The 220,402-nt window shown below is 64.6% G+C and carries 225 protein-coding genes, 2 tRNA genes and 1 pseudogene (2 of these 228 only partly in view); 116 read left to right on the top strand and 112 right to left on the bottom strand.

Annotation, left to right across the window (positions count from 1 at the left end; all coding sequences use genetic code 11):
* Positions 1-1,386, top strand: partial view of a YifB family Mg chelatase-like AAA ATPase gene (locus EOD29_RS18990; protein WP_127247451.1) — the 3' portion only. It extends 144 nt beyond the left edge of the window; the window shows 1,386 of its 1,530 coding nt (coding positions 145-1,530); its start codon lies off the left edge, out of view; it ends in the stop codon at positions 1,384-1,386.
* A gap of 24 nt (positions 1,387-1,410) precedes the next feature.
* On the opposite strand, the gene EOD29_RS18985 is transcribed toward EOD29_RS18990, so the two are convergent.
* From EOD29_RS18985 to EOD29_RS35970, 6 genes are all read right to left on the bottom strand, one after another.
* Positions 1,411-3,585, bottom strand: a complete 2,175-nt coding sequence (locus EOD29_RS18985; RefSeq protein ID WP_127247450.1) for a malate synthase G — start codon at positions 3,583-3,585, stop codon at positions 1,411-1,413.
* Between the two features lie 251 nt (positions 3,586-3,836).
* Positions 3,837-5,873, bottom strand: coding sequence for a hydantoinase/oxoprolinase family protein (locus EOD29_RS18980; RefSeq protein WP_127247449.1), 2,037 nt, complete (start codon positions 5,871-5,873; stop codon positions 3,837-3,839).
* 191 nt (positions 5,874-6,064) lie between these two features.
* Complete coding sequence (locus tag EOD29_RS18975; protein ID WP_127247448.1) at positions 6,065-6,436, bottom strand: DUF559 domain-containing protein; 372 nt, start codon at positions 6,434-6,436, stop codon at positions 6,065-6,067.
* 119 nt (positions 6,437-6,555) lie between these two features.
* Positions 6,556-6,903 (bottom strand): hypothetical protein, encoded by a 348-nt coding sequence (locus EOD29_RS18970; protein WP_127247447.1) that lies wholly within the window; start codon positions 6,901-6,903, stop codon positions 6,556-6,558.
* A 197-nt stretch (positions 6,904-7,100) separates the two neighbouring features.
* Entirely contained in the window at positions 7,101-7,610 is a 510-nt protein-coding gene (locus tag EOD29_RS18965) for a hypothetical protein (RefSeq protein ID WP_127247446.1), read from the bottom strand.
* Between the two features lie 11 nt (positions 7,611-7,621).
* A complete protein-coding gene (locus EOD29_RS35970; RefSeq protein WP_164763784.1) occupies positions 7,622-8,122 on the bottom strand; it encodes a hypothetical protein in 501 nt (166 codons plus the stop codon).
* Between the two features lie 207 nt (positions 8,123-8,329).
* On the opposite strand from EOD29_RS35970, the gene EOD29_RS18955 reads away from it, so the two are divergent.
* Both EOD29_RS18955 and EOD29_RS18950 read left to right on the top strand, forming a co-directional pair.
* A complete protein-coding gene (locus tag EOD29_RS18955; RefSeq protein ID WP_127247445.1) occupies positions 8,330-9,511 on the top strand; it encodes an ABC-three component system protein in 1,182 nt (393 codons plus the stop codon).
* 489 nt (positions 9,512-10,000) lie between these two features.
* Complete coding sequence (locus tag EOD29_RS18950) at positions 10,001-11,932, top strand: DUF3732 domain-containing protein (protein ID WP_127247444.1); 1,932 nt, start codon at positions 10,001-10,003, stop codon at positions 11,930-11,932.
* Positions 11,933-11,948: 16 nt separating this feature from the next.
* Here EOD29_RS18950 and lepA read toward each other — a convergent pair whose 3' ends face one another.
* Positions 11,949-13,754, bottom strand: a complete 1,806-nt coding sequence (lepA, locus tag EOD29_RS18945) for a translation elongation factor 4 (RefSeq protein WP_127213843.1) — start codon at positions 13,752-13,754, stop codon at positions 11,949-11,951.
* Positions 13,755-14,177: 423 nt separating this feature from the next.
* On the opposite strand from lepA, the gene EOD29_RS18940 reads away from it, so the two are divergent.
* The 4 genes from EOD29_RS18940 (at position 14,178) to msrA (ending at position 17,450) form a co-directional block, all read left to right on the top strand.
* Positions 14,178-15,242 (top strand): pilus assembly protein TadG-related protein, encoded by a 1,065-nt coding sequence (locus EOD29_RS18940; RefSeq protein ID WP_127247443.1) that lies wholly within the window; start codon positions 14,178-14,180, stop codon positions 15,240-15,242.
* Positions 15,243-15,528: 286 nt separating this feature from the next.
* Complete coding sequence (locus EOD29_RS18935) at positions 15,529-16,230, top strand: DUF1223 domain-containing protein (RefSeq protein WP_127247442.1); 702 nt, start codon at positions 15,529-15,531, stop codon at positions 16,228-16,230.
* Positions 16,231-16,313: 83 nt separating this feature from the next.
* Entirely contained in the window at positions 16,314-16,601 is a 288-nt protein-coding gene (locus tag EOD29_RS18930; RefSeq protein WP_127247441.1) for a hypothetical protein, read from the top strand.
* Between the two features lie 120 nt (positions 16,602-16,721).
* Positions 16,722-17,450, top strand: a complete 729-nt coding sequence (gene msrA, locus EOD29_RS18925) for a peptide-methionine (S)-S-oxide reductase MsrA (RefSeq protein ID WP_127247440.1) — start codon at positions 16,722-16,724, stop codon at positions 17,448-17,450.
* A 165-nt stretch (positions 17,451-17,615) separates the two neighbouring features.
* On the opposite strand, the gene EOD29_RS18920 is transcribed toward msrA, so the two are convergent.
* Positions 17,616-18,620 carry a cytochrome d ubiquinol oxidase subunit II gene (locus EOD29_RS18920; protein WP_067323390.1) on the bottom strand — a complete coding sequence of 335 codons (1,005 nt, stop codon included), beginning with the start codon at positions 18,618-18,620 and terminating at the stop codon, positions 17,616-17,618.
* A 145-nt stretch (positions 18,621-18,765) separates the two neighbouring features.
* A complete protein-coding gene (locus EOD29_RS18915; protein ID WP_127247439.1) occupies positions 18,766-20,127 on the bottom strand; it encodes a cytochrome ubiquinol oxidase subunit I in 1,362 nt (453 codons plus the stop codon).
* Positions 20,128-20,389: 262 nt separating this feature from the next.
* On the opposite strand from EOD29_RS18915, the gene EOD29_RS18910 reads away from it, so the two are divergent.
* Together EOD29_RS18910 and EOD29_RS18905 are read left to right on the top strand one after the other, a co-directional pair.
* Positions 20,390-21,316, top strand: coding sequence for an ABC transporter ATP-binding protein (locus EOD29_RS18910; RefSeq protein ID WP_095799510.1), 927 nt, complete (start codon positions 20,390-20,392; stop codon positions 21,314-21,316).
* Between the two features lie 14 nt (positions 21,317-21,330).
* Positions 21,331-22,092 carry an ABC transporter permease gene (locus EOD29_RS18905; RefSeq protein WP_067003307.1) on the top strand — a complete coding sequence of 254 codons (762 nt, stop codon included), beginning with the start codon at positions 21,331-21,333 and terminating at the stop codon, positions 22,090-22,092.
* A gap of 15 nt (positions 22,093-22,107) precedes the next feature.
* Here the strand turns inward: EOD29_RS18905 and EOD29_RS18900 are convergent, their stop codons facing one another.
* Positions 22,108-23,145 carry a phosphatidylglycerol lysyltransferase domain-containing protein gene (locus tag EOD29_RS18900; protein WP_127247438.1) on the bottom strand — a complete coding sequence of 346 codons (1,038 nt, stop codon included), beginning with the start codon at positions 23,143-23,145 and terminating at the stop codon, positions 22,108-22,110.
* Between the two features lie 235 nt (positions 23,146-23,380).
* On the opposite strand from EOD29_RS18900, the gene EOD29_RS18895 reads away from it, so the two are divergent.
* Both EOD29_RS18895 and EOD29_RS18890 read left to right on the top strand, forming a co-directional pair.
* Positions 23,381-23,887, top strand: a complete 507-nt coding sequence (locus tag EOD29_RS18895; protein ID WP_127247437.1) for a MarR family transcriptional regulator — start codon at positions 23,381-23,383, stop codon at positions 23,885-23,887.
* Entirely contained in the window at positions 23,884-24,564 is a 681-nt protein-coding gene (locus EOD29_RS18890) for a GNAT family N-acetyltransferase (protein ID WP_127247436.1), read from the top strand. Before EOD29_RS18895 ends, EOD29_RS18890 begins: the two co-directional genes overlap by 4 nt.
* Before the next feature lie 62 nt (positions 24,565-24,626).
* Here EOD29_RS18890 and EOD29_RS18885 read toward each other — a convergent pair whose 3' ends face one another.
* Positions 24,627-26,621: a PhoX family phosphatase gene (locus EOD29_RS18885; protein WP_127247435.1), complete on the bottom strand. Its 1,995-nt coding sequence runs from the start codon at positions 26,619-26,621 to the stop codon at positions 24,627-24,629.
* Between the two features lie 349 nt (positions 26,622-26,970).
* On the opposite strand from EOD29_RS18885, the gene EOD29_RS18880 reads away from it, so the two are divergent.
* From EOD29_RS18880 to EOD29_RS18865, 4 genes are all read left to right on the top strand, one after another.
* Complete coding sequence (locus tag EOD29_RS18880; RefSeq protein WP_067324604.1) at positions 26,971-27,309, top strand: hypothetical protein; 339 nt, start codon at positions 26,971-26,973, stop codon at positions 27,307-27,309.
* Between the two features lie 16 nt (positions 27,310-27,325).
* Positions 27,326-28,027: a phosphatase PAP2 family protein gene (locus tag EOD29_RS18875; RefSeq protein ID WP_067323413.1), complete on the top strand. Its 702-nt coding sequence runs from the start codon at positions 27,326-27,328 to the stop codon at positions 28,025-28,027.
* Between the two features lie 94 nt (positions 28,028-28,121).
* Positions 28,122-28,391: a helix-turn-helix transcriptional regulator gene (locus EOD29_RS18870; RefSeq protein ID WP_067323416.1), complete on the top strand. Its 270-nt coding sequence runs from the start codon at positions 28,122-28,124 to the stop codon at positions 28,389-28,391.
* 80 nt (positions 28,392-28,471) lie between these two features.
* On the top strand, positions 28,472-30,181 hold the full coding sequence (locus tag EOD29_RS18865; protein WP_127247434.1) for a SulP family inorganic anion transporter: 1,710 nt from the start codon (positions 28,472-28,474) through the stop codon (positions 30,179-30,181).
* A 14-nt stretch (positions 30,182-30,195) separates the two neighbouring features.
* Here EOD29_RS18865 and EOD29_RS18860 read toward each other — a convergent pair whose 3' ends face one another.
* Together EOD29_RS18860 and EOD29_RS18855 are read right to left on the bottom strand one after the other, a co-directional pair.
* The gene (locus EOD29_RS18860) at positions 30,196-31,125 is read right to left on the bottom strand and encodes a DMT family transporter (protein WP_127247433.1); all 930 of its coding nucleotides are present in this window, start codon (positions 31,123-31,125) and stop codon (positions 30,196-30,198) included.
* Between the two features lie 106 nt (positions 31,126-31,231).
* Complete coding sequence (locus EOD29_RS18855; protein ID WP_067323425.1) at positions 31,232-32,092, bottom strand: ATP/GTP-binding protein; 861 nt, start codon at positions 32,090-32,092, stop codon at positions 31,232-31,234.
* 112 nt (positions 32,093-32,204) lie between these two features.
* Here EOD29_RS18855 and EOD29_RS18850 point away from each other — a divergent pair, with 112 nt between their 5' ends.
* Positions 32,205-32,999 (top strand): helix-turn-helix transcriptional regulator, encoded by a 795-nt coding sequence (locus tag EOD29_RS18850; protein ID WP_127247432.1) that lies wholly within the window; start codon positions 32,205-32,207, stop codon positions 32,997-32,999.
* A gap of 3 nt (positions 33,000-33,002) precedes the next feature.
* On the opposite strand, the gene EOD29_RS18845 is transcribed toward EOD29_RS18850, so the two are convergent.
* Positions 33,003-33,941, bottom strand: a complete 939-nt coding sequence (locus EOD29_RS18845; RefSeq protein WP_127247431.1) for a CHAD domain-containing protein — start codon at positions 33,939-33,941, stop codon at positions 33,003-33,005.
* Positions 33,938-34,411, bottom strand: a complete 474-nt coding sequence (locus EOD29_RS18840; protein ID WP_067323434.1) for a CYTH domain-containing protein — start codon at positions 34,409-34,411, stop codon at positions 33,938-33,940. Before EOD29_RS18840 ends, EOD29_RS18845 begins: the two co-directional genes overlap by 4 nt.
* A 90-nt stretch (positions 34,412-34,501) precedes the next feature.
* On the opposite strand from EOD29_RS18840, the gene EOD29_RS18835 reads away from it, so the two are divergent.
* Genes EOD29_RS18835 through EOD29_RS18820 form a run of 4 tightly spaced genes read left to right on the top strand, consistent with a single transcriptional unit; the run spans position 34,502 to position 38,218 of the window.
* Positions 34,502-35,206, top strand: coding sequence for a DUF1956 domain-containing protein (locus EOD29_RS18835; protein WP_127247430.1), 705 nt, complete (start codon positions 34,502-34,504; stop codon positions 35,204-35,206).
* Positions 35,203-36,156: an HlyD family efflux transporter periplasmic adaptor subunit gene (locus tag EOD29_RS18830; protein ID WP_127247429.1), complete on the top strand. Its 954-nt coding sequence runs from the start codon at positions 35,203-35,205 to the stop codon at positions 36,154-36,156. Before EOD29_RS18835 ends, EOD29_RS18830 begins: the two co-directional genes overlap by 4 nt.
* The gene (locus tag EOD29_RS18825; protein ID WP_127247428.1) at positions 36,153-37,073 is read left to right on the top strand and encodes an ABC transporter ATP-binding protein; all 921 of its coding nucleotides are present in this window, start codon (positions 36,153-36,155) and stop codon (positions 37,071-37,073) included. The genes EOD29_RS18830 and EOD29_RS18825 overlap by 4 nt, the downstream gene beginning before the upstream one ends.
* 8 nt (positions 37,074-37,081) lie before the next feature.
* Complete coding sequence (locus EOD29_RS18820; protein WP_127247536.1) at positions 37,082-38,218, top strand: ABC transporter permease; 1,137 nt, start codon at positions 37,082-37,084, stop codon at positions 38,216-38,218.
* Positions 38,219-38,233: 15 nt separating this feature from the next.
* Here the strand turns inward: EOD29_RS18820 and EOD29_RS18815 are convergent, their stop codons facing one another.
* A complete protein-coding gene (locus tag EOD29_RS18815; RefSeq protein WP_127247427.1) occupies positions 38,234-39,211 on the bottom strand; it encodes a threonine/serine dehydratase in 978 nt (325 codons plus the stop codon).
* Between the two features lie 313 nt (positions 39,212-39,524).
* On the bottom strand, positions 39,525-39,848 hold the full coding sequence (locus EOD29_RS18810; protein ID WP_067003166.1) for a hypothetical protein: 324 nt from the start codon (positions 39,846-39,848) through the stop codon (positions 39,525-39,527).
* Positions 39,849-40,024: 176 nt separating this feature from the next.
* Here EOD29_RS18810 and mbfA point away from each other — a divergent pair, with 176 nt between their 5' ends.
* Positions 40,025-41,008 (top strand): iron exporter MbfA, encoded by a 984-nt coding sequence (mbfA, locus tag EOD29_RS18805; protein ID WP_067003167.1) that lies wholly within the window; start codon positions 40,025-40,027, stop codon positions 41,006-41,008.
* A gap of 167 nt (positions 41,009-41,175) precedes the next feature.
* Here mbfA and EOD29_RS18795 read toward each other — a convergent pair whose 3' ends face one another.
* Together EOD29_RS18795 and EOD29_RS18790 are read right to left on the bottom strand one after the other, a co-directional pair.
* Positions 41,176-41,520, bottom strand: coding sequence for an antibiotic biosynthesis monooxygenase (locus tag EOD29_RS18795; RefSeq protein ID WP_067003170.1), 345 nt, complete (start codon positions 41,518-41,520; stop codon positions 41,176-41,178).
* The gene (locus EOD29_RS18790; RefSeq protein WP_067003171.1) at positions 41,517-41,885 is read right to left on the bottom strand and encodes an NIPSNAP family protein; all 369 of its coding nucleotides are present in this window, start codon (positions 41,883-41,885) and stop codon (positions 41,517-41,519) included. Before EOD29_RS18790 ends, EOD29_RS18795 begins: the two co-directional genes overlap by 4 nt.
* Before the next feature lie 186 nt (positions 41,886-42,071).
* On the opposite strand from EOD29_RS18790, the gene EOD29_RS18785 reads away from it, so the two are divergent.
* Positions 42,072-42,746 (top strand): winged helix-turn-helix domain-containing protein, encoded by a 675-nt coding sequence (locus tag EOD29_RS18785; protein WP_127216014.1) that lies wholly within the window; start codon positions 42,072-42,074, stop codon positions 42,744-42,746.
* Positions 42,747-42,770: 24 nt separating this feature from the next.
* Here the strand turns inward: EOD29_RS18785 and ligD are convergent, their stop codons facing one another.
* Positions 42,771-45,284 carry a DNA ligase D gene (ligD, locus tag EOD29_RS18780; RefSeq protein WP_127247425.1) on the bottom strand — a complete coding sequence of 838 codons (2,514 nt, stop codon included), beginning with the start codon at positions 45,282-45,284 and terminating at the stop codon, positions 42,771-42,773.
* Positions 45,285-45,437: 153 nt separating this feature from the next.
* Entirely contained in the window at positions 45,438-45,944 is a 507-nt protein-coding gene (locus tag EOD29_RS18775) for a ferritin-like domain-containing protein (RefSeq protein WP_067003177.1), read from the bottom strand.
* Positions 45,945-46,341: 397 nt separating this feature from the next.
* On the opposite strand from EOD29_RS18775, the gene EOD29_RS18770 reads away from it, so the two are divergent.
* On the top strand, positions 46,342-46,488 hold the full coding sequence (locus EOD29_RS18770; RefSeq protein WP_082980733.1) for a hypothetical protein: 147 nt from the start codon (positions 46,342-46,344) through the stop codon (positions 46,486-46,488).
* A 195-nt stretch (positions 46,489-46,683) separates the two neighbouring features.
* Complete coding sequence (locus EOD29_RS18765; RefSeq protein WP_127247424.1) at positions 46,684-47,136, top strand: DCC1-like thiol-disulfide oxidoreductase family protein; 453 nt, start codon at positions 46,684-46,686, stop codon at positions 47,134-47,136.
* 191 nt (positions 47,137-47,327) lie between these two features.
* On the opposite strand, the gene EOD29_RS18760 is transcribed toward EOD29_RS18765, so the two are convergent.
* From EOD29_RS18760 to EOD29_RS18750, 3 genes are read right to left on the bottom strand one after another with little or no spacing between them, the layout of a single operon-like run.
* Complete coding sequence (locus tag EOD29_RS18760; RefSeq protein ID WP_127241936.1) at positions 47,328-47,705, bottom strand: DUF1850 domain-containing protein; 378 nt, start codon at positions 47,703-47,705, stop codon at positions 47,328-47,330.
* On the bottom strand, positions 47,702-49,828 hold the full coding sequence (locus tag EOD29_RS18755) for a TRAP transporter permease (protein WP_127247423.1): 2,127 nt from the start codon (positions 49,826-49,828) through the stop codon (positions 47,702-47,704). Before EOD29_RS18755 ends, EOD29_RS18760 begins: the two co-directional genes overlap by 4 nt.
* Positions 49,829-49,866: 38 nt before the next feature.
* Entirely contained in the window at positions 49,867-50,826 is a 960-nt protein-coding gene (locus EOD29_RS18750; RefSeq protein WP_067003186.1) for a TAXI family TRAP transporter solute-binding subunit, read from the bottom strand.
* Positions 50,827-51,078: 252 nt separating this feature from the next.
* Here EOD29_RS18750 and EOD29_RS18745 point away from each other — a divergent pair, with 252 nt between their 5' ends.
* Together EOD29_RS18745 and EOD29_RS18740 are read left to right on the top strand one after the other, a co-directional pair.
* Positions 51,079-51,441 carry a YciI family protein gene (locus tag EOD29_RS18745; RefSeq protein WP_095825200.1) on the top strand — a complete coding sequence of 121 codons (363 nt, stop codon included), beginning with the start codon at positions 51,079-51,081 and terminating at the stop codon, positions 51,439-51,441.
* A gap of 4 nt (positions 51,442-51,445) precedes the next feature.
* The gene (locus EOD29_RS18740; RefSeq protein ID WP_127247422.1) at positions 51,446-52,693 is read left to right on the top strand and encodes a DUF6596 domain-containing protein; all 1,248 of its coding nucleotides are present in this window, start codon (positions 51,446-51,448) and stop codon (positions 52,691-52,693) included.
* 22 nt (positions 52,694-52,715) lie between these two features.
* On the opposite strand, the gene EOD29_RS18735 is transcribed toward EOD29_RS18740, so the two are convergent.
* The 6 genes from EOD29_RS18735 to hrcA all read right to left on the bottom strand — a co-directional run bounded on the left by EOD29_RS18735 (position 52,716) and on the right by hrcA (position 58,380).
* On the bottom strand, positions 52,716-53,345 hold the full coding sequence (locus EOD29_RS18735; RefSeq protein ID WP_127247421.1) for a glutathione S-transferase family protein: 630 nt from the start codon (positions 53,343-53,345) through the stop codon (positions 52,716-52,718).
* Positions 53,346-53,709: 364 nt separating this feature from the next.
* Positions 53,710-54,690 (bottom strand): cysteine synthase A, encoded by a 981-nt coding sequence (cysK, locus tag EOD29_RS18730; protein WP_067003192.1) that lies wholly within the window; start codon positions 54,688-54,690, stop codon positions 53,710-53,712.
* Between the two features lie 188 nt (positions 54,691-54,878).
* Positions 54,879-55,496, bottom strand: a complete 618-nt coding sequence (locus EOD29_RS18725; protein ID WP_127247420.1) for a LysE family translocator — start codon at positions 55,494-55,496, stop codon at positions 54,879-54,881.
* A 112-nt stretch (positions 55,497-55,608) separates the two neighbouring features.
* The gene (locus tag EOD29_RS18720; protein WP_127247419.1) at positions 55,609-56,958 is read right to left on the bottom strand and encodes a sorbosone dehydrogenase family protein; all 1,350 of its coding nucleotides are present in this window, start codon (positions 56,956-56,958) and stop codon (positions 55,609-55,611) included.
* 110 nt (positions 56,959-57,068) lie between these two features.
* Positions 57,069-57,266 carry a hypothetical protein gene (locus EOD29_RS18715; protein WP_067003314.1) on the bottom strand — a complete coding sequence of 66 codons (198 nt, stop codon included), beginning with the start codon at positions 57,264-57,266 and terminating at the stop codon, positions 57,069-57,071.
* Positions 57,267-57,297: 31 nt separating this feature from the next.
* Positions 57,298-58,380 (bottom strand): heat-inducible transcriptional repressor HrcA, encoded by a 1,083-nt coding sequence (gene hrcA, locus EOD29_RS18710; protein WP_067003197.1) that lies wholly within the window; start codon positions 58,378-58,380, stop codon positions 57,298-57,300.
* A gap of 182 nt (positions 58,381-58,562) precedes the next feature.
* Here hrcA and rph point away from each other — a divergent pair, with 182 nt between their 5' ends.
* The 5 genes from rph to EOD29_RS18685 all read left to right on the top strand — a co-directional run bounded on the left by rph (position 58,563) and on the right by EOD29_RS18685 (position 61,933).
* The gene (gene rph / locus EOD29_RS18705; RefSeq protein WP_067003199.1) at positions 58,563-59,279 is read left to right on the top strand and encodes a ribonuclease PH; all 717 of its coding nucleotides are present in this window, start codon (positions 58,563-58,565) and stop codon (positions 59,277-59,279) included.
* Between the two features lie 82 nt (positions 59,280-59,361).
* Positions 59,362-59,772 (top strand): VOC family protein, encoded by a 411-nt coding sequence (locus tag EOD29_RS18700; RefSeq protein WP_127247418.1) that lies wholly within the window; start codon positions 59,362-59,364, stop codon positions 59,770-59,772.
* Entirely contained in the window at positions 59,773-60,450 is a 678-nt protein-coding gene (gene rdgB, locus EOD29_RS18695; RefSeq protein WP_067323458.1) for an RdgB/HAM1 family non-canonical purine NTP pyrophosphatase, read from the top strand.
* Entirely contained in the window at positions 60,447-61,625 is a 1,179-nt protein-coding gene (hemW, locus tag EOD29_RS18690; RefSeq protein ID WP_127247417.1) for a radical SAM family heme chaperone HemW, read from the top strand. The genes rdgB and hemW overlap by 4 nt, the downstream gene beginning before the upstream one ends.
* Positions 61,622-61,933, top strand: a complete 312-nt coding sequence (locus EOD29_RS18685; RefSeq protein WP_127247416.1) for a low molecular weight protein tyrosine phosphatase family protein — start codon at positions 61,622-61,624, stop codon at positions 61,931-61,933. The genes hemW and EOD29_RS18685 overlap by 4 nt, the downstream gene beginning before the upstream one ends.
* A gap of 95 nt (positions 61,934-62,028) precedes the next feature.
* On the opposite strand, the gene EOD29_RS18680 is transcribed toward EOD29_RS18685, so the two are convergent.
* On the bottom strand, positions 62,029-62,217 hold the full coding sequence (locus tag EOD29_RS18680; protein WP_067003209.1) for a hypothetical protein: 189 nt from the start codon (positions 62,215-62,217) through the stop codon (positions 62,029-62,031).
* Between the two features lie 7 nt (positions 62,218-62,224).
* Positions 62,225-62,422, bottom strand: coding sequence for a hypothetical protein (locus EOD29_RS18675; RefSeq protein ID WP_067003211.1), 198 nt, complete (start codon positions 62,420-62,422; stop codon positions 62,225-62,227).
* 153 nt (positions 62,423-62,575) lie between these two features.
* On the opposite strand from EOD29_RS18675, the gene rsmI reads away from it, so the two are divergent.
* Together rsmI and EOD29_RS18665 are read left to right on the top strand one after the other, a co-directional pair.
* Positions 62,576-63,472, top strand: coding sequence for a 16S rRNA (cytidine(1402)-2'-O)-methyltransferase (gene rsmI / locus EOD29_RS18670; RefSeq protein WP_127247415.1), 897 nt, complete (start codon positions 62,576-62,578; stop codon positions 63,470-63,472).
* A complete protein-coding gene (locus EOD29_RS18665) occupies positions 63,465-63,842 on the top strand; it encodes a YraN family protein (RefSeq protein WP_127241505.1) in 378 nt (125 codons plus the stop codon). The genes rsmI and EOD29_RS18665 overlap by 8 nt, the downstream gene beginning before the upstream one ends.
* A 34-nt stretch (positions 63,843-63,876) precedes the next feature.
* Here EOD29_RS18665 and EOD29_RS18660 read toward each other — a convergent pair whose 3' ends face one another.
* Positions 63,877-64,683 carry an undecaprenyl-diphosphate phosphatase gene (locus EOD29_RS18660; RefSeq protein ID WP_127247414.1) on the bottom strand — a complete coding sequence of 269 codons (807 nt, stop codon included), beginning with the start codon at positions 64,681-64,683 and terminating at the stop codon, positions 63,877-63,879.
* Between the two features lie 160 nt (positions 64,684-64,843).
* On the opposite strand from EOD29_RS18660, the gene EOD29_RS18655 reads away from it, so the two are divergent.
* The 12 genes from EOD29_RS18655 to EOD29_RS18595 all read left to right on the top strand — a co-directional run bounded on the left by EOD29_RS18655 (position 64,844) and on the right by EOD29_RS18595 (position 77,058).
* The gene (locus EOD29_RS18655) at positions 64,844-65,536 is read left to right on the top strand and encodes a glutathione S-transferase family protein (RefSeq protein ID WP_067003220.1); all 693 of its coding nucleotides are present in this window, start codon (positions 64,844-64,846) and stop codon (positions 65,534-65,536) included.
* Positions 65,517-66,674 (top strand): tRNA epoxyqueuosine(34) reductase QueG, encoded by a 1,158-nt coding sequence (gene queG / locus EOD29_RS18650; RefSeq protein ID WP_067003221.1) that lies wholly within the window; start codon positions 65,517-65,519, stop codon positions 66,672-66,674. The genes EOD29_RS18655 and queG overlap by 20 nt, the downstream gene beginning before the upstream one ends.
* Before the next feature lie 17 nt (positions 66,675-66,691).
* The gene (locus tag EOD29_RS18645) at positions 66,692-67,597 is read left to right on the top strand and encodes an SDR family oxidoreductase (RefSeq protein ID WP_127247413.1); all 906 of its coding nucleotides are present in this window, start codon (positions 66,692-66,694) and stop codon (positions 67,595-67,597) included.
* Between the two features lie 190 nt (positions 67,598-67,787).
* Positions 67,788-68,870 (top strand): penicillin-insensitive murein endopeptidase, encoded by a 1,083-nt coding sequence (gene mepA / locus EOD29_RS18640; RefSeq protein WP_164763783.1) that lies wholly within the window; start codon positions 67,788-67,790, stop codon positions 68,868-68,870.
* A gap of 240 nt (positions 68,871-69,110) precedes the next feature.
* Positions 69,111-70,130, top strand: a complete 1,020-nt coding sequence (locus EOD29_RS18635; protein ID WP_127247411.1) for a glucokinase — start codon at positions 69,111-69,113, stop codon at positions 70,128-70,130.
* 131 nt (positions 70,131-70,261) lie between these two features.
* The gene (locus EOD29_RS18630) at positions 70,262-72,121 is read left to right on the top strand and encodes an ABC transporter ATP-binding protein (protein ID WP_127247410.1); all 1,860 of its coding nucleotides are present in this window, start codon (positions 70,262-70,264) and stop codon (positions 72,119-72,121) included.
* The gene (gene dapB / locus EOD29_RS18625; protein WP_095799539.1) at positions 72,118-72,939 is read left to right on the top strand and encodes a 4-hydroxy-tetrahydrodipicolinate reductase; all 822 of its coding nucleotides are present in this window, start codon (positions 72,118-72,120) and stop codon (positions 72,937-72,939) included. The genes EOD29_RS18630 and dapB overlap by 4 nt, the downstream gene beginning before the upstream one ends.
* Positions 72,940-73,036: 97 nt before the next feature.
* A complete protein-coding gene (locus EOD29_RS18620; protein WP_127247409.1) occupies positions 73,037-73,657 on the top strand; it encodes a 2,3-bisphosphoglycerate-dependent phosphoglycerate mutase in 621 nt (206 codons plus the stop codon).
* A gap of 396 nt (positions 73,658-74,053) precedes the next feature.
* A tRNA-Leu gene (locus tag EOD29_RS18610) sits at positions 74,054-74,138 on the top strand.
* Between the two features lie 123 nt (positions 74,139-74,261).
* On the top strand, positions 74,262-74,981 hold the full coding sequence (locus tag EOD29_RS18605) for a hypothetical protein (RefSeq protein WP_095825095.1): 720 nt from the start codon (positions 74,262-74,264) through the stop codon (positions 74,979-74,981).
* Positions 74,982-75,067: 86 nt separating this feature from the next.
* Positions 75,068-76,753 carry a cyclic nucleotide-binding domain-containing thioredoxin-disulfide reductase gene (locus EOD29_RS18600; RefSeq protein ID WP_127247408.1) on the top strand — a complete coding sequence of 562 codons (1,686 nt, stop codon included), beginning with the start codon at positions 75,068-75,070 and terminating at the stop codon, positions 76,751-76,753.
* Positions 76,753-77,058 (top strand): UBP-type zinc finger domain-containing protein, encoded by a 306-nt coding sequence (locus EOD29_RS18595; protein WP_067003235.1) that lies wholly within the window; start codon positions 76,753-76,755, stop codon positions 77,056-77,058. Before EOD29_RS18600 ends, EOD29_RS18595 begins: the two co-directional genes overlap by 1 nt.
* A gap of 36 nt (positions 77,059-77,094) precedes the next feature.
* On the opposite strand, the gene EOD29_RS18590 is transcribed toward EOD29_RS18595, so the two are convergent.
* Entirely contained in the window at positions 77,095-77,277 is a 183-nt protein-coding gene (locus EOD29_RS18590; protein ID WP_164746949.1) for a hypothetical protein, read from the bottom strand.
* Positions 77,278-77,618: 341 nt separating this feature from the next.
* Between EOD29_RS18590 and EOD29_RS18585 the strand changes: the two genes are divergently transcribed.
* Entirely contained in the window at positions 77,619-78,434 is an 816-nt protein-coding gene (locus tag EOD29_RS18585) for a glycosyltransferase family 2 protein (RefSeq protein WP_067323482.1), read from the top strand.
* Between the two features lie 103 nt (positions 78,435-78,537).
* Here EOD29_RS18585 and EOD29_RS18580 read toward each other — a convergent pair whose 3' ends face one another.
* A complete protein-coding gene (locus tag EOD29_RS18580) occupies positions 78,538-79,320 on the bottom strand; it encodes a hypothetical protein (protein WP_164763782.1) in 783 nt (260 codons plus the stop codon).
* A gap of 99 nt (positions 79,321-79,419) precedes the next feature.
* Between EOD29_RS18580 and EOD29_RS18575 the strand changes: the two genes are divergently transcribed.
* Entirely contained in the window at positions 79,420-80,403 is a 984-nt protein-coding gene (locus EOD29_RS18575; protein WP_127247406.1) for a polysaccharide pyruvyl transferase family protein, read from the top strand.
* Positions 80,404-80,451: 48 nt separating this feature from the next.
* On the opposite strand, the gene EOD29_RS18570 is transcribed toward EOD29_RS18575, so the two are convergent.
* The 5 genes from EOD29_RS18570 to EOD29_RS18550 form a co-directional block, all read right to left on the bottom strand.
* Complete coding sequence (locus tag EOD29_RS18570) at positions 80,452-81,321, bottom strand: aspartate/glutamate racemase family protein (RefSeq protein ID WP_127247405.1); 870 nt, start codon at positions 81,319-81,321, stop codon at positions 80,452-80,454.
* Between the two features lie 39 nt (positions 81,322-81,360).
* The gene (locus EOD29_RS18565) at positions 81,361-82,602 is read right to left on the bottom strand and encodes a D-amino acid dehydrogenase (RefSeq protein ID WP_127247404.1); all 1,242 of its coding nucleotides are present in this window, start codon (positions 82,600-82,602) and stop codon (positions 81,361-81,363) included.
* A 278-nt stretch (positions 82,603-82,880) separates the two neighbouring features.
* Complete coding sequence (locus EOD29_RS18560) at positions 82,881-84,050, bottom strand: PLP-dependent aspartate aminotransferase family protein (protein WP_127247403.1); 1,170 nt, start codon at positions 84,048-84,050, stop codon at positions 82,881-82,883.
* Entirely contained in the window at positions 84,047-85,483 is a 1,437-nt protein-coding gene (locus EOD29_RS18555; RefSeq protein WP_127216580.1) for a pyridoxal-phosphate dependent enzyme, read from the bottom strand. The genes EOD29_RS18560 and EOD29_RS18555 overlap by 4 nt, the downstream gene beginning before the upstream one ends.
* A 274-nt stretch (positions 85,484-85,757) precedes the next feature.
* A complete protein-coding gene (locus tag EOD29_RS18550; protein WP_067323495.1) occupies positions 85,758-85,943 on the bottom strand; it encodes a hypothetical protein in 186 nt (61 codons plus the stop codon).
* A gap of 307 nt (positions 85,944-86,250) precedes the next feature.
* Between EOD29_RS18550 and EOD29_RS18545 the strand changes: the two genes are divergently transcribed.
* The 3 genes from EOD29_RS18545 (at position 86,251) to EOD29_RS18535 (ending at position 88,983) form a co-directional block, all read left to right on the top strand.
* Positions 86,251-86,613, top strand: a complete 363-nt coding sequence (locus EOD29_RS18545) for a septal ring lytic transglycosylase RlpA family protein (protein ID WP_066991454.1) — start codon at positions 86,251-86,253, stop codon at positions 86,611-86,613.
* 234 nt (positions 86,614-86,847) lie between these two features.
* A complete protein-coding gene (locus EOD29_RS18540) occupies positions 86,848-88,125 on the top strand; it encodes a polyhydroxyalkanoate depolymerase (protein ID WP_127247402.1) in 1,278 nt (425 codons plus the stop codon).
* 240 nt (positions 88,126-88,365) lie between these two features.
* Entirely contained in the window at positions 88,366-88,983 is a 618-nt protein-coding gene (locus tag EOD29_RS18535) for a transglutaminase-like cysteine peptidase (RefSeq protein WP_066991460.1), read from the top strand.
* A 10-nt stretch (positions 88,984-88,993) separates the two neighbouring features.
* On the opposite strand, the gene EOD29_RS18530 is transcribed toward EOD29_RS18535, so the two are convergent.
* The 4 genes from EOD29_RS18530 to EOD29_RS18515 all read right to left on the bottom strand — a co-directional run bounded on the left by EOD29_RS18530 (position 88,994) and on the right by EOD29_RS18515 (position 91,848).
* Complete coding sequence (locus EOD29_RS18530) at positions 88,994-89,356, bottom strand: helix-turn-helix transcriptional regulator (protein WP_066991880.1); 363 nt, start codon at positions 89,354-89,356, stop codon at positions 88,994-88,996.
* A gap of 25 nt (positions 89,357-89,381) precedes the next feature.
* Entirely contained in the window at positions 89,382-89,906 is a 525-nt protein-coding gene (locus EOD29_RS18525; protein WP_067323498.1) for a Smr/MutS family protein, read from the bottom strand.
* On the bottom strand, positions 89,903-91,009 hold the full coding sequence (locus EOD29_RS18520) for a murein transglycosylase A (protein ID WP_127247401.1): 1,107 nt from the start codon (positions 91,007-91,009) through the stop codon (positions 89,903-89,905). Before EOD29_RS18520 ends, EOD29_RS18525 begins: the two co-directional genes overlap by 4 nt.
* Before the next feature lie 131 nt (positions 91,010-91,140).
* Positions 91,141-91,848: a Tim44/TimA family putative adaptor protein gene (locus tag EOD29_RS18515; protein WP_066991466.1), complete on the bottom strand. Its 708-nt coding sequence runs from the start codon at positions 91,846-91,848 to the stop codon at positions 91,141-91,143.
* 201 nt (positions 91,849-92,049) lie between these two features.
* On the opposite strand from EOD29_RS18515, the gene EOD29_RS18510 reads away from it, so the two are divergent.
* Positions 92,050-92,547, top strand: a complete 498-nt coding sequence (locus EOD29_RS18510; protein WP_127247400.1) for an FxsA family protein — start codon at positions 92,050-92,052, stop codon at positions 92,545-92,547.
* 167 nt (positions 92,548-92,714) lie between these two features.
* Positions 92,715-93,215, top strand: coding sequence for a protein-export chaperone SecB (gene secB / locus EOD29_RS18505; RefSeq protein WP_067323500.1), 501 nt, complete (start codon positions 92,715-92,717; stop codon positions 93,213-93,215).
* 286 nt (positions 93,216-93,501) lie between these two features.
* Here the strand turns inward: secB and dnaQ are convergent, their stop codons facing one another.
* From dnaQ to EOD29_RS18480, 5 genes are all read right to left on the bottom strand, one after another.
* The gene (dnaQ, locus tag EOD29_RS18500; RefSeq protein WP_127247399.1) at positions 93,502-94,209 is read right to left on the bottom strand and encodes a DNA polymerase III subunit epsilon; all 708 of its coding nucleotides are present in this window, start codon (positions 94,207-94,209) and stop codon (positions 93,502-93,504) included.
* A 74-nt stretch (positions 94,210-94,283) separates the two neighbouring features.
* Positions 94,284-94,889, bottom strand: a complete 606-nt coding sequence (coaE, locus tag EOD29_RS18495; protein WP_127247398.1) for a dephospho-CoA kinase — start codon at positions 94,887-94,889, stop codon at positions 94,284-94,286.
* A gap of 1 nt (position 94,890) precedes the next feature.
* A complete protein-coding gene (locus EOD29_RS18490; protein ID WP_127247397.1) occupies positions 94,891-95,724 on the bottom strand; it encodes a shikimate dehydrogenase in 834 nt (277 codons plus the stop codon).
* On the bottom strand, positions 95,717-96,316 hold the full coding sequence (locus EOD29_RS18485; protein ID WP_067323506.1) for a Maf-like protein: 600 nt from the start codon (positions 96,314-96,316) through the stop codon (positions 95,717-95,719). The genes EOD29_RS18490 and EOD29_RS18485 overlap by 8 nt, the downstream gene beginning before the upstream one ends.
* A 106-nt stretch (positions 96,317-96,422) precedes the next feature.
* Positions 96,423-97,244, bottom strand: coding sequence for a pyruvate, water dikinase regulatory protein (locus EOD29_RS18480; protein WP_127247396.1), 822 nt, complete (start codon positions 97,242-97,244; stop codon positions 96,423-96,425).
* Positions 97,245-97,646: 402 nt separating this feature from the next.
* Here EOD29_RS18480 and hemE point away from each other — a divergent pair, with 402 nt between their 5' ends.
* The 3 genes from hemE to rho all read left to right on the top strand — a co-directional run bounded on the left by hemE (position 97,647) and on the right by rho (position 100,641).
* Positions 97,647-98,675, top strand: a complete 1,029-nt coding sequence (gene hemE / locus EOD29_RS18475; protein ID WP_127247395.1) for a uroporphyrinogen decarboxylase — start codon at positions 97,647-97,649, stop codon at positions 98,673-98,675.
* Positions 98,672-99,208 carry a protoporphyrinogen oxidase HemJ gene (hemJ, locus tag EOD29_RS18470; protein WP_095825109.1) on the top strand — a complete coding sequence of 179 codons (537 nt, stop codon included), beginning with the start codon at positions 98,672-98,674 and terminating at the stop codon, positions 99,206-99,208. Before hemE ends, hemJ begins: the two co-directional genes overlap by 4 nt.
* A 167-nt stretch (positions 99,209-99,375) precedes the next feature.
* Entirely contained in the window at positions 99,376-100,641 is a 1,266-nt protein-coding gene (gene rho / locus EOD29_RS18465; protein WP_082953824.1) for a transcription termination factor Rho, read from the top strand.
* Positions 100,642-100,829: 188 nt separating this feature from the next.
* Here rho and EOD29_RS18460 read toward each other — a convergent pair whose 3' ends face one another.
* On the bottom strand, positions 100,830-102,848 hold the full coding sequence (locus tag EOD29_RS18460) for a thioredoxin domain-containing protein (RefSeq protein WP_127247394.1): 2,019 nt from the start codon (positions 102,846-102,848) through the stop codon (positions 100,830-100,832).
* 110 nt (positions 102,849-102,958) lie between these two features.
* Between EOD29_RS18460 and mnmE the strand changes: the two genes are divergently transcribed.
* The 5 genes from mnmE to EOD29_RS18435 all read left to right on the top strand — a co-directional run bounded on the left by mnmE (position 102,959) and on the right by EOD29_RS18435 (position 108,939).
* Positions 102,959-104,272, top strand: coding sequence for a tRNA uridine-5-carboxymethylaminomethyl(34) synthesis GTPase MnmE (gene mnmE / locus EOD29_RS18455; RefSeq protein ID WP_127247393.1), 1,314 nt, complete (start codon positions 102,959-102,961; stop codon positions 104,270-104,272).
* Between the two features lie 392 nt (positions 104,273-104,664).
* Positions 104,665-106,539, top strand: coding sequence for a tRNA uridine-5-carboxymethylaminomethyl(34) synthesis enzyme MnmG (mnmG, locus tag EOD29_RS18450; RefSeq protein WP_095799556.1), 1,875 nt, complete (start codon positions 104,665-104,667; stop codon positions 106,537-106,539).
* Positions 106,536-107,177, top strand: a complete 642-nt coding sequence (rsmG, locus tag EOD29_RS18445; RefSeq protein ID WP_127247392.1) for a 16S rRNA (guanine(527)-N(7))-methyltransferase RsmG — start codon at positions 106,536-106,538, stop codon at positions 107,175-107,177. The genes mnmG and rsmG overlap by 4 nt, the downstream gene beginning before the upstream one ends.
* Positions 107,178-107,194: 17 nt before the next feature.
* On the top strand, positions 107,195-107,992 hold the full coding sequence (locus tag EOD29_RS18440; protein WP_127247391.1) for a ParA family protein: 798 nt from the start codon (positions 107,195-107,197) through the stop codon (positions 107,990-107,992).
* A gap of 56 nt (positions 107,993-108,048) precedes the next feature.
* Entirely contained in the window at positions 108,049-108,939 is an 891-nt protein-coding gene (locus EOD29_RS18435) for a ParB/RepB/Spo0J family partition protein (RefSeq protein ID WP_127215706.1), read from the top strand.
* A 184-nt stretch (positions 108,940-109,123) separates the two neighbouring features.
* Here EOD29_RS18435 and holA read toward each other — a convergent pair whose 3' ends face one another.
* A complete protein-coding gene (gene holA / locus EOD29_RS18430) occupies positions 109,124-110,167 on the bottom strand; it encodes a DNA polymerase III subunit delta (protein WP_127247390.1) in 1,044 nt (347 codons plus the stop codon).
* 528 nt (positions 110,168-110,695) lie between these two features.
* Here holA and EOD29_RS18425 point away from each other — a divergent pair.
* The 4 genes from EOD29_RS18425 (at position 110,696) to lpdA (EOD29_RS18410) (ending at position 115,946) form a co-directional block, all read left to right on the top strand.
* Entirely contained in the window at positions 110,696-111,928 is a 1,233-nt protein-coding gene (locus EOD29_RS18425; RefSeq protein WP_066991510.1) for a 3-methyl-2-oxobutanoate dehydrogenase (2-methylpropanoyl-transferring) subunit alpha, read from the top strand.
* Positions 111,929-111,931: 3 nt separating this feature from the next.
* Positions 111,932-112,945, top strand: coding sequence for an alpha-ketoacid dehydrogenase subunit beta (locus tag EOD29_RS18420; protein ID WP_127247389.1), 1,014 nt, complete (start codon positions 111,932-111,934; stop codon positions 112,943-112,945).
* Between the two features lie 13 nt (positions 112,946-112,958).
* The gene (locus tag EOD29_RS18415) at positions 112,959-114,272 is read left to right on the top strand and encodes a dihydrolipoamide acetyltransferase family protein (RefSeq protein ID WP_127247388.1); all 1,314 of its coding nucleotides are present in this window, start codon (positions 112,959-112,961) and stop codon (positions 114,270-114,272) included.
* 276 nt (positions 114,273-114,548) lie between these two features.
* Positions 114,549-115,946: a dihydrolipoyl dehydrogenase gene (gene lpdA, locus EOD29_RS18410; protein WP_127247387.1), complete on the top strand. Its 1,398-nt coding sequence runs from the start codon at positions 114,549-114,551 to the stop codon at positions 115,944-115,946.
* Positions 115,947-116,118: 172 nt separating this feature from the next.
* On the opposite strand, the gene EOD29_RS18405 is transcribed toward lpdA (EOD29_RS18410), so the two are convergent.
* On the bottom strand, positions 116,119-117,222 hold the full coding sequence (locus EOD29_RS18405; RefSeq protein ID WP_127247386.1) for a saccharopine dehydrogenase family protein: 1,104 nt from the start codon (positions 117,220-117,222) through the stop codon (positions 116,119-116,121).
* Positions 117,223-117,342: 120 nt separating this feature from the next.
* Here EOD29_RS18405 and EOD29_RS18400 point away from each other — a divergent pair, with 120 nt between their 5' ends.
* Positions 117,343-117,771 (top strand): Lrp/AsnC family transcriptional regulator, encoded by a 429-nt coding sequence (locus EOD29_RS18400; protein WP_127247385.1) that lies wholly within the window; start codon positions 117,343-117,345, stop codon positions 117,769-117,771.
* Between the two features lie 170 nt (positions 117,772-117,941).
* Here the strand turns inward: EOD29_RS18400 and EOD29_RS18395 are convergent, their stop codons facing one another.
* The 5 genes from EOD29_RS18395 to EOD29_RS18375 form a co-directional block, all read right to left on the bottom strand.
* Positions 117,942-119,969 (bottom strand): aldo/keto reductase, encoded by a 2,028-nt coding sequence (locus tag EOD29_RS18395; protein WP_127247384.1) that lies wholly within the window; start codon positions 119,967-119,969, stop codon positions 117,942-117,944.
* Positions 119,970-120,024: 55 nt separating this feature from the next.
* Positions 120,025-121,110 (bottom strand): sn-glycerol-3-phosphate ABC transporter ATP-binding protein UgpC, encoded by a 1,086-nt coding sequence (gene ugpC / locus EOD29_RS18390; RefSeq protein ID WP_127247383.1) that lies wholly within the window; start codon positions 121,108-121,110, stop codon positions 120,025-120,027.
* 12 nt (positions 121,111-121,122) lie between these two features.
* A complete protein-coding gene (locus EOD29_RS18385) occupies positions 121,123-121,959 on the bottom strand; it encodes a carbohydrate ABC transporter permease (protein ID WP_127247382.1) in 837 nt (278 codons plus the stop codon).
* The gene (locus EOD29_RS18380; RefSeq protein WP_127214479.1) at positions 121,956-122,816 is read right to left on the bottom strand and encodes a sugar ABC transporter permease; all 861 of its coding nucleotides are present in this window, start codon (positions 122,814-122,816) and stop codon (positions 121,956-121,958) included. Before EOD29_RS18380 ends, EOD29_RS18385 begins: the two co-directional genes overlap by 4 nt.
* Positions 122,817-123,083: 267 nt before the next feature.
* Positions 123,084-124,352, bottom strand: coding sequence for an ABC transporter substrate-binding protein (locus EOD29_RS18375; protein WP_095831740.1), 1,269 nt, complete (start codon positions 124,350-124,352; stop codon positions 123,084-123,086).
* A gap of 106 nt (positions 124,353-124,458) precedes the next feature.
* Between EOD29_RS18375 and EOD29_RS18370 the strand changes: the two genes are divergently transcribed.
* Positions 124,459-125,325: a helix-turn-helix domain-containing protein gene (locus EOD29_RS18370; protein WP_095799566.1), complete on the top strand. Its 867-nt coding sequence runs from the start codon at positions 124,459-124,461 to the stop codon at positions 125,323-125,325.
* A 9-nt stretch (positions 125,326-125,334) separates the two neighbouring features.
* On the opposite strand, the gene EOD29_RS18365 is transcribed toward EOD29_RS18370, so the two are convergent.
* The 3 genes from EOD29_RS18365 to EOD29_RS18355 are packed head-to-tail and all read right to left on the bottom strand — an operon-like array spanning position 125,335 to position 127,833.
* Entirely contained in the window at positions 125,335-126,714 is a 1,380-nt protein-coding gene (locus tag EOD29_RS18365) for a HAMP domain-containing sensor histidine kinase (protein WP_127247381.1), read from the bottom strand.
* A gap of 4 nt (positions 126,715-126,718) precedes the next feature.
* Positions 126,719-127,099, bottom strand: coding sequence for a YkvA family protein (locus EOD29_RS18360; RefSeq protein ID WP_067323554.1), 381 nt, complete (start codon positions 127,097-127,099; stop codon positions 126,719-126,721).
* 56 nt (positions 127,100-127,155) lie between these two features.
* Entirely contained in the window at positions 127,156-127,833 is a 678-nt protein-coding gene (locus EOD29_RS18355; RefSeq protein ID WP_066991553.1) for a winged helix-turn-helix domain-containing protein, read from the bottom strand.
* A gap of 196 nt (positions 127,834-128,029) precedes the next feature.
* Between EOD29_RS18355 and EOD29_RS18350 the strand changes: the two genes are divergently transcribed.
* Both EOD29_RS18350 and EOD29_RS18345 read left to right on the top strand, forming a co-directional pair.
* Complete coding sequence (locus EOD29_RS18350) at positions 128,030-128,662, top strand: isoprenylcysteine carboxylmethyltransferase family protein (protein WP_095825125.1); 633 nt, start codon at positions 128,030-128,032, stop codon at positions 128,660-128,662.
* 131 nt (positions 128,663-128,793) lie between these two features.
* Positions 128,794-128,979, top strand: coding sequence for a hypothetical protein (locus EOD29_RS18345; RefSeq protein WP_095799570.1), 186 nt, complete (start codon positions 128,794-128,796; stop codon positions 128,977-128,979).
* A gap of 43 nt (positions 128,980-129,022) precedes the next feature.
* Here EOD29_RS18345 and EOD29_RS18340 read toward each other — a convergent pair whose 3' ends face one another.
* Both EOD29_RS18340 and EOD29_RS18335 read right to left on the bottom strand, forming a co-directional pair.
* On the bottom strand, positions 129,023-129,241 hold the full coding sequence (locus EOD29_RS18340) for a hypothetical protein (RefSeq protein ID WP_066991559.1): 219 nt from the start codon (positions 129,239-129,241) through the stop codon (positions 129,023-129,025).
* Positions 129,242-129,331: 90 nt separating this feature from the next.
* Positions 129,332-130,093, bottom strand: coding sequence for a COG4280 domain-containing protein (locus tag EOD29_RS18335; RefSeq protein ID WP_127247380.1), 762 nt, complete (start codon positions 130,091-130,093; stop codon positions 129,332-129,334).
* Positions 130,094-130,297: 204 nt separating this feature from the next.
* On the opposite strand from EOD29_RS18335, the gene EOD29_RS18330 reads away from it, so the two are divergent.
* Positions 130,298-131,791 (top strand): aldehyde dehydrogenase family protein, encoded by a 1,494-nt coding sequence (locus EOD29_RS18330; RefSeq protein ID WP_127247379.1) that lies wholly within the window; start codon positions 130,298-130,300, stop codon positions 131,789-131,791.
* A gap of 168 nt (positions 131,792-131,959) precedes the next feature.
* The gene (locus EOD29_RS18325) at positions 131,960-132,979 is read left to right on the top strand and encodes an LLM class flavin-dependent oxidoreductase (RefSeq protein WP_127247378.1); all 1,020 of its coding nucleotides are present in this window, start codon (positions 131,960-131,962) and stop codon (positions 132,977-132,979) included.
* Positions 132,980-133,079: 100 nt separating this feature from the next.
* Here the strand turns inward: EOD29_RS18325 and EOD29_RS18320 are convergent, their stop codons facing one another.
* From EOD29_RS18320 to EOD29_RS18310, 3 genes are all read right to left on the bottom strand, one after another.
* The gene (locus EOD29_RS18320; RefSeq protein WP_127403647.1) at positions 133,080-133,313 is read right to left on the bottom strand and encodes a hypothetical protein; all 234 of its coding nucleotides are present in this window, start codon (positions 133,311-133,313) and stop codon (positions 133,080-133,082) included.
* 70 nt (positions 133,314-133,383) lie between these two features.
* Positions 133,384-133,827, bottom strand: a complete 444-nt coding sequence (locus tag EOD29_RS18315) for a carboxymuconolactone decarboxylase family protein (protein WP_127214463.1) — start codon at positions 133,825-133,827, stop codon at positions 133,384-133,386.
* Positions 133,828-133,939: 112 nt separating this feature from the next.
* The gene (locus EOD29_RS18310; protein WP_127214461.1) at positions 133,940-135,016 is read right to left on the bottom strand and encodes a class I SAM-dependent methyltransferase; all 1,077 of its coding nucleotides are present in this window, start codon (positions 135,014-135,016) and stop codon (positions 133,940-133,942) included.
* Between the two features lie 193 nt (positions 135,017-135,209).
* On the opposite strand from EOD29_RS18310, the gene EOD29_RS18305 reads away from it, so the two are divergent.
* From EOD29_RS18305 to EOD29_RS18285, 5 genes are all read left to right on the top strand, one after another.
* Positions 135,210-136,301, top strand: a complete 1,092-nt coding sequence (locus tag EOD29_RS18305; protein WP_066991583.1) for a helix-turn-helix domain-containing protein — start codon at positions 135,210-135,212, stop codon at positions 136,299-136,301.
* Positions 136,302-136,445: 144 nt separating this feature from the next.
* A complete protein-coding gene (locus tag EOD29_RS18300) occupies positions 136,446-137,417 on the top strand; it encodes a sugar ABC transporter substrate-binding protein (protein ID WP_095776731.1) in 972 nt (323 codons plus the stop codon).
* Between the two features lie 105 nt (positions 137,418-137,522).
* Positions 137,523-139,025 (top strand): sugar ABC transporter ATP-binding protein, encoded by a 1,503-nt coding sequence (locus tag EOD29_RS18295; protein ID WP_127247376.1) that lies wholly within the window; start codon positions 137,523-137,525, stop codon positions 139,023-139,025.
* Positions 139,022-140,038 carry an ABC transporter permease gene (locus EOD29_RS18290; RefSeq protein WP_127247375.1) on the top strand — a complete coding sequence of 339 codons (1,017 nt, stop codon included), beginning with the start codon at positions 139,022-139,024 and terminating at the stop codon, positions 140,036-140,038. The genes EOD29_RS18295 and EOD29_RS18290 overlap by 4 nt, the downstream gene beginning before the upstream one ends.
* Before the next feature lie 16 nt (positions 140,039-140,054).
* Complete coding sequence (locus EOD29_RS18285) at positions 140,055-141,056, top strand: substrate-binding domain-containing protein (protein WP_066991595.1); 1,002 nt, start codon at positions 140,055-140,057, stop codon at positions 141,054-141,056.
* A 180-nt stretch (positions 141,057-141,236) separates the two neighbouring features.
* Here EOD29_RS18285 and EOD29_RS18280 read toward each other — a convergent pair whose 3' ends face one another.
* Positions 141,237-142,295 (bottom strand): ornithine cyclodeaminase, encoded by a 1,059-nt coding sequence (locus tag EOD29_RS18280; protein WP_067323575.1) that lies wholly within the window; start codon positions 142,293-142,295, stop codon positions 141,237-141,239.
* A gap of 2 nt (positions 142,296-142,297) precedes the next feature.
* Positions 142,298-143,230 (bottom strand): arginase, encoded by a 933-nt coding sequence (gene rocF / locus EOD29_RS18275; RefSeq protein WP_095825136.1) that lies wholly within the window; start codon positions 143,228-143,230, stop codon positions 142,298-142,300.
* Positions 143,231-143,362: 132 nt separating this feature from the next.
* On the opposite strand from rocF, the gene EOD29_RS18270 reads away from it, so the two are divergent.
* Both EOD29_RS18270 and EOD29_RS18265 read left to right on the top strand, forming a co-directional pair.
* A complete protein-coding gene (locus EOD29_RS18270; protein ID WP_095799946.1) occupies positions 143,363-143,803 on the top strand; it encodes an Lrp/AsnC family transcriptional regulator in 441 nt (146 codons plus the stop codon).
* Positions 143,804-144,031: 228 nt separating this feature from the next.
* Positions 144,032-144,325 (top strand): hypothetical protein, encoded by a 294-nt coding sequence (locus EOD29_RS18265; protein ID WP_095799581.1) that lies wholly within the window; start codon positions 144,032-144,034, stop codon positions 144,323-144,325.
* Between the two features lie 67 nt (positions 144,326-144,392).
* On the opposite strand, the gene EOD29_RS18260 is transcribed toward EOD29_RS18265, so the two are convergent.
* Positions 144,393-144,467 (bottom strand) — tRNA-Gly (locus EOD29_RS18260).
* 208 nt (positions 144,468-144,675) lie between these two features.
* On the opposite strand from EOD29_RS18260, the gene EOD29_RS18255 reads away from it, so the two are divergent.
* The 4 genes from EOD29_RS18255 (at position 144,676) to EOD29_RS18240 (ending at position 147,444) form a co-directional block, all read left to right on the top strand.
* Positions 144,676-145,173 (top strand): prolyl-tRNA synthetase associated domain-containing protein, encoded by a 498-nt coding sequence (locus tag EOD29_RS18255; RefSeq protein ID WP_095799582.1) that lies wholly within the window; start codon positions 144,676-144,678, stop codon positions 145,171-145,173.
* A gap of 85 nt (positions 145,174-145,258) precedes the next feature.
* On the top strand, positions 145,259-146,254 hold the full coding sequence (trxA, locus tag EOD29_RS18250) for a thioredoxin (protein WP_127247374.1): 996 nt from the start codon (positions 145,259-145,261) through the stop codon (positions 146,252-146,254).
* 196 nt (positions 146,255-146,450) lie between these two features.
* Positions 146,451-147,122, top strand: coding sequence for an LON peptidase substrate-binding domain-containing protein (locus EOD29_RS18245; protein ID WP_095777066.1), 672 nt, complete (start codon positions 146,451-146,453; stop codon positions 147,120-147,122).
* A gap of 79 nt (positions 147,123-147,201) precedes the next feature.
* Positions 147,202-147,444, top strand: coding sequence for a Trm112 family protein (locus EOD29_RS18240; RefSeq protein WP_067323589.1), 243 nt, complete (start codon positions 147,202-147,204; stop codon positions 147,442-147,444).
* 24 nt (positions 147,445-147,468) lie between these two features.
* Here the strand turns inward: EOD29_RS18240 and EOD29_RS18235 are convergent, their stop codons facing one another.
* From EOD29_RS18235 to EOD29_RS37170, 3 genes are read right to left on the bottom strand one after another with little or no spacing between them, the layout of a single operon-like run.
* Positions 147,469-150,804, bottom strand: a complete 3,336-nt coding sequence (locus EOD29_RS18235; protein ID WP_127247373.1) for an error-prone DNA polymerase — start codon at positions 150,802-150,804, stop codon at positions 147,469-147,471.
* Positions 150,801-152,276, bottom strand: coding sequence for a DUF6504 family protein (locus EOD29_RS18230; protein WP_095831751.1), 1,476 nt, complete (start codon positions 152,274-152,276; stop codon positions 150,801-150,803). The genes EOD29_RS18235 and EOD29_RS18230 overlap by 4 nt, the downstream gene beginning before the upstream one ends.
* Positions 152,218-153,318: a hypothetical protein gene (locus tag EOD29_RS37170; RefSeq protein ID WP_127247535.1), complete on the bottom strand. Its 1,101-nt coding sequence runs from the start codon at positions 153,316-153,318 to the stop codon at positions 152,218-152,220. Before EOD29_RS37170 ends, EOD29_RS18230 begins: the two co-directional genes overlap by 59 nt.
* A gap of 183 nt (positions 153,319-153,501) precedes the next feature.
* Here EOD29_RS37170 and EOD29_RS18220 point away from each other — a divergent pair, with 183 nt between their 5' ends.
* Entirely contained in the window at positions 153,502-153,939 is a 438-nt protein-coding gene (locus EOD29_RS18220; protein ID WP_066991616.1) for a metallopeptidase family protein, read from the top strand.
* 25 nt (positions 153,940-153,964) lie between these two features.
* On the opposite strand, the gene EOD29_RS18215 is transcribed toward EOD29_RS18220, so the two are convergent.
* On the bottom strand, positions 153,965-154,171 hold the full coding sequence (locus EOD29_RS18215) for a DUF1737 domain-containing protein (protein ID WP_095776719.1): 207 nt from the start codon (positions 154,169-154,171) through the stop codon (positions 153,965-153,967).
* 56 nt (positions 154,172-154,227) lie between these two features.
* A complete protein-coding gene (locus EOD29_RS18210; protein ID WP_164763781.1) occupies positions 154,228-155,109 on the bottom strand; it encodes a CoA ester lyase in 882 nt (293 codons plus the stop codon).
* A 636-nt stretch (positions 155,110-155,745) separates the two neighbouring features.
* Here EOD29_RS18210 and EOD29_RS18200 point away from each other — a divergent pair.
* From EOD29_RS18200 to EOD29_RS18190, 3 genes are read left to right on the top strand one after another with little or no spacing between them, the layout of a single operon-like run.
* A complete protein-coding gene (locus EOD29_RS18200; protein WP_067323595.1) occupies positions 155,746-156,444 on the top strand; it encodes a response regulator transcription factor in 699 nt (232 codons plus the stop codon).
* Positions 156,432-158,003: a HAMP domain-containing sensor histidine kinase gene (locus EOD29_RS18195; RefSeq protein ID WP_127215298.1), complete on the top strand. Its 1,572-nt coding sequence runs from the start codon at positions 156,432-156,434 to the stop codon at positions 158,001-158,003. Before EOD29_RS18200 ends, EOD29_RS18195 begins: the two co-directional genes overlap by 13 nt.
* Positions 158,004-158,026: 23 nt before the next feature.
* Positions 158,027-159,193 carry an FAD-binding oxidoreductase gene (locus tag EOD29_RS18190; protein ID WP_127247372.1) on the top strand — a complete coding sequence of 389 codons (1,167 nt, stop codon included), beginning with the start codon at positions 158,027-158,029 and terminating at the stop codon, positions 159,191-159,193.
* Here the strand turns inward: EOD29_RS18190 and EOD29_RS18185 are convergent.
* From EOD29_RS18185 to EOD29_RS18165, 5 genes are all read right to left on the bottom strand, one after another.
* A complete protein-coding gene (locus EOD29_RS18185; protein WP_127247371.1) occupies positions 159,112-159,921 on the bottom strand; it encodes a DUF72 domain-containing protein in 810 nt (269 codons plus the stop codon). The genes EOD29_RS18190 and EOD29_RS18185 overlap by 82 nt on opposite strands.
* A gap of 42 nt (positions 159,922-159,963) precedes the next feature.
* A complete protein-coding gene (locus EOD29_RS18180; RefSeq protein WP_067323600.1) occupies positions 159,964-160,452 on the bottom strand; it encodes an SRPBCC domain-containing protein in 489 nt (162 codons plus the stop codon).
* 34 nt (positions 160,453-160,486) lie between these two features.
* Positions 160,487-160,936, bottom strand: coding sequence for an SRPBCC family protein (locus tag EOD29_RS18175; protein WP_066991633.1), 450 nt, complete (start codon positions 160,934-160,936; stop codon positions 160,487-160,489).
* Positions 160,933-161,253, bottom strand: a complete 321-nt coding sequence (locus tag EOD29_RS18170) for a metalloregulator ArsR/SmtB family transcription factor (protein WP_095782759.1) — start codon at positions 161,251-161,253, stop codon at positions 160,933-160,935. The genes EOD29_RS18175 and EOD29_RS18170 overlap by 4 nt, the downstream gene beginning before the upstream one ends.
* A gap of 75 nt (positions 161,254-161,328) precedes the next feature.
* Positions 161,329-161,754, bottom strand: a complete 426-nt coding sequence (locus EOD29_RS18165; protein WP_067323604.1) for a GNAT family N-acetyltransferase — start codon at positions 161,752-161,754, stop codon at positions 161,329-161,331.
* Between the two features lie 159 nt (positions 161,755-161,913).
* On the opposite strand from EOD29_RS18165, the gene leuD reads away from it, so the two are divergent.
* From leuD to EOD29_RS18135, 6 genes are all read left to right on the top strand, one after another.
* Complete coding sequence (gene leuD / locus EOD29_RS18160; protein ID WP_066991643.1) at positions 161,914-162,519, top strand: 3-isopropylmalate dehydratase small subunit; 606 nt, start codon at positions 161,914-161,916, stop codon at positions 162,517-162,519.
* A 73-nt stretch (positions 162,520-162,592) separates the two neighbouring features.
* The gene (locus tag EOD29_RS18155; RefSeq protein ID WP_127247370.1) at positions 162,593-163,540 is read left to right on the top strand and encodes a hypothetical protein; all 948 of its coding nucleotides are present in this window, start codon (positions 162,593-162,595) and stop codon (positions 163,538-163,540) included.
* 127 nt (positions 163,541-163,667) lie between these two features.
* Complete coding sequence (locus tag EOD29_RS18150; protein WP_127247369.1) at positions 163,668-164,051, top strand: RidA family protein; 384 nt, start codon at positions 163,668-163,670, stop codon at positions 164,049-164,051.
* A 62-nt stretch (positions 164,052-164,113) separates the two neighbouring features.
* On the top strand, positions 164,114-164,467 hold the full coding sequence (locus EOD29_RS18145) for a VOC family protein (protein WP_066991913.1): 354 nt from the start codon (positions 164,114-164,116) through the stop codon (positions 164,465-164,467).
* Between the two features lie 138 nt (positions 164,468-164,605).
* Complete coding sequence (gene leuB / locus EOD29_RS18140) at positions 164,606-165,709, top strand: 3-isopropylmalate dehydrogenase (protein WP_095825148.1); 1,104 nt, start codon at positions 164,606-164,608, stop codon at positions 165,707-165,709.
* Between the two features lie 5 nt (positions 165,710-165,714).
* A complete protein-coding gene (locus EOD29_RS18135; RefSeq protein WP_066991656.1) occupies positions 165,715-166,212 on the top strand; it encodes a GNAT family N-acetyltransferase in 498 nt (165 codons plus the stop codon).
* On the opposite strand, the gene EOD29_RS18130 is transcribed toward EOD29_RS18135, so the two are convergent.
* Positions 166,202-166,909 (bottom strand): DUF805 domain-containing protein, encoded by a 708-nt coding sequence (locus EOD29_RS18130; RefSeq protein WP_067323612.1) that lies wholly within the window; start codon positions 166,907-166,909, stop codon positions 166,202-166,204. The two genes, EOD29_RS18135 and EOD29_RS18130, sit on opposite strands and share 11 nt — an antisense overlap.
* 147 nt (positions 166,910-167,056) lie before the next feature.
* Here EOD29_RS18130 and EOD29_RS18125 point away from each other — a divergent pair, with 147 nt between their 5' ends.
* Both EOD29_RS18125 and EOD29_RS18120 read left to right on the top strand, forming a co-directional pair.
* Entirely contained in the window at positions 167,057-168,466 is a 1,410-nt protein-coding gene (locus tag EOD29_RS18125; protein WP_127247368.1) for a glycosyltransferase, read from the top strand.
* 285 nt (positions 168,467-168,751) lie between these two features.
* A complete protein-coding gene (locus EOD29_RS18120) occupies positions 168,752-169,786 on the top strand; it encodes an aspartate-semialdehyde dehydrogenase (protein ID WP_127247367.1) in 1,035 nt (344 codons plus the stop codon).
* Between the two features lie 246 nt (positions 169,787-170,032).
* Here EOD29_RS18120 and EOD29_RS18115 read toward each other — a convergent pair whose 3' ends face one another.
* Positions 170,033-170,440, bottom strand: a complete 408-nt coding sequence (locus tag EOD29_RS18115) for an ACT domain-containing protein (RefSeq protein ID WP_127247366.1) — start codon at positions 170,438-170,440, stop codon at positions 170,033-170,035.
* A 141-nt stretch (positions 170,441-170,581) separates the two neighbouring features.
* Between EOD29_RS18115 and EOD29_RS18110 the strand changes: the two genes are divergently transcribed.
* Together EOD29_RS18110 and EOD29_RS18105 are read left to right on the top strand one after the other, a co-directional pair.
* Positions 170,582-170,992 (top strand): DoxX family protein, encoded by a 411-nt coding sequence (locus EOD29_RS18110; RefSeq protein ID WP_067323620.1) that lies wholly within the window; start codon positions 170,582-170,584, stop codon positions 170,990-170,992.
* Positions 170,993-171,227: 235 nt separating this feature from the next.
* Positions 171,228-171,491 carry a YMGG-like glycine zipper-containing protein gene (locus tag EOD29_RS18105; RefSeq protein ID WP_066991674.1) on the top strand — a complete coding sequence of 88 codons (264 nt, stop codon included), beginning with the start codon at positions 171,228-171,230 and terminating at the stop codon, positions 171,489-171,491.
* Positions 171,492-171,567: 76 nt separating this feature from the next.
* Here EOD29_RS18105 and rpsP read toward each other — a convergent pair whose 3' ends face one another.
* The 5 genes from rpsP to EOD29_RS18075 form a co-directional block, all read right to left on the bottom strand.
* Positions 171,568-171,969 (bottom strand): 30S ribosomal protein S16, encoded by a 402-nt coding sequence (gene rpsP, locus EOD29_RS18100; protein WP_066991677.1) that lies wholly within the window; start codon positions 171,967-171,969, stop codon positions 171,568-171,570.
* 107 nt (positions 171,970-172,076) lie between these two features.
* A complete protein-coding gene (locus tag EOD29_RS18095) occupies positions 172,077-172,403 on the bottom strand; it encodes a chorismate mutase (protein WP_066991680.1) in 327 nt (108 codons plus the stop codon).
* A 7-nt stretch (positions 172,404-172,410) separates the two neighbouring features.
* On the bottom strand, positions 172,411-174,000 hold the full coding sequence (gene ffh / locus EOD29_RS18090; RefSeq protein ID WP_127216091.1) for a signal recognition particle protein: 1,590 nt from the start codon (positions 173,998-174,000) through the stop codon (positions 172,411-172,413).
* Positions 174,001-174,385: 385 nt separating this feature from the next.
* A complete protein-coding gene (locus tag EOD29_RS18080) occupies positions 174,386-175,327 on the bottom strand; it encodes a glycosyltransferase (protein ID WP_127247365.1) in 942 nt (313 codons plus the stop codon).
* 67 nt (positions 175,328-175,394) lie between these two features.
* Positions 175,395-176,336, bottom strand: a complete 942-nt coding sequence (locus tag EOD29_RS18075; RefSeq protein WP_095799601.1) for a CPBP family intramembrane glutamic endopeptidase — start codon at positions 176,334-176,336, stop codon at positions 175,395-175,397.
* 258 nt (positions 176,337-176,594) lie between these two features.
* On the opposite strand from EOD29_RS18075, the gene EOD29_RS18070 reads away from it, so the two are divergent.
* Positions 176,595-177,659, top strand: coding sequence for a TraB/GumN family protein (locus EOD29_RS18070; protein WP_067324628.1), 1,065 nt, complete (start codon positions 176,595-176,597; stop codon positions 177,657-177,659).
* Positions 177,660-178,258: 599 nt separating this feature from the next.
* Here EOD29_RS18070 and lpdA (EOD29_RS18060) read toward each other — a convergent pair.
* From lpdA (EOD29_RS18060) to EOD29_RS17990, 15 genes are all read right to left on the bottom strand, one after another.
* Positions 178,259-179,665, bottom strand: coding sequence for a dihydrolipoyl dehydrogenase (lpdA, locus tag EOD29_RS18060; RefSeq protein WP_127247364.1), 1,407 nt, complete (start codon positions 179,663-179,665; stop codon positions 178,259-178,261).
* Positions 179,666-179,689: 24 nt separating this feature from the next.
* Positions 179,690-180,445 carry an SDR family oxidoreductase gene (locus EOD29_RS18055; protein ID WP_127247363.1) on the bottom strand — a complete coding sequence of 252 codons (756 nt, stop codon included), beginning with the start codon at positions 180,443-180,445 and terminating at the stop codon, positions 179,690-179,692.
* Positions 180,442-180,900 (bottom strand): hypothetical protein, encoded by a 459-nt coding sequence (locus tag EOD29_RS18050; protein ID WP_164763790.1) that lies wholly within the window; start codon positions 180,898-180,900, stop codon positions 180,442-180,444. Before EOD29_RS18050 ends, EOD29_RS18055 begins: the two co-directional genes overlap by 4 nt.
* 62 nt (positions 180,901-180,962) lie before the next feature.
* A complete protein-coding gene (locus tag EOD29_RS18045) occupies positions 180,963-181,544 on the bottom strand; it encodes a hypothetical protein (RefSeq protein ID WP_127247361.1) in 582 nt (193 codons plus the stop codon).
* A gap of 10 nt (positions 181,545-181,554) precedes the next feature.
* Positions 181,555-182,847, bottom strand: coding sequence for a 2-oxoglutarate dehydrogenase complex dihydrolipoyllysine-residue succinyltransferase (gene odhB / locus EOD29_RS18040; protein ID WP_127247360.1), 1,293 nt, complete (start codon positions 182,845-182,847; stop codon positions 181,555-181,557).
* Between the two features lie 51 nt (positions 182,848-182,898).
* The gene (locus EOD29_RS18035) at positions 182,899-185,886 is read right to left on the bottom strand and encodes a 2-oxoglutarate dehydrogenase E1 component (RefSeq protein WP_095782743.1); all 2,988 of its coding nucleotides are present in this window, start codon (positions 185,884-185,886) and stop codon (positions 182,899-182,901) included.
* A 126-nt stretch (positions 185,887-186,012) separates the two neighbouring features.
* Positions 186,013-186,915, bottom strand: coding sequence for a succinate--CoA ligase subunit alpha (sucD, locus tag EOD29_RS18030; RefSeq protein WP_067323640.1), 903 nt, complete (start codon positions 186,913-186,915; stop codon positions 186,013-186,015).
* Positions 186,916-186,927: 12 nt separating this feature from the next.
* Positions 186,928-187,425 carry a DUF1579 family protein gene (locus EOD29_RS18025; RefSeq protein WP_127247359.1) on the bottom strand — a complete coding sequence of 166 codons (498 nt, stop codon included), beginning with the start codon at positions 187,423-187,425 and terminating at the stop codon, positions 186,928-186,930.
* Positions 187,426-187,428: 3 nt separating this feature from the next.
* Positions 187,429-187,800, bottom strand: coding sequence for a cupin domain-containing protein (locus tag EOD29_RS18020; protein WP_127247358.1), 372 nt, complete (start codon positions 187,798-187,800; stop codon positions 187,429-187,431).
* 1 nt (position 187,801) lies between these two features.
* A complete protein-coding gene (locus tag EOD29_RS18015) occupies positions 187,802-188,035 on the bottom strand; it encodes a hypothetical protein (protein WP_127240721.1) in 234 nt (77 codons plus the stop codon).
* Positions 188,036-188,041: 6 nt separating this feature from the next.
* A complete protein-coding gene (gene sucC, locus EOD29_RS18010) occupies positions 188,042-189,235 on the bottom strand; it encodes an ADP-forming succinate--CoA ligase subunit beta (RefSeq protein WP_095799609.1) in 1,194 nt (397 codons plus the stop codon).
* Positions 189,236-189,260: 25 nt separating this feature from the next.
* A complete protein-coding gene (mdh, locus tag EOD29_RS18005) occupies positions 189,261-190,229 on the bottom strand; it encodes a malate dehydrogenase (protein WP_067323649.1) in 969 nt (322 codons plus the stop codon).
* A gap of 388 nt (positions 190,230-190,617) precedes the next feature.
* Entirely contained in the window at positions 190,618-191,814 is a 1,197-nt protein-coding gene (gene zapE, locus EOD29_RS18000; protein WP_127247357.1) for a cell division protein ZapE, read from the bottom strand.
* Between the two features lie 78 nt (positions 191,815-191,892).
* Complete coding sequence (locus EOD29_RS17995; RefSeq protein WP_095779966.1) at positions 191,893-192,432, bottom strand: protease inhibitor Inh/omp19 family protein; 540 nt, start codon at positions 192,430-192,432, stop codon at positions 191,893-191,895.
* 191 nt (positions 192,433-192,623) lie between these two features.
* Positions 192,624-193,067 carry a VOC family protein gene (locus EOD29_RS17990; RefSeq protein WP_245322415.1) on the bottom strand — a complete coding sequence of 148 codons (444 nt, stop codon included), beginning with the start codon at positions 193,065-193,067 and terminating at the stop codon, positions 192,624-192,626.
* A 132-nt stretch (positions 193,068-193,199) separates the two neighbouring features.
* Between EOD29_RS17990 and EOD29_RS17985 the strand changes: the two genes are divergently transcribed.
* The 8 genes from EOD29_RS17985 to EOD29_RS17950 all read left to right on the top strand — a co-directional run bounded on the left by EOD29_RS17985 (position 193,200) and on the right by EOD29_RS17950 (position 200,611).
* Positions 193,200-194,213 carry an MBL fold metallo-hydrolase gene (locus tag EOD29_RS17985; RefSeq protein WP_127247356.1) on the top strand — a complete coding sequence of 338 codons (1,014 nt, stop codon included), beginning with the start codon at positions 193,200-193,202 and terminating at the stop codon, positions 194,211-194,213.
* A gap of 59 nt (positions 194,214-194,272) precedes the next feature.
* On the top strand, positions 194,273-194,434 hold the full coding sequence (locus tag EOD29_RS17980; RefSeq protein ID WP_066991727.1) for a DUF1328 family protein: 162 nt from the start codon (positions 194,273-194,275) through the stop codon (positions 194,432-194,434).
* A 116-nt stretch (positions 194,435-194,550) separates the two neighbouring features.
* Positions 194,551-195,435, top strand: a complete 885-nt coding sequence (gene dapF, locus EOD29_RS17975) for a diaminopimelate epimerase (protein WP_127247355.1) — start codon at positions 194,551-194,553, stop codon at positions 195,433-195,435.
* The gene (gene mtaB / locus EOD29_RS17970) at positions 195,435-196,763 is read left to right on the top strand and encodes a tRNA (N(6)-L-threonylcarbamoyladenosine(37)-C(2))-methylthiotransferase MtaB (RefSeq protein ID WP_127247354.1); all 1,329 of its coding nucleotides are present in this window, start codon (positions 195,435-195,437) and stop codon (positions 196,761-196,763) included. The genes dapF and mtaB overlap by 1 nt, the downstream gene beginning before the upstream one ends.
* Before the next feature lie 13 nt (positions 196,764-196,776).
* Positions 196,777-198,687, top strand: coding sequence for a signal recognition particle-docking protein FtsY (ftsY, locus tag EOD29_RS17965; protein ID WP_127247353.1), 1,911 nt, complete (start codon positions 196,777-196,779; stop codon positions 198,685-198,687).
* Positions 198,688-198,728: 41 nt separating this feature from the next.
* Complete coding sequence (locus tag EOD29_RS17960) at positions 198,729-199,394, top strand: septation protein A (protein ID WP_066991739.1); 666 nt, start codon at positions 198,729-198,731, stop codon at positions 199,392-199,394.
* Positions 199,395-199,417: 23 nt separating this feature from the next.
* Positions 199,418-200,038: a pyridoxamine 5'-phosphate oxidase family protein gene (locus tag EOD29_RS17955; protein WP_127247352.1), complete on the top strand. Its 621-nt coding sequence runs from the start codon at positions 199,418-199,420 to the stop codon at positions 200,036-200,038.
* Between the two features lie 39 nt (positions 200,039-200,077).
* The gene (locus EOD29_RS17950) at positions 200,078-200,611 is read left to right on the top strand and encodes an NADPH-dependent FMN reductase (RefSeq protein WP_127216029.1); all 534 of its coding nucleotides are present in this window, start codon (positions 200,078-200,080) and stop codon (positions 200,609-200,611) included.
* Positions 200,612-200,623: 12 nt separating this feature from the next.
* Here the strand turns inward: EOD29_RS17950 and EOD29_RS17945 are convergent, their stop codons facing one another.
* Complete coding sequence (locus EOD29_RS17945; protein WP_127216030.1) at positions 200,624-201,541, bottom strand: SMP-30/gluconolactonase/LRE family protein; 918 nt, start codon at positions 201,539-201,541, stop codon at positions 200,624-200,626.
* 228 nt (positions 201,542-201,769) lie between these two features.
* On the opposite strand from EOD29_RS17945, the gene EOD29_RS17940 reads away from it, so the two are divergent.
* On the top strand, positions 201,770-201,937 hold the full coding sequence (locus EOD29_RS17940; RefSeq protein ID WP_082953829.1) for a hypothetical protein: 168 nt from the start codon (positions 201,770-201,772) through the stop codon (positions 201,935-201,937).
* An 80-nt stretch (positions 201,938-202,017) separates the two neighbouring features.
* On the opposite strand, the gene EOD29_RS17935 is transcribed toward EOD29_RS17940, so the two are convergent.
* The 4 genes from EOD29_RS17935 to ccmA form a co-directional block, all read right to left on the bottom strand.
* Positions 202,018-202,599 carry a DsbE family thiol:disulfide interchange protein gene (locus EOD29_RS17935; RefSeq protein WP_095782731.1) on the bottom strand — a complete coding sequence of 194 codons (582 nt, stop codon included), beginning with the start codon at positions 202,597-202,599 and terminating at the stop codon, positions 202,018-202,020.
* A complete protein-coding gene (gene ccmD / locus EOD29_RS17930) occupies positions 202,596-202,769 on the bottom strand; it encodes a heme exporter protein CcmD (RefSeq protein WP_127216031.1) in 174 nt (57 codons plus the stop codon). The genes EOD29_RS17935 and ccmD overlap by 4 nt, the downstream gene beginning before the upstream one ends.
* Before the next feature lie 128 nt (positions 202,770-202,897).
* Positions 202,898-203,563, bottom strand: coding sequence for a heme exporter protein CcmB (gene ccmB / locus EOD29_RS17925; RefSeq protein WP_095779955.1), 666 nt, complete (start codon positions 203,561-203,563; stop codon positions 202,898-202,900).
* A gap of 40 nt (positions 203,564-203,603) precedes the next feature.
* The gene (gene ccmA / locus EOD29_RS17920) at positions 203,604-204,206 is read right to left on the bottom strand and encodes a heme ABC exporter ATP-binding protein CcmA (RefSeq protein ID WP_127247351.1); all 603 of its coding nucleotides are present in this window, start codon (positions 204,204-204,206) and stop codon (positions 203,604-203,606) included.
* A 283-nt stretch (positions 204,207-204,489) separates the two neighbouring features.
* On the opposite strand from ccmA, the gene acnA reads away from it, so the two are divergent.
* The 4 genes from acnA (at position 204,490) to EOD29_RS17900 (ending at position 209,796) form a co-directional block, all read left to right on the top strand.
* Positions 204,490-207,180: an aconitate hydratase AcnA gene (gene acnA, locus EOD29_RS17915; protein ID WP_127247350.1), complete on the top strand. Its 2,691-nt coding sequence runs from the start codon at positions 204,490-204,492 to the stop codon at positions 207,178-207,180.
* Positions 207,181-207,534: 354 nt separating this feature from the next.
* Positions 207,535-208,323 (top strand): thioredoxin family protein, encoded by a 789-nt coding sequence (locus EOD29_RS17910; RefSeq protein ID WP_127239847.1) that lies wholly within the window; start codon positions 207,535-207,537, stop codon positions 208,321-208,323.
* A 64-nt stretch (positions 208,324-208,387) separates the two neighbouring features.
* Positions 208,388-208,969 (top strand): GNAT family protein, encoded by a 582-nt coding sequence (locus EOD29_RS17905; RefSeq protein ID WP_127247349.1) that lies wholly within the window; start codon positions 208,388-208,390, stop codon positions 208,967-208,969.
* 440 nt (positions 208,970-209,409) lie between these two features.
* Positions 209,410-209,796: a DUF2794 domain-containing protein gene (locus EOD29_RS17900; RefSeq protein ID WP_095779977.1), complete on the top strand. Its 387-nt coding sequence runs from the start codon at positions 209,410-209,412 to the stop codon at positions 209,794-209,796.
* Here EOD29_RS17900 and EOD29_RS17895 read toward each other — a convergent pair.
* The 4 genes from EOD29_RS17895 to EOD29_RS17880 all read right to left on the bottom strand — a co-directional run bounded on the left by EOD29_RS17895 (position 209,793) and on the right by EOD29_RS17880 (position 214,705).
* Positions 209,793-210,368 (bottom strand): GNAT family N-acetyltransferase, encoded by a 576-nt coding sequence (locus EOD29_RS17895; protein ID WP_127247348.1) that lies wholly within the window; start codon positions 210,366-210,368, stop codon positions 209,793-209,795. The genes EOD29_RS17900 and EOD29_RS17895 overlap by 4 nt on opposite strands.
* 113 nt (positions 210,369-210,481) lie before the next feature.
* Positions 210,482-211,222, bottom strand: coding sequence for a Bax inhibitor-1/YccA family protein (locus EOD29_RS17890; protein WP_067323688.1), 741 nt, complete (start codon positions 211,220-211,222; stop codon positions 210,482-210,484).
* 244 nt (positions 211,223-211,466) lie between these two features.
* The gene (locus tag EOD29_RS17885) at positions 211,467-214,007 is read right to left on the bottom strand and encodes an ABC transporter permease (RefSeq protein WP_127247347.1); all 2,541 of its coding nucleotides are present in this window, start codon (positions 214,005-214,007) and stop codon (positions 211,467-211,469) included.
* Complete coding sequence (locus EOD29_RS17880; protein ID WP_067323692.1) at positions 214,007-214,705, bottom strand: ABC transporter ATP-binding protein; 699 nt, start codon at positions 214,703-214,705, stop codon at positions 214,007-214,009. Before EOD29_RS17880 ends, EOD29_RS17885 begins: the two co-directional genes overlap by 1 nt.
* An 84-nt stretch (positions 214,706-214,789) precedes the next feature.
* On the opposite strand from EOD29_RS17880, the gene EOD29_RS17875 reads away from it, so the two are divergent.
* Together EOD29_RS17875 and thpR are read left to right on the top strand one after the other, a co-directional pair.
* A complete protein-coding gene (locus EOD29_RS17875) occupies positions 214,790-215,431 on the top strand; it encodes an arylesterase (protein ID WP_095799624.1) in 642 nt (213 codons plus the stop codon).
* Positions 215,432-215,552: 121 nt separating this feature from the next.
* The gene (gene thpR / locus EOD29_RS17870; protein ID WP_127247346.1) at positions 215,553-216,149 is read left to right on the top strand and encodes an RNA 2',3'-cyclic phosphodiesterase; all 597 of its coding nucleotides are present in this window, start codon (positions 215,553-215,555) and stop codon (positions 216,147-216,149) included.
* Here thpR and EOD29_RS17865 read toward each other — a convergent pair.
* Positions 216,053-216,571, bottom strand: a complete 519-nt coding sequence (locus EOD29_RS17865; RefSeq protein WP_127247345.1) for a low molecular weight protein-tyrosine-phosphatase — start codon at positions 216,569-216,571, stop codon at positions 216,053-216,055. The genes thpR and EOD29_RS17865 overlap by 97 nt on opposite strands.
* A 49-nt stretch (positions 216,572-216,620) precedes the next feature.
* Between EOD29_RS17865 and EOD29_RS17860 the strand changes: the two genes are divergently transcribed.
* The 4 genes from EOD29_RS17860 (at position 216,621) to EOD29_RS17845 (ending at position 218,178) form a co-directional block, all read left to right on the top strand.
* Positions 216,621-216,914 (top strand): 4a-hydroxytetrahydrobiopterin dehydratase, encoded by a 294-nt coding sequence (locus tag EOD29_RS17860; protein ID WP_066991930.1) that lies wholly within the window; start codon positions 216,621-216,623, stop codon positions 216,912-216,914.
* A gap of 129 nt (positions 216,915-217,043) precedes the next feature.
* Positions 217,044-217,406, top strand: a complete 363-nt coding sequence (locus tag EOD29_RS17855; protein WP_066991933.1) for a YkvA family protein — start codon at positions 217,044-217,046, stop codon at positions 217,404-217,406.
* Positions 217,403-217,612 carry a hypothetical protein gene (locus tag EOD29_RS17850; protein WP_127247344.1) on the top strand — a complete coding sequence of 70 codons (210 nt, stop codon included), beginning with the start codon at positions 217,403-217,405 and terminating at the stop codon, positions 217,610-217,612. The genes EOD29_RS17855 and EOD29_RS17850 overlap by 4 nt, the downstream gene beginning before the upstream one ends.
* Positions 217,613-217,671: 59 nt before the next feature.
* Positions 217,672-218,178 carry an invasion associated locus B family protein gene (locus EOD29_RS17845; protein ID WP_066991787.1) on the top strand — a complete coding sequence of 169 codons (507 nt, stop codon included), beginning with the start codon at positions 217,672-217,674 and terminating at the stop codon, positions 218,176-218,178.
* Between the two features lie 98 nt (positions 218,179-218,276).
* Here EOD29_RS17845 and EOD29_RS17840 read toward each other — a convergent pair.
* Both EOD29_RS17840 and EOD29_RS17835 read right to left on the bottom strand, forming a co-directional pair.
* Positions 218,277-219,622, bottom strand: a pseudogene (locus EOD29_RS17840) (chloride channel protein).
* A gap of 181 nt (positions 219,623-219,803) precedes the next feature.
* Entirely contained in the window at positions 219,804-220,241 is a 438-nt protein-coding gene (locus EOD29_RS17835; protein WP_245460568.1) for a hypothetical protein, read from the bottom strand.
* Positions 220,242-220,329: 88 nt separating this feature from the next.
* Between EOD29_RS17835 and rlmN the strand changes: the two genes are divergently transcribed.
* Positions 220,330-220,402: the beginning of a 23S rRNA (adenine(2503)-C(2))-methyltransferase RlmN gene (rlmN, locus tag EOD29_RS17830; protein ID WP_127247343.1), read on the top strand. 1,163 nt of this gene lie beyond the right edge of the window; 73 of the gene's 1,236 nt are visible here — the first part of the coding sequence; its start codon is at positions 220,330-220,332; the stop codon falls past the right edge of the window.

Genomic DNA, 220,402 nt, shown 5'->3' with positions numbered 1-220,402 from the left:
CAGGCCGCGCTTCATGCCTCCGGCCTGTCGATGCCGTCGAAGAAGGTGACGGTGAATCTCGCGCCGGCGGACCTGCCCAAGGAAGGCAGCCATTACGATCTGCCGATCGCGCTCGGATTGATGGCCGCGCTCGGCGCCATTCCTGGCGATATGCTGGCCAGCTATGTCGTGCTCGGCGAATTGTCGCTCGACGGCACCATCGCCGCTGTCGCCGGCGCGCTGCCGGCGGCGATCGGCGCCAACGCCGAAGGCAAAGGGCTGATCTGTCCGTTCGCCTGCGGGCCGGAGGCAGCCTGGGCCGGCAAGGATTTCGATATCCTGGCGCCGCGCAGCCTGATCGCCATCGCCAACCATTTTCGCGGCACCCAGGTGCTGTCGCGTCCCGAGGCCGGCATCCAGGTCGCCGCGCGCGATCTGCCGGACCTTGCCGACATCAAGGGCCAGGAAACCGCCAAGCGGGCGCTGGAAGTGGCGGCGGGGGGCGGGCACAATCTCCTGATGGTCGGACCGCCGGGCTCGGGCAAGTCGATGCTGGCGCAAAGGCTGCCCTCGATCCTGCCGCCGCTGGCGCCGAAGGAGCTGCTCGAAGTCTCGATGATCGCGTCGGTGGCGGGCGAGCTCGGCGAAGGCAAGCTGACAGACCGACGGCCGTTCCGCGCGCCACATCATTCGGCGTCGATGGCGGCGATGGTGGGCGGCGGCTTGCGCGTGCGGCCGGGCGAAGTGTCGCTTGCGCATCACGGCGTGCTGTTCCTCGACGAGTTCCCGGAATTCACGCCGCAGACGTTGGACGCGCTGCGCCAGCCGCTGGAGAACGGCGACTGCGTGATCGCGCGCGCCAACCACCGCGTCACCTATCCGGCGCGCATCCAGCTGGTGGCGGCGATGAACCCGTGCCGCTGCGGCATGTCGGGCGAGCCCGGCTATCGCTGCCTGCGCGGCGAGCGCTGCCGCACCGAATACCAGGCGCGCATTTCCGGCCCGCTGCTCGACCGCATCGATCTCAGGATCGAGGTGCCGGCGGTCTCGGCAAGCGACCTGATCCGGCCGGACAAGGCCGAGACCAGCGCCGCGGTGGCGCAGCGCGTGGCGCGCGCCCGGGCCATGCAGCGCGAGCGGCTGGAAAGGCTGGGTGCGGCGGCCACCACCAACGCGCACTGCCCGCCTTCGGTCATCGAGGCGATCGCCAGGCCCGACGCCGCCGGGCTGACGCTGCTCAAGGACGCCAGCGAAAAGCTCGCCTTCTCGGCGCGAGCCTATCACCGCGTGCTGAAGGTCGCGCGGACGCTCGCCGATCTCGACGCCAGCGAAACCGTCGGCCGCATCCATCTCGCCGAGGCGATCTCCTACCGCATGAGCGCGGAGCGCATGGCGCAGGCGGCGTAAGGTCCCTGGCGCGGATTTCCGGCGCTACCCCGCCCGGTCCTTCGCCTTCAGCTCCAGCCTGCGCGCATGCAGCACCGGCTCGGTGTAGCCGTTGGGCTGAACGGTCCCCTTGAATACCAGGTCGCAGGCGGCCTGGAAGGCGATCGACTTGTCGAAATCCGGCGCCATCGGCCGGTAGAACGGGTCGCCGACATTCTGGCGATCGACGATCGCCGCCATGCGCTGCAGCGAATCCCGGACCTGGATCTCCGAGCACACCTTGTGGCGCAGCCAGTTGGCGATGTGCTGCGAGGAAATGCGCAGTGTGGCGCGGTCTTCCATCAGGCCGACATCGTTGATATCGGGCACTTTCGAGCAGCCGACACCCTGATCGATCCAGCGCACGACATAGCCGAGAATGCCTTGCGCGTTGTTGTCGAGCTCGCGCTGGATCTCGTCCGGGGTCCAGTTCGGCCGCACCGCCACGGGCACCGACAGGATGTCGTCGAGCCTGGCCTTCGGCCGGCTCCTCAGCGCCGCCTGCACGGCGTGCACATCCACTTTATGATAGTGGGTGGCGTGCAGCGTCGCGGCGGTCGGCGAGGGCACCCAGGCGGTGTTGGCGCCGGCCTTGGGGTGCGCGATTTTTTGCTCGAGCATCGCCGCCATCAAATCCGGCATCGCCCACATGCCCTTGCCGATCTGGGCGTGGCCGGCGAGGCCGCATTCCAGGCCGGTGTCGACGTTCCACGCCTCATAGGCGGAAATCCAGGCCGCCTGCTTCATGTCGCCCTTGCGGATCATCGGGCCGGCTTCCATCGAGGTGTGGATCTCGTCGCCGGTGCGGTCGAGGAAGCCGGTGTTGATGAAGACGACGCGCTCTCTTGCGGCGCGGATCGCTTCCTTGAGGTTGACGGTGGTCCGCCGCTCCTCGTCCATGATGCCCATCTTGATGGTGTTCTTGGCCATGCCGAGCAGGGCCTCGACGCGATCGAAGATTTGCACGGCGAAGCCGACTTCCTCCGGCCCGTGCATCTTGGGCTTCACCACATACATCGAGCCGGCGCGGGAGTTGGCACGGCGGCCGTTGTCGCCGACATCGTGCAGCGCGATCAGCGCGGTGAGCGCCGCGTCCATGATGCCTTCCGGCACCTCGTTGCCGTCGCGGTCGAGGATCGCCGGATTGGTCATCAGGTGGCCGACATTCCGCACCAGCATCAGCGAGCGTCCGGGCAGCAGCAGCTGGCCGCCATTCGGCGCCGTGTAGCGGCGGTCCGGATTGAGCTTGCGGACAAAGCTCTTGCCGGCCTTGGTGATCTCTTCCGCCAGGTCGCCCTTCATCAGCCCGAGCCAGTTGCGATAGACGACGACCTTGTCCTCGGCATCGACGGCGGCGACCGAATCCTCGCAATCCTGAATGGTGGTCAAGGCGGCCTCGAGGACGACGTCGGCAATGCCGGCCGCATCGGTCTTGCCGATCTGACTGGCATGATCGACGACGATCTCGATATGCAGGCCGTTCTTTACCAAAAGCACGGCTTCCGGCGTGGCGGCGTCGCCGCGGTAGCCGGCGAACTGCTTCGGGTCGGCAAGCGTGGTGGCGCCGGCGCCTTCGCCGACCTTCAGCGCGCCGTTCGCCACCGAGAGCCCGTTGATGCCGGCCCATTTGCCGGTGGTGAGCGGCACGGACTGGTCGAGGAAGTCCCTGACCCAGGCGATCACCTTGGCGCCGCGCGTGGGATTGAACGCTTTGCCCCTTTCGGCGCCTCCCGTCTCGGGAATGGCGTCGGTGCCGTAGAGCGCGTCATAAAGCGAGCCCCAGCGCGCATTGGCGGCATTGAGCGCATAGCGCGCGTTCATCACCGGCACGACCAGCTGCGGCCCGGCGACGACCGCGATCTCCGGGTCGACGTTTTCGGTCGAGACGCTGAAGGCCGGACCTTCCGGCACCAGATAGCCGATCTCCTCGAGGAAAGTTCTGTACACCTCCATGTCGACCGGCGCGCCGTTGGCGCGGTACCAGTCGTCCAGCTTCTCCTGCATGGCGTCGCGCTTGGCGAGCAGCGCGCGGTTCTTCGGCGCGAGGTCGTGGACGATGGCGGAAAAGCCTTCCCAGAACTTTTCCGGATCGATGCCGGTGCCGACTGCTGCCTCCTCGGCGACGAAGTCATGGAGCTCCCGGGCAATCTGCAACCCGGCGATCTCGATGCGGTCGGTCATCAGCACGTCTCCAGACATCAGGCTTTGCCGGGCCTTTGGCATGTTGGGGGGCGGGGGTCAATTCGGCTTAGGGTGAAGGTGCGGCGCGGTTTCCCTTCTCCCCCTTGTGGGAGAAGGTGGATCGGCGCGCAAGCGCCGAGACGGATGAGGGGTGTTCCAGCGGAGTGCGGCGCTGGTGTTCCCTGGAGCACCCCTCATCCGTCGCCTCCGGCGACACCTTCTCCCACAAGGGGAGAAGGGGGAAGGCGCGCTCACACCGCAATCCTTGGGCGCCCAGAGGCCACCGCCACCACATGCGCCTCGATGAACATGCGCTGGTTCTCGACCGTCGAGACCTTGAATTCGGTGGAAACGTCGATTTCGGCGCTGTCGGTGCCGGCATTCTTCGCGCGCTCGGCGACGATCGCCCGCACGTCGGCTTCAGCCGCGGCGATCGCCTTCTCCTCCTCGGTGAAGTCGCGCACCGTCTGCCCCGAGGCGAGCCGGAAAAGCCCTTCCCTGGGCTGGCTGACGCGGGCTTCGGCTGAGACCCGCACCTGGCCGACGACGGCGCCGAGCGCGTTGGCGACGTCGGTGTCCTCCGGCACGATGCAGCCATTGCCGATCAGCGGCGGCAGGCCGGCGTAATGCAGCGGCGCCGAGGCGCCGAGGCCGATCACCGGCCGGTCGAGCGCGACGCTGAAGCGGGCGATGCCGGGATGCGCATCGACGGCGCGCTGCACCAGCGCGTGCGCGACGGTCGCGGCGCCGTCCAGCCCGTCCTCGGCGAAGGCGGTTTCGAGAATATATTCGGCCGACCAGCGCGTCAGCGTGACGAGCACGCGCTGGGCGAGCGCTTCCGGCGTCGCGGCGATCGCCTGGCCGCGGCCGTCGCGGCGGCGGGAAAACAGCTCGGCGCCGAGACGGGCGGCGGCGGGATCCCAGTTCGACTGCTTGCCGAGCACATGGGCGGCGTCGGACGGCGTGAAGCCGCAAATGTGCACCAGGCCGCGCGCCACCAGCCGGTTCAGCGTAGCGTTCTGGGCGTTGGAGCTGAGCAGCCGGTCAAGCGCCAGCGGGGTGGCGCCGATCGCCTCGTAGAGTTTCGCTTCCGGCGCGGTGAGGCCGGCGGCGAGGCGATCCGGCACGCCGGTGCGCACGGCAAAACGCCCGTCCATGCGGCCGGGATTGGGCGCGCGCAGCTGCCGCTCCAGCTCGGCGGTGACCGCCTCGCCATGCGCCAAGCCGGCCAGCGCCAGCGGCACCAGGCGGCGCGGCCCGAGCAGGATCTTCGGGTCGAGCGCGCCGTCCTGCAGCGCTACTTCGGAGTCGCCGCCGAGGCCGAAGGTGCGCATGGCGACGGCTTCGACCATGGTACGGAAGCCGCCGACGGTGGCGCCTTCCGGATCGAGCCGCGGCCGGCCGCTATCGAGCACGGCGACGTCGGTGGTGGTGCCGCCGATGTCGGAGACCATGGCGTCGTCCAGCCCGGTCATGTGGCGGGCGCCGACCAGGCTGGCCGCCGGGCCGGAGAGGATCGTCTCGATCGGCCGCTGGCGGGCGAAGGCCGCCGACACCAGCGCGCCGTCGCCGCGCACCACCATCAGAGGTGCGGCGATGCCGCGCCGGCCAAGAAAGCCTTCGGTCGCCGCGACCAGCCGGTCGATCATCGAGATCAGCCGGGCGTTGAGCAAAGTGGTGAGCGCGCGGCGCGGACCGCCGAGCTTGGCCGAAAGCTCGTGGCTGGCGGTGACCGGCAGGCCGGTTTTTTCGCGGATCAGGTCGCGCGCGGCGAGCTCATGCGCCGGATTGCGGGTGGCGAAATAGGCGCAGACGGCGAAACCCGACACCGAACCCCCAAGCTCCGGCAACGCCGCCTCGAGGCCGGAAAGATCGAGCTTGGCGGCATTGCCGTGCACGTCGTGGCCGCCGGGGCAGAACACCACCGGGTCGCTGCCGAGAGCCGTCTTCAGCCCGTCGCGGGCAAGGTCGGCCTCGGCAAAGCCGATCATCACCAGCGCCACGCGCCCGCCCTGGCCCTCGACCAGCGCGTTGGTGGCAAGCGTGGTCGACATCGACACCAGCTTGATCGCGGCCGGGTCGGTACCGGATTTTTCCAGCACCGCGTCGACCGCGCCGGAAATGCCGACGGCGAGGTCGTGGCGCGTGGTCAGCGCCTTGGCCTTGGCCAGCACCTTGCCCTTGCTGGGGTTGTCCAGGGGCCCGCCCTCCTCCGACCACAGCACGGCATCGGTATAGGTGCCGCCGGTGTCGATGCCGAGGAAGAGCGGTTTTGGCTTGGCGGTCATTTGGCGGTGGCAAGTCCGGGCAAGAGGTTTGGTGCTTGCCCCCTTAGCCGATACGGGCCGGCGGATAAAGGCGGGTGCGATGGGCCAAGGGAGGGGCAAGCTCCCTTCTCCCCCTGTGGGAGAAGGTGGATCGGCGCGCAGCGCCGAGACGGATGAGGGGTGCTCCAGCTTGGCAAATACGCCCATCGGCATCATCGCCAAGGCTGCAGATCTTCGTCCCGCACATAGGCAATGATGGTATCGCAGACAGCATCGAGGTCCTTCAGAACGTCGTCATTCCAGAACCTCAACACGCGAAATCCCTTCGCCTTCAATTCGGCGTCGCGCTCCTGGTCGTGGGGCGAGTCCGCATGCTGACTGCCATCGATTTCGATGATAAGCCGAGCCTCGGCGCAAACGAAGTCGGCGACGAATCTACCCACTGGCACCTGCCGGCGGAACTTGATCTTGTCGAGACGCCGGCCGCGCAACTCCTGCCACAGACGACCCTCCGCTTCTGTCGACTCGCGCCGCATCCGACGAGCGAAATCCCGTTTGGTTGGAGCTACAGGCTGATGCGGCATGGCGGAAGACTCGGCCTCATTTCGTCCAATTCTCCAACATCGCACTCCGTCCAACACCCCTCATCCGTCTCGGCGCTGCGCGCCGAGCCACCTTCTCCCACAAGGGGAGAAGGGGGGCCCTACTCCGCCAGATCCACCGTCTCGGTCGAATGCTCCACGCAGATGAAGCAGCAATTGTCGCAGGGCTGGTCGTTGTCGGGGCCGACGCCGGCGATGACGGAATCGTCGCCGACCACCCAGGCGCCCCAGCAGATGTGCTCGCCGGGCTCGCAGGAGATCGGCACGGATTTGCGCGCCTGCGGGCGGATGAGAAAAACCTTGTCGCCGCCCGGCCAGACCTTTTCGCTGTCGCGGCTGAACAGTTCCAGCGCGACGCCGTCGGAGCGCTGGTTGCGGACAAAGACCGACATGTCGGCGGCGAAGGCCGGCGCGGTGAGGAGAAGAGCGGCGAGCAGAGCGCGAATCATGGCGAGGTCCCCGATGGGAGTAGAGCACGGGAAGCACCGGTAATCTCCCCCCTCGAGGGGGAGATGGTCGCGAAGCGGTCAGAGGGGGTCCTTGCGCGTAGAACGCCGACCTCATCTCGTGCCGCACGACGTCGGCGCTCCACGCGCGGCGACCCCCTCTGTCGCCTTTGACGACATCTCCCCCTCGAGGGAGGAGATCAGCGCCTCACCACCACGTGCGGCGCGAATGTCTTCACCGCCGCGATCAAGTCCTGGTCGTGGATGTCGAGCGAGGAGATCTCCATGTGCACGGTGGTCTTGCCGAAGGGCATCAGGCCGAAGGCATTGGCGGCGGCGTATTTGATCGCGTCGGGCGGCTCCTCGGTGAGCTCGAAATTGAGCATCGCCGCACCCTTGCCGCCGGAGGCGAGGCGCACGCTCCGCACCTTGTTCCACGGCACCAGCACGTCGCCGGCGCGAGTATCGCGAAAACCGCGCTGATCAAGCGTGACCTTGACCGAATTGTCGAAGGCGCCGCGCGAAATGAAGACGCCAAGCGCCAGGAAGGCGACGCCGAGCAGCGCGATCCACAGCACATGGCCGCCGGACGCCCCCGAGCCCAGGCCCTGCAGGGCGCCGAAGCCAAAAATGCCGCCGATCAGGAACGGTCCCACCGCGGGCAGGATCTTGCCGGAGGCGCTGTTGCGGATTTCAAGCGGCGCGGCCATTTTTCGCCCGCTCACCGTTCCGATTTGAGCAGCGTCCAGATCCAGCCGATAAAGGTGAGGACCAGGAACGGATAGCCGGCGGCGGGCAAAGGCGCCGAGGTGGGCAGAAGCGGCGCGCCCCAGAGGATCATCAGGGCCGAGACGACGAAGAGCACGGCCGCGACGAAAGCGGTGAGCGCGAAGGTTTTTGGCGCGCTGACCATGGTGAGCCCCGCCTCCCACAGCGCAATGCCGCCGACATAGAACGGAACGCTCGCCTGCAGGCCCGCCGCATTGCCGGCCAGAAGGAGGCTTTCGCCGGCGAGGAAAGTGAGAAAGCCGGCCGCGACGAGATCATTGCCCAGCCCCTGGTATTTCATCGTCAGCAACGCCGCCGCGACGACGACCCCCACGCCATCGATGGTCCACAGCGTCTCGCGCAGCGCGTCGCTTGCAACGAAGGCGCCTGCCATGCCCAACGCGCCGCCGACGGCGAGGCCGATCGCGGCGACAGTGTCCGAGGTGGAGCGCATGCGATGTCTCCCCGAGCCAGACCAGAATACTTCACGGCCGGGCGCTCTCAAAGCTGCCTATAAGAAATCTGGAACCCTGGACCTGAGAATCGGCCTGCCCCCTAGCTGCCAAGTCACAGAACTGCGCAGGATGGTGTTAGACTTTGCCAACGCCCCATTAGCATTTGAAGATTCCCGAAACTCGCGTATTCGTAGGGCGGGGGAGCAATGACGGTCAAACCATCACACAACAAATCTGAGGCACCGGGGCAGGCGGCGGGCTATCTATTCCAGCTGCGCTACGCTCTTCATAGGGCACTCGAACGCATGCGCCGCGATCCTACCGGTGCAATCGCAATCGAGAAGTATGACGATGTCGCGGTAATTGATAATGGCAACGTAATTTCTGCCGATCAGCTAAAGCACGTGACTCAAACAGAAGGCGAAATTTCAGATTTCTCGAAAGCTTTTTGGCGAACCTTGGGCAATTGGGTGCGGCTATTCTCCGGCGGAATTGTCGAGCTAACTAGGGTCGACTTCTGCCTAGTCACGAACGCAACTGTCCCAAACGACTCCGCGCTTGCACACCTCTGCCCCGACGAATCAGCACGTGACGTCGACGCAGCGTTGGTAAAGTTGCGTGAAATTGCTCTGTCGTCCGAAAATAAAGCGACGGAGGAGGACCGTAGTTTATTTGCCGCGTTGGATGACGAAAGTCAGGCAGCTTTTCTCCGTTCCATTTTCGTGGTGCCGAATACAGTCAATTTGGCCGGACTGACCGCCGAGATCGAAGCTAGCCTGTATCCTGCTTGCGAGCGTCAACAATTGCCGGAATTTCGCCAGGAATTAGAGGGGTGGTGGTTAGAGCAAGTTTCTATTGGGCTTAGCTCCGGTAAAGGACCGGTGATTTCATTAATCGCGGTTGACGGAAAAATCGCTTACCTACGAGAAAAATATAAGGCGTCGGTGCTGCATATTGATATTGATGATCCTGAAGGTGACCTTTCTGGTTTGGACGGCTATACTTTTGTTGAACAGATACGATGCGTCAAGGCTGGCGTTGCCCGCATCAAAAATGCGCAGAAGGCGTTCTTGAAAGCCAGTGCGCAACGCTCAAAGTGGCTCCGAGAGGCCAAAATTGATCCCGCTGAATTGACTCGCTATGACAACGATCTGCAAGCGCGCTGGGGAACCCAATGTGCCATTGTGATGGATGAGTTGGGGGCCGCTGCCGACGAAGACGAGAAGCGCAAATGTGGGCGAGGCTTGTTAGGTTGGGCGGAGGTTCAGGAGACACCCCTCAAAGGGGCTAGTGCGCAATTCTTGACCGGAGGCTCGTTTCACGCGCTTGCGGATGCCGTGAAGGTGGGTTGGCATCCAGATTTCTCAACATATTTCAAGTCCAAATGACACTTCGCGCTACCACAATAGAAGAACGACGCCTATTAAACCCGGCTTTTTCGGGAGTCTTAATTGCTAGGGCTGTGGCGGGTTACCAATCAGAGTCGAAAAAGGGATTCCCTTTCTATATTCCTACTTGATATTGCCACTCGTCCTTCACAGCGAAACGCGGGCACGCCTTCCGTCTACGGTCGTCACGCGACTAATCAACTGGTCGGAGAGGAATGCGGAACTGACGACGCACCTTTCGCGCCGTCTCGCTGATCTAGCCTTGGCAACGAAGGAAGGCCTCCTATTAATCACGACAACGGGCCTCGCACAGATCGTCGACGAAGCGCGGATAGAATTGGTTGTAGCGGACAAGGTCTTCGTGAACTTCGAGAAATCCACACCATCCGCCGAAGTCTCAAACTGCTGCAAGAAGGCTCATTTTGTCGGTCGCTGGTTGGCTAGTTCAGGAACCGCACCAACCGTCTTCACCGCTCTGGGAGTACGTCTTTGAAGATTACTCTTGAAAAATTGGTTCTCTACGGCCACCGAGGCGAAGTCCGCTTTCTTAGCTTCTTCCTCGACCGGATGAATATAATAACTGGCGAGTCCAAGACCGGAAAATCTGCAATCATTCATATTGTTGATTATTGCCTTGGCTCCGGTGAGTGTCACGTTCCAGATGGTGTGATACGTCGAAAAGTGAGCTGGTATGGCGTGTTACTGGATTGCTCCGGCGAGAAAATCTTTATTGCTCGTCAGAACCCTGATCGAGGGCGAGCAACCAACTCAAACATTTATATTCAAATTGGTGCCCAAGTGGAGATTCCACCTAGTGAACGTCTCGTCAAGAACTGCGACCTCGACGGCATAAGGGACCTGCTCACCCGGTATGTTGGAATCGAAGAAAATTTGCACGTACCCGGGTTGGACAGCACACGTCCACCCTTGGCAGCAAATTTCGCTCATTCTCGTATATTTTGCTATCAGGACCAGAGTCTGATCGATAATAAAAATCAGCTCTTTTTCAATCAGGAAGACGGGTTTGTAGCCCAAGCGATTAGAGACACTTTGCCATACCTTCTGGGAGCGGTAACCACTTCCGAATTGCTTAAGCAAAATGAGCTTTCCCAACTTCGTCGGGATATTCGACTTTTAGAGCGGCAGCTGGAAGCCGAAGTCTCTTGGGAGAGAGCTACAGCAACCCGCGCTAGTTCTATATTGGCAGAGGCGAGGCAGGTGGGGCTTGTTCCGCTCGATGTAAGGCCGGCTTCGGTGGATGAGGTGATTTTAGCTTTGCGAGGCGCCCTTGCATCGCCGCTCCCTTCAACTGGCGACTATGTTGATGTTGATGGGGAAATTGGCGAGCTTTTCGCCGATCGAGATTCCCTCAGGTCAGCGTATTCAGAACTCAAGGATCGTGTGGATGAAGCCCGCGTCTTTGGTTCAAACAGGGACGCCTACGAGGGCGAGCTATTCGAACAAAGGTCAAGGCTGGAGGCGCTAAACATATTTCCGGACCTGAGCGTTGGGGGTCATCAATGCCCTCTATGTGACTCTTATATCGATTCCCCAAGAATTCTTCTTGAGCAACTGCGCACAGAAGTCTCTGAGGTGGGTGACAGGCTAACATCCCTTCGGTCCCAAAATCCCAGGCTGCAGTCGTACATCGTTGAACTGGAGACTCAGCTAGAGGACGTTAGTCGGCGAATACGCGAGAACCAGAGTCAGCTGAACGCTGTTGTAAGGCAGAACGAGCTTTACCGGATCCAGCAAGAAGACGCGGTTAAGCGGTCTAGAGTGCAGGGACGAATAAGCGCGTTTCTGGAAAGCAAGGCGCCCGCGGAAGAGAGCGAGCAACGAGTGCGCCTCGGCGCAATGAAGCGTAGGGTTGAGCAATTGATGTCCGAATTATCCGGCGATAACTATGAAGATAGGCTCTCAAATGTCGAATACGTCCTATCCGACTATATGACGGAATATGCTCGTGATTTGGAACTTGAACACGCTGATGGGCGGACTCGGTTAGACTTAAGACGACTGACGGTCGTTGCAGAAACGAGAACGCATGGAAGCATCCGGCTAGAAAATATGGGCAGTGGTGATAATTGGGTAGGTTGCCACGTTTTAACGCACATGGCTCTTCACCGCATATTTCGCGAGCGCAACAGGCCAGTTCCTGCATTTGTTATCTTCGATCAACCGTCCAAGGCTCATTATCCGCCGAGTGAGCTGCAAACCAGCGATAATGATATCGAAGACGATGATCGGATCGCAGTGCGCCGTCTCTTTCGTTTCATTCAGCAACGAACAGCTGAAAGTAAGTTTCAGACGATTGTCATTGATCACGCCGATGAGGCAGAGGCATGGTTCCAGGATGCAGTTGTCGCCCGATGGAGAGGGGGCGAAAAGTTAGTCCCCGATCAATGGCTTGAAGTTTAGATTCAAAATCGGCTTCTCAATCCCCCATCTTCAGCGCCTGGATAAACGCCTCCTGCGGGATATCCACCTTCCCAAACTGCCTCATCCGCTTCTTGCCCTCTTTCTGCTTGTCGAGCAGCTTGCGCTTGCGGGTCACGTCGCCGCCGTAGCATTTGGCGGTGACGTCCTTTCTGAGCGCAGAGACGGTCTCGCGTGCGATGATGCGGCCGCCGATGGCCGCCTGGATCGGGATCTTGAACAAATGCTGCGGGATCAGCTCCTTCAGCTTCTCGCACATGGCGCGGCCGCGCTTTTCGGCGGCCGAGCGGTGCACCAGCATGGACAGCGCGTCGACCGGCTCGTCATTGACCAGGATCGACATCTTCACCAGGTCGCCCTCGCGATAGTTGGTCAGGTGATAGTCGAAGGAGGCGTAGCCCTTGGAGATCGACTTCAGCCGGTCGTAGAAGTCGAACACGACCTCGTTGAGCGGCAAATCGTAGGTCAGCATGGCGCGCTTGCCAACATAGGAGAGGTCGGCCTGAATCCCGCGCCTGTCCTGGCAGAGTTTCAGGATGCCGCCGAGATAGTCGTCGGGGGTGAGGATGGTGGCGCGGATCCACGGCTCCTCGATCGAGGCGATCTTGACCACGTCGGGCATGTCGGCCGGGTTGTGCAGCTCCTTCACCGTGCCGTCGATGAGGTTCATGCGGTAGACGACGGACGGCGCGGTGGCGATGAGGTCGAGGTTGAACTCGCGCTCCAGCCGCTCCTGGATAATCTCCAGATGCAAGAGCCCGAGGAAGCCGCAGCGGAAGCCGAAGCCGAGCGCGGCGGAGGTCTCCATTTCATAGGAGAAGGAAGCGTCGTTGAGGCGCAGCTTGCCGACGGCGGCGCGCAGATCCTCGAAATCGGCGGCGTCGACAGGGAACAGGCCGCAGAACACCACCGGCTGCGCCGGCTTGAAGCCGGGCAGCGCCTTTTGCGTCGGGCGGCGGTCCTCGGTGATGGTGTCGCCGACGCGGGTGTCGGCCACTTCCTTGATCGAGCCGGTGAAGAAGCCGAACTCGCCGGGGCCGAGCTCGTCGACATTGACGCGGGCCGGCTTGAAGACGCCGGTGCGCTCGACGAGATACTTTGCGCCCGTGCCCATCATGCGGATGGTCTGGCCCTTCTTCATCACGCCGTCGATGACGCGGACCAGCACGATGACGCCGAGATAGGCGTCGTACCAGCTGTCGACCAGCATGGCTTTCAGGGGTGCCGAAATGTCGCCCTCGCGCGGCGGCGGCAACTGGTGGACGATCGCCTCCAGCACGTCCGGCACGCCAAGGCCGGTCTTGGCCGAGATCAGCACGGCATTGGAGGCGTCGAGGCCGATCACCTCCTCGACCTGCTCGCGGATGCGCTCGGGCTCGGCCGCCGGCAGGTCGACCTTGTTCAGCACCACGACAATCTCGTGGTTGTTGTCGATCGCCTGGTAGACATTGGCGAGCGTCTGCGCCTCGACCCCTTGTGAGGCGTCGACCACCAGCAGCGAGCCCTCGCAGGCGGCCAAAGAGCGCGAAACTTCATAGGCGAAGTCGACATGGCCGGGCGTGTCGATGAGGTTCAACACGTAGTCCTCGCCGTTTTTGGCGCGGTAGTTCAGCCGAACGGTCTGGGCCTTGATGGTGATGCCGCGCTCGCGCTCGATGTCCATGGAGTCCAGCACCTGCTCCTTCATGTCGCGCTCCTCCAGCGCGCCGGTGAGCTGGATCAGCCGGTCGGCAAGCGTGGATTTGCCATGGTCGATATGGGCGACGATGGAGAAATTGCGGATGTGGTCGAGGGGCGTCGTCATGCGGCGCGCTTTAGCAGGGGCGGGTTTAAGGGGCAAGCGGTGGGCCCGGGGAGATCGGAGCAGAGCAGGCAAGCACGCTCGCCAATGTCTGAACACGGCCAATGATCGGAGGCCGGCGCTGCCCCTCATCGCCCTGCCGGGCACTTCTCGCCGTAAGTGACGGGGAGAAGGGGCTGGCCGCCGCCTCGGTACCTTTCTTGCAGCGTTCCAAATTGGCGAAATCGTCGATGGGGGCGCCCCTCTCCCCGTTACCATACGGGGAGAGGATGCCGGCAGGCAGGTGAGGGGCAGCGCAAGCGTTTGAAGGTTAGGGCGCCTCCGCGCAAAAATTCAATCCACTTAAACTTTCATGCACTCATTTTGGGCATATCTCCACCTCTGGTGGCAGGCAGGTTGCATTGCCGGTGTGTTGGGGGTTGGGGCATGTTCTCGTCGGCAAGAGATTTCGTTCGATCGCAAGGCGGCTCGATGCTGCCGATGATGGCACTGTTGGCGATCCCGCTGCTGCTCGCGGTCGGCTTTTCTGTCGACTACACCTCGGCGGTGACGACCAGGAGCAACATGCAGCAGGCGCTGGATGCCGCGATCCTGTCAATCACCACGCTGCCGACCACGACCTCGAAGGCCGATCGCCAGACGGCCTTGCAGCAGGCCTATGTCGCCAATAGCGGGCTGGGCGACGCGACGCTCACCGCCGTCAACGTCGCCGCCGACGGCACGGCGACGTTCAGCGCCACGGCGGCCTATCCGATGCCAACCAGTTTCATGCAGATCGCCAGGATCAATTCGGTCGATGTCGGCGTCGGCTCCTCGGTACGCAAGATGCCGGCGCTGGTGCAGTCCACTTTCAAGGTGACGAAGGTGTCGGGCTACTGGAACAAGACGATGACGCTCTACGGCACCCAGTTCGGCCAGACCAAGGCCAAGCCGCTGATGACGATCAGCTATAACTACAACGGCTATGGCGACCCGAAGGGCTACGGCACAACCACCGTCAGCACTATCAACGGATCGACGAAGACCGTGGTGCAGAAACAGGTCTGCACGACCTCGACGGTCGACAGTTTCAACAATCTGCCGAGCGGGGCGATCACCCAGACCAGCGGCAGCAACAAGTACGTCACGACCTGCGCCGATACCTTCTATCCGGCCAATGGCGCCGGCGCGGTGATCGATGTCAGCCAGATGGACCAGCTCTATCTACAAATGGACGTTCCCTCGGGCAACCCGAAGGTGCTGAAGTCGAACGATCCCAACACCTCGAACCGGCTCTATATCGGCACCAGCGCCAACGATATGCCCGAGGTCGCGACCGGCCAGAAGGTCGACATCTTCACCTCGGTGCCCTGCGGCCAGACCGGCTACCAGGCCTGGGAAGACGGCGGCAACCCTGTGCCGGCGCCGGTTTCCAATGCCGACTTCTTCTACAATGTGACCGGCAAATGCGCCTTCAACCAGCGCCCGTCCGAGACGGTGCTGACGCAGTAGCGCCCTCCCTTCTCCCCTTGTGGGAGAAGGTGTCGCCGAAGGCGACGGATGAGGGGTGCTCCAGCTTGGTGGCGCCTTAAGTCTAGACAAGAATCTAGCAGACGCGCTCGCGAGCGTCTCACTCCGCTGGAGCGCCCCTCATCCGTCTCGGCGCTGCGCGCCGATCCACCTTCTCCCACAAGGGGAGAAGGGGAAGGCGCCTCTCAATCACAAACCGGTGAAGCTGTAACGAAGTCCTCCGCGGCGGCGAAATGGGAGCATCGCCCCGCTACGGAGACTGCTTCCCATGACCGGATTGAAGACAAGGATCGGCCTGCTTGCCGGCGCGGCATTTGCTGCGCTTGCCGCCACGCTCGATGCCGCTTCCGCCGAGCCGCTTACCGTGGTCGAGCTGTTCACCAGCCAGGGCTGCTCGTCCTGCCCGCCGGCCAATGCCAATCTGATCAAGATCAAGGACCGGCCGGGCGTGCTGGCGCTGTCCTTCAACGTCACCTACTGGGACTATCTCGGCTGGAAGGACATTTTCGGCCGGCAGGAATTCACCCAGCGCCAGGTCGCCTACGAGCCGCCGCTCGGCCATGACGGGCCGTTCACGCCGCAGGTGGTGGTGAACGGCAGCGCCGACGCCGTCGGTGCGGCGCCCGGCGAGATCGAGCGGCTGATCTCGACAACCCCGCACGCCTCGGGTCCGGCGCTCTCGCTCGGCGACGGCAAGGTGAGCATCGGCGGCGGCACGGCGCCCGGCGGGGCGGCCGATGTCTGGCTGGTGCGCTACGCACGCGGCGTCGTCGAGGTGCCGGTGGCGCGCGGCGAGAACACCGGACGCACGCTACCGCATGCCAATGTCGTGCATTCGCTGCAGAGGCTCGGCCGCTGGAACGGCGAGGCGACGACGCTGCCGCTGCCTACGGCACCCGGGGGCTTGAGCACGGCAGTGCTGGTGCAGACGCCGGACGGCGGGCCGATCCTGGCCGCCGCGGCAAACTGACTTTTCTTTTCGGGCGGGGCCGCGGCAGGCGGCAGCGCACCATCGGGCCCGCATCCGCGCGCCGCAACCAAAGGAGAACTAGCATGACCAGATTCCTCACGCTGCCGGCGCTGGCTTTCGCGCTTGCCGCTGCCGCGTTCGTTGCCGGCGCCCGCGCCGACGACACGACCGACGCGATGAAGCCAGCCAATGCGATGGCGACCGAAGCCATGAAGCCGGCGACCGATGCTATGATGCCGACCGGCGAGATGAAGCCCGCAGATAAAATGAAGCCCGATGCAATGGCGTCCCAGGCGATGAAACCCGCCACGGATGCCATGAAGCCCGCGGATGCGATGAAGCCTGCCGACGCGATGGCGCCGGCGCAATAAGTCAGCGGCCCAGGCCTCTTGGCAACAATCGCCGCCGGCCAGAAGCCGCCGCACGGCAAAGTGAGAAACCTGGGACGGCTTGCTTCGTATATAGTGGAACAACGAACAAGGAGATCCGACATGCACGGCATCGATAAAAAGGCGGCGCGGCGCTCGCTGGCCCCGCTTGCAGCGCTGGTGCTGACGGCGGCCGCGGCCGCCTTCTGGCAGACGCCGGCGCGTTCGGCCGAGGACGCGGTGGTGATCCCGCCGCCGGTTTTGGATGAAAAGGCCGCCGGCGGCACGGAGAAAGCGATCTTCGCCGGCGGCTGCTTCTGGGGCGTGCAGGGCGTGTTCCAGCACGTCAAGGGCGTCAGCAAGGCCGTCTCCGGCTACGCCGGCGGCAGCGCCGAGAACGCCGTCTACGAGGTCGTCGGCACCGGCCGCACCGGCCATGCGGAATCGGTCGAGATCACCTACGATCCGTCGAAGGTCACCTATGGCCAGCTGCTGCAGGTCTATTTCTCGGTCGCGCACAATCCGACGCAGCTCAATTACCAGGGGCCGGACCAGGGCACGCAGTACCGCTCGACGATCTTCGCCGAGAACGACGAGCAGAAGAAGATCGCCGAGAGCTACATCGCCCGGCTCGACAACGCCAAGGTATTTTCGAAGCCGATCGTGACGACGCTGGAGACCGGCAAGACCTTCTATCCGGCCGAGGATTACCATCAGGATTTCCTGACGCTGAACCCGACCTACCCCTATATCGTCTACAACGACCTGCCGAAGATCGAGAATTTGAAAGCGCTGTTTCCCGCGCTCTACAGCGAGAAGCCGGTGCTGGTGCTGGCAAGTAGCAAGAGCTGAGCCGCGCAGATCTCCCCCCTCGAGGGGGAGATGTCGCCGAAGGCGACAGAGGGGGTCGCCGCGCGTGGAGCGCCGACCTCGTCTGCAGCAAAGTGGGCTGAGCCCAGTCGGACCGACCCCCTCTGCCTGCCGGCCATCTCCCCCTCGAGGAGGGAGATTATGCGCTCAATCGTAGGTCAGATCCGTCGCCTTGCCGCCGAACACGCGATAGGCGTAGAACGAATAGAAAATGATGATGGGCAGCACGACGACGGTGCCGACCAGGATGAAGGCCAGGCTCTCCGGCGCCGAGGCGGCCTGCCAGATCGTCAGCTTGTCGGGCACGACATAGGGATAGAACGACCAGGCAAGCCCGGCGAAGCCGAGCGCGAAGATGGCGGCCAGGGTCAGGAACGGCCGCAGCGCATGCCGGTCGTCGGGCTTGGGCAGATGAAACGTCTGCCGCCACAGCCACAGGAACAAGAGCGCCGATACGATCGGCAGCGGCGACAGATAGAGGATCTCCGGCCAGAGGAACCATCTGTCGAAGATGCGCGGGCTGGCGAAGGGCGTGGCCAAAGAGACCGCGACCATGCCGAGCGCCGTCAGCACCAGCGTGACGCGCAGCCAGCGCACCGCCTTTCCTTGCAGGTCGCCCTCGGTCTTGTAGATCAGCCAGGCCGAGCCCATGGCGGCGTAGGCCGCCGACAGGCAGAGCGCGACCAGCGCGCCGAAGGCCATGCCGCCAATGCCGACATCGAGGCCGAGCACATAGACGCCGAGCATATAGCCCTGCGCCAGCGAGGCCATGGTGGAGCCCAAAAAGAAGATCCGGTTCCAGCGGTGCTTCTTGCCGGCCGGCACCTTGGCGCGGAAATCGAAGGCAACGCCGCGCAGGATCAGGCCGACCAGCAGCAGGAACACCGGGATATAGAGCGCGGTGAGGATGGTGCCGTGCGCCATCGGGAACGCGACCAGCAAGAGGCCGACCGCCAGCACCAGCCAGGTCTCGTTGGCGTCCCAGAATGGGCCGATCGCGGCGATCATCGTGTCCTGCTCGGCATCTTCGGCGCCTGCGAACAGGATGCCGATGCCGAGATCGAAACCGTCGAGAATGACGTAGATCAGGATGGCGAGGCCCATCAGGCCGGCGAAGATCAGCGGAAGCGCGGTGGGCCAGTCGAAGGTCATCTTTCTTTCCTCCAACCGAGATTGGTCCGACAGACGGCCATACTGTTTGAAGCACCCGTGCCGGCGGTCAGGTGAGTGACAGCGCCGACCTCAGAAGAAAGGCCCGCATCGAACCGACCGTACCGCTTGTCTTGCGCCTGCATGTTCACTCTCCGGCGGCCGGCTGCGACATCGCGGCGTTCATGACGCCGGGCAACGGCGAGGTGTCGCCTTCCTTGGCCGCCTTCAGCGCGAGATGCACCAGCACGCCGAGATAGGCGATCAAGAGCAGCACATAGAGGATGAGATAGACGGCCAGGGTCAGCGCGACATGGCTGCCGGCGACCGGGCCGACGGCATCGGCTGTCTTCAATATTCCGGTGACCAGCCAGGGCTGGCGGCCGATCTCGGTCGTGTACCAGCCGGCCAGCGTCGCCAGCCAGCCGGAGAGCGCCATCGGCACCATGATCAGGGCCAGCGGCTTAGGCAGGCTGCGGCGACGCATGAGGAAGAAGGCTGCCGACCAGGAGACGATGAGCATCAGGATGCCGGTGCCGACCATGACGCGGAAACCCCAGAACACCGGGAAGACCGGCGGGTGGTTGCCCGGATAGTCGTTGAGGCCGGGCACGACGCCGCTTGTGCTGTGGCGCAGGATGAGGCTGGCGCCGTCGGGAATGGCGAGCTCGAACCTGTTTTCCTTGGCCGCCTCGTCGGGCAGCGCGAACAGCACCAGCGGCACGTGGGCGCCGGTGTTCCAGTTCGCTTCCATGGCGGCGATTTTCTGCGGCTGGTGCTCGAGCGTGTTCAAGCCGTGCTGGTCGCCGGCAAAGATCTGGATCGGAATCAGGATGGCGGCGGCGAAGACGCCGGTGCGCAGCGCCTTCCACATCGATTCCGAGCGGTCGCCATAAAGGTAGCGCAGCGCCGAGCAGCCGGCGATCAGGAACGAGACCGTGAGCCCGGAGGCGAGCAGCATGTGGACCAGGCGGTAGGGCATGGACGGATTGAAGATGACCGCCCACCAGTCGAGGGCATGCGCCTTGCCGTCGATCATCTCGAAGCCGGCCGGTGTCTGCATCCAGGAGTTCAGCGCGATGATCCAGAAGGCGGAAACCGTGGTGCCGCCCGCCACCAGCACGGTCGCCAGCGTGTGAATGCGGTTGGAGACGCGGCGGAAGCCGAACAGCATGATGCCGAGGAAGGCCGCCTCGAGAAAGAAGGCGGTCAGCACCTCATAGGCAAGGAGCGGCCCGGCGATGTTGCCGACCGTTTCCATATAGCCCGGCCAGTTGGTGCCGAACTGGAAGCTCATGGTGACGCCCGACACCACACCCATGGCGAAGGACAGCGCGAACACCTTCACCCAGGTGAAATACGCGCGCATCCAGGCCGAGTCGCCGGTCGCGTTGTAGCGGAGCTTGAAGAAGAGAAGCACCCAGCCAAGTGCAATGGTGATCGCCGGAAACAGAATATGGAACGAGATATTCGCGCCGAACTGGATGCGCGACAGGATGAGCGGGTCCATGCTGGGCTCCGGCTGCAATTCAGGCTTGAAGGATAGGCTTCGAACACGCATCGGTCAAAGCGGCGCGGCGTCACGCGAGGCGCGTTGTCGCAGCGTCGGGCGGTCATGGACAGACGCACCGCGTGACAGCTTGCCGGCGCCGTTCGACGTCGCGAATGGCGGCGACTGTCGAGAACTGTCAGGAGCACGGTCGATTGCCGGTTTGCATAAAACGACATCCGACCTATATCAGGTCACGTTTTCCAGCCGGCCATATTTCAGCATGTCACCCATCATCTCCATCTCCGGCGTCACGAAAACCTATGCCACCGGTTTCAAGGCGCTGAAGGAAATCAACCTCGACATCGAGCGCGGCGAGATCTTCGCGCTGCTCGGGCCAAACGGCGCCGGCAAGACGACGCTGATCTCGATCGTCTGCGGCATCGTCAACCGCTCGTCGGGCAGCGTCACCGTCGACGGTCACGATATTGGCAGGGACTACCGCGCGGCGCGCAGCCTGATCGGACTGGTGCCGCAGGAGCTCACCATCGACGCCTTCGAGACGGTCTGGGCGACGGTGAACTACAGCCGCGGCCTGTTCGGCAAGGCGCCCGACAAGGCTTTCGTCGAGAAGGTGCTGCGCGATCTCTCGCTTTGGGACAAGAAGGACGCCAAGGCCATCACGCTATCGGGCGGCATGAAGCGCCGGCTGATGATTGCCAAGGCGCTGTCGCACGAACCGCGCGTGCTGTTCCTCGACGAGCCGACGGCGGGCGTCGACGTCGAGCTGCGCCAGGACATGTGGGCGATGGTCAGGCGGCTGCGCGAGGACGGCGTCACCATCATTCTGACCACGCATTACATCGAGGAGGCCGAAGCGATGGCCGACCGGGTCGGCGTCATCAACCGCGGCGAGATCATCCTGGTCGAAGGCAAGGCGGAGCTGATGCGCAAGCTCGGCCGCAAGCAGATGACGCTGGAGCTGCGCGCGCCGCTCGGCGCGTTGCCCGAGGGCCTGTCGCGCTATGCGCTGGAGCTGTCGGCGGACGGCAACGAACTCACCTACACCTATGACAGCCAGAGCGACCGGCCGGGCGTCGCCTCGCTGATCCGCGATCTCGAGGCCGCAGGCATTCAGTTTCACGACCTCGACACCAAGAACAGCACGCTCGAAGAGATCTTCGTCAATCTGCTGAGGCAAGAGCCATGAACCGCCACGCGGCTATGAACCTTCGTGCAGTGTGGGCGATCTACCGGATGGAGATGGCGCGTGCGTTCCGCACGGTGCTGCAAAGCATCGTCTCGCCGGTGATCTCGACATCGCTCTATTTCGTCGTCTTCGGCTCGGCGATCGGCTCGCGCATCACCGAGATCGACGGCATCAGCTACGGCGCTTTCATCGTGCCGGGGCTGATGATGCTTTCGCTTTTGACGCAGTCGATCTCGAACGCCTCCTTCGCGATCTATTTCCCGAAATTCGTCGGCTCGATCTACGAGCTCTTGTCGGCGCCGGTCTCCTATCTCGAGATCATCATCGCCTATGTCGGGGGCGCGGCGACCAAATCGATCATGCTCGGGCTGATCATCTTGGCGACCGCGGCGCTGTTCGTGCCGCTCAGGATCGAGCACCCGTTCTGGATGATCGCCTTCCTGGTGCTGACGGCGGTGACCTTCAGCCTGTTCGGCTTCATCATCGGCATCTGGGCCAAGACCTTCGAGCAGCTGCAGCTGGTGCCGCTGCTGATCGTCACGCCGCTCACCTTTCTGGGCGGCAGCTTCTATTCGATCCATATGCTGCCCGGCATCTGGAAGACGATCACGCTGTTCAACCCGGTCGTCTACCTGATCAGCGGGTTCCGCTGGAGTTTCTACGGCAAAGCGGACGTCTCGGTCGGCGTCAGCCTCGGCATGACGCTGGTGTTTTTGGCCGCCTGCATCGCAATCGTGGCGTGGATTTTCAGGACCGGGTATCGGCTGAGGAATTGACGAACAGGGCTTGCTTCAAATCGCCTTGATCAGCCGCAGCAGTCCAAGCATCTCCATCAGCGTTCCCTTGCGGAAGGCAATGTAAGTCGGCTCCTCCAGCCCGTGGAAGCGGCGCTTGAAGGCGGCCTGGCCCTGCAGGTTGAAGCGCGAGCGGTTGACCCAGGGCGACTCGTAGGCGCGCCGGAAGGTGCTGCGCCAGAAGCTCGATTCGGCAAAGCCGCTCGGCTCGACGTCGAGCAGCGGCGACAGGCCAAGCGTGACCACCGAAACGCCCTCCTCGCGAAAGCGATCGACGGCGAATTTGGTCAGGCCGATCTCGGCATGCGGCGTGGCGTCGACCTGCTTGCGCTTGAAGGCGGTGGTATAGCCGATGACCTCGCCATTGCTGAACAGCGGATCGAAATCGAGGATGGCGACGAGCTCACCCTGCGGGCCGTGAAGGACGAAGCGGCGCATGTCGGCGCCGAGATGGTCGGCGAAAGGGCGGTTCAGGAAGCCCATCTCCCAACGTTTGACGATGCGCTCGCCGCGCCAATTCTCGGACAGCCGCGAAACCTCGTCGAGCAGCATGTTGGCCCTGTCCTCGGCGAAGGTGAAGCCCTTCTTTGCCAGCCAGCGCTCCGAATAGCGCACGGTCTCGTTGCGCTTGCCGGAGAAATCATGCGCCGGCAGCTGCAACCTTGTGTCGACGCCCAGCCGATTGATCTGATAACCGAGCCCGGCCAGCACCTTTGCCGTGGCGGCGCTTATCTGAACGAACCAGGGGCCGCCGGCGGCCTCGACGAAGCGCTTGATGTAGCCTGGCCGGTCCGGCGGATCGACGACCGGATCGCCAAGCGCGAAATGGTGCTTCATCTTGGTGCCGAATGCGATGTAGCCATCGCCTTCGCTGAAGTAGGACAGCTTTTGCTGCACGGCGGTGGAATAGGCGAGCGAGAAGTCGCCATGGCGCCGCACCAGCGCCAGGCGCTCGAGATGCGACAGCTCGCGCCGCGGCACCTTGGGCGCCCCGCCGTCAAGAAACCTGTCGATATGGATGCGCAGGGATGGCATCAAGCGTCCGCATGCCGATGAAGAAGGACCCGGAGCCCACGGGCCTCGAATCAGTCGCCTTGGCGCGACGGATCGGTCATGTCGCGCCAGCGCCATATAGGATGCTATCGGCGGCGAATGAAGAGGGAATGTCTACCGGCCAAAGCCGGCGCTCCGGCTGCATCGTGAAACCATATTGCCAATTTCCATGCAATGTTATATATCATGTTACCCTTTTTGTTCCGGCAGTTCGACGATGGAAGATGTTCTGAGGTCCCTCGGCTTTCTCTGCCTCGGCAGCAGGCTGAAGCGCATTGGCGAGCAGTTGCAGGCCGACACGCAGCGCGTGCTCGATCGCCTGGATGTGCGGATCCAGTCGAGTCAGTATCCGCTGCTCGCCGCGCTCGACAGGCTGGGGCCGCTGCCGGTCGGCGAACTGGCGCAGTCGCTCGGCATCGCGCAGCCGGGCGTGACGCGGGCCGTGTCGCTGCTCACCGAGCTCGGCCTGGTCGAAGTCACACCATCGGATGACGACCAGCGGCGCCGGATCGTTTCCCTCTCAGCGGACGGCCAGCGGCTGGTCGACGCCGCGAAGCACGACGTCTGGCCGCGCATCGAGGGCGCGGTCGCGGAATTGTGCGCGGACCTCTCCGGGCCGCTGCTTGGCCAGCTCGCCGCCATCGAGGATCGACTGGCCGCGACCCCGCTCGACCGCCGGGCGGACAAGGCCAAGGCAGTCGCACCCAAGGCCGTCGCACAATGAAACATGTTCTCGACCGTCCGATCTGGAGCGCATTGGCGACGCGCCATCAGGCCTTTGCGGAAGGCGATACCCTTGCCAGGCGGTACCGGCCTTCGATCGTTCCCTTCGCCGCCACCGTTGCAGACGATGCGGAAAGCCTACAAGCCCTGGGCAAGCTGCTCCCGCCGCTTGAAAGCGCCATCCTGGTTCAGACGGACCCGATCGCCCTGCCTTCGGAACTTGCCGCGGTTTCGACCGCGTCCTTGGTGCAGATGGTTGCCGAGCAGCCGGTTGAGGCCGCCTCCGACGAGCGCGTGCAGCGACTGACGCCGGACGATGCGGCCGAGATGCTCGCTCTGGCATCGCTCACCAAGCCCGGCCCGTTCACGCTCGAAGCCTTGAGCCTCGGCGAGTTCTGGGGCGTGAAGATCGACGGCAGGCTCGCGGCGATGGCCGGCGAGCGCATGAAGCAGCCCGGCTACTCCGAGCTCAGCGGCGTGTGCACGCATCCGGATTTCCGCGGCGGCGGCCTTGCCAGGCTGCTGTCGCTGTTCGTGGCGAACCGGATCATGGCGCGGGGCGAGGTTCCATACCTGCACGCCTATGACAGCAATGCTCCGGCCATCGGCCTCTACGAGGCCATCGGCTTCCGGTTGAGAACCACCCTGAACATGGCCGTGGTCCGAGGCGTGGAGTAATCGCAAGATGAGGAAGGGTCGCGGATCACCGCAACCCTTCCCCTGCTTAAGCGAGTCGCCAATCAGACCGCGATCTTGCCGCCGCCCTGCTTGGTGATGGCAACGACCGCCGGACGCACCGGCATGTCCGGCTTGAAGTCCGGCCAGCGGGTCGATGGATCCTCGTAATAGGAGGGGCGGCCAAAAGCTTCCCAGTCCTCGCCGCCGTCGCCCGGATGCTGGACGGCGACGAAGGCGGTCTGGTCGTCCGGCGCGAATAGCGGGCCGCACATCTCGGCGCCGATCGGCACGCGGAAGAACAGCTTTGAGGTCGCCCGCGCCGCGCCCTCGGTGTCGACCGCCCACAGGCCGTCGGTACGGCCGGTGGCCTTCGGGCCCTGGCCGTCGGTCGCGACCCACAGGCGGCCGGCCGAGTCGACGGCACAATTGTCCGGCATGCCGAACCAGCCATTGGCGGTGGTCGCAGTCGAGAAGGTGGCGCCGACATCGGCCACCGAAGGATCGCCGCACTTCAGCAGCACTTCCCACTTGCCCTTGGTGGCGGCGAAGTCGCCGCCGTCCTCGACGATCTCGATGATGTGGCCGAAGGCGTTCGCCGCGCGCGGATTGGCGGCGTCGACCTGGTCGGCCTTGCGCTTGGAATTGTTGGTCAGCATGACATAGACCTTGCCGTTGCCGGCATTGGGCTGGATGTCTTCCGGCCGGTCCATCTTGGTGGCGCCGAGCAGGTCGGCGGCGCGACGCGTCTCGATCAGAACGTCGGCCTGGCTGGCGAAACCGTTTTCCGCCGTCAGCGGACCTTCGCCGAACACGATCGGCATCCATTCGACCGAGCCGTCCTCGGCGAATTTGGCGACATGCAGTGTGCCCTCGTCGAGCAGGTTCATGTTGGCGGCGCGGTCGTTCGGATTGAACGTGCCTTTGGTGACGAATTTGTAGACATAGTCGAAGCGCTCGTCGTCGCCGAGATAGAAGACGACGCGGCCATCCTTGGTGACGATCGATTCGGCGCCTTCATGCTTGAAGCGACCCATGGCGGTTCGCTTCCTCGGCACCGAATTCGGGTCGTTGACGTCGACCTCGACGACCCAGCCGAAGCGGTTGGGCTCGTTCGGTTCCTTGGCGAGGTTGAAGCGATCGTAATGCGCGCCCCATTCATAGGCGCCCTCCGGAATGCCGAGACGCTTGTAGTTGGCGGCCTCCTTGTGGCCTTCCGGCAGCTCGCCCGAGAAATAGCCGTGGATGTTCTCCTCGGCCATCACATAGGTGCCCCAGGGCGTGACGCCGCCGGCACAGTTGTTGAGGGTGCCGAAGACCTTGGTGCCAGACGGGTCGGCATTGGTCTTGACGCGATCATGGCCGGCTACCGGACCGGACAGCGCCATTTCGGTGGTGGACATGATGCGGCGGTTGAGCTTGCCGTCACGCACCACCTGCCATTTGCCGCCCTCCTTGCGGATCTCGACGATGCTGCCGCCGTGCGCCGCCATCTCGACATCGACCTGCTCCTTGCTGAGCGGCGCCACTTCGGCGGCCTTCTTGCCGTCCTTGTCGACGATCTTGACGATGCCGGGGAACATCAGATGCGGGTTGGTGTATTCGTGGTTGACGACCAGCAGGCCATGCTCGGCCGAGCCCTCGACCGGGATATAACCGATATAGTCGTTGTTGTAGCCGAACTGTCTTGCCTGGGCTCCGGCCGATTGTTTTGCCGGGTCGAATTCCGGCGAATCGGTAAAGAGCGGGTCGCCCCAGCGCAAGAGCACGTCGGCATCGTAGCCAGGCGCGACGTGGTGCTTGTCGTCGATGCCGGCCTCGAGCTCGTCGAATTTGAAGGCCGAGGCCTCGGCGGCGCGCGCCTCGTCTGCCGCGACGAGCGCCAGCGGGCTCACGGTGGCGGCGATGGCCGAGACAGCCAGCGAGCCCTTGAGGAAGTCGCGGCGCGAGAAGCGCGCGGCGATGATCTCGCCCATCGTGCGGTTGTCGGTAGGATTGACGGGCGGGCCGTCATTCTCCTCGAGCTGGCTGGTACGGAAGCGAATCTCAGGTTGGGTCATGGGCTGTCCTCTGGCTCTTGAGGTGGCTGGAACGGGTAACCGGTCGATCCCTATAGGCGCCCGATCACATTTTCGTGACATCAGCCCCATTGAGCAATGCCAATTTGCCGGCTGATCACTGTTCGCCCACGCATTGGCGCCACACGAGGCCCACAACACACGGCGAGCAGACTCCCGAGCGCGCTCGGCGCAAGGACGCCAACCATGGCTGCGGGGCTTGCCTTGCGAGATTCCGCCTTCGATCCCGTCGCAGCGTAGCTTGCCCGACGCCATCAGCTTGACGGCTTCGCGCGCTTCGGAAACAAAAGCGGCGAGCGGCGCGGCGAAGGCCGCTTCGGGAGGGATGAACGTGAGTCTCTGGGGACTGGCGCAGCTTGGCGTTTCGACTGTGATTTTCCTGCTGGCCGCGATGGCGGCCAAACAATGGGGATTGGCGCCGAGTCTCGGCAAGATCGTGCTGACGCTGGCGCTCTATTCCGCCGGCAATCTGATCATGCTCAGGCTGATCCGCGAATTCGGCATGTCGGTGTCGTTCAGCCTGTCGGCAGTGATCCAGCTGGTCTCAGTCAATATCGTGGCGCTGGTCTTCTTTGGAGAGCGCCTCAACACTTTCCAAGCGACAGGCGTCGTGCTGGCGATCGCGGCCGTCGCGCTGATCACGCTCGGACCCTATATGCAGCGGCTGTAATTGGAGCAGGCCCGGCATGAAATCGACCGCCAAGGCGCTGCTCAACAGAATAGAATTCCCGGTGCTTGCGGCTGGGCTGGCCATCGCCTGCGGGCTATGGGGCCTGGTGGAACTCATGGGCGTGGCGCGCGCCACGACTCCGCATGCGTTGGACACGGAAATCCTGCTCGCCTTCCGCCATGCCGGGCAGCCGGACAGCCCGATCGGTCCGCTTTGGCTGCAAGGCGCGGTGCGCGATATCACCGCGCTCGGCAGCACCAGCGTGCTGGTGCTGATCACGACTGCGGTGATCGTCTATTTTCTGCTGATGCGCCGACCGGCGACCGCACTGTTCGTGTTCGTTTCGGTGGCGGGCGGTCAGGCGGCGTCCAGCCTGCTCAAGTTCGAGGTCGACCGGCCCCGCCCCGATCTCGTCTCGCATCTCGTCAACGAGACCTCGCTCTCCTTTCCGAGCGGCCATGCGATGCTGTCGGCGGTGACCTATCTCACGCTGGGCTCGCTCGCCGCGCGTTTCCTACCGAACCGCAGGACGAAGATCTTCGTGCTCGGCCTCGCCGTGCTCACCACGGTGCTGGTCGGAACCAGCCGCGTCTATCTCGGCGTGCATTGGCCGTCCGACGTGCTTGCCGGCTGGTGCGCCGGCTTTGCCTGGGCCATGTTGTGCTGGCTTGCAGCGCGCCTGCTGCAGCGGCGCAAAGTGGTGGCGGACAGCGAATGAGTACTCATGTTTCAACTGTTTGTTATGATGCTTGAAACATCATGATCTTTGGATTATCCATTGATACTGCAGACTCAGACAGGGGTTCTGGCCGATGATCACTGCCGCGCAGATGCGCGCCGCGAGGGCGTTGGCCGGTATCGACCAGAAAACGCTCGCCGAGCGCGCCGGGGTTTCGCTTCCGACCATCCAACGCATGGAAGCGAGTGAAGGTGTCGTCAGAGGCGTGGTCGATACGCTGATGAAGGTCATCCAGGGACTCGACGAGGCCGGGGTGGAGCTGATCGGCGAGAACCAGGCCAGCGAGCGCGGCGGCAGGGGCGTGCGTCTCAAGCCTGCCACGCCGCAGAACTCCCAAGGCTGAGCCGCACAAGAAAGTCGCGACGGCGACCGCCGACAGCCCTGCCGACGATCCCGCCGCCCTTACGGAGCGGAAGGCAGTCCATGGATCAGGTCCGGCGGTCAATCCACCCCCAGGCGCGGCCGTCCTTTGCCGAGCTGTTCACGCCCAAGCTGGTCACGGTGCTGCGCGAAGGCTACACGCTGGCGCATTTCAGGGCTGACGCCGTCGCGGGGTTGACGGTGGCCATCGTGGCGCTGCCGTTGTGCATGGCGATCGCCATCGCGTCCGGCGTGACGCCGGAGCGAGGCCTCTACACCTCGATCGTTGGCGGCTTCATCATCTCCGCGCTTGGCGGCAGCCGCTTCCAGGTCGGCGGTCCGGCCGGCGCCTTCATCGTGCTGGTAGCGGCGACGGTGGCGCGCGTCGGCGTCGACGGGCTGCTGCTCGCAACGATGATGGCGGGCGTCTTCCTGCTCGCCATCGGCTACCTCAGGCTTGGCACCTACATCAAGTTCATTCCCTATCCCGTGACCGTCGGCTTTACCGCCGGGATCGCGGTCATCATCTTCTCCGGGCAGATCGTCGAACTGCTCGGGCTGAAACTCGGCGGCAAGGAGCCCGGGCCGCTGGTGCCGAAGCTGACCGTGATCGGCGAGGCGATCGGCACGATCAGTCCGGCCGCGACCTTCGTGGCGATGCTGACTGTCCTAACCATTGTCTTTTTGCGGCGCTGGCAGCCGAGATGGCCCGCGATGCTGATCGCCATCGGCGTCGCCTCGCTGGTCGTGGCGCTGTTCGCCCTGCCTGCGGAAACGATCGGCACGAGGTATGGCGGCATCCCGCGGAACCTGCAATGGCCAGCCCTGCCGCCGGTCAGCTTGGAGAAGATGATCCACGTGCTGCCGGACGCGATCGCCTTCGCGCTGCTCGGAGCGATCGAGTCGCTGCTCTCGGCCGTGGTCGCAGACGGCATGAGCGGAAGGCGGCACCGCTCCAATTGCGAACTGGTGGCGCAAGGCTTCGCCAACATCGCGTCAGCCTTGTTCGGCGGCATATGTGCCACCGGCACGATCGCTCGCACGGCCACCAACGTGAGGGCCGGCGCGCATGGCCCCGTCTCCGGCATGCTGCATTCGGCGATCCTGCTTGTCCTGATGCTGGCGGCGGCGCCCTTGGCCAGCTACATCCCGCTCGCCGCATTGGCCGGCGTACTCGCCGTCGTGTGCTGGAACATGTTCGAGAAGCAGGCTTTCCTCACGCTGCTCAGAGCCTCGCGTGGCGACGCGCTGGTGCTGATGGCGACGTTCCTGATCGTCATCTTCCGCGATCTGACGGAAGGCATCGTCGTCGGCTTCGCGCTCGGGTCGATCCTGTTCATCGATCGCATGGCCAAGTCCATCGCCGTCGAGGCCGATCTGCCGCTGGTGCCGGAGGACGTCGCCGATCGCGCCGCCACTTATGATTCAAGCCAGGCGGCCGACGCCGATACCGTCATCTATCGAATCTCCGGGGCCTTCTTCTTCGGTGCCGCCTCGACCGTCGGCGCCGTGCTCGACCGCATCGCAGACCAGCGCAAGAATTTCATCCTCGATTGCTCGGCGGTGCCGTTCCTCGACTCGACGGCGGCAAACGTCCTCGAGGGCGCCGCGCACAAGGCCGGACGCGCCGGCGTGCGCTTCATCATCGCGGGTGCCGCGCCGCAGACAAGGCGCATGCTGATCAACCACGGCCTCAAGCGGCCGCTGGTCACCTATGCCGCCTCGATTCGCGACGCGCGGGCGCAGCTGAAAGCACAATCGCAGTCCGCGTAGAGCGACATGTTCTCTCAAACTGCCGCTTCGATCGGCTCGGCAAGTTTCGGGTTGGCGCGCGCCGCGATCAGGCAGCCGGCGACGATCAGGCAAGCCCCGGTCAGCGTGGTCCAGGCCACCTCCTCGCCGAAGAAGAACCAGCCGAGCGCGATCGCCCACATGAAGGCCGAGTATTCCGTCGGGATGAGATATTGCGCTTCGGCGCGGGCGTAGGCCCAACTCATCAGGAATTGGCCGGCAAGCGACAGCATCGCCACCCCGACCAGGTGAAGCCACAGGTCACTCGGCAGCGCGACGGCGAGCCACGGCGCGGCGAGACCAAGGATGACCGCGATGCAGAGGTTCTGGAACAGCATGATCTCGACCGGCTTGGCCAACAGCGCCTGCCGCCGCGCGAGGATCAGATTGTAGCCATAGAACACAGTCGATACGAGCACCGCGGCCGTGCCCAGGAGCGCATCCTGCGAGTGGCCGGCCTGCCCGAACTGGCCGGCCAGAATGATCGCGACGCCGGCGATGCCGGCCAGCGACGCCCACACCGCCTGGCGCCGGATTCTCTCGCCCAGCAACAAGGCTGCGAGAAAAAGCGCAAACAGGGGCGCGACAAAGCTGAGCCCGATCGCCTCGGCGAGCGGCAATCTGGCGAGACCCCAAAAGAACGAAACCAGGACGATGCCGACGACCGCGGCGCGCAGCGCATGCAGCCCCAGCACCGGAAGAGCCGGCTTCGAGCGCGGCCCCGCCGACCAGGCGGCGCCCGCGATCAAGGTCGAGACTAGGCTGCGCCACAGCACGGTGTTGTACACACCGACCGCGATGACCAGGGACTTCATCGCCGCGTCCATCCCGGACAAAAGGAAGATCGCCAGTGCGCATACGAGCACCGGGATCATTGGCGACACGGCGGCGCCGGTCAGGCTGGATGTCTTCACGGCTTGGCCCATGTGACGGTTGCTGCCGGATATCCCGGAGCGAGCGGCTGAACCAGATGGCAGCCCCGTCGATATGGCGGTCCAGCCCCGATCGACCTCGTTCCCGCCGCAATCGTCCTCAGTCGAGCTTCAGCGCCGCGACCGCGCCTTCGTTCATCAGCGGAACATAGATGGTCGAGTTGCCGTCGGTGCCGATATCGGCGCTGCCCGGCTTGAAAGTGGCGATCGCTTCCGGCGCGCCGCCGCCCTTGTAGCGATAGAGCGTGCCGGTCATGTAGGCGGTGGCATAGATCGTGTCGCCGATGGCGATGACGCCGTCGAGGTCGGCAAAGTTTTGCGCGCCCGGCAGCGGCGTCACCTTCTTGCTGGCGAGGTCGACGGCCAGCAGGCCGCCCGGCGCCGCCGTGCTGAAATCGGGCTTGATGCCCCTGCCCCAGGACGCGACGATCAGCCGGTCGCCATCGGCGAAGACGCCATTGGGCGAGGCGAGCAGCGCATCCTTGATGAACAGCTCCGGTTTGTCGCCGTCGATACGGTAGATCGTGTCGGCGAGCATATCCGTGACATAGACCTTGCCCGAGGCATCGGCGGTCATATCGTTGAGGAAGACGGCGCCGGGCACATCGATGGTAGAGACCAGCTTGCCGCTGGCGAGGTCGACGACGCGCACCTTGGTGATGTCGGCGGCGTAGAGCTTGCCGCCGGCAATCGCCATGCCCTTGGGCGCGTCCATGCCGTCCACCCAATGGCGGCTGATGACCTTGCCGTCCAGCGACAGCAGCGACAAATAGCCGTTGCCATCAGCTTCGCCCGGATTGCCGACGATGTTGGAGACGACGATGCGCTTGTTGGCGGCATCGACCAGCGCCGATTCCGGCTGCTCGAAGCCGCCGGCGCGCCAGATCTCGCCGGCCTCGGCGGTGGCAGCCGTTGCGATGCCGGCGATGGCGAGAAAGGTCGAAGCGATGAGGTTTTTCATGGTGCTCTCCTGTGTTGATGGCCAAGAGCTAGGTTTTTCGATACTTTTCCGGAAGCCAGTTCGAGCGTAGTATCGAGGAGCGATACGAATTCGCGCAAACGAGGTGCATTCCATGAACGGGCCGATCTTCGAGGCGCTGAAACGGACATTGAAGGCCAAGGGCCTGACCTACCGGGCGCTGGCCGAGCGCATGGGCGTTTCCGAGCCGACAGTGAAGCGCATCTTCCATGAGCGCAACTGCAAGCTCGATCGGCTGATACAAATCTGCGCCGCTGCGGACGTGGAACTGGAGAATGTGCTGGGCTCGATGAACCGGGGACCGGGACCGGCCAACCACGTCGCGCCGGAGATCGAGCGGAAGCTCGCCGCGCGGCCGGCGCTGCTCTTCGTCTTCATCATGCTGTCCGAAAAATTCACGCCAGAAGGCATCATGCGCTCACAGGGTCTCAGCGAAGCATCTATGTTCCTCTACCTGCGCGACCTGGAAGAGCTTGGGCTGGTGGCGCTCGGGCGCGGCCTGTCGGCAAGATTGCTGGTCGAGACACCGATCCAGTGGGATTTCGAGGGTCCGCTGCGGCCGCATTTCGAGACGACCAACAAGAATTTTGTCGGCTGGGCGATAACCCATCTGGAACGCGAAGCGACCTTCGTCAGCTTCTCGCGGCGCATGCGGCCGGAAACGGCGGAGATGGTGCGGCGCGAGGCGGAGGACTTGGCGGAGCGTGCCAGGCTGCTTGCCCATCACGACCAGCACACCACGCCGGAAGAGCAGCTCATCGGCTACAAATGGACCTTCGCCTTCGGCGCGACGCCGTTTCCGGCGATCATGCCGATCGGGCCGCATCCGCGCGATGCCGGCGCTCGGACGGATGCCGACGCGAAAGCAAGGCGGCCGCTGCCGGCATAGGCGTCAGGCCGCGACCGGGCCGGCTTCCTCATGCGGCGGCGCGAGGTCGTCGCGAGCCTTGCGCGCGAGCTTTCTGGCCGACCGCTTGGGGCTGTCGCCGAACAATTCGGCGGCATCGGCAAGACAGGTCTTGCTGAGGCTTTTTTCCGCACGCTTCAAGAGCTTGCGCAGAAGTCTGGTGTCTTCGGGCGGACCGAGCGGCTCGCCAGCGGCGACGAGCAGCGCGCGCATGACGAAGACGTCATGCAGCTCGCCCAGCCGTTCGCCAAGCTTGTCAACCGCCTTGCGGCGCGCCTTGATCGGCGCCGGCCACAGGCGGCCGAGCAGCGACAGATGCATCGAATGCGTCTTGCACGCCTTGCGCAGGTCGTGAAAGTCATCGGCCTCGCCGCGCGAGATCGCCTTATCCAGCGCCTTTTTCGCCCGCCGCAAGGCGGCGCGGGCGCCTTCGGCCAGTATGTCGGCCGCCTGCTCGGGCTGATCGGGGAGCGACAGCCTGTCGATACGCTCCAGCCCTTCCCGGCAGGCAGCGACCGCGGCGTTTATGGCAGCGTCGAGACCGGGGCCGGCATGGAGCTCGTGCTGGCGCAGCACCAGCCGCTCGCGGACGGGATCGAGCCCGCCGGCCGCGGTTTCATCCGGAAAAGCGGAGCCCAGACGGTCGACGGTCTCGATGAGAGCGGTCGCCTCGCGCGGGCCGGCAAGCAGCGCCGACACCTGCTTGTAGCATTCGTTCTCGGTCTGGCAGAACGGTTCGTCTCCGGAACGAACCAGGCGCAACAAGGCGCGCACGCCCTTAAGCCGCTTACGGCACTTGTGCAATCCCTGCTCCGGCTTGTCGCGCGCCGTCTCGAGTTGGCCAAGCGCCTTGCCGATCTCGTCAGCCAATATGCGCCTGACCTCGCCGGTCAGCGGCAAGCGCGGATCGATGCGAAAGCTCATGCGGCTATCTCCGGAATCCCGCCGAGGGCCAGCGACGCGTTGTAAAACCTCGACTCACCGGTGACCTCGCGACCGAGCCAGTCGGGCAGCATTTCGTCAGGCACGTCCTCCGGCGTCTCCAACTCCGCGACCACCAGCCCCGAGAGCACTCCGCCGAACACATCGACTTCATAGAGATAGCCGCGGTGCCTAACATGGTGACGTGTCTTCTCGATGACACGCCCGATCGCGAAGGCCATCAATTCCTCGGCCTCGGCGAGCGGGATCGGATATTCGAATTCGTCGCGCTCGCGCGCCTTGTTGCCGAACTTCAGCGTCAGCGCGGCGGAGCCTCCGTCGCTGATGCGTACGCGAACCGTGCGTCCAGGCTGCGCGGCGACGTAGAACTGACGAATGCGGATATGCGCCTCGACCAGGCTGCGCCAGGCGGGATCAGCGACCAGGAACTTGCGCTCGACTTCCTTGCCCATGGCCGCGCACTAAAGCCCGCCCGCAGGAAGATGGCAAGCCGCGTTGGAATTCAATTTGACTTTAATCAATCGATTGATTAAATTGGTGCAATGAGCAAACAAACGAACGCCAAAGGGCCGCAACGCGAAGCCTCTCCCGCCGATCAAACGCGCGCGGCGCTGGTGCAGGCCGCGCTGAAGCTGTTCGGCCGGCAGGGCTTCGACGGCACCTCGACGCGCGAGATCGCGGCCGAGGCCAAGGCCAATATCGGCTCGATCGCCTATCATTTCGGCGGCAAGGAGGGGCTGCGCGCCGCCGCCGCCGACTTCATCGTCGAGACCATCCAGGGGATCGCCGGCCAGGCGCTCGGCGCACCCCAGCCGGCGGCCCCTTCGAGCCCGGAAGCCGCCCGGGCGCAGCTCTTGGCCGCGCTGGCGCGGATGGTCGGCTTTGTCGTGGCAAGTCCCCAGGCCGGCGAGATCGTACAATTCGTACTGCGCGAGCTCTCGCACCCGACGGCGGCGCTCGACCGCATTTATGCCGGCGTGTTCGAACCGACGCATCGCCGGCTGTGCCAGATCTGGGAGCAGGCGACCGGCGAACCGGCCGAGAGCGAGGCCACCAGGCTCACCGTGTTCACCATCATCGGGCAGGTCATCTATTTCCGCATCGGACGCGAGGCGGTGATGCGCAGGATGGGCTGGCGCGAGATCGGCGACAAGGAGGCCGCCAAGGTCGTGGCGGTCGCGACCGACAACCTCAGGGCAATGCTTGCGGCGCGCGACGCAGCCGCCGGCAGGAAGGTCAAATCATGAGCTTAATCTGTTCGCTGCCGCTCGCGGCCCAGCTGTTCGGCGCCTGCGCGCCGGCCGCCCCGCTTGCCGTCGGCTATGTCGAAGGCGAATATGTGCTGCTGGCGCCGATCGAAGTCGCGCAGGTCGAGACCGTGACGGTCAAGCGCGGCGACCGTGTCGAGTCGGGCGCGCCGGTGGTGACGCTGGAAAGCGCCGATGCCAAGATCGCCGTGGCGCAAGCCCAGGCCGCGCTCGCCCAAGCGCAGGCGCAGCTTGCCGACCTCAAGGTGGGCAAGCGGCCGGAAGAGATCGCCGTGCTCAGGGCGCAGGTGGACATGGCGAAGGCGCAGGCTGCCGACGCCAAACGCAAATATGACCGCGCCAGCGATCTCTACAAGCGCGGCACCGGCACCCAGGCCGATTACGACACGGCCTCGGCTTCGCTGGAGACCGCCAACGCGCAGGTCGGCCAGGCGGAGGCGAACCTTGCCGTCGGCGGCCTGCCGGCGCGGGCCGAAACGATCAGAGCTGCCGAGAACCAGGTCAAGCAGGCGCAATCGGAATTGGGGCAGGCCGAGTGGCGCCTGTCCAAGCGCGTGCTGGCGGCGCCTTCGCCCGGCCGCATCGACGACGTGATCCGCAATCCCGGCGATACGGCCGGACCGACCGCGCCGGTGATCTCGATGCTGCCCGACGGCGCGGTAAAACTCAGCGTCTATGTGCCGGAGACGGCCTTCTCCTCGGTCAAGGTCGGCACCCTGCTCAGCGTCCGTTGCGACGGCTGCGGGCCGGATTTGAAGGCACGCGTCAGTTATGTGTCGCCCGATCCCGAGTTCACCCCGCCGGTGATCTACTCGCTCGAGAACCGGCAGAAGCTGGTCTATCTCGTCGAGGCGCGGCCGGAGGGCGATGCCCATCCGCTGCAGCCCGGCCAGATCGTCGATGTCGACCTGGCGGATATTGACAGATGAACGTCATCGACGTCCGTGGGTTGGTCAAGCGCTTCGGCGACAAGACCGTCGTCGACCATGTCACGATGACGGTCGCCGAGGGCGAGATCGTCGGTTTCCTCGGGCCGAACGGCTCGGGCAAGACGACGACCATCCGCATCATGTGCGGGCTTTTGACGCCGGATGCGGGCGAGGGCACGGTGCTCGGCTTCGACATCCTTACCGACGCGCTCAAGATCAAACGCGAAGTCGGGTACATGACGCAGAAATTCTCGTTCTACGAGGATCTGACGATCGGCGAGAATCTCGAATTCGTGGCGCGGCTCTACCAGCTGAAGCCGGTCGAGGAGTATGTCTCGCAAACGCTGCAGGAACTCGGCCTGACGACGCGCCGCAACCAGCTCGCCGGCACGCTTTCCGGCGGCTGGAAGCAGCGGCTGGCACTCGCTGCCTGCATCATGCACAAGCCGAAGCTGCTGCTGCTCGACGAGCCGACGGCTGGCGTCGACCCGAAGGCACGGCGCGAGTTCTGGGACGAGATCCACCGCCTGGCCAGCGGCGGGCTCACCGTGCTGGTCTCCACCCATTACATGGACGAGGCCGAGCGCTGCCACCGCATCAGCTACATCTCCTACGGCAAGATGCTGGCCACCGGCACCGTGGACGAGGTGGTGAGGAATGCCGGCCTTACCACCTTCGTGCTGCAGGGACCGCGGCTCGACCGCGTGGCCGAGGCGCTGCAGGGGCGTCCGGGCGTCGACCAGGTGGCGCCGTTCGGCGCCACGCTGCATGTCGTCGGCTCCGACAAGGCAGCCCTCGAAAAGGCGCTCGCCGATGTCGAGAAGGAGCACAAAGGGGTGACTGTGGCGCCGGGCGAGACCAGCCTGGAAGATGTCTTCATCCAGTTCATGTCCGGCTCGAAGGACAACATGGCATGAGAGATGGCGTGAGAGCGATCTTTTCCTTCTTGAGACTCGGCGCGCTGCTGGTCAAGGAATTCATCCAGATGCGGCGCGACCGCATCACCTTCGCCATGATGCTGGGCGTGCCGCTGATCCAGCTGGTGCTGTTCGGCTATGCCATCAACAACGACCCGAAGAGCCTGCCGGCAGCACTCGTCGCGACCAGCAGCGATCCCTACACGCGGGCGATGGTCTCGGCGCTGCAGACCACCGGCTACTATCGCTTCGACCATGTGGCGCAAAGTGCGTCGCAAGCCGAGTTCCTGATGTCGCGCGGCGATGTCGCCTTCGTCGTCACCATCCCGGCCGATTTCGCGCGACGGGTGGAGCGCGGCGACAATCCGCAGATCCTGATCGAGGCGGACGCCACCGATCCGGCGGTGGCGAGCGGTGCCATCTCGACGCTGAGCACCGTCGCCGGCCAAGCGCTGCTGAGAGCGCAAGGCATGCAGGAAGCAGCGAAGGAGGCGGCGCGCGGCCAGCTCGATGTCGTCGTGCACCGGCGCTACAATCCGGAAGGCATCTCGCAATACAACATCGTTCCCGGCCTGCTCGGCGTCATCCTGCAGATGACCATGGTGATGATGACCTCGATCGCGCTGACGCGCGAGACCGAGCGCGGCACGATGGAAAACCTTTTGGCCATGCCGTCCAGCCCGCTCGAGATCATGCTGGGCAAGGTGCTGCCTTACCTGGTGGTCGGCGCGGTGCAGGTGGTGGTGGTGCTGGCAGCGGCGAAGCTCCTGTTTTCCATTCCCTTCATGGGATCGCTGTCGCTCCTGCTCTCGGCGGTGCTGGTTTTCGTGCTGGCGCTGGTGCTGCTTGGCTATACGATTTCGACGATCGCGCGCACGCAGATGCAGGCGCTGCAGCTCACCTTCTTCTTCTTCCTGCCCTCGATCATGCTGTCGGGCTTCATGTTCCCCTATCGCGGCATGCCGGGCTGGGCCCAGATCCTTGGCGAGATCTTTCCGCTGACGCATTTTTTGCGCATCACCCGCGCCGTCATGCTGAAGAGCGCGGAACTGCCGGCTGTGGCGACCGAGATCGGCTGGCTGGTGGTGTTCGTGGCGTTGTTCGCCGGCGTTGCGCTGGTGCGGTTCCGGCGGACGCTGGATTGAGCGGCGACTGGCCGATCAGGCCGCCGCCATGATCTCCGCGTAGGTGCCGAAATCGACATTGCCGCCGGAAAGCACCACCGCCACGCATTTGCCGGCGAGATCGATCTCGCCGGACGCGAGCGCCGCGAGCGCGACGCAGCCGCCGGGCTCGACCACCAGCTTCAAGCACGCCATGGCGTCGCGCATGGCTTGCGCCGTGGCCTTGTCCGAGACGGCGATGGCGCCGGCGAGGTTTTTGCGGTTGATCTCGAAGGTGATGGCACCGGGCTCGGCGGTCAGGATCGCATCGCAAATAGAGGCGTGGCCGGGTCGATTCGAGACCCGCTCACCCTTGGCGAGCGAGCGGCGCGTGTCGTCGAAATGCTCCGGCTCGACCGCCCAGATTTGAGTCCGTGCCGAAGCGTCCTTCACAGCGACGGAAATGCCGCTCGACAGACCCCCGCCGCCGCAGGGCACGACAATTGCGTCCAGGCTGACGCCCAGCGCCTTCGCCTGGCGCACCAATTCCAGCCCGATCGTGCCCTGGCCGGCAATGATGGCCGGATCGTCGAAAGGCGGCACCAGCGCCATGCCCTTTTCGATGTAGGGACGAACGATCGTCAAGCGGTCGTCGTTGAAGCGGTCGAACGGCACCACCTCGGCGCCCATCTTGCGCACATTGCCGACCTTGAGCGCCGGGGCGTCCGCCGGCATGGCAATGACCGCCCTGACGCCGAACATGGCGGCCGAAGCGGCGACGCCCTGCGCGTGATTGCCGGACGAAAAGGCGACGACGCCGCGGCTGCGCTCTTCTTCGCTCAAGCACGACAATTTGTTGTAGGCGCCGCGGATCTTGAAGGAACCGGTGCGCTGCAGCGTCTCCGGCTTGAACAGGATGCGGCCGCCATAGCGCTTGTTGAGCTCCGGCGATTCGATCAGCGGCGTTTCGACGATCAGCCCGGAAAGCCTGGCGGCAGCGGCGTGGATGTCGGAGATGCCGGGGAGGGCGGTCATGGTGGGCCTCGTGAGAATGATGCACATATGCTGCACGGAAAACGCCGCGGCGCGCCAACGAAAAAATGTGATGGAGACAATATTGGCGATGATAGCGTCGACGGCCGTCACCTTCGTCAGTCTCAGGCGGAGCAAGGAGCGAGGCGACGCGGGAATCCATGTCGTCACCTTCGCGATGCGGGCAGCCGAAGCAGAACGGACGCTCTTCGCAGGGTCCTCCAGAGCGCGCTCTCGCTTCTGCATTCCGTGATAGCGCTCGCGACATGATCCTCGGGTCAAGCCCGAGGATGACGAAGCGAAGGGCGGCCGCTGCTCACCCCAGCAGCGCGCGCGTCCGCTTCTTGCCGCCGAGCTTGCGCCAGCTGTTGAAACGATGCGTGGCGGCAGCAAAAGAGATCTTCATCTGCTGGGCGACCGTGTAGCGCGACTTGCCGTCGTCGAACATGCGGTAGCAGCATTCGACGCCTTCCTCGGTCAGCTTGCCGTCCAGCGTCTTGTTGTGCGGATTGGCGGGGTCGAATTTTTCGGCCTGCTGCTCGACCAGGCCTTTGAGCCGCTGCAGGTCGGCCTCGATGCTGGCGATGAGATCGAGAACCGGCTTTGGATCGAATGCGTGCGGGGGCTTCTTGTCCGTCATCCCGTGTTTCCTTCGTTTTTGGCTAATGCGTTCCATATAGGTGAACATTCGGCAATAATGAAGGGTGCGAGCGGAAAGCTGGATCGACGAATTCTGCCTGTCCCGCGGCGTTCGCGATTGACCCTCGGCAAACGATTCCCTAGTTTAGAATCGTTCTAAACTAGGATGATTTTCTCATGCTTTCCCGTGTTTTCGGCTTTGGCCGCCGCTCCTTCGATTCGCTGTCGGAGCAGGAAATCCTGGCGCTGGCGATTTCGTCGGAGGAGGACGACGGACGCATCTACCGGGCCTATGCCGACGGGCTGGCACAAGAGTTTCCACAATCGGCCAAGGTGTTCGAGGCCATGGCGGAGGAGGAAGACGGCCACCGCGATTCCCTCATCGAGCTTCACCGCAAGCGCTTCGGCGAGCGCATCCCGCTGATCCGGCGCGAGCATGTGCGAGGCTACTACGAACGCAAGCCCGACTGGCTGGTGCGGCCGCTCGGCATCGAGCATGTGCGCCGTCAGGCCGAGGACATGGAGCGGCAGGCTTATCGCTTCTATGTCGAGGCGGCCAAGCGCACCACCGATGCGTCGACCCGGAAGCTGCTCGACGAATTGGCGGCGGCGGAACTCGGCCACGAGAACTCCGCGCATGAACTCGAACAGGAGCACGTCCCGGGCGAGGTAAAGGAGGAGGAAGCGACAACCGAGCAGCGCCAGTTCATCCTCACCTATGTGCAGCCGGGGCTGGCCGGGCTGATGGACGGGTCGGTGTCGACCCTGGCGCCGATCTTCGCCGCCGCCTTCGCCACCCATGCAACCTTCCAGACCTTCCTCGTCGGCCTCGCCGCCTCGATCGGCGCCGGCATCTCGATGGGCTTCACCGAGGTGGCTTCCGACGACGGCAAACTTTCGGGGCGCGGCTCGCCGGTGAAGCGGGGGCTCACCGTCGGCATCATGACGACGCTGGGGGGACTCGGCCACGCGCTGCCCTATCTCATTCCCTATTTCTGGACGGCAACGATCGTTGCCGCGATCGTCGTGTTCTTCGAACTGTGGGCGATCGCCTTCATCCAGAACCGCTACATGCAGACGCCGTTCTGGCGCGCCGCCTTCCAGGTGGTGCTGGGCGGCGCGCTGGTGTTCGGAGCGGGTGTGCTGATCGGCAATGCGTGAGGGCCGACCCTCCTTCTCCCCTTGCGGGAGAAGGTGTCGCCGAAGGCGACGGATGAGGGGTGTTCCAGGGAACGCCGACGTCTCACTCCGCTGGAACACCCCTCAACCGTCTCGGCGCTGCGCGCCGATCCACCTTCTCCCACAAGGGGAGAAGGGAGAGCCGCGTTTCACCCATTCACTATGCGGCTGTCTTCGGGCGCTTCAGCCCTTTCATTTAGCCCGTAATCGCGCACCACATGGGCGATGCGCAGACGATAGCCGGCAAAGATGCCGCCACGGCCGGCCTTCTGCGCCTGCCGGTGCTCCTCGGTGTTGCGCCAGGCCTTGACGGCTTCCTCGTCGCGCCAGAAGGACAGCGAGAGCACGCGCCTCGGATCGGTCAGGCTCTGGAAGCGCTCGACCGAGATGAAGCCATCGATGCCGTCGAGCAGGGGCTTGAGCTCGGCGGCGATGCCAAGATAGGCGTCACGTTTTCCCTCCGCCGGCTCGACTTCGAAGATGACGGCGATCATGCCTCTATCCCTTCTTTGACCGTTACGTCGGTGCGAAAGACCTGCCTCGGGCCATGCGGTGCCGAGACCAGTTTCAGGAAGATCCGGTCTTCCTTGAGAATGAATTTCTCGCGCCGCGCGAACTCATAGTTTGCCTTGCCGGCCGGGTCGGCGGCAAGCCGCGCGCGATAGGCTTCGTAGGCCGCGAGGTTCTCGATGTTGTAGGCCGCGTAAGCCGTGGTGGCCGAACCCTCATGCGGCGCGAAATAGCCGATCAGCTCGGCGCCGCAGCGCGGAATGGCCTGACCCCAGGCGCGCGCATATTGCTCGAACGCGGCCTTGCCGAAAGGGTCGATCTCGTAGCGGATGAAGCAGGTGACGGTCATTTCGGTCTCCTCGTCGATTGGCTTACTGGGTCGGTGGGCTTGCTGGCGGCGACGGTTCGACCACGGTCGAAACATCGCTTCACCGGCTGTGCTAGACGTTCTGGTGTCAGCAGCGTTTGCCGAGCTCCTTGAGCTCGCCTGAGAATAGTGCTTCCCTCACGGGAATGCTTCGATGAGGATCGAACTATGCGTGAAGGACCCGATATCGCCCGCATCGCCAGCCTGGTCGGCGACCCGGCCCGCGCCAACATGCTCAACGCGCTGATGGGCGGCACGGCGCTGACCGCGTCGGAGCTGGCGCTTGAAGCCGGCGTGTCGCTGCCCACCGCGTCCTCGCATCTGTCCAAGCTGATGGACGGCGGGTTGCTGACGCTGGCGAGCCAGGGCCGGCATCGCTACTACGGCCTTGCCGGCCCGCAGGTGGCGGGCATGCTCGAGGCGATCATCGGCGTCGCCGAGGCGGTCGGCCCGAAGCGGGTGCGGCCCGGCCCGCGCGACGCGGCCATGCGCGTGGCGCGGGTGTGCTACGACCATCTTGCCGGCGAGCAGGCGGTGGCGATGCTCGACCGTCTGGTCGACCGGAAGCTGCTGCTGCGCCAGGAGAACGAGATCAGGCTGTCGCCGTCAGCCATTTCGCATTTCGCCGCGCTCGGCATCGAGATCGACAGCAAAGCGAAGCGGCCGATCTGCCGCGCCTGCCTCGACTGGAGCGTGCGGCGCTCGCATCTGGCCGGCGCGCTGGGCGCCGCCATCCTCGACAAGGTCATCGTCAAAAAATGGGCGCGGCGCGACAAGGACAGCCGCGCCGTGGTGTTCTCGCCGAAGGGCAAGCAGGAGTTCGAGAGGGTATTTCTGGCGTGACGGACTGGCCGGCTCGGCTGTTGGCTAAGCCCGCTTGAGCGGTTTGCCCAGCTTGAATAAATCCGCCCACGGATCGGCCTTCTTCAGCTGCTTTAGCGTCGTGGCGTCGCCGAGCGGAAACGCATTGGGCGGCAGGCCCTTCTCGATCTCCGGCCAGGTCACCGGCATCGACACCGTCGCGCCCTTCTTGGCGCGCGAGGAATAGGGCGCGACCGTGGTCGCGCCGCGGCCGTTGCGCAGGTAGTCAACGAAGATCTTGCCGGTGCGCGCCTTCTTCGACAGCGTCGCCGTGTAGCGGTCGGGCGCGGCCTGCTCCAGGGCGCGGGCGAAATCATGGGCGAAGTCCTTCACCTCGTCCCATTCGGCGGAGGGCTTGAGCGGCACCAGCACGTGATAGCCCTTGCCGCCAGACGTCTTGACCAGCGTCGGCAGCGACAGGTCGTTCAGCTTGGCTCGGATGTCGAGGGCGGCGGCACGCACCGCCTCGACCCCGATGCCCTCGTCCGGATCGAGGTCGAAGATGATCTGGTCCGGCTTTTGCAGTTCGTCGACGGTCGAGCCCCAGATATGCACCTCGACGACGCCGTATTGGACAAGGGCTGCAAGCCCGTCGAAATCCCTGATGAACAAGATCTCCTCGCCGTCGGTCGGATCGTTCATCCTGGCGATCTTGTCGCTCATGCCCGGTGAGGCATGTTTTTGGAAGAAGCGCTGGCCATGGATGCCGTCGGGCGCCCGCACAAGGCTGAGCGGCCGGTTGACGACGAATGGCTCAATTCGCGGCCAGACCAGGGCGTAGTGATCGAGGAGATCCTGCTTGGAGACCTTTTCGTCGGGCCACAGCAGCTTGTCGGGATGCGACAGCTTCACCGAGGTCTTCGCCGTTCCGGCCGAGGTTTTTGTCTCGGTCCTGCCGCTGCTCGCCTTTGCTCCGCTTTTTGTCTTGCCGTCGGCTTGCTTCGGCTTTTCCTGCACCACGTCCTCCGCCGGCTTGTCCTCGCGCAGCCCCTGGAACGAGGCGTGGCGGATTATATGGTCGGATGTCCAGCTGCGGAACTCCACTTCGCCGACAAGCTCGGGCTTGACCCAGACGAGGCCCTTGCCCTTCGGCACGGCGGCAGAAAAAGGCGACTTCGTCGTCTTGAGGCTGTCGAGTTTTTTCTTAAGGTCCGCAGCCACCTTGCCGGAAAAGCCGGTGCCGACGCGGCCGGCATAGTTGAGCTTGCCGCCTTCATGATAGCCGACCAGCAGCGAGCGCAGGCCGCGCCCGGTCTTGTCCGAGGGCAAGTAGCCGCCGATGACGAATTCCTGGCGCAGCGTGCACTTCGACTTGATCCAGGTGAGGCCGCGGCCGCTACGATAGGGCGCGTCGGCACGTTTCGACACCACGCCTTCGAGACCCATGCGGCAGACATGCTGCAGCATGACGCTGCCTGGTTCCGCAAAATGATCGCCGAAGCGGACGGCGGATTGCTCCGACCGCTCGCCGAGCAGTTCGGCCAGCGCCTGCTTGCGCTCGACCAGCGGCTCGCGGCGAAGGTCCTCGCCATTGAGCCGCATCAGGTCGAAGACGTAGTAGATGAAGCGGTCGGTGCGGCCGGCCGAGAGATCCGCCTGCAGCATGGCGAAGGAGGACACGCCGCTGTCGGCCAACACGACGATCTCGCCGTCGATGATGGCGTCGCGGCATTTCAGTCCGGCAAGCTCGGCCACGACCGGACCTTCGAACTTCTTCGTCCAGTCAAGGCCGGTGCGGGTCAGCAGCCGGACATCGCTGCCGGCGATCTGCGCCTGCATGCGGTAGCCGTCGAACTTCACCTCATGCACCCATTCCTCGCCGGAAGGCGCAGTCTTTTCGAGCGTCGCCAGCTGCGGCTCGACGAATTCGAGGCGTGGGGATTTTGCCTTGCCTGCAGCCGGCTTGTTGGAATGCCAGACCCTTGGTTTGGCGCCCTTGGCCGTCTTGCCCTCGCCGATCTCCTCGATGGTCAAGCCCGACTTTACCGATTGCGGCGCCTCTACAAGTATGTCTTCACCAGGGCGGGCGGCGGCGTCATTGGATTTGATCAGCAGCCAGTTGTCGCGCTTTTCGCGCGGGCGCGGCTTCAGCCTGACCAGATGCCAGCGGCCGTTGAGCTTCTGGCCTTCGAGCTCGAAGTCGATATGGCCCTTCTTCATGCCCTTGGCCGGGTCGCCGTCGGGGATCCACCGGCCTTCGTCCCAGACGAGGACGGAACCGCCGCCATATTCGCCCTTCGGAATGGTGCCCTCGAAAGACGCATAGTCGATCGGGTGGTCCTCGACATGCACCGCCAGCCGCCTCTCGTGCGGGTCGAGACTCGGTCCGCGCGTGACCGCCCAGCTCCACAACACGCCATCATGCTCGAGCCGAAAGTCATAGTGGAGCCGCGTCGCGGCATGCTTCTGGACAACGAAGATGCCGCCGGCGTCGGTCTTCTTGCTGGGCGCGAGCTGGCCGGCCGGCTCCGAGGTTTTCCGGAAATCGCGCTTGGCGTGGTATTGCTCGAGGCCGGCCATGACATCGTGCTCCTATGCGAATCTGCGCCTGGACGTAGACGCCACGGCGACCTCCCTGGCAGGCGGGTGCCATCGCAACGGCCAAGGCTCCGCTTCGGTTCCGGGCAGGCGAAAGCCGGCGGCTGTCCGCCGGCCTTTCGGGCTCACAACTAGCTATTCGGCAGCCTGCAGGTTGACCTTGCTTTCCGCGATCTCGGTGAGCTTGCGATCGGTCGCCTCTTCTTCCTTGAGGTTCTTGGCCAGCACATTGGCGCAGTCGCTGCGGCCGAGCTGCTTGGCCCAGGCGATCAGCGTGCCGTAGCGCGTTATCTCGTAATGCTCGACGGCCTGAGCCGAGGCGATCAGCGCGGCATCTAGGACCTCCTTGTCCTCCACGTCGCCGCTCACGTCGTCAGCCTCCTCGAGGATGCCGTCGATGGCGGGGCAGTTGACGGTCTTGGCCTTGACGCCATGCAGCTCGAATACCTGCTCGACCCGTTCGATGTGGCCCTTGGTCTGCGCGAGATGCTTCTCGAAACCGGCTTTCAATTGCGAATCCGTCGCCTTGTCGATCATCTTCGGCAGCGATTTCTCGATCTGTTTTTCGGCATAATAGATGTCGCGCAGCGTGTGGACGAAGAGGTCGTCCAGCGTCTTGATGTCCTTCGAAAAGAAACCCATGGCGGTTGCCTTCCATGTCTGGTGTTGTCCGGAAGTTGCGCGGCCGGTCCGCCGCCAACGCGGCCGGGTTCGGCCCCGGCCTTGATCGATCAACGTCACCGCGCAGGGCAGGTTCCTGCCGGCGGACGACGCCGCACGGAAATTTCAAGCCACCTTCGATGCGTGAAACAGAAGCGCGCCCAAGCGACATAGAGACGAAACATATGTGATGCAAAAGTCACACGAGCCGGAAACGCGACAAAAGGCGTGGAAAGACCGCGAATCAGCCGCATTCCGGCCACGATGCAACGCGTTTCGGACCAGAAATTAACATGGCGTTCACCGACTATTCACGCCTCGAGGCTATGATCCCCGCAATTCGGAAGGGACATCCGAAAACGGGACAGGGACAGGGAAAATGAACTTCTGGAACCACATCGCCGGCTATGCCGCCGCCATCCGCGAATTCGTCGCGCCGACCTATCGGCCCGAGCGCTATTACATGCGCGGCCCGGGCCCGGCCTGCGCACGCCGCGGCAACTCGCTCGGCATCGGCACGCACTGACCACGATGCTCGACAGCCGCCACAACAGCCGGATCTGCAAGCCGGTCGCCGACACCCGCGCCACGACCTATCGTGACGAGCGCCCCGCCGTCATCGACGGCAGGCGTGCGACAACGCCGCGACTTTGACGCCGCCGCCGGCTGGCTTAGTGTCCCCCTAGCTTAGTGCCTAGGGGCACAAGCGGCCGGGGCCGACATGACCGACCTGTCCGAACAGAAACGTCCCCTTCTCCCAGGCCAAGCTTACGATGCCCGCCAGCCGCTGCTCGTGTTCGACGGCGTCTGTGTGTTCTGCTCGGGCTTCGTCCAGATCGTCCTCAAGATCGACCGCAAGAAACGCTTCCGCTTGGCCACCGCGGAATCGCCGCTCGGCGAGGCGCTGTTTCGTGAGCACGGCCTGCCGACCGAGGATTACGACAGCAACCTCGCCATCATCGACGGCGCCGCCTTCACGAAGCTCGACAGTTTCGTCGCCGTCATGGCGGCGCTCGGCTGGCCGTGGCGCGCCGCGAGATTGCTGCTCGTCCTGCCGCGGCCGCTGCGCGACTGGCTGTACGACCGCATCGCCAAGAACCGCTGTGCGCTGTTCGGCCGCAAACACAGCTGCGAGATCCCCTCCGCCGAGCTGCGACAGCGGCTGATCAGTTGAGATCGGAGGGTCGGATGAAGCTTCTGATTGTCCGCGGTTACGGCACCTTCGGCGGACGCATCGTGCAGTTGCTGGAGAGCGAGCCGCGTCTGACCTTGCTCGTCGCCGGCCGCTCGCTCGCCAAGGCCGAGGCCTATTGCAAAGGACGAGGCGGCACCAAGTCCAGGCTCGTGCCGATCGCGACGCGGATTTTATCGCGGCTGGCTCGAACCCGCGCAGGCTTCGAGCACGACCGAATCCCCGGCCGTCCCGCCAAGTTCCAGGCAACTCGTGACCGTGCACAAGGTCCAGCCTTCCCCGGTTGCGCCGGATGCGGCGAGCACCAGACGCGGCTGTGATCGGACCCTGGGAGCATAGACCCACCATCCGTCCCGCAGCACCGAACCTTCCGGCGGCTCCATGCCGGCGCCGGAGCCCTTGACGCGCGCTTCGACGACGCGCAGACCTGCCGGCGTCACCTTCCAGTCCTCTTGCCAGCGCGTCCGTTCCACCGAATGCGTCCAGGACAAGGTAAAGGCGGCAACGGCAAGCGTCACCGACTTGCCGGCTGCGAGGATGCACAGGCTCATGCAGGGCCGGCCGCGGATGCCTGGCGCGCGCGCCAGCAGTGCCAGCCGATCCAGAGCAGCGCCAGCGCCCAGCCGGTTTCGTCGGTGAGCGGCAGCGCCGCCACCAGCAGCACGCCGGCGGCGAAGGCGACCAAGCGCTCCCACCAGGCCATGCGGCGAGCGAGGAAGCCGACGGCGGCGGCGCCCCAGAGCACGATGCCCATGCAGGCTTTGGCGACGACGTAGGCGACCTCGACCGGATAGCCGAACGAAGCCGCGATCGGGCCTGCATCCTGCAGCATCAGCGCCGGCGTGTAGACGGCCATGAACGGCACGACGAAGCCGGCGATGGCGAGCTTGGTCGCCTGAATGCCGATCTTCAGCCCGCTTTCCCTGGCCATGGGCGCCGCGGCGAAAGCGGCGAGCGCCACCGGTGGGGTGAGATCAGCCATGATGCCGAAATAGAAGACGAACATGTGGCTGACGATGAGCGGCACGCCGAGCGACAGCAGCGCCGGGCCGGCGAGCGAGGAGGTGATGATGTAGTTGGGGATGGTGGGGATGCCCATGCCGAGCACCAGGCAGGTGAGCATGGTGAGCAGCAGCGACAGGAACAGATTGTTCTCGCCGATGGAGATGATCCAGCCGATGAAGGTCGAAGCGATGCCGGTCAGCGTCAGCGTGCCGATGACGATGCCGACGATGGCGCAGGCGATGCCGACCGGCAGCGCGTTCTTCGCCCCTTCGGCAAGCGATTCGACGCAGATGCGCAGCGTCTCGCGACCGCCCTTGAAAGTGACGCAGGCGACAATGAGCGCCGCGATGACGAGGCCGAGGATGTTGACGCCGAAGCGCATGAAGGAGGCGGCGGCAAGGCCGAGCGCCAGCCAGAAGACGACGCGGAAGGCGAACGGTCCGATCAGCGCCGCCAGCGGCGTGCCGAGGATCAGCACGATGGTCAGCGCCAGGCCCATGGTGCCGGCGAAGATCGGCGTATAGCCGGCGAAGAGCAGGTAAACCAGCACGGCAAGCGGCAGCACCAGCGGCCAGTGCTGCCGCACCGCATCCCAGGGATTGGGCAGCTCAGCCTTGGCCATGCCGTGCAGGCCGGCCTTGCCCGCCTCCAGATGCACCTGCCAGAAACAGGCGCCGAAATAGAGCAGCGCCGGAATGATCGCCGCCTTCACCACCTCGGCGTAGGGGACGTTCAGCGTCTCGGCCATGATGAAGGCGACCGCGCCCATCACCGGCGGCATGATCTGGCCGCCCATCGAGGACGTTGCCTCGACGGCGCCGGCGAAGGCCGAGCGGAAGCCGAAGCGCTTCATCAGCGGAATGGTGAACTGGCCGCTCGCCACGACATTGGCGACGCCCGAACCGGAGATGGTGCCCATCAGCGCCGAGGAGAGCACGCAGACCTGGGCCGGACCGCCGCGCCAGGAGCCGACCAGGCCAAGCGCGAAATCGTTGAACAGCGCGATCATGCCGGCGCGTTCGAGGAAGGCGGCGAAGACGACGAAGATGAAGATGTAAGCCGCCGAGACATAGACCGGCGTGCCGTATATGCCTTCGGTGCCGAAGGCGAAGGTGTCGACGAGCTGGGCGAAATCGTAGCCGCGATGGATGAAGGGCGGCGGCAGGTGATTGCCGACGAAGCAATAGGCGAGGAAGATGAAGGCGATCACCGCCAGCGGCAGCCCCATCAGCCGCCTTGCCGCTTCGAAGACGAGCACCACCAGCAGCGTGCCGACGATCAGGTCCGGCGTGGTGAGGAAGCCGGAGCGGCGGATGAGGTCGGCGTAGAAGACCCAGTTGTAGAGGCCGGTGGCGAAGCCGAGCGCGCCGAGCGCCCAGAACGCGGTCTTCGCCGCTACGCCGGTGGCGCGCAGGTTGGCGATCAGGCCGAAGCCGAGCAGCAGCAGGAAGCCGACATGCATGGCGCGTACCACCTGGCTGGGCAGGCTGCCATAGGCGGCGATGTAGATCTGGAAAACGGAGAAGGCGACGGCAATCAGGAAGGCCGCCTCGCCAGCGATGCCGCCGCCGAAGCCCGGCGGCAGGCCTTCGACCTGTTCTTCGGCGACAGGGAGATGAAAAGTGGTCGAATTGCCGTCGGTCGTTGTTCCAGACGTTGCTTTGCTCATCCGACGCGCTCCATAGCAGACTGCCGCGCCATCCTCGCTTACTTGATCAGCCCTTTTTCCTTGTAATATTTCTCCGCGCCGGGATGCAGCGGCACCGGCATGCCGTCCAGCGCCTTGGCCGGATCGATCGCCTTGGCGGCGGCATGGGCGGCGGCGAGCTGGTCGAGATGCTCGAACATCAGCTTGGTCATCTGATAGGCGGTCTCGTCGGAAACATCGGCCCGGGTGACAAGGAAATTGCCGACCGCGGCGGTGGCGACATCCTCGGTCTGGCCCTCATAGGTGCCCTTGGGAATGATCACCGAAAGATAGGGCGAGCCGATCTTGGCGACGTCCTCGGCCGGCACGGCGACGACGTTGATCGGCACCGAAGTTGCGAGATCGCGGATCGAGGCGACGCCCAGGCCCGCCGATTGCAGCGTGGCGTCGAGCTGCCGGTTCTTGATCAACTCGACCGACTCTGCGAATGGCAGGTACTCGACCCGTCCAAGATCCTCATATTTCAGCCCGGCGGCAGCGAAGATGGCGCGGGCGTTGAGCTCGGTGCCGGAGGCGGGCGCGCCGACCGACAGGCTCTTGCCCTTGAGGTCGGCGAGGGTCTTGATGCCGGACTCCTTGCTGGCGACGATCTGAATATAGTTCGGATAGATGGCGGCTATGCCGCGCAGCTTGTCGAGCTTGCCGGGGAAGCCGGCTTCGGTGTTGCCTTCGGCGGCGAGCTTGACGGAATCGCCGAGCGCGAAGGCGATCTCGCCCTTGCCCTGCTGCAGCAGGTTGAGGTTCTCGACCGATGCCTTGGTTGCCTGCACCTGGGTGCGGGCGCCTTCGATGCCCTTGCCGTAGATTTCCGACAGCGCGACGCCGAGGGGATAGTAGACGCCCGACGTGCCGCCGGTCAGCACGGTGATGAATTCCTGTGCCCCGGCCGACATGGCGCCGAGGCCGAGCGACAATGCCAAAGCGCCGGCGGCAACAAATTTCGTCCTGAAATCGAGCATTTTGTTTCCTCCTCCTGATGGTCGCGCCGCGCCGCCTCTGCCGGCGCGAAGCTGGGAGTTTAGACAGGAGACGCCAAATGCCAACCCGCAATTGCAGCCATTAGACGAACGATCGAGGGGTGGCGAAAGCGTCGGCTTGCGCTCGATTGCTTTGGAGGCGAAAGATTTTCGCGGCGCCTGTCGAAATCGGCCGTGGCCGCACGACATAGGTCGGCCCGCGACGACGCGGCCTTCGAGAAAACGGAGAAGACCATGCGATACATGCTTTTGATCTACAATGACGAAGCGGCAATGGCGAATGCGCCGCGCGACAAGACCGAACAGACGCTTGCCGCCTACAGTGCCTATACCGAAGCCTTGAAGAAGTCCGGCGCGTACCTCGCCGGCGAAAGGCTGCGTCCGACCCAGGCGGCCACTTCGATACGGCTCGCCGACGGCAAGACCAATGTGCTCGACGGTCCCTATGCCGACACAAAGGAACAGCTTGCCGGCTTCTACATGATCGAAGCGACCGACATCGACACCGCTATGGAATGGGGCGCGCGCTGCCCGGCAGCCAGCACCGGCACGGTCGAGGTGCGGCCGATCTGGGAAATGACCGACTACCGGTCCTAGCAATATGGACAAGCGCCCGGAGACGGCGCGGGCGGCGGCCGAGGCGGCCGCCCGGCAGAGCTACGGCAAGCTGGTTGCCTATCTCGCTGCTCGCATGCGCGACGTTGCCGGCGCCGAGGACGCGCTGGCCGACGCGTTCGCCGCCGCACTGGAGCGCTGGCCGAAGAGCGGCGTGCCCGAAAAGCCGGAGGCCTGGCTGCTGGCGGTGGCGCGCCGCCGCGACGTCGACGCCGTGCGGCGGCGGCTGACCGGCGAGGCGGCCCGCGGCCACCTGCAGCTGATTGCCGAAGAGGCGGAGGCGCGCATGACGCACGAGGATTTGCCCGACGAGCGGCTGAGGCTGATGTTTGCCTGCGCACATCCGGCGATCGAGGCCAGCGTACGCGCGCCGCTGATCCTGCAGACCGTGCTTGGCTTCGACGCCGCAACCATCGCCTCGGCCTTTCTGGTCTCGCCGACGACGATGGGCCAGCGCCTGGTGCGCGCCAAGAGCCGCATCCGCGAGGCCGCCATCCCCTTCCGGGTACCGGAGCGGGCCGAGCTCGGCGAGCGGCTCGATGCGGTGCTGGAAGCGATTTACGCCACATTCGCCGAGGGCTGGTCGGATCCGGCCGGCACCGAGACGCGCCGACGCAACCTGGCTACGGAAGGCATCTGGCTCGGCCGGCTGGTCGCGTCGCTGATCCCGGATGAGCCGGAAACGCTCGGGCTCCTGGCGCTGATGCTTTTCGCCGACGCGCGGCGCACGGCGCGGCGCAGTCCCGACGGCGACTTCGTGCCGCTGGCTGAGCAGGACGTGGCGCTTTGGGACGACAAGCTGATCGACGAGGCGGAAGCGCTGCTCAGGCGCGCCGCGATCAGGCGAACCATCGGCCGCTACCAATTGGAGGCTGCGGTCCAGTCGGCGCACACGGCAAGGCGGCGGAGCGGCCGCACCGACTGGACCGCGATCCGCCAGCTTTACGACGCGCTGATGGCGATTGCCGGCTCGCCGGTGGTGGCGATCAACCGCGCTGTCGCGATCGCCGAAGCCGAGGGCGCAGCCGAGGGTCTTGCCGCGCTCGACGAGATCGGCGGCGATAAGCGGCTTGCCGAATACCAGCCCTATTGGGCGGCGCGGGCCGAGCTCTTAGCCAGGCTCGGCAGGACGGCCGAGGCCGCCGAGGCTTACGACCGGGCGATCGGCCTCGAGCGCGATCCGGCCTTGCGCCATTTCCTGCAGGCCGAGCGGGGGAAGCTGGTCCGCAACTGAGGCGAGACGGCGGTTCCAGCAACTAGTCCTGCGGCCACATCTCATGAGAAAGGTTCAGTTTCTGCATGATCGCATGCTGGCGCAACTTGCCCCACAGCCGTTCGATGTTCGGCCAGGCTACGCGAGCGCTCTTGGTGTCGGGATGCCAGGCCACCAGCATCACGAGATAGATGTCGACCAGCGAAAATTCCTCACCGGCCAGCCACTCACGGCCGGCGAGCGCGCTATCGAGAATGGCAAAGCCGCGATCCATTTCGGCGATAGCCGCCTCCTTGACCACCTGCACGCTATCGGCGTCGGCCGTGTAGCGGTGGGGGTAATAGAGCCTCAGGATCGCGGGATAGAGCGCCGACGACATGAAGGCCATCCAGCGCAGGAAATCGGCGCGCGCCGGCGAGCCCGCTTGCGGCGCCAGATGCGCTTCTGGATGACGCTCGGCGAGCAGGATGCAGATCGCCGCCGATTCGGTCATCGACCGGCCGTCGGGCAATGTCAGCGCCGGCACCTGGTTCAGCGGGCTGATGGCGAGGAAAGCCGGATCGGGCGGATCCTTCTTCGGCACGTCGATCTGCCGGAAAGGCGCGCCGGCCATAGCCAAGGCCGCCTCGACGACGAAGCCGCCGCTGCCGGGACGCGTGTAAAGCTTGTACATAAAATCCTCCCGCCGGCCGATTCGAGGCCGGCGGCGATTTGAACCGGAAGCGGCGCCTTCCTCAAGCCGGGCTCCGCTTGCCACAGACGCTTTTTGAGCGATCCAGCTTGCATCATCCCGGGAGTGCCGCTTGTTCGCAAGCTCTTGAGATTGGCTGTGGCGTTCCCGACTTGGTCATCCACGTGCGAGCAACGAGCTGCGCGACGCGCGCAGACCCGAGGATCCATGCCTTGGCGTCTCCACGTCACAAGCGTTGCGGATCTTTCTGCGGAGGAGGAACAGCGGCTCCGTTAATCTCGGATAAGACAGGTGGTATCCATTCTGGACCGTGGCATTTCCCGGCCATTCTTCGAGGTATGAGCGCCTACGCCCCCAGCCCGTCGAACAGGATCGTCGAGAGATAGCGCTCGGCGAAGGACGGGATGACGACGACGAGGTTCTTGTCCTTGTTTTCCGGCCGCGAGCCGACGACGATCGCCGCCTGCAGCGCGGCACCCGACGAGATGCCGACCGGCACGCCTTCGAGGCGGGCGACGAGGCGCGCATTGGCGACCGAATCCTCGTTCGAGACCCTGACGATCTCGTCATAGATCGTGGTGTCGAGGATCTTGGGCGCGAAGCCGGCGCCGATGCCTTGAATCTTGTGCGGGCCGGGCTGGCCGCCGGAGAGCACCGGCGAGGCTTCCGGCTCGACCGCCACGACATGCAGCGAAGGCTTGCGCTTCTTCAGCACCTGGCCGACGCCGGTGATCGTGCCGCCGGTGCCGATGCCGGCCACGAAGATGTCGACCTCGCCATTGGTGTCGTTCCAGACCTCCTCCGCCGTGGTGCGGCGGTGGATTTCCGGATTGGCCGGATTCTCGAACTGCTGCGGGATGATGGCGTTGGGCAGCGTGGCGGCAAGCTCGTCGGCCTTGGCGATGGCGCCCTTCATGCCTTTCGGGCCTTCGGTGAGCACCAATTCGGCACCGAGCAGCGCCAGCATCTTGCGACGTTCGACCGACATTGTCTCCGGCATGGTGAGGATCAGCTTGTAACCCTTGGCGGCGGCGGCGAAGGCCAGCGCGATGCCGGTGTTGCCGGAGGTCGGTTCGATCAGCGTGGTCTTGCCCGGCGCAATCTTGCCGGCCTCCTCCAGCGCCTCGATCATCGAGACGCCGATGCGGTCCTTGACCGAGGCGATCGGGTTGAAGAATTCAAGCTTAGCCAGCAGGTTGGCGACGACGCCCTTCTCCTTGGCGAACTTATCCAGCCGCACCAGCGGCGTGTCTCCAATCGTCTCGGTGATCGAGTTGAAGATGCGGCCGCGGCCGGGGACGCGCGCGGAGGTGACGGGCTTGTTCATTGGTTTCGCTCCCAAGGCAAAGGCATAGGCATACAGAATAAGGCTTTCAGCCGCGCAAGATAGGCTGTCCGCCGAAAATATCCGAGTGGGGCGGCTGCTGAAAACCTCCCCGCGCCGGAAATGCATTTTTTGGATCGGCCCGTTTTGGGGACGCCTTCCCCGAAATGGGGGCCGGTTGAGAATGCGGCCTATTGACGGGCCGCGATGGCGGCTGCCGCTCCCATCATGAAGCCGGCGGCGGTGCGGTTCAGCACCTTGAGCGCGCGCGGCGACTTCAGGAACCAGCGCGCCTTGGCAGCCAGCGTCAGATAGGGGACCAGCACCACGAACAGGACGACAACGGTCAGCGCGACAAGGATGCCGTAGTCGGCCGGCGTGATCGTCTTCAGGTCGACGATGGTCGGCGTGATGGCGAGATAGAAGATCATCGTCTTCGGGTTGCCGAGCGTCACCGTCAGCCCGGCGATGAAGCTCGACGCCAGGCCGCTTCTGCCCTTGCGCGCCTCGACCGTCTCGGGCGAGATGCCGCTCGTCCAGAAGCGCCAGGCAAGGAAGGCGAGATAAGCGACCCCCGCCCATTTGATGGCGAGGAAGACCATGCCGAAGGTCTGGGCGACGAAGGCGAGGCCGAGCACGACGGCAGTGAGGTAGGTAATGTCGCCGAGCATGAGACCGAACGACATAGCGAGCGACGAACGGAAGCCGGAGCCGAGCGCGCGGGCAACAAGCGCCGTCACGCCGGGGCCCGGAATGGCGGCGGCGACGCCGAGGGCGGCGCTGTAGGCGAGAAATCCTGTCAGTGTCATGGCTTGAACCCAGCGCTATCCCGAGATCGGGATCCAGAGCGGCGGCCTTTTACCACGGCGTCGGGGCGGCGTTAATTGCCTTGCGGCCGGATTCGGTTGCACCAGCGCCGCTTCAGGACCGGCCGTCGCCGTAGGTGACGCGCCATATCGTGCCGTTGCCGTCCTCGGTCAGGATCAGCGAACCATCCTTCGCCACCGCGACACCGACCGGCCGGCCCCAGACCGCATCGTCGGCAATGACGAAGCCGGTGGCGAAATCCTCATATTCGCCGGTCGGCTTGCCGTCCTTGAACTTCAGCCGCACCACCTTGTAGCCGGTGCGGACATTGCGGTTCCACGAGCCGTGCAGGGTGACGAAGGCGTCGCCCTTGTAGTCGGCCGGGAAGTTGCCGCCCTCATAAAAGGCGATGTTGAGCGGCGCCGAATGTGCCTGGATCAGCACGTCCGGCACCGTGACCTTGCCGGCGAGATCGGGCCGCGCGCCTTTGTGGCGCGGATCCTCGTTGTCGCCGATATAGTACCAGGGCCAGCCATAGAAGGCTCCCTCCTTGACGGCGGTCGCATATTCGAAAGGCACGTTGTCGCCGAGCTCATCGCGTTCGTTGACGGCGCACCAGAGCGCGCCCGTGGCCGGCTGCACCGTCATGCCCGAGCAGTTGCGCAGGCCGGTGGCGACCATCCTGCGGTTCTTGCCGTCAGGATCGAAAGCGAGCACATCCGCTCGGCCTTCCTCCGCGCCCCAGGTAGCGCCGAGCGGTGCCGATCTCGCCCATTCTTCGACGCCGCCCTTCGGCCTCGCTCCCATGCCCTCCGCGGTATTCGAGCCCGAGCCGACCGAGAGATAGAGCGTTTTGCCGTCGGGCGAAAAAGCGATGTCGCGCGTCCAATGATGGCTCGACGGGATGTCCGAGACGATCGTTTCGGGCTCGCCGGAAGCTTTGAGGTCGCCGTCGCGATAGGCAAAGCGGACGACGCTGTTGCTGTTGGCGACATAGACCCATTGCGGCTTGTCGCCCGGCGGATAGAAGGCGATGCCGTAGGGCCGGGTCAGGCCTTTGGCAAAGACCGACTTCTCGGCCGGCTTGGCGCTGCCTTCGGCCAGTCGATAGACGCGGACCTGGTTCGCCCTGCTGTCGGCGACGAAGAGATCGCCGTTCGGCGCCGTGCGCACGACACGCGGGCTGCTGATGCCCGAAGCCACCAGCTCGGCCGAAAAGCCGGGTGGAAGGGCTGGATTGGCATCCTCGGGGCGATCGGTGACACCGCCGCCGTTCGAGGCGGATTCGGCGACATTCGGCTTCGGGAGATCGTCGGGCCTGATGAGGCGCCGCACGCCGGGCCGGTCGGCCTTCCAGTCACCGAAGGCCTTTTTGCCGGTGAGCAGGGGCTGGTCGGCCTGCTGCGCTACGGCGCCGGAGACCAGGAGCAAGGCGAGGGCGGCAAGGCCGGCAATGCGTATCATGCTGTTCTCCGTTATTCGCCAACGTGCATCAGCAACCAGACAGCGAATATCGGGCAGGCTCTCCAAAAGAGAAGCCGGGCATGCAAATTTTGACGGGAAGCGTCGGCAGTTCAGCTCTCTTCGATATCCAGATCGTCGTCGAGCTGCTTTTCCAGCGCGACCAGATCGGCCGGCAGCGGCAGGCCCATGGCGCGCATTTCCCTGAGCTTCTCGCGCAGTAGCTCCTGGATCTCGTGATCGTCTTCCGGCTGGTTCACCATCTCCTCGAGCAGCAGGCTGATCTGGGCCTTGAACGATTCCAGCGCCATTTCCACCCTCCTTGCGACGTTTCCCGCTTGCCTATCTCAGCATGCGCGAAATCAACTGGGCCGTATAGTCGACCATCGGGACGATGCGGGCATAGTTCAATCGCGTCGGGCCGATGACGCCGAGCGCGCCGACGACGCGCGCATCCTTGTCGCGATAGGGCGCGACCACGAGCGACGAACCGGACAGCGAAAACAACTTGTTCTCCGAGCCGATGAAGATGCGCACGCCCGGACCTTCCTCGGCGAGGTCGAGGAGCTGCAGCAGTCCGTCCTGCGTTTCCAGATCCTCGAACAGATGGCGCAGCAATTCGAGATCGGCCTGGGCGGTGACGTTTTCCAGAAGATTGGCGCGGCCGCGCACGATGAGGCGCGCCGGCAGGCCGCTTTCGGCGCCGGCCCAGACCGCGAGGCCCTTCTCGACCAGCTCCTGCGACAGCGTGTCGAGAGCCGCCCTGGTCTCGTCCTTGATGCGCGCGATCTCGACCCGGGCCTCGGCCAGCGTGCGGCCGCGGATATGGGCGTTGAGGAAGTTCGAGGCCTCGTGCAGCTGCGAGACGGTGATACCGGCCGGCAGGTCGACAACGCGGTTCTCGACATCGCCGCTCTGCGACACCAGGACGGCGAGCGCCTTGGTGGGTTCCAACTGAATGAACTCGATGTGCTTCAGAGCCACCTCGTTCTTGGCGGCGAGCACCAGGCCGGCGCCGCGCGACATGCCGGAGAGCATCTGGCTGGCCTCGGTCAGCATATGCTCCAGCGTGGCGCCCGAGCCCGAGGCACGCACCTGCGCCTCGATGACGCGACGCTCGTCGTCCGACAGATCGCCGAGCTCCATGAAGGCATCGACGAAGAAGCGCAGGCCGGTCTGGGTCGGCAGGCGGCCGGCCGAGATGTGCGGCGCGTAGATCAGCCCCAGATGCTCGAGGTCGCTCATCACGTTGCGGATGGTGGCCGGTGACAGCGACGACGGCAGGATGCGCGACAGGCTGCGCGAGCCGACCGGCTCGCCGTCGCGCAGATAGGAATCGACGATCCGCCGGAAGATGTCGCGCGAGCGCATGTCGAGCGACTGAAGCACGGGCGGCTGCGATGCGGGATCGACTGCCTTGTTCATTCCAGCGAAAAAACCTCCTATCGAAAGATATAGACTTAAGCCTCCCTGGCGCAACCCGGGGGCATTTTCGCTTGCGCCGTTTTCTTGGCGCCCCGTTTCCTTGGCGCCCTTTTCCTTTGCGCCATCCGCCGCATGCGTCTACAAGCCGCCGACGAATCCAAAACCATAGGAAAGAAGGCCGAATGCGCCCCTCCAAACGCCAGCCCGACGAAATGCGCGCCATCTCCTTCGAGCGCGGCGTCTCCAAGCATGCCGAAGGCTCGTGCCTGGTGAAGTTCGGCGACACGCATGTGCTGTGCACGGCGAGCCTGGAGGAAAAGGTGCCGGCCTGGATGCGCAATTCCGGCAAGGGCTGGGTTACGGCCGAATACGGCATGCTGCCGCGCTCGACGGGCGAGCGGATGCGCCGCGAGGCTTCCGCCGGCAAGCAGGGCGGCCGCACGCTGGAGATCCAGCGGCTGATCGGTCGTTCGTTGCGCGCCGTTGTCGACCTGCAGGCGCTGGGCGAACAGCAGATCACCGTCGACTGCGACGTTATCCAGGCCGACGGCGGCACCCGCACCGCCTCGATCACCGGCGGCTGGGTGGCGCTCTATGACTGCCTGCGCTGGATGGAAGCGCGCCAGATGGCCAGCGTTTCCAAGGTGCTCAAGGACCATGTCGCGGCGATCTCCTGCGGCATCCATGACGGACAGCCGGTCATCGATCTCGATTATCTCGAGGATTCCTCGGCTGGCACCGACGCCAATTTCGTCATGACCGGCAAGGGCGGCATCGTCGAGATCCAGGGCACGGCGGAAGGCGAGCCCTTCTCCGAAGAGCAGTTTTCGGCACTGATGGGACTGGCCAAGAAGGGTATTTCTCGGCTGGTCAGCCTGCAGCAGATGGCGGTGGCGTAGGGTCACCGATGAGGTCGACGATCCTTCGCATCCCCCTCTGGCCTGCCGGCCATCTGCCCGACAGGGCAGAGGGGGGTGCTTCGTGACTCCCTCCGCGATTCTGGAATCCGCGCTCTACGTCACAGATCTAACCGCTGCCGAAGCCTTCTACCGCGACATCCTCGGCCTGGATCCGCTGGGCAAGGTCGAAGGTCGCCACGTCTTCTTCCGCTGCGGCAACGGCGTGCTGCTCATCTTCAATGCCGAGGCGACGAAAATTCCGCCGGCGCCCGACGCCAGGCTGAAGGTGCCGCCGCACGGCACGGTCGGCGAAGGGCATCTTTGCTTCACCGCGACTGCGGCCCAGATCGCCCAATGGCGCAAGCATTTGGCGGCCAAGAACATCGCCATCGAAAGCGATTTCGAGTGGCCGCAGGGCGGACATTCGATCTATATCCGCGACCCTTCGGGCAATTCGATCGAGTTCGCCGAACCAAGGATCTGGGGTCTCTGAATGCATTCTTTGAACGGACAAAAGATCGTCGTCGCCAGCCACAATGAAGGCAAGCTGCGCGAATTCGCCGACTTGATGGCCCCGTTCGGCTTCGAGGCGAAGTCGGCCAAGGATTACGGCCTGCCGGAACCGGACGAGACCGGCACGACCTTCGAGGAGAATGCCTATATCAAGGCCTATGCCGCCGCCAAGGCCACCGGCCTGCCGGCGCTGTCGGACGATTCGGGGCTCTGCGTCGACGCGCTCGACGGGGCGCCCGGCGTCTACACCGCCAACTGGGCCGAGACGGCGGACGGCACACGCGATTTCGGCATGGCCATGCAGCGCACCGAAGTGGCGCTGCAGGAGGTCGGCGCGACCGAGCCGGCGCAGCGCACCGGCCGTTTCGTCGCCGTCATCTGCCTCGCCTTTCCCGATGGCGAGGCCGAATATTACCGCGGCGAGGCCGAAGGCACGCTGGTCTGGCCGCCGCGCGGCACGCTCGGCTTCGGCTACGATCCGGTGTTCCTGCCCAACGGCTTCGCCAAGACTTTTGGCGAGATGAGCGCCGAGCAAAAGCATGGCTGGAAGCCCGGCCAGGCAACAGCCCTGTCGCACCGCGCCCGCGCCTTCCAGAAGTTTGCCCAGGCCCGCTTGGATTTGGCGCGGCTGGATCTGGCGCGGCTCAGGTCAAAATGATCGGAACAGGCCAGACCATGCCGCTCGACCGCAGCCCCGGCTTCGGCGTCTATATCCATTGGCCGTTCTGCGCGGCCAAATGCCCTTACTGCGACTTCAACAGCCACGTTCGCCACCAGCCGGTCGACCACGAGCGTTTTGCGCGGGCCTTCGAGACGGAGCTCAAGACGATGCGCGCCCGCACCGGGCCGCGCGAGGTGACCAGCGTCTTCCTCGGCGGCGGCACGCCGTCGCTGATGAAGCCGGAAACGGTGTCAGCGGTTCTGGAAGCCGTAGCGAAGAACTGGACGGTGCCTGCCGGGATCGAGGTGACGCTGGAGGCCAACCCGTCCTCGGTCGAGGCGGAGCGCTTCCGCGGTTATCGGGCGGCCGGCGTCAACCGTGTCTCGCTCGGCGTGCAGGCGCTGAACGACAAGGACCTGCGCTTCCTCGGCCGGCTGCACAATGTCGAGGAGGCGCTGCACGCCATCGGGCTGGCGCGGGAAATCTTTCCGCGGCTCTCCTTCGACCTGATCTATGCGCGGCCCGGCCAGACGCCGGAGGCTTGGGCTTTAGAGCTTGAGGAAGCGATCGGGCACGCCGCCGACCACCTGTCGCTCTATCAGCTCACGATCGAGGAGGGCACGCCGTTCCATGCACTCCACTCAGCGCGAAAATTCGTCCTGCCCGACAACGACCATGCCGCCGACCTCTACGCGCTGACGCAGGAGGTGACCGCGGCGCACGGGCTTCCGGCCTACGAAATCTCCAACCACGCGCGGCCGGGCGCGGAAAGCCGGCACAACCTGACTTATTGGCGCTACGGCGAATATGTCGGCGTCGGACCCGGCGCGCATGGCCGCTTCGTCGAGAACGGCCGCCGTACCGTGACGGTCGCGGAAAAGATGCCTGAGACCTGGGCCAACCTGGTCGAAGCCAGGGGCCATGGCGTCACCGGCGGCGAGGTGCTGACGCGCGCCGAAGAAGCCGACGAGTTCCTATTGATGGGGCTGCGGCTGGCCGAAGGCATCGACCTCCAGCGCTACGAGACGCTTGCCGGGCGTAGTCTGGCGAGCGACCGATTGTCGGTGCTGCAGGAAGAGGGGCTGGTGGCGCCGGTCGGCAACGCCCGCCTCCGCGCCACGACCGCCGGCATGATCGTGCTCGATGCGGTGGTGGCAGACCTCGCGCGGTGAAAAAGGTTCTCTTCGTCTGCAGCCAGAACCGCCTGCGCAGCCCCACCGCCGAGCAGGTGTTTTCCAGGCGCCGCGACCTCGAGGTCGCATCGGCCGGCACCAATCACGACGCGGACAACCCGCTGACGCATGAACTGGTCGCGTGGGCCGAGATCATCTTCGTCATGGAGAAGGCGCATCGCGTCAAGCTGCAGAAGAAGTTCCGGTCAAGCCTGATCCGGGCACGGGTGATCTGCCTCGACATCCCGGACAACTATGCGTTCATGGATCCGGAACTGGTGCGGCTGCTCGAGGCGAAGGGTCACTAACTATCTGGGCTGAATGGCGTCAGGCGCCAAGCATGGCGCTTCGCTCCTCGCTCCGCCTGGGATGAGGCGAGAGATCGCGAAGGGTCGCAGCTGCTCTAGGCGTCGTGCTTCTGACGCTGCTTCCCGCGATCCTTTTCCGCATGCGCGTCGCCGGAACGGCCCTGCTTCAGATCGGTCTTGTCGCGGCGGTTCCCGTGCTGGGCGGCGATCGGATGGGAAGGAATGCCCTCGCGGGCGGTCTTGCTTTCGAGTCGTGTGATGAAAATGTCGAAGCGATTGGGCATCGTCCGGTCAGTGCTCCGTCGTGCTTTCGGTTTCGGTCGAGGCGTCTTGAACCGCGGGGCTTGGAAGCGGCTTCATCGCTTCCTTGTCCTTTGTCCTGGCGGAGGGTTCCCGATCCTCCGAACCGGCAACCTTCTCCGATCCGGCAAAGCGCTTGCAGCCCGAATAATAGGGCGTGAAAGCGTCTTGAATGATCAGGCTGTCCATCCTGTCCTCCTCCTCGGGAATCAGGGGTAAAATCCGCCTTATCCGGTTTGGTTCCGCATCGTGGCAAAGGCATGGCGATTCCCTTGCATCGCCATCACGTTTTGCAACCGCAGATCAGCCGTGGCAAACAGTGGCGCGTGGGGAGGGCCTCAATTGACCGGCGACAAACGCAGCTATGTAATCGGGCAGACCGAAATTGCGGCGCGGCCGCTGGAGCCGGCGCTCTATCTGGTGGCGACGCCGATTGGCAATCTCGCCGATGTCACGCTGCGTGCGCTGGAGACGCTGGCCGGCGCCGACATCGTTGCCTGCGAGGACACCCGCGTCTCGCGCGTGCTGCTCGAACGCTACGGCATTCGCCGGCGCACCACGGCCTATCACGAGCACAATGCAGCCGAGGCCGGGCCGAAGCTGATCGAGTCGCTCGCTGCCGGACAAAGCGTGGCGCTGATCTCGGATGCCGGCACGCCGCTGGTTTCCGATCCCGGCTACCGGCTGGTCGGCGAGGCGCTGGAGCGCGGCATCCGCGTTATTCCGGTGCCCGGACCGTCGGCGGCGCTTGCCGCGCTGACCGCTTCCGGCCTGCCTTCCGACACCTTTCTGTTCGCCGGCTTCTTGCCGGCCAAGGCGGGCCAGAGGCTCACCAAGCTCGAAAGCTTCAGGCAGGTGCCGGCGACGCTCATCTTCTATGAATCGCCGCGCCGGCTGGCCGAGACGCTTGCTGCGATGGCGCAAGCGCTTGGCGGAGCGCGCAAAGCGGCGATTGGCCGCGAGCTCACCAAGGCGTTCGAGGAGATGCGAACGGGAACGCTCGGAGAGCTCGCCGATCACCACGCGGCGGCCGAGACGCCCAAGGGCGAAATCGTGGTCTGCGTCGGCCCGCCGGAGGCGGCCGAGGACCAGCCGGCCGACATCGACCGGCTGCTGTTGTCTTTAGCCGCCGAAATGCCGGCCTCCAAGGCGGCGGCGGAAGCGGCGAAGATGACCGGCGGCCAGAAACAGGCGCTCTATCGCCGGCTGATCGAGCTGAAGGCGGACGGCGGTGGCTGAGCGCACCGTCGGTCATCGGCGAAAAGCCTATCGGCGCGGCCATCGCGGCGAATGGCTGGCGGCGTTGGCGCTGATGCTGAAGGGCTATCGCATCCTTGCGCGCCGCCATCGCACAAAGCTCGGCGAGATCGACCTGATCGCCAGGCGCGGCGACCTGGTGCTGTTCGTCGAGGTCAAGGCGCGGCGCACGCTGATGGAGGCGATGGAAGCGATCGCCCACGCCTCGGAACGGCGCATCGAGGGTGCCGCCGACCTCTGGCTGTCGCGCCAGCCGGACTATGGCCGGCTGTCGGTGCGCTTCGACATGGTGGCGGTGATGCCCTGGCGCTGGCCAGTGCATGTCGAGAATGCGTTTTATGGGCGGAATTGAGGGGCTCACCCTCCCAACTCATGGGAGGGTAAGCTCACCCCCAGATCATCAGCGCCACCAGTCCGAGCCCGCCAACCACCAGCCGCCACCAGCCGAACAGTGAATAGCCCCTGCGCGAGACGTAATCGAGCAGGAAGCGCACCACGAAGAGCGCGGTGACGAAGGCGGCGATGAAGCCGACGGCAATGATCGGCAGGTCGGCCGAGGTCAGCACGTTGCGGTTCTTGAACAGATCGAAGGCGAAGGCCCCGACCATGGTCGGCATGGCGAGGAAGAAGGAAAACTCCGCCGCCGCGCGCTTGTCGACGCCCAAGAGCAGCGCGCCGACGATGGTCGAGCCGGAGCGCGAGGTGCCGGGTATCAGCGACAGGCACTGGAACAGGCCGATCTGCAGGTAAAGCCTGGTCGGAAAGCGCTCGACGTCGCGGTAGACGGGCTTCAGGTTCATGCGGTCGACGGCGAGCAGCACCACGCCGCCGATGACCAGCATGATGCAGATCAGGCGCGGCGATTCGAACAGGAAGGTCTTGATGAAGTCATGCGCCAACGCGCCGATGACCGCCGCCGGCAGGAAGGCGATGAGGATGCCGATGGCGAAATGCCTTGTCAGCCGGTCATGCGGCAGTTCGAGCAGCATCTTGCAGAGGCGGCGGAAATAGACGCTCAAGATCGCAAGAATCGCGCCGAGCTGGATCAGGATCTCGAAGGCCTTGCCGGTCGAATGGAAGCCGAGGAAATGGCCGGCGAGCAGGATGTGGCCGGTCGAGGAGACCGGGATGAATTCGGTCAGGCCCTCGATCAGACCAAGCAGCAGCGCTTCGACGATGGTCTGGCTTTCCATGGCAACCTCTGCTTCGAGTGACGGCTAAGGGGAAGGGCTTGCTTGTCATGGCGCGGAAGTGCCCCTATAGGTCGCAACACATGACAGTCCCTGGAATCGGGCCGCCAAGACTTACCGGCGCTCACACCAATTTGCCAGTGCGCCCTATCATCGCGGAACCATGCTGACGCTTTTTCACCACCCGATGTTCGCCACCTGCCGGTTCGTCCGCCTCGCCTTTGGCGAGTATGGCGAGGAGCTGGCCTTGATCGAGGAGAAACCCTGGACCCGGCGCAAGGAGTTTCTGGCGCTCAATCCGGCCGGCACGCTGCCGATCCTGCTGGCCGAAGGCGATGTGCCAATCGTCGGCGCCATGGTCATTGCCGAATATCTTGACGAGACACGCGGGGTGCTGAAGCGCGACAGGCGGCTGTTTGCCGAGGACCCGATGCAGCGCGCCGAAATCCGGCGACTGACCGACTGGTATCTCAGCAAGGCCGAAAGCGAGGTCACCCGCCATCTGGTGCGCGAGCGGGTGCTGAAGCCGGTGATGCCGGAGACGGCGGGCGGCGGCTCACCCGATTCGGGCGCAATCCGCGCCGCGCGCGCCAACATCCGCCAGCACATGAAATACACCAACTGGCTGGCGGGCACGCGTCATTGGCTGGCCGGCAACAAGGTGACCTATGCCGACCTCGCCGCGGCCGCGACGCTTTCCGTGCTCGACTATCTCGGCGAGATCGACTGGCGCGAGCACGCGGCGGCGCGCGAATGGTATACTCGCGTGAAATCACGGCCGTCGTTCCGGCCGCTGCTCACCGATCGCGTGCGCGGCCTGTCGCCGGTATCGCATTATGCGGACCTCGATTTCTGACACGACGAAGCTGCGCGCGCTGATCGACGCGGAGGCGCGCCGCGCCGGCTTCGACGCCGTTGCCGTCACCCGGCCGGACGCGATCCCGCTGGCTCCCGCGCGCCTGGCCGAGTTTGTCGCCGAGGGATTTCACGGCTCGATGGACTGGATCGCCGAGACGATCGGGCGGCGTGCCGAGCCTTCGACGCTGTGGCCGGAAGTGCGTTCGATCATAGTGCTCGCCATGAACTACGGTCCGGACCGGGATCCGCGCGATGTCCTCGACAAACACGATCGCGGTGCGATCTCGGTCTACGCGCAAAATCGCGACTATCACGACGTGATGAAAGGTCGGCTGAAGGAAATCGCGGGCAAGATCGTCGCGCGGGCCGGCGGCGACGTGAAGGTCTTCGTCGACACGGCGCCGGTGATGGAAAAGCCGCTTGCCGAAGCCGCGGGGTTGGGCTGGCAGGGCAAGCACACCAACCTGGTGAGCCGCGAGCATGGCTCATGGCTGTTCCTCGGCACCATCTTCACCACGGCCGAGCTTGAGCCGGACAAAGCCGAGATCGACCATTGCGGCTCCTGCCGCGCCTGCCTCGACATCTGCCCAACCGATGCCTTCCCGGCGCCCTACCGGCTCGATGCGCGGCGTTGCATCTCCTACCTCACCATCGAGAACAAGGGACCGATCCCGCGCGAATTTCGCGAGGCGATCGGCAACCGCATCTATGGCTGCGACGACTGCCTCGCCGTGTGTCCGTGGAACAAATTCGCCAGCGTCGCCGCCGAGGCCAAGCTTGCCGCTCGCGAAGATCTGCGCGAGCCGCGGCTGTCGGAGCTGCTGTTGCTCGACGATGCGACGTTCCGCTCCTTTTTCTCGGGCTCGCCGATCAAGCGCATCGGCCGCGACCGTTTCATCCGCAACGCGCTGATCGCCGCCGGCAATTCGGACGATGCTTCGCTGACGCCGGTCGCGCGCGGCCTAATCGACGACGGCTCACCGCTGGTGCGGGGTGCGGCAGTATGGGCGCTATCGCGACTGATGCCGCGGCGCGATTTTGCGGAGCTCGCCGCATCGGCCTTGCAGGCCGAAGGCGATGCAACGGTGCGCGAGGAATGGCTGTCAGCGCTGCCGGTTCCCGCAAAGGACCATTGAAGAAGAGGATTTAATTGATGGGCGAGAGACGCTTCTTCATTTTCGGCGCCGGCTATTCCGGCAAGGCTTTTGCGAGAGCCAATGAAGATGGCGCGCCGATCCGTGGGACGACGCGATCGCCGGGAAAGTTCGAGGCCTTGCGAGAGGCGGGCATCGAGCCGTCAAGCTTCGACGGTTCGTTGACGGCGGAAATCAGCGACGCGCTTCGGCACACAACACATCTCATCGTCTCGGTCGCCCCGGACGAAGCGGGCGATCCGGTGCTCAATGCGGTCGGCGAGGCGATCCGGGCCAAGATGCCGGCGCTCCAATGGATCGGCTATCTTTCCACCGTCGGCGTCTACGGCGACCATGGCGGCGCCTGGGTGGACGAGAGCGCCGAGTGCAGGCCGGTTTCGAAGCGCTCGGTAATGCGGGTGGCGGCCGAACAGGAATGGCTGGCTCTTGGGCGGGAAATCGGAAAGCCGATAGCGATCCTGCGGCTTTCCGGCATTTACGGCCCGGGCCGCAACGCACTGGTCAATCTCGAGGACGGCACCGCGAGGCGCCTGGTCAAGCCCGGCCAGGTCTTCAACCGCATCCATTGCGACGACATCGCCGGGGCCCTGTGGCACCTGGCCGATAGGAACCGCGGCGGCATCTTCAATGTCACCGACGACGAGCCGGCGCCGCCGCAGGATGTCGTCGCCTACGCCGCCGGGGTGATGGGCGTGGAGGCGCCGCCGGAAATTCCCTTCGAGACGGCGCAACTTTCGCCCATGGCGCGGTCCTTCTACGGCGAGAACAAGCGCGTCGCCAACGCCGCGATCAAAGCGGCCGGCTACAGCTTTCGTTTGCCGAATTACCGGGTGGCGCTGGAGCGGATGTGGGCCGACGGCAACTGGCGAGACGGACAGCCGCGCAGTCCGATGAAACGCTCGTGAGCGAAGCGACGTGCATGGCGTGATATGATTCGCGCCTGAACTGCGTCGCGAATCTTTCGGATCCGCTTCGTGCGCTCCAGGTTTGATTTTATGCATGTCTTTGTCCCGAAACCGGGTCCCACTTTCGGGAGACATGTTTTAGCATGCCGCCCGAGATTGCGTCGCGCCACTGGAGAGGGGACCCGACCTGATGACGTTGCGACCGCTGCCCGACAGGAAGCTGTTCCTGACCGCCGCGCTTGCCCTGGTGACCTTAGCCGGGCTGGCGGCGGCCGCGATCTCGGCCGAACCGCGCGCAAAAGACCTGTTCGGCGCCAAGAAGCTGCCGGCGGTGGCGCACGCGCAATCGTTCGGCTTTTACTCAAGAGGCTGCTTCACCGGCGGCGTCGCCTTGCCGGTGGACGGGCCGAGCTGGGAGGTGATGCGCCCCTCGCGAAACCGCCGCTGGGGCCATCCGGCGATGATTGCGCTGATCGAGAAGCTCGCTCGAGACGCCCAGGCGGATGGCTGGCCGGGGCTGCTGGTCGGCGATGTCTCGCAGCCGCGCGGCGGCCCGATGACGACCGGCCATGCCTCGCACCAGATCGGCCTCGATGCCGACATCTGGCTGACGCCGATGCCGCGGCGGCCGCTGACCATGGCGCAGCGCGAGAGCATGAGCGCGACGCTGATGGTCGACGAGAAGACGCATCTGGTGAAGGACGCGCTGTGGACGCCGTCCCATACGCGGCTTTTGAAGCGTGCGGCGAGCTACCCTGAGGTCGAGCGCATCCTGGTCAATCCGGGCATCAAGAAGAAACTTTGCGACACGGTCACTGGCGATCGCTCCTGGCTGCGCAAGATCCGGCCGTTCTGGGGCCATGACTATCATTTCCACATGCGTATCGGCTGCCAGGCCGGCTCGCCTGGCTGCAAGGCGCAGGAGGCGACGCCGGCCGATGACGGCTGCGGCAAACCGCTTGCCTGGTGGTTCACCGAGGAGCCGTGGCGGCCCAACAAGAACCCGGATGCGCCGAAAGCGCGCGATCTGATGACCATGGCCAATTTGCCGAAGGAGTGCCAGGCGGTGCTTGCAGCGCCGGACGCGCCTTCTCTGGAAGCGGTCACCTATCAGGGCGACGGCGCGGCAGCGGTGGCGGCGGCCAAATCGAAAGCGACCGAGCCGGCGGAGACGATCTCCAGCGATGCGGCGACGCTGCCGGCGGCGGCGAGCTCCTTTGCGCCGACGCCCAAAATCGGCATTCCAGTGCCCCGGCCAAGGCCGGGGAACTGAGGCCACGCCACGGCGTCCAGATGGTCGAGGCCGGCGGCGCCCCTCATCCGCCTGGCTGCCCGCAATGCGGGCTTTCTTCTTGCGAAGCTGGCGATTGGCGAAACCATTGGCGACGGGGAGAGGATGCCGGCAGGCAGGTGAGGGGCGGCGCCGACGCTCGAGATAGGCGCCGAAGCCGCTTTCCCTTTGCAGGACCATGCGCTAGTCAGCGACGGAGCGGGAACGAACGGGACAAAAAGCATGGTTGGCGAAGACGATACAGCGCTGCGGTTTCCGGTCCTGATCGGTGATATCGGCGGCACCAATGCGCGTTTCTCGATCGTGCTCGACGCCAATTCGGAAGCGACCGAGCCGCAAATCGTCCAGACGGCCAATTTCAAGACGATCGACGAGGCGATCCAGGCGGCGGTGCTCGACCGCTCGTCGATCCAGCCGCATTCGGCGGTGCTGGCGGTGGCCGGGCCGGTCGACGGCGACGAGATCCGGCTGACCAACTGCCCCTGGGTGGTCAAGCCGCACCAGATGTTTGCCAATCTGGGCTTGAGCGAGATCGTCGTGCTCAACGATTTCGAGGCGCAGGCGTTGGCGGTGGTGGCGCTGGGCGAAGAGCATATGGAAAAGATCGGCGGCGGGACGCCGGAGCCGAATGCCGGCCGGGTTGTGCTCGGCCCGGGGACGGGGCTCGGCGTCGCGGGGCTGATCTACGCGCTGCGCCGCTGGATACCGGTGCCGGGCGAGGGCGGGCATATGGATATCGGCCCGCGCACGCCACGCGACTTCGAAGTGTTTCCGCATATCGAAAAGCTCGAGGGTCGCATCTCCGGCGAGCAGATCCTGTGCGGCCGCGGACTGGTCAATGTCTATCGCGCGGTGGCCAGGGCCGACGAAAAGCCGACGCCTTTCACGACGCCGGCGGCAGTTACCGCGGCCGCGCTCGCCAAATCCGATCCGGTGGCACAGGAAGCGCTGGAACTGTTCGTCACCTGCCTCGGCCGCACCGCGGGCGATCTCGCGCTGGTGTTCATGAGTCGTGGCGGCGTGTTCCTGACCGGCGGCATCGCGCAAAAAATCGTGCCGGCATTGAAAGCCGGCAATTTCCGCGCCGCATTCGAGGACAAGGCGCCGCACAGCGCGCTGATGCGTACGATGCCGGTCTATGTCATCACCCACCCGCTGGCGGCGCTGCTCGGGCTCGCCGCCTATGCCAGAACCCCGTCGCTGTTCGGCGTTCAGACCGCCGGACGGCACTGGCGGGCATGAGCGCGCCCGGGTTCGGGATGGCAATCGGCCACCGCGACGAAGTTTCGCCATAGGCAAGCCGTAGCCGGGGCGCTAAGAGGGTGCCGAAATGCTCCCTGACCTTTGACGAGAACCCACGAAGCGCTGCCGATTTGACATTTCAAAATCCAAACAAGCTAAAGGCCCGGCCCGGCGAGGTCACGGCGGTACTGCGTCGTATCATCGCCGAGAACGGCTATGACCATCGCTGGTCCTACGCGATCGTCATCGTCTGCTCGTTATTGGTTTCCGGCGCGACCGCCTTCTCGGCCTGGGTCATGGCGCCGATGGTCAATCAGATATTCTACGAGCGGAGCAGCGACGCCGTCTGGTGGATTTGCGCCGGCTTCATGGCCGCCTTCCTCGTGCGCGGCTTCGCCGGCTACGGCCAGGCGGTGATGCTGGCCACGATCGGCAACAATCTGGTCGCCCGCTACCAGAAGCGCAGCTTCGACCAACTGATGAAGCTCGGCGTCAATTTCTTCAACGACACGCGCTCGGGCCGATTGGCGGCGCAGCTGGACGAGAATATCGGCGGCATCCGCGATCTGCTGTCGCTGACATTGATTTCGATCACTCGCGACGCGGTGACGCTGGTCGGCCTGGTCGGCCTCATGGTCTACCAGGATCCGGTGTTGTCGCTGAGCTCGCTGCTGATCGGGCCGCCGCTGATCTGGGCCGTCGTCTACATCACGCGCCGGGTGCGCAAGATCAATCGGGAATCCGTGCTGATCAATTCTCGGCTGAGCGGGTCGGTGCAGGAGGCCACCCAAGGCATCGCCATCGTCAAGGCCTTCACCCTGGAGGACGAGCTTAAGCGCCGCATCGGCAGCATGGCCGATACGGCCGAGCAGCGCAGCAACAAGATCGCCCGCGTCTCCGAGCGGCTGTCGCCGATTTCGGACATGCTGGCCGGCCTCGCCGTGACCGCCGTCATCGCTTATTCCGGCTATCGGGCATTGTATCTCGGTCAGCCGCCCGGCGCGGTCTTTTCCTTCATCACCGCGCTGATCTTGGCCTATGATCCGGCGCGGCGGCTGGCGCGCATGCAGGTGGCGATGGAACGCGCGCTGGTCAACGCGCGCATGATCTATGAATTGCTCGACCTCGAGCCGAAACAAAGCGACGCGCCCGACGCCGCCCAAGCGAAGATCATTTCCGGCGAAGTGACCTTCAACAATGTGACGTTCGGCTATAGCGCCGACATGCCGGTGCTGAGGGATCTGAGCTTTACCGCCGCCGCCGGCAAGGTGACGGCGATCGTCGGCGCTTCGGGCGCCGGCAAGTCGACGCTGGTGGCGCTCTTGCAGCGCTTCTATGACGTCGACGAGGGCAGCATCGAGGTGGACGGCCAGGACATCTCGAAGGTGACGAAGCGCTCGCTGCGCCAATCGATCGCCTATGTCTCGCAGGCGCCGTATCTCTTCGAAGGCACGATCCGCGACAACATTCGCTACGGCCGGCTCTCGGCCACCGACGCGGAGATCGAGCAGGCGGCGAAACAGGCCGCCGCCGACGAGTTCATCCGCCAGCAGCCGCAAGGCTACGACACGCCGGTCGGCGAAGGCGGCTCGACGCTTTCCGGCGGTCAGCGCCAGCGCGTCTCGATCGCCCGTGCCATCGTGCGCCAGGCGCCGATCCTGCTGCTCGACGAGGCTACGTCGGCGCTCGACAACGAGGCCGAAGCGCGCGTCCAGGAAGCGCTCACCCATATCATGGAAGGCCGCACCACCATCGTCATTGCGCATCGGCTGTCGACCGTGGTCAATGCCGACCGCATCATCGTGCTGGAAGAGGGACGGCTGGTTGAGGAAGGCACACACGCCTCGCTGATGGCCGACCCGCACAGCGTCTATGCCCGCTTCCACCGGGTGCAGGGCAAGAAGGGGCTGGGGCTTGTCGATGACGCCAAGACAACCCAAACTCCTCTGCCGCGCACGCGCGCGAAGAAGACCGTCGGGAGAAGCGCATGAGCGAAACGGGCGATATGGGCCTGGTGGTGGTGGGCGCCGCCGGCCGGATGGGTCAGACGCTGATCCGCGCCATCCACTCCATTCCCGGCGCGTGCGTTGCCGGTGCCGTCGAGCGGCCGGGTTCACCGCATCTCGGCAAGGATGCCGGAGAGCTCGCCGGCATCGGCAGCATCAATGTGCCGATCGCCGACGACCCGCTGCCGGCCTTCGCCAAGGCCGACGGCGTGCTCGATTTCACGGCCCCGGGCGCAAGCGTCGAATTCGCCGGCTATGCCGCGCAGGCGCGCATCGTCCATGTCATCGGCACGACCGGCTGTTCGGCCGATGACGATGCGAAGATCGCCGCGGCGGCGCGCCACGCGACCATCATCAAATCCGGCAATATGAGCCTCGGCGTCAATCTTTTGGCGGTGCTGGTGGAGCAGGCGGCGCGCGCGCTCGATGCGCAGGATTTCGACATCGAGATCCTGGAGATGCACCACAGGCACAAGGTCGACGCGCCGTCCGGCACGGCGCTGCTGCTCGGCGGAGCGGCGGCCAAAGGACGAGAGATCGCGCTCAATGACAACAGCGTGCGTGTGCGCGACGGCCATACCGGCGTCCGCAAGGCCGGCACGATCGGCTTCGCCAGCTTGCGCGGCGGGTCGGTGGTCGGCGAGCACAGCGTGATCCTGGCCGGCACCGGCGAGCGCATCACGCTCGCCCACCAGGCCGAGGACCGGGCGATCTTTGCCCGCGGCGCGGTCAAGGCGGCGCTCTGGGGCCGAGGCAAGAAGCCGGGCCTCTATTCCATGCGGGACGTGCTCGGCCTGGGCTGAGGCGGTTTTTTCTGCTTTTCTTCCGCAATTCCGGGCTGAAAACCGCTACACACTTTTCCTGGAACTGCTCAAATCCAACCACGTATCAGGAGCAAACATGTCGGGAACTCTCGTGCTCGTGCGCCACGGCCAGAGCGAATGGAACCTGAAGAACCTGTTCACCGGCTGGCGCGATGTCGACCTCACCGACCAGGGCAATGCGGAGGCGCTTGCCGCCGGCGAGAAGCTCAAGGCGCGCGGGCTGAAATTCGACATCGCTTACACCTCGGCGCTGAAGCGGGCGCAGAAGACCTGCCAGCACATTCTCAACGTGGTCGGCCAAAGCAAGCTCGAGACCGTCCGCGACCAGGCGCTCAACGAACGCGACTATGGCGATCTCTCCGGCCTCAACAAGGATGACGCGCGCAAGAAGTGGGGCGAGGAGCAGGTGCACATCTGGCGCCGCTCCTACGACGTATCGCCTCCCGGCGGCGAAAGCCTGAAGGACACCGGCGCGCGTGTCTGGCCCTATTACCTGCACGACGTGCAGCCGCATGTGCTGCGCGGCGAGACGGTGCTGGTCGCCGCGCACGGCAATTCGCTGCGGGCGCTGATCATGGCGCTGGACGGCAAGTCGGGCGAAGAGATCGTCAAGCTGGAGCTCGGCACCGGCGTGCCGGTGATCTACAAGCTCAACGCCGATTCCACCGTGGCAAAGAAGGAAGTGCTGGAGGGGTGAGGGATTCCATTGTTCCGGCCCCGCTCGGAACGGGTGGCCGTCTCGGGACAACCGCTTCAGGCTGGAATTCCGTCTCGCCGTTAACTGACCAGCGTCGGCGCCGCCCCTCACCTGCCTGCCGGCATCCTCTCCCCGTATAGTGACGGGGAGAGGGAAGCTCCGGCCGCCGATTTCGCCAATCGCCAGCGTCTCAAGAGGACGCCAACGCCGCGGCCAGCCCCTTCTCCCCGTCCTATACGGGGAGAAGTGCCCGGCAGAGCGATGAGGGGCGGGGCCGACGCCGACAATTGCCGTCCGTGCCTGAAATCAACCCCAGCTGCCCTCTGGTCAGTCTTGAGCTCCTCGAAAAAACCGCGTTGACACGCTTCGTTTGCCCGCTTACATGAGCGCCCACCAGCCCAGATGGCGGAATTGGTAGACGCGCACGGTTCAGGTCCGTGTTCCGCAAGGAGTGGAGGTTCGAGTCCTCTTCTGGGCACCAAATTCCCGTTTCAGACGATCTGACGCGATGAGCAAAAAGCCCGGATTTTCCGGGCTTTTTTGTGCCTGCAACTCGTCTCGGGTTAAACCGTTCCTATCTTGTCTGTTAAGCCGAGGTTCCGTGATGCCCGCGCCGTTCAAGGAGTGGAAGGTTCTGCCGCATGGCAGGCTCTCTCCTGTCGACGACGATATTCTGACGGTGACCGGCGACATACCGATGCCGGTCGGCAACCTGAAACGGCGCATGACCGTGGTGCGATTGCGCGACGGACGGCTCGTCATCTTCAGCGCCATCGCGCTCGATGACGAACAGATGCGCGCGATCGAGGCCTTCGGCCAACCGGCCTTCCTGATCGTCCCTAACGACCATCACCGGCTCGATGCAAAGCCATGGAAAGATCGCTATCCCACCCTGCAGGTGATTGCACCGGCGGGCGCGCGCAACAGCGTCGAGAAGGTGGTGCATGTCGATGCGGCACGCGGCGACTTTGGCGATCCCGACGTCAAGCTCGTCACCGTCCCCGGAACCCGTGATCGCGAAGCGGCGCTGCAAATCGACGGACCGAACGGCACGACGCTCGTTCTCAATGATATCGTCGGCAACATCCGCGGCGCATCCGGTTTTGCCGGCTGGGCATTGCGCATGATGGGATTTGCCGGTGATGAGCCGCGTATACCCTGGCCGGTCAAGCTGACGATGGTCGGCGACAAGGCGGCACTCGCAGCGCAATTGAGACGATGGGCTGACCTGCCGGCGCTCAAGCGCATCCTCGTCTCGCATGGCTCCGTCATCACCGATGATCCGCAGGGGGCGCTGCGCAAGCTGGCGAGGTCGCTCGGATAGCTGACAGCGTAGCGGCCACCTGCCCTTCCGGCCAGTCCCTGAACAAACCGCTTCAAACCCGCTGCCGCGGACGCTACGGTCCGGTCATGGCCCCCTCCGTCAGCCCGACGATCGCCGCCCGCCGCGACCAGATGTTCCCCGTGCTCGCCAATGCGGACATCGAGCGCATGCGCCGCTTCGGCGTGCCAAGAGCTTACGGCGCCGGCGAGCATATCGTGACGGCCGGCACGGTCTCGCCCGGACTGATCGTCATCCTGTCAGGCAAGGTCGACATCACGCAGGCCAGCGGTCTTGGCCCGCGCGAGGCGATCATCACCTATGGTCCGGGCAATTTCATCGGCGAGCTGGCGCAGCTTTCGAGCCGGCCGTCGCTGGTCAATGCCGAGGCGACCGAGCCGGTCGAAGCCATCGTCATCCCCTCGCAGCGGCTGCGCGATCTGATGGTGCAGGAGGCGAATCTCGGCGAGCGCGTCATGCGCGCGCTGATCCTGCGCCGTGTCGGCCTGCTCGAGAGCGGCACCAGCGGGCCGATCGTCATCGGCCGTCCCGGCAATGGCGATGTGCTGCGGCTGCAGGGTTTCCTCACCCGCAGCGGCCTGCCGCACCGCGCGCTCGATTCCGACACCGATCCCTGCGCCAAGACGCTGATCGAGCGTTTTCATGTCGATCCGCACCATCTGCCGATCGTGCTCTGTCCCAACGGCAAGCTGCTGCACAATCCCGGCGAAAGCGATCTCGCCCGCTGCGTCGGGCTGCTGCGGCCGCTCGACGCCGGCAAGATCTACGACGTTGCCATCGTCGGCGCCGGGCCGGCGGGATTGGCGGCCGCGGTCTATGCGGCCTCCGAGGGGCTGTCGACCATCGTGCTCGACTGCCGCGCCTTCGGCGGGCAGGCGGGGGCATCCTCGCGCATCGAGAACTATCTCGGCTTTCCGACCGGCATTACGGGCATGGCGCTGATGGCGCGCGCCTACAACCAGGCGCAGAAGTTCGGGGTCGAGATGGTGATCCCCGATGAAGCCAAATTGCTCGGCGCCGCCGACAACATGGCCGGCTACCGGCTGGACGTTGGCGACGGCGAGACCCTGCGCGCGCGCACCGTGGTGATCGCCAGCGGCGCGCGCTACCGTCGCCTCGACATCGCCAATATCGCGCAGTTCGAGGGCACGTCCGTGCATTACTGGGCCTCGCCGATCGAAGCACGGCTCTGCCGGGACCAGGAAGTGGCGCTGGTCGGCGCCGGCAACTCGGCCGGCCAGGCGGCCGTCTTTCTCGCCAGCCAGGTGCGCAAGGTGACGCTGTTGGCGCGGCGCGACAGCCTTGACGCCACCATGTCGCGCTATCTGGTCGAGCGGATCGTGGCGCAGCCGAACATCGAGGTGCTGACGGAAACCGAGGTCGAGGCGCTCGACGGCCATGACGGCAACCTCGACCAGCTGTGCTGGCGCAACCGGGTCACCGGCGTGGCGACGACGCGGACCATCCACCACCTCTTCCTGTTCATCGGCGCCGACCCGAACACCGACTGGCTGGCGCGCTGCGACGTGGCGCTCGACGCTAAGGGCTTCGTGCGCACCGGACCGGATGTGGCGCCGGGACACGGCCCGATGGAGACGAGCCGCAGCGGCGTGTTCGCCATCGGCGATGTGCGCTGCGGCTCGACCAAGCGTGTCGCGGCCGCCGTCGGCGAAGGCGCTCAGGTGGTGGCGGCGCTGCATGCCTATCTTGCGCGCAACGGCGGGCGTGCTGCTCAGCCCGAAAGGAGACCCTGATGGACGAATGCAGGCATACGGACGACATAAAGGATGTGGTGCCGAGCGCCCTCGGCTGCGAGGAATGCCTGAAGAGCGGCTCCTGGTGGGTGCATCTCAGACTCTGCCGCACCTGCGGCCATGTCGGCTGCTGCGACGACTCGCCCAACCGCCACGCCACCAAGCATTTCCACGCCACTCAGCATCCGGTCATCGAAGGCTACGATCCGCCCGAAGGCTGGGGCTGGTGCTATGTCGACGAGGTGTTCATCGACCTCGGCGACCGCACGACGGCGCAGAACGGCCCGATCCCGCGCTTTGTCTAGCGTGCACGGAATACCGCGACCCTCTTGCCGGGTCGCCTACTTCACCGAGCTGGTGACGGTCCGGTCGATGACGACGTGATCGCGGTCGTTGCCGGCAAGCGCGCCGATGATCAGCAGGCTGACGATGATCGGGACGAACAGGATCGCCACACGCGCCTGCACGTAGAAGATGGCGCGCCATTCATTGCGCTTTTCGGGGCTGTCGTTCATCGCGCTCACTCTGTCCTGCCTCCCGAAGCGGGACATAGTAGCGAAGCGTTAAGCAACCTTTTCCGCAAACGTTAACCGGCGGATTTCGAACAGGCCAATCTGCCAATCGGTGGTCGACTGGTCGGCCAGTCGCCTTGGCACTTTGCCGATCAGATATTCCGAAAATAAGCGAATTCTAATTACATTGACGATGGCGGTTTAACGTCAATAGAAAGGAGGTGGGTTCTTGGTGGGGTGCGGGGAATGCTTGGGGAGACGGTGCGCGCAATATTTGCGCGCGGAAGACTGCGTTGTTGCAGTCGTATCCGAAACAGTTTTGATCAACGCGAAGAAGCGGCTGGGGTATTTTCATGACCCCCGCCGGATCTGTATCGGTTTCGGTGATCGTCAATACTTACAATTGGCCAGGGGCGCTGAAGCTCAGTCTCCAGTCGCTCGCCTCCCAAACCGACCGCTGCTTCGAGGTGATCATCGCTGACGACGGATCGCGCCAAGACACGGCCGATGTGATCAAGCTCTTTACCGACTCCGCCTCGATCCCAGTCAGGCACGTCTGGCACGAAGACATCGGCTTTCGCCGTTCCGCAATCCTGAACAAGGCGATAGGCGAGGCGTGCGGCCCCTATTTGATCTTCGTCGACGGAGACTGCATTCTGCAGCCCGACTTCGTTGCCCAGCATCGGGCGCTTGCCAAGCCGAACTACGTCATCACCGGCAGCCGCATTCTGCTCAGCCAGGAATTCAGCAAGCAATTGCTGGCGGCAGGGACGTGGAACTACCGAGCATTCCGCCGGAATATCCTGCGGCACCGGTTGAAAGGCGACATTTCCAAGATCGTCGCGTTTTTCGTGCGGCTGCCCTGGCGGACGATGTCGGATTATCGTTCCTTCGTCTTCCGGCGCATTAAGGGCTGCAATCTCGCCTGTTGGAAAAGCGATGCGCTGTCGGTCGGCGGCTTCGACGAGACCTTCACAGGCTGGGGTTATGAAGATGCCGACTTCGTTTTCCGGTTGCAGGACAAGGGCATCATCCGGCGCGCCGGCACCTGGGCGACCGAGGTGCTGCATATCTGGCACAAGCCTGCCGATCCGAGCCGCGCTGCCACGAACCAGAAGGTAGTGCTCGATAGAATAGAGGCTGCCCGCCTTCGCAACAAAGCGGCGTGACGAATGCTGCCCTAGGATCGGACTCCAAAGGGCTTGGATATCGGGCACGATAAAACAATCGCTTGGAGCGCGTTAAAGGCCGTTTTCAACAAGCGACCCATTTTCAAACGCCAAACTTGGTATAAAGCTGTGCCAGCGGCGAACCAGCCGGTGGCGGTGTGTGCTTTACATCGCGCAGCTTCTCGTTCCACAGATGCAAGGTCAGTGTCTGCTCACTCAGAACCGCGTCTAGCGAGAACGTCGGATCATAGACCGCCTGCGCTTGGCGATAATCGAGCGGATAAAAGACTCCTCGTGGCAGTGCCGACTCAAACCGTCCATGCTTGCGGGCCAGCGCCGTTATCGCGCCAGGGCCGTACGTTCCCCAGGGGAGGTCGGCTGGGCGCACCGGCAGGCCAATGAAGTTCTTGAACCGGGCCATGCGCGCTCCCCGCTTGCGCGTCCAAGGCGGAAAGTAGTTGTTGCAGAAAAGGCCCTCCAGCTCGGCCGTCATCGGCAGACCGGCATCGAGGTAAAGGACGGCGCCGTTGATGAGAGTCGCGCTCTCAAGACCGAACAAGCAATCTCCGTCAATGTTCACCTTCTTGAGGCAAACCACGTCGAGGTCGGACCACAGCCCGCCATCGATCAGCTGAAGCCGGTAGCGGAAGTAGTCGGAGGCGAGCGCATAAGAGCCGGTCTCCCGATGCCGTAGACGCTTCATGCTGGCAAAGGGAACAGTGAGCTCGGCGTCGATCAGATCGACTTCGGCCGGCACGTTTGCAACAGGGTTGTAAACATGCAGGCGCACGGCGTGTCCGCAGGCCAGCCAGGAGGCTATCGACAGCAATTCAACACGACCGAGTCTGTCGCCAATCCAAAGCATGTTCACTGCAGGAGCAGCCATGTTGCCCGCCTTCTCGTGTTTCTCTATGCGACGCAGAGGGGCGCCTCCCGACTTGCAGGAGGCGGCTGTCTTAATTGATCTCGAGAGAAACTCAATCGTATGTCGTTGCTCAGCCGCAAATGCCGGTCCTTTAAGCGTCGTCACAGATTGCTGAGGCGCACCGCCGCCTCGCCTATTTCGCTTGTTTGGTGGGGAAGTTTCGAAGGCGGCGGCGGGGCGACTGTCGGCGATCTGCATGCGGTAGAAAACCTATCGGCGGCGCTACGCCGGGCCGGCCATGACCATCAAGTTCTGAGCCATCCGGCCTTGGGCATTGTGGACCACTGCCAGGTGAGGGACCTGTTCGACGTGCGCCGCGAAATCGAAACGCTAGTGTTCGTCTGCGGCCCCATCGTTCAGACCGACGAATTGGTAGACCTGCTAGCGGTGCACCGGAAAGCGAGGAAGCTCGCGGTTGGCGTCAGCGTCATTTCCCGGCACCGGCAGATGGCTGCCCGCTTCGAAGCCGTGCTGGCGCGCGACGGCCTATCAAGACAATCCTTCGATCTCGCCATTTCGCGTTCTCTGCCTTGCGCGGCACCTGAGCCCGGCAAGCGGCTGAAGGCTGGACTGTGCTTGCGTGGCGACCAGCGGGATTACGGCGACGGCATGACCGAATGGGCGAAAGCTGAGCGTCTTTTGTTGCAACTTGCCGAAACCTTCGGTCTCGATACCGAGCCGATCGACACAGTGTTGAGGCCCGGGAATGAGGCAACAAAGATCGAGCAACAGTTCGAGACCGTTGACCTGGTACTGACAACGCGGCTGCACGGCTCGCTCTATGGGCTTTCAAAAGGCAAGCCGGTGATCGCCATCGACCAGATCAAGGGAACGGGTAAGGTGAAACCGATTCTCGACCGCATCGGCTGGCCGCTCGCTTACTCGATCGAGGAAGCCAATGAAGCTCTGCTCGCCTACCAGATGCGCCAGGTCCTGACCGAATGGCCAGTCGAGATGGTCACCAGTTCGCAGGCAACGATCTTGGACCTGTCTTCCATGGCTCGGGCCGATGCCGTGGCGCTGATTGGTCGGAATAAGGGATAGCACCGAGCACAAACGCTCAAAGAAGGGGCTAGCCTTCCTGGCATGCTGTCAAAGGGCGGTCGGCTCTGGTCGGCGGGTGGAAGGAACAACGGGCAACGCGAACAGCCGGCCGCCGGAAGGCACGACGTCGTCGATGCCGGCGAGCCGCAGGCAGTGCCAGGCCATGGCGTGGTTGGACGAGGTGACGGGAATGCCGATGCGCCGTTCGAGATCCGCCACCGCCTCGGCGACGCGCAGGCTGGTGCAGGAGATGAAGATCGCGTCCACGCCGGGCGCCGCCGCCATGCGCTCGGCCGCGGCCTCGATCGAGGCGAGCGAGATGCGGGCCGCCTCGCGGTCGTCGCGCCGGTCGAAAGTGGCGACGGCGGCAATGTCGAGGCCGCGTCCGGTGAAATAGGTGACGAGGCCGTGGTTGATCTCGGGGGCATAAGGCGTCAGCAGGCCGATGCCCTTGGCGCCGAGCGCCTTGAAGGCGGCAAGCGCGCCCGTCACCGGCGTGGTGCAGGCGACGCCCGGCCGCGCCTTCCTGATCTCGGCGAAGACGGCTTCCTCGCCGAGCGTCATGGTGGCCGAGGTGCAGCCGAAGCCGACGACGTCGAGTGGGATGCTGGGCAGGATGAGGTCGACGGTCGGCGCGATGCGCGGGCCGATGGCGCGCAGCGTGTCGGGGGTGATGTCGTTGTCGTTGAAGAGGCGGGCCTCGTAGAAGGCGACGCCCGGAATGCGCACCAACGCGCGGAACTCATGCTCCAGCGTCTGGTCGGTGGCGAGGATCGCAAGCCCGATCGCCGCGCGCGAGGCAAGGCCGCCGTCGAGTTCGGACGGCAGCACGCCCAGATCGACCGGCTTGGGATCGACCGGCTTGGGATCGACCGGTCCCGAAGATTGAGGGCGGGTAGCAGCCGCGCTGATAGACATGGCATTCCCTTTCTTGGCCGATCCCCCGGGATCATGCTCTCAATTCAAAAGACCGTCCATCGAGATGGCCGGTTTGCGGCCGGCGATCAGGTCGGCGGTGATGCGCGCCGAGCCATGCGACATGGTCCAGCCGATATGGCCGTGCCCGGTGTTGAGATAGAGATTGCCGAGGCGGCGGCACCCGAATTCGGGCAGATTGTTCGGCGTCATCGGCCTCAAGCCCGCCCACATCTCGGCGCGGTCATAGTCGGCGCCCTCGGGATAAAGCTCCCGCGTCACGCCCTTCATGAAGGCGAAATCGGCCGGCCTGTGGCTGGTGTCGTAGCCGGCGAATTCCGCCGTCGCGGTGACGCGCAGCCGGTCACCGAAGCGCGACACGGCGACCAGATTGTGCTCGTCGATCGCCGCTATGGTCGGCGGCCGAGGCTGGTTGCCGATCGGAATGGTCAGCGAATAACCCTTGATCGGGTAGATCGGCAGGTTGATCCCGACCGTCTTCGCGATCAGCGGGCTGTAGGAGCCGAGCGCCAGCACATAGGCGTCGCCCTTGACGCTGCCCTTGTCGGTCAGCACCTGTGCGACGCGATCGCCCGAGGTCTCGATGCCGGTGATGGTCGTGCCGGTACGGATCTCGCCGCCGCGCTCGGCGACCTTCGCGGCAAGCGCCCGGGTGAACTTCGCCGGGTCACCGGTTTCGTCGGTCGGGCAATGGATGCCGCCGGCGATCTTTTCCCGCGCGGAAGCCAGCGACGGGTCGAGCGCGACGATGGCGTCGCGGTCAAGCACCTTGATCAGCTGGCCGTCTGATTCCAGCAGCCGCATGTGCTCGACGCCTTTATCGAGCGCCTGCTGGCTGCGATAGAAATAGAGAATGCCGCGACCGTTGCGGTCGTAGTCGATCTGCTCGTCGGCAATCACCTCGTGCAGCACGCTCTGCGAATAGACGGCAAGCCGATGCTTGAGCAGCGTGTTGCGCCTGGCCTTCTCGGCCGTGCATTCCATCAGGAACAGCCATGACCAGCTGTAAAGCCTCGGATCGGCCGACAGCTTGAAGCGCAGCGCCTGATCCTTCAGCACCAGCGATTTCAACAGGATTAATGGCGCCCTGGGCGACGACCAGACGAAGGAATGTCCCGGCGCAATCATGCCGGCATTGCCCCAGCTGGTCTCGGCGGCGACTTGGCTCTGGCGCTCGAGGACGACCACCTCGTGCCCGTCCTTCTGCAACTGATAGGCGGTGGTGACGCCGACAACGCCGCCACCCAACACGATCACGCGCATCACGCCTCCGGAGATCGCATGTTGGCAGGCAGTTTAGTCGGTGGATTGCGGTCTGCAATGGCACAGGCACCGAGATGTCGGCGGGACAGCGCCCCTCTCTGGCCTGTCGGCCATCTCCCCCTCAAGGGGGCAGATCAGATGTCACGGCGGCTTTCGCAAATTACCGGCGTTGCAGCAAGGGTGAGGCGATGAAACAGCCAATCTCCCCCCTCGTGGGGGAGATGTCCGGCAGGACAGAGGGGGCGCGAAGGATCACAACGATTGATCCTCGAAGGCACTCACCCCCGCAACGCCTGCTCCAGATCCGCGATCAGATCATCGCCATCCTCGATACCGGCCGACAGCCGCACCAGCGAATCCGATATCCCGATCGCCCCGCGCTTTTCCGCGGGGATCGAGCCGTGCGTCATCAGCGCCGGATGCTCGATCAGGCTTTCGACGCCGCCGAGGCTTTCGGCGAGCGTGAAAAGCTGCGTGCGTTCGAGGAAGCGTTTGGTGCCGGCGAGGTCGCGGTCGAGGTCGACCGAGATCATGCCGCCGAAGGCGTGCATCTGGCGCTTGGCGATCTCGTGCTGCGGGTGGCTCGCCAGCCCGGGATAGACGACGCGGCGCACGTCCTTGCGGGCTTCCAGCCACTGCGCGATCTTCAGGCCGTTGGCGGAATGGCGCTGCATCCGAAGCGCCAAGGTCTTGATACCGCGCAGCGCCAGAAAACTGTCGAACGGGCCGGAAATGGCGCCGATGGCGTTCTGCAGGAACTTCAGCCGATCGGCGAGGTCCTTGTTGTCGCCGACGACCGCGACGCCGCCGACCATGTCGGAATGGCCGTTCAAGTATTTCGTCGTCGAGTGGACGACGATGTCGATGCCGAGCTCCAGCGGCCGCTGGATGTAGGGGCTGGCAAAAGTGTTGTCGGCGACAGTCAGCAGGCCTTTGCGCCTGGCCAGCGCCGCCAGGCCTTCGAGGTCGACGACGCGCAGCAGCGGATTGGTCGGCGTCTCGACCCAGAGCAGCTTTGTCTCCGAGCGGATCGCACTCTCGACGGCGGCGAGATCGGTGAAGTCGGCGAAGCTGACCTGCAGGCCGGCGGAACGCTTACGCACCCGCTCCATGAGCCGGAACGAGCCGCCATAGATGTCGTCGGTGGCCACCACATGGGCGCCGGCGTCGAAAAGCTCCAGCACCGTGGCTATCGCGGCCAGGCCTGAGGCGAAGGCGAAGGCCGCGGTGCCGCTTTCGAGGTCGGCGACGGCCCGTTCGAAGGCGAAGCGCGTCGGGTTCTGGCTGCGAGCATACTCAAAACCCTTGTGCACGCCGGGTGACTGCTGGCCATAGGTGGAGGTGGCGTAGATCGGCACCATCACCGCGCCGGTCAGCGGATCGTGGCTCTGGCCGCCATGGATGGTGCGAGTGGAAAAGGCCAGGCGGTTCTTGCCGTTCGAAGTCATTTTGCGCGACGCCTCAGATGGTTGATCAGGTCGATACGGGTGATCAGGCCGATGAATTCGTCGCCCTCGAAGACGATGGCGACCTCGTTGCGGTCGAAGACGGGGAGCAGCGCGTCGAGCGTCTGGCTGGCCTGCAGCGTGTGCAGGTTCGAGGTCATGGCCGTGCGCACCGGGGCGTTGAAGCGATCCCAGCGGCCGTCATAGGGGCCGTCGACCTTGGCCAGGATATCGCTCTCGTCGACGATGCCGACGAGCTTGCCGTCATCCAGCACCGGTAGCTGCGAGACATCGGAGCGGCGCATGCGGCCATAGGCGTTGAGCAGGGTTTCCTCGGGGCCAACGGTCACGATGTCACCAGTGCGCGGCGAGCGCATGACGAGGTCGCGCAGGTCGCCGTGCTGCTCTTGGTCGGCCAAGCCCTGCTCGGCGAGCCAGATGTCGTCGAAGACCTTCGACAGATATTTGTTGCCGCTGTCGCAGACGAGGGTGACCACGCGTTTGGCCGTCGTCTGATCGCGGCAGTAGCGCAGTGCCGCCGACAGAAGCGTGCCGGAGGACGAGCCGGCCAGGATGCCTTCCTTGGACAGCAGGTCGCGCACCGCCAGCATGCTCTGCTTGTCGGGGATGGAATAGGCTTTCTTGACCAGCGACAGATCGGCATTGGGCGGCACGAAATCCTCGCCGATGCCTTCGACGGTCCAGCTGCCGGCCTCTGTCATCTTGCCGGTCTTGATCAACGGCGCCAGCACCGAGCCGACCGGATCGGCAAGCACCATCTCGGTCTTCGGCGAATGCTTCGCGAAAAAGCGGCCGACACCGGTGAGCGTGCCGCCGGAACCGACGCCGACCACCACCGCGTCGACATCGCCTTCGAGTTGCGAAAAGATTTCCGGGCCGGTGGTGCTTTCGTGCGCCAGCGGATTGGCGGGATTGGCGAACTGGTTGGCATAGAAGGCGCCGGGAATTTCGGCGGCGATCTTCTCGGCCATGTCCTGGTAATATTCGGGATGGCCCTTGCCGACATCGGAGCGGGTCATGCGCACCTCGGCGCCCAGAGCGCGCAGATGCTGGATCTTCTCGCGCGACATCTTGTCGGGCACGACGAGGATGATGCGGTAGCCCTTGGGAATGCCGACCTGGGCGAGGCCGAGGCCGGTGTTGCCGGCGGTGGCCTCGACGATGGTGCCGCCGCGCTTCAGCCTGCCATCCTTCTCGGCGGCCGCGATCATCGACAGCGCGATGCGGTCCTTGATCGAGCCACCGGGATTCTGGCTCTCGAGCTTGATGAACAGCCGGCACTTGCCGGTATCGAATTTGGTGAGCTCGACCACCGGCGTCTGGCCGATCAGGTCGAGCACGGAGGCGTAAGGCGGACGCAACCGCGACAAAGCGCTTTCCGCGCCGTCCGGCGCCGCTTTCCTGTGCACGCTCATCTCGGACCCTCCATGGGAAGCAGTTCCGACGGGATCGGCCGTCACCAGTCTGCGCATGATGCCGCCGAACGCCATGCCGGGTTCGCAGATCACACGCTGTTGTCTTTTCCAGCCCTTTTCATCCGGAAAGAAGATAGATCGTGCCATTCCGGCGACGAGTGGCGGAATGGAATTTCACGGGCGGCGGGGTCGTTGCGTGGCTGTCAAGGTTGAAACGACGCCATCAAGGCGCCGTCCGTCCAAGCGGACGCGCGGCGCCATCTTGCCGGTCGGATCAAACGCTCGGGCGGTTTGCCCAACGGAGGCCGAGCAGGCCGAGCAGCGTGGTGACGAGCCCGATATAGAGCCATTCCCTCTGGCCGGTCATGAAGCTGCCTTGGACCAGCCCAAGCCCTTGCAGCGACCACAGCACGCCGATCGCCAGCACGATCAGCGCCAGTAAATTCCTGATCAGTCGCATCGGCGAGATCCCCGCGCAAAGTCGATCCTTCACCGGAATGCGCGCGCAGTAAAGGAGCGGAAGGAAGCGAAGCAATCGCTTCCGCTTTTACTTGCGCCCCGAGGGCCGTTCCTACTCGCGACTTCCTGCGAAACCGGGTCGGTCTCCATGAAGAATACGCTGGCGCTCGCGGGAGATGTCATGACAAACTGTGTCGCGGCGACTCCAAACGTGTGCCTTTGCCATGGAACCGCCAGACGCTTGCCGCATTTCATGCCTCATTCGGCACTTACGGCGGGTTGTCTATAACGGAGCCCACCCCTAAAAGATGAATAAAACCAACCGCACCGCGCTTGTCGCGGCAACGATCGCGGCTGGCCTGATGGCTGGCGCCTCTTCCGCCTCTTCAGCCGCCGCACAATGCGGCCGCGCTTCCTGGTACGCGCTGCATTCCAGAACCGCCTCCGGCGAGCGCATGAACCCCGCCGCGCTGACTGCAGCGCACCGCAGCTTGCCGTTCGGCACCAAGCTCAGGGTCACCAACAAGAACAACGGCCGCAGCGTCGTCGTGCGCATCAACGATCGCGGCCCGTTCGTCCGGGGCCGCGTGCTCGACCTCTCCCGCGGCGCCGCCACCCAGCTCGGCTTCATCGGCTCGGGCCACACCGCAGTCTGCATGGCGCGCGTTTAAGATGTCGGTGTCCGGCAAGAGGGAGCCGGACATATTTCCTACACATTGCGGCAGCGCACAGTGAGCCGGCTCCGCCATACGTGGCGAGTTTTCAACAGTTTGGACCAAAGCAGCATTCGTCACTCCAATTGACGTATTGCATCGCAACAATATCTTGTTAACCTCACTGCGAGACATTCAAGGCTCGGCGCTGCTCGTCGGCCCTTTGGTCGTCAGGCAGCAGCGGGGTTCTTGATGTTCTACCAGCTCTACGAACTGAACCATGCGGCGCTGCAGCCCGCCCGCCTTTACGCAGATGCGGTGCGGTTCTTCTATTCGAACCCGCTCAATCCGGTTTCGCATACGGCGCTCGGCCGCTCGGTCGCGGCAGCCGCGGAACTCTTCGAGCGCACGACGCGCCGCTACGGCAAGCCTGAATTCGGCCTCACCAAGGCGGTGGTCGACTGGAAGAGCGTCGACGTCGCCGAACGAACCGTGTGGTCGAAGCCGTTCTGCAACCTCGTCCGCTTCGAGCGCCAGCTTCCCGCGGACCGCAAGCCCGATCCGAAGCTACTGATCGTGGCGCCGATGTCCGGCCATTATGCGACGCTGCTGCGCGGCACGGTCGAGGCGATGCTTCCTCACGCCGACGTGCACATCACCGACTGGGTCGACGCGCGCATGGTGCCGCTGTCGCAGGGCAGCTTCGATCTCGACGACTATATCGACTATGTCATCGAGATGTTCCACGCGCTGGGTCCCGATACCCATGTGATGGCAGTCTGCCAGCCCTCGGTGCCGGTGCTGGCGGCGGTGGCGCTGATGGAAAAGCGCGGCGACCCCTTCGTGCCGTCGACCATGACGCTGATGGGCGGGCCGATCGACACCCGCCGCAATCCGACCGCAGTCAATCTGCTCGCCGGGGAAAAGGGCACCGACTGGTTCCGCGAGAACGTCATCATGCAGGCGCCCTGGCCGGTGCCCGGCTTCGGCCGCGATGTCTATCCCGGTTTCCTGCAGCTTTCGGGCTTCATGAGCATGAATCTCGATCGCCACATCATCGCCCACAAGGACTTTTTCATGCACCTTGTGAAAAACGACGGCGACAGCGCCGAGAAGCACCGTGACTTCTATGACGAATATCTGGCGGTGATGGACCTGACGGCGGAGTTCTACCTGCAGACGGTCGATACGGTGTTCGTCCGCCACGCCTTGCCGAAGGGCGAGATGACGCATCGCGGCGAGGCCGTCGATCCCCAGGCGATCCGCAATGTCGCGCTGTTCACCGTCGAGGGCGAGAACGACGACATTTCCGGGCTCGGCCAGACCCAGGCCGCGCATGAGCTTTGCGTGAACATCCCGGCCGACCGCCAAGCCCACTACATGCAGCCGGCCGTCGGCCATTACGGCGTCTTCAACGGCTCGCGGTTCCGGTCGGAGATCGTGCCGCGCATTCTGGACTTCATCTCCAGCTACGGCCGCCAGACCCGCCTGGCGGCGAAGCCGAAGCTGGTCCGTTCCGCCAAGAGCTGAGCGGGAAGCGGACGCAACTCGGCGCCGCTCAAAAGCGCGTGACCTTTCCGTGCAACCAATGTTCAGGGCTGACCGGCGACGGGCGGGTTCTTGAGTCGTCCCAGGCCGCTGTTGCCAAACTGCCGCTATGCGGGCCTGGCGGGTAACCATGCCACCAAACTAGCCGTTGTCTTCAATTGACACGGACTGTAAATCCCCCTTAACGTTTCGTTAATAAACAAGGGCGGACCCCGGGGGACAATGACTTCCTCACCGATGGCGCGGATGCTGCGTTTGTGTGCAGTCGCAGGGCTGGCGATCTCGGCCCACTGGGCGGTTCCGGCATGGGCTGCCGGCGCCATGGCCACCGGCGGCCTGACCTCGCAGCCGATCGGACATTATGATTTCTGCAAGACGCATCCGAGCGAATGCAACATTCGCCCGGCCAATCTCGCGCCGGCCAAGCTGACCGATGCTCTGTGGCGCAAGCTGATCAACGTGACCGCCAAGGTCAACGCCGCCGTCAAGCCGATGAGCGATCTCGACAATTACGGCAAGGACGAGGTCTGGACCTATCCGGACAACGGCTTTGGCGACTGCGAGGACTATGTGCTGGAGAAGCGGCGCCAGCTCTACCGCATGGGCATCTCGCTTGCGGATCTCTTGATCACCGTAGTGCGCAAGCCCGACGGCGAAGGCCATTCCGTGCTGACGGTGCGCACCGACAAGGGTGACTACATCCTCGACAATTTGACCGATAAGGTCCAAGCCTGGGACGAGACCGGCTACCGTTATCTCAAGCGCCAGGCGATCGACAACACCGGCCGCTGGGTGTCGATCCGCGATGGCCAGCAGCTGCTGGTCGGCTCGGTGCAGTAGATCTCGGGACCTACCTTCTCAGCGCCGCACGAATCGACGCGCTGAGGCGGCGCAGCTCCGCCTCGTCCAGCTTCTCGATGCTCTCGGCCAGAAGATTGGCCAGTTCGGTCGCGGCCGGCGACAGGCCCGACGTATCGATCCTGACCCGTGGATGCGAGGTTTCGGCGAGGCGGGCAAGGTCCTCGGCGTCGTCCCAGATGATGTTGAAATAGCCGATGATCTTCTGGATCAGCGTCCAGGTCGGCGCGCCGCGGCGGCCATGCTCGAGCGCCGACAGATAGGCGGCGCTGACGCCGATGGCCTGCGCCATCGCCTTCTGGCTGACGCCGCGCTCGGCGCGCAGCGCCCTTAGCCTTTCGCCGAACGGGGTCACAGTTGCGTCCTCATGGCCGGCATCCTCATGCGCGCGTCCGCCTGAGCCGCACATAGAGCGCGCCCGAGCCGCCATGGTTGCGGGCGGCGTGATCGTGGCTCGAGACCAGGTGCCGGAAAGCCGGGGTCGACAGCCAGTGCGGCACCGAGCGGCGCAGGATGCCGTCGCCGCCGGACGATGAGCCCTTGCCGGTGATGACCAGCACATAGCGGATGCCGCCGGCATGGGCGCGGTGCAGGAAGGTGAGGAGCAGCGAATAGGCCTCGTCCTGCGTCATGCCGTGAAGATCGACTCTGCCCTCGATCGGCAGCCGGCCTTTTTTCAGTTTCTCGTGCGTCTGGTCGTCAAGCGAATGCGCGACGTGCTGCGGCTTCGGCTTCGCGGCAGCGGTGGGAACGCCGTTGGCCGGCGTAGGCGCCGGCGCCGGCGTCGGCTCGACAATATCGGGAATCTCGACCGCGGCCTTGCCTTTGAGGGGCCGCGTCGTGCGCGCCACCAGGTTCCACAGGATGCGATCGTCGTCGCTCAGCGTGTCGTGGCGGCGGTTCACGCGTACCCCCTATCGACCAGCCCGCGCGGAACCAGCGCATAGAAGTCGGCGGCGTTGCGCACGACGCCGGCGATCTCGCCCGCGGCATCGCCCGAGCCGGCGAAGAGATCGCCTCGCGCCGCTCCGGTGATGGCCGAGCCGGTGTCCTGCGCGATCATCAGCCGCCGGAACGGTTTTCCGCCGAAGGCGGTGAGCGTCGGCGCAACAATATAGAAGGGCGTGCCGAAGGTGTGCAGCAGCCGGTCGACGGCGACCGAGCGGCCGGGCGTCAGCGGCACCTTGGCGGCGGCGATGGGACCGAGCTCCGGGTCGTCGACCGGCGCCTCACGAAAGAAGATGTAGGAGCGGTTCTGCCAGAGGATCTCGTCGACCCGCTCAGGATGCGCCTTGAACCAGGCGCGGATCGACTGCATCGTCACTTTTTCCAGCGGGATTTCGCCGGTCTCGCTCAAGATCCTGCCCGGCCCGGTGAAGCGCTGGCCGGATTTTGCGGCATAGGTGACGCGGCAGAGCCGACCATCGGTCATCTTCAGCCGCGCCGCTCCCTGCACATGGATGAAGAAGGCATCGACCTTGTCGGCGAGCCAGGCAATCTCGAGGCTCCGCCCGGACAGCGCGCCGCGCTCGATGGCGCCGCGATCGAAATATTCGACCGGACCTGTCGTCGTCGCGCGCGCGAAGGCGAGATAGGGATCCATTCCGAGGGGGCGATTTTTATCGTCGATGTCGACCAGATTGGCGGGACGGGAGAGCAGCGGCACCGTGAACCGCTCCGTCCTCACCGGCGAGGCCTCGACCTCGGGCTCGTAGAAGCCGGTGACGAGGCCGGCGCCGCCGCTTTCGGCCGCCACCAAAGCCGGAGCGAAATGGCGCTCGAAGAAGGACCGCGCATCCGACCGGTTCGCCGGCGAAACGGAGCGCGCCTCAGTATAGGCCTCGGCGAAAGCGGCGAACGCGACGCCGAGCGAACCTGTTCGATAGGGCTTGGTCAGTACGTGGAAAGCCGAACGTTTGAACGCCGCGAAGGCGGCGAGGTGATCATCCTCGTCCCAGCCGGGCAGATCGCCGAAGGATTTTTCCTTGAATGCCGAAGACAGCGACATGACAGCCGCCACCTAGAGCCGGATGATTTCAGGCCGGATCGACCTGAAATCTGAATCCGGCTCCATATTAAAGAGATAGAGCATGATGGCGTCCGAAAACCGCTCCACACTTTTCGGCATCATGCTCTAGGTCAATCTTCTTCTTCCGTGGCGACCAGCTTCCAGTTCGGATCGCGCGACCGGGTATCGCGGAAGAAGGTCCAGACGTCCTTGACTTCGGCGACTTTTTCCGGATCGCCGTCGATGACGGCGCCGACCTTGTCGCGGGTCGCCGAGATCAGCTCGCTGACGATGCGCAGCGTGATATGCGCCTCGGTGCCCTTCATCTCGGCGGCGACGACATCGACCTTGTCGATGCCGACGAAGGAAGACTGGATCTTTTCCGCTTTCGCCTCGCGCTCGCCGATCGCGGCGACGAAGCTGTCATAGACCTCGCGCGACAACAGGTTCTTCAGCGTTTTGCGGTCGCCGTCGGCAAAGGCCATGACGATCATCTCGTAGGCCATCTTGGCGCCATCGATAAAGGTCTTGGGATCGAAGGACGGATCATTGTCCTTGATCGCGCGCAGGCCCTTGTTGAGGTCGCTGTCCGGCTTGGCGAAAGCGTCGATCGCGGCATAGGTCTCCGCCGCCGGTTCCCCCGGCATGCGCTTGCGCGGCAGCGACACCACATTCTCGGACTTCTGCGCCGCGTCCTGCTCGCGCGTGCGGCTTGCCGAATAAGGATCGAAGGGCGGGCGTTCGTTTCCGGTGCGACGGCCCAGCACGTTGCGAAGCTGGAAGAAGATCACAACCGCCGCAATCAAAAAGAAAATCGTGCCGAAGTCGAAGAAACCCATATCTTCCGCCAATTCGATCCCTGTCCAGGCCGGACCACCAGAGCCCCTAGAATGGCGGCGGTCGCATAGCGTTCATTACCCAAAGCATATAGAACGGCGGGCGCAATCATTCAAATCAAAGCCAGCCATACCTATCTAAAGGTCCTAGTGCCAGGCGATTTCCCGCGAGGCCCGCAAAAGAAGAAAGCGACCGGTCTTAATTTGCGCATTTCGTTCATTCCCCTGTTCCTGCTCCTGCTGCCGCTTCTGGAGATCGCCGGCTTCGTCATCGTCGGCCGCGAAGTCGGCGCTTTGGCGACGATCGGGCTCGTCATCCTCTCCACCATTGCCGGCAGCCTCCTGCTTCGGCACCAGGGTTTCGGCGTGATGGCGCGGGTGCGGACGGAAATGGATGCCGGGCGCGATCCAAGCCGCCAACTCGCGCATGGCGCGATGATCGTGCTGGCGGCACTCCTGCTCATCATTCCGGGCTTCATCACCGACATCGTCGCTATCCTGCTGCTCCTGCCGCCGGTGCGCGATCTTGCCTGGCGCCTGCTCAAGAACCGCATCGTGATGGCGACCAGCTTCGGCAGCGGCTTTTCGGCCCGCCGCCGCGACAGGGTCATCGATCTCGATGACAGCGACTTTTCGCGCCAGGACGACTACAAGCGCGGGCCGGATCACAATTCCCCTTGGCGGCGGCTGAAAGACGACTAGCTCTCTTCAAGGTCCGCTCGAATAGCTGTCTCATGCGCGCCGTCGCCCCGAAACGGCTGCGCAGTTTCAGGCGGCGCGCAAAACTTGTCTTGTCCTGCCGAGCATGATAGCGAACCCCCGATTTCAATCCGGTCAGCAATGCTGCCCAGGCAAAAGGACAAAGGCTAATGGCCAGCAATGATGATGCCGCGGCAGCCGCCGCCAATGGCAACGGCAAACAGGAACAGCCCTCGCTCAACGTGCTTGCGCAATATGTGAAGGACCTGTCCTTCGAAAGCCCCGGCGCGCCGAATTCGCTGCGCGGCCGCGACAAGGCCCCGGGCATCGCCATCAATGTCAACGTCAACGCCAACCCGCTTTCGGACAAGCAGTTCGACGTCAATCTGACATTGAATGCCAAGGCCTCCTTCGACCAGGAAGTGCTGTTCAACGTCGAACTGGTCTATGGCGGCGTCTTCGCCATCAGCGGCTTCCCGCAGGAGCACATGCTGCCGATCCTGTTCATCGAATGCCCGCGGCTGCTCTTCCCCTTCGCGCGCCAGATCATCGCGGACGCCACCCGCAACGGCGGCTTCCCGCCGCTGATGCTCGACCCGATCGATTTCGCGCAGATGTTCCAGCAGCGCATCGCCGAGGACCAGGCCGCCAGCAAGGTCCAGGTGAGCTGAGGAGGCTCGCCACCCATCGTATCGAGAGGCCGGCTTCGCGCCGGGCTTTTTCTTGAGACGTCTGGATTAGCGACGACATTCGTTAGGTCGTCATTCTGGGGCCGAGCAAGGAGCGGAGCGACGTTAGAACATATGCCGTGACGCTAAGGCGCTGCTGCGATTACAGAATTCTGCACCGTTGCGCTCCGCGGCAAGGGTCACGGCATGGATACTCGGGTCAAGCCCGGGTATGATGAAGGGATGGCGGTTCGGCCAATCGCGTCGGTTGGCGCCGGGAGCGCCCCGCTCACCCTGCGGCCACCACCTTCAGCCACAACGCCTTTTCGCCGAGCGTGCCGACCAGCCCGGCATGTGCCGCCCGATCCGCCTCGGTGAGGCGGGGCGGCAGCGCGATCGGCCTTGCGCCGATCGAGATGTCGATATCGGCGACTTCGCCGCTGCCGTTCATCTGCACGGCCACGGTTTCCAGAACCAGCGCCGCCTGTTTGCCGCCGATGAGCTCGATATAGACCTCGGCCAGCAATTCGGAGTCGAGAAGCGCCCCGTGCTTGGTGCGGCGGGTATTGTCGATGCCGTAGCGGCGGCAAAGCGCGTCCAGCGAGTTCGGACCCATCGGATGCTTGCGGCGCGCGATCGCCAGCGTGTCGACGATGCGGCCGGGATCGATGGCCGGATGACCGAGCCGGCTGTATTCGAGGTTCAGGAAGCCAAGGTCGAAAGTGGCGTTGTGGGCGATCAGCTTGGCACCGTCGGTGAAGGCCAGCCATTCCTCGGCGATTTCGGCGAAGGTCGGCTTGCCGGCCAGATCCGCCGCGCTGATGCCGTGCACGGCCTGCGCCTCGGCGTGAATGGCGCGGCCTTGCGGATTGATGAACTTGTGGAAGGTGCGGCCGGTCGGGAAACGGTTGACCAGCTCGACGCCGCCGAGCTCGATGATGCGGTCGTCGCGCAAATCGAGGCCGGTGGTTTCGGTATCGAAGATGATCTCACGCATTCGAATCAATCCGCTCTAAAGAGCAGAATCACAAACCGGAACAAAATGGCAATGGGGACTGCTGACAGCGGCCGTCAGGAAGCGTTTTTGCCGGACTTATCCCCGGTCAATTCGCTGACGATGGCTGCCACCGCCGCACGTGCGGCATCAAAACCCTGGCCGGTGTCGACGATGAAATCCGCCTGACGGCGTTTCTCGGCGTCAGGCACCTGCTTGGCGAGGATGGAAGCGAATTTATCTTCGCTCATCCCGGGCCTGGCGAGCACGCGGGCGCGCTGGATCTCGGCCGGCGCGGTGACGACCACGACCTTGTCGACGCGATTGCGGCCGCCGGTCTCGAACAGCAGCGGAATGTCGAGCACCGCAATCGGCGCCCCGGCCGCACGATGCCGAGCCAAAAAGGCGTCGGCGTCGGCCCGTACCAGCGGGTGGATGATCGCCTCCAGCTTTTTCAGCGCGGCGGGATCGCCCAGCACTGTCTCGGCGAGCCTTGCACGATCCACCACGCCCGCTTTTGTCGTGTCGGGAAAGGCTCGTTCGACCAGGGGTGCTGCCTTGCCGGCATAGAGGCGATGCACGGTCTCGTCGGAATCATGCACCGGAACGCCGGCCTCGGCGAACATCTTTGCCGTGGTCGACTTGCCCATGCCGATCGATCCGGTGAGGCCGAGCACGATCATGTCAATGCGCTTCGATGTCGGCGACGATCATGCGCCGCAATTGCGGCGTCACCTGCGGCCGCTTGCCGAACCAGCGCTCGAAGCCGGGCACGGCTTGGTGCAGCAGCATGCCGAGGCCATCGACCGTCTTCAGGCCGCGCGCCCTGGCGGCAGCAAGCAGCGGCGTCTCCAGCGGCACATAGACGATGTCGGTGACGATGGCGTGGCCGGGCAGACCGGCCGGATCGGCGGCGAGGGTCTCGTTGCCATGCATGCCGAGCGCGGTGGTGTTGATGAGCAGGCCGGCGTCGGAAAGCAATTCGCCGACCGCGCCGGCGCCATGCGCCGAAACCCCGGCGCCGAACCGGTCGGCGAGTTCCTCAGCCCTTGCCAGCGTACGGTTGACGATGCGGATGTCGTTGAGACCTCGGTCCTTCAGGGCGTAGATGACGGCGCGGGAGGCACCGCCTGCGCCCAACACCACGGCCGGACCATTCGCCGCCCAGCCGGGGGCATGTTCATCGAGATTGCCGGCAAAGCCGAGAGCGTCGGTATTGCCGCCCCACAGCACGCCGTCTTCCAGCCACAGCGTGTTGACCGCGCCGATGGCTTCGGCGGCCTCGTCGCGGCGTTCGACCAAGGCGTAGGCTGCTTCCTTGTGCGGGATGGTGACATTGCCGCCGCGATAGCCATTCTCGCCGAGTGATTTCATGAATGCTGCGAAATCCTCCGGCCGAACGTCGATCGCTTGGTAGCTGCCGTCGATGCCGTATTCCTCCAGCCAGTAGCGGTGGATCTTGGGCGAGCGGGAATGCGCGATCGGGTGGCCGGTGACGAAGGCCCGCTTCTCAACCATCGATCGCTCCCAATGCGCGCAGCTCCTTCAGCACCGGCAACAGCGGCAGGCCGACGATGGTGAAATAGTCGCCCTCGATCCTTTCGAAGAGCTGGATGCCCTCGCCCTCGATCTGGTAGGCGCCGACACTCGCCAGCGCCTTGGCGCCGACGCGCGCCAGGTGGCGGCCGATGAAGGCGGGATCGAGCTTGCGCATGGTGAGGCTGGCGATGCCGACATGGCGCCACAGCACTTCGCCATCGCGGCAGAGCACGGCGGCGCTGTTCAGCTGATGGGTCTTGCCCGACAAGGCCAGGAGATGCCTCCGCGCCCCTTCCATATCGGCCGGCTTGTGGAAGATTTCGTCGCCAAGCGACAGCGTCTGGTCGCAACCGAGCACCAGCGCGCCCGGCCGGCGCTCGCTGACCTCGGTCGCCTTGGCTTCGGCAAGGATCGAAGCGACATCCTCGGGAGACACGCCGCTGTCCTGCAAGGGCGCCTCGAGCGCGCGCTCGTCGACGTCTGCCGGCACCGCCTCGATGTCGAGCCCGGCATTGATAAGCATTGCCTTGCGGAACGGGCTGCCCGAAGCGAGGACGATTTTGCCGGCCATACTGGTTCACCAACGGTTGCGATCCGTCCAGCGCCCGTCATCCATCTCGGCGCTATGCGCCGAGCCACCTTCTCTCAGGACGGAATGCTCACTTATATCGCCTGCCCTAGCGCGTCTTTCCCCTCAGAGCAACGATGGCCGCCGCGGTTTCCTCGATCGAGCGCCGGCTGACGTCGATCATCGGCCAGCCATGCCTGGTGCAGAGCTGACGCGCATAGGCGAGCTCCTCGGCGATGGCGGCGCGGTCGACATAGTCGGTCGGCACGTAGTTGTTGCTGTTGCCGAGGATGCGGTTCTGGCGGACATGCGAGATGCGCTCGGCCGTGGCGACGAGGCCGACGATCAGCGGCGTCCTGGCGTTAATCAGGCTGTCCGGCAGCGGCACGCCGAGCACGATCGGAATGTTGGCGGTCTTGATGCCGCGATTGGCGAGATAGATGCTGGTCGGCGTCTTGGAGGTGCGCGAGATGCCGATCAGCACGACATCGGCATCGTCCATGTTGGCCGGCAACTGGCCGTCGTCGTGTTCCATGGTGAAGTTCAGCGCATCGATGCGGCGGAAATATTCGGCGTCGAGCACATGCTGGGCGCCGACGCGCCGGCCGGCCGGCGTGCCGAGATAGGACTGGAAGACGCTGAGCACGGGCTCCAGCACCGAAACGCAGGGCAGGCCCATGGCGGCGCAGCGCTCGTCGATGCTGCGCGCGAGCTTCTGGTCGACGACGGTGTAGAGAATGATGCCGGGCTCCTCCTCGATATCCTCGAACACCTTGGCGACCTGCTTTTCCGTGCGGATCAGCGGATAGATGTGCTCGATGGCGCGCGCGTCCTTATATTGCGCGGAGGCGGCGCGGCCTGCCGCCAGCAGCGTCTCGCCGGTGGCGTCGGAAATCAGATGCAGATGGAAGAAGCTCTGGGGTTTGTTCACAAGAGTTGGTTCCAGACTGTGGGCAGATGTGGACAAGGTTGGACAGAAAGGTCGTGACGTCGAAGGCGACTGTATCAGATGCCACCTTGTCCACAATTCGCCCCGCTGTAGGCTTTGTCGGGGCGCTGGGGACAAAACCGGGGATCAACTTTTCTTGGCCGATATCATCCACAGCTCGAGGTCCGCAGCAGAAGAGCCAAGGCGCTGACTCGAAAGCCTGAATCCAGTTCGTCCCCAGATCGCTCCAAATTGAGAAAGCGGCTGCGCGACAATATGCTGACTGGCCTTTTCGAGCGGCAGGCGGGACAGGTCGCAACCACCACAACCAACAGACTCTTAGAATCAGAAGACTCTTTTAAAATAGATATTTGATTTAAGAGACCTGGAGAGGGCGAGCACTGGATGGCTGGGAAACGGATCATGCTGGACGTCCTCAAGGGCGAGACGGTTTCACCGCCGCCGCTCTGGATGATGCGTCAGGCAGGGCGTTATCTGCCGGAGTATCGTGAGACCCGGAAGCGGGCCGGTTCTTTCCTCGATCTCTGCTATGATCCGGATCTTGCCGTCGAGGTGACGCTGCAGCCGATCGAGCGCTTCGGCTTCGATGCTTCGATCCTGTTCTCCGATATCCTGGTTGTGCCCGATGCGCTGGGACGAGATGTCCGCTTCGAAGAGGGATACGGGCCGATCCTCAAGCCGATTGCGGTGGCCGAAATCGAGGGCCTGGACGGCGAAACGTTTCACGTGAATCTCGAACCGGTCTACGAAACCGTCCGCCGTCTGCGTGCGAAGCTTCCGGTGGAAACGACCTTGATCGGCTTCTGCGGCGCGCCCTGGACGGTGGCGACCTATATGATTGCCGGCCACGGCACACCGGACCAGGGACCGGCCAGGCTTTTCGCCTATCGCGAGCCGGAGGCCCTTGCGCGGCTCCTGAAGATACTGGCCGACCATTCGGCCGCTTATCTCATCCGCCAGATCGAGGCCGGCGCCGATGTGGTGCAGATTTTCGATTCTTGGTCGGGCGTTCTCGATGAAGCGTCCTTTGAGGCGTTTTGCATCGAGCCCGTTGCCGAGATTGTCCGGCAAGTGAAGGCCGCGCGTCCGGATGTTCCGGTGATCGGGTTCCCCAAGGGCGCCGGCGAGCGCTATCGCGATTACAGGAAGAAGACCGGGATCACCGGGCTCGGGCTCGACTGGACCGTGCCGCTGTCGATGGCAAAGGAATTGCAAAGCGAAGGCGCGGTGCAGGGCAATCTCGATCCGCTTCGCCTGGTTGCCGGCGGCAGGGCGCTGGCCGACGGCGTCGACGCCATCCTTCGCACGCTGGGCAACGGGCCGCTGATCTTCAATCTCGGCCACGGCATCACGCCGGAAACGCCTGTGGCACATGTCGAGGCCATGGTGAAAATGGTGCGGAGCCATCGATGACAGAGACGATCAACGAGAACAGCGCCGGCCAGGCGATGAAGCGCATGTTGATCGGCATCGTCCTGCTGGTCGTCCTGACCGCCCTGCTCTTCCTTGTGGCGCCGGACAGCTTCTATCCCTGGGCGAAGGCAATCCATGTGATTGCCGTCATCGCCTGGATGGCCGGGATGCTCTATTTGCCTCGGCTTTTCGTCTATCATGTCGACGCCGAGAAAGGCTCCGTGCAGTCCGAGACCTTCAAGGTGATGGAGCGCCGGCTGCTGCGCGCCATCATCAACCCGGCGATGACCGTGACCTGGGTGTTCGGGCTTTGGCTCGCCTGGAAGGGCTTCGGTTTCCAGGGCGGCTGGCTGCACGCCAAGATCCTCGCCGTGCTGCTGCTTTCGGGTCTGCACGGCTATCTCGCCGGCGCGGTGAGAAAATTTGCCGAGGACAAGAACGAAAAGCCGGCGAGGCACTGGCGGATCGTCAATGAACTCCCCACATTGCTGATGATCGTCATCGTCATCCTGGTCATCGTGAAGCCGTTCTGAGGCTTCCCCACACCCGGCAAAAGGCGGCTTGCTCTTTCAGGCGACCGACGATAAAAGACGGGTCTTCCTTCCCGTCATGCGCCGCCCCTTTCTCGCTTTCGGCCGCGCCCGGCATTTGTCGCATCCAGCCGATTTTTTCTCCCCAAAGCCTACCCAGAGTCCATCTAATGCAAGAAATGAAACTCGCAGAGTTCAAGAACAAGAAGCCGCCGGAGCTGATCGCTTACGCCGAATCGCTCGAGGTGGAGAACGCCAGCGTCATGCGCAAGCAGGAGCTGATGTTCGCGATCCTGAAAAAGCTCGCCATCCAGGATGTCGAGATCATCGGCGAAGGCGTGGTCGAGGTGCTGCAGGACGGTTTCGGCTTCCTGCGCTCGGCCAACGCCAATTACCTGCCAGGTCCCGACGATATCTACATTTCACCGTCGCAGATCAGGCGCTTTTCGCTGAAGACCGGCGACACGGTCGAAGGGCCGATCCGCAGCCCGAAGGAAGGCGAGCGTTATTTCGCGCTGCTCAAGGTCAACACCATCAATTTCGATGATCCGGAGAAGATCCGGCACAAGATCCACTTCGACAATCTGACGCCGCTCTACCCGACCTCGCGGCTGAAGATGGAGGTCGACAATCCCCCGACCAAGGACATCTCGCCGCGTGTGATCGACCTGGTGGCGCCGATCGGCAAGGGCCAGCGCGCGCTGATCAACGCTCAGCCGCGCACCGGTAAGACGGTGCTGTTGCAGAACATCGCGCACTCGATCACCGCCAATCATCCGGAATGCTACCTGATCGTTCTTCTGATCGACGAGCGTCCGGAGGAAGTCACCGACATGCAGCGCTCGGTCAAGGGCGAAGTCATTTCCTCGACCTTCGACGAACCGGCAGCGCGCCATGTGCAGGTCGCCGAAATGGTGATCGAGAAGGCCAAGCGCCTGGTCGAGCATGGGCGCGATGTCGTCATCCTGCTCGATTCGATCACCCGCCTCGGACGCGCCTACAACACCGTGGTGCCGTCATCCGGCAAGGTGTTGACCGGCGGTGTCGACGCCAACGCGCTGCAGCGTCCGAAGCGCTTCTTCGGCGCCGCCCGCAACATTGAGGAAGGCGGGTCGCTGACCATCATCGCCACCGCGCTGATCGACACCGGCAGCCGCATGGACGAAGTCATTTTCGAAGAGTTCAAGGGCACCGGTAACTGTGAGATCCAGCTCGACCGCAAGGTGGCCGACAAACGCATCTACCCGGCGATCGACATCCTCAAGTCCGGGACCCGCAAGGAGGACCTTCTGGTGCCGCGTTCGGATCTGCAGAAGATCTTCGTGCTGCGCCGGATCCTTGCGCCGATGGGAACGACCGATGCGATCGAATTCCTCATCGACAAGCTCAAGCAGACCAAGACCAACGCGGATTTCTTCGATTCGATGAATACCTGATCGGGCGCCGAGGGACCGGTCCTTTCTTCGGCATACAAGACGGAGCAAGGAGCGAGGCGACGCTGCGCAGAACCCTAAGTCCATGCCGTTGTTTTTTGAGCTTTGCGGCGGTGCAGAATTCCGCACCGCCGCATTCGTCGGAAGCGCCGCGACATAGATCCTGGGTCAAACCGAGGAGACGAAGCTGTTTATTCCCGCCGCAACAGCTTCTCCAACTCGCCCGCATCCGTAACCGCCGGCAGGCATGTCTGTCCGCTGCAGAACCAGGCTCCCGGCTTGTCCGTCGGCGGCAGCACGCCGCCCGGCAAAAGCGGTTGATTCGCCTCCGTACCGATGGGCAGTACGACATCGACCCGGCGTGGATCGGAACTTCGATTCGCCACCGGAACAAGGCTTGAGGAATCAAGCTTGTCTATGATGACGAGCTTCAGCGGTTCGAGCGCCAGCGCGCACGCGTTGATGATGCCGGCCTGGCCGTAGGCTTGCTGCGCGGCGCGACCCATGGCGTGTTCGGCTGTCGTCCATGCCTTTGCCCAAAGATCGTGATCGCCGGTAAGGGACGAGAGCCGGACCAGCGCCTCGACGATCTGGCCGGTGGCGGAGGGGATTGCCTCATCGACATCGCCGCGGATACGGATCGGCACATCGACGCTGTCGGACGCCGTCAGATAATAGCCGGTCTTTTCAGGATCCTGATGCCAGCGGTCGAGCCGATCGATGAACTGCCGGGCATGGTCCATATAGGCAGAACTGCCGGTTGCCTCGAACAGCGCGATCGCCGCGTTGGTCATGGCGGCATAGTCGCTCGACAGCGCCGGGAAAAGCTTCTTGTCGCCGAGCATCGAATGCGGCAGGCGGCCGTCCTTGCTGGCTTCGACGATGTGGGCGAAGGCCCTGACGGCGGCGTCCACCCAGTCGGCTCGCCCGAAGGAGCGGCCCGCTTCCGCGAGGGCCGCAATCATCAATCCGTTCCAATCGGTAAGCGCCTTGGCGTCGCGGCCGGGCCTGACGCGATTTTCTCTGGCAGCTAGCAAATTCGCCTTCAGCGCTGCGAGCTGAGCGTCATCGCTGATTCCCTGGCGCTGCTGTGCCTCGCTGTGGCGGATGATGGGCTTGCCTTCCCAGCCATGCGGAGCGGCGAGCTCGAAATATTGGAAGAAGCGAGCGGAATCAGCACCGAGTGCGGCTTCAACCTCTTCCCCGCTCCAGGTGTAGAACAACCCCTCCGCGCCTTCGCTATCGGCATCGAGGCTGGCGGCGAAGGCGCCGCCCTCGACGCGCATTTCCCGCAGCAGCCAGGCCACGGTTTCCTCGATTCGCTTGCGAAACAACTCATTGCCTGTTGCCGCGAAGGCCCAATTGCACATGCGGATGAGCTGGGCGTTGTCGTAAAGCATCTTCTCGAAATGCGGGACCAGCCATTCGGCATCGGTCGAGTAACGGCTGAGACCGCCGCCGACATGGTCGTAGATGCCGCCGGCGAGCATTTTTTCCAGGCTGATGAGCACGGCGTCGCGATGGGCGGTCTGGCCGTCGCGCAGCCAGGACAGCCACAGACTGTGCATGAAGGGCGCGTTGGGGAATTTCGGCGCGCCGCGCAAGCCGCCGAGATCGGGGTCGATCATGCCCTCGATGCGGCCGGCAAGATCGGCAAGCGTGCCGCGGTCGAGCACCGCCTTTCCCTTCGCGCCGGCCAGCCGCTGCTCGACTTGGGTCGTCAGCGCGTCGGCGCTTTGGCCAAGGCTCTCCTGCTTCTCGCGCCAGGCCTTGTCGACCGCCTCCAGCACCTGGACAAAGCCCGGCCGTCCATAGCGCGCCTCGCGCGGAAAATAGGTGCCGCCCCAGAAAGGCTTGCCATCGGGCGTGAGGAACATGGTCAGCGGCCAGCCGCCCTGCTCGCCCATGGCATGGAGTGCCGCCATGTAGATCTGGTCGATATCCGGGCGCTCCTCGCGATCGACCTTGATATTGACGAAGAGGCGGTTCATGACGGCGGCGACGGCATCGTTCTCGAAGCTTTCATGGGCCATGACATGGCACCAGTGGCAGGCGGCATAGCCGATGGACAGCAGGATCGGCCGTCCGAGTTCCTTCGCCTCGGCAAGGGCGGCCGGAGACCAGCCCCGCCAATGCACGGGATTGTCGCTGTGCTGCTGCAGATAGGGGCTGGCCTCTTCGGCAAGCAGGTTTCGCGCGGGCAAGGTCACAATGAGCGGCTCGGCTTGGTTGATGAGCAGGCAATTCCGGGAAAGCTACGGCTGACGTCCGGAACGGCGCCTGAAAGAAGATACCTAGGGTGGTTCGGCAGGTCGGGCAAATGGCAACCTCGAAGGAATCTATCGTAGCGCTGTCGAGCGGTCGCCTGCCCGCCGGCATCGCCGTGATCCGCATCTCCGGCCCGAAGACTCGATTCGTACTCGAAACGATTGCCGGCGGCGGTATTAAGGATCGCTTTGCCACTTTGCGCAAGCTGATGGCATCCGACGGTTCGGTCATCGATCACGGGCTTGTCGTGTTCTTTCCCGGACCTAGCAGCTTCACCGGCGAGGACGTTGGCGAGTTCCATGTACACGGCAGCCGCGCCGTTGCGGCAAAAATGCTGGAAACGCTCACCGGCTTTGCCGGCGTCAGACATGCCCAGCCTGGCGAATTCACGCGGCGCGCCTTTCTCAACGGCAAGCTCGATCTGGTCGAGACCGAGGCGCTGGCGGACCTCGTCAATGCCGAGACGGAGGCGCAGCGACGCTTTGCCGTGCGTAACGCCGAGGGCGCGCAGAGCGAGCTCTATTCGGGGTGGCGCCGGCGGTTGATCCATGCCCGGGCAATGATCGAGGCGGAAATCGACTTCGCCGACGAGGAGGATGTGCCGGGTTCGGTCTCGAAGGCGGTCTGGACCGATGTGGCGGCGATGGCCGACGAGATCGAACGCCATATTCAGGGGTTCAAGTCGGCCGAGATCATTCGCGATGGCTTCGAGGTCGTCATCCTCGGCGCGCCGAACGCCGGCAAGTCCAGTCTGTTCAACGCCCTGGCCCAACGCGAGGCGGCAATCGTCACCGACGAGCCGGGCACCACGCGCGACCTGCTGGAGGTGGTGCTGGACCTCCACGGGATGAGAGTTCGGGTCGTCGATACGGCAGGCCTGCGCGAGGCCGCCGGCAAGGTGGAGACGATCGGCATCGAACGAGCGCGTGCCAAGGCCGGTGGCGCGGACCTGGTTTTGCTGCTGGAGGACATGGTCGATCCACAGCCCGTCGGCGCGGTTCCGACAGGTGTTCCGCTCCTGAGGATCGGGACCAAAACCGATCTCATGGGAGCGCGTAGAGGGGCCTATGATGTGGCCATCTCTTCCAAGGAAGGTACCGGAATTTCGGAACTGCTGGACGAGATTGCGGGTCGCGCCGCTGCCGCAGTCGGAGGGGCCGGTGAGATCTTGCCGTCGAGGCTCCGCCATATCGAGCTGCTGGAGGAGGCGAAGGATTTTCTCGCGGCGGCGCTGTCGGGGCAAAGCCTGGAGCTGCGCGCGGAAGAGTTGCGGGTGGCCACGGACCGGCTTGGGCGAATTATCGGCGCCGTCGATGTCGAGGATATGCTGGACGTCATCTTTTCGCAGTTCTGCATCGGCAAATGATTCACGTGAAACGCGGGGCGGCTACGGGCGCGGGAGATTCACGTGAAACAGCGACAGGATGTGGCGGATGGGTGTTTCACGTGAAACGAGTCCGGCTCCAGACGCGTGGCGTGCCAATAAATCAAGGGCCAAACGGCGCTGCCCCTCATTGCCTGCCTCGTAGAAGGCAAGGACGGCTGGCCACTAAAGCCAACGGCGCTGATTCGCAGCGCTTGAGAAGTGAAAAATCGTCCGTGGGATAAGCGACTGCCTTCTATGCGGGACGAGGTCGGACAGGCAGACCACTGGCACGCAGCCCCATCCCCGGCGATCACCTCCGCAACGGACTGCATCCTTGACAGCGGAGGTTGGCGGGGACATGTGTCAAAGTATCTCTGAAACGGATTCTTGCAATGACCAATCACTATGACGTGGTGGTGGTGGGCGGCGGCCATGCCGGATGCGAAGCGGCGAGCGCGGCTGCGCGCGCCGGCGCCCGGACGGCGCTGGTGACGCTGCGCTTCGAGACGATCGGCGTCATGTCCTGCAATCCGGCCATCGGCGGACTCGGCAAGGGTCATCTCGTGCGCGAGATCGACGCCATGGACGGGTTGATGGGCCGCATCGCGGATGCCGCCGGCATCCAATTCCGCCTGCTGAACCGCCGCAAGGGCCCAGCGGTGCGTGGGCCGCGGACCCAGGCCGACCGCAAGCTCTATCGTCTTGCCATGCAGGCGGCGATCCGCGAGCAGGCCAATCTCGACGTGGTGGAGGGCGAAGTCCTGGACTTCGAGATCGAGGACGGTCGGGTTGCGGCCGTGCTGGTCTCCGGTGACAGGCGGTTCGCCTGCGGCGCCGTGGTGCTGACGACCGGCACGTTCCTGCGCGGGCTGATCCATATAGGAGAGAAGAAGATCGTCGCCGGCCGGATGAACGAGCAGGCGAGCCATGGGCTCTCGGCGACGATGGCGCGGGCCGGTTTCAAGCTCGGGCGGCTGAAGACCGGGACGCCCCCTCGCCTCGACGGCCGCACCATCGATTGGGCCTCGCTGGAACGCCAGGCCGCAGACGATCAGCCGGTGCCGTTCTCGCTGATGACAGACCGCATCGCGAACCCGCAGATCAACTGCGGTATCACACGCACTACGCAGGCGACACATGAGTTGATTCGCCTCAATTTGAAGCGTTCGGCGATGTATTCCGGCTCGATCGAAGGCGTTGGGCCGCGCTACTGTCCCTCTATCGAGGACAAGATCGTCAAGTTCGGCGACCGCGAGGGTCACCAGATCTTCCTCGAGCCGGAGGGCCTCGACGACGACACCGTCTATCCGAACGGCATCTCGACCTCGCTGCCGGAAGAGGTGCAACTCGACATGTTGAAGACGATCCCCGGCCTGGAACGGGCGACGATGCTGCAGCCGGGATACGCCATCGAATATGACCACGTCGACCCGCGCGAGCTCAAGCCGACGCTGGAGACGAAGCGCGTCGCCGGGCTGTTTTTGGCCGGGCAGATCAACGGCACCACGGGCTACGAGGAAGCCGGCGCGCAAGGCCTCGTTGCCGGCATCAACGCCGCGCGCAGGGCATCGTCAGGCGAGCCGTTCGTGCTCAGCCGCACCGAAGCCTATATCGGCGTGATGATCGACGACCTCACCAGCCGCGGCATCGCCGAGCCCTATCGCATGTTCACTTCGCGGGCGGAGTTCCGGCTTTCGCTGCGCGCCGACAATGCAGACGAGCGGCTGACGCCGCTGGCCGACCGCTTGGGGATCGTCTCCTCCGAGCGGATGCAACGTTTCGACGCGATCAGTGTGAAGCTCGACGCTGCCCGCGCGCTGGCAAAGTCGATCGCCTTCACGCCGAATGAAGCCGCGCGGCATGGACTGGAGATCAACCGGGACGGCGTTCGGCGTTCCGCCTACGACCTTCTCGCCTATCCCGGCGTCGATATGGTCTGGTTGACGCGGATCGAGCCACGGTTTGGCGAACTCGACCCCAACACGGCAGAGCGGCTTGAGACCGAGGCGAAATATTCCGTCTATCTCGAGCGCCAACAGGCTGACGTGGCGCAGATCAGGCACGAGGAATCGCGGCTCATTCCGGAGACCATCGACTTCGCGGACGTGCCAGGCCTTTCCAATGAGCTGAAGCAGAAGATGAAGGCACGCCGGCCGCGCTCGATTGCCGACGCGCAGCGCATGGAAGGGATGACGCCAGCGGCTCTGGCGATCATTGTCGCGCATGTTCGCAATGCCGAGCTGGCTGCACGAAGGTCGGTCGCGTGAGTGGCGATGCCTGGGCGGAGCTGCAGAAGGCAGCGGGTCCGGTTTCACGTGAAACATTCGAGCGGCTGCAGGCCTTCGAGCGGCATTTTCAAAAATGGAACCGCAGCATCAATCTGGCGGCGCCATCGACGCTAGACGACGTCTGGCGCCGCCACATCCTGGACAGCGCCCAGCTTGCGCGAATCGCGCCGACCGCAATGCGCTGGGTCGACCTCGGCTCGGGCGGCGGCTTTCCCGGATTGGTACTCGGTTTTCTGCTTGCAGAGCGGCCGGGCGCCACGATCGATCTGGTTGAAAGCAACCGCAAGAAGGCGTCGTTCCTGCAATCGGTCGTCGGCCAATTCGGCCTACCGGCGCGCGTGCTGGCGCGACGCATCGATGACAGCTATCCACTTGTTTCTGCACCGGAAGTCGTTACCGCGCGGGCATTGACGGCGCTTCCGGACCTGCTCGATCTTGCCGCACCCTGGCTGACCAAGGGCGCGCGTTCGCTTTTTCACAAAGGCCGGGATTACCGGGCCGAAGTGGAAGAAAGCGCTCACCGCTGGACCTTCGATCTGGTAGAACATCCAAGCATGACAGACGCTCATGGCGTCATTCTGGAAATCACCGATCTGCACCCGGCGACCCCGCAATGAATCACTGGCATCGACCCATGAAAACTGGACCGCGTATCATCACCGTTGCCAACCAGAAGGGTGGCGTCGGCAAGACGACCACGGCGATCAATCTGGCGACGGCGCTGGCCGCGATCGGCGAGCGCGTGCTGATCGTCGACCTCGATCCGCAGGGCAATGCCAGTACCGGGCTCGGCATCGAACGCAAGGATCGCACCGTCTCGTCCTACGACGTGCTGACCGGCGAACTCGAGCTGGAGGCGGCCGCAGTGCCGACGGCGGTGCCGGGTTTGTCCATCGTGCCCTCAACCCTCGATCTGCTCGGCATCGAAATGGAGATCGCCTCGGCGCCAGACCGGGTGCTGCGCCTGCGCAATGCGCTGCGTGCGGCAGCCGCGCGCCCGGCGCCGTTCGGCTATGTGCTGATCGACTGTCCGCCGTCGCTCAATCTTTTGACTTTGAATTCAATGGCGGCGGCCGATTCCGTTCTGGTGCCGCTGCAATGCGAGTTCTTCGCGCTGGAAGGCCTTAGCCAATTGCTCGAAACGGTCGAGCAGGTGCGCGGCACGATCAATCCGGACCTCACCATCCAGGGCATCGTGCTCACCATGTTCGATGGCCGCAACAACCTCGCCAACCAGGTGGTGCAGGATGTGCGCGCGCATATGGGCGACAAGGTCTACGAGACGATCATCCCGCGCAACGTGCGCGTTTCCGAAGCGCCGTCCTACGGCAAGCCGGCAATCCTTTACGATCTCAAATGTTCCGGCAGCCAGGCCTATCTGCAGCTTGCCTCGGAAGTGATCCGACGCGAGCGCAAGCTGCGCGCCGCCTGAATAGCCCAGGCAATTTCCAATAGCCGATTCGATTCCGAAACGATCTGGACAGAAGAATGAGTGAAGACCAATCGAGAAAAAGACTGGGCCGCGGCCTGGCCGCGCTGATCGGCGAGATCGATCGTCCCGTCGCGCCCGAAAAGCCGAGCGCGGTCGCGGCGGATGGCAAGGTGCCGATCGAGTTCGTCAGTCCGAACCCGAAGAACCCGCGCCGGCATTTCGGCGACGCCGAACTCACCGACCTCGCCCAGTCGATCCGAGAGCATGGCGTGGTGCAGCCGGTGGTGGCGCGGCCCTCGCCGTCGCAGCCCGGCCGCTACGAGATCATCGCCGGCGAGCGGCGCTGGCGCGCCGCGCAGCGCGCAGGGCTGACCGAAATCCCGCTCATCGTGCGCGACGTCAACGACCGCACCGCGCTGGAGCTCGCAATCATCGAGAACGTGCAGCGCGCCGATCTCAATCCGGTCGAAGAAGCGCAGGGCTATCAGCAGCTGATCGACGAGCATGGCTACACGCAGGCCGATCTCGGCCAGGTGATCGGCAAGAGCCGCAGTCATGTCGCCAACACGCTGAGGCTCCTGAAGCTGCCTGACGTCATCCGCGACATGCTGGTCGACGGCGCGTTGTCGGCCGGCCATGCCCGCACGCTGGTCACAGCCGGCGATCCGGCGGGGCTCGCCAAGCGCATCGTCGAGGAGGGGCTTTCGGTGCGCCAGGCCGAGGCGTTGGCGCAAATGCCCGCGGGACCGACACCCGCCAAAGTAAGGTCCGCGCCGAGCGCGCCGGAAAAGGATCCCGACACGCTGGCCTTGGAAAAGCTGATGACCGACACGATCGGCATGATTGTCTCGATCGAGCATAAGGCCAAGGGCGGCACGCTGCGGGTCGACTACCGGTCGCTGGATCAGCTCGATGAGTTGTGCCGGCGGCTGAAGGACGACCGATAAATTGCTGATTTACATGAAATTAGCCGACTAATAAAGTTCTCGATTAAGTTTAGATCTCGGCTGATATATTGGTGATAGGCACAACAAGGGGGCCGGCCGCTGCGCCGGCCTCTTCTTTTTTGCGGCGCCCGCGATAGCCGAAGGCGCCGGCCAATCGCCTCACAGGGGGAGGTTGGCTGATCGCCTACCTCTGCGCCAATCTCGCGCTTTCCACCGCGATGCCGAGCAGCGCCTGACGGGCCAGCGCCTCCGACAGGTCGGGCCGCTTGCGCGTCTGCAGCACAGCCGTCTGCAGCCGGTTCAGCGCGCGGCCGAGGGCTTCGCTGTTCCAGCGCTCGAGCGTCTTTTCCACCAGCTTGCGGCGCGAGAAGAAGACCGGCGGGCGCGCTCCCGCCACGACCGAGGCGGCATTGCGGCCGCCGGATTCCATCTGGCCGCGCATGACCTGGATCGCCTGCAATTGCCGCATCGCCGAGGACAGCACCAGGAAAGGATGGCCGCCGGACGCACAATGCCTGGTGAAGGCAATGTCGAAATCTCCGACCTTGCCGTCGAGCATCGCGTCGACCGCGCCGTCGAAGGAGGCGCCGGAGACATCGCCGGACAAGCCATTGACGTCGTCGAGGTCGATCTCCTTCTTGCCATGGGCGTAGAGCACCAGCTTGTCGATCTCGCCGCGCGAGGCCAGACGGTCGCCGCCGAGATTGCGGCGCAGCGCCTGGCGGGCGTCGAGCGTCATCGACATGCCGGCCTTGCGCAGCTCGTCGTCGATCACCGTGTCGAGATCGCGGGCCTCGTCGGCATAGCAGGGCAAGGCGATGGCGTTCCCGGCTGCCTCGACGATGGCCCGCAAGCCAGTGCCCTTCTTCAGGTCGCCCGCCTCGATGAGGATGAGAGCATCCGGCGCCGGCTCCGCCGTCAGCGCCTTGATGTCGTCGGCCAGCGCCTTCTGGCCGCTGGCGTTGCGGACCCAAAGCAGCCGCCGGTCGGAAAACATCGGCACGGTGCGCGCCTCGTCGAGCAGACGGCCTTCGTCGCGATCGACTTCCGCGCCATCCAGCTTGACCACTGAGAAAGGGTCGTCGAGCGGCAGCCCGGTCTTCAACGCGAAGGTCTTGGCCCGCTCGGCGACCAGGCCACGATCGGGGCCGTAAAGCAGGACGATGGCCATGGCCGGGTCCGGCCGCGCCAGCCACGAATCGACCTCGTATCCCTTCTTCTGTGCCATGCGGGGTGAGTTAGCATGAGGCGGAGACGGAGTGAACGGAGAAGCGGCCGGCCTCTCTTCATCCTCGGGCTTGACCCGAGGATCCATGCCGTGACTTTTGCCGGGGAGCGCCGGGGTGCAGAATATTCTCCAACCGCCGCAACGCGTCAACGTCGCGGCATGGATTCCAGGGTCTGCGCGCGTCGCTCCGCTCCTTGCTCCGCCCTGGAATGACGACCCTGAAGCAGAGTCTGTCACGCCCCTCTGCCCTGCCGAGCAACTCCCCACGAGGGTGGAGATTAGCTGCGTCGGCCGGCGCGCATGCCTTAATTGTCTTTTGTGGCGGCAAACGCTCCGCAAACTTCCGCCAAATTGCGCGACGCTTGCAAACATCGACAAGAAATTTCTGCGCCATATCTGCATCTTGTCGGCCATGTGCCGCATCGGCTCGACGAGGCTGATGACCGGGAGGACGGCCGCCATCTCGCCCGATGAAATGGCGGCGCGGATGTGCAAGTATCGCACCGGCAACATTGGAGGACGAAGGTCATGGCCGATGCTGGAATGTTGCGCTTTCATGTCCCCGAGCCCGAGGTTCGGCCGGGCGGCACGCCCGACTTCTCGAATGTGACCATTCCCAAAGCGGGGTCGGTGCCGCGGCCGGAGGTCGATGTCGATCCGCGCACCATCCGCGACATGGCCTTCTCCATCATCCGCGTGCTTAACCGCGCCGGCGAAGCCGTCGGGCCATGGGCCGGGCTGCTCACCGACGAGGAACTGCTCGAAGGCCTGCGCCATATGATGACGCTCAGGACCTTCGATGCGCGCATGCAGATGGCGCAGCGCCAGGGCAAGACTTCCTTCTACATGCAGCATCTGGGTGAAGAGGCGGTGAGCTGCGCTTTCCGCAAGGCACTCAAGCCTGGCGACATGAATTTCCCGACCTATCGGCAAGCCGGCCTGCTCATCGCCGACGGCTATCCGATGGTTGCGATGATGAACCAGATCTATTCCAACGAAGCCGATCCGCTGAAGGGCCGGCAGCTGCCGATCATGTACTCCTCGAAGGAGCACGGCTTCTTCTCGATCTCCGGCAATCTGGCGACGCAGTACATCCAGGCGGTCGGCTGGGCGATGGCCTCGGCGATCTCCAACGATTCCCGCATCGCCGCGGCCTGGATCGGCGACGGCTCGACCGCGGAGTCCGATTTCCATGCGGCGCTGGTCTTCGCCTCGACCTACAAGGCCCCGGTCGTGCTCAATGTCGTCAACAACCAGTGGGCCATCTCCACCTTCCAGGGCATTGCCCGCGGCGGCTCGGGCACTTTCGCCGCGCGCGGCCTAGGCTTCGGCATCCCGTCGCTGCGGGTCGACGGCAACGACTATCTCGCCGTCCATGCGGTAGCCAAATGGGCGATCGAGCGGGCGCGTCGCAATCTCGGGCCGACCCTGGTCGAATATGTCACCTATCGCGTCGGCGCGCATTCGAGCTCGGACGATCCGTCGGCCTACCGGCCGAAGGCGGAATCGGACGCCTGGCCGCTCGGCGACCCGATCATCCGGCTGAAGAACCATCTCATCCACAAGCAAGTCTGGACGGAACAGCGCCACATCCAGGCGGAAGCCGAGATCCTCGAAACCGTGATCGCGGCGCAGAAGGAAGCCGAAAGCCACGGCACGCTGCATGCCGGCGGCAAGCCGTCGACGCGCGACATGTTCGAAGGCGTCTATGCCGAGACGCCGCCGCATCTCAGGCGCCAACGCCAGCAGGCAGGGGTCTGATCGATGCCCAGACGCACCATGATCGAGGCGATCCGCGACGCCATGGATGTCTCGATGGCGCGCGACGAGCGCGTCATCGTCTATGGCGAGGATGTCGGCTTTTTCGGCGGCGTGTTCCGCTGCACGCAGGGCCTGCAGGCCAAATACGGCAAGAACCGCTGCTTCGATGCGCCGATCAGCGAATCCGGCATTGTCGGCTCGGCGATCGGCATGGCCGCCTATGGGCTGAGGCCCTGCGTCGAGGTGCAGTTCGCCGACTATGTCTATCCGGCTTACGACCAGATCGTCTCGGAGGCGGCGCGGCTGCGCTATCGCTCCAACAACGATTTCACCTGCCCGATCGTCGTCAGGATGCCGACCGGCGGTGGCATCTTCGGCGGCCAGACGCACAGCCAGAGCCCGGAAGCGCTGTTCACGCATGTCTCCGGCCTCAAGACAGTGGTGCCGTCCAATCCGCATGACGCCAAGGGGCTATTGATCGCCGCGATCGAGGATCCGGACCCGGTGATCTTCCTGGAACCGAAGCGGCTCTACAACGGCCCCTTCGACGGCCATCACGACAACCCGGTGACGCCTTGGTCGAAGCACGAGCTCGGCGAGGTGGCGGATGGCCATTACACCATACCGCTCGGCAAGGCGGCGATCCGCCGGCAAGGCTCGGCGGTCACCGTGCTCGCCTACGGCACCATGGTCTATGTCGCGCAGGCCGCGGCCGCGGAAACCGGCATCGATGCCGAAATCATCGACCTCAGGACGCTCCTGCCGCTCGACCTCGACACGATCGTCACCTCGGTGAAGAAGACCGGGCGCTGCGTCGTCGTGCATGAGGCGACGCTGACCTCCGGCTTCGGCGCCGAGCTCGCGGCGCTGGTGCAGGAGAACTGCTTCTACCATCTGGAGGCGCCAGTGGCGCGGGTCGCCGGCTGGGACACGCCCTATCCGCATGCGCAGGAGTGGGAGTATTTCCCCGGCCCCGCGCGGGTCGGGCGCGCGCTCGTCGAGACCATGGAAGCCTGAGGGGGGCCGGACGATGGGCGAATATGTCATCAAGCTTCCCGATGTCGGCGAAGGCGTCGCCGAGGCCGAGCTTGTCGAATGGCATGTCAAGATCGGCGACCTGGTGCGCGAGGATGCGGTGCTGGCGGCCGTCATGACCGACAAGGCGACCGTCGAGATCCCCTCGCCGGTCGATGGCGAGATCCTCTGGCTCGGCGCCGAGATCGGCGACACGGTGGCGATCGGCTCGCCGATCGTGCGGCTCAAAATAGCCGGCGAAGGCAATGTGAAAGCAGGCAGCGGTGCCAAGGCCGCGCCGAAGGCAGAAGCGCCGGCCGAGCCCGTGGAGGCAAAGTCCCAACCGCTGTCGGACGCCTCGAAAGCGGCGCCGAAACCGGCACAGATCCCGGCCCAGCCTTCCGTCGCGGCACCGAAGGCTGGGCGCCCGGCGTCCATCATCGGCGCGCCGCGCGCGGAAGGCGAAAAGCCGCTGGCTTCTCCTGCCGTCCGACTGCGCGCCAAGGAAGCCGGCATCGATCTGCGCCAGGTTGCAGGCAGCGGTCCGGCCGGGCGCATCAGCCATGAGGACATCGAGGCCTTCCTGGCGCGCGGCCCGCAGCTTGCCCGCGCCACCGGCCTTGCCCGCAAGGAGGGCATCGAGGACATCAAGGTCGTCGGGCTGCGGCGCAAGATCGCCGAGAAGATGGCGCTCGCAAAGTCGCACATTCCCCATATCACCTATGTCGAGGAGATCGACGTCACGGCGCTGGAAGAACTGCGCGCCGCGCTCAACAAAGAGAAGCGGCAAGACCGGCCGAAGCTGACGCTGCTGCCGTTCCTGATGCGGGCAATGGTCAAGGCGATCGCCGACCAGCCGAACCTCAACGCGCTGTTCGACGACGAGGCCGGCGTTATCCACCAGCACGCGGGCATCCATGTCGGCATCGCCGCCCAGACGCCGACCGGGCTCGTCGTGCCGGTGGTCAAGCATGCCGAGGCCCGCGACCTCTGGGAAAGCGCCGCCGAGATCAACCGGCTTGCCGACGCGGCCAAGTCCGGCACGGCGACGCGCGATGAGCTTTCCGGCTCGACCATCACCATCACCTCCCTCGGGGCGATGGGCGGCGTGGCTACCACGCCGGTCATCAATTATCCGGAAGTGGCGATCGTCGGCGTCAACAAGATCATGGTGCGGCCGGTGTGGGACGGCACGCAGTTCATTCCGCGCAAGATGATGAACCTGTCGTCCAGCTTCGACCATCGCGTCATCGACGGCTGGGACGCCGCGGTTTTCGTGCAGCGGATCAAGGCGTTGCTTGAGACGCCGGCGCTGATCTTCGTGGATTAGTCGTATGGATACGGACGACGTTGCCCCCTCGTCATCCTCGGGCTTGACCCGAGGATCCATGCCGCGACCTCGCCCGAAGGGCGCGGCGGACCAGAATTCTGGACCGTTGCAACGCCTTCACGTCACGGCATGGATCCTGGGGTCTACGCGCGTCGCTACGCTCCTTGCTCCGCCCTAGGATGACGAGATTCCACGGATATCGACCAATCGCCACGGTCTGCGTTCGCCAGGCCCTAACCCTCTGCCAAAATCCCCGTGCTCAGCAACGAGAAGCCCATGAAAGAGATCTCCTGCAAGCTGCTCGTCATCGGCGCCGGTCCGGGCGGCTATGTCTGCGCCATCCGCGCCGGGCAACTCGGCGTCGACACGGTGATCGTCGAGTTCGGCAAGCCGGGCGGCACCTGCCTCAATGTCGGCTGCATCCCGTCCAAGGCGCTCATTCACGCGGCGGAAGAGTTCGAGAAGATCGCGCACATCGCCGGCGGCAAGGGGCCGCTCGGCATCGCGGTCGCCCCGCCGACGCTCGACCTGACCAAGACGGTCGCATGGAAGGACGGCATCGTTAGCCGGCTGAACAGCGGCGTCGCTGGGCTGCTGAAGAAGGCCAAGGTCAAGACCGTGCAGGGCTGGGCGACGTTCCGCGACGGCAAGACCGTCGAGGTCGAGACCGAGACGGGAAGCCAGGTGATCCGCGCCGAGGCGGTGGTGATCGCCAGCGGCTCGGTGCCGGCCGAACTGCCGTTCCTGCCCTTCGGCGGCCCCGTCATCTCGTCGACCGAAGCGCTGGCGCTGAGCGAGGTGCCGGACAAGCTCGCCGTCGTCGGCGGCGGCTATATCGGGCTCGAGCTCGGCATGGCCTTCGCCAAGATGGGCGCCAAGGTCGCCGTGGTCGAAGCCCTGCCGCGCGTGCTTGCGCAATACGATGCCGAGCTGACGCGGCCGGTGCTGAAGCGGCTCGGCGAGCTCGGCATCGAGGTGATGCTGGGTGCCAAGGCCAAGGGGCTGTCGACCAAGGGCGATGCGCTGCTGGTCGAGACGGCAGATGGCAAGAACGCCAAGATCGCCGCCGACAGGGTCCTGGTCACGGTGGGGCGCAAGCCGCTCACCGAGGGCTGGGGGCTGGAGCAGATCGACCTCGACATGGTCGGAAAATTCATCCGCATCGACGACCAGTGCCGCACCTCGATGCGGGGCATCTACGCTATCGGCGATGTCACCGGAGAGCCGATGCTGGCGCACCGGGCGATGGCGCAGGGCGAGATGGTGGCCGAGATCGTCGCCGGCCACAAACGAGGCTGGGACAAGCGCGCGATCCCGGCGATCTGCTTCACCGATCCCGAGCTGGTCACCGCCGGCCTGTCGCCGGACGAGGCGAAGGCGCTCGCCGGCGAGATCAAGATCGGACATTTTCCGTTCGCAGCCAACGGCCGCGCCATGACCAGGCAAGGCGAGGACGGGTTCGTGCGCATCGTCGCCCGCGCGGACAACCATCTGGTGCTGGGCATCCAGGCGGTCGGGCAGGGCGTTTCGGAATTGGCCGCGGCCTTTGGCCTTGCGCTCGAAATGGGCGCGCGGCTGGAGGATATAGCAGGCACCATTCATGCGCATCCGACCCAGGGCGAGGGCTTCCAGGAAGCGGCGCTGAAGGCGCTCGGGCACGCGCTGCATGTTTAGAGGGAGCGGGATCTCCCCCCTTGAGGGGGAGATGGCCGGCAGGCCAGAGGGGGTCGCCGCGCGTGAAGCGCCGACTTCCGTCTTTGGCTTTCACATGCGCTGCACTGGTTGAGAGGACCCCCCTCTGTCGCCTTTGGCGACATCTCCCCCTCAAGGGGGGAGATCACAAAGCTCAGCCCGCCAGGCGGCTCGCCGTCTCGTGCTGGGCGTAGGCGCGGCCGAAGCGGTTGGCCAGAAATGCGTCGAGCGCGATGTCTTCCTGCCGGACGAAACCTTTCGCCGGCAGCGTGCCGTCGGCCAGCATGTCGAGCACGGCGCAGATGCCGGAGGCGGTGGTGATCTGGATGGCGCTGCGCACGACGTTGCCGACGCGGTGCGAATAGATCTTGTTGGCGTAGGTCTCCTGCAGCAGGCGGCCGTTGCGGCGGCCCGAGACGGTGACGAAGACGATGACGACATCCTGCAGCGTCGCCGGTAGGGCGCTCTCGAAAATGTCCTTCAGCACGTCGCGGCGGTGGCGCAGCCCGAGGTCGTTGAGCAGCGCCTTCATGATGGCGGCATGACCGGGATAGCGGATGGTGCGGTAGTTCAGCGTCCGCACCTTGCCTTTCAGCGTCTCGGCCAGAGTGCCGAGTCCGCCGGAGGTGTTGAAGGCCTCGTAGGTGACGCCGTCGAGCGAGAATTCCTCGCGCTCCTCCAGCGGGGGCACCTCGACCAGTTCGCCCTCGACGATCGCCTCGCAAGGCTCGCAATATTCGTTGATGACGCCGTCGGTGCTCCAGGTGAGGTTGTAGTTCAAAGCGTTCGACGGATATTGCGGCAGCGCGCCGACGCGCATGCGCACGCTTTCCAGCGTGTCGAAGCGGCTGGCCAGATCGTTGGCGACGATCGAAATGAAGCCCGGCGCCAGGCCGCATTGCGGGATGAAGGCGCTCTTGCCCTCGCGCGCCAGCTCCTTGACCCGACGGGTGCTGGCGACGTCCTCGGTGAGGTCGAGATAATGCACGCCCGCCTTCGCCGCAGCCTCGGCGATGCGGGTGGTGAGGTGGAAGGGCGCGGCGCTCAGCACGGCGAATTTGCCGGCAAGCGCTGCCTCAAGCGCGCCGGGCACGGCGATGTCGAGCTCCTTGCTCTCGACGCCGGCCGGCAATTCGGCTGCGGCGAGCTGGGCCGCCGAGCGGTCGACCACCGTGACGCGGTAGTCTCCCGTGGTGGTAAGCATTTCAGCGATGGTCGAGCCGATCTTGCCGGCGCCGACGACAACAATGTTTTTCATGACGATACCCCTGCCAGTTCGAATTGGCAGGAATCATCGCAGCTTGCCTGTCGAAAGGAAGCTCGGAATCTGGCAAAGTGAAGCTGAACATAGCGCAATTTGCCGAAGGGTTTCGTCGAAATGATCAGTGAAGCTGAACAGGCCCTGCTGACGCTGCTGCGCGCCAACGCGCGCGCCTCCACCGCCGAGCTGGCGAGAAAGCTCGGCGTGTCGCGCACCACGGTGCAGAGCCGGATCGAGCGGCTGGAGCAGCGCGGCATCATCGCCGGCTACGGCGTCAGGCTGTCGCCCGACTATGAGCAGGGTCTGGTCAAGGCGCATGTGCTGCTCACCGTCACGCCGAAACTCGCCGACAAGGTGGTGCGTAGCCTGGAGGCGATGCCGCCGGTCCGGACGGTGCATTCGGTGAGCGGCAATTTCGACATGATCGTCATCGTCGACGCGCCGTCGATCCGCGATCTCGACGCGCTGCTCGATCAGATCGGGGCAATGAAGGGAGTAGAGCGGACGTCGTCGTCGATCATCTTGTCGACGCGGGTTGATCGGTGAGGGCAGCGAAACTGCCAATCTCCCCCCAAGTGAGGGAGATGGCCGGCAGGCCAGAGGAGGTCGCCTCGCGTGGAGCGCCAACTCCATCTGCCGCAGCAGGCCGAGCCCAGTCGGACCGACCCCCTCTGGCCGCTTTGCGGCCATCTCCCCCTCGAGGGGGGAGATTGGCGCTACGCCCTCCGTCTCTCCGGCCCGTTGTCCAGCCACTCCAGATCGTCCGGCGACAGCGCAATATCCAGCGCCTTGAGGCTGTCCTCCAGCTCATCCAGCGTGCGCGGGCCGATCAGCGGAACGGACGGGAAAGGCTGCGCCAGGACATAGGCGAGCGCGACATGGATCGGGCTTTTGCCGAGCCTGCTTGCAAGTTCGATGGCGCGGTCGCGGCGGCCGAAGTTCTTTTCCGAATACCAGACCCGCACCAGCTCTTCATTGTCGGTGCGGTCGCGGCCGGCGCGGTCGGTGAAGAAGCCACGGCCCTGGCTCGACCAGGCGAAGTTGGGCATCTGCCGCGCCGTCAGCCAAGCTTTCCAATCGTCGGTGGAAGAGGTGATGCAGCCGGCCCAGATCGGCTCCAGCATCTCGGCCAGCGAAAAATTGTTGGAAAGCGCGCCCGGCTTCTGCTTGCCGGTGCGTTCGGCATAGGCGATCGCCGCGTCCATACGCTCCATCGTCCAGTTGGAGCCGCCGAACAGGCCGCGGATGCGGCCGGCCTTGACCTCGCGGTCCATGGCATCGACGAACTCGCCGACCGGCACGTCCGGATTGTCGCGATGCATGAAATAGATGTCGACATGGTCGGTCCGCAGCCGGTCGAGCGACTGGGCAAGCTGCTTGCCGATCACATCGGGATAGCAGAGCGGCGTGTGCGCGCCCTTGGCGATGATGACCGACTGCTGGCGCACGCCGCGATTGCTCAGCCATTGCCCGAGCAGCGTCTCGGTGTAGCCGGCGCCATAGACGAAGCCGGTGTCGAACAGGTTGCCGCCGGCTTCGAAATAGGCGTCGAGCAGGATCGAGCCCGAGGAGAAGGTGCGGAAATCCTCGAAGCCGAGCGCCAGCCGCGAGACGGGCTTCGGCAGGCCGGGAATCGCGCGTTTGCCGATGGCGGTGCCGTTGGCGCGCAGCGGCCGGCCGGAGATGGTGTTGACGCGCTTAGCCGGCTTTTCGATCTCGTACTCCAGCCCGACGGCGGCGCGCCATTTGTCGAGAACGCGCAGCGTGCCCAGGCTGTCGGCCCAGCCCATGCCCGGCCAGGCGAATTCCTGGCGGCCGGCCAGGATCGCCTCGCCGGCGGCGTCAACCTCGAAGGAATAGAGGTGGCGGGTCTCGTTGACACTGATCACCTCGCGCGTGCCGCCGGACCGGATCACCTCGATCCGGCCCGGTCCGACATCGCGGTTGCCACCGGCGAACCAGAAGTCCGGCACCTCGATTTGGCCGTTGGTGCCGAAAATGCGCAGGACATTGTCCTGGTTGAGCGAGATGCTGCACGAGACCTCGGCGACGATGCCGCCGGGGAAATGGAGCAGCGCCGAGGCCCATTCATCGACGCCGGACTGGCCGAGATGGGCCGCACCGACGACCTTGTCCGGCTCGAGGAAAGGCTTTCCCGCCGCGGCGCCGGCAATCAGCCGCGCCATCGAGACCGGGTAGCCGCCGACGTCGAGGATGCCGCCGCCGGCCAGCTCGTTGGCGTAGAGCCGGTGCTCCGGCATGAAGCCCGGCATAGCGAAGCCGAAGCTCGACTTGATCATGCGGACCTCGCCGATGGCGCCCGATTTGATCAGCTCGACCAGCTGCAGCGTCTGCGGATGCAGCCGGTACATGAACGCTTCGCCCAGGAAGGTGCCCGCTATTCGCGCCGCATGCATCATGGCGTCGGCCTCGAAGGCGGTGAGCGCCAGCGGCTTTTCGCACAGCACATGCTTGCCGGCTTCTGCCGCCTTGATCGCCCATTCGGCATGGCCTGGATGCGGGATCGAAATATAGACCGCATCGACGTCCTCGTCGGCAAGCAGCGCGTCATAGCCGTCGAGGATGCGCGCGCCCGGAAACGTCTCGGCAAGGCCCGGCTTGCCGGGATTGCGAGCGCCGAGCGCGACCAGTTCGCCGGTGCGCGACTGCGCCAGGCCGCCGGCAAAGGATTTGGCGATGCTGCCGGGTCCGAGGATGCCCCAGCGAATTTTTCCGGATGTCATGTCCAATTCTCCATGCGGTCGCCGCCACGCCTTCGCGATCGGGCAGAAAGGAAAGTCAGCGAATCCTGGCGCCTGTCTTGTCGAAGAGCAGCGAGCGCTCGGCCTTGATCGAGACGGTGAAGTGGTCGCTGCCGGCGCGCTGGCGCCTGGCCTCGCGCTCGATGATCAGCTCCTCCGGCCCGGCATCGGCGTAGACATAGCTGACCGAGCCCAGATGCTCGGCGACGTCGGCCTTGACCGAAATGTCGCAGTCGCCCTCGCCGGCCTCGAAGAAATGCTCCGGCCTGACGCCGAGCACGACTTCCGCGCCGGGCGCCGGCAAGGGGCCGCAGAGCGGCTTGCGCAGCCTGGCGCCGCCATGATTGACGAGCTCGACGGTCGCGGCGCTGTTGGACAAATCGACGACCTTCGCCGCGATGAAATTCATCTTCGGGGAACCGATGAAACCGGCGACGAAACGGTTGGCCGGATCGTCGTAAAGGTCGAGCGGGGCGCCGATCTGCTCGACATTGCCGGCCTTGAGCACGACGATGCGGTCGGCCAGCGTCATCGCCTCGGTCTGGTCGTGCGTCACATAGATCATGGTGACGCCGAGCTCCTTGTGCAGGCGCGAGATCTCGACCCGCATCTGCACTCGCAGCTCGGCGTCGAGATTCGAAAGTGGCTCGTCGAACAGGAACACCTGCGGCTCGCGCACGATCGCGCGGCCGATGGCGACGCGCTGGCGCTGGCCGCCGGACAATTGCTTCGGCCGGCGCTGCATCAGCTCGTCTATGCAAAGGATTTCGGCGGCGCGCTTGACCCGCCGTTCGGTGTCGGCCTTCGGATTGCCGTTCATGCGCAGGCCGAAGCTCAAATTCTGCTCCACCGTCATGTGCGGATAGAGCGCGTAAGACTGGAACACCATGGCGATGCCGCGGTCGGCCGGCTCGACATCGTTGACCACCTTGCCGCCGATCGCGATCTCGCCGCCGCTGATGTCCTCCAGCCCGGCGACCATGCGAAGAAGCGTGGACTTGCCGCATCCCGAGGGGCCGACGAAGACGACGAACTCGCCATCGGTAATGTCGATATTGGCGCCATGGACGACCTCGAAGGTGCCGAAACGCTTGACGACATTGGTGAGGGTGACGGCGGCCATCTCGTTCCTATCCTATTTGACCGCGCCGGCGGCGATGCCGGCGATGAAATGGCGCTGCAGCAGCACGAAGACGATCAGCATCGGCACGGTCAGCATGACGGCGCCGGCCATGATGCCGCCCCAGGACACCTTGGTCAGGCCGATCAGGGTGCCGAGCGCCACCGGCGCCGTCATCGCGCCGGGCTGGCTGTTGATCAAAAGCGGCCAGAGATAGTTATTCCACGAGGCGAGGAAGAGGATGATGGCGAGGGCCGCCAGCATCGGCCGCGCCAAAGGCAGCGCCACGAACAGAAAGATGCGCCATTCCTTCACGCCTTCGACCCTCGCCGCGTCGAACAGCTCGGCCGGCATCATCGAAAAGGCCTGGCGCATGAAGAGCACGCCGAGCGAATTGAACAGCGGCGGCACGATCAGCGCGATCCAGGTGTTGGCGAGCTGGAAGTCGCGCGCCACCATGATGAATTGCGGGATCAGCACCACGGCGTAGGGAAGCGTGATGGTGCCGAAGATGATCGCCACCACCATGCCCTTGCCGAGGAAGTCGTAGCGTGCCAGCGCCCAACCGGCCATCGAGGTGAGCAGCACCGAAAGAAAGGTGTAGGTCACAGCCACCGAGACCGAGATGCCGATCGCGCCAACGAAATTGGTGTCGCGCTGCAGATTGTTGAAATTGTCGAGGAAGCCGTCATGCGGCAGAAGCACGATGCCGGGGCTGAAGATGCCGTTGTCGGGCATGGTGGAGAACACCACCATCATCCACAGCGGGAACAGCCAGATCAGCGCCAGCGGCGTCAGGACGAGATGCAGCAGGATGCTGCGTCCAAGCCGCCTTTGCGAGCGCGAGGTCATTTCGGCTCCCTCGTCAGCCAGAGCTGCACTAGCGTGATTGCGATGGCGAGGCCCGCCATGGTGTAGGCGATCGCCGAGGCATAGCCGAAATTGAGCGAGCGGAAGCCCTGGCGGTAAAGCAAGAGGCCAAGGGTTTCGGTGCCGCCGCCCGGCCCGCCGCGTTCGGTGATCAGGAAGGGCTCGGTGAAGAGCTGCATGGTGCCGATGATCGACAGCACGGCGCAAAAGACGATGACCGGCTTCAACAGCGGCAGGGTGATGTAAAAGAACTGCTTCACCTTGCTGACGCGGTCGAGCGTGGCGGCCTCGTAGACGTCATCGGGAATGGATTGCAGGCCGGCAAGAATGATGATGGCGTTGTAGCCGGCCCAGCGCCAGGTCACCGCGATCATGATCAGCGCCATGGCCGGCGTGACGTTGGAGAACCAGTCGATCTTCTCCAGGCCGACGCTGCTCAACAGCTTGTTGACGATGCCGAAATCGAGGCTGAACATCAGCCGGAACACCGCCGAATAGGCGACCTCGCCGACCACGACGGGGGCGAAGAACGCAAAGCGGTAGAGGCCGCGCGCCTTGAGCAGCGGCGAATTCAAAAGCACCGCCATCACGACCGCCAGCGAGATCATCACCGGAACCTGGATGACGAGGATAAGGAGCGTGTTCTTCAGCGCGTTGAAGAAGGCGGGGTCGCCGATCAGGCGGCCCCAGTTGAAGGTCGGCGCGAAGCGCCACGGCACGGTGCGGGTCGCCTGGAAGGAGATCAGGAAGGAGCTGATGATCGGCCAGATCCAGAAGATGGCGAAGATCAGGAGATAAGGCGTGAGGAAGCGATACGCGGTGGCGTTGCGGTAGCGCATCGTGTTCCTCCTCCTTCCAGTTTCGGGTCGCGCCTTCCTAGCGGGCGCGGTGTTGATCATCTGTTGAATTGCTGGAGCAGTGCCAATGGTCGATGCAGGCGCTGCCCTGTCTTGCCTTCTCCCCTTGTGGGAGAAGGTGGCCGCGAAGCGGCCGGATGAGGGGTGATCCAGCTTGGCAACGACGGCAATCCGTCCAACACCCCTCATCCGTCTTGGCGCTACGCGCCAATCCACCTTCTCCCACAAGGGGAGAAGGAAAAGCGACGCTCACTTGACCGGCAGGCCCGTCGCAGAGGCGATCTGGCTGGCGGCGTCGTCGAGTGCGGCCTTGGCATCGGGATAGCCGCCGGCAAGATACTTGGTCTGCACGGCCCGCACGATGATCTCGGCATCGCTCTGGAACTGCGTGCCGCGGCTCGGCACGACCTTCGGCAGCGTGGCGAGGATATCCTTCCAGACCGCTTGGCCGCCCCAATAGGGCTGGCCCTGCGCGACGTAAGGATCGTCGAGCGCGGAAATCAGCGACGGCACCAGGCCGAAATCCTTCAGCATGGTGATCTGGCCTTCATTGGTCTCCAGCGTGTATTTCAGATAGGCATAGGCCGCTTCCTTGTTCTTGCTGGCCGAGGTGATGGCCAAAGAGGAGCCGCCGAGATTGGCGGCGCGCGGGCCGTCGGCGGTCAGGCTCGGCATCAGGTAGACGCCCCATTTGCCGCTTTCCTTCGGCGATTCGGTGCGTATCGTGCCCTCATACCAGCCGCCATAGACCTGGGTGGCGACGGTGCCGGCCGTGTTGTTGGTGATCTTGGTCGACCAGTCGGCCGACGAAACGATGCCGGCGTCCTTCATTTCCTTGACCTTGGTCATGGCGTCGACGCATTTCGGCTGGTTGACCGTGATCGACTGGCCGTCCTCGGCGAAATAGGCGCAGCCCTGCTCGTTGGAGATCATGCGGAAGAATTCGGTATCGCCGTTGAAGTCGGCGTTGGTCATTGTGACGCCGGGGTTGGCTGCCTGGATCTTCTTGCCGGCGGCGATGAAATCATCCCAGGTCTTGATCGATGCGGGGTCGACACCCGCCTTCTCGTAGAAGTCGCGGCGGTAGAAGACGGCCACCGGGCCGGAATCCCAGGGCATGGCATAGGCCTTGTCGCCGACCTCGAGCTCGGTGCGCTTGAAATCGGGGAATTTCTTCTGGTCTTCCGCGCTGTAGCCCAGCGTGTGCAGGTCGACGAAGCAGTCCGGGAACTGGCTCCAATAGTTCTCGGCCTCGCCGTTCTCGATCGAGACGATGTCGGGCAGGCCGACACCACCGGCGGCGCAGCCGGCGATCGACTTGTCATAGGTCGGCTGGTTGCCGAGGTCCTGAACGGTGACCTTGATGTCGGGGTACTTCTTGTTGAAGCCCGCGACGGTGGCCTTCAGCGACGAAGCGGCGATGTTCCAGCTCCAGATCGTGAGTTCGCCGGATTGCGCCAAAGCGGGGCCGGAGCCCAGGGCAAGCAAAAGCGCGGCGCAGGTCAGTGTGGTGCGCATTGAAATCCTCCCATTTCGTTTGCTCTCTCACCGTGAGCCTGGCTAGATTATGCGGCGCGGAAGGCTTGTCCCCGACAAAGGGAATAAGAAATTGGCGGAAAGTAAGATGCCTCAGCGTCCGTTCTACCAGCCAGGCGCGAGCAGCGTCGAAGGCCTGCCGCTGGCCTTGCAGATGTTCCACAACCAGCCGTTGGTGATGCTGAAGCCGCATTGGCACGCCCAGGTCGAGGTCAACTTCATCGTGCGCGGCAGCGTGCACTACCGCATGGCCGAGCATGAGATCGCGCTCTCTGCCGGTGAGATGTGCCTGTTCTGGGGCGGGCTGCCGCACCAGATGGATGATCTCACCGATGACGCCATCTATGCCGGCGCGCATCTGCCGCTGGTGCATTTCTTCAGGCTGCATCTGCCGGCCGATGTCCGGCATCGGCTGATGACGGGTGCGACGCTGGTGACGAATGCCACCGACCAGTCCGACAACGACAATTTCAAGCGCTGGAACGAGTATGCGCGCTCGGGCGATGCGGCCAAGGCCGAACACGCCGTCAACGAGCTGCTCTTGCGGTTGGAGCGCGTGCGCTTCGAGCCGTACCGGCTGGTGCCGGCAACCGCGTCCGGACACGGCGCCGGCAGCGCCTTCGACCAGCAGTCCTCGCGAAATGTCGGGCGCATGTGCGATTTCATCGCCGAGAATTTCCTCTACGACATCGACTGCGTGAACATCGCGGCGGCGGCCGACATCCATCCGAAATACGCCATGAGCCTGTTCAAGAAATCGACCGGCATGACGCTCAACGAATATGTCAATCTGCTGCGGCTGAGCTATGCCCAGGCGCTTTTGATGCATGAGGGCGCCAATGTGCTGAAGGTCGCCATGGACTCGGGCTTCGGCTCGCTCAGCGCCTTCAACAAGTCGTTCCGCAAGCTTGCCGGCATGTCGCCCTCCGATTTTCGCAGGGCGGGCGTGCGCTGAAGCCCGCCGTCAGGCGGCCGGCTCCCTCACCGCGGGGAAGTCGACGATGACGGCAAGCCCTGGATGGTTGTTCTCCAGCGTGATCGACGCGCCATGCAGGTCCGCGACCGCCTTGACGAGGCTTAGGCCGAGGCCGCTGCCCGGCGTCGTGCGGCTGGAATCCAGCCGGTAAAGCCGCTGAAAGACCTTTTCGCGCTCGCCGGCCGGAATGCCGGGCCCATCGTCGCGGACATGGACGAGGACACGCTCGCCCTGCTTTGTCACCGACAGCTCGATCGCTGTGCCGGGGGGACAGTGCCTGAGCGCGTTCTCGACCAGGTTGGCGAGCATCTGCATCAGCAGGTCGCGGTCCCCGTGGACGTACCATTTGGTGTCCGGAACGAGCGTCGTCGACAACGATTTTCCGTCATCCTCGGCGACGTCGGCATAGACCTCGCCGATGGTGTCGACGACACTGCCGACCTCGAGATCGACAAAGCGGGCCTTGCGCGCGCCGGCCTCGATCTGAGCGATGCGCAGCAGCGCATCGAAGGTGTCGTTGATCTGCCGGCTTTCGCTGCGCGCATCGGCCAGCTCGGCTGAAACGGTCTCGCCGGAGGCGGTCTTGTCGGCAGCCTGCTCCAGGATCATCTGCAGGCGGTTGAGCGGCGTCTTCAGGTCGTGCGCGATGTTGGCGCTCACCTCCCGCATGCCGTCGACCAGGCCCGACAAGCGGTCGAGGGCTGCGTTCACCTGGGTGGACACGGCGTCGATGTCGTCGCCATTGCCGGTCAACGGGATGCGCGCGTCGAGCCGTCCGTGCGAGACGTCGACCATGGTGGCGGCAATGCCGTCGAGCCGCCGCTGGACGCGCGAGGCGAGCAGGGCGCCGCCGGCAATGGCGAGCCCGGTGATAAACAGCGTGCCCCAGCCGAAGCTCATCAGCACGATGGTCTTCAACTCGTCCGTCTCGGCAAGCGAGAAGGCAACCGTCAGATTGTTGCCGCCGACCTCGCCGGTATAGGCGCGGTACATCGTGTCGGGCGGCACGCCCGGCAATCTGGCGGCGAACATCGAGAAACCGTCGGGCAGGCCGGAGGCGGTGAAATTGCCTGCCAGACGGTTGCCGGCGGGGTCGGTCAGCGAGAAAAGCTGGTCCTTGTCGGGGCTGAGGTCGGCGTTGTTGTTGACCGAGGCGACAAGATCCTCCTTGTCGTTGGCGGCATAGGTCAGGGCAACGACCGAATAGGTCTCCTTGATGGACTTATCGAGCCGCCTCGCCAGATCGGCGCTCATCAGCTGATAGACGACCGCGCCGGACAGGATGAAGGCGAGCACGAAAAGGAAGGCAAAGGTCAGTGCCAGGCGGAACGGCGTGCTGCGCAGCAGGCTGGGGCGTGCTTCCTTCATCGTTTCAGGCGGGGCTCGGCCAGACCAGCCATAGCAGGGCCAGGGCCGCCACGATCCAGACGGCAATCATGAAGATCAGACCGGTCAGGCTGACCGGCCGGGTGCTGCGCGTGGCGGTGTTGCGGAATTCCCGCATGAGCCCGGCCGGAACCAGCTTTACCGCAAGCAGGATGCCGAGCGGAACGATTACAAGATCGTCCAGATAGCCGATGATCGGAATGAAATCCGGAATGAGGTCGACGGGGCTCAGCGCATAGGCCGCGACCGCGCCGGCCACGACCTTTGCGTACCAGGGGACGCGTGGATCGCGGGCGGCAAGCCAGAGCGCCACGACGTCGCGCTTCATGCGAAGCGCCCATTGCCTTGTGGAGTCCAGCATCGCCATGTCGCTTATATACGGACAGCCGGCCGGAGGCGCGAGATGCGATCAGGCATGGATCGTCAACCCTGCGCGTGCAGGCTGTAGCCGGTGTTGCGCACGGTATGGATGAGCGGCACGTCGAACGGCCTGTCGACCTTGGCCCTGAGCCGGCTGATATGGGTTTCGACGACGCTGGTCTTGGGATCGAAATGGAAGTCCCAGACGCGCTCCAGAAGCATGGTACGGGTAATCACCCGGCCCTCGCCGCGCATCAGCACTTCGAGCAGGCTGAACTCCCGGGGCTGCAGGTCGATGGTCCTGCCCTGCCTGGTCACGCGCCGCATGATCAGGTCCATTTCGAGGTCGGCAACACGAAGGCTGGTCTTCTGCTCCTGCGCCGCCGGCCTCCGGCCGAGCGCGTTGATGCGGGCAAGCAGTTCGGAAAAGGCGAAGGGCTTGACCAGATAGTCGTCGCCGCCGGCCTCCAGCCCTTCCACCCGGTCGTCGACGCCGCCGATCGAGGTCAGGAATATCGCCGGCGTCTTGATGCCCGCCGCTCGCACCGCCTTGATCATCGACAGGCCGTCGAGACCGGGGACCATACGGTCGGCAACGATGACGTCATAGGCATTGCGGGTTGCCGCGGCGAGCGCTTCGTGGCCATTGCGCAGGAGATCGCAGGCGTGCCCGGCCTCGCTCAGTCCCCTGACGATGTAGTCGGCAGTCCTTGGGTCATCCTCAACCAGCAGCAGTCGCATCTTGGCCTATCGTCCGGTGTCGAGTTCAAGCGGCACGGTAGCATCGGCGAGGCCCCATTCCCACAAGCCGGACTTACGCAGGCCTGTCCGGGTCCTTACAAATTCGTAAGAATGATCGAAAATAATGGGAAGACCTCGCCGCCGGGCGCGAGAAAGGTTAGGGGAGCGCTGGCCCGGCCGGAGTGACTCAAATCGAATGGCTTACACATCGCTCAAGTCAGCGCCAAAGGCCTTCGACCAGCACAAGCGCCTGATCGTCGTCCAGGTCGCCGCAGTGACGGCCATCGTCTTGCTGCTGTTTGCCAAGCCGTTCCTCAGCGAGGGCTCGAGCGGACACGAGCTGATGGAGACGGCCGGCTTCGGCTTCGTGCTCGTCTGCTTTCTCGGCCGGCTGTGGAGCATTCTTTATGTCGGCGGCAGGAAGAACGACGAGCTGGTCGTCTCCGGTCCGTTCTCGATGAGCCGCAATCCGCTCTATTTCTTCTCGATCATCGGAGCGGTGGGTATCGGGCTGATGTTCGGATCGGTGCTGGCCGCGGCGATGCTTGGGCTTGCAAGCTTCCTCGTCTTCCGGTTCACCGCCGGCCGGGAGGCCGAGTTCCTGTCCGGCAAGTTCGGCGCCGCCTACACGGCCTATGCCGAGCGGACGCCGCGTTTCTGGCCGAATCCGATGCTCTACCGCGACGAGGACCACTGGGTCTTTTCCACCAGCGCGCTGAAAAGCACGTTCCGGGACGGTCTATATTTTCTGGCCTTCTTTCCGCTTATCGAGGCGGTCGAGCATTTTCGTATGATCGGCATGCTGCCGACCTTGTTCACAATCTACTGATTGCGATTGGGCGTTTCGCTGCCCGAGCTAACAAGCCCGGCGATTGCACCCAAAAGAAGTCAGGGGCAATGCCTTGAGTCCGAGCTGGCGAAGCATATACCTCTTTATGACTTGGGCTGTTGGGCTGCGTGATGGAAATTCGCACGTCGAAACACGATACGCTCGGACGGTTGTCGGTGTTTGAACTCGACGCGTTGCGGGAAGCTTTCAAGCGATCGGTTCGCGAGAACAACGTCACAGAAATCCAGTGGGCCGAGCACGCCGAGCTTTTCGTCAAACGCGCGATCGGCGAGGAAAGTCGCGCCCTCCGAGCCTAAAGCGCGTCGCGTCGAATTGGCCCGCGCCACCCATCAGGCCGGCTTAGCCTTTGCCTCCGCCGCGCGCGCCGCGCCTCGTGCTTTCCAAAAGGATCGCCAGGCAGCCGATCAGGATCAGGACAGCGCCGAGGAGCGGCGGCAGCGCCAGAAGCTTCACGGCGCCGGCGACCAAAGCGATCAGAAGCAGTGCCAGAAGCGCAAGGCTGCCGTCGTCGACGAACATGCCGACGAGCTCCTTCAGGACGAGGCGGACGATTTTCATCGGGCAATTCCCTTCGAGCGGTTCACCATTTCACGGAAACGGCAAGCCGCTCTGTTTCTTTTTGACCGCAATTCCGGACGGAAAACCGTTTCACACTTTTCCTGGAATTGCTTTGGCAGCAGCCACGTGGGCGTTGCGCAGCCAGCGCACCATGGCGAAGGATGCCGCGGCGATGACGACGAAGATGGCAAGCAGCGCAAAATCCTCGCCCGGCCATTCGGCGCCGAGGCCTTCGCCTGTCCAGAACACGCCGAAACTGGTCAGCATCAGGCCGACCACGAATTTGAGCGCATTTTCCGGCACACGCGCCAGCGGCCGGTGCATGGCGAGGCCGATCAGCATTACAAGCACGAATGCGGCCAGCGCTCCGAGACCGGCATAGAGCGTCTGGCCATGCGCGGTCCCGACCGCAATGACGATGAACACCACCTCGACCCCTTCGAGCAGCACCGCCTTGAAGGCCGCCACGCCGGCCAGATAGCCGGCGCGACGGTCGTTGGCCTGGCGGGTCAGCGCGTCGGTTTCCCTGGAAAAGGCTGCCTCTTCGTCGCGGAGCGCGATGATCCCGGCGCTGCGCAGGATCGCCTTGCGCAGCCAGCGCATGCCGAACAGGATAAGAAGCACGCCGACCACGAATTGCAGGAGCGCGATCGGGATCAGCTGCAGCAGCGGTCCGAAAGCCAGCACCAGCGCCGCCAGCACGGCGAGCGCCGAGACGGCGCCTGTCAGCGCCGGCCGCCAGCCGCGCGTCACGCCGACGGCCAGCACGATGGTGAAGGCTTCGACCACCTCGACAAGGGACGCCAGGAACGAAGCGGCCACGGTGGAGAGAACGGGGGTCAGTTCATGCATGAATGGGCACCGAGGTCTGTGTTTCGCCGCCCTTTTGGGAAGGCGGTGCCGGTTCAGCCTTGTTCAACAGGCGATGACGCACAAAGTATGGCGGATGGATGAATCAGCCGTCGCCGGCTGCACCTTCTCGACCGCGGCGGCGAACTTGCGCCCGTGCGCAGGCCGGTGGCATAAGGCCATGCTCATCAGAGGAAGCGGCTTCAGATGACGTTATCGGTGAGAGACCTTCCCCTGCGCACGCCGATCGACGGCCGGCACCGGCAGATGATGATCGACGGTGAGTGGCGCGATGCGGTGAGCGGCCGGACATTCGAGACGCGCAACCCCGCCACGGGCGCGGTGCTGGGCACCGTGCCGCTTGCGGATTCCAAGGACGTCGACCTGGCGGTGGCCGCCGCGCGGCGCGCCTTCGAGGGACCGTGGGGCCGCTTCAAGCCATATGAGCGCCAGCTGCTGCTTTTGAAGATCGCCGATCTCATGGAGCGGCATTGGGAAGAGTTGGCGCTTTCGGACACCACCGACATGGGCATGCCGATCACCCGCACCTTGGCCAACCGCAACCGCGTGCTCGGCATGCTGCGCTTCTATGCCGGCATGGCGACGTCGATCCACGGCCAGACGATCGGCAATTCGCTGCCCGGCGAGATCGTCTCCTACACGCGCAAGGAGCCGGTCGGCGTGGTCGGCGCGATCATTCCGTGGAATGCGCCCACCGCCGCCTCGATCTGGAAGATCGGCCCGGCCCTGGCCACCGGCTGCACCATCGTGCTGAAACCGTCGGAAGAGGCACCGCTGACGCCGCTTCTGATCGCCGACCTGATGCAGGAGGCCGGCGTGCCGCCGGGCGTCGTCAACGTCGTGACCGGCACGGGCGCGGAAGCCGGTGCGCCGCTCGCGGCGCATATGCATGTCGACAAGGTGGTCTTCACCGGCTCGACCGCCACCGGCCAGGCGATTCTGCGCGCCTCGGCCGCCAACATGAAGCGTGTGTCGCTGGAGCTAGGCGGCAAATCGCCGGTAATCGTGCTCGCCGATGCCGACATCGAGCGCGCCGTGCCGGTGGCGGCCATGTCGGTCTTCGCGAATTCCGGCCAGGTCTGCATCGCCGGCTCCCGGCTCTTCGTCGAACGGCCGATCTATGACGAATTCGTCGAACGCGTCGCGGCCTTCGCGGCAAAGCTGCGGATCGGCGACGGCGCCGACCCCGAGACCGAGATCGGACCGCTGATCTCGCCAAGACAGCTCGAGCGCGTCTCAGGCTTCATCGCGGACGGCGCGCGCGAGGGCGCGCGGCTGGTGACAGGTGGTGAGCGCATCACCAAGGGCGCGCTGGCCGCAGGCAATTTCATGACGCCCGGCGTGTTTTCCGGCGTCACCGACGGCATGCGCATCGCGCGCGAGGAAATCTTCGGGCCGATCATCTCGGCGCTGCCCTTCGACACGCTGGACGAAGCGGTGCGGCGCGGCAACGACACGCCCTACGGTCTCGGCGCCGGCGTGTTCACCAAGGATGTCGGCAAGGCGCACCAGCTCGCCAACCGGCTGCGCGCCGGCTCGGTCTGGGTCAACACCTATCACGCGATCGACCCGGCCGTGCCGTTCGGCGGCTACAAGATGAGCGGTTACGGCCGCGAGGGCGGCGCCGAGCATCTCGACGAATATCTCAACACCAAGGGCGTCTGGATCCGGATCGATTGACGGTCTGTATCCGGTCGCGTTTCGTTGAATAGCCGCATGGCTTCAACTATTTGCGTTGCATTGCGCAATTCCGCGGCGGAACGCCCGTCGCACGTTTTCCTGGTATTGCGCTGGAGCAACACAAGAACACGAGCGGTTCAGCGGGCCGCCCGACGCGGAACGGAGCGCATGAAGAAGATCGGATTTCTGTCGTTCGGGCACTGGTCGCCCGCCCCGCAATCGGGCACGCGCTCGGGCGCCGACGCGTTGCTGCAGTCGATCGACCTTGCAGTCGCGGCCGAGGAGCTCGGCGCCGACGGCGCCTATTTCCGCGTCCACCATTTCGCCCGCCAGCTCGCCTCGCCGTTTCCGCTGCTTGCCGCGGCCGGCGCGAAGACCAAGCGTATCGAGCTCGGCACCGCCGTCATCGACATGCGCTACGAGAACCCGCTCTACATGGCCGAAGATGCGGGTGCGGCCGACCTCATCGCCGGCGGCCGGCTGCAGCTCGGTATCAGCCGCGGCTCGCCCGAGCAGGTGATCGATGGCTGGCGCTATTTCGGCTACGTGCCGGAAGAGGGCAAGACCGATGCCGACATGGCGCGCCGCCACGCCGAGATCCTCCTCGATCTGTTGCGCGGCGAAGGCTTTGCCCAGCCCAATCCGCGGCCGATGTTTCCCAATCCGCCTGGATTGCTCAGGCTCGAGCCGTTCTCGGAGGGCCTGCGCGAACGGATCTGGTGGGGCGCGGCCACCAACGCCACCGCCGAATGGGCGGCCAAGCTCGGCATGAACCTGCAGAGCTCGACGCTGAAATTCGACGAGGGCGGCCAGCCGCTGCACATCCAGCAGGCCGAGCAGATAAGAGCCTTCCGCGCCGCCTGGAAGGAAGCCGGCCATGCGCGCGAGCCGCGCGTGTCGGTCAGCCGCAGCATCTTCGCCTTGGTCAACGACATGGACCGCGCGTATTTCGGCGGCAGCGAGGGCGAGGATCATTTCGGCTATATCGAGCCGGAGAAGCGCGCCGTGTTCGGCCGTACCTACGCCGCCGAACCGGACAAGCTGGTGGATCAGCTCAGGCAAGACGAGGCGATCGCCGAGGCCGACACGCTGCTTCTCACCGTTCCCAACCAGCTCGGCGTCGACTACAACGCCCATGTCATCGAGGCGATCCTGAAGCACGTCGCGCCGGCACTCGGCTGGCGGTGATCAATCGAGCGATTCGACGGCCGCGAGGCGAGACCAAACTCGATTTCGGGGCCATGATCGAATCGGCGCACCCGATGCTTAGAGGCACTGCCACCGGCAATCAGGTCGCTGCGCCAGTGTACCGCTCGCGCACGATCCGGGTGATGTGGACCACGTTCAGGCCGATGAAGAAGACGTTCCATGCCACGACGTTCAACATCGGGACGGGCTGGCAGTAGAAGTATACTGCGAGGCAGGTTGCCGCCGTCAGGGTGAGCATTCGCAGGCGCAGCATGTCCATCGTGAAGTAGGCAATCACGTAAAGAATGTTCGCCGCGTTGATGAGCAGTTCCATGAGAGTTCCCATGTGGTGGGGCGTGCAGGAAGGGGCGGTGCCCGGTTGAAACGCCGGGCACCGGCTGCCGTCAGTCGCCGCCAAATTCGGTCTTGAAGGTTTCGAAGTCGATCTGCAGGCCATTCAGCACGGCGCTCCAGTGCCGGACGTAGCCGGCATGGGCCACGGCTTCGGCGACCTCCTCGTCGGTGGCGCCGCGGTCCTTGGCCATCTTGGTTTCCAGCCAGATGCAGTAACGGCACGGAATCTGCGCCGCCACCGCGACGTTGATGAGCGACTTTACCTTCGGTTCGAGAGCGTTGTTCTTGGGTTGAAGCTCGAGACCCTTGAACATCGCCCAAGCGCCGGCGACTGCCGACTTTGGATAGGCCTTGATATGGCTCGGCACGATGCCGAGCGTCGCCTCGATTTCCTTGTAGGTCTGCTCGGCCGCCGGCAGTTCCTGCGCAACGGCGAGCGGTGCGGCAAGTACGGTAGCGATGGCGAAGCCTATGCCTGCGAGAATGTTTTTCATGATCAGTCTCCTGTTTGTTGGGATCGAAGGGATTGCCACCCGCCCCGCGCCCCCTTTGCGCCGCGAGGCCGGAAGTCGACCGCTGCGACCGATGGGTGTTAGCTTTCGAAGGTCAGAGCCGGGCCTCGAGGACCAAGTTGAACGGCGTCTCGAAGGCACGACGGAAACGGGTGAACCCGGCCTTGCGGAACACTTCCGCCAGCCGTGCCTCGCCGGCCTGGGCGCCCAGCACGAGGCGGCCGCCGTCCGAAATAGCGTGGGCGCAGCAGATGGTGGTGGAGGCCGCGTAATACATTCTCGCCACCGGCGAGATGTTGTCTTCGACCCGGTCATTGGCGAAAGGCTCGACCAGCATCACCGTCCCGTCCGGCGCCAGCGCCTTTGATGCATGCACTGCCGCGGCGACAGGATCGCCCATGTCATGCAGGGCATCAAAGAAGCAGATCAGATCGTAGCCGCTGCCCGGGTAGTCGTCGGCCCGCGCCTTTTCGAACGCCACGCGCCCTTCCAAGCTCTGCTTGGCGGCGCCGCGACGGGCCTCCCCCAGCGAGTCTTCGTGATTGTCGAAGCCATGGAAGCGGGAAGCCGGAAAGGCCTTTGCCATGAGCGCCGTCGAATGGCCGTGGCCGCACCCGATGTCGGCGACAAGCGCACCAGTCCTGAGCTTCTCGACGACGCCCTCCAGGGATGGCAGCCATTCGCTGACGAGACTGGCCTTGTAGCCGTTCCGGTAAAAGGCGGCCACGCCGCAGGCCAGGCGTCCGTCATGATCTCCCCAGGCGATGCCCTTGCCGGTGCGGAAAGCCTCTACGGCCTTCTCTTCGTCGGCCCACATCGAAGCGGGCACCGCCCAAGCGTTGGGAATGAAGACGGCGCTGTCCTCGTCGGCGAGCACGACTTCCTGTTCGGGTGTCAACTCGTAGGTGTCGCTGACCGGGTGGTAAACGATATAGCCGCCCGCCACTTGGGAATTGAGCCATTCGCGTACGTAACGTTCGGCACAGCCGGCGCGCCCCGCGAGCGCGCGGGCACTGAGGGGTCCGAGGCCCGCCATGGCCTTGTAAAGACCGAGACGGTGGCCGAGGCTGATCATGACTCCGCCGTAGCCGGCCGAAATATCACCGATCGCTCGCGCGACGAGCGCATCGAGTTTTGCCGGATCGATCTTATGGTTGTGGGTATGCTCCATGTCCAAGTCTCCTGTCCAATCGCTCGGGCAACCCCCGAGGCAGCGGCTGAATCGCAGGAACAGGGAAGAAACTGGAGAGCGCGACTCTCCAGAATCGGGCCATTTGTGCCACTGGCCCGTCGTCAGGAGAGAAACTGGCGGCCGCGCTCGCCGGGCGCTATGGTTGCGGCACCTGCGACATGGATTAGCCGACATGCATCGTCACTTCACCACTGCCGCATCCGAGCCGCTTCACGTGAGTCTGGTGGCCATTCCAGAGGCCGTGGTGTCCACGTTGTCGGGCATCTTCGACGTGATGAATGCCTTCAAAATAATGCCGCTGCCGGGCAGTGAGCCGCGCCAGGCTCCGCCCTTCGAGATTGAGATCGTCGGCCTCGAAACGGGCGCTCTGGAACTGGCCAGCCGCGTGCCGGTCATGGTTCAGCGAAGCGTGGCGGAGGTGGATATGACCGACATCGTCATTGTTCCTTCGATCCTGCTTGGGCCGAACGGCTGGCGAAAGGACCTGCATCCGGAACTGATCGAGTGGTTCCGCGCCATGCATGGTCGCGGCGCGCTCTTATGCTCGGCGTGCTCAGGCATCTTCCTGCTTGCCGAAACCGGTCTGTTCGATGGCGTGGACGCGACCGTGCATTATGGCTACGCCGGCGACTTCGGCCGGACGTTTCCACAAGTGCCTATCCACCCGGATCGTGTGCTGGTGGTGTCGGGCAAGCGAGAGGAGCTCATCTCCTCGGGTGCTTCCATGACCTGGCATGATCTGGTGTTGTACCTGATCGCCCGACACGCCGGCGCGACCGCAGCCCAGGCCGTGGCGCGCTCATTCGCGCTGCAGTGGCATCAGGACGGTCTTGCGCCCTACATCATCTTTGAGGGTCGCAAGGATCATGGCGATCTTGCCGTTCAGGCGGCGCAGGACTTGATCGCCACCCGATTTTCGGTCGCCAATCCCATAGAAGAGATGATCCGCTGCGCCCAGCTCACGGAGCGCACCTTCAAACGCCGGTTCACGAGCGCGACCGGCCTGAGCCCGATCGCCTATGTACAGCGCTTGAGGATCGAGGACGCCAAGCGCCGACTGGAGCGCACCGACGCGTCAATCGACGACGTCAGCTGGCAGGTCGGATACGAAGAGCCTGCGTTCTTCCGTCGCTTGTTCAAACGTGTGACGGGGCTGGCGCCCGGCGCATACCGCAAGCGGTTCAAGATCCCCGCCTATGCGCAAAGGCATTTGCCCGACGAGAGCGTCGAACTCCGGCTGGGAAATAGCCAGCGGCAGACCTAAGCCGGGCCGACGCTGCGATATCCGCCCGGCAGGCTGCTCGGGTACGCTTCCTCCGCGAGCATGTTGACATCCGACGAAGACAAGCAGTAGTTTTTGGCGTAATCGGTTACGTAACCGATTACGCCCATTCAGGAGGAGGAAAGCATGAGCAAGGTTTCAAATACCCGCGGGCTCGACCTGGGATCGTTTTCGCGTCGTCGGTTCCTCAAGACAAGCGCGCTGGCGGCCGGCGCGCTTGCGCTGCCGTTCGGTCCGGCGTTTGCGGCCGACAAGCCGAAGGTAGGCTTGGTCATGAAGTCTTTGGCCAACGAGTTCTTCAAGCAGATGCAGGCCGGCGCGGAGGACTATGCGGCCAAGAACAAGGACAAGTTCGATTTCGCCGCCGTCGGCATGAAGGACGAGCGCGATTTCGCCGCGCAAGTCGATGCGATCGAGAACTTCATCACCCAGAACTACAACATCATCGTCGTGGCGCCGGCCGATTCGAAGGCGATGGTCACGCCGATCGCCAAGGCGCTGAAGGCCGGCATCAAGGTCATCAACATCGACGTCGCGCTCGACGATGAGGCCAAGAAGAAGGCCGGCATCGACCTTGCCTTCTTCGGGCCGGACAACCGAGCCGGCGCCAAGCTCGCCGGCGACGCGCTCGGCAAGGCGCTGGGCAAGGGTGGCAAGGTCGTCATCCTCGAAGGCAATCCGGAAGCCGACAACGCCAAGCAGCGCAAGCTCGGCTTCGACGATTCTGTGAAGGAGCACGGCCTCGACCTGCTCGATTCCAAGACCGCGCATTGGGAGACCGAGGAAGCCAACACGCTGATGACCAACTTCCTGACGCAGCACCCGGACATCCAGGGCGTGATGGCGGCAAACGACTCGATGGCGCTCGGCGTGGTCAAGGCGATCGACGCGGCCGGCAAGTCGGGTCAGATCAAGGTGGTCGGCTTCGACAACATTCCGGCCGTCGGCCCGCTGCTCAAGGAAGGCAAGATGCTCGCCACGGTCGAGCAGTATGGCGCGCAGATGGCGGCCATGGGCATCGACTACGGCCTGCGCGAGCTTGCCGGCGAGAAGTTCTCGGGCTGGGTCAAGACCGACGTCAAGCTGATCACCGCCTGAGGCGAGCACAGGCGCCGGGACTCCCTCTGGCGCCATCCATTCGCTTGTCTCATCATCGCCGCCGGCAAGCAGCCGGCGGCGATGAGCGCCATTCAGGATTGCTGCATGGACGATGTGGTTCTTTCCCTTGAAGGGGTAGGAAAAATCTTTCCCGGCGTGGTCGCGCTGAGCGACGTCTCGCTGTCGATCGCGCGCGGCGAGACGCATATCGTCCTCGGCGAGAACGGCGCCGGCAAATCGACGCTGATCAAGCTCTTGGCCGGCATTTACCAGCCGGACAGCGGGACGATCGCCTTCAACGGCCAGCCCTATCAGCCGAAGACGCCGCATGACGCGCAGCTAAGCGGCATCCGCATCGTGCACCAGGAGCTGAACCTACTGCCCTATCTCAGCATCGCCGAGAACCTGATGCTGGAAAACCTGCTGCGCCGCGCCTTCGGCATCGTCGACCGCAAGGCGCTCAACCGGCGCGCCGTCGCGCTGCTCAAGGAAGTCGGGCTCGATGTCGATCCGAGGACGCGGGTCGAAGCGCTTGGCGTCGCGCAGATGCAGCTGGTCGAGATCGCCAAGGCGCTGAGCTACGACAGCAAGCTGCTGGTGCTCGACGAGCCGACGGCGACGCTGACGCCGCCGGAGATCGGGCGGCTGTTCGCTATCATCAAGCGGCTGAAGGCCAGGGGTGTCACCATCATCTACATCTCGCACCGGCTGCACGAAGTGTTCGAGATCGGCGACCGGGTGACAATCTTGCGCAACGGCAGGCTGGTCGCGACCCGCGACCTCCACGGCCTCAGCGTGCCGGATGTCGTGCGCATGATGATCGGCCGCGACATCGCCGACGAATTCGGCTTCGACGCCTCGATCGTGCCGGGCAAGGTCGCGCTCAGCGTCACAAATCTGAAGCGCAGCGCCGTGACGCCCGAAATTTCCTTCAACGTCCGCCACGGCGAGATCTTGGGCGTCGCCGGTCTGGTCGGCAGCGGCCGGACCGAAGCCATGCGGGCCCTGTTCGGCGCCGATCCGAGGCTCGACGGCGTCGTCGAGATCGACGGCAAGCCGGTGGCGATCACGGCGCCCAAGAATGCCGTGCGGCATGGGCTCAGCCTGCTTACCGAGGATCGCAAAGGCCAGGGCCTGCTGCTCGATCTGGCCGTGGACAAGAACATCACCATCACCGATCTCGGCAAGGTGTCGCGCCACGGGCTGGTCAACCGCCGGGCCGAAGCCGCGGCAGCGAACGATCTCATCGGCCAGCTGCGCGTCAAGGCAAGCTCGATCGAGCAGGCGGTGCGCAATCTCTCGGGCGGCAACCAGCAGAAGGTGGTGCTGGCCAAATGGCTGTTCCGCGGCACCTCGACGCTGATCCTCGACGAGCCGACGCGCGGCGTCGACATCGGCGCGCGGCGCGACATCTACCAGCTTCTGTGGATGCTGGCGGCGGCTCAAAAAGGCATTGTCATGGTGTCTTCCGACCTGCCGGAGCTGATGGGCATGTGCCATCGCATTATCGTCTTTTCCAAGAACAAAATCGTCGGCGAGGTGCCGCGAGCCGAATTCGACCAGGAGCGTATCCTGTCGCTCGCCTACCAGGAGTATGTGCGACCATGAGCGAGACGTCCGAAACCCTCGTGTCGGCGCCTGTTTCTCCCGGCAGGGCGAAGTTCCTGCGCTTCCTGATCCGCGACGCCGGCGTGCTTCTGGCGCTGGTGCTGATCACGCTGTTCTTCTCGCTCACAGCGCCTTACTTCGCCACGCCCGGCAATGCGCTGAAGATCTTCGTGCAGATCGCCATCAACACGGTGCTCGCCGCCGGCATGACCTTCGTCATTCTCACCGGCGGCATCGACCTTTCGGTCGGCTCGGTGCTGGCGCTCTGCACCGTGGTCGGCGCCACCGTCATGATCGACGAAAGCCTGTCGCCGGCCGTCGCGATCACTTTGGCGCTGCTCGCCTGCATGGCGACCGGTGCTGCCTGCGGCTTCCTCAACGGCTGGATCTCGACGCGCTGGAAGATCCCGTCCTTCATCGTCACGCTCGGCATGCTCAACATGGCGGCGGGCGCCGCGCGCGTGGTCAGCGACAATTCGACCATCACCGGCCTGCCGCAGAGTTTCGTCGATTTCGGCAATCTGATCATCGGCGGCTTCCTGCCGTCGATCTTCCTGGTCGCGGTGCTGGTGATCGCGGCCGGCTGGTTCGTGCTGCGCTTCACCGTGTTCGGCCGCATGATCTTCGCCGTCGGCACCAATGACGAGGCGGTGCGCCTCTCCGGCCACGATCCGGATTTCTACAAGGTCGCGGCCTTCACCATCAGCGGGCTGACGGCCGGCATCGCGGCCATGGTCTATCTGCTGCGCTTGAACATCGGCAGCCCGATCGCCGGCGTCGGCTACGAGCTCAATGCAATCGCCGCCGTCATCATCGGCGGCACCAGCCTCAGCGGCGGCAAGGGCTCGATCATCGGCACGCTGGTCGGCGCCTGCATCCTGCAGGTGCTCAGCACCGGGCTGCAGTTGCTCGGCGTCGGCGACAATTTCAAACCGATCGTGATTGGCCTTGTCATCGTGCTCGCCGTCATCCTAGACGCTTATCGGGAGAGGCTGTTGCGGAGGATCCGCTAGAGGGTCAGAGGGAACCATGACCACAATTGCCGATGTCGCGCGCTATGCGGGGGTGTCCGTCGCAACGGTCTCGCATGTGATGAACCGCACGCGCCATGTCGAGCCGGAGACGGCCGAGCGCGTGCGCGCCGCGATAACCGCCCTGCGCTACAGCCCGAACTCGCTGGCGCGGAGCCTGAGACGCGGGGAGACCAAGACCATCGGCCTGCTGCTCCCGGACAATTCCAACCCGTTCTTCGCCAGCGTGGCGCGCCAGATCGAGGATGCCGGCTTCGTGGCCGGCTATACGGTGATCCTGTGCAACTCGGATGGCAGCGCCGAGAAGGAAGAGCGCTATCTGTCGGTGTTGATGGCAAAGCAGATCGACGGGCTGATCTTCGCCGGTTCGTCAGACCATGCGCGGGTGTTCTCGCACCTGTCCGCCGCCCTGCCGGCGGTGCTGCTCGACCGCGAGATCCATTCTGTCCATGTCGATTCCGTGCTGGTCGACCACGATCACGGCGGCTATCTCGCCGGGCGCCATCTGGTCGGGCTCGGCCACAGCAAAATCGGCGTCATCGGCGGTCCGCGCGATTCGAGCTCCAGCCCGGCCCGCCTGCGCGGTTTTACCCGGGCACTCGCGGAGGCAGGTATCGACCTGCCTGCTTCGTCGGTGGTCGATTCCGACTATCATTTCGCCGGCGGACGCCTGGCGATGGAGCGGCTGATGACGCAGGCGCCGGAGATCACGGCGGTGTTCGCCTGCAACGATTTGATGGCCATGGGCGCCATCACCGCGCTGCGCACGCGCGGCTTGCGGGTGCCCGACGACATGTCGCTGATCGGTTTCGACGACATCCCCTATGCGGTCACCACATGGCCGCCGCTAACGACGATCGCGCAGCCGGTCGAAAAGATCGGAACGCGGGCGGTGAGCCTGCTGCTCGAGCGCGTCGGCGAGCCGGAGGCGCCGTCGCGCCGCGAGGTGCTGGCGCCAGTGCTGGTGGAGAGGGAAAGCTGCGCGGCTTTGCAGAAGTAGCGTGTAATCTCCCCTCTTGAGGGGGAGATGTCGCCGAAGGCGACAGAGGGGGTCGGTCCGACTGGACTCGGCCTGCTGCGGCAGATGGAGGTTGCCGCTCCACGCGAGGCGACCCCCTCTGGCCTGCCGGCCATCTCCCCCGCAAGGGCCCTCAAGGGGGGCGATTATGCGCTCATTCCCTCACGCGGCAGGTTGCATGGCGGCCCTGAGCAGCATGCCGAACAGGTCGCGCGGCTCGTCGGGGTCGGCAAGCAGGTCGAGCTCCTCGTAGAGGCCGGTCGCCTGGAGCTGGTCGCGGACATAGCGCAGCGCGGAAAAATCCTCCGTGGCGAAGCCGACGGAATCGAACAGCGTGATCTGCTCCTTCGTCTTGCGGCCCTCGGCCTGGCCGGTCATGACCTGCCACAGCTCGGTGACCGGATGATCGGCGTCGAGCTGCTGGATCTCGCCCTCGATGCGCGTCTGCGGCGGAAACTCGACGAAGATGTCGGAGCGCAAAAGGATATCGCGGTGCAGCTCGGTCTTGCCGGGACAGTCGCCGCCGACGGCGTTGATGTGGACGCCGGAGCCGACCATGTTGTCGGTGAGGATGGTGGCGTACTGCTTGTCGGCGGTCACCGTGGTGATGATGTCGACGCCTTCCACCGCGTCCTGCCCGGTCGAACAGATGGTGATGTCGAAGCCCTTGCCGGCGAGGTTGCGGGCGCATTTTTCGGAAGCAGAGCGGTCGATGTCGTAGAGCCGCAGCCGGTCGATGCCGAGCAGCGCCTTGAACGCGACGGCCTGGAACTCGGACTGGGCGCCGTTGCCGATGATGGCCATGGCGCGCGACCCTTTCGGTGCCAGATATTTGGCGGCAACCGCCGAGGTCGCGGCGGTGCGCAGCGCCGTCAGGATCGTCATCTCGGTCAAGAGCATCGGATAGCCGGAGCCGACATCGGCGAGCACGCCGAAGGCGGTGACGGTCTGGCGGCCTTCGCGCATGTTCTTCGGGTGGCCGTTGACATATTTGAAGCCGTAGAGGCGGCCGTCGCTGGTCGGCATCAGCTCGATGACGCCGTCATGGCTGTGCGAGGCGACGCGCGGCGTCTTGTCGAACAGCTCCCAGCGGCGGAAATCCTCCTCGATATAGCCGGCAAGCTCGGTGAGGAAGCGCTCGAGGCCGATGGCGAGCACAAGCTTCATCATGCGGTCGACGCTGACGAAGGGGACGATGGCAAGGCGGGACGGCTGGGTCATGATCAGAGGCTTCCGGAATGGCTGCGGGTCGGGCGGTCCATGATGCGGCGGCCCATCAGGCTGGCGGTAAGGTCGACCATCAGGGTCGCGGTACGGCCGCGTTCGTCGAGGAACGGGTTCAGTTCGACCAGGTCGAGGCTGGAGACCAGGCCGCTGTCGGAGAGCATCTCCATCACCAGATGCGCCTCGCGGAAGGTGGCGCCGCCGGGAACCGTGGTGCCGACGGCCGGCGCGATCGAGGGGTCGAGGAAGTCGACGTCGAGGCTGACATGCAGCAGCCCGTTTGCCTCTTCGATCCTGGCCAGGAAAGCGCGCAGCAGCGGGGCGATGCCGTGCTCGTCGATGGCGCGCATGTCGTGCACGGTCACACCCGCTTCCTTCAGCGCGCGGCGCTCGGCAGAATCGACGCTGCGCAGGCCCATGGTGCAGACGCGGGCCGGGTCGACTGCGGCGGGCAGGTCGGGGAAATAGCCGTTGAAGCCGGGACGGCCGCTGGCATAGGCGAGCGGCACGCCGTGCAGATTGCCGCTGGTGGTGGTGTCGAGCGTGTGGAAATCCGGGTGGGCGTCGAGCCACAGCACGAAGAGCGGCCGGCCGCGGTCGGCGGCGCGGCGCGCCACGCCGGAGACCGTGCCGGCGGAGATCGAGTGGTCGCCGCCGAGGAAGATCGGCATGGCATCCTTCGACGCGGCGTAGGCGGTCTCGGAAATCGCCGCCGTCCAGGCGGAGATTTCGGGCAGCGCCTTCAGGGCGAGATTGCCATGAGCGACAGGGCGCGCCGCCGCCTTCTCAACCGCCCCCCAGTCCTCGACCTCATGGCCAAGCTCCGACAGCACCGAGACAAGCCCTGCGGTGCGCAGCGCGCTCGGCCCCATCTCGCATCCCATCCTGCCCGCGCCGTCCTGCACCGGCGCGCCGACGATCCTGCAGCGCATCACTTCTTTCCGCTTTTGCGTTTGATTTGCGGAAGTGAACCACCGCTGCCTGGCGGTTTGAACAGGGTAAATTGGCATTTCGAAAAGGTCGATTTATCATAGTGGGCATATCGGCTGCTCGAAATGGTCAAAATGGACGCGCTCGACGAGAGACTGGTGACGCTTCTGAGGCACGATGCGCGGCGCAGCGTCTCCGATCTTGCGCTCGATCTCGGCGTCTCTCGCGCGACGGTCAGGGCGCGGATGGAGCGGCTGGAAAAGTCCGGCGAGATCATCGGCTACACGGTGGTGCTGCGCGCCGACACGGTTGACCAGAGGATACGCGGCGTGATGATGATCGAGATCGAGGGCCATGCCGCGGACCGCGTGATCAGGGCGCTCGGCGGCTTTCCCGAGGTGTCGACCATCCACACCACCAACGGCCGCTGGGACCTGGTGGTCGAACTCGGCACCGCCTCACTCACGGACTTCGACGCCGTGCTGCGTCGCATCCGGCTGATCCCCGGGATCACCGGCAGCGAGACGAGCCTGCTGTTGGCGACGCCGAGGACGACGAGGGCGAGGCTTGGGTAGAGCGGTTCGTTTTATGGAAACGCCGAACCGCTCGACTTCCTTTTTTGCGCAATTCCGGACTGAAGGCTTCGGCGAGGAGGACGAGCCGTTAGGGACTTTCCTGAATTTGTTCCAGCAAAGGCGGCAACCCGTCAGGATCAGGCGGCAGGGCGCTTCCTTTCCGTCGCGACGTTCCTCTATTTTGCCCGGCCAGCATGGGCCGAGCAACAAATCGCGGAGAGCAGCGTCATGCTGAAGACAATCGCGGCCGGCGTCGGCCTGGGCCTTGTCGGGTTCCTCATCGCGCTTTTCACGATGGGCGCAGGGCACGGAACGAACGTTCCCGGTTTCGTCGTGGTCCCCTGGATGATGCTGCTGATGATGGCGGGCGCTGGCGCTTTGCCTGGGCTGCTCGCCGCATGCGCCCAATTCACGACCTATATCCTTCTGATCCGCTGCAAGCCGTTGCTGGCGCTGCCGATCGGGATCGTTCACTGCGCCGCCGCGGTATGGGGAATGGCGGGGAACGGAATCTTGTTCTGAAGGCTACAAACGCGAAAAAGCCGCGGAAAACCGCGGCTTTTCGTTTGCTTGATCCCCTGAAGGAAACTGGAGCGGGTGAGGCGATTCGAACGCCCGACCCCAACCTTGGCAAGGTTGTGCTCTACCCCTGAGCTACACCCGCTCGCGCGGCCTTGGGCCGCAAGCCGCGCCTATATGGCCGAAGAGCGCGGCGATTGCAACAGGGAAATGACGGTCTTTTTGGAGCTAGCTCTTCCTATAGGGAAGGTTGGTTTCGAGCCGGCGGATTGCGTTGGCCCAGCCGGGCGATCTTGCCCCAAGGGCATCGTTGGCCGTAAACGGCACAAGCTTTCCCGATGATGCGAGGACCGATGCCGAAGACCGAAGCCGAGCTTAACGCCTTTCTTGCCGATCTCGGCATTTCCGTCTCGACGGTGCGCCACCCGCCCTTGTTCACGGTCGCCGATTCGCAGGCGCTGCGCGGAGAGATCCCGGGCGGCCACACCAAGAACCTCTTCCTCAAGGACAAGAAGGACAATTACTTTCTCGTCACCGTCGGCGAGGAGGCCGTGGTGGACCTCAAGCAAATCCACCATCTGATCGGCGCCGCCAGCCGCGTCTCCTTCGGCAAGCCGGAAATGCTGATGGAGCTGCTCGGCGTCATTCCCGGCGCGGTTACCATCTTCGGCCTGATCAACGACACGGCCGGGCGGATCAAGGTGGTTCTGGACCAGGAATTGATGAGCCACGACGTCATCAACGGCCATCCGCTGACCAATGAGGCGACGACGGCCATCGCCGCTGCCGATCTCGTCAAATTCGTCGAGGCAACGGGCCACGATCCTGTTATCTTGAAAGTCTCGGGCTGATCGCCACATGGATGGCGAAACCGAAATCCGATAATAACGCGCCGCACCCCGAAGCCGGCGACGACGCGACCGAAAGGGCGACGACATGAGTGACAACAATCCGTTCAGCGGCTCATTTGGCGGCAATGCCGGCCAGTACGCCCAATCCGTGCAATATGGCGGGGCGGACCGCGGCAAGGTCTCGCTCGGCGAGGCGCCTGCGGCCACGGATGTCGTCAAGGACACGACGACCGCGACGTTCGCGGCCGACGTCATCCAGGAATCGCGCCGCCAGCCGGTGCTGGTCGACTTCTGGGCGCCCTGGTGCGGCCCGTGCAAGCAGCTGACGCCGCAGCTCGAAAAGGCGGTCAAAGCTGCCGGCGGCAAGGTCAGGCTGGTCAAGATGAACATCGACGACCATCCCTCGGTCGCCGGCCAGCTCGGCATCCAGTCGATTCCCGCGGTCATCGCCTTCAAGGACGGCCAGCCGGTCGACGGCTTCATGGGCGCCATTCCGGAAAGCCAGATCACGCAGTTCATCCAGAAGGTCGGCGGCAAGGGCGGCGGCGGCGCGCCGCAGATCACCGAAGCGCTGGCCGCGGCCGCCGAGGCGCGCGAGGCGGGCGACACCCAGACCGCGGCCGACATCTATGATGCGATCCTCGAGCAGTCGCCCGAAACCATCGAGGCCATCGCCGGGCTCGGCGAGATCCTTTTCGAGGCCGGCGACAGCCAAGGCGCCGAGGCGGTGCTTGCCAAGGCGCCGGAGGACAAGAAGGATGCGCCGGCGCTTGCCGCTCTGCGCGCCAAGATGACGCTCGCGGCGGAAGCCGCCGCGCTCGGCAATCCGGCCGAGTTCGAACGCCGGCTCGCCGCCAATCCAAACGATCACCAGGCGCGGTTCGACCTGGCGATGGTGCAGAATGCGCGCGGCGAGCGGATGCAGGCCGCCGACAACCTGCTGGCGATCGTCAGGGCCGACCGGACGTGGAACGACGATGGCGCGCGTGCGCAGCTCTTGAAGTTCTTCGAGGCATGGGGGATGACCGACGAGGCGACGCTGTCGGCGCGGCGCAAGCTGTCGTCGCTGTTGTTCTCCTGAGCGTTTTGCCGGCTTTGCTGCTGGCCCCTTTTGCCAGGAGGTCTTGCGCAAGGCGCCAACTGCGCCAGATAGGCGGCAGCGGCTTGCCCCTGCCGGTTGAGGGTTTAAACGGGCTTGGGTTGCGTAAGAGGAGATCGCAGATTGATACGCTGCCCGGCGACGCTTTCGAGAGTTGAAGTGCAGGCGGAGGGTTGAGGTGCAGGTCGGAAACGCCCGCTACCGGCTCGCCAGGGATCTGCCGTCGAGGATCCCGGTGTTTCCGCTCGCCGGGGCGCTGCTGCTGCCCGGCGGCCGCATGCCGCTCAACATTTTCGAGCCGCGCTACCTGGAGATGATCGATGAGGCGATGGCCGGGCCGCGGTTGATCGGCATGATCCAGCCCAGCCTCGACGGCGCGTTGCGCGACGACGGCGAGCCCGAGCTTTGCAGCGTCGGCTGTGCCGGGCGCATCATCTCGCTTGCCGAGACCGGCGACGGGCGCTACCTGATCTCGCTGCAAGGCGTCTGCCGCTTCCGCGTCACGGATGAGCTGGCGGTCAAGACGCCGTTCCGGCAATGCCGGATGGCACCCTTCCTCGCCGATCTCGAGGAGGATCCGGCCGGTGCCGAGGTCGACCGCCCTGCCCTGCTCAAGGCGTTCCGCGCCTATCTGCAGGCCAACGACCTCGAGGCCGACTGGGAAAGCGTGAGCCGCGCGGAGAACGCCATGCTGGTCAACGCGCTGTCGATGATGGCGCCCTATGGGCCGGCCGAGAAGCAGGCCCTGCTCGAGGCGGCGGACCTGAAGACGCGCGCCGAGACGCTGATCGCCATCACCGAAATTACGCTGGCGCGCGAGGATGAGGATTTTGGCTCGAGCCTGCAGTAAGCGCAATGATTCAGGTGAAATCGGCCTGACCTGAATCTCAACACTTAGGCCGGCGGCAGTTGGACAATGGAAAAGCGAGATGGCGGACGGACGTGACGGGCGCAAAGCCACGGTCGACCCGAAATTGCTGGAACTGCTCGCCTGCCCGCTGACCAAAGGACCGTTGACCTGGGACGCCGAGCGCAGCGAACTGATCTCGCGCGTGGCGAAGCTTGCCTATCCGGTGCGTGACGGCATCCCGATCATGCTGCCTTCGGAAGCGCGCACGATCTCGGCCGAAGACGCGCTCAAGCCGCCGCCGCGGCTCGGCGGTCCGTCGTGAATCGCGCCGGCGGGCCGGTTGCCGCTACTGGAAATTGCGCCCCTTGGGCATGACCCGTTGCGCCGCGCCCGACAGGGCGTCGACATCCTGCCGCTCCACCGGCAGGCTGCGGTTCGCGGAGCGCTCCGGTCCATTCGATGACCCGGCGGGCTGATGCTCGATGGTGGGCGGCTCCTGCAGGAGGACGCTCAGCCAGGGCGTCAAATCCTCGATCCTGTCGGCGACGATGTGGATGACATCCGATTCCTGCTGCAGCTTGCCGGTGACGCGGATGAAGCGTGCGCCCATCACGATAGAGCGGAAGCGGTCGAAGACGCGCGGCCAGATGATGACATTGGCGATCGCCTTTTCGTCCTCCAGCGTTAGGAAGATCGCATTGCCTTTGCCGGGGCGCTGGCGCACCAGCACCAGGCCGGCGACGGTGACGCGGCGGCCGTCGCGCACCGACGGCAGGCGGACATTAGGGGTGATGCCGGCGCGGTCAAGCCGCTCGCGCAGGAAGGCGATGGGATGTTCCTTCAGCGACAGGCCGAGCGAGCGATAGTCGTGGACGACATGCTCGCCGAGCGGCATTTTCGGCAGCTTCGTCTCGGGCTCCAGCTCGCGCAGGCGGAGCGTGGGCTGGTCGAACAGCGGCAGTTTCTCGGCTGCGCTCCTGCCGTCCAGCGCGCGCACCTCCCAGAGCGCCGCGCGTCGGTCGAGGCCGAGCGAGCGGAAGGCGTCTGCCTGGGCCAGCCTTTCGATCTCGCCGACATCGAGGCCCGAACGCAGCCAGACATCCCTGACCGATCGATAGCCGCCGCCGCGCCGGGCGACGGCGGCCTCCATCCGTTCCTCCGAAAGCCCCTTGATCTGACGGAAGCCGAGCCGCACCGTATGAGCCGTCTCGATGACGCCGCGCATCGAGGCATGGCGTTCGAGGATGCGCGAAGGATCGAAACCGGACTTCTCCAGCGTGCAATCCCAGACGGAATGGTTGATATCGACCTCGCGCACCTCCACGCCATGGTCGCGCGCGTCGCGAACGAGCTGGGCCGGCTGATAGAATCCCATCGGCTGCGAGTTCAAAATCGCGGCGCAGAACACGTCGGGATAGAAGGTCTTGAACCAGCAGGAGGCATAGACCAGCAGCGCGAAGGAGGCGGCGTGGCTTTCCGGAAAGCCATATTCGCCAAAGCCTTCGATCTGCTTGAAGCAACGCTCGGCGAATTCCTTTTGGTAGCCCTTGTCGACCATGCCGTCGATCATGCGCTGGCGGTAGTTGCCGATCGTGCCGGTGCGCTTGAAGGTGGCCATTGCGCGCCGCAGCTCATCGGCCTCGCCCGGCTGGAAGCCGCCGGCAACGATGGCGATCTTCATCGCCTGCTCCTGGAACAGCGGCACGCCCAGCGTCTTGCCGAGAATCTCCTTCAGTTCCGGCTTCGGGTATTCGGCTTGCTCCTTGCCCTGCCGTCTACGCAGATAGGGGTGCACCATGTCGCCCTGGATCGGGCCGGGCCGCACGATCGCCACCTCGATGACGAGATCGTAGAACTCACGCGGTTGAAGCCGCGGCAGCATCGACATCTGGGCGCGCGATTCGATCTGGAAGACGCCCAGCGTGTCGGCCCGGCAGATCATGTCGTAGACGCGAGGGTCCTCCGGCGGCAGCGAGCTCAACTGATGCGGCCGGCCGTATTTGTCACGCGCCTGCGGATAATGATGCGTGAGCAAGGCCAGGGCTCGCTTCAGGCAGGTCAGCATGCCGAGCGCCAGCACATCCACCTTGAGGATCTTCACCGCGTCGAGATCGTCCTTGTCCCACTCGACCATCTTGCGCTCTTCCATCGCCGTCTTGACGATGGGCACGACCTCGTCGAGCCGGTCGCGGGTGATGACGAAGCCGCCGACATGCTGGGAGAGATGGCGGGGGAAGCCGATGATCTCGTTGGCGCGTTCCAGCACCTGCCGCGACAGCGGATCGGCGCGGTCGAGGCCGCCGGCATTGGCTTCCCTTTCGCCGAGCTCCGAGGTCGACCAGCCCCAGATGGTGCTCGACAGGGCGCTCCGGACGTCTTCGGACAAGCCCATGGCCTTCGCCACCTCGCGCAGGGCGGAGCGGCCGCGATAGCTGATGACGGCGGCGGCCAGCGCCGTGCGCTTGGCGCTGTATTTCTCGTAAATATAAGCGATGACCTCGTCGCGCCGTTCATGCTCGAAGTCGACGTCGATGTCGGGAGGCTCGTTACGTTTCTCGGAGATGAAGCGCTCGAAGAGGGCATCGATCCGGTCAGGGCCGACCTCGGTGATGCCGATGCAGAAGCAAATGACCGAATTGGCGGCCGAGCCGCGCCCCTGGCAAAGGATGCCCTTGCTGCGGGCGAATTTCACGATGTCATAGACGGTCAGGAAATAGCGCGCATAGTTCAGCCGCTCGATCAAAGCGAGCTCGCTGCCGATGCGCCGCAGCACTTCTTCCGGGACCCCGGCCGGATAGCGCACGGCCGCTCCTTCCCGCGCCAGGCGTTCGAGCTCGGCCTGCGGTCCGAGGCCGGATTCCGTCGGCTCGTCCGGATAATTGTATTCGAGGTCGCTGAGCGAGAAGGTGAGCTCGTCGGCGAAGCGCAGCGTCTCCGCCAGCGCTTCAGGGTGCCGGCGGAAAAGCCGCGCCATCTCCAGCGGTGTCTTCAGATGACGCTCGGCATTTGCCGTCAGCTCCAGCCCGACCTCGGAAACCGGCGTGTTGAGGCGGATCGCGGTCAGCACGTCCTGCAGCGGTCGGCGGTCGGCGGCATGATAGAGCACGTCGTTGGTCGCCATCAGCGGGATGTGCAGATGTTGGGCCATCGCCGCCGCCTGCTCGATGCGGAAGCGGTCGTTGCCGCCGTAATCAGGCGCCACGGCGAGCCGAAGCGCGGCGCCGAAACGATCCTTAAGCCGGCTAATGAGCGTCAGATTGTCTTCCGCGCCTCCCGACAGGTTGGGCAGGATCGCCAGCGACATCAGATCGCCCCATTCGAGAAGGTCGCTGAGTTCGAGCAGCGTCGCGCCCTTCTCGTTCTCGTCGCGCAGATTGGCCTGCGTCAGCATGCGGCAGAGATGCCCCCAGCCCTTGCGGTCGCGGGGGTAAGCCAGAATGTCCGGCGTGCCGTCGCAGAAAACCAGGCGGCAACCGGGATGATAGGCCAGCTTCTCGACCCTGGCCTGCTGCCAGGCGCGCACGACGCCGGCGACCGTGTTGCGGTCGGCAAGGCCGATCGAGGAAAAGCCATAGAATTTCGCCGTGACCACCAGTTCCTCGGGCTTGGAGGCGCCGCGCAGGAAGGAAAAGTTCGACTGGATGCCGAACTCGGCATAGGGGATGGCGGTCAGCGCGTTCATGCGAAGACGCCGTGCATGAACCAGCGCGGCGCGGCCTGCGAGGCGCTGCTGTAGAGGCCCTGGCGGTAGAGCCAGTAGCGGCGCCCCTCGCTGTCCTCGATGCGGTAATAGTCGCGCGTCGGCGCCTCTTCCTCGCCGGGCATCTGCCGCCACCATTCGGCGGCGATGCGCTCCGGCCCTTCAGCGCGGGCGACGCGGTAAAGCGCGCGCCGCCAGCGGAAATTCATCGGCGGGCCCTCGGGGATCTCGGTCGCCGGCACCTCGATCGGCTCGGGCGAGCGGAACAGCCGTACCGGCCGCTCCGGCGGGAAGATGGTCATCGGAGGTGCTGTCCGGTCGGGCTTCGGCGGCATGCGCCTTTGCGGCGCCTCTGCGAAAGGAACCGTGGTAACGGCGCGCTCCGGCAGGTGGCTATCGACGATGACCGGCTTCAGCACGGCGGCTTCGCCGAGACGGGCACGCACGCGGTCGGCGAATAAAGCGATGTCGGCGTCATCGTCGCTTGTCTCGCCGGCAAGGTCGCCCTGGAGCATGTCGAAGGCGGCGACCGAAAGCACCGACAGCCGCACGAGGTCGAAGCCGAAGCCGGCATCGATGGTCTGTTCCAGCGCGGTCAGCCGTTCGTGAAACAGCTTTCGGATCAGCTGCGGCTCGCGCATGGGGCGCGAGGTGCCGACCGCGATGCGGCTGACGAGGCCGTCGACGCGAAAGAGGAGAAGGGCGAGCGCCCGCGCGCCTTCGCCGCGGCGCTCGAGGTCGGCCTTCAAGGCCACGGCAAGCCGGCTCACCAGCCGCTCGATGTCGTCGGTGAGCACGATCGGCTCGGCAAGATGGCGCTCGACCGAGAGCGGCGCCACGGGAAGGCGCGGCGACACCGCCTCGTCGAGCCGGCCGAGCGCCTGGTCGAGGCGCAGAAGCAAGGTGGCGCCGAAGCGGCGGGCGAGCGGCGCGCGGGGTGCGGCCATCACCGCCCCCGCCGTGCGCAGGCCGACGCTTTCCAGGCTGGCGCGGGTTTCGGGCGCGATGCGCAGCGCCGAAAGCGGCAGGGGCGAAAGCAGCGCCGCCTCCTCGCCGCCGGCCACAATGCGGTCGCCGTGGAAGCGCGCCGCCGCCCAGGCGGCGCCCGGCGTCGAGGCGAGGCCGGCGCGAACATCGAAACCCTGCTGGAAGAAACGGGTGAGGATCTCGTCCTGCATGGCCCGCTCGCCACCAAACAGGTGCGTGCAGCCGGTGACGTCGAGAAACAGCCCGTCCTCGCCGTCGATCGCCACCAGCGGCGTGTAGCGGTCGCACCAGTCGGCGAGGCCTTCGAGCAGGCGGCGGTCGGCTTCCGGGTCGGCCTCCACCACATCGATCGACGGATGCATGGCGCGCGCGTCGGCAATGCCCATGCCGCGCTTCAGCTTCAGCGCCTCAGCCCGCTCGTCGAGGGCTGCGATGCGCTGGGCGTTGCTGTCGCGATGGCTGATCACAAGCGGTGGGCAAGATGGGGGCAGGTGATGCGAGGGCCGGGAACGCCAGGACCGCCCCAGACGCTGGCGCAGGATCCGCTCCGCGCAAAGATAGGGGAACCACAGCGACAGAATTCGCTGCCCGCTCTTCCTCGGGCCTTCTTTCGGCAAAAGCGTGCTCATCGGGGTTCCACTCCAGTGTGAATTGTCCGGGCAGGGCCGTGCGGCTCTTGCCGATATCGACGGTGAAGGCGGGGCGGCCGATCGAGCCGGCCAGCGCGCCGGCGAGCGTTTCGCGGCTCGCCGCGGGCGCTGCCGAAACAATGAGGCGCACGGGCGCCGCGGTGGGCTCGGCCTGGCCGGCCTGACGCAGCAAAAATACTGGCCGGCCGGCGCTCTGGGCGCGGGCGTGCAGCCGCCGCGTCGCGGTAAGGTCGAGAAGCCGCGGGCTGCCGCGGATCTCGAGGAGGACGGCGGCGAAGGCCGTCATGCGGGCGGCCTCCTCGGCGATCCACAGCGCGTCGAGCAGTTTCGGCGCTTCGGAAAACAGCAATTGTTCGGGCTCGATGCCGAAGAAGGCGTGGAGGCCCCTGGCATAGGGAAAGCCGGCCTCGCGGAAAATCTCCGCCGTTCCGATCCAGAGGACCGGCAGGCCCTGCTTCTGTTGGAGGATCAGGCTGGCGAGCGACAGCGCAAAGCCGGCCACGGCGCCGGCATCGCGGGTCTCCAGCCCATGGATTTCACTGAGCGCCGCCTTGGGCAGGCCGCCGCCGAGGGCGGTGTCGAGGCGTTCTACGCCGGTATGCAGGAAGGCATCCGGCGAGGCCACAGCGAGGCCGCGCCGGACGATGGTGATTTCGGGGGTGACATCCGATCCCGCGGCATCGCCAGCTATTTGTTTTTTTGCAAGTCCGGACGAAAAACCGCTTCGCACTGTTCCTGGAATCGCTTTTGGCGCGCCGGAAGCCGGCGCTTCCAGGCGCTCGGGCAGCGTTCCCTCGATCTTTGCGATCTGGCGGCGCAGGGCAAAAACAGTTTCCCGCGCCACGACGCTTATCGCCATGACGTTCACTTTCGGCAGCACTTGTTCCTGTTATGTTCTTATAGATTCCAGAGGGGCCTGGAAGAGTCAAGCGGAGTCGCAAGGAATTTATTCCTTCGGCTTTCAGCTTCCAAGACCCAGCCAGCCGGGCCCATTTGCCTCGACAGGCGCGAAAGCCTATATGCCGAGGTCAAAGGAAACCTCATGGCCCGCATCTACAAGACCCGCATCTGGCACGACCAACTCTCGCCATCGATGGACGAGATGGAACTTCTGGCGCTGGAGGCCTACGCCCATCTGCCGGAGGAGTTCCGCAAGCTCACCGGCGAGATCATCATCCAGATCGCCGATTTTCCGACCGACGAGATCATGGACGACCTGTCGCTGGAGACGCCCTTCGACCTGCTTGGCCTGTTCGAGGGGCGCGGCATCGCCGAGCGCTGGAACCCGCAGACCGGCGAGGGGCCGAACCGCATCACGCTCTATCGCCGCGCCATTCTCGACTATTGGGCCGAGAACGAGGAGACGCTGGGCGACATCGTCACTCACGTGCTGATCCACGAAATCGGCCACCATTTCGGCCTGTCGGACGACGACATGGAGCGGATCGAGGAAGCGGCCGAGCAGGCAGCGGCGGGGTGACGAATGAGAGGGCTGCCGCCCTTTCCTACCAATCGCTGAGCTTGGTGTCCGAGGTGTATTCCTGGCCCTCGATATCCTTCACCACGGCCTGGCCGCAGCGCATCGACTTGGTCGTCTTGTCATAGGCATAGGTCGGCGAGCCGAACAGGTGCCAGCCTTTGTTCAGGGCCGCCGTCACCTTATGGCAGAAAGTGGAATCGTCCGGACCGGACAGAAAGCGGTAGAGTTTCATTTTCGACCCTGTCGTGACCAATGCTTGTCTATCTTTCCTGGAATCGCTCGAGCGCATCATGCGCCGATGATTGCGGCCTTCGCCAGAAGTTTCTCGGCATCCGCCAGATGCAGCCGCTCGACCATGCGGCCGTCCAGCGCAATGACGCTTTTGCCGGCATTTTCGGGCCGTGAGAACGCCTCCCTGATCGCCCGCGCCCTGGCCAGCGCCTCCGGCGCCGGCGCAAAGGCGCGGTTCGCGGGCTCGATCTGGGCGGGGTGGATCAGCGATTTGCCGTCAAAACCCATGGCGGCCGCCTCGGCGCATTCCCGCGCGAGGGCGTCGAGGTCGCGAAAATCGTTGGCGACGCCGTCGATCACGTCGAGGCCGCCGGCGCGGGCGGCGAGCACAAGCTGCAGCAGCCAGGGCGTGAGATAGCGCCGGTCGGGCGTTGCCGAAATGCCAGTTGCCTTCACCAGATCGTTCGTTCCGGCGACGAAACAAGCGAGGCGGGAAGAGGGATCGCGGCCAAGCTCGGCGATGGCGCCGACGTTGAGCAGCGCCTTGGGCGTCTCGATCATCGCCCAGAGTTTCACGGTATCTGGGGCGAAATTGTCGTCGAGCAGGTCGCCGGCCTCGAGGATGTCGCGCGGCGTGCCGATCTTGGGCAAAAGAATGCCGTCGGGCTCTGCCTTGGCGACGGTCAACAGGTCGTCGATGCCCCATTCACTGCCGAGCGGATTGATGCGCACCACCATCTCGCAGCGGCGCGCCGGCCGCGCGGCGAGGATGCCGGTAAGCTTGTCGCGGGCGGAAACCTTGTCGGCCAGCGCCACGCCATCCTCGAGGTCGATGATGACCGCGTCGCAGGCCAAGGACGGGATCTTGGCCAGCGCCTTGTCGTTCGAAGCGGGCACGTAGAGCACCGAGCGGCGCGGGCGGTAGGTGTCAGAGGTCATGGCCGATCTATGCAGGCTGGAGACGAGTGAGGCAAGGCGCGGCACCATAGAACTCATTTGCGTTCTGGCTAATTGTCGAAGCCGGCGCCGCCCCTCATTGCCCTGCCGGGCATTTCTCCCCGTATAGTGACGGGGAGAAAGGGCCTGGCCGCGATGTCGGCTCCTGCAATGCTGGCGATTGGCGAAGCCGGCGATGGCAGCGCCCCTCTCCCCGTCACTATACGGGGAGAGGATGCCGGCAGGCAGGTGAGAGGCGGCGCCAGCCTGAACGACTTTGCTCCTGCACGAAATCTGCAAATCCTTGCGGAAAACCTCCTCCAATCCGCCGCGCGCTTTCCGCAGCCGCCGGCGAAACAGGCGGCATGCGAACACATCACAGATCCCGCTGGTCCCTGCCCCGGCGCCTCCGCAACGAAGGCTGGTGGTTGGTCGAGCCGCAGAGGCCGCGCATCACGGCGGTCATGCTTCCTTTCATCCCAAGATCACGGCTGCGGCATGCGATGCGAGCGGCGGCGCTCGGGACGGTTCGGTCTTGACGCCAGCTTTCACGACTGGCGGCCTTTGCGCGCTCTCGACAAGCACTGCCCGCTTGCTAATCCTGTCATGACAAACCGTATTCAGCGAGCTGCCGATTCCATGCCGCACAACATCCTCGTCGCCGACGACGATCCGCATATCCGCGAGATCATCTGCTTCGCGCTGGAAAAGGCCGGCATGAAGACGGCCGCCGTCGCCGACGGCGCCGCCGCGCTGCAAGCGGTCGAGCGCCGCGCGCCCGACCTCATCGTGCTCGACATCGGCATGCCGGAGATGGACGGGCTGGAGGTCTGCCGCAGGCTGCGGCAGCGCTCCGACGTGCCGGTGCTGTTCCTGTCGGCCCGCGATGAAGAAATCGACCGTATCCTCGGCCTTGAAATGGGCGGCGACGACTATGTGACGAAACCGTTCAGCCCACGCGAGCTGGTTGCCCGCGTCAACGTCATCCTGCGGCGGGCGCGCCCGGCGGTGGTGGAGGAAGACGCCGACGACCGTCAGTTCGCGCATGGCAAGCTCGTGCTGGTTCCGGCAAGTCATGCTGCGAGCTTTGAAGGCAAGCCGCTCACCCTAACAGCGATCGAGTTCGCGATTCTGAAAGGTTTTCTTGGCCGCCCGCAGCATGTGCTTGGCCGCGATGCGGTGATGGCCAATGCCTACCAATCCAACATCCATGTCTCGGAACGCACGGTCGACAGCCATATCCGCAACATCCGCGCCAAGTTGGCGGCGGTCGGCTGTTCGGATGCGATCGCGACCGTGCATGGCGTCGGCTTCCGGCTCGGCCGATGCGGTGGCTGAGCAAGGAGAAATGGCGGCCCAGGCTCGCCACCGTGGTCGTCGCCATCCTGATCGTGGTGATGGCGCTGCCGCTGGTCGGCCTGTTCTTCTTCCGGCTCTATGAAAACCAGCTGATCCGCCAGACCGAGGGCGAGCTCATCGCACAGGGCGCGGTGATTGCCGCCGTCTATGCCGATGCGGTGCGCGCGGCCGGCATTGCACCGGAACGGTTGGGAACGCCGATCTCGGCGGATCCGGCAAGGGACAATAATTACCCCTATCAGCCGATCGAGCCGCAGCTCGACCTTGCCTCCGACAATGTCATGCCGTCGCGACCGGCGGCCGTTCCCGCCACCGCCGATCCGGACTTCGCGGCCATAGGCGCAAAGCTCGACGGCATTCTGGACGAGGCGCAGAAGACAACGCTTGCCGGCTTCCGGCTGCTCGATCCGCATGGCGTGGTGATTGCCGGCGGCGGTGAGGTCGGACAGTCTTTCGTTGCGGTCGAGGAGGTGCGGCAGGCGCTCGCAGGCGCCTATGCAAGCGAGCTTCGCCTGCGGATCCCCGACCAGCCGCCGCCGCCGCTCTATTCGGTGAGTCGCGGCACCAAGGTGCGCGTCTTCGTCGCCTTGCCGGTCGAGCTCGACGGCAGGGTCGCCGGCGTGGTCTATATGTCGCGGACGCCGAACAACATCGTGAAACATCTCTATGGCGAGCGCGGCAAGGTCACGCTCGCGGCGATCGCGATTCTCGGCGGCACGCTGCTGATCGCGCTGGTGTTCATCCGCACCGTCAGCCGGCCGATCTACGCGCTGATCGAGCGCACCAAACGCATCGCCGCCGGCGACCGCGAGGCAATGCGGCCGCTCGCCCATCACGGCACGCGCGAGATGGCGGCGCTGTCGGCCGCCTTCCTCGACATGGCGCAAAAACTCCAGGCGCGCTCCGACAGCATCCAGACCTTCGCCACCCATGTCTCGCATGAGCTGAAATCGCCGCTGACGGCGATCCAGGGCGCGGCCGAGCTGCTCAGGGATTCCGGCGGGACGATGGACGAGGACGAGCGACGGCGTTTTTCCAACAACATCGTCACCGATGCCGGGAGGCTCAATCTCTTGGTGCGCCGGCTGCTCGAACTGGCGCGCGCGGAAAACCTGGCGCCGAGCGGCGAAAGCACGACAATCGGCGCGGCGCTGGCGCTGCTGCCGGTCGACGCCAGGCTGGAGGTACGCGTCGAATCGGGCAGCGATATCGGCCTCGGCATCTCGGGCGAGAATCTCGCGATCGTGCTCGCCAACCTCGTCGACAATTCCGCACGGCACGGCGCGAAGCAGGTGACGGTCGGCGCCGAAAAGGCGGGCGAAAGGGTGGCCCTCCACGTCGACGACGACGGCGGCGGCATTTCGGCGGCCAATCGCGCAAGAATATTCGAGCCGTTCTTCACCACAAGACGCGAGGCCGGCGGCACCGGCATGGGCCTCGGCATCGTGCTGGCCCTCCTGAAAGCGCATGATGGCACGATAACGCTGGTTGACTCCGAACGCGGCGCGCGCTTCGAGATCAATTTGCCGGTCGCGTGAGGACCGGTGAATCGGAGAACAAAGTGCGTTACGACATCGTCATCATCGGCGGCGCCATCGTCGGGTCCTCGGTCGCCTACTATCTGCGCGAAGAAGGTTTTACCGGCTCCATCGCGCTGATCGAGCGCGATCCGCAATTCTCGCAAGCGGCGACGACGCTGTCCCTGGCCTCGATCCGCCAGCAATTTTCCATTCCTGAAAACATCCGCCTGTCGCAATTCACGCTGAAGCTGTTCCGGCGACTGAAAGAGACTTTCGGCGCCGATGCCGATATCGGCTTTCGCGAGGGCGGCTATCTGATCCTCGCCGGCGAGGCGGGGCTGCCGATCCTCAAGGCCAATCACGAGGCGCAGATCGCCGAAGGCGCCGATATCGTGCTGGAGGATGCAGGCCAGCTCGCCCGCCGCTTCTCCTGGCTTTCAACCGAAGGCATTTCCGCGGGCGCCTATGGCCGCGGCGGCGAGGGCTGGTTCGACGCGCATGCGCTGCTGATGCTGTTCCGTAAGGCGCTGCGCGAGAGGAGGATCGACTTTATCACCGCGTCGGTCACCGGTATCGCGCGCCAGGGCAGTCGCGTCACCGGCGTCGCCCTCGACAATGGCGAGACGCTGGAGGCGGGTATCATCGTCAATGCCGCCGGTCCGAACGCCGGCAAGGTGGCCGCCCTTGCGGGGCTCGCGCTGCCGGTCGAGCCGCGCAAGCGCAACGTCTTCGTCTTCGAGGCACGGGAAAAATATGCCGACATGCCGCTGCTGGTCGATCCCTCCGGCATCTATGTGCGGCCGGAAGGCTCGGTCTATCTCACCGGCGGCGCCGAGCCGGAGGAAGGCGACCATGCACCCGATCCAAACGATTTCGAGGTCGAGTGGCCGCTGTTCGAGGACGTGATCTGGCCGACTTTAGCCACCCGCGTCCCAGCCTTCGAGGCGATCAAGCCGACGCGCGCCTGGGTCGGGCATTATGATTACAACACGCTCGACCAGAACGCGGTTATCGGGCCGCATCCGAAGGTGGAAAACTTCCTCTTCGCCAACGGCTTCTCCGGCCATGGCCTGCAGCAGGCGCCGGCGGTGGGCAAGGCGCTCTCGGAACTCATCGTGCATGGCGGCTATCGGACGATCGATTGCACGGCGTTCGGATATGAGCGCGTCGCGGCGGGGCGGGCGTTCAGGGAATTGAACGTCATCTGACGCATAATCGCATCGACCGCCAGCGCGTTGCCGAGCGCATGCCCGCGCGCCGTATTGTCGAAAATGCACCACACCTCGGTGGCTGAGGCGCCCGCGTCGGCGAGCTGGGCGCTGATTTCCAGCAGCCGGCCGGCGTCGTAGTCCGAAAAATAGACATGCGGCGCGCCGTGAAAGCGGAAATAGGCGAGCTCATGCCAGCCGCCGGGCGCGGAAGCGGCGGGAACTGAGGCAGGGTCCGCCGCCACGCGCCCGACGCGGAGGCGGCTCAGCAAAGCGTCTGCTCCCGGCTCGAACCAACTGGCGTGACGCGGTTCGCAGACCAAGCGGCAGTCGGTCTTGTCGTGCAACAAAGCGAAGAACTTTTTGGCTATCTGCCTGTCGAATTGCAGACTGGGCGGCAGCTGGACCAAGAGGGCGGACAGCTTCTCACCGAGACCTCCGACCTCGCCCATGAAAGCATCCAGAAGATCATGGCAATCTATGAGGCGGCGCTCATGAGTCGCGGCTTTGGGCACTTTAACGGAGAACCGAAAATGATCCGGGACCGAGCACGCCCAGCGCTCATAGGTTTCGCGCTGATGCGGTTTGTAGAAGGAGGAGTTGATCTCCACGACAGGAAGACGCGAAGCGTAACGCTCCAATTGCGAGCCCGTCGCCGGAACAGAGGACCTGTGCGCTGCCGGTATGGTCCATCCGGCTGTTCCGACAAAAGGTTTGTTTTCGGCCATGTCGACAATCTGGACAGGCGCGCCTGCAGGTCAAGGTGGGGCTCAGGCGGCGAGGCGGCAGCCCAGATGTGCCTGTAGCCAGCCGAGCACGCGCGCCCAGCCTTCGGCGTGCTCCGCCGCGGCGTCCGGGAAGCCGGCGAAGCCGCCATGGCAGACGGTGAGCCGCGTGCCGGCAGAGGTCGGTTCCAGCAGATAGGCAACTGTCGTTTCGTGACGGCCGAGCGTCGGGTGATCCCAATCGTAGCGCCTCGTCTGCACGACCCTGCGCCCCGTCTCGATCTCGAGGAAGCTGCCGCTGGCGGGCAGGGTCCTGCCGTCGGCCGTCCTCACGATGACGCGCCACGATCCGCCGACGCGCAGATCGGCGGCCCAGCCGATCATCCGGTAGGTCTCGGCCGACCCCCACCAGCGCTCGACGTCGCTGGTGAGAAGCGCGGTGACGACTTGTTGCGGCGAAGCGGGAAGTTCCGCCGAAGCCATGACCGTCTCGGTGTTCGCCATGGCGCGCGGCCAGCCATGCGGCAGTATCATTGCCAACCTCCTCCGCGGCCGTTCAATACCTGGTTCAGACCTTCGATGGCGGGCGCTCGAAACCCTTGCCGGTCTCCAGCAGGCTCTTGAGGCTCGCCAGCACCAGCGGCCAGCCCTTGGACACGTTCGGAATCAGCCGGTGCGGGCCGTCGGCCTCGTGGGTGACGGCAAGCTTCATCAGCTCGCCGTCCTTTTCGATGGTGAAGGTACAGCGCGTGTAGCCGTCTTCCTTCACCTCGGGCAGCCATTCGTTGCGCCATTTGATGACCAGACGCCGGGGCGGATCGATCTCGAGGATCTCGCCCGAGTCGGCCACGCGGCCGTCCGGGAAGATCAGCTTCCAGCTCGAACCCACCTTCCAGTCGCTCTCCTGGTAGGAGCAGAGGAAGAACTGCCGGTTGAACTCCGGATCGGTCAGCGCCGTCCAAAGCTTTTCGGGCGTGGTGCGGATGTAGGTGACGTAGACGAAAGTGTTGTCGCTCACGGCTCTTCCCTTTCAAGTCGTTTCTTCAGGTCGCTCAAGGCATCCAGCCGATGGCGCTCGAATTTGCCGATCCAGCGCTCGGCGATCTCGTTGATCGGCACGGGGTTGAGGTAATGCTCCTTCTCGCGGCCGCGGCGAACGGTGGCGACAAGGTTCGCCTCCTCGAGAATTGCCAGGTGTTTGGTCACCGCCTGGCGCGTCATGTCCATCCGTTCGCAGAGCGCGTTCAGCGTCTGTCCGTTCCTGGCATAAAGGCTGTCCAGCAATTGCCGGCGGGTCGGGTCGGCCAAGGCGCGAAAGACGGCATCCATGCTCATGGCTTTAATATGCAACCAACTGGTTGCATATCAAGCGTTGCGACAGGTCGAGCGATCACTTGCCGGTGAATGGCGTCAGCGCTTGCGGGAGAACCAGAAGGCGTCGGGCATGCGTTTCATGCCGATGCGCTCGTAGAAGCCGACGGCGTCGGGCATCGAGATCAGGCTGATGGCGACGGACGTGCCGAGCTGGCGGCGTGCCTCGTCCATCAGGCCTTTGCCGATGCCGAGCCCCTGCGCCGAAGCCGATACGGCGAGCTCGGAGATATAACACACCCAGGAGAAGTCCGTGACGCCGCGCGCGACGCCGAGAAGCGGCCTGCCGTCGACATCGAGCCGTGCCGTCAGCACCAGATTGGCATTGCCGAGCATCGCCTTCAGTCGAGCTTCGTCGTCGACCGGCCGTGTTTCGCCGAGGCCGGATTCCACCAGCACGCGGCGGAATTCGCCGACATCGAGCGTGGGCTCGCTTGCGTAAAGGACCTTCGAAGTCGGCGTCATGCAGCCAAGGTGCCCGATCGGCCGGGATTTTGAAAGCAGCCGATCCCGATCTTGTGTTCGATCGCCCAAGCCACACGACAACAGTTGCCTTTCATTTGCCGCCGGCTTTGTGTAAAGCCGTGCGCAAAATTCCCCGCAGAGAGAAGACGGGTAAGGACCATGGACAAATTCACCAAGCTCACCGGCGTCGCGGCGCCCATGCCGATCGTCAACGTCGATACCGACATGATCATCCCGAAGGATTATCTGAAGACGATCAAGCGCACCGGGCTTGGCACCGGCCTGTTCGCCGAGATGCGCTACAAGGACGACGGCTCGGAGAACCCGGATTTCGTGCTCAACAAGCCGGCCTATCGCAAGGCGCAGATCCTGGTCGCCGGCGACAATTTCGGCTGCGGCTCGAGCCGCGAGCACGCGCCCTGGGCGCTGCTCGATTTCGGCATTCGCTGCGTCATCTCGACGTCGTTCGCCGATATTTTCTACAACAATTGCTTCAAGAACGGCATCCTGCCGATCACGGTCAGCCCGGAAGACCTCGACAAGCTGATGGACGACGCCTCGCGCGGTTCCAACGCCACGCTGTCGATCGACCTCGAAGCCAAGGAGATCCGCGGCCCGGATGGCGGCGTGGTCAAGTTCGATCTCGACGACTTCAAGCGTCACTGCCTCTTGAACGGCCTCGACGATATCGGGCTGACCATGGAGAAGGCCGGCGCCATCGCGTCCTTCGAGAAGAAGAACGCCGAGCTGCGCCCCTGGGCCTGAACGGCTGAGGCACTTGTGATAGATAGCCCGGCCGCAAGCGGCCGGGTTCGTGTGGCTGAACGGAGGGACAGTCATGACACGCCCGCTTCTGGCCGGCGCCTGCGCCTTGGCGGCGATCCTTCTGGCGGTGTCCAGGGCGACCGCGGCGCCGCAGGCGCCCGCGCCTTCCGACCAGCCCGCCGCCGATCAAGGGGCGGCCGATCAAGGGGCGGCCGATCAAGGCGCATCGAGCACTTCTGACGCCGCTCCCGCCGACACCGACAAACAGGCGCCGATCCCGTTCGAGGACGGCCAGCTCACCATCACGCAGCCGGAGCAGGACGGCGAGAAGATGCTCGCCTATGACGGCAAGCAGCTGGCCAGCAATTACGACGTCTCCTTCGACAGGATCGTCAAGATCGGCGACGTCAACGTGGCGCTGGTCGATGTCGGCGACGGCGGCAACCAGTGCGGCCCGGCCAAGGTCATCGTCTGGAAACCGAAGGACGGCGGGATCCGGACCACGACGGTCGAGCAGGACGAATGCGGCGCGCCGCCGGCCGCGGTTTCCGACGACGCCATCTATTTTGTGCCTTTCCTGCTGCCCGGAGCAACCAAGCCGGCCTTGCAATGGTCGCCGACCGAGGGGCTGACGACCTCCGGAAACCTGACCTACACGCCGGAACCCGGCACCGACTGGAAGGACGTCGATGCGTCGAAATACGACAACATCATCGACGCGTTCCATAACGAAGCGGTCTACAAGGCGGCGCAGGCGCTGCTGGGCGACGATATGCCCGACATGGCGACCAGCCTGCTGGTCGGCGACGGCACCGAAAAGACCGCTTCCGGCGCCTTCTATGCCACCGGCTGCGTGCCGCATGACTGCGGCGGCAATGACGGCTTCATGGCGGTCGACCCGGTCAAGCACAAGGTCTATTTCGCCCGCCGCGGCCAAAATGGCGAGCCGGATGCCTGGCCGCCGGTAAAGGACTGGCCGGCGGATATCAAGAAGGCCTATGACGACGCGGAGGGGAATTAGCCCGAGCGTCAATTGCCAGGTTGCGTCCTTCGCGCCTCCCCGCTGTCCCGCCGGCATCGCGTTGTCTGGCTCACGACTGGGCTGTGGATGCGTTTCAGAATGACCTAACAAATCCTGCGAGGCCCCCATGCGCAAGCTGATCTCCACCGGTTCCCCCTTCGAGAAAACCGCCGGCTATTCGCGCGCGGTGGTGCAGGGCGACTGGTGTTTCGTCTCCGGAACGACCGGCTACGACTATGCCACGATGACGATGCCCGACACGGTCGAGGCGCAGACGCGCAATTGTCTTGCCACTATCGCCAAGGCCCTTGCCGACGGTGGCTTCGACATGGCCGATGTGGTGCGGGCGCATTACTATATTACCGACCAGGCCTATGTTGACGTGGTCTTCCCGATCCTCGGCGAGGCGTTCGGGGACATCCGCCCGGCGGCGACGATGATCGTCTGCCAGCTCAACAAGCCGGAGATGAAGATCGAGATCGAGGTGACGGCGCTCAGGCGCACTCTCTGAGGCCTGTCGCCCAGGCTGCGAAGCGGCTGGGCACAACGACGGCGTGGAGCGAGGAGCGGCCCATGGTCAAGGTCAGACGCATCGTCGCCAATATCGAAACGCCCGACATTGCGGCGGCAAAGCGCTTCTATCAGGGCGTGCTTGGCCTCGATCAGCTCATGGATATGGGCTGGATCGCCACGTACGGCTCCCAGCAGACCATGGCCGTCCAGATCAGCTTCATGTCGCAAGGCGGGTCGGGCACGCCGGTGCCGGACCTCTCGATCGAGGTCGACGATGTCGATGATGCGCTGGACCGCATGCGCAAGGCTGGCTTTGCCGTCGAATACGGCCCGGCCGACGAGCCCTGGGGCGTGCGGCGCTTCTATGTGCGCGATCCGTTCGGGCGGCTGGTGAATATCCTGTCGCATCGGTGATGGCGCGCCTACCGGCCTCTTGCGAGATGCTGGCAGGGCAGAGGGGGTGTGAAGGATCTCGAGGCTCGTCCCCTTGCGCACAGCCCGCCCGGCGTTTAGCAAGGCCGCGGTTCAATTCTCTCCCCAGGACGGTTCTCCATGGCTTCGAAAAATCTCTTCCTGCTCGCCGGCGACGGCATCGGCCCCGAGGCCATGGCCGAAGTGAAGAAGTTGATCGCGGCCATGAACGCGAAGCTCGGCAGCGGCTTTGCCACCGACGAGGGGCTGGTCGGCGGATGCGCTTACGACGCGCATGGCGCGGCGATCTCCGATGCCGACATGGAAAAGGCTGTTGCTGCGGATGCCGTGCTGTTCGGCGCCGTCGGCGGGCCGAAATGGGACAAGGTGCCCTACGAGGTGCGCCCCGAGGCCGGCCTGCTGCGCCTGCGCAAGGACATGGAGCTGTTCGCCAACCTGCGTCCGGCTATCTGCTATCCGGCTCTGGCCACCTCCTCCTCGCTCAAGCAGGAGGTGGTCGAGGGCCTCGACATCTTGATCGTGCGCGAGCTCACCGGCGGCGTCTATTTCGGCGAGCCGAAGCAGATCATCGACCTCGGCAACGGCCAGAAGCGCGGCATCGACACCCAGGTCTACGACACGTTCGAGATCGAGCGTATCTCCGGCGTCGCTTTCGAGCTGGCACGCACGCGCAAGAACCATGTCACCTCGATGGAAAAGCGCAACGTCATGAAGTCGGGCGTGCTGTGGAACGAGGTGGTCACCCAGACGCATCAGGCGAAATATGCCGACGTCAAGCTCGACCACATGCTGGCCGATGCCGGCGGCATGCAGCTGGTGCGCTGGCCAAAACAGTTCGACGTCATCGTCACCGACAATCTGTTCGGCGACATGCTCTCGGACATCGCCGCCATGCTCACCGGCTCGATCGGCATGCTGCCGTCGGCCTCGCTCGGCGCGCCGGACGTCAAGACCAAGAAGCGCAAGGCGCTCTACGAGCCGGTGCACGGCTCGGCGCCCGACATCGCCGGCAAGGGCGTCGCCAATCCGATCGCCATGATCGCCTCCTTCGCCATGTGCCTGCGCTATTCCTTCGGCATGACGGTGGAAGCCGACAAGCTCGAAGCGGCGATCGCCGCCGTGCTCGACGACGGCCTGCGCACCAAGGACATCATGTCCGAGGGCATGACCGAGGTCGGCACCACCGAGATGGGCGACGCCATCATCGCCAAGTTCCAGGGCTGATCCCCATGGCAGAGGCGGCGGTCGACGTCCGCTGGGCGACGACCGAAGACGCCGAGGCGCTCGCCACCGTGCTTTGCGCAATGGCGGCGCATTATCGGCAGTCACCGCTCGACCATGCCCGGGCGACGGCCACGGCAAAGCAGTGGCTCGGCGAGGAAAGCCCGGCCTATCCGCATTTCGCGCTGGCCTTCGCCGGTGGCGAGGTGGCCGGCCTGGCCTCGGTCGCGATCGCGCATCCGGGCATCGATCTCGACCGGCTGATGTTCTTGAAAGACCTGTTCGTACGCCAAGAGGCACGAAACGCGGGAGTGGGTGAGGCGCTGATCGGGTTTCTCGCCGGCTATTGCCTCGACAAGCGCATTGGCCGCATCGACCTCACCGCCGAGGACTGGAACGAGGGTGCGCTGCGCTTCTACGAGCGGCTCGGCGCCGAACGCCACGGCCAGAAGATCTTCCTCAGGCTGTCGGGCGAGGCACTAAGGACGGCGGCCGTCAGAATCTAACTCCGCCCGGCACCGGCCCCCACTTGTTGTCGCCGGCCTGGGTCGGGATCAGGCCGAAGACCAGGGTGGCGAGCCAGCCGACATAAGGCACGAAGCAGAGGATGGCGAGCCAGCCGGTCAGGCCGAGATCATGCAAGCGGCGCACGATGAGCGCGACCCACGGCAGGAACGTGAGCAGGACGTAAAGACCGAGCAGGCTGAACATGACGACCGGCTCATCGCCGCCGCCCTCGACGTTGCCGCGCGACAGGTCTGCGGAGAAGCCGACGCCGATGGCGACGACAAGACCGATCGTCCAGAACAGGCAAAAGCCCCAGAACTCCTTGCGCCGGGCGCGGCCGGAGAAGTTGACGTAGTTCGTCGACACGCCACGCCAGAAATAGCTCCAGAGGCCGGTCGATTCCACCGTTTCGGCCTCGGCGTCGCGGCCGAAATGCGGCTGCCCCGCAGGCGAACTGCCCGGCAGCGGACGGGCAGGAACTGGAACGGCGTTGTCAACCGGATCGATCATCCGGCCGCGGACCGAGAAGACATTGCCGGCACGTTCGCCGTTCGGCTGGAACTCGACCTGGGCTCCCCTGGCAAGCGTTGTCTCGCGACGCAGTTCCTCGCGCGCGAAACTGTAGCGCCTGCCGTCGGCGCCGCTGATGAAGCCGAAGCCCTGGTGCTCGTCATAGTGAAGAACTTCGCCACGCATCAGATCCCCCCGAGCGTCGAATTCTTTCCCTTTGCTCGATTTGACATGAGCGCCGGCCGGCGGGCAAGAGCGATGGCGTTCAGCCGGCTATCTTAGAGGCGGCAAATCGGGATAGAAGCCGCAAGTCGCCTCACAGACCGCGAAGCAATGGCCCGGAAGGACTCGATACTGCTGCCAGAAGCGGCCGACGCTCCCGGCGGCCAAAGACGGAAAATCTGCATCGACGCGACCGGCCTGCTCGCCTGGCGCGGCGCGCTGGCCGGCATCCAGCGGCTGGAAGACTTCATGGTCAGGGCAGCGCTCGCCGATCCCGACCCGGATGTCGAGGTGGTGACGCTCGATTTCTCCAGCCATCGTTTCCGGCCGCTCGAAAAATTCGAAGTCGAGCAGTTGGGCGTCAGCGAGATCGCGCCGTTCCGGCAGCGGCCACGACTGCAAGCCACTGCCGCGCTGCGGCAGGGGTTCGAAGCGGTGCGGCGCCATCCAATGGCCAAGAGTGAAGCCGATCGCCAGCTTGCGGGAATGGTGACGAACGGCCGTCCCGGCTTCACCTTCACGGTGTCGAAGCTGTTGCTGCGGGCCTATCGCTTCTCTAGGCGAGCCCGTCTCTGGGCCGGTTTGCTTCGGGGCGATGCGGCGCAGCCGACGAAGGATGTCGGGCCTCGAACGGTGCTGATCAGCAACCAACTGCTGGTCGGCGAAAAGTTAGCGGCGGTTTGCGCCGGCCCCGACAACATAGCCTTTCTTTGCCACGACATGATCCCGACCATGCGGCCCGACCTTGTCGCCAAGAACAGATGGCAGGCCGCCTTCGGGCCCAATCTCGAACGGCTGGTGCGGTCCGGCGCGGCGGCCTTCTGCACCTCCGAGACCGCGGCGACGATGCTAGGCGATCACATGCGCAAGGCCGGAATAGATCTGCCGGTCGTCCATCGCTTCCCAATGCCGTCGCTGCTGCATGAGAGGGCCGCGCGGCTGAGGATGACGTCGCGGCTCGAGGCTGGCGAGCCCTACATCCTTTATTGCTCGACCATAGAGATCCGGAAGAACCACATCATGCTCGCCCGCATCTGGCAGCAGGCGCTCGACGAAGGCGTTCGGCTGCCGAAGCTCGTCTGCGTCGGCCGCTGGGGCTGGATGGTCGAGGAGCTCAGCGCCTATCTCAAGGCTCATCCGGGACTGAAAGAAAAGATCGTCTTCGCGGGTCCGGTCAGCGACGAGGAGCTTATCGGCTATTATCGAAGTGCCAGCTTCGGCGTTTTTCCCTCGCATATCGAGGGCTGGGGCTATGCCGCTTCGGAGTGTCTGGATTTCGGAGTCCCGGTCATCGTCTCGACCACGCCGTCGCTGATCGAAGCGACCGGCGGCCTGATGCCCGCTGTCGGTTCGACCGACCAGATCGGCTGGTATGGCGCAATCCGACGGATGACAGACGACGGTGCCTGGCGCGATTTGCTGGCCGGCCGTATCGCCGAAGAGCACAGGCCGACATCGCCTGCCGAAAGCTGGGCGGCGATAAAGGCCGGGCTCAAGGCGGCAGCAGCCTGCGCCAATTGACTCTTTACGCAAAGCGCGTAAAAGCCGGCAGCGAACGGGATCGTCTTCAATGCGCGGCCATTTGGCTCTTCTGGCATTCGATGCCCCCAGCCACGACGCACAGCATCGGGCCGGGCGTTTCGACGCGTCCGTCCGTTCTCGCAAAACTACGGCCAAAACCACCACCAAAACGGTGTGATTCCCTTGGCCTAACCACCCTCTCCCGGGTTCGGCCTGGGGGACAGAACCCGCATGAGGCCGGCGGGTTTTCTCCAACAGCCAAGCGGGGAGGGACAGGAGATTTCGATGAGTTTCAAGGTTGCGGTAGTCGGCGCCACGGGCAATGTGGGCCGCGAAATGCTCAACATTCTGGACGAGCGCGGCTTCCCGGCGAGCGAAGTGGTGGCATTGGCCTCGCGGCGCAGCCAGGGCACCGAAGTGTCCTTCGGCGACCGCACGCTGAAGGTCAAGGCGCTCGACACCTACGATTTTTCCGACACCGACATCTGCGTCATGTCGGCCGGCGGCAATGTCTCCAAGGAGTGGTCGCCCAAGATCGGCAAGCAGGGCTGCGTCGTCATCGATAATTCGTCGGCCTTCCGCTACGACCCTGACGTGCCGCTGATCGTGCCGGAAGTGAATCCGGACGCGGTCGAACTCTTCTCGCGCAAGAACATCATCGCCAATCCGAACTGCTCGACGGCGCAGCTCGTCGTGGCGCTGAAGCCGCTGCACGATGTCGCCACCATCAAGCGCGTCGTCGTCGCCACCTACCAGTCGGTCTCCGGCGCCGGCAAGGAAGGCATGGACGAGCTGTTCACGCAAACCCGCGCGATCTTCGTCGCCGACCAGGTCGACGTCAAGAAGTTCACCAAGCGCATCGCCTTCAACGTCATCCCGCATATCGACGTCTTCCTCGACGACGGCTTCACCAAGGAAGAGTGGAAGATGGTCGCCGAGACCAAGAAGATGCTCGATCCTAAGATCAAGCTGACGGCGACCTGCGTGCGCGTGCCGGTGTTCATCGGCCACTCGGAAGCCGTCAACATCGAGTTCGAGAAGCCGATCACCGCCGACGAGGCGCGCGAGATCCTGCGCGAGGCTCCCGGCTGCCAGGTCTTGGACAAACGCGAGAACGGCGGCTACATCACGCCGCTCGAGTCGGCCGGCGAGGACGCCACCTTCATCTCGCGCATCCGCGAGGATTCGACCGTCGATAACGGCCTGTCGATGTGGGTCGTCTCCGACAATCTGCGCAAGGGCGCGGCGCTCAACGCCGTCCAGATCGCCGAGCTGTTGGTCGAGCGGGGCCTGATCCAGCCGAAGAAGAAGGCGGCTTAATTTCGCTCACGGGCGGCACCGCCGCTTCGCGGCTGGCCCTCCGCGAGGGCGCCGGACGACCGGCGGCCCGCGGTCGCGGGCTCGGCCTTCGGCCGTTGGGCTCTCGCTCACGGGCCGCGCGTCGTGGGCGGCCTTCCGCCGATAGCTCTCTTTTCCCCGTTCACGGGAAAGGTCGCGGCAGGAGGATGAGGGTGGCGCCGCAATGGGTGTGACGAGCGATGCCCGCTGCTTCCATGTGCTGAGGCGCTAGCCACTGTTCTCCGCAGCCAGCTGCCGCAGGAGGCCGAGCGCCTCTTCCGTCCGCTCCGCCGGGACAAACAGATGGTCATGATAAAAGGCCGAGACCGGATTGACGCCCATGCCGGCAGCGGCGAGCCGCGTCGTGATCGCGGCCAGAAAGCCGACGGCGTCGAGCGACGAATGGATGTCGAGCGTGATCATCCGGCAGGGGAACGTGCCGGCGAGGCCGGCTAGCTTCGCTTGGTCCTCCGACACGATCAGCGTCAGACCTTCCCGCTCGCGAAACTGCATGACCGGATCAAGACCGTGCGGCACGGCCACACCCGGCGCCAGCGTCGCGAAAACATGGACATCGGGGAGCAGTTTCGGCGTCATCGACGCCAGTAGTCTTTGGAGATTGGTCTCGCCGGTCATTCTCTCTCCTTCGGTCATGCATTCTCACTCAATCATGCGTTCGAAAAAAGCGCACCGGCCCTTGTCGGATCGCCGCCCTGCCCGCCGTCCTTGGCTCGAAACTGGCAAAACAGCCAGGCTCCAACCAAGGAGGGAACACCAATGAGCATTTCAGAAACCGCTCCCGTCTCGAACGGCGCCTTGTGGACCGGGCGCGCGCTTAGCGCCATTGTCATCCTTTTCATGATCTTCGACGGCGTCATCAAGCTGCCGCCGCTGCAGATCGTCACCGAGACGATGGCGCAGCTCGGCTGGCCGGAGGACCCAAACACCGCGCGGCTGCTCGGCATCGTCGGCCTGATCTCGACTGTGCTTTATGCGCTGCCGCGCACGTCCGTGCTCGGCGCCATCCTGCTCACCGCCTATATGGGCGGCGCGATTTCCACGCATGTGCGCATCGGCAACCCGCTGCTTTCGCACACGCTTTTCGGCGTCTATCTCGCTGTTGTCCTGTGGGGCGGGCTCTATCTGCGCGACCCCAGAGTGCGCGCGCTGATCCCGTTCAGCCGCTGAGCCGGTTCGTTCTGGTGATTCCACCGGCTGCGGCGACCGCAAGGCTTCGAAGCCGGGTTGCCAAGCTGCGTTACCGAACGCTAATTCGTGAGCACTCTCAATGCTGTCGAGGCCGGTTGGCGCAACCCGCGCCTGCCTTCGAAACAGCAATATTCGTTCCCTTCGGGATCAAATTAGCCGTTTGCGAGTTAAAGCTTGGCGGCGAGGACGGCGATCCCGTGAGAGAGGAACTGAAATGAAGAAAGCGATTACCATTCTGGTGCTGACGGTGGCGCTGGGCGCCTGTTCGCAGACGGAAAAAGGAGCGGCGATCGGCGGCTTGGGCGGTGCTGCGGTCGGAGCGGCCGTCGCCAATGACCCGGTCGAGGGCGCAGTGGTCGGTGGCGCTGTCGGCGCCGTGGCCGGCGCGTTGATCGGCCGTGCCAGCGAAAGCGGCAAGTGCCGTTATCGGGACCGCTACGGGCGCGTTTATATTGCTCGTTGCCCGTCGGGATATTGAGGTATCGACGGGCCTGACCAAAAGAACGGCGGGGTTGGCCCGCCGTTCTTTTGACCTGTTTTGACCGAGGCCGAGATTACTCGGCGGTCGCGGCTTCCGCCTCGGCGGGTGCTGCGGACGCGGCCGCAACGGCAGCGGCGGCGTCTTCCTGGGCCTTCTTCAGCAGGGCTGCGCGCTCCTGCGCCTTCTTGCCGGGCAGGGCCTTGTTCGGGTTGGAGCGGGCCGGACGCTTGGCGATGCCGGCCTCGTCCAGGAAGCGCAGCACGCGGTCGGTCGGCTGGGCGCCGTGCGAGAGCCAGTGCTTGACGCGGTCGGCATCGACCTTCACGCGTTCGCCGTCCTTCGGCAGCAGCGGGTTCCACGAGCCGAGCGCCTCGATGAAACGGCCGTCGCGCGGCGAACGGGCGTCGGCGACGACGACGTGGTAATAGGGACGCTTCTTCGAGCCCGCACGGGCCAGTCTGATCTTCAGTGCCATTCTTTATCTCCTAACAAGCTCTGAGTTCGTTGATTGGGTTGCGGCTTTGGCCTTGTGCAAGTCGTAATCCCAAGACCGCTGCGCAGTTTGGGCGACATGCACCAGCTTCAGCCGGTTTTCGTCACGCCGTTGTTAGCGGCGATCTGTTCGTGATGCCGGATGACTTCGCGGATGACGAAGTTCAGAAATTTCTCCGCAAAATCCGGATCGAGATGCGCATCCTTCGCCAGTTGGCGCAGGCGGGCGATCTGCTGCTGCTCGCGCGCCGGGTCGGCTGGCGGCAGGCCATGCTCGGCCTTCAGCACGCCGACCGCCTTGGTGCAGCGGAAGCGCTCGGCCAGCATATGAATGAGGGCGGCGTCGATGTTGTCGATCGAAGCGCGGTAGCCCGCCAGAACGGCGCGTGCCTCGGCCATATCCTTCTCCTCGTTCATCGCCCCCTCACTTCTTCTTGCCAAGGCCAGGCAGCCCGCCGCCGCCGAGACCGGGAAGGCCCGGCAGTTTCATGCCGCCGGGCAGGCCCGGCAACCCGCCGCCGGGAAGTCCGCCGGGCAGTCCACCCGGCAGGCCTTTGCCGAGACCGGCAGCCTGGGCCTGCTTCTGCAAGGCCTCCAGCTGCTTCGGGTCCATCTTGGAAAGGTCGGGCATGCCGCCGCCGGGCATCATGCCGCCAAGGCCCATCTTCGAAGCCAGGCCTCCCATCATGCCGCGCATCATGCCGCCGCCTTTGCCCTTGCCGCCCATCGCCTTCATCATGTCGGCCATGCCGCGATGCATCTTCAAGAGCTTGTTGATCTCGGCCGCGTCGGTGCCGGAGCCGGCGGCGATGCGCTTCTTGCGCGAGTGCTTCAAGATATCGGGGTTGGCGCGCTCGGCCTTGGTCATCGAGGAGATGATGGCGAGCTGCCGGCGGAACATCTTGTCGTCGAAGCCGGCCGCGGCGAGCTGGTCCTTCATCTTGCCCATGCCGGGCATCATGCCCATGATGCCGCCCATGCCGCCCATTTTCGACATCTGCTGAAGCTGCGCGGCAAGGTCGTTCAGGTCGAACTTGCCTGACTGCATCTTCTTGGCCATCGCCGCCGCCTGCTCGGCGTCGATGGTCTCGGCGGCCTTCTCGACTAGGCTGACGATGTCGCCCATGCCGAGGATGCGGTCGGCGATGCGCTTGGGGTGGAATTCCTCCAGCCCGTCCATCTTTTCGCCGGTGCCGATCAGCTTGATCGGCTTGCCGGTGACGGCGCGCATCGAAAGCGCGGCGCCGCCGCGGCCGTCGCCGTCCATGCGGGTCAGCACCAGGCCGGTGATGCCGACGCGCTCGTCGAAGCTTTTCGCCAGGTTGACCGCGTCCTGGCCGGTCAGTGAGTCGGCGACCAGCAGGATTTCGTGCGGCGACGACACCTTCTTGATGTCGGCCATCTCGACCATCAGCGGCTCGTCGATATGCGTGCGGCCGGCCGTGTCGAGGATGACGACGTCGTGGCCGCCGAGCTTTGCCGCCTGCACGGCGCGCTTGGCGATATCGACCGGGCTTTGGCCGGCGATGATCGGCAGCGTGGCGACCTTGGTCTGCTCGCCAAGCTGGCGCAGCTGCTCCTGCGCGGCCGGACGCCGCGTGTCGAGCGAGGCCATCAGGATTTTCTTGTTCTGACGCTCGGTCAGCCGCTTGGCAATTTTGGCCGAGGTCGTCGTCTTGCCGGAACCCTGCAGGCCGACCATCATGACGACGACGGGCGCGGGCGCGTTGAGGTCGATAGCGACGCCCTCGGCACCGAGCATATCGACCAGCTCGTCATGGACGATCTTGACGACCATCTGTCCGGGCTTGATCGACTTCAGCACCGCGGCGCCGACCGCCTTCTCGCGCACCTTGTCGGTGAAAGAGCGAACCACCTCGAGCGCCACATCGGCCTCAAGCAGTGCCCGGCGCACCTCGCGCAACGCCGCAGAGACGTCCGCCTCCGACAGCGCACCGCGGCCGGTCAGGCCGTTCAGGATGGAGCCAAGGCGCTCTTGCAGGGACTCAAACATTGATCAGACCGCCGTGCGAGAGCGCCTTGGATTCATGCCGATCGCTGTCGGGCCTGCGGCCCTCCACGCCTCTTGTGCGCTCCTGCAGTGATTCAAACATCTTGCTTCCTTCGATCTCGGTTCATTCGACCCGAGAGGTAGTGCGTTCGCGCCGGGTCGCCAAGCCAAAGCGCAAAGCCAAAAAGCACCCGGGGGCGCATCGCGCTGCCGGGTGTTGGCCTCCAGGATCGGTTTACAGCTCTCGCCTCAAAGAGGCTTCGGCGTCCTGGTCGGCTTTCGCGGAGAGGGTCTCGTCGCGGAATTCGTGCGCGTCTAGACAGGAAATCGGCGGCGGAGTCAAGGCTGGGGTCGTTTTGAAGAGCAAGACACCGCGCCCAAAGGGGGTTCAGGGCAGCTTTTCGCCGTCCAGGATGCGCGTATAGAGATCGAGATAGCCGTTTGCCGTCTTGGCGATGGGAAATCGCGCGGCGGCGGATGCACGGCACTGCTCAGGGGACAAGCCGGCGATGTCGGCCAAGGCCTTGGCGAACTCGGCATCGGTGTCGAAGAGGCGACCGGTGGCGCCGTCGACGATTTCGGGCAGCGCGCCGCGCCGTGTCGTCAACACCGGCGTGCCGCAGAGCATCGCTTCGACCGGCGCCATGCCGAACGGCTCTTCCCAGGCGATCGGGTTGAGAAAAGCTCTGGCTTCTCCCAGCAGGCGCAGCTTCTCGTCGCCGTCGACGACGCCGTGGTAGCGGAAGCGGCGGCCGAGGCTCTTGAAGAAGACACCCTGGCGTCGAACCTTGGTGCGCTGCAGGAGCTGCCAGCGCGAGCCGCCGGCGATATCGAGCTGGAAATCGAAGGCACGGGCGAGATCGACAGCCCGGTTGAGGTTCTTGCCGGCGCGGGCGATGCCGGCCAGAAACAGGAGCCTGCCCGTCTTGCGGGCGGACAGCCGATAGGCGTCGACCGGAAAGCCGTTGTGGACGAAGGTTTCCCGCCCATGGTTGCGCGCATGGCTGGCGCTGACGAAGTTCCAGTTTGGCCTGTTTTGCGTGAATTCCGGGTCGAAGCCGTGCATCGTATAGAGCGCCGGTCGCGAAATCTCGATGTACCAGCCATTGAAATGCACGATGTCGGTGTCGGCCGGGATCGCAGCGCGGCATTCAGCGGCCGAAGAGGCCTGCCGCACTTCGCACAGCGGATGGCTCGAGCCGCGAGCGGCGATCAGGACCACCTTGTGGCCGAGACGCGAAAGCTCTGTTGCCAGCCAGTCGACCTGCCGCTCAGTGCCGCCATAGCCTTTGCAGGGAATGGTGCGTTCCGCCACCAGCGTGATGCGCATCAGGCGAGCCCATCGGTTTTCTGGTTGACCACGGTTTGATCAAGAAACCGGTTTCCGCTTTTTTGGATCATGGCTCGTCCGGCCCGACCTTCAGGGGGGAGCGGCGATGCAGAAGCAGGAGCATCGTCAGCAGCGTGCTTACGATGCCGATCGCGGCGATGAGAACGGCGTCCCAATTGGTCCAGCCGGGGCCTTCCAGCGGCTTGGCGTTGAACAGGGCGAAGGAATTGTAGCTCTGCTGGTGCGAGATCAGCAGGAAGCCGATCAGATTGTTGCCGAGATGGGCGCCGAATGCAGCGCCGAGATTGCCGGTCACATAGACCAGCAGCGTCAGCAGCAGCGCGAAGGCGGCGATCGAGACCAGCACGCTGGCATTGATGGCAAGCGTCGAGGCCGGGCTCCAATGCAACGCGGTGAACAGAAGCCCCGGCAGCGCGGCCCAGATCAGCGGGCTGCCAAAGCGGCTGGCGAGGCCACGCAGCAGATAGCCACGGAACAGAGCCTCCTCCGATGAGGTCTGCAGAAAGGCGAGCGGCACGATCGCGAGAAGCAAGAGCAGCCAGGACGAGAACGCGATCGATCCGCGGACGATCTCCGGCTGCAGCCAATAAAGCAGCACCTCGGAGAACAAGGAGGTTGTCAGAACCGCGACCAGGCCTTTGAGAAACCCGCCGCGCGAGATGCGGCGGTCTGGGCCGATCAGCGCCGAGAGCGGCTCGCCATGAACGAAACGCATCGCGGCCCAAAGACCGATCCAGATGCCGGCAAAGGACGCCAGCGCGGTGAGGATGCCGGCGGGAGAGGCAAGGAAATCCTGGATCGGCTGTCCGGTCGCCGGGCCCGGGAGGCGCAAGACGATGAAGGCGGCGGTGCCGGCGACGAGCACGACCAGCGTCACGGCGAGCCAGAAGAGAACGACGATCGCCGTTCCGAGCAGGAGCCGGAGCAGGGTGGTTTTCTCGTTCGGCGAGCGCCGGTAGCGCTCGAAGGCGGCGTTGTCGATGATCACACGGGGTCCCCTGCCGGGCGCTTTACGGTCGCATGATCTAGGGGATCGGCGTTTTCGGCGCAATCTCTCCCGTCAGATCCAGCAACCAGTTGGGCCGCTCGACCGCGGGGATCATCGAAACTGGCGGCAGATCAGCCACGGCCTTCCATCGGCGCCGGGCCACCCGTCTAACGCTGCCGCCGGGAATCCGAGCCGGTCGACAACAATTTCGGCTCTCGATTAACCGTTTTGCCGCTTTTTGCGCTTAAGAAGCTTGCCATGAAACGCGTTATCGCCATCGCCGACCGCGCGGCCCTCGTCTCGTTGAAGCTGCTCGCAGCGCTCAACCTGCTGTTTTTCCTTTCGTTCCTGCTCGTGCTGCTGCTGGCCGGCCGCGCGCATGCCGAAGCGCCCGCCTGCGGCGGCAGCGACCTGCTGGCGGGTCTTGCAAAGAGCGATCCCGCCGCCTTCAAGAAGGTCGAGACCGAAGCCGCCGCCGTTCCAAACGGCCGGGGGCTGTTGTGGAAACTCGAGAAACCGGGCGAGGAGCCGTCCTATCTCTTCGGCACCATGCACATGACGGACGCGCGCGTCACCACGCTGCCTGCCGCGGCCCAAAAAGCCTATGAAGGCGCCGACACCATCATCATCGAAACCACCGACGCCCTCGACAAGGCCAAGATGATGGCCGCCATGGCCGCCGAGCCTGGCCTGATGATGTTCACGGACAACACGACGCTGTCCTCGCTGCTGTCGCCCGAGGATGCGGCAGTACTGAACAAGGGGCTCGATGCACGCGGCATTCCGCCTCTGACGGTGGCCAAGATGAAGCCGTGGATCCTGTCGGCCATGGTGGCGCTGCCGGCCTGCGAGGTGGCGCGCCAGAGCGCCGGCGCGCCGGTGCTGGACGTCAAGCTGGCCGCCGACGCCAAAGCGTCCGGCAAGGACGTCGAGGGGTTGGAAACCGCCGTCGACCAGTTGCGCGCCATGGCTTCGCTGCCGCTCGCCTACCACATGAAGGGGTTGGTCGAGACGCTGAAGCTCGGCGACAAGGTGAACGACGTCAACGAAACCATGATCGTGCTCTATCAACGCGGCGAGGTCGGCATGTTCTGGCCGCTGTTTCGCACCGTGCTGCCCGACACGGCGGACGACCAGGCCGGCTATGCCGCCTTTGAGCAGACCATGATCACCAGCCGCAACAAGGTCATGGTCGCGCATGCCATGCCGATTCTGGCCAGGGGCAATGCCTTCATGGCGGTCGGCGCGCTGCATTTGCCCGGCCCTGACGGACTGGTCGAAGATTTCCGCAAAGCGGGGTATAGTGTTACCGCCGTCAACTGAGTCGTCTGGCGGCTGGGGAGCGGAAAATGCCGGTTTTTCAGCGCTTTCCGTCCGCCTGCGTGAAACCCATTGGGGGATCCGCGCGTTGATGGCTGCTATTTGATGCCTTTCATTCCAAGGAGGACACGTTTCATGGCGAACCCTAACGACCCCTACACCCCGTCGAGCACGCCGCCCTCGAGGGGCGGTGGTGGCGGCAGCGGGTGGCTGATCGCCCTAGTTGTCATTATCCTGGCCATTGTTGCGTATTATGTTTTTGGCAGAACCGGCGGCGAGCAGGCCCCGGCGACTTCCGAGCCGCCGGCCGCGACGACGCCGGCCCCGGCGCCTGCAACGCCTGAACCAGCGCCCGCAACGCCTGCTCCAGCTCCTACGCCAGCCCCGGCACCCGCGCCCACTCCGACGCCTCCCCCGGCTCCGGCACCTGCGCCGTCTCCGTGATCAGGCTATAGCTCCACGACGAACGGCCCGCCGAAGGCGGGCCGTTTTGTTTGGTAGCAACTACACCCTTCGTCATCCTCGGGTCTGCGCGCGTCGCTTCGCTCCTTGCTTCGTCCTAGGATGACGATGGGCTTTCGGCGCCGGCGCGTGACGAGCACCTAAATATGGATCGGCTTGAAGAACGTGGCCAATGCCGCTTCCTTGACTGCCTCCGACATGGTCGGGTGGGCATGGCAGGTGCGGGCGAGGTCTTCCGAGGAGCCGCCGAACTCCATCAGCACCGCCGCCTCGTGGATCATCTCGCCGGCGCCGAAGCCGACGATGTGAACGCCGAGCACGCGGTCGCTCGTCTTGTCGGCGAGGATCTTCACGAAGCCGTCGGTGTGCAGCATGGCCCGCGCGCGGCCATTGGCGCTGAAAGGGAACTTGCCGACCTTGTAGTCGATGCCGGCCTTTTTAAGCTCCTCTTCGGTCTTGCCGACCGAGGCGATTTCGGGGCTGGTGTAGACGACGCTCGGGATAACGTCATAGTTCACATGACCGGCCTGGCCGGCGATCGTCTCGGCTACCGCCACGCCCTCGTCCTCGGCCTTGTGCGCCAGCATCGGCCCGGCAATGACGTCGCCGATGGCATAGATGCCGGGCACGTTGGTCCTCAGATGCCCGTCGGTCTTGACCCGGCCGCGCTCGTCCATCTCGACGCCGGCGTCTTTCAATCCAAGGCTGTCGGCGTAGGGGCGCCGTCCGGTCGCGACCAGCACGACATCGGCCTCGATGGTTTCCGCCGCGCTGCCCTTGACCGGCTCGAACGTCACGCTGGCGCCCTCCTTGGATTTGGCGACGCCGGTGACCTTGGCGCCGAGCTTGAATTCGAACCCTTGCTTGGACAGCAGCCGCTGGAATTGCTTCGAGACCTCGCCATCCATGCCGCCGAGGATGGTGTCGAGGAACTCGACGACGGTGACCTTGGCGCCGAGCCTGGCCCAGACCGAGCCGAGCTCGAGCCCGATGACGCCGCCGCCGACCACCACAAGACTGCCCGGCACCTTGGCCAGCGACAGCGCGCCGGTCGAGGACACGATCACCTTCTCGTCGAAGTCGACCTTGACACCCGGAATGCCGGCGACATCGGAACCGGTGGCGATGACGATGTTCTTGGTCTCTATCTCCTCGACCTTGCCGTCCTCGCCGGTGACCGACACCTTGCCGGCGCCGATCACCTTGCCGGTGCCGCGGAAAGAGTCGATCTTGTTCTTCTTGAAGAGAAAAGCGACGCCGTTGACGTTGGAGGCCACGGTCGCATCCTTATGCGCCAGCATCTTCTTCAGATTGAGTTTTGGCGCGCCGACCTCGATGCCGAGCATATCGAAGGCATGACCGGCTTCGGCGAACGTCTCGGAGGCGTGGAGCAGGGCTTTCGACGGGATGCAGCCGATGTTGAGGCAGGTGCCGCCGAAGGTGACGTTCTTCTCGACCACCGCCGTCTTCAGGCCGAGCTGTGCCGACTTGATGGCGCAGACATAGCCGCCCGGTCCCGATCCGATGATTACGACGTCATAAGCCATGATGGTGTCCTTCTGGTCTGGCCTTCAGCGGCCGCCGCTCACATTCAGGATCGCGCCCGTTATATAGGAGGCCGCGTCCGACAAAAGGTAGAGAACCGCGCTCGCGACCTCGTCGGCCGTGCCCGCACGCTTCAGCGGCAGCAGATCCTGCATCCGCGCCACGCGCTCCGGCTGGCCGCCGGAGGCATGGATGTCGGTTTCGGTGATGCCTGGACTGACGGCATTGACGCGGATGCCTTCCAGCGCCACCTCGCGCGCCAGACCAACGGTCAGCGTGTCGATCGCGCCCTTGGAAGCGGCGTAGTCGACATATTCGCCGGGCGAGCCCAGTCTTGCCGCCGCCGAGGAAAGATTGACGATGGCGCCGCCCTTGCCGCCGTGACGGGTCGACATGCGCTTGACAGCCTCGCGGGCGCAGAGGAAGGAGCCGACGACGTTGATGCGCATCATGCGCTCGACCCGCTCGGCGCTCATCTCGTCGACACGCGCCTTGATGTCGACGATGCCGGCATTGTTGACGAAGGCGTCGAGCCGGCCGAAAGCCCGGTCCACCGTTTCGAACATCGCGATGTCGTCGGCCTCGTTGCCGACATCGCCCCTGACCGCGAAGGCCTCGCCGCCCGCGGCTTCGAGCTCGGCGACGAGCGCATCGGCGGCGGCCCGGTTGGAGACATAGTTGATCGCCACCCGATAGCCGGCCCGACTGGCCTGCCGGCAGATCGCGGCGCCGATGCCGCGGCTGCCGCCGGTGACCAGCAGCGTCTTCTTGTCGGCATTCATTCCTGGCAGCCTTTCAGGGCAAAGACGTCCCACGGTACTTTTGAGAAGCCCGCCGGACCGTAAGCGGCTGACATTTCGAGCGACGGTCCGAGATCGGGAAAGATCAGGCTCTTCGGCGCATCCGCGCCCTCGGACGGCAGCAGACCCACGACGCCCTTCTCATCGGCGCTATAGATCACGCCTTCCCAGACCGTGCAGGCGGCGAGCTCCTCGCCGGTGACGTCGCCGGTCGGGCATTTGTACATCAGCGAGCCGTGCGGCCGCCCGGCGGAGCCCTCGGTCCACATGGCGATGCCGTCGAGCACGGTATTGTTGTCGAGCATCATGCGGAATGTGTTGGTGATCGTCGCCGAGGCACCCGTCGGGGTGAAGTCGATCTCGGCCCCGCTTTTCGCCTCGCCATAGACGGCGAGCTGGATCGGGCAGGCGGCCTGGCCGACCGCCGGGATCAACATCACGCCGGCCGCTATCGATGCGGTCGAAAGACTTTCGGACAAGTAAGAGCAGATCGTCACCGCTATCCGCCTTGAACAGCTTGATCGAGGATGAAGACCGTCGAAAGAAAATAATCTATCTCGAACGCGGCATTGTCCTTCCGGTCGACCGGAATCGCGTTCACCTCATACTTGAGGGTCAGGACGCGAGAACTCTCCGCCAGCTCGATAAAGACGTCGCGCTCGCGACCGCCTCCGATTGCCCATTTGAACTCGCTCTTGTTCAGGAACTGCAATGCCTTGGGCAAGGTATGTATTTCTATCGGCTTTGCGCCTGCAAAAGTCACGGGATGCCGGCCCACATCAAGATCGAGATGGCCATACCAAGTTGCCATCATTCCGCCGGACCGCAATCTACCGAAGACGGGGTCGACGCTAATCGATCTCAGTCGAAGATCGGGGCTGAAGAAAAACTCGCAATTGCGACCGTAGATGCACCAAGCCGACTCGGCATCATCGTGGCGATAGTAATTATCCGCCCGGACGTTCTCCGGATCGATCAAGCCTCGAACCGTTTCACGGGTGCTTTTGCCAAGCTCGATTGGTCCGGCCCGACCTGTCGTCAGAAGCTCGAACAGGTCGATTGGCTCGGCTGACTCGGCCATCTCGGATCACTCAGAGATCGAGCACCAGCCGCTCGGGATCCTCCAGGCTTTCCTTGACGCGGACGAGGAAGGTCACCGCTTCCTTGCCGTCGACGATGCGGTGGTCGTAGCTGAGCGCCAGATACATCATCGGGCGGATGACGATCTGGCCGCCGACCACCACCGGCCGCTCCTGGATCTTGTGCATGCCGAGGATACCGGACTGCGGCGCATTGAGGATCGGCGTCGACATCAGCGATCCGTAGACGCCGCCGTTGGAGATCGTAAAGGTGCCGCCCTGCATGTCGGCAACCGAAAGCTTGCCGTCGCGCGCGGCGAGGCCCAGCCGGCCGATCTCCTTCTCGATCTCGGCGATGGACATCTGGTCGGCATCGCGCACGACCGGGACCACCAGGCCCTTGTCGGTGCCGACGGCGACGCCGACATGCGCAAAGTTCTTGTAGATGATGTCGGCGCCGTCGATCTCGGCATTGACCGCCGGGATCTCCTTCAGCGCATGGGTGACGGCCTTGGTGAAGAGGCCCATGAAGCCGAGCTTCACGCCATGCTTCTTCTCGAACACGTCCTTGTACTTGGCCCTCAGCGCCATCACCGCGCTCATGTCGACCTCGTTGAAGGTGGTGAGCATGGCGGCGGTCGACTGCGCCTCCTTGAGCCGGCGCGCGATCGTCTGGCGCAGCTTGGTCATGCGCACGCGCTCCTCGCGCGAAGCATCGTCGGCCGTCGACGGCGCGCGGGCCGCGACCGGTGCGGGAGCAGGAGCAGGAGCCGCTTTCGGCGTCTCGGCCGGCTGCGAGGGCGCGCCCTTGGCGATGGCATCGAGGACGTCGCCCTTCAGCACCTGGCCGCGCTTGCCGGAGCCCGTCAGTTGCTCGACCGAGAGGTTGTGCTCGGCGATCAGTTTGGCCGCGGCCGGCGCCGGCGGCATGGTGCGCGGCTCGACCGGCCCGGCGTCGCCGGCCATCTTGGCGGTTTCGGCGGCGGCCTGCTTGGTCGTGGATGCGGCGTCCGGACTGGACGCCTGCGCCACCGCCTGCGGCTTGGTGGCGGGAGCGGCGGCTGCGCCGCCGGCCGAAATCGAGCCGAGCAGCGCCCCGACATTGACCGTCTCGCCTTCCTTGACGGTGATCTCGGAGAGCGTCCCGGCGCCCGCGGCGGGCACCTCCACCGTCACCTTGTCGGTTTCGAGCTCGACCAGCGGCTCATCGGCGGCGATCGCGTCGCCGACCTTCTTGAACCACTTGCCGACGGTCGCCTCGGTGACGGATTCGCCGAGAGTGGGGACGCGGATTTCGGTAGCCATTGTGCCTGTCCGTTCTCTTGTCTTCTTGAGGTCTGTTTGGTCCGGGTCTGCTTATTCGCCCAGCGCGTCGTCGAGCAGGGCGGAAAGCTGGCTGAGATGCTTCGACATCAGCCCGGTGGCCGGCGAGGCCGAGGCCGGCCGGCCGGTATAGCGCACCCGCTGATGCTTGGCGTCGATATGCGCCAGCACCCATTCGAGATAAGGATCGATGAACGACCAGGCGCCCATGTTCTTGGGCTCCTCCTGGCACCACACCATCTCGGCGTTGCGGAAACGCGACAGCTCGGTGATCAGCGCCTTGGCCGGGAACGGGTAGAGCTGCTCGACGCGCAACAGGTAGATGTCGGTGATGCCGCGCTTCTCGCGCTCCTCGTAGAGGTCGTAATAGACCTTGCCGGAGCAGAGCACGACACGGCGGATCTTGGAATCCTTCACGAGCTTGATCGGCTGGTCGGCCAAGAGCTGCGCATCGTCCCACAACAGTCGGTGGAACGAGCTTTCGCCCGCCATCTCCGACAGCGTCGACACCGCCCGCTTGTGGCGCAGCAGCGACTTCGGCGTCATCAGGATCAGCGGCTTGCGGAAGTCGCGCTTCAACTGCCGGCGCAGGATGTGGAAATAGTTAGCCGGCGTCGTGACGTTCGCCACCTGCATGTTGTCCTCGGCGCAGAGCTGCAGGAAGCGTTCGAGGCGGGCCGAGGAATGTTCCGGCCCCTGGCCTTCATAGCCGTGCGGCAGGAGGCAGACGAGGCCCGACATTCTCAGCCACTTGCGCTCACCGGACGAGATGAACTGGTCGAACACCACCTGGGCGCCGTTGGCGAAATCGCCGAACTGCGCTTCCCAAAGCGTCAGCGCCTTGGGCTCGGCAAGGCTGTAGCCATATTCGAAGCCGAGCACCGCCTCTTCCGAGAGCATCGAGTTGATGACTTCGTAGCCGGCCTGGGCCGCAGACAGATTGTTGAGTGGAATGTAGCGCGTCTCGTCACGCTGGTCGTAGAGCACGGAATGGCGCTGCGAGAAGGTGCCGCGCTCCGAATCCTGGCCGGAGAGCCGGATCGGATTGCCGTCGAGCAGGATGGCGCCGAAGGCCAGCGCCTCGGCGGTCGACCAGTCGATGCCGTCGCCGGATTCGATCGCCTGGCGGCGGTTCTCGAGGAAGCGCAGGATCGTCTTGTGCGCCTCGAAATCCTTCGGCACCTCGGTCAGCTTCTTGCCGATTTCCTTCAGCGTGCGGACCGGCACCGCGGTCTTGCCGCGCCGCTGTTCGTCCTGGTTGTCGGCCGTGCGCAGGCCGGACCAGGCGCCGTCAAGCCAGTCGGCCTTGTTCGGCTTGTAGGACTGGCCGACTTCCCACTCCTGTTCCAGATGCGCGCGCCAGTCGGCCCGCATCTTGTCGACCTCGGCCTGGGTGATGTGACCCTCGGCGATCAGCCGATCGGCATAGACCTGCACAACCGTCTTATGGCTGCGGATGTTGCGGTACATGATTGGCTGCGTGAAGGACGGCTCGTCGCCTTCATTGTGGCCGAAGCGGCGGTAGCAGAACATGTCCACCACCACCGGTTTGTGGAACTTCATGCGGAATTCCGTCGCCACCTTCGCGGCATGCACCACCGCTTCCGGATCGTCGCCGTTGACGTGGAAGATCGGCGCTTCGATCATCTTCGCCACATCCGACGGATAGGGCGAGGAACGCGAGAAGCGCGGATTGGTCGTGAAGCCGATCTGGTTGTTGATGATGAAGTGCAGCGTGCCGGCGACGCGGTGGCCGCGCAGGCCGGAGAGCCCGAACATCTCCGCGATCACGCCCTGGCCGGCGAACGCCGCGTCGCCATGCAGCAGCAGCGGCATCACCTTGGCTCGCTCGGACAGCGGCACGATCTCGCCGCGCTCGCGGCCGGCGAGCTGGTCCTGCTTGGCGCGCGCTTTGCCCATCACCACCGGGTCGACGATTTCCAGATGCGAGGGGTTGGCGGTCAGCGACAGGTGCACCTTGTTGCCGTCGAACTCGCGGTCCGAGGAGGCGCCGAGATGGTACTTCACGTCGCCCGAGCCCTCGACATCGTCGGGAGCGGCCGAGCCGCCCTTGAACTCATGGAAGATGGCGCGGTGCGGCTTGGCCATGACCTGCGAAAGCACGTTGAGGCGGCCGCGATGGGCCATGCCGAGCACGGCCTCCTTCAGGCCGAGCTGGCCGCCGCGCTTGATGATCTGCTCCAGCGCCGGGATCAGCGACTCGCCGCCGTCGAGGCCGAAGCGCTTGGTGCCCTTGTACTTGACGTCGATAAATTGCTCGAAGCCTTCGGCCTCGACCAGCTTCGACAGGATCGCCTTCTTGCCGGTGGCGGTGAAGGTGATCTCCTTGTCGGCGCCCTCGATGCGCGCCTGGATCCAGGCCTTCTCCTCGGGGTCGGAGATGTGCATGAACTCGACGCCAAGCGTCGAGCAATAGGTGCGGGTGAGGATATCCAGCATCTGCCGGATGGTGCCGAACTCGAGCCCCAGCACATTGTCGAGGAAGATCGGCCGGTCGTAGTCGGCTTCGGTGAAGCCGTAATTCTCCGGCGACAGCTCGTTATAGTCCTCAAGCGGCTTGGCGATGCCCAGCGGGTCGAGATTGGCGTGCAGGTGGCCGCGCATGCGAAAGGCGCGGATCATCATGATGGCACGCACGGAATCGCGCGTCGCCTGGTGAACGTCCGCATCGGAAAGGGCCGCGCCGTTGACGACCGCCTTTTCCTTCACCTTCTTTTCGATGTGCTTTTCGACCAGGCCCCAATTGCCGTCGAGCGCCGAAACCAGCTCACCATTGGCCTGCATCGGCCAGGACGGCTTCGCCCAGGAAGCGCCCTTGGCGTTCTTGCGCACGTCGCCCGCGTCGTCCTTCAGCGCGGCGAAGAAGTCCTGCCATTCCGGATCGACGGAGCCGGGGTTGTCCTCATAGGCGGCATAGAGCGCGTCGATATAGTCGGCATTGCCGCCATAAAGGAACGAGGTGAGCGAGAATTGGTCGTTGGCCTGATCTTGTCTTGCCATTTTCGTCTGCGGAGCCTGGCTCCGTCTCCTTTTATGGAAGGGAGTAGGGGAGTAAGGCAGTAGGGGAGTAGGGCATTTTTGCCGCTGATCTTTCCCTGCTGCCCTATTCGGTTACTCCCTACGCCCTTAACCTTTGATCGCCTCGACCAGCGTCGTGCCGAGCCGCGCCGGTGACGGCGAAACCTTGATGCCGGCCGATTCCATCGCCGCGATCTTGTCTTCCGCGCCGCCCTTGCCGCCGGAGATCACCGCGCCCGCATGGCCCATGGTGCGGCCGGCGGGCGCCGTGCGCCCGGCAATGAAGCCCGCCATCGGTTTCTTGCGGCCGCGCTTTGCCTCGTCCTTCAAGAACTGCGCGGCGTCTTCCTCGGCCGAGCCGCCGATCTCGCCGATCATGATGATCGACTTGGTCTCGTCGTCGGCGAGGAACATCTCGAGCACGTCGATGAACTCGGTGCCCTTGACCGGGTCGCCGCCGATGCCGACAGCAGTGGTCTGGCCGAGGCCGACATTGCTGGTCTGGAAGACCGCTTCATAGGTAAGCGTTCCCGAGCGGGAAACAACGCCGACCGAGCCCTTGCGGAAGATGTTGCCGGGCATGATGCCGATCTTGCATTCGTCGGGGGTCAAAACTCCCGGGCAGTTCGGGCCGATCAGCCGCGAGGAGGAGCGGTCGAGCCGCGCCTTGACCTTGACCATGTCCATAACCGGGATGCCCTCGGTGATGCAGACGATCAGCGGGATCTCGGCCTCGATCGCCTCGATGATCGCTTCGCCCGCGCCTGCCGGCGGCACATAGATGACGGAGGCGGTGGCGCCGGTCTTCTCCTTGCCCTCGGCGACGGTGGCGAAGATCGGCAGGGTCTCTCCCTTCGCGCCGGTCCAGGTCTCGCCGCCCTTCTTCGGATGGACGCCGCCAACCATCTTGGTGGCGTGATAGGCCAGCGCCTGCTCGGTATGGAAGGTGCCGGTCTTGCCGGTCAGGCCCTGCACCAGCACCTTGGTATTCTTGTCGACGAGAATGGACATCGCGCCCCTTTTTTAAAAACCGTTGATCGAGGAAGGCGAAACGCGCCCGTAGAGGCCGCTCACCATGTCTTGCCAGGCGTCGCTGCCGGCGGGCTTGAAGTGCAATCGCATGCGGTAAGTATCAGTGCCGTCAAAGCTGTAAGTCACGCGAGCCGAGCCGCGCGGCGACGACCGTTCCAGCACAAGCTCGTTGCCGTTCCATGTGCCCGTAGCCGGTGAGACCGGCACGAAACCCATCGAGTCGAACTGATGCATGGTGACGACGTCGTTCGGCTGATCGAAGCCGAACACATTATGCGCGCCGAACGAGATCGTACCGTCGCGGCGCTGGCGGTAGCGCTGGACCACGAACTGGCCGCCGAACTGCGCGTCCGCAAGCACTTCCGAAGTCGCGGCGCCGGCATCGGTCCATTGCGTCGCCGCGACATCTTCCTCGCCACGCCACGCGCCGACCAGCGCCTGCAGGCGCTGGTGATCGGCCGAGAGGGATGAGAAAGGCGTCGCGTTCATGGCTCAGAGCCGCTTCAGATCGGTGACGGTGAGGTCGCTTTGGGCATTGCCGGTGTTGAGGGTGGTCGCCGGCTCGAACATAAGCACCACGGGCTCGATAGTCAGCGAACGCGGCCGATGCTCGACGCCGCGCGGCACGACAATGAAATCGCCCTCGCCGAGCTCGACCGGTCCATCGCGGAAATCGATGGCGATCTTGCCGCGCAGCACGAGGAAGGCCTCGTCCTCGTGATCATGCGCGTGCCAGTCGAAAACCTCGCCGAACTTGGCGACCTTGGCCTGGCTGTCATTGACGTCGCCGGCGATGTGCGGATCGAAGACCTTGGCGATCTTCGCATCCGCCGCCTCGACCAGGTTTATCTTGCGCGGAGGCATCCTATGACCTCCGCCCCTGAAGTTCCGACTTCAGGTCACGCAGCACGGCTACAATTTCCCGATTCGTCTCGACGAGCTCACGAATAGCGGTCGCGTTGTCATGGCCGGCAAGTTCCCGGGCTCGCACATACTGCTTTAGAGTGACGAGACCCCAGATCCAGATCACCAGGAAAATCGCCATCGGCAGCCATGCAATGACGTATCCAAGCAAGCTTTGCGTGGCGTCCTGTTCCACAGCCGTTTAGCCCTTCACCGCCTTGACGATCTTCTTGGCCGCGTCGTCGAGGTCGTCTGCCGACACGACGTTCAGGCCGCTGTCATTGATGATCTTCTTGCCGAGCTCGGCATTGGTGCCTTCCAGCCGCACCACCAGCGGCACCTTTAACCCCACTTCCTTGACCGCGGCGATCACACCCTCGGCGATGACGTCGCACTTCATGATGCCGCCGAAGATGTTGATCAGGATGCCTTCGACCGCCGGATCCTTGGTGATGATCTTGAACGCCGCCGTCACCTTCTCCTTTGAAGCACCGCCGCCGACATCGAGGAAATTGGCCGGCTCGGCGCCGTAGAGCTTGATGATGTCCATCGTCGCCATGGCGAGGCCGGCGCCGTTGACCATGCAGCCGATATTGCCCTCGAGCGCGACATAGGCGAGGTCGTATTTCGACGCCTCGATCTCCTTCTCGTCCTCTTCGGTGGTGTCGCGCAGCTCCATCACGTCGGGATGGCGGAAGAGAGCGTTGTTGTCGAACGACACCTTGGCGTCCAGCACGCGCAGCCGGCCGTTCTTCATGACGATCAGCGGATTGACCTCGAGCAGGCTCATGTCCTTCTCGACGAAGGCCCTGTAGAGCAGCGGGAACAGCGTGTCGCCGTCTTGCGCCGCATCGCCGTCCAGCTTCAGCGCGGCGTTGAGCTTCTTCACATCATCGGCCGTCACGCCCTTTTCCGGATCGATGGCGACGGTGAGGATCTTCTCCGGCGTGTCATGCGCCACCGCCTCGATATCCATGCCGCCCTCGGTCGAGACGACGAAGGCGATGCGCCCGACCGAACGGTCGACCAGGATCGACAGATAGAGCTCACGGTCGATATCGGCGCCGTCCTCGATATAGAGGCGATTGACCTGCTTGCCGGCGGGTCCGGTCTGCTTGGTGACCAGCGTATGACCGAGCATCTCATTGGCGTTGGCGATCACTTCCGCCGCCGACTTCGCCAGCCGAACGCCGCCCTTGGCGTCGGCAGGCAGTTCCTTGAACTTGCCCTTGCCGCGGCCGCCGGCATGGATCTGGCTCTTCACCACATAGAGCGGGCCGGGCAGCGTCTTGGCGGCGGCTTCCGCCTCGCTTGCCTTGAACACCGGAACGCCGCTTGCGACGGGGGCGCCGAACGACTTCAGCAGCGCCTTGGCCTGATATTCATGGATGTTCATGCGCTTGGTCTCCGGAGAAGGACGATTACTTGCCGGCGAGATGCGGGGCGATCTTGGTGCAGGCCTCGGTGAGGCCCTGCACGGCCGCCACCGAATTGTCGAACATCTTCTGCTCGGCCTTGGAGAGGTCGATCTCGATGACGCGCTCGACACCGCCGGCGCCGATCACCACGGGGACGCCGACATAGGTCCCCTTGACGCCGTACTGGCCGGACAGGTGCGCCGCGCAGGGCAGCACGCGCTTCTTGTCTTTCAGGTACGATTCGGCCATGGCGATGGCCGAGGCCGCCGGCGCGTAATAGGCTGAGCCGGTCTTCAAGAGTCCGACGATCTCGGCGCCGCCGTCGCGAGTGCGCTGCACGATCTGGTCGAGCTTCTCCTTGGAGGTCCAGCCCATCTTGACGAGGTCGGGCAGCGGGATGCCCGACACGGTCGAATAGCGGATCATCGGTACCATCGAATCGCCATGGCCGCCGAGCACGAAGGCGGTGACGTCCTCGACCGAGACCTTGAACTCTTCCGCCAGGAAGTAGCGGAAGCGGGCGCTGTCCAGCACGCCGGCCATGCCGATGACATGGCTGGTCGGCAGGCCCGAAAACTTCTGCAGCGCCCAGACCATGGCATCGAGCGGGTTGGTGATGCAGATGACGAACGCCTTCGGCGCGTATTTCTTGAGACCCGCGCCGACCTGTTCCATGACCTTGAGATTGATGCCGAGAAGATCGTCGCGGCTCATGCCGGGCTTGCGCGGCACGCCGGCGGTGACGATGCAGACATCTGCGCCCTCGATGCCGGCATAGTCGTTGACGCCTGTCAGTCTGGAGTCAAATCCGTCGACCGGCGAGGACTGGGCGATGTCGAGACCCTTGCCCTGCGGAATGCCCTCGGCGATGTCGAACAGCACCACGTCGCCGAGATCCTTCAGGCCGATCATATGGGCGAGCGTGCCGCCGATCATGCCCGAGCCGATGAGCGCTATCTTGTTGCGTGCCATGTCAGGATGTTTTCCCTTTGTCTGTGACGGTGCCGTGACGGGGGCCGGGGGCCGGAAGGAATGCGGGAAACCGCGGGATTTCGCCGAACCCAATAGCTCCGGCATGGAGTAAATTCAAACGGTTATTTTGCACCCAGTGTTTTCAATCGGTTAGATGCATTGGGAATTACGTAAACGTCAAAATTTTCGAGCTAACTGACCAGAATTTATACAATAAACGATGAAATCAGAAGGCCTTCATCCCGGCGATGACGCCGTTGTGATTTTAGGAGGGGCGGACAGAGGCAAGTGGGGCGGCCGAGCGGTTTGGCAGGTGCGCATTCAAGCGACGAAGCGCTTATCGCTTCGCGTCGCTCTGTCTAAGGATGACGACTCCAGGCGGCTACGTTCACGCCTGCCGCGCCTCCGCGGGTTCCGCCCCGACTTGCCGCCTCTCCGCCCAGCCTTCCAGCCAGTCGCGGCTCTGCATTTCGATCAGTCGCGAGGCAGTGCGCTCGAATTCCAAGACTTCCGTGCCGCGCCTGGCGGTGTAGAGCCCCTCGGGGGGCGCGGCGGCGCTCATCACCAGCCGCATGTGGTGGTCGTAAAGCGTGTCGATGAGCAGAATAAAACGCTTGGCTTCGTTGCGCTTGCCTTCGCCGAGCACCGGCACATGGTCGATGAAGACGGTCGAGAAGCGGTCGGCGATGGCCAGATAGTCGCGCGCGCCGAGCGGCTTTTCGCAGAGATCGGCGAAGGAGAAACGGGCGGCATCGCCGGCAGCGCGCGGCACCACGAGCTGACGCCCTTTCAGCGTCAGCGTCATCGCCGCGGTCGGCCTGCCATGTGTCATCGTCTTCCAAGCGTCGTCGAGCGCGCGGTCGGCCGCGGCGTCGGCGGGCGTGACATAGATCGGCAAGCGGTTGAGCTTTTCCTGCCGGTAGTCCTTTTCGGCATCCAGCGTCAGCACATGCGCATGACGTTCGAGCAGGCCGATGAAGGGCAGGAAAAGCTGCCGGTTGAGGCCGTCTCGATAAAGGTCATGAGGCGCGACGTTGGAGGTGGCGACCAGCACGACGCCTTTGGAAAACAGCGCCGAGAACAGGCGCGACAGGATCATGGCATCGGCAATGTCGGTGACCGAAAACTCATCGAAGCACAGCACCCAGGCCTCCTCGGCCAGCGCCCTCGCCACCGGCGGGATCGGATCGTCTTCCTTGACATCGCCGTTCTTGCGCGCCGCCCGGTGTTTTTGGATGCGGTCCTGCACGTCGGCCATGAAATCGTTGAAATGGACGCGGCGCTTTCGCCTGACCGGCAGGAGATCGAAGAACATGTCCATCAGCATCGTCTTGCCGCGCCCGACGCCGCCATGGATGTAAATGCCCTTGACGGCCTCGCGCGGCTTGTTGCTGCGCGCGAACAGCCAGCCCAGCGCGCTCGATTTCTGCGCCAGCCTTTTTGCGGAGATCTCGTCGGTCAGCCGGTCGAGCGCGGCGACGACGCGCTCCTGCGCCGGATCGCGTTCGACCACGCCGGTTTCCACCAGATGGTCGTAGCGCTGCCTGACGGTCGCATGCGTCTGAAGGCCGTCACGCAGGTGCATAGGTCACGTCGTTCTCGGGCAATTTCGGAAAGCGGCTTGTCATCCGAAACTGCGTGAAACAATAGGGGAGGGTCCGCCCTACCTTGTAAGCGAGATCGGCTGGCCGTTGGAAGTCTGGCCGTCGAACTTTTCGCCGCCGGAGGAATAGAGCCTGGCCAGCGTGCCGCCGTTTTCGTCGTAGAGCGTCAGCTGCTTGCCGGCGACATTCCACGACTTGATGCCGTCGATCGGAGCCGGGCAATGCAGCGGACCGGCGCGGTAGCCGGCGCCGAACTTGGTCTGCGGCGTCGCCACTTTGCAGCTCTGGCCGGAGACACTGACATTCCAGACGCCGGCGACGCTGGCCGCGGTCAGGTCCGCAGCGCCCGTGGGCGCCGAACCGTCCGGCGGCAGAGAAGCCATCTGACTGTTCTTCGGCGCGGTGGGGAATTGCGACGGGTCGGTGGTGCCCGGAGCAGCCGGCGGCGGCAGCTGGTTCTGCGTCACCGTGCCGGAGGGCGCCGGCGTGAGCGGCGCCGGCTGCTGATCGTCCATCGATGAGAAGCGCGAGGTCGAGCAGCCGCTCGCAACGAGCGCGGCCAGCGATACGGCCAAAAGGCCAGTCTTCGAAAAAGTCATTCCAACCTCCGTCGGATCCGGTGGGGGGCGCCGTCCGCGTAAACACTCGCTTCACCAAGATGGCGAAGGTGGCAGAATTTCAACCCGATATGGTTAAAATAGGGTTTTCGGAGCTGGTGTTGCAAATTTGTCGCGACGGCCTTCCTTACCGGGGCGCCAGTCGAGAAATTGGACCGTAACGTCTTGAAATTTCAGGCTTGCAGCGGCGCGCTGGGCACGAAGAGATACCCGTCCGGACCAACGATATAGCATTCGCGCAAGCCATGCGGCTTGTCGATCGAACCGGCCAACACGATGTGGCCGAGTGCTGCCGCCTTTTTTTCGACCGCATCCGGATCGGCGCCATAGAGGCGCAGCTCGATGCCGGCGCCACGCGTTTCGGCTCCGGCAAAGACGCCGGTCATCGGATTGTCGAGATAGGAATGGTCGGCATGCAGCATGAAGATCGAGCCCAGCAGCTCGATGGCCGCGAAATCCTCGTCGGCATAGATGATGCGCGCGCCTAGCACATCGCGGCAGAAAGCCTCCATCGCCGCCATGTCGGTGACAAGCAAGTTGACGCCCAGCCCATGCGGCAGCGAGCGGCCGAAATCCTCGGCCTTCATCCACGGTGTCCCGGTCCGCTTCTTCGCCACGGTGTTGTTCCTCCACATCGTCGATCCTAGTCGAAGCAGACCGTTGGCCCTTGGCATTCCCCAGCAAAATGCTTGCGCCAGGCGGCGGCGTCCTTATTTCAGGACAAGCGACAGGGAGCGGGCGGAGAAACGATGGCCGCAAGAACAAGAGCAGCCAACCGCTACTATAGCGGCCCACTCAGCGATCATTTCGACGGCAGCCTCTTTTTCAATCCCGACGGCAGGCCGCCGGCGCGCTTCACCGATTTGCTGAAATGGCAATTGAGCGGTGGGCGCTCGAAATGGCCGGCGGCCTGGCCGAGCCCATATCCGCAGGCGAAGCCCGAACAACGGATCGAAGGCGCCGCGCTTCGGCTCACCATGGTGGGTCACGCCTCGCTGCTCATCCAGACAGCCGGCCTGAATATCCTGACCGACCCGGTTTGGTCCGAGCGTGCCTCGCCTTTCGGCTTCGCCGGACCGAAGCGGGTCAACGCGCCGGGCATCGCCTTTTGCGACTTGCCGCCGATCGACCTGGTGCTGCTCAGTCACAACCACTACGACCATCTCGACCTCGCGACCCTCAAGCGGCTGAAGCAAAGCCACGACCCGATGGTGATCACGCCGCTCGGCAACGATGCGATCATCGGCACTGCCGTGCCCGGCATGCGCGTGTCGGCACATGATTGGGGCGACAGCGTCGAAGTCGCCAGCGACGGCATCATCCACATCGAGCCGGTGCATCACTGGTCGCCGCGCGGCGGGCGCGACCGGCGCATGGCGCTGTGGGCGGGCTTCGTCGTCGATACGGCGGGCGGCAAGGTCTATTTCGCCGGCGACACCGGCTTCCATGGCGGCACCAACTACCGCCGAATGGCGGAAAAGCATGGCGGGTTTCGGCTGGCCATCCTGCCGATCGGCGCCTATGAGCCGCGCTGGTTCATGGCCCCGCAGCACCAGAATCCGGCGGAAGCCGTCCAGGGCATGAGGCTGTGCGGCGCCGTCCATGCTGCCGGCTGCCACTGGGGCACCTTTCAGCTCACCGACGAGCCGATCGAGGAACCGGCGCAAAAGCTCGCCGAGGCACTGACGGCCGAAGGCATTTCGCCGAAGCGTTTTCGCGTCATGCGCCCGGGCGAAGCATGGGATGTGCCGCCGCCTGGCTAAGGAACCCAGCCCGGGCAAACGCGTTGGTTGCACAGCGCAAATCCGCCTCGGAGCTTTCCATGATCAAGTGGATCATCATCCTTCTTATCGTTGCCGCTGCGGCAAGCCTGCTTGGCATGCCCGCGCTCGCCGGCGCCGCCGCCACAGGTGCCCGCATACTGATCGGTATTGTGCTGATCATCTTCCTGCTGATCGTGCTCGGCGTCTTCGCCGTGACTTAGCTCGCATATTCGCCGCGGCAGGCCAGAGCCGCGTCCTGGCCGGGAGTCGCGTTGCACTGGTAATTCCCGCCCGTTTCCGCCATATAGCGCCAAACGGAATTGGAACGACCGGTTAGATGGCAGGCACTGCCCCATTCGCCAAGATGAACGGCATCGGCAACGAGATCATCGTCGCCGATATGCGCGGCCGTGGCGACAAGGTGACCGCAGCCGCGGCGATTGCCCTCAATGCCGACGCGGCGACCAAGTTCGATCAGATCATGGCGATCCATGATCCGCGCACGACCGGCACTGCTTATTACGTCGACATCTTGAATTCGGACGGCACCGGTGCGCAGGCCTGCGGCAATGGCATGCGCTGCGTCGTGCAGGCGCTTGCGGCCGAGACCGGCCAAAAGACCTTCACCTTCGAAACCCGCGCCGGCATTCTCAATGCTCAGGAACATGCCGACGGCTCGATCTCGGTCGACATGGGCAAGCCGCGTTTCGGCTGGCAGGAGATCCCGCTTGCCGAGGAGTTCCGCGACACTCGCATGATCGAACTGCAGATCGGCCCGATCGATGCGCCGGTGCTGCATTCGCCTTCGGTCGTCTCGATGGGCAATCCGCACGCGATCTTCTGGGTCGACCGCGACGTCTGGTCCTACGAGCTCGACCGATTCGGTCCGCTGCTCGAGAACCATCCGATCTTTCCCGAGCGCGCCAACATCACCATCGCTCAGGTCACCTCGCCCGAGACGATGATCATCCGCACCTGGGAGCGCGGCGCGGGTCTCACCAAGGCCTGCGGCTCCGCGGCCTGCGCCGCCGTGGTGGCAGCCGCCCGCACCAAGCGCACCGGCCGCAGCGTGTCGCTGGTCACGCCCGGCGGCGGCGAGCTCAATGTCGAGTGGCGCGACGACGATCACGTCATTTTGACCGGCGCCGCCGAATGGGAGTTTTCCGGCAGCTTCGACCCTTCGACCGGCGCCTGGGCCCGCGACACCGAAAGCGCCGCCTGATGTCCGCTCTTCAAAAGGGCCCGGCGCCCGAAGGGCCTATCGGCAACGGTATCGACGTGGTCACGTTCGGCTGCCGCCTCAACACCTATGAATCGGAGGTGATGCGCCGCGAGGCCGAAAGCGCCGGCCTCGGCGCGCTGGAAGGCGGCGCCGTCATCTTCAACACCTGCGCCGTCACCGCCGAAGCCGTGCGCCAGGCCAAGCAGGCGATCCGCAAGGCCCGTCGCGAGAACCCTGAAGCGCGCATCATCGTCACCGGCTGCGCCGCGCAGACCGAGCCGCAGAACTTCGTCGCCATGGACGAGGTAGACCTGGTGCTCGGCAATGAGGAGAAGCTCAAGGCGAACTCCTACCGCGCGCTGCCGGACTTCGGCGTCAACGATACCGAGAAGGCGCGCGTCAACGACATCTTCTCGGTGCGCGAGACGGCGAGCCACATGGTCGACGCCATTGAGGGCCGGGCGCGCGCCTTCGTGCAGGTGCAGAATGGCTGCGACCATCGCTGCACCTTCTGCATCATTCCTTACGGCCGCGGCAATTCGCGCTCGGTGCCGATGGGCGCCGTGGTCGAGCAGGTCAAGCGTCTCGCAGCCAATGGCTATGCCGAGATCGTGCTCACCGGCGTCGACATGACCAGCTTCGGCGCCGACCTGCCGGGCAGCCCGAAACTTGGGAAGCTGGTGAAGACGATCCTGCGACAGGTGCCCGAGGTGAAGCGGCTGAGGCTGTCGTCGATCGATTCCATAGAAGCCGACGACGAGCTGCTCGACGCGATTGCCACCGAGCCGCGGCTGATGCCGCATTTGCATCTGTCGCTGCAATCGGGCGACGACATGATCCTGAAGCGCATGAAGCGCCGGCATTTGCGCGATCAGTCGATCCGCTTCTGCGAGGACGTGCGCAAGCTCCGTCCCGGCATCGTCTTCGGCGCCGACATCATCGCCGGCTTCCCGACCGAGACCGAGGCGATGTTCAAAAACTCGGAGAAAATCGTCGCGGAATGCGGCCTGACGCACCTCCACGTCTTCCCGTTCAGCCCGCGCGAGGGCACGCCCGCCGCGCGCATGCCGCAGCTTGGCCGCGAGGTGGTGAAAGAGCGTGCCGCAAGGCTGCGCGCCGCCGGCGAGGCCGCCTACCGTCGCCATCTGGCCGCCCTTGCCGGCACGCGGCAATCGATCCTGATCGAGCGCGATGGGCTAGGCCGAACCGAAGGTTTCACGCTTGCCGCGATTGGCGTTGGACAGCCGAGCGAGATCGTCGAGGCGGTTGTCACCGGCCATGACGGCGCCCGGCTGATCGCGGCGCCGCTCGCCGCGCAAGCCGCCTGAGACTGCAAGACGTATGGCTGGTTTCTTCAAGAAGATATTTTCGTTCGGCAAGAAGGAAGTCGTCGAGGAGCGCGTCGACGAGACCGCGCCCCTGCCGCCGATCAAATGGGACGCGCTCGAGGCGCTGAAACCGGAAACCGAGCAGGAGCCTACGTTCCGCAGCGCCGACGCCGGCGCCAATCACCCTCGAGCTGCGCTCGGGACCTCCCCCATCGAGGGGGAGGCAGGACCTGCGCCACAACCGGTTCCCGAGGAGCCGAAGCCCGAACCCGCACCGGACATTCCGCCGGCGCCGGAACCCGTCATCCCGCCGGCACCGGAGCCGGTCGTTCCATCCGAGCCGGAGCCGCTGCCGCAGCCCCAGCCGGAAGAAGAGCCGCGGCCCGCCCCGGAGCAGCCGCAGCCGCCGGCACCCGAGGAAGTGCCCGCTCCGCCCGAACCTGCACCTGAGCCGGTGCCCGCGCCGGCACCGCAGGAGGTGCCTGCACCCGCGCCGGCCGAGCCGGAGATCGAGCCTTCGCGTCCGGAGCCGCAGCCGGTGCCGGGGCCCGTCGAAGTGCCGACGACGCCCAGCGAAGTCCCGGCCGAGGCGCCAGCGCCGATCGAAGTTCCACCGGGCGAGGCACCTTCTATCGAGCCATCTTTAGAGGTCGGCGCCGCGCCTCATCCGCCTGCCGGCACCTTCTTCCCGTATAGTGACGGGGAGAAGGAAGAAGCGCCAACGCCGACGCCCCCTTCTCCGCGTTCTTCACGGGGAGAGGATGAGGGTGAGGCGCAGCGTCAGCCTGCGGAGGATTTGCCGCCACCGGAGCCAGCTCCGCCGGCGGAAGCCCTGCCTCCCATTCGCCAGGCTGCGCCGGTCGAGCCGGGGCGGATCCTTGCCGAGATCGCGCCCGAGCCGGAAGCCGTCCCCGCGCCGCCGCCGACCCCCGCTGCCGGCAGGGTGACGGTCGCCAAAAAGGTCGAGCAGAAGGCCGAGCCGCAGAAGGCACCGGAGCCGGCCCCGCGACGCTCCTGGTTCCAGCGCATGCGCGACGGGCTTGCCCGTTCCTCGCGCGAGCTCACCGGCAACATCGCCGGCGTCTTCACCAAGCGCAAGCTGGACGAAGACACGCTGCAGGATCTGGAGGACGTGCTGATCCGCGCCGATCTTGGCGTCGAGACGGCGCTGCGCGTCACCGATTCTCTCGCCTCAAGCCGATACGGCAAGGACGTTTCCGACTCGGAGGTCCGCGCCGTGATGGCGGCGGAAGTCGAAAAAGTCCTGACCCCGGTCGCCAAGCCGCTCGAGCTCGATCTCAGCCACAAGCCGCATGTCATCCTGGTCGTCGGCGTCAACGGCACCGGCAAGACCACGACCATCGGCAAGCTGGCGGCCAAGCTGACCGAAGGCGGGCTTTCGGTCATGCTGGCGGCCGGCGACACGTTCCGCGCGGCCGCCATCGAGCAGCTGAAGATCTGGGGCGAACGCACGAAGTCGCCGGTCATCGCCACCAAGCTTGGCGCCGACGCCGCCGGCCTCGCCTACGATGCCTTCGAGAAGGCGAAGGAGGCAGGCTCCGACGTGCTGATCATCGACACGGCCGGCCGCCTGCAGAACAAGACCGAGCTGATGGCGGAGCTGGAAAAGGTCGTGCGCGTGCTGGGCAAGCTCGATCCGGAGGCGCCGCACACCGTGCTGCAGACCGTCGACGCCACCACCGGTCAGAATGCGCTCAGCCAAGTCGAGATCTTCCGCAACGTCGCTGGCGTCAACGGCCTGGTGATGACCAAGCTGGACGGCACGGCGCGCGGCGGTATTCTGGTGGCGATCGCCGCCAAGCATAGATTGCCGGTCTATTTCATCGGCGTCGGCGAGCAGGTCGACGACCTCGAACCCTTCTCGGCCAGCGAATTCGCCAGGGCAATCGCCGGCGTTGCTTGAACGACCCAAAAGCGCCGACTTTCGGGACAACAAGGACTTTCATGAACATCCTCGAACGCGACCCGTCCGACCCGCAGAAACAGAAGAAGGAGGGCATCAACCCCCCGCTCAAGCTGGTGCTCGAGCTCGGGCCGCTGCTGGTCTTCTTCTTCGCCAATGCGCGCGGCGAATGGCTGGCGCAGAAATTTCCGGCCTTGGCCGAGCTCGGCGGCCCGATCTTCGTCGCCACCGGCCTGTTCATGGCCGCCACCGCGTTGGCGCTGATCGCCTCGTGGCTGCTCACCCGCACCTTGCCGATCATGCCGCTGGTGTCGGGCGTCGTCGTCCTTATCTTCGGCGCGCTGACGCTCTATTTGCAGGACGACGTCTTCATCAAGATGAAGCCGACCATCGTCAACACGCTGTTCGGCGGCGTGCTGCTCGGCGGCCTTTTCTTCGGCAAGTCGCTGCTTGGCTATGTCTTCGACTCGGCTTTCAGCCTCGATGCCGAAGGCTGGCGCAAGCTCACCTTCCGCTGGGGCCTGTTCTTCCTCTTCCTGGCCCTCGTCAATGAAGTCGTGTGGCGGAATTTTTCAACGGATGCCTGGGTTACCTTCAAGGTCTGGGGCATCATGCCGATCACGCTTCTCTTCACCTTCAGCCAGATGCCGCTGATCATGCGCCACTCGCTGGAGGAAAAAACTAAGGAAGAGCAGGCGAGTAAATAGAGCAGGTTCCGGGAGGGGGCGGCATGGAATTCCTCACCACGCGCGATGAGTTGAGGACGATCTACAAGACGCCGCGGCCGACCGACGGGTCGATCCGCAAGGAACTCAAGGCGCTCGGTGGCCACTGCCGTTCCTTCATCGGCAAGAGCCCATTCGTGCTGATCGGCTCCTCCGACGGCGCCGGCAATGCCGACGTGACCCCGAAGGGCGACAAGCCCGGCTTCACCGCTATCCTCGACAGTTCCACTATCGCCATCCCTGACCGTCCAGGCAACAACCGGCTGGACACGCTGGAAAACATCGTTCGTTACCCATCGGTAGGGTTGCTCTTCCTCATTCCCGGCATGAACGAGACGCTGCGCGTCAACGGCGAAGCCCACATAACCATCGACGCCGGACTGCGCGCCCGCCTGGCCGTCGACGGCAAGCAGCCGCTGAGCGTCATCGTGGTGACGGCCAAGGCCGCTTACATGCACTGCGCCAAGGCCTTTATGCGCTCCGAGCTGTGGGAGCCGGAGACCTGGTATGACCGCGCGAGCCTGCCGACGCTCGGCCAGATCATCCGCGACCAGCTGGCGCTTACAGAGAGCGCCGGCGAGATCGACCGCGAACTGGACGACGATTACCGGCAGACCATGTGGTAGGCTCCCGGGCACGATTCGTCCGAACCGCCCCCGTCACCCTTGCTGAACCTCCTCGCCATATCCGGCAGCCTGCGCGCCGCCTCGACGAATTCGGCCCTTGTCGCGGCGCTTGCCGCCAACGTGCCTGCGGATTGCCGCGTCACCGTCTATGACGGGCTCGGCCGCTTGCCGATCTTCAACCCGGATGAAGAGGGCGAGCGCACGCCGTGTGAGGCAAGATACCTGATCGAGGCCGTCACCCGCGCCGATGGCGTCATCGTCTCCTGTCCCGAATACGCCCATGGCGTGCCGGGTGGCATGAAGAACGCGCTCGACTGGCTGGTGTCGCGCGACGCCGCCGTCGGCAAGCCGGCGTTGCTGGTGCACGCCTCGCCGCGCTCGCTCTTTGCCCGCGCCGCCCTTGCCGAGATCATGCGCACGATGTCCTTCGCGCTTTACGAAGAGACCGCGCTCGAGATCGCGCTGCTCGGCAAGAAGCCGCCGGAGGTGGAAGAAATCCTGGCTGAGCCGACCAGTCGGCAGGCGATGCGCGACGCGGTTCGGGCTTTCGCCGGCTTTATCCGCGGCCGCTGACGCCGTTGCCGGTCAATAGGTCTTCGCCCCATTCACCATCAGCCAGACCACATAGAGCGATGTGGTGCCGCAGATGTAGAGGCGGTTGCGCTTGGCGCCGCCGAAGACGCAATTGGCGACGACTTCCGGCACTTTGACCTTGCCGATCAGCGTGCCGTCCGGATCGTAGCAATGGATGCCGTCGGCGGCGCTCGTCCAGATGCGCCCGCTTTCGTCGAGCCGGAAGCCGTCGAACAGGCCGGCCGTGCAGTCGGCGAAGACCTTGCCGCCCGAGACCTTCTTGCCGGCCTTGCCGACATTGAAGACGCGGATATGCGCGGGGTTCTTGGCGCCATGGGTGCGGCCCGTGTCGGCGACATAGAGCAGGCTTTCATCGAGCGAGAAGGCGAGCCCGTTGGGCCTGACCATGTCGGTGATGACGGCATCGATCTCGCCCGTGCCGGGGTCGATGCGGTAGACATTGCAGGCGCCGATCTCGCTCTCGGCGTGGTCGCCTTCATAATCGCTGTCGATGCCGTAGGCGGGATCGGTGAACCAGATCGAGCCGTCGGAACGGACGACGACGTCGTTGGGCGAGTTGAGCCGCTTGCCGCGCCATTTGTCGGCGACGGTGGTGACCGAACCGTCAGGCTCGGTGCGGCTGACGCGGCGGCCCGAATGCTCGCAGGTGATCAGCCGGCCCTGCCGGTCGACGGTGTTGCCGTTGGAATTGCCGGACGGCTGGCGGAAGACGCTGACGCTGCCATCGGTCTCATCGTAGCGCAGCATGCGGTTGTTGGGGATGTCGGACCAGACAAGGTAGCGGCCGGCGGCGAACCAGGCCGGGCCTTCCGCCCACCGGCACCCGGTGAACAGCTTCTCAACCCGCTCATTGGCGTTGAACAGCCGCGAAAAACGCGGATCGAGAAGTTCATAGTCAGCGGCCGTCATGCTTTCCCTCCCGGCAATCAAAGACGCGCGATCAAGCCAGCACAGAGCGGAGAAGGCAAGATCGCGGATGCCTCTCACGGCATGTTGACGCGTGAAGGGGCTAAGACGCCATTAACCGGCTATGCGCTGCTTGCAATGGTGCATTGCAACATCTTTCTTTTGCAGTGCACCATTCCTATGTCATTCTCGCAATCGATCAGGGAGGAATAACTCAGAAGGAACCTCGTCATGATCTTCGACAACCTCGTCACCCGCGCTCGCACCAACCTCGCCAAGCGCCGCCACTACAATCGTCTCGTCGCAGAAATCGAGAACCTGTCGAGCCGCGATCTCGCCGATCTGCGTGCCGACCGCTCCGAGATGCTCTACCAGATCCACAAGCAGATTTACGGTTGAGTCCGAGGCCGGTCGAGCCGGCCTTTGCGCCGCGTCGCTTCGCTCCTTGCCTTGCACTGGAATGACGACGCAAGGGGCGCCTAACCCGAAACCGCCAGGGCCTTCTCGATCTGCGGCAACAGCAAATCCTTCGCCGATTCCGGCGTCAGCGGCCCGACATGCTTATAGGCAATCTTGCCGTCCTTGCCGATGACGAAGGTCTCCGGCACGCCGTAGACGCCCCAGTCGATCGCCGCGCGCCCGGCCGGATCGACGCCGATCGCCTGGTAGGGATTGCCGAGATCGCCAAGGAAGCGACGGGCGTTTGCCGGCTCGTCCTTGTAGTTCAGCGCGGCAAGCGTGAACCGCTTGTCCTGCGACAGCGCCAAAAGCACCGGATGCTCTTCCCGGCACGGCGCGCACCATGATGCGAAGACGTTGACCAGCGTCACCTTGCCGGCGAAGGATTTCGAGTCCAGCCCTGGCAGGTTCGAGCCTTCGAGCGGCGGCAGGTTCGTCTGCGGCGCCGGCAGGCCGATCAGGGCCGAGGGAATTTCAGACTCGTCGCGGCCGGACAAAAGCTGCGACAGGAACAACCCCGCCAAGCCCAGGAAAACCAGCAGCGGCAGCAGCACGAACAGGCGGCGACGGGGCGACGCCGGGGCTCCGGTTTCCGCGCTCACGGCTTCGCCGTCCCGACTTTGTCGGAGCGCCGCCGCACGCCGGCCGCGTCGAGCGCCGCGAGCTCACGCTTGCGCGCCCGCTGGTCGAGCAGGATCCAGCCGATCAGCCCGACGAGCACGATCGCGCTGATGGCATAGGCGGCGGCGACATAGAGAGCATGCGCGCTCATATCAGCCGCTCCATCTGCGCACCTTCCGCGCCTGCCATGCCAATCCGTTCGACCATGCCTTCCCTTAACTCTGCGGCACATGCCGCGCAATCAGGCGCGGCGCCGCAGTTGAGAAACGCCCCAGCGCCTCAATCCGTCCCGTGCCTCAACGCCAGCGCCGCGGCCAGCGGTCCGACCACGGCAAGAAACAGCGTCAGCGCGGCAAGAATGAGGAAGGGCTGCAGGAACGGCGCGGGATCGGCCACCGCGCCATAGCTCGCCGAGACGCCGAAGATCAGCACCGGAATGGTGAGCGGCAGCACCAGCACGGAGATCAAGAGCCCGCCGCGCGGCAGCGCCACAGCCACAGCCGCTCCGGCGGCGCCGATGAAGGTTATGGCCGGCGTGCCGACAAGAAGCGTAAATGCCGTCGCGCCGATACCGAGCGGCTCCATGTTCATGAACAGGCCGAGCAAAGGTGCCGCGATCACCAGCGGCAGCACGCTGCCCGCCCAATGCGCCAGACACTTGGTCAGCACCGTCAACGCCAGCATGTGACGGTCGCTGTTGAGCACCAGAAGATCGAGCGAGCCGTCCTCCCGATCGGCCTGGAAGAGGCGATCGAGCCCAAGCAGGCAGGCGAGCAGGGCGGCGATCCACAGGATCGCCGGACCGATGCGCGACAACAGGTTGAGGTCGGGCCCGACGCCGAACGGGATCGTGGCAATCACCGCCAGGAAGAAGATGACGCCGATCAGCGCGCCGCCGCCGGCGCGGATGGAGAGGCGGATATCGCGGAGGAAGAGGGCTAGCATGACTTGATATGCCTTCGCCCAGGGGTGCCTCGCGCCGACATCAGTCATCCATCCTCAACGTCTTTGCTCCCTCGAGCCCGAGCGGCAAATGCGTGGCCGCCACGATGATGCCTCCCTCTCGGCAATGCCCTCTCATCAATCCCGCGAATCGTTCCTCCGAAGCCTTGTCCAGCCCAGCGGTCGGTTCGTCGAGCAGCCAGACCGGCCGGCGGCTGACCAGGAGCTTCGCGATCGACGCGCGCCGCCTTTGCCCGGTCGAAAGGTAGCCGAACGGCAGGTGCCCGAGCCCGTCCAATCCGACCGTCTCCAGCGCCTGCCCCACGCTCAAACCAGCCTCGCCCTGGAAGGCGCGCCAGAAGCCCAGGTTTTCTTCGACGCTCAATGCCGTCTTCATCGCATTGAGATGGCCGAGATAGTGCGAGGCCGAAGCGACCGATGGAAACTCGTCGCCGCCGCCCTCGACCTTCACCTTGCCTTCGGCCGGCGGCAGCAAGCCGGCGATGACCCGCAAAAGGGTCGATTTGCCGGCGCCGTTCGGCCCGGTGACGACGAGTGCCTCGCCCGTTTCGAGGGCGAACTCGATACCGGAAAAAACCGTCTCGCCGCCGCGCTCGCCGCCCAGATTTTCGGCGATCAGCCGCATCCTTGCCCGTCCCGAAAGCACCGTTTCGCGGCCGCCGCCGCATCGCACAAATTTGCTTTTCGACTGTCTAGAACTATTCCAGAAAATTCTCTATATGCGGTTCATCCGTGCCAGCGGTCGGCGCGGGAACAGAATTAGCGCCGAACCAGCGCACGCGCCGCCTTCAACGGCTCGGGTTGCTCGGGAGCGGACAGCGGAAATGGCCGTACCCGCACCTTTGCGCGTGATTGCATGCCAACGGCGTCCGTTCCCTTTCAGGCTGAACAGACAAGGACGGATCGCCGTGACGAAATCCCTCGATAGTTTCAACTGCCGCCGCACCCTGACCGTGGGTGGCGCGGACTATGTCTATTTCGACCTCGCAGAGGCGGAGAAAAACGGCCTTGGCGGCATTGCCCAGCTGCCCTATTCGATGAAGGTGCTGCTGGAGAACCTGCTGCGCAACGAAGACGGCCGCTCGGTCACCAAGGAAAGCATCCAGGCGGTCGCGGCATGGCTCACCGACAAGGGCACTGCCGGCGTCGAGATCGCCTACCGCCCGGCCCGCGTGCTGATGCAGGATTTCACCGGCGTTCCGGCCGTTGTCGATCTCGCGGCCATGCGCGACGGCATCAGGGCGCTCGGCGGCGATCCGGAGAAGATCAACCCGCTGGTGCCTGTGGATCTCGTCATCGACCACTCCGTCATCGTCGACGAATTCGGCACGCCGATGGCCTTCGCCCGCAATGTCGAGCTCGAATATGAGCGCAACGAGGAGCGCTACAAGTTCCTGAAGTGGGGCCAGCAGGCCTTCCGCAACTTCCGCGTCGTGCCGCCGGGCACCGGCATCTGCCACCAGGTCAATCTCGAATATCTGGGACAGGTGGTGTGGGCCAACGCGGAAGAGGGCGAGACCACAGCCTATCCCGACACCTGTGTCGGCACCGATTCGCACACCACCATGATCAACGGCCTGGGCGTACTCGGCTGGGGCGTCGGCGGCATCGAGGCCGAGGCCGCAATGCTTGGCCAGCCGGTCTCCATGCTTCTGCCGGAAGTGATCGGCTTCCGCCTCACCGGCAAGCTCAAGGAAGGCGTCACCGCCACCGACCTGGTGCTCACCGTCACCCAGATGCTGCGCAAGAAGGGCGTCGTCGGCAAGTTCGTCGAGTTCTTCGGCCCAGGCCTCTCCAACATGACGCTGGCCGACCGCGCCACCATCGGCAACATGGCGCCGGAATATGGCGCCACCTGCGGCTTTTTCCCGGTCGATAGCGAGACCATCCGCTATCTGACAATGTCCGGCCGCGAGGAAAGCCGCATCGCGCTGGTCGAGGCCTATTCCAAGGCGCAGGGCATGTGGCGCGACGCCGGCTCGGCCGATCCGGTCTTTACCGATCTGCTCGAGCTCGATCTCAGCGACGTCGTGCCGTCGATGGCCGGCCCGAAGCGCCCGGAAGGCCGCGTCGCGCTGCAGGATATTCCCGCCGGCTTCGCCAAGGCGATGGAGACCGAGTACAAAAAGGCCGTCGAGATCTCGAAGCGTTACGCCGTCGAAGGCACCGCTCACGATCTCGGCCATGGCGACGTCGTGATCGCCGCCATCACTTCGTGCACCAACACCTCCAACCCAAGCGTCTTGATCGGCGCCGGCCTGTTGGCTCGCAATGCCAACCGGCGCGGCCTGAAGCAGAAGCCGTGGGTGAAGACCTCGCTGGCGCCCGGAAGCCAGGTGGTCGCCGAATATCTCGAGAAATCCGGCCTGCAGAAGGAACTCGACCAGATCGGCTTCAACCTGGTCGGCTTCGGCTGCACCACCTGCATCGGCAATTCCGGCCCGCTGCCGGCGCCGATCTCCAAGACCATCAACGACAAAGGCCTGATTGCTGCCGCGGTGTTGTCCGGCAACCGCAACTTCGAAGGCCGGGTTTCTCCGGACGTCCAGGCGAACTATCTCGCCTCGCCGCCGCTGGTGGTGGCGCATGCGCTGGCCGGCACCGTCACCAAGGACCTCACCACCGAGCCGCTCGGCGAGGGCAGCGACGGCAAGCCGGTCTATCTCAAGGACATCTGGCCGACCTCGGCCGAGATCCAGGAGTTCATCGAGAAGAACGTCACGCGCGAGCTTTTCGCCCGCAAATATGCCGACGTCTTCAAGGGCGACGAATATTGGCAGAAGGTGAAGGCGCCGGAAGGCCAGACCTATGCCTGGGACGATCATTCGACCTATGTGCAGAACCCGCCTTATTTCGCCGGCATGGGCCGCGGCTTCGGCAAAGTGGGCGACATCAAGGGCGCGCGCGTGCTTGGTCTCTTCGGCGACAAGATCACCACCGACCACATCTCGCCGGCCGGCTCGATCAAGGCGGCTTCGCCGGCAGGCAAGTACCTTACCGAGCACGGCGTCGGCGTCGCCGACTTCAACCAGTACGGCACGCGGCGCGGCAACCATGAGGTGATGATGCGCGGCACCTTCGCCAACATCCGCATCCGCAACCACATGCTGGGCGAGAACGGCCGCGAAGGCGGCTACACGATCCACTATCCCTCGAAGGAGGAGATGTCGATCTACGATGCCGCCATGGAATACAAGAAGGGAGGCGTGCCGCTGGTCATCTTCGCCGGCGTCGAATATGGCAACGGCTCCTCGCGCGACTGGGCAGCCAAGGGAACCAACCTCCTTGGTGTCCGCGCCGTCATCGCCCAGTCCTTCGAGCGCATCCACCGCTCGAACCTGGTCGGCATGGGGGTCATCCCCTTCGTCTTCGAGGACGGCACCTCATGGGCTTCCCTCAACCTCAAGGGCGACGAGCTGGTCGAGATCGACGGCCTGGATGCCATCAAGCCGCGCCAGAAGATGACGGCCAAGGTCACCTATGGCGACGGTACGCTGAAGAACGTGCCGATCATCTGTCGCATCGATACGCTGGACGAACTCGACTACTTCAAGAACGGCGGCATCCTGCAATACGTGCTGCGCGATTTGGCTGCGTAGCGACAGGGAATAGGCGGTAGGCATAGGCAGGGGGAGATTCTCCCACTGCCTAGTGCCTACTGACGTCCTAATCAAACTGCGGCAGGCCAAGCATTCTCCGGCCCGGCTCAAAGTCCAAGTCCGATCGGCGCGCAATAGAAATCCTCCGGCAGCAGCAAACTTACCCCTTCGCGGCGATGCGGTCCCGAAAATCGAACCGGGTCGAAGAATGCAGTGGCCCCTCCTGTCGCCGCCTTACCTACGGTCGCGGCGACAAAATTTCACCGCAACGTGACTTCCCGTTGACTGTCCGTTCTGCCACATATTTTAGCAACCAGAACAAGGCCGGCGTGACCGGCGGGAATTGGAACGGTCATGGCATTGCGAGGACCATTGCGGCTTACGGCAGTTGCGCTGGTCCTCACGGCGTTGAGCCGCGTGGCCTCAGCAGCCGAGCTTGAGAAAGCCGCGACCGGCAAGCCCCAGACTGAAAAGCCTTTGGGCGTCGTCGAGTTGTTTACCAGCCAGGGCTGCAGCTCCTGTCCGCCGGCCGATGAATTCTTTGCCGAGCTGGCGGCGAAGGAAAATGTCGTCGCGCTCGCTTATCACGTCAATTACTGGGACTACCTGGGCTGGCAGGACACGCTGAGCAACAAAGAGAACACCGAGCGGCAGTATGACTATATGCGCGCCTTCGGCAGCCGTTCGGTCTACACCCCGCAAGCCGTCATCAACGGCCGCAGCCATGTCAACGGCGCCAACCGCAAGGAGATAGACGGCGCGCTGGCCCGCATGGACAGGACCGGCGAGGGCATGCGGGTCGGCATCAAGGTGAGCCGCACCAGCGATCGGGTCATGATTGACGCCGGCGATGCCGGCAATGGGCCGACCGACGCCCATGTGGTGATCGTCTATTTCGATCCGCCGCAGATGGTGAAGATCGGCCAGGGCGAAAACAGCGGCCGCAACATGACCTATTGGAACGCCGTTTCCGACATCCAGATCGCCGGCATGTGGAACGGCAAGGCGCAGCGTTACGAGCTGCCGATGACGGAGATTGCGAAGAAGGGCGGCTGTGCCGTGCTGCTGCAGTCCGTCGGCAAGGACGGCGTCCCGGGACCGATTCTCGGCGCCGCGCTCATCCGCAAGCCTGACCGGCTCTGACGGCTCTGCTGACAAAACCTGATCGCCGACGAAAGCCGGCCGGGGCTCACGAAGCAGAGCATCCATGGCAAAGCGACCCGAGCCGCACCCGATTCTCCTGACGACGCGGCTACGCCTGCGTCAGTTCAGGGCTGAGGACACGGATGCGATGCACGAATGCTTTGCCGACCCGGAGGCGATGCGGTTTTGGAACGCACCAGTCCACACCAAGCGGACCGAGACCGAGCGCACCGTGCTCAGATATGTCACCTGCACCCCGTCCTACCATCGGCACTGGGCGGTCGCCGACATTGAGACTGACCGCTGCCTCGGCCTCGTCAGCTATCACGATGGCCATATCCGCAACAAGCGTGCGGCCATCGGCTATTTCATCAACCCCGCATATCAGAGCCGGGGCATGGCCACCGAGGCTGTCTCGGCGATGCTCGACTTCTGTTTCGACGATCTCGGCCTGCACCGTCTGCAGGCGTTCATCGATCCCAACAACACCCCGTCGCGCAAATTGGTCGAGAAACTCGGATTCGGGCGCGAAGGCCTACTGCGTGATCATCTGCGTGTCGGCGGCGTCTGGCGCGATGAGATCCTGTATGCGCTCCTTAGGACTGGTCGCTCATCCAGCGCAGCGGTTCCAGCTCTCATTCCCTGATCGTGCATTGTGATGACGCCCGCCTGGCCGCGAGACAGGGGCCGGCGGGCCAGAGCGGACAGGCATGAAAAAACCGGCGTCAGCTTGCTTCTGACGCCGGTTATTCAGGTTTTGGGATCGTCGCACCTGATTTTTCCAAGGAAAAACCGAGGTTGGTTCGATCCGACGCTGACCCGTGGGCGGGGGGCTTGGGGTTTACGAGCCGGTGCCGGACCGAACCGTCTCAGGCAACGCGGGTAAACTCGTCGGACATTGGGGCATGAGCGCGGATAATTTGTGGCGACAATGTGGCAGAGCATCACCAATTCCAACACGCGTTTTGCAAACGTGACTGGACCTTTCGGAAACGGCGGGCCGCAAGCCTGCTTCGCCGGCCCTTGCAATTCGGCCGCGAAAGCGCGAACCTTGGCCGGCGCAAGATTCAATCGAAGGATCGCGGCATGACCGATCACAGCAGCGGGACGGAGGATGGGGAAGCATCCGGAATACTGATCCCGCTGCATGAGGCGCGCAGCGCACGCCTCGACCAGCCGGTGCGCTTCGACCGGCGCGAGCTCGACCAGATCCTAAGGCTTTACGGACGCATGGTGGCGGCCAATGAATGGCGCGACTATGCGATCGACCATCTTTCCGATCGCGCTGTCTTTTCGGTCTTCCGCCGCGCCAGCGAAGTGCCGCTGTTCCAGATCGTCAAGGACCCGAAATTGGCGCGCCGACAGGGCGCCTTCGCCGTCATCGCCGCCGGCGGACGCATCCTCAAGCGCGGCCAGGAACTCGGCCGCGTGCTCGGCGTATTCGATCCCAAGCTGAAGCTGGTCGAAGCTTAACTATCCAATTTGCCGCGAAATCTCCGCTCCGGCAGTGACTCCGGATCCGGCGGCACTTCCGCGCCGCCGTTGAGCGGCAGCTGCATGAACACGGTGTCCAGCCAGCGCCCATGCTTGTAGCCGGAGCCTTCCAGGCGCCCGGAGTGACGAAAGCCGAGCTTCTCGTGCAGGCGCACCGAGGCGCTGTCGGCATGGCCGTCGCCGATCACCGCGACGATCTGGCGAAAGCCGGCCAGGCGTGCCGCCTCGATGAGCGCCAGCATCAGCAGGCGGCCGATGCCCTGGCCCTTGGCCTCGGGCGCCACATAGACCGAGTCCTCGACGGTGAAGCGATAGGCGGGCCGGGGCCGGAACGGTCCGGCATAGGCGTAGCCGAGCACGACGCCCTCCCTTTCAGCCACAAGATAGGGAAAGCCGCCTCGTGCCAAGCTTTCGAATCGACTGCCCATTTCGGCGCGGCTGGGCGGCTCCAGTTCGTAGCTCGCGGTGCCGTGCGTGACCGCGTCCGCATAGATTTCGGTGATTCGGTCGAGGTCGCCCTCTGTAGAGGCTCTGATCGCGAGATTGCTCATAAATTGTGCAGTTCTTCCTGTTGCCTCAATATCAGCAGAGGAGCGCACAAAAGGAAAGGGCGGCCGTTGGGTCGCCCTTTCCGAAGTCTATGGTCCAGCCGGACGGCTACCGTTTAGCGGCGGTCGCCCATGAACTGCAGCAGGAACATGAACAGGTTGATGAAGTCGAGATAGAGCTGCAGGGCGCCCATGATCGCCTTGCGGCCGGCGACATCCGCGACGTCACCCTCGAAATACATCTCCTTGATGCGCTGCGTATCGTAGGCGGTGAGGCCCGCGAACACCAGCACGCCGATCGCCGAAATGGCGAAGGCCAGCGCCGACGACGCCAGGAAGATGTTGATGACCATCGCGATCAGCAGCCCGATCACGCCCATGATCAGGAACGAGCCGAACGCGCTCAGGTCGCGCCTGGTCGTGTAGCCGTAGAGCGACAGGCCGCCGAAGGCCGCGGCCGTGGCGAAGAAGGTCTGGGTGATGCTGGTGCCGGTGTAGACGAGGAAGATCGTCGACAGCGACAGGCCGACAAGGCCGGCATAAACCCAGAATGTGGTCTGCGCCGCAGCCACGCTCATCGATTGGATCCTGAAGGACAGGAACATCACGGCAGCGAGAGGCGCCAGGATAACGACCCAGCGGAACGCGCTAGCATAGATGAGCTGGCCGAAGGCGGTGAGCTGGCCGTCGCCGGTGACGGCCAGCTGGAATGCGCCCCAGGCGGCAATGCCTGTGATGAGCAGGCCAAGCCCCATCAGGTTATAGACTTTGATCATATAGGCCCGCAGGCCCTGATCGATATCGACGCGCGCGCCGGAGGCGGCGGACGTCTGGTAGTTGCGAATGGGATCAGCCATTGGAAATCCTCTATTGCTTCTGCCCCGTCCGGTGACAGGTCCTTGGAGCGACCTCCTTGGACCAGGCGCCGCTGGCGGGACTCCAGCATGCCTAGCGCGAAATATGAGCGTTCTCGACCTCAAGAACAAGACGGTAACGAGCGGTAACGCTTCGTGAGAAGGCAAAAGCCCGATTTTCAGCCTTTTCCCGCCGGCATTCTTACCAAGATTTAACGCAGACAGGCCACCGAAGGGCGCTGCCGGATCAAAGCTCGCGCAGCACCGGCGCCGCCTTGTGGCCAAGCACCCGCCAGGTGCCGGCAAGGCCGATGCCGACGGTGACGGCGAGCGAGACGAGGATCGTCGCCACCGCAACTTCCGGCATGAAGTGCGACGGCAGCGTCATGATGCGGGCCACCACGAACCACGCCGCGACGCCGCCCGCGGCAAGCGCGAACAGCGCGGTCGCAAGACCGATCAGCACATATTCCAGCGAGAAGGCCGCAATCAGCGTCCTCCTTGTCGCGCCGAGCGTCTTCAGCACCACCGCGTCGTGGATGCGCGCCCGGTTGCCGGCGGCCAAAGCCCCGGAGAGCACCAGCACGGAGGCGATCAGCGCCACGCCGGCTGCGGCGCGGATCGCAGTGCCCAGCTGCGCGACCAGCCGGTTGACGATGTCGAGCGCGTCCTTGACCCTCACCGTCGTCACTGCCGGAAAGGCGCGGGTGACCGCGTTGAGCAGCCGCGCGTCGTCGGCCGTGGTGGCCTTTCGGTCGGTCAGCGTCGCCAGCCAGCCATGCGGCGCGCCGGCGAACGTATTGGGCGAGAAGATCATGACGAAATTGATACCCATGGTTTCCCACTCGACCTGGCGGAAGCTGGCTATTCTTGCCGTCACGTTGCGGCCGAGCACGTTGACCGTGACCGTGTCGCCGAGCTTCAGCCCGATCGCTTTGCCTTCCTCGGCCGAGAACGACACCAGCGGCTCGCCGGAATAGTCCTGCGGCCACCATTTGCCTTCGGTCAGCGTAGCGTTTTCCGGCTGCTTTGCGTCATAGGTCAGCCCGCGGTCGCCGCGCAGCACCCAGGCGCCGTCGGTGGGGACCTTCACCTTGTCGACGTCGATGCCGTTGAGCGCCATGATCCGGCCGCGCAGCATCGGCACCTTGAGCAGCATCCCTTGTGGCGCTTCCTTTTCGACCAGGCCGGCAAAGGCATCGACATCGCTGCTCTGGATGTCGACGAAGAAGAAGTTCGGCGCCCGCTCCGGCAGGCTGCCGGAGATCTGGCGTCTGAGATTCCCGTCGATCAGCGCCAGCGTCACCAGCAGCGTCAGGCCGAGCCCGAGCGACAGCACCACCGATGGCGTCAGCGCGCCGGGCCGATGGATATTGCCGAGCGCCAGCCTGAGAGAGACCGACCGCAGCCGCGGGCTTCGCCGGGCCAGCCATTGGACCAGCGCCGCCACCAGCCGCAGCACCAGGAAGGCAAAGACGGTGGCGCCGACGAAGATCGAGGCGATGCGCCGATCGTCGGCGGAAAGGATGGCGAGCGCCGCCAGCGCGAGCACGATCGTCAGCGCGGCGCCGACATAGGGCAGGCGCGGCAGGCCGCGGCTTTCGAACCCCATCTCGCGAAACAGCGCCGTTGCCGGCACGTCGCGGGCGCGGCCGAGCGGCAGCAGCGCGAAGGCCAGCGTCACCAAAAGGCCGAACAGTGCCGCCATCGCAAGCGCGCCGGGATAAAAGCCGCCTTGCGCCGGCACCGGAATGACCGACTGCAGGAGCGCGCTCGCCACGAACGGCATTGCCGCACCCAGGATCAGGCCGAGCACGATGCCGAGGCCGGCAATCAAAAGGATCTGCACGAGATAGATGGCGAAGACGAAGCCCCCGGAGGCGCCGAGGCTCTTGAAGGTGGCGATGACGCCGCGCTTGCCGTCGAGATAGGCGCGGACCGCATTCGCCACGCCGACGCCGCCGACCACAAGCGCCGTCAGCCCGACCAGCGTCAGGAACTGCGAGAAGCGCTGGATGTTGGCGGAAAGCGCCGGGGCTGCGTTGCTGCGCGTGCGGATCGACCAGCCGGCCTGCGGAAAGTCCTTCGCCGCTTCGGCTTGAATGCCTTTGATCCGCGCCTCGCTCGCGCCATCGGGCAGTCGGATCTTATAGGCGTTCTCGACCAGGCTGCCGGGCTGAACCAGCCCTGACGCGACCAGCCCGTCGTGCGAAATCATCAGCCGCGGCGCGAAGCCGAAACCGTCGGAAATCGCGTCGGGTTCGCTGACCAATCGGGCCCTCAGCTCGAACGTTGCGCCGCCAAGCTTCAAGCGGTCGCCGATATGCAGATTGAGGCGATCGAACAAGAGAGCGGGCGCGGCGGCGCCGAAGATGCCGGATCTTTCGCCGAACAATTCATTCCTGGGCAGCTGCGGATCGGTCTCCAGCGTGCCGTAAAGCGGATAGGCGTCGTCGACCGCCTTGGCTTCGACCAGCGCCTGGTCGGAGCCGTCCTCGAGCCGCGCCATCGAGCGCATGCCGGAATTCAGCGAGACCGTGCCGAGGCTCTTGATGAAGCCGAGCTCGGCGTCCGAAGCGCTGCGCTGGTTGATCTGGAAGCGCAGGTCGCCGCCGAGCAGCGTCTGGCCCTGGTTGGCGACGCCGGCGGTAATCGCCTGCGCCACCGAATTGACGCCGCCGATCGCCGCGACGCCAAGCGCGATGCAGGCGAGGAAGATCATGAAGCCGGACAGGCCGCCGCGCATCTCGCGCAGCGAGAAGCGGAGGGCCAGCCTCAAAGTCCGCATCAGGCCGGCACCCTAGCCTGTCTTGGCGCGTCCTCGATGCGTCCCGAGCGCATCGACACCTGACGCGAGCAGCGGCCCGCAAGCGCCGGATCATGCGTGACCAGCACCAGCGTCATGCCGCGCTCGGCCGCCTTGGCGAAGAGGAGGTCGGCGATTTGCTTTCCCGTCGCCTGGTCGAGGTTGCCGGTCGGCTCGTCGGCAATGAGGATGCGCGGCGAGGGCGCCAGCGCCCTGGCGATCGCCACGCGCTGCTGCTCGCCGCCCGAAAGCTCTCCCGGATAGTGCGTCACGCGGTCGCTCAAGCCGACCGCCGCGAGTTCCTGTGCGGCCACGCCGAACGGGTCGTTGTGCCCGGCGAGCTCCAGCGGCACCGCGACATTCTCGAGCGCCGTCATGTTGGGGATGAGGTGGAAGGACTGGAAGACAATGCCGATGTTTCGCCCTCGAAACGAAGCAATCTGGTCCTCGCTTTTGCCGTTGAGCAATTCGCCGGCGATCCGCACCGTGCCCGAATCGACCCTTTCCAGCCCGGCCAGAACCATCAGCAAGGTGGACTTGCCGGATCCCGACGGGCCGACGATGCCGGTGGCTTCGCCGGCGGCCACATCGAGGCTGACGCCCTTCAGCACATGGACGGAGGAGGCGCCCTCGCCCAGCGTCAGCGAGACATCCCTCAATGCGATGACGGCTTCTGTCACAATGAATGCGCCCTATATGGTGGAAGAAGGAGGCAAAAAATGTCTCCTTTGCATGAATCGTGTCGGTCATATGGGGCTCGCCGCATGGCTTTCAAACACTCAGCTGCCGCAGCCCTCACTCTTCTCCTGGCGGTTTGCGGCGCTATTTCGCCGGCGCGCGCCGATACGTTCAAGATCGTCGGCTTCGGCGACAGCCTGATGGCGGGGTTCAGCCTTGGTCCCGATGAGGGCTTCACCGATAAATTGCAGGCGGCCTTGAAGGCAAAAGGCCTCGACGTCGCCGTCGGCAATGCCGGCGTTTCCGGCGACACCACAAGCGGCGGCCTCGCGCGGCTCGACTGGTCGGTGCCCGACGGCACCGGGCTCGTCATCCTCGAGCTCGGCGCCAACGACATGCTGCGCGGCGTGTCGCCCGAGATCGCCGAGAAAAATCTCGACGCTATGTTGGCCAAGTTGAAGCAGCGGAACATTCCGGTGCTCCTGGCAGGCATGCTTGCAGCGCCCAATCTGGGCGCCGAGTACCAGAAGGCCTTCGACGCCATCTACCCGAAGCTTGCCGCGAAATACGCCGTTCCGCTCTATCCGTTTTTTCTTGACGGGGTCGCCGGCCACCCGGCCATGCAGCTGGAGGACGGTCTTCATCCCAACCCGAAGGGAATAGACGTCATGGTCAAAGGCATTCTACCGGTCGTGGAAAAAGCCATCGCCGCCAAGGGCGGCGCGTGATGGGACCAAAACGCCACGGTTTCCCCAGGGGAAAGCTTGTGGACAACAAACCGCTTGCCCCGCATGGCTATCGATGATTCGCTAGGGGCGAGAGTTTCGATTCGAGGACAGGAGGCTTCCCATGCCGCGTCTTTTCACCGCCCTCGAAATTCCGCGTGATGCCGCGCTTTCACTCTCGCTGCTCCGGGGCGGCCTGCCCGGAGCCCGCTGGATCGACGTCGAAAACTATCATCTGACGCTGCGCTTCATCGGCGATGTGGAGGGCCATATCGCCGACGACATCGCCAATGCGCTCGATCGCGTCAACCGTCCCTCCTTCCCCCTGGCGCTCTCCGGCGTGGGCGCTTTCGGCGGCAAGAAGCCGCACGCCGTATGGGCCGGCGTGTCCGCCTCGCCGGACCTGGTGGCGCTGCAGGGCGAGGTCGACCGCATCTGCCAGCGGCTCGGCCTGCCGGCCGATCCGCGCAAATTCTCGCCGCATGTGACGCTCGCGCGCCTGCGCAATTCGAGCCCGGCGGACGTCGCGCAATATCTGTCGGCGCGCGGCAACTTTTCCACGCTGCCCTTCCGGGTCGGCCGCTTCGTCTTGATGTCGTCGCGCGATTCGGTCGGCGGCGGCCCCTACATCGTCGAGGAAGCCTGGCCGCTGGTTGGCGCCGATCCGCTCGCTTCCAGCCGCTTCGCCAGCGCCTCCGACGCCTCGCGGATCATGCGGTAGACCGAAACGAAGGCCTGCTGGTCTTCGTAGTAAGGGTCCGGCACATCGCGCGCATTTCCGCTGGCAAACTCCAGGAAGAGATGGACGCGGTCGCGCGTGGCCTGCGGCGCTAACGCCTTCAGATCGCGCACATTTGTCCGGTCCATGCCGAGAATCAGGTCGAAGCGCGAGAAATCGTCCAGCGCTATCCTGCGCGCCTTTTGCGCGGAAATGTCGATGCCGTGCCTTGTGGCAACCGCGATCGAACGCGGATCGGGCGCGGAGCCGACCTCCCAGCCGCTGGTCGCGGCCGAATCGAGCAGGATGTCCCGACCTTCCCCGCGCTCGGCCCACACGGCGCGGAAGACGCCTTCGGCCAAGGGCGAGCGGCAGATGTTGCCGAGGCAGACGAACAGAATGGATTTTATGGGCTTTGCGCTCATCGATCCGGCGCTATGGTTGGAATACCTCCGAATAGCACGGGAACCCGACATGACCAGGGAAAAACTCAACAAGGAAGCGATCACCGCAGCGCTGGCGGAACTCGAAGGCTGGTCGCTGGCGGCCGACGGCGCCTCCATCAAGCGCAGCTTCGGCTTCAAGAACTTCTCCGAGGCCTTCGCCTTCATGACCCGCGTGGCGCTGGCCGCCGAGAAGATGGACCACCACCCCGATTGGTCGAACGTCTACAAGACCGTCGACGTCACGCTGAACACGCATGACGCCGGCGGCGTCACGGCGCTCGACATCGAACTGGCGAAGCGGATGAACCGCTATTTCGGCTGACGACTGCCGATAAGTCCGATTCCGATTTGCCGGGCTGGCAACGGTGGAGACCTTGCAGGGGGGTGCCGCTTTCACCACATCTTCCGCGGTGGCCGCAACGCAAGCTGGCGCGTGGCCGAGGAGAGATTGATGGCGCAGGAATCCCGTTTCGATTTCTTTGGCTTCGGCGACAGGCTCGCCGGCGAAGGCGAGGTGCGCGAGAAGTTCTGGCGCACGGCCAAGAAGGCTGCCCGGCAGATCCCGTTCATGGAAGAGGTGGTCGCCGCCTACTATTGTGCCATGGACAAGGACACGCCGCTGCGCACCAAGGGTACCCTGCTTGCCGCGCTCGGCTATTTCGTGCTGCCGGTGGATTTCATCCCCGACTTCGTGCTCGGTCTCGGGTTCACCGATGACCTTGCCGTGCTCACCGCGGCAATCACCGCCGTCAGCGCCCATATCACCCCGGCGCACCGGCAGGCCGCCAGGGACGCCCTCGCCGACAAAGGTTGATCCTGGCTGACTTTTCGCCACAACGAAACCGCGAAACCGCCCGCGCGAAAAGACAAACTCTTGCCGCTTTCGTGCCCTCCAAGTTCGCGCCGGGACATCGCGACCGCCGCGTGGAAGCGGCGGCGCGAATCGCGGCGGTTTCCTGGGGTGAGTTCCTTTTGTTGGGAAAAATTCACCGTTTGGTAACCCTGATTAAATCAAAATGAAGCGACGGCAGGACGCCATGCGACCCGCCTCCGCACCATTTCGGAATACGGGAAGAACGATGCGCGGATTGATTGCTACAGTTTCCAGCCTGGTCCTGGCGGCCGCCTTCGCGGCGCCGGCGCTGGCGCAGCAGGCGACCAAGATCGGCCAGCACAACGCCTGGGGCACCTACAGCTATCAGTCGGCAGGCGGCAAGGTCTGCTATGTGCTGACGGTGCCGACCGACAAGCAGCCGCCAAAGCTCGACCATGGCGACATGTTCTTCTTCGTCAGCCAACGGCCCGGGCAGCAGGTGTCCTATGAGCCGCAGTTCATCGCCGGCTACAACTTCCAGGAAGGCTCCAAGGCCACCGTCACCATCGACAAGAAGTCCTTCTCGATGTTCACCCGCGGCAAGTCGGCCTGGGTCGAGAACGCCGCTGAAGAGCCGGTGCTGATCGCCGCCATGAAGACGGGTACCGACATGAAGGTGCAGGCGAAGTCCGGTCGCGGCAACCCGACTTCCTACGTCTTTTCTCTGAAGGGCATCTCGGCCGCGCTGGCCTCGATCGCCAAGTGCAAATAGGCTGAGGCTCCCTTGGTGGAGGATGGCAATATGGAAGTCCGCCTCCCGCAAGTGCTGCCAGGGACAAGCGAATAAGGCGACAGCGCCAAGCTCGCCATTCAGCCTTGCTGCTCGACGGCCCTGCGCCGCCTGATCGCCTCGGCGATGAACACGCGTGACAGCGCGTGATAGAGCGGCTCGTTGGAGATCAGTCGCGCCGTGCCGTAGCCCAGCATCGCCGCGCACATCAGCGCGATGACGTTGTCGTGGTTGCCGGTCATTTCGAGGATGATGACGAAGGCCGTCATCGGCGCCTGCACGACGCCGGCGAAATAACCGGCCATGCCGAGCAGCGCGGCGAGGCCTGTTCCGGCGCCGAACGCCAGGCCAAGCGTGCTGCCGAGACCGGCGCCCACCGCCAACGACGGCGCGAAGATGCCGCCCGGAATGCCCGACACCATCGACAGCACGCCGGCCGCGAATTTTTCCAGGAAGAAGAACGCGGGTAGCGGCGCGCCTTCGACGGCGCCGCGGGCCTGAGCGTAGCCGGTTCCGAAGGTAAGGCCGCCCGAGACGAGACCGATCGCGGCAACCGCCAAGCCGCAGATGCCTGCCACGAGCAGCGCGCGCCACAATGGCTGCAGGCCATTCCAGCGTCGGACGCGCCGCGTGATCCTCAGCGCCAACAGCGAAAACAGCGCGCCGAAGCCGCCGCCGATGACGCCGCAGGCAATCACCAGCGGCCAGTCGGTGGCGAAGGCCACCGTGTCCCTGGCGACGCCGAAATAGGTGTAGTTGCCGAGCAGGCCGAGCGAGGCGAGGCCGGCGAGGATCACCGCCGTCAGCACCAGCCCGTTGGTCCGTGACTCATAGGCGCGACCCATCTCCTCGATGGCGAAGACGATGCCGGCGAGCGGCGTGTTGAAGGCGGCGGCGACGCCGGCAGCCGAGCCGGCCAGGATCAGGCCGCGCGCCTGCGCCATGCCGCCCCAGCGCGCCGCCTGAAGCATGAGTGAGGCGCCGACCTGCACCGTCGGGCCCTCGCGGCCGATCGATCCGCCGCAGGCGAGACCGATGACGGTAAGCGCAACCTTGCCCCTGCCAGGCGCAGCGAAAGAAGATGGCCGCGATCCTCGTCATCGCGCAGGTGACGGGCGGCGATCGCCTGCGGAATGCCGCTGCCTTGCGATCCCGGAAAGAAGGAATGGGCAAGCCAGGCGCAAATCACGAAGCCCGCGGGCGTCATGACCAGCGGCAGATAAAAGCGCCAGCTGCCGCTATCGCCGCCGGTGACGACGTGGAACAGCGCCTGCGCCCGGTCGGCCAGCAGGGCGAACAGCACGCTGATCAAGCCGATCGAGATGGCGCCGGCCCAGAACACAAGGCGCGGCTGCCAGACGCGGCGGGACGCCCACATAGCCTGCGAGCGCCGCAGCATCGGGTATCTACGCGATATGCCGGCCATGCCTGTCCTCTGGGTGATGACCCGCCCCTAGCACACTGAGAGGGAGGATCAAGCCTGCTAGGTCAGGTCAGGTCGAGGCGAGCGACGAAAATCGGAGTTCGAGGAGCCAGGGCAGGACCGCGGTTTGGATATCCCGCCGGCCTGCGCCGGCGGGCAGCAGGGCTGGCGAGTCCCACCATTCTCACATCGCCATCTTTTCACATTCGGCCTGGGCCTTCTTGGTCGACGTATCGATCATGTAGGCTTTGCCTTTGGCGTCGGTGATTATCATCATGCAATGCTTGATCGGCTTCGCCATCTTCATCATTTCGGCGCTCATCTTGGCGTCAGGCATCATGGTGCCCATATGGCCGTCGGGCATGATCGCCGTCACTTGCCCACCCTTCATCATGGTCATCGTGCCCATCGTATCCTCGGCGAACGCCTGCGAGGCAAAAAGGCTTGCGAGACCGGCGACGGCAACAAGCTTGATCGAATGCATTCCGCGTACTCCCATTTCTGCAAGGGCATAGTCGCCCCTTTCAGGTTCGCGGGTGCGCTTCGAGCTGTTACGCCAACACGAATATGTGATCTCACCCGAGGCGGGAATAGCGACACCGGCCGCCTCTGCCGCCGACATGACTCCGGCCGCAAGCTGTGCTATGCGCCGCGCTTCATTTCAGGCACAATGCTGAAATCGGCCGCAAACCGCTTATATTGGCGCAACCATGACCCTTTCATTCGATCTGACCGCCGAAGGCGCCCGCGACGCCTTGCGCGCCCGCGCCACGCCGGCCGAAA

It is taken from the genome of Mesorhizobium sp. M1A.T.Ca.IN.004.03.1.1 (genome assembly GCF_003997555.1).
Classification (GTDB): domain Bacteria; phylum Pseudomonadota; class Alphaproteobacteria; order Rhizobiales; family Rhizobiaceae; genus Mesorhizobium.
Note: the sequence above shows the minus strand (reverse complement) of the source record. Positions and strands in the feature narration are given on the sequence as shown.

What these genes read in the sequence shown, in the direction of transcription:
- mnmG (WP_095799556.1), top strand. Translation starts at nt 104,665, where the DNA reads ATGACCAATCACTATGACGTGGTGGTGGTGGGCGGCGGCCATGCCGGA.
- EOD29_RS18210 (WP_164763781.1), bottom strand. Translation starts at nt 155,109, where the DNA reads ATGACCTCTGACACCTACCGCCCGCGCCGCTCGGTGCTCTACGTGCCC.
- EOD29_RS18930 (WP_127247441.1), top strand. Translation starts at nt 16,314, where the DNA reads ATGACCAGATTCCTCACGCTGCCGGCGCTGGCTTTCGCGCTTGCCGCT.
- EOD29_RS18045 (WP_127247361.1), bottom strand. Translation starts at nt 181,544, where the DNA reads ATGGCCGAGTCAGCCGAGCCAATCGACCTGTTCGAGCTTCTGACGACA.
- EOD29_RS18125 (WP_127247368.1), top strand. Translation starts at nt 167,057, where the DNA reads ATGGCCCGGAAGGACTCGATACTGCTGCCAGAAGCGGCCGACGCTCCC.
- EOD29_RS18635 (WP_127247411.1), top strand. Translation starts at nt 69,111, where the DNA reads ATGGTTGGCGAAGACGATACAGCGCTGCGGTTTCCGGTCCTGATCGGT.
- mdh (WP_067323649.1), bottom strand. Translation starts at nt 190,229, where the DNA reads ATGGCACGCAACAAGATAGCGCTCATCGGCTCGGGCATGATCGGCGGC.
- EOD29_RS18490 (WP_127247397.1), bottom strand. Translation starts at nt 95,724, where the DNA reads ATGGTTGAGAAGCGGGCCTTCGTCACCGGCCACCCGATCGCGCATTCC.
- EOD29_RS18765 (WP_127247424.1), top strand. Translation starts at nt 46,684, where the DNA reads ATGACCGACCTGTCCGAACAGAAACGTCCCCTTCTCCCAGGCCAAGCT.
- EOD29_RS18095 (WP_066991680.1), bottom strand. Translation starts at nt 172,403, where the DNA reads ATGAACGAGGAGAAGGATATGGCCGAGGCACGCGCCGTTCTGGCGGGC.
- lpdA (WP_127247364.1), bottom strand. Translation starts at nt 179,665, where the DNA reads ATGGCTTATGACGTCGTAATCATCGGATCGGGACCGGGCGGCTATGTC.
- EOD29_RS18980 (WP_127247449.1), bottom strand. Translation starts at nt 5,873, where the DNA reads ATGACCGCCAAGCCAAAACCGCTCTTCCTCGGCATCGACACCGGCGGC.
- EOD29_RS18135 (WP_066991656.1), top strand. Translation starts at nt 165,715, where the DNA reads ATGGCAGAGGCGGCGGTCGACGTCCGCTGGGCGACGACCGAAGACGCC.
- EOD29_RS17835 (WP_245460568.1), bottom strand. Translation starts at nt 220,241, where the DNA reads ATGTCGGCGGCAGAGGCGGCCGGTGTCGCTATTCCCGCCTCGGGTGAG.
- EOD29_RS18195 (WP_127215298.1), top strand. Translation starts at nt 156,432, where the DNA reads ATGCGGTGGCTGAGCAAGGAGAAATGGCGGCCCAGGCTCGCCACCGTG.
- cysK (WP_067003192.1), bottom strand. Translation starts at nt 54,690, where the DNA reads ATGAACAAGCCCGTCACCTCCGCGCGCGTCCCCGGCCGCGGCCGCATC.
- EOD29_RS18620 (WP_127247409.1), top strand. Translation starts at nt 73,037, where the DNA reads ATGTCGGGAACTCTCGTGCTCGTGCGCCACGGCCAGAGCGAATGGAAC.
- EOD29_RS18955 (WP_127247445.1), top strand. Translation starts at nt 8,330, where the DNA reads ATGACGGTCAAACCATCACACAACAAATCTGAGGCACCGGGGCAGGCG.
- EOD29_RS18355 (WP_066991553.1), bottom strand. Translation starts at nt 127,833, where the DNA reads ATGCGACTGCTGCTGGTTGAGGATGACCCAAGGACTGCCGACTACATC.
- EOD29_RS18830 (WP_127247429.1), top strand. Translation starts at nt 35,203, where the DNA reads ATGAGCTTAATCTGTTCGCTGCCGCTCGCGGCCCAGCTGTTCGGCGCC.
- EOD29_RS18265 (WP_095799581.1), top strand. Translation starts at nt 144,032, where the DNA reads ATGCTGAAGACAATCGCGGCCGGCGTCGGCCTGGGCCTTGTCGGGTTC.
- leuB (WP_095825148.1), top strand. Translation starts at nt 164,606, where the DNA reads ATGGCTTCGAAAAATCTCTTCCTGCTCGCCGGCGACGGCATCGGCCCC.
- EOD29_RS18235 (WP_127247373.1), bottom strand. Translation starts at nt 150,804, where the DNA reads ATGAACGCGCTGACCGCCATCCCCTATGCCGAGTTCGGCATCCAGTCG.
- EOD29_RS18440 (WP_127247391.1), top strand. Translation starts at nt 107,195, where the DNA reads ATGAAAACTGGACCGCGTATCATCACCGTTGCCAACCAGAAGGGTGGC.
- EOD29_RS18150 (WP_127247369.1), top strand. Translation starts at nt 163,668, where the DNA reads ATGCGCAAGCTGATCTCCACCGGTTCCCCCTTCGAGAAAACCGCCGGC.
- EOD29_RS18750 (WP_067003186.1), bottom strand. Translation starts at nt 50,826, where the DNA reads ATGCTCGATTTCAGGACGAAATTTGTTGCCGCCGGCGCTTTGGCATTG.
- leuD (WP_066991643.1), top strand. Translation starts at nt 161,914, where the DNA reads ATGGACAAATTCACCAAGCTCACCGGCGTCGCGGCGCCCATGCCGATC.
- trxA (WP_127247374.1), top strand. Translation starts at nt 145,259, where the DNA reads ATGAGTGACAACAATCCGTTCAGCGGCTCATTTGGCGGCAATGCCGGC.
- thpR (WP_127247346.1), top strand. Translation starts at nt 215,553, where the DNA reads ATGCCGCGTCTTTTCACCGCCCTCGAAATTCCGCGTGATGCCGCGCTT.
- rho (WP_082953824.1), top strand. Translation starts at nt 99,376, where the DNA reads ATGCAAGAAATGAAACTCGCAGAGTTCAAGAACAAGAAGCCGCCGGAG.
- hemE (WP_127247395.1), top strand. Translation starts at nt 97,647, where the DNA reads ATGGCTGGGAAACGGATCATGCTGGACGTCCTCAAGGGCGAGACGGTT.
- sucD (WP_067323640.1), bottom strand. Translation starts at nt 186,915, where the DNA reads ATGTCCATTCTCGTCGACAAGAATACCAAGGTGCTGGTGCAGGGCCTG.
- EOD29_RS18760 (WP_127241936.1), bottom strand. Translation starts at nt 47,705, where the DNA reads ATGAGCCTGTGCATCCTCGCAGCCGGCAAGTCGGTGACGCTTGCCGTT.
- rpsP (WP_066991677.1), bottom strand. Translation starts at nt 171,969, where the DNA reads ATGGCACTGAAGATCAGACTGGCCCGTGCGGGCTCGAAGAAGCGTCCC.
- EOD29_RS18365 (WP_127247381.1), bottom strand. Translation starts at nt 126,714, where the DNA reads ATGAAGGAAGCACGCCCCAGCCTGCTGCGCAGCACGCCGTTCCGCCTG.
- EOD29_RS18320 (WP_127403647.1), bottom strand. Translation starts at nt 133,313, where the DNA reads ATGGAACTGCTCATCAACGCGGCGAACATTCTTTACGTGATTGCCTAC.
- EOD29_RS18555 (WP_127216580.1), bottom strand. Translation starts at nt 85,483, where the DNA reads ATGAGCGTGCACAGGAAAGCGGCGCCGGACGGCGCGGAAAGCGCTTTG.
- EOD29_RS17865 (WP_127247345.1), bottom strand. Translation starts at nt 216,571, where the DNA reads ATGAGCGCAAAGCCCATAAAATCCATTCTGTTCGTCTGCCTCGGCAAC.
- EOD29_RS18860 (WP_127247433.1), bottom strand. Translation starts at nt 31,125, where the DNA reads ATGGGCCAAGCCGTGAAGACATCCAGCCTGACCGGCGCCGCCGTGTCG.
- EOD29_RS17905 (WP_127247349.1), top strand. Translation starts at nt 208,388, where the DNA reads ATGGCAAAGCGACCCGAGCCGCACCCGATTCTCCTGACGACGCGGCTA.
- EOD29_RS18285 (WP_066991595.1), top strand. Translation starts at nt 140,055, where the DNA reads ATGACCACAATTGCCGATGTCGCGCGCTATGCGGGGGTGTCCGTCGCA.
- ccmB (WP_095779955.1), bottom strand. Translation starts at nt 203,563, where the DNA reads ATGCTAGCCCTCTTCCTCCGCGATATCCGCCTCTCCATCCGCGCCGGC.
- EOD29_RS18905 (WP_067003307.1), top strand. Translation starts at nt 21,331, where the DNA reads ATGAACCTTCGTGCAGTGTGGGCGATCTACCGGATGGAGATGGCGCGT.
- EOD29_RS18890 (WP_127247436.1), top strand. Translation starts at nt 23,884, where the DNA reads ATGAAACATGTTCTCGACCGTCCGATCTGGAGCGCATTGGCGACGCGC.
- EOD29_RS18180 (WP_067323600.1), bottom strand. Translation starts at nt 160,452, where the DNA reads ATGATACTGCCGCATGGCTGGCCGCGCGCCATGGCGAACACCGAGACG.
- EOD29_RS18585 (WP_067323482.1), top strand. Translation starts at nt 77,619, where the DNA reads ATGACCCCCGCCGGATCTGTATCGGTTTCGGTGATCGTCAATACTTAC.
- EOD29_RS18675 (WP_067003211.1), bottom strand. Translation starts at nt 62,422, where the DNA reads ATGGACAGCCTGATCATTCAAGACGCTTTCACGCCCTATTATTCGGGC.
- EOD29_RS18310 (WP_127214461.1), bottom strand. Translation starts at nt 135,016, where the DNA reads ATGGAGCATACCCACAACCATAAGATCGATCCGGCAAAACTCGATGCG.
- EOD29_RS18645 (WP_127247413.1), top strand. Translation starts at nt 66,692, where the DNA reads ATGGGCGAGAGACGCTTCTTCATTTTCGGCGCCGGCTATTCCGGCAAG.
- EOD29_RS18740 (WP_127247422.1), top strand. Translation starts at nt 51,446, where the DNA reads ATGGACAAGCGCCCGGAGACGGCGCGGGCGGCGGCCGAGGCGGCCGCC.
- EOD29_RS18305 (WP_066991583.1), top strand. Translation starts at nt 135,210, where the DNA reads ATGCATCGTCACTTCACCACTGCCGCATCCGAGCCGCTTCACGTGAGT.
- mnmE (WP_127247393.1), top strand. Translation starts at nt 102,959, where the DNA reads ATGGCAACCTCGAAGGAATCTATCGTAGCGCTGTCGAGCGGTCGCCTG.
- coaE (WP_127247398.1), bottom strand. Translation starts at nt 94,889, where the DNA reads ATGATCGTGCTCGGCCTCACCGGATCGATCGGCATGGGCAAGTCGACC.
- EOD29_RS18920 (WP_067323390.1), bottom strand. Translation starts at nt 18,620, where the DNA reads ATGACCTTCGACTGGCCCACCGCGCTTCCGCTGATCTTCGCCGGCCTG.
- holA (WP_127247390.1), bottom strand. Translation starts at nt 110,167, where the DNA reads ATGGCACAGAAGAAGGGATACGAGGTCGATTCGTGGCTGGCGCGGCCG.
- EOD29_RS18865 (WP_127247434.1), top strand. Translation starts at nt 28,472, where the DNA reads ATGGATCAGGTCCGGCGGTCAATCCACCCCCAGGCGCGGCCGTCCTTT.
- EOD29_RS18025 (WP_127247359.1), bottom strand. Translation starts at nt 187,425, where the DNA reads ATGAACGCGACGCCTTTCTCATCCCTCTCGGCCGATCACCAGCGCCTG.
- EOD29_RS35970 (WP_164763784.1), bottom strand. Translation starts at nt 8,122, where the DNA reads ATGCGCTCCACCTCGGACACTGTCGCCGCGATCGGCCTCGCCGTCGGC.
- EOD29_RS18725 (WP_127247420.1), bottom strand. Translation starts at nt 55,496, where the DNA reads ATGACACTGACAGGATTTCTCGCCTACAGCGCCGCCCTCGGCGTCGCC.
- EOD29_RS18870 (WP_067323416.1), top strand. Translation starts at nt 28,122, where the DNA reads ATGATCACTGCCGCGCAGATGCGCGCCGCGAGGGCGTTGGCCGGTATC.
- ligD (WP_127247425.1), bottom strand. Translation starts at nt 45,284, where the DNA reads ATGGCCGGCCTCGAGCAATACCACGCCAAGCGCGATTTCCGGAAAACC.
- EOD29_RS18360 (WP_067323554.1), bottom strand. Translation starts at nt 127,099, where the DNA reads ATGGCGATGCTGGACTCCACAAGGCAATGGGCGCTTCGCATGAAGCGC.
- ffh (WP_127216091.1), bottom strand. Translation starts at nt 174,000, where the DNA reads ATGTTTGAGTCCCTGCAAGAGCGCCTTGGCTCCATCCTGAACGGCCTG.
- rph (WP_067003199.1), top strand. Translation starts at nt 58,563, where the DNA reads ATGCGCCCCTCCAAACGCCAGCCCGACGAAATGCGCGCCATCTCCTTC.
- EOD29_RS18115 (WP_127247366.1), bottom strand. Translation starts at nt 170,440, where the DNA reads ATGACCGGCGAGACCAATCTCCAAAGACTACTGGCGTCGATGACGCCG.
- EOD29_RS17845 (WP_066991787.1), top strand. Translation starts at nt 217,672, where the DNA reads ATGCGCGGATTGATTGCTACAGTTTCCAGCCTGGTCCTGGCGGCCGCC.
- secB (WP_067323500.1), top strand. Translation starts at nt 92,715, where the DNA reads ATGGCCAGCAATGATGATGCCGCGGCAGCCGCCGCCAATGGCAACGGC.
- EOD29_RS18425 (WP_066991510.1), top strand. Translation starts at nt 110,696, where the DNA reads ATGGCCGATGCTGGAATGTTGCGCTTTCATGTCCCCGAGCCCGAGGTT.
- EOD29_RS18855 (WP_067323425.1), bottom strand. Translation starts at nt 32,092, where the DNA reads ATGAAAAACCTCATCGCTTCGACCTTTCTCGCCATCGCCGGCATCGCA.
- EOD29_RS18560 (WP_127247403.1), bottom strand. Translation starts at nt 84,050, where the DNA reads ATGACTTCGAACGGCAAGAACCGCCTGGCCTTTTCCACTCGCACCATC.
- EOD29_RS18910 (WP_095799510.1), top strand. Translation starts at nt 20,390, where the DNA reads ATGTCACCCATCATCTCCATCTCCGGCGTCACGAAAACCTATGCCACC.
- EOD29_RS18850 (WP_127247432.1), top strand. Translation starts at nt 32,205, where the DNA reads ATGAACGGGCCGATCTTCGAGGCGCTGAAACGGACATTGAAGGCCAAG.
- EOD29_RS18540 (WP_127247402.1), top strand. Translation starts at nt 86,848, where the DNA reads ATGTTCTACCAGCTCTACGAACTGAACCATGCGGCGCTGCAGCCCGCC.
- EOD29_RS18080 (WP_127247365.1), bottom strand. Translation starts at nt 175,327, where the DNA reads ATGCGCATCACGCTGGTGGCGGAACGCACCATTCCCTGCAAAGGCTAT.
- EOD29_RS18395 (WP_127247384.1), bottom strand. Translation starts at nt 119,969, where the DNA reads ATGACATCCGGAAAAATTCGCTGGGGCATCCTCGGACCCGGCAGCATC.
- EOD29_RS18775 (WP_067003177.1), bottom strand. Translation starts at nt 45,944, where the DNA reads ATGGGTTTCTTTTCGAAGGACATCAAGACGCTGGACGACCTCTTCGTC.
- EOD29_RS18875 (WP_067323413.1), top strand. Translation starts at nt 27,326, where the DNA reads ATGAAATCGACCGCCAAGGCGCTGCTCAACAGAATAGAATTCCCGGTG.
- EOD29_RS18720 (WP_127247419.1), bottom strand. Translation starts at nt 56,958, where the DNA reads ATGATACGCATTGCCGGCCTTGCCGCCCTCGCCTTGCTCCTGGTCTCC.
- EOD29_RS18350 (WP_095825125.1), top strand. Translation starts at nt 128,030, where the DNA reads ATGGCTTACACATCGCTCAAGTCAGCGCCAAAGGCCTTCGACCAGCAC.
- EOD29_RS18340 (WP_066991559.1), bottom strand. Translation starts at nt 129,241, where the DNA reads ATGAAAATCGTCCGCCTCGTCCTGAAGGAGCTCGTCGGCATGTTCGTC.
- rdgB (WP_067323458.1), top strand. Translation starts at nt 59,773, where the DNA reads ATGCATTCTTTGAACGGACAAAAGATCGTCGTCGCCAGCCACAATGAA.
- EOD29_RS18400 (WP_127247385.1), top strand. Translation starts at nt 117,343, where the DNA reads ATGATCAGTGAAGCTGAACAGGCCCTGCTGACGCTGCTGCGCGCCAAC.
- hemJ (WP_095825109.1), top strand. Translation starts at nt 98,672, where the DNA reads ATGACAGAGACGATCAACGAGAACAGCGCCGGCCAGGCGATGAAGCGC.
- EOD29_RS18795 (WP_067003170.1), bottom strand. Translation starts at nt 41,520, where the DNA reads ATGATCGCCGTCATCTTCGAAGTCGAGCCGGCGGAGGGAAAACGTGAC.
- EOD29_RS18600 (WP_127247408.1), top strand. Translation starts at nt 75,068, where the DNA reads ATGGCCCCCTCCGTCAGCCCGACGATCGCCGCCCGCCGCGACCAGATG.
- EOD29_RS18835 (WP_127247430.1), top strand. Translation starts at nt 34,502, where the DNA reads ATGAGCAAACAAACGAACGCCAAAGGGCCGCAACGCGAAGCCTCTCCC.
- EOD29_RS18165 (WP_067323604.1), bottom strand. Translation starts at nt 161,754, where the DNA reads ATGACGCCGACTTCGAAGGTCCTTTACGCAAGCGAGCCCACGCTCGAT.
- ugpC (WP_127247383.1), bottom strand. Translation starts at nt 121,110, where the DNA reads ATGGCCGCCGTCACCCTCACCAATGTCGTCAAGCGTTTCGGCACCTTC.
- EOD29_RS18130 (WP_067323612.1), bottom strand. Translation starts at nt 166,909, where the DNA reads ATGCGTGGCGAAGTTCTTCACTATGACGAGCACCAGGGCTTCGGCTTC.
- EOD29_RS18840 (WP_067323434.1), bottom strand. Translation starts at nt 34,411, where the DNA reads ATGGGCAAGGAAGTCGAGCGCAAGTTCCTGGTCGCTGATCCCGCCTGG.
- EOD29_RS18975 (WP_127247448.1), bottom strand. Translation starts at nt 6,436, where the DNA reads ATGCCGCATCAGCCTGTAGCTCCAACCAAACGGGATTTCGCTCGTCGG.
- EOD29_RS18120 (WP_127247367.1), top strand. Translation starts at nt 168,752, where the DNA reads ATGAGTTTCAAGGTTGCGGTAGTCGGCGCCACGGGCAATGTGGGCCGC.
- EOD29_RS17860 (WP_066991930.1), top strand. Translation starts at nt 216,621, where the DNA reads ATGACCAGGGAAAAACTCAACAAGGAAGCGATCACCGCAGCGCTGGCG.
- EOD29_RS18255 (WP_095799582.1), top strand. Translation starts at nt 144,676, where the DNA reads ATGCCGAAGACCGAAGCCGAGCTTAACGCCTTTCTTGCCGATCTCGGC.
- EOD29_RS18380 (WP_127214479.1), bottom strand. Translation starts at nt 122,816, where the DNA reads ATGCGCTACCGCAACGCCACCGCGTATCGCTTCCTCACGCCTTATCTC.
- EOD29_RS18660 (WP_127247414.1), bottom strand. Translation starts at nt 64,683, where the DNA reads ATGGAAAGCCAGACCATCGTCGAAGCGCTGCTGCTTGGTCTGATCGAG.
- lpdA (WP_127247387.1), top strand. Translation starts at nt 114,549, where the DNA reads ATGAAAGAGATCTCCTGCAAGCTGCTCGTCATCGGCGCCGGTCCGGGC.
- EOD29_RS18405 (WP_127247386.1), bottom strand. Translation starts at nt 117,222, where the DNA reads ATGAAAAACATTGTTGTCGTCGGCGCCGGCAAGATCGGCTCGACCATC.
- sucC (WP_095799609.1), bottom strand. Translation starts at nt 189,235, where the DNA reads ATGAACATCCATGAATATCAGGCCAAGGCGCTGCTGAAGTCGTTCGGC.
- EOD29_RS18415 (WP_127247388.1), top strand. Translation starts at nt 112,959, where the DNA reads ATGGGCGAATATGTCATCAAGCTTCCCGATGTCGGCGAAGGCGTCGCC.
- EOD29_RS18735 (WP_127247421.1), bottom strand. Translation starts at nt 53,345, where the DNA reads ATGTACAAGCTTTACACGCGTCCCGGCAGCGGCGGCTTCGTCGTCGAG.
- EOD29_RS18145 (WP_066991913.1), top strand. Translation starts at nt 164,114, where the DNA reads ATGGTCAAGGTCAGACGCATCGTCGCCAATATCGAAACGCCCGACATT.
- hemW (WP_127247417.1), top strand. Translation starts at nt 60,447, where the DNA reads ATGATCGGAACAGGCCAGACCATGCCGCTCGACCGCAGCCCCGGCTTC.
- lepA (WP_127213843.1), bottom strand. Translation starts at nt 13,754, where the DNA reads ATGACGACGCCCCTCGACCACATCCGCAATTTCTCCATCGTCGCCCAT.
- EOD29_RS18420 (WP_127247389.1), top strand. Translation starts at nt 111,932, where the DNA reads ATGCCCAGACGCACCATGATCGAGGCGATCCGCGACGCCATGGATGTC.
- EOD29_RS18985 (WP_127247450.1), bottom strand. Translation starts at nt 3,585, where the DNA reads ATGACCGACCGCATCGAGATCGCCGGGTTGCAGATTGCCCGGGAGCTC.
- hrcA (WP_067003197.1), bottom strand. Translation starts at nt 58,380, where the DNA reads ATGAACAAGGCAGTCGATCCCGCATCGCAGCCGCCCGTGCTTCAGTCG.
- EOD29_RS18485 (WP_067323506.1), bottom strand. Translation starts at nt 96,316, where the DNA reads ATGGCCGGCAAAATCGTCCTCGCTTCGGGCAGCCCGTTCCGCAAGGCA.
- EOD29_RS18315 (WP_127214463.1), bottom strand. Translation starts at nt 133,827, where the DNA reads ATGAAAAACATTCTCGCAGGCATAGGCTTCGCCATCGCTACCGTACTT.
- EOD29_RS18435 (WP_127215706.1), top strand. Translation starts at nt 108,049, where the DNA reads ATGAGTGAAGACCAATCGAGAAAAAGACTGGGCCGCGGCCTGGCCGCG.
- EOD29_RS18270 (WP_095799946.1), top strand. Translation starts at nt 143,363, where the DNA reads ATGGACGCGCTCGACGAGAGACTGGTGACGCTTCTGAGGCACGATGCG.
- EOD29_RS18580 (WP_164763782.1), bottom strand. Translation starts at nt 79,320, where the DNA reads ATGGCTGCTCCTGCAGTGAACATGCTTTGGATTGGCGACAGACTCGGT.
- mepA (WP_164763783.1), top strand. Translation starts at nt 67,788, where the DNA reads ATGACGTTGCGACCGCTGCCCGACAGGAAGCTGTTCCTGACCGCCGCG.
- EOD29_RS17885 (WP_127247347.1), bottom strand. Translation starts at nt 214,007, where the DNA reads ATGCGGACTTTGAGGCTGGCCCTCCGCTTCTCGCTGCGCGAGATGCGC.
- EOD29_RS18915 (WP_127247439.1), bottom strand. Translation starts at nt 20,127, where the DNA reads ATGGACCCGCTCATCCTGTCGCGCATCCAGTTCGGCGCGAATATCTCG.
- EOD29_RS18785 (WP_127216014.1), top strand. Translation starts at nt 42,072, where the DNA reads ATGCGTGAAGGACCCGATATCGCCCGCATCGCCAGCCTGGTCGGCGAC.
- EOD29_RS18200 (WP_067323595.1), top strand. Translation starts at nt 155,746, where the DNA reads ATGCCGCACAACATCCTCGTCGCCGACGACGATCCGCATATCCGCGAG.
- msrA (WP_127247440.1), top strand. Translation starts at nt 16,722, where the DNA reads ATGCACGGCATCGATAAAAAGGCGGCGCGGCGCTCGCTGGCCCCGCTT.
- rocF (WP_095825136.1), bottom strand. Translation starts at nt 143,230, where the DNA reads ATGCGCTGCAGGATCGTCGGCGCGCCGGTGCAGGACGGCGCGGGCAGG.
- EOD29_RS17910 (WP_127239847.1), top strand. Translation starts at nt 207,535, where the DNA reads ATGGCATTGCGAGGACCATTGCGGCTTACGGCAGTTGCGCTGGTCCTC.
- odhB (WP_127247360.1), bottom strand. Translation starts at nt 182,847, where the DNA reads ATGGCTACCGAAATCCGCGTCCCCACTCTCGGCGAATCCGTCACCGAG.
- EOD29_RS18680 (WP_067003209.1), bottom strand. Translation starts at nt 62,217, where the DNA reads ATGCCCAATCGCTTCGACATTTTCATCACACGACTCGAAAGCAAGACC.
- dapF (WP_127247355.1), top strand. Translation starts at nt 194,551, where the DNA reads ATGGCAGGCACTGCCCCATTCGCCAAGATGAACGGCATCGGCAACGAG.
- EOD29_RS18335 (WP_127247380.1), bottom strand. Translation starts at nt 130,093, where the DNA reads ATGCATGAACTGACCCCCGTTCTCTCCACCGTGGCCGCTTCGTTCCTG.
- EOD29_RS18375 (WP_095831740.1), bottom strand. Translation starts at nt 124,352, where the DNA reads ATGCGCACCACACTGACCTGCGCCGCGCTTTTGCTTGCCCTGGGCTCC.
- EOD29_RS17890 (WP_067323688.1), bottom strand. Translation starts at nt 211,222, where the DNA reads ATGGCTGATCCCATTCGCAACTACCAGACGTCCGCCGCCTCCGGCGCG.
- EOD29_RS18520 (WP_127247401.1), bottom strand. Translation starts at nt 91,009, where the DNA reads ATGTCGCTGTCTTCGGCATTCAAGGAAAAATCCTTCGGCGATCTGCCC.
- ftsY (WP_127247353.1), top strand. Translation starts at nt 196,777, where the DNA reads ATGGCTGGTTTCTTCAAGAAGATATTTTCGTTCGGCAAGAAGGAAGTC.
- EOD29_RS18940 (WP_127247443.1), top strand. Translation starts at nt 14,178, where the DNA reads ATGTTCTCGTCGGCAAGAGATTTCGTTCGATCGCAAGGCGGCTCGATG.
- dnaQ (WP_127247399.1), bottom strand. Translation starts at nt 94,209, where the DNA reads ATGCGTGAGATCATCTTCGATACCGAAACCACCGGCCTCGATTTGCGC.
- EOD29_RS18240 (WP_067323589.1), top strand. Translation starts at nt 147,202, where the DNA reads ATGGCGGACGGACGTGACGGGCGCAAAGCCACGGTCGACCCGAAATTG.
- EOD29_RS18110 (WP_067323620.1), top strand. Translation starts at nt 170,582, where the DNA reads ATGAGCATTTCAGAAACCGCTCCCGTCTCGAACGGCGCCTTGTGGACC.
- EOD29_RS18220 (WP_066991616.1), top strand. Translation starts at nt 153,502, where the DNA reads ATGGCCCGCATCTACAAGACCCGCATCTGGCACGACCAACTCTCGCCA.
- EOD29_RS18935 (WP_127247442.1), top strand. Translation starts at nt 15,529, where the DNA reads ATGACCGGATTGAAGACAAGGATCGGCCTGCTTGCCGGCGCGGCATTT.
- EOD29_RS17945 (WP_127216030.1), bottom strand. Translation starts at nt 201,541, where the DNA reads ATGACGGCCGCTGACTATGAACTTCTCGATCCGCGTTTTTCGCGGCTG.
- EOD29_RS18035 (WP_095782743.1), bottom strand. Translation starts at nt 185,886, where the DNA reads ATGGCAAGACAAGATCAGGCCAACGACCAATTCTCGCTCACCTCGTTC.
- EOD29_RS18745 (WP_095825200.1), top strand. Translation starts at nt 51,079, where the DNA reads ATGCGATACATGCTTTTGATCTACAATGACGAAGCGGCAATGGCGAAT.
- EOD29_RS18155 (WP_127247370.1), top strand. Translation starts at nt 162,593, where the DNA reads ATGACACGCCCGCTTCTGGCCGGCGCCTGCGCCTTGGCGGCGATCCTT.
- EOD29_RS18055 (WP_127247363.1), bottom strand. Translation starts at nt 180,445, where the DNA reads ATGAATGCCGACAAGAAGACGCTGCTGGTCACCGGCGGCAGCCGCGGC.
- EOD29_RS18755 (WP_127247423.1), bottom strand. Translation starts at nt 49,828, where the DNA reads ATGAGCAAAGCAACGTCTGGAACAACGACCGACGGCAATTCGACCACT.
- EOD29_RS17900 (WP_095779977.1), top strand. Translation starts at nt 209,410, where the DNA reads ATGACCGATCACAGCAGCGGGACGGAGGATGGGGAAGCATCCGGAATA.
- ccmA (WP_127247351.1), bottom strand. Translation starts at nt 204,206, where the DNA reads ATGCGGCTGATCGCCGAAAATCTGGGCGGCGAGCGCGGCGGCGAGACG.
- EOD29_RS18105 (WP_066991674.1), top strand. Translation starts at nt 171,228, where the DNA reads ATGAAGAAAGCGATTACCATTCTGGTGCTGACGGTGGCGCTGGGCGCC.
- EOD29_RS18325 (WP_127247378.1), top strand. Translation starts at nt 131,960, where the DNA reads ATGAAGAAGATCGGATTTCTGTCGTTCGGGCACTGGTCGCCCGCCCCG.
- EOD29_RS18370 (WP_095799566.1), top strand. Translation starts at nt 124,459, where the DNA reads ATGCCTCAGCGTCCGTTCTACCAGCCAGGCGCGAGCAGCGTCGAAGGC.
- EOD29_RS18330 (WP_127247379.1), top strand. Translation starts at nt 130,298, where the DNA reads ATGACGTTATCGGTGAGAGACCTTCCCCTGCGCACGCCGATCGACGGC.
- EOD29_RS18300 (WP_095776731.1), top strand. Translation starts at nt 136,446, where the DNA reads ATGAGCAAGGTTTCAAATACCCGCGGGCTCGACCTGGGATCGTTTTCG.
- EOD29_RS18050 (WP_164763790.1), bottom strand. Translation starts at nt 180,900, where the DNA reads ATGTTGATCCCGGCGGTCGGCCAGGCCGCCTGCCCGATCCAGCTCGCC.
- queG (WP_067003221.1), top strand. Translation starts at nt 65,517, where the DNA reads ATGCGGACCTCGATTTCTGACACGACGAAGCTGCGCGCGCTGATCGAC.
- EOD29_RS18020 (WP_127247358.1), bottom strand. Translation starts at nt 187,800, where the DNA reads ATGCCTCCGCGCAAGATAAACCTGGTCGAGGCGGCGGATGCGAAGATC.
- EOD29_RS18290 (WP_127247375.1), top strand. Translation starts at nt 139,022, where the DNA reads ATGAGCGAGACGTCCGAAACCCTCGTGTCGGCGCCTGTTTCTCCCGGC.
- EOD29_RS18170 (WP_095782759.1), bottom strand. Translation starts at nt 161,253, where the DNA reads ATGAGCATGGATGCCGTCTTTCGCGCCTTGGCCGACCCGACCCGCCGG.
- EOD29_RS18605 (WP_095825095.1), top strand. Translation starts at nt 74,262, where the DNA reads ATGCCCGCGCCGTTCAAGGAGTGGAAGGTTCTGCCGCATGGCAGGCTC.
- EOD29_RS18810 (WP_067003166.1), bottom strand. Translation starts at nt 39,848, where the DNA reads ATGACGGACAAGAAGCCCCCGCACGCATTCGATCCAAAGCCGGTTCTC.
- zapE (WP_127247357.1), bottom strand. Translation starts at nt 191,814, where the DNA reads ATGCACCTGCGTGACGGCCTTCAGACGCATGCGACCGTCAGGCAGCGC.
- EOD29_RS18715 (WP_067003314.1), bottom strand. Translation starts at nt 57,266, where the DNA reads ATGGCGCTGGAATCGTTCAAGGCCCAGATCAGCCTGCTGCTCGAGGAG.
- EOD29_RS18215 (WP_095776719.1), bottom strand. Translation starts at nt 154,171, where the DNA reads ATGAAACTCTACCGCTTTCTGTCCGGTCCGGACGATTCCACTTTCTGC.
- EOD29_RS18570 (WP_127247405.1), bottom strand. Translation starts at nt 81,321, where the DNA reads ATGTCTATCAGCGCGGCTGCTACCCGCCCTCAATCTTCGGGACCGGTC.
- EOD29_RS18185 (WP_127247371.1), bottom strand. Translation starts at nt 159,921, where the DNA reads ATGGCCGAAAACAAACCTTTTGTCGGAACAGCCGGATGGACCATACCG.
- EOD29_RS18345 (WP_095799570.1), top strand. Translation starts at nt 128,794, where the DNA reads ATGGAAATTCGCACGTCGAAACACGATACGCTCGGACGGTTGTCGGTG.
- EOD29_RS17995 (WP_095779966.1), bottom strand. Translation starts at nt 192,432, where the DNA reads ATGACTTTTTCGAAGACTGGCCTTTTGGCCGTATCGCTGGCCGCGCTC.
- dapB (WP_095799539.1), top strand. Translation starts at nt 72,118, where the DNA reads ATGAGCGAAACGGGCGATATGGGCCTGGTGGTGGTGGGCGCCGCCGGC.
- EOD29_RS17980 (WP_066991727.1), top strand. Translation starts at nt 194,273, where the DNA reads ATGATCAAGTGGATCATCATCCTTCTTATCGTTGCCGCTGCGGCAAGC.
- EOD29_RS18845 (WP_127247431.1), bottom strand. Translation starts at nt 33,941, where the DNA reads ATGAGCTTTCGCATCGATCCGCGCTTGCCGCTGACCGGCGAGGTCAGG.
- EOD29_RS37170 (WP_127247535.1), bottom strand. Translation starts at nt 153,318, where the DNA reads ATGGCGATAAGCGTCGTGGCGCGGGAAACTGTTTTTGCCCTGCGCCGC.
- EOD29_RS18295 (WP_127247376.1), top strand. Translation starts at nt 137,523, where the DNA reads ATGGACGATGTGGTTCTTTCCCTTGAAGGGGTAGGAAAAATCTTTCCC.
- mtaB (WP_127247354.1), top strand. Translation starts at nt 195,435, where the DNA reads ATGTCCGCTCTTCAAAAGGGCCCGGCGCCCGAAGGGCCTATCGGCAAC.
- EOD29_RS18655 (WP_067003220.1), top strand. Translation starts at nt 64,844, where the DNA reads ATGCTGACGCTTTTTCACCACCCGATGTTCGCCACCTGCCGGTTCGTC.
- EOD29_RS18825 (WP_127247428.1), top strand. Translation starts at nt 36,153, where the DNA reads ATGAACGTCATCGACGTCCGTGGGTTGGTCAAGCGCTTCGGCGACAAG.
- EOD29_RS17985 (WP_127247356.1), top strand. Translation starts at nt 193,200, where the DNA reads ATGGCCGCAAGAACAAGAGCAGCCAACCGCTACTATAGCGGCCCACTC.
- EOD29_RS18565 (WP_127247404.1), bottom strand. Translation starts at nt 82,602, where the DNA reads ATGCGCGTGATCGTGTTGGGTGGCGGCGTTGTCGGCGTCACCACCGCC.
- EOD29_RS18815 (WP_127247427.1), bottom strand. Translation starts at nt 39,211, where the DNA reads ATGACCGCCCTCCCCGGCATCTCCGACATCCACGCCGCTGCCGCCAGG.
- EOD29_RS17960 (WP_066991739.1), top strand. Translation starts at nt 198,729, where the DNA reads ATGAACATCCTCGAACGCGACCCGTCCGACCCGCAGAAACAGAAGAAG.
- EOD29_RS18770 (WP_082980733.1), top strand. Translation starts at nt 46,342, where the DNA reads ATGAACTTCTGGAACCACATCGCCGGCTATGCCGCCGCCATCCGCGAA.
- EOD29_RS18595 (WP_067003235.1), top strand. Translation starts at nt 76,753, where the DNA reads ATGGACGAATGCAGGCATACGGACGACATAAAGGATGTGGTGCCGAGC.
- EOD29_RS18900 (WP_127247438.1), bottom strand. Translation starts at nt 23,145, where the DNA reads ATGCCATCCCTGCGCATCCATATCGACAGGTTTCTTGACGGCGGGGCG.
- EOD29_RS18970 (WP_127247447.1), bottom strand. Translation starts at nt 6,903, where the DNA reads ATGATTCGCGCTCTGCTCGCCGCTCTTCTCCTCACCGCGCCGGCCTTC.
- EOD29_RS18545 (WP_066991454.1), top strand. Translation starts at nt 86,251, where the DNA reads ATGAATAAAACCAACCGCACCGCGCTTGTCGCGGCAACGATCGCGGCT.
- EOD29_RS17895 (WP_127247348.1), bottom strand. Translation starts at nt 210,368, where the DNA reads ATGAGCAATCTCGCGATCAGAGCCTCTACAGAGGGCGACCTCGACCGA.
- EOD29_RS17955 (WP_127247352.1), top strand. Translation starts at nt 199,418, where the DNA reads ATGGAATTCCTCACCACGCGCGATGAGTTGAGGACGATCTACAAGACG.
- mbfA (WP_067003167.1), top strand. Translation starts at nt 40,025, where the DNA reads ATGCTTTCCCGTGTTTTCGGCTTTGGCCGCCGCTCCTTCGATTCGCTG.
- EOD29_RS18575 (WP_127247406.1), top strand. Translation starts at nt 79,420, where the DNA reads ATGTCGTTGCTCAGCCGCAAATGCCGGTCCTTTAAGCGTCGTCACAGA.
- EOD29_RS18280 (WP_067323575.1), bottom strand. Translation starts at nt 142,295, where the DNA reads ATGACCCAGCCGTCCCGCCTTGCCATCGTCCCCTTCGTCAGCGTCGAC.
- EOD29_RS18895 (WP_127247437.1), top strand. Translation starts at nt 23,381, where the DNA reads ATGGAAGATGTTCTGAGGTCCCTCGGCTTTCTCTGCCTCGGCAGCAGG.
- EOD29_RS18790 (WP_067003171.1), bottom strand. Translation starts at nt 41,885, where the DNA reads ATGACCGTCACCTGCTTCATCCGCTACGAGATCGACCCTTTCGGCAAG.
- EOD29_RS17855 (WP_066991933.1), top strand. Translation starts at nt 217,044, where the DNA reads ATGGCGCAGGAATCCCGTTTCGATTTCTTTGGCTTCGGCGACAGGCTC.
- EOD29_RS17875 (WP_095799624.1), top strand. Translation starts at nt 214,790, where the DNA reads ATGGCTTTCAAACACTCAGCTGCCGCAGCCCTCACTCTTCTCCTGGCG.
- EOD29_RS18515 (WP_066991466.1), bottom strand. Translation starts at nt 91,848, where the DNA reads ATGGGTTTCTTCGACTTCGGCACGATTTTCTTTTTGATTGCGGCGGTT.
- EOD29_RS18885 (WP_127247435.1), bottom strand. Translation starts at nt 26,621, where the DNA reads ATGACCCAACCTGAGATTCGCTTCCGTACCAGCCAGCTCGAGGAGAAT.
- EOD29_RS18070 (WP_067324628.1), top strand. Translation starts at nt 176,595, where the DNA reads ATGAAACGCGTTATCGCCATCGCCGACCGCGCGGCCCTCGTCTCGTTG.
- EOD29_RS18550 (WP_067323495.1), bottom strand. Translation starts at nt 85,943, where the DNA reads ATGCGACTGATCAGGAATTTACTGGCGCTGATCGTGCTGGCGATCGGC.
- ccmD (WP_127216031.1), bottom strand. Translation starts at nt 202,769, where the DNA reads ATGAGCGCGCATGCTCTCTATGTCGCCGCCGCCTATGCCATCAGCGCG.
- EOD29_RS17940 (WP_082953829.1), top strand. Translation starts at nt 201,770, where the DNA reads ATGATCTTCGACAACCTCGTCACCCGCGCTCGCACCAACCTCGCCAAG.
- EOD29_RS18965 (WP_127247446.1), bottom strand. Translation starts at nt 7,610, where the DNA reads ATGGCCGCGCCGCTTGAAATCCGCAACAGCGCCTCCGGCAAGATCCTG.
- EOD29_RS18385 (WP_127247382.1), bottom strand. Translation starts at nt 121,959, where the DNA reads ATGACCTCGCGCTCGCAAAGGCGGCTTGGACGCAGCATCCTGCTGCAT.
- EOD29_RS18535 (WP_066991460.1), top strand. Translation starts at nt 88,366, where the DNA reads ATGACTTCCTCACCGATGGCGCGGATGCTGCGTTTGTGTGCAGTCGCA.